This window comes from Bordetella genomosp. 9 (genome assembly GCF_002261425.1).
GTDB lineage: Bacteria > Pseudomonadota > Gammaproteobacteria > Burkholderiales > Burkholderiaceae_B > Bordetella_C.
In genome coordinates, this window is the sequence record NZ_NEVJ01000003.1 from 2,629,640 (window position 1) to 2,856,852 (window position 227,213).

The following is a 227,213-nucleotide window of genomic DNA, read 5'->3' on the forward strand; positions in this document are numbered from 1 at the left end:
GCTGATCGACCTGAGCTACCGCCTGTTCGATCCACGCATACGCTATTGAAGCGGCTCCAGGAACACAATGTCCGAAAACACTTCCACGACGTCGGCGGTCGATGCGCTGGATCCGCGCCAGCCCGGCCCGCCGCTTGCCGCGGCCGCCATCGACGCGCCGCCCTCGCTGCGCTGGCGCTGGCTGCGCAAGCATCCGACGCTGATCCTGGGTCTGGCGCTGCTGGTCGCCGTCGCCGCGATTTCGCTGGCGGCGCCCTGGATCGCCACGCACAATCCCACCACCATCAATCCCCTGCAACGCCTGAAGCCGCCGTCGGCGGAGCACTGGTTCGGCACCGATGCGCTGGGCCGGGACGTTTTCAGCCGCGCGGTGTGGGGCGGCCGGGTCTCGCTCGTCGTGGCGATCTCGGTGGCCGTGCTGGCCACGGTGCTGGGCGTGGCGCTGGGGCTGATGGCGGGCTTCATGCGCTGGGCCGATTCCATCATCATGCGCGTCATGGACGGCATGATGGCCATCCCGGACATCCTGCTGGCGATCGCCCTGATGGCGGTCATCCGCGCCAGCCTGTCCACGGTCATCCTGGCCATTACCATTCCGCAGGTGCCGCGCGTGGTGCGGCTGGTGCGTTCGCTCGCCCTGACGCTGCGCGAGCAGCTGTTCGTCGAAGCGGCGCATGCCATCGGGACGCGCCTGCCGGTGATCCTGGTGCGCCACGTGCTGCCCAATATCGTGACGCCGCTGGTGGTGCAGGCCACCTTCATCGCCGCCACCGCGGTGCTGACCGAAGCCGTGCTGTCCTTCCTGGGCGTGGGCGTGCCGGCGCAGGTACCCAGCTGGGGCAACATGATGGCGGAAGGGCGCAACTTCGTGGCGGTGGCTTTCACCATCATCCTGTACCCGGGCGCGCTGCTGGCCCTGACGGTGCTGGCGATCAACATGGTCGGCGACGGCCTGCGCGACGCGCTCGATCCGCGCCTGGCGAACCAACTGTGAAGGAATGGCCACGACATGACTGAACAAACGTCGTCCGCGCCGGTCCTGCTGGACGTGGACAATCTTTCGACCTGGTTCGACACGGTGGCCGGGACGGTGAAATCCGTCAACGGCGTGTCCTATCAGGTGCGCGCCGGCCAGACGCTGGGCGTGGTCGGGGAATCCGGCTGCGGCAAGAGCGTGACCGCGCTTTCCATCATGCGCCTGCTGTCCATGCCCCCGGCGCGCTTCGCCGGCGGTGCGGTACGGTATCGCGGCACCAACCTGCTGGACCTCAGCGAAAAGCAGATGCGCGCCATCCGTGGCAACCGGATTTCCATGATCTTCCAGGAGCCGATGACGTCGCTGAATCCGGTGTTGACGGTGGGCCGGCAGATCGCCGAAACCGTCATGGTGCACCAGAAGGTCGGCCGCCGCGAAGCGCTGGCGCGCGCCACGGAAATGCTGCGGCTGGTGCAGATCGCCGAACCGGAACGGCGCGTTAACGAGTATCCCCACCAATTGTCCGGCGGCATGCGCCAGCGCGTGATGATCGCGCTGGCCCTGTCCTGCAATCCCGAAGTCCTGATCGCCGACGAGCCCACCACGGCGCTGGACGTCACCATACAGGCGCAGATCCTGGAGCTGCTGCGCGGCCTGCAGGAAAAACTGGGCATGGGCATCGTCATGATCACCCACGACCTGGGCGTGGTGGCCGAATGCTGCCATCGGGTGGTCGTCATGTATGCGGGCCGCAAGGTCGAAGAAGCGCCGGTGGCCGAGCTGTTCGACCGTCCGCTGCATCCGTATACGCGCGCTTTGATGGCGTCCATGCCGTCGATGAACCACGCGGGGCGCCTGACGGAGATTCCCGGCATGGTGCCGCCGCCGACGCAACTCGGCACGGGCTGCAGCTTTGCCCCGCGCTGTGCGTACGCCAGCGATCGCTGCCGGCGCGAGACGCCGCCCCTGCGTCCGCTGGGCGGCGATCACGTGGTGGCCTGTTTCCATGCGGAACAGGTCGAAGCCACCGTCATGGAAGGAGCGACGGCATGAACAACGCCACGATGACCGCGGCAACGGCCGGCGCCGGCGAACCGCTGCTGCAGGTGCGCGACCTGGTCAAGCATTACCCCGGTTCGTCCAGCTGGCTGGGCCGCAAGCGCCCCACCGTGCAGGCGGTCGACGGCGTGTCCTTCGACCTGGCGCGCGGCGAAACCCTGGCGCTGGTGGGCGAGTCCGGCTGCGGCAAGACCACCACCGGCAAATCCATCCTGCGGCTGATCGAACCCACCTCCGGTTCCGTCAAGCTGGATGGCGAGGATATCGCCCGGCTGGATATCGCGCAGATGCGCGACCGTCGGCGCGATATGCAGATCATCTTCCAGGACCCCTACGCGTCGCTGAATCCGCGCATGAAGGCCGGCGCCATCGTGGCCGAGCCGATGCGCAATTTCAGCGGCCTGCCCGGCCACGCCGCGCGCGAACGCGAAGAACGGGTGGCATGGCTGTTCTCCAAGGTGGGCCTGCGTCCGGAAGCGATGAAGAAGTTTCCGCACGAGTTCTCCGGCGGCCAGCGCCAGCGCCTCGGTATCGCCCGGGCCCTGGCGCTGCGTCCCAAGCTGATCGTCTGCGACGAGCCGGTGTCGGCGCTGGACGTATCGGTGCAGGCGCAGGTCATCAACCTGCTGACCGACCTGCAGGCGGAATTCGGCATCGCCTATCTGTTCGTCGCGCACGACCTCGCAGTGGTGCGGCACATCAGCCATCGGGTCGCGGTCATGTACCTGGGCCAGGTCGTCGAACTGGCGGACCGCGACACCCTGTTCGCGCAGCCGCGCCATCCCTACACGGAAATCCTGCTCTCGGCCGTGCCGGTGCCGAATCCCCACGTACGCAGCCAGCGCAAGCTGCTGCGCGGCGATCCGCCCAGCCCGGCCAATCCGCCCAGCGGCTGCCGTTTCCATACACGTTGCCCGCTGGCGCAGGATATCTGCAAGCGTGAACGGCCGGCGCTGACCCCGCGGCCCGTGTCGGACGGCGCGCCCGGGGCGACGCAGCTGGTGGCCTGCCATTTCCGCTGAGCGCGATCGCCGGTATCCCAGCCTGACCACGCCCGATAACGACCGCCGTCCTGGCCCGCACGGCCGGCGGCGCCAACGAACGGTGAACGCTCGTGAACGAACTACCGGATCTTGCCGGCCAGGATCTCTGCCAGCTGAGCGCGGCGATGGACGCCGGCGCCATCACGTCGGTCCAACTGGTCGACGCCTTTCTGGCGCGCATCGCCGCGCACGACAAGCAGGGCGCCGGCGTCAATGCCTTGACGGCGCTGCTGCCGGACGCGCGCGAGCAGGCGCTGCGGCGCGACCGCGAGCGCGCCGCCGGCCACGTGCGCGGCGCGCTGCATGGCCTGCCCATCGTGGTCAAGGACAACATCGACGTGTCGGGCCTGCCCACCACGGCCGGCTGCGCGGCGCTGCTGGATCACCGGCCCGCCCGTGACGCCGAAGTCGTGCGCCGCCTGCGCGAGGCCGGCGCCGTGGTCCTCGGCAAGGCCAATATGTCGGAAATGGCGTGTTCCAACGGGCGCTACGGCTATAGCTCGCTGGCCGGCCTGACCTTGAATCCCTGGAACCTGGGACGCAATGCGGCAGGGTCGAGCAGCGGCAGCGCGGCGGCGGTCGCGGCGGGCTTCGCGCCGGCCGCGCTGGGCACGGACAGCTTCGGCTCCGTGCGCGCGCCCGCCTGCGTGACGGGGCTGGTCGGCCTGCGGCCGACGCACGGCCTGGTGCCGCTGGACGGCGTGCTGCCGCTGGCCTTGTCCTTCGACACCGTGGGCCCGATGACCCGCGGCGTGCGGGACGCGGCGATGCTGCTGGACGTCATGGCGGACGCCCGGCCGGGCGCCGGCGACGGCGACGGCGGCTGCACAGCAGCCCTGCGCGCCGGCATCGATGCGGCGCGCGACGTCCGCATAGGCGTGCTGGTCGACTACCCCGGACAGGACGACGAAGTGCGCGCCGTCCTGCAAGACGCGCAGGCGATGCTGCGCGAACTGGGCGCCACCCTGGTGCCGCTTGCACTGCCCGCGCCGCCTGCCGACGCGCTGGACGCGCGGCCCGACGCAAGCCTTCCGGGCGCGGCGACCGCGGCCGGATCCGCCTACCTGCACACCCTCTATCCCGGCCTGCTCGCCCCGCTGGCCGAGGCCGAATGGCCCGCGCAGCTGGATGCCTACCTGGCGGCCGGCGTCGGCGGCGGGCCGCGCGATATGGCGCGCCTGGTGGCGGCGGCGCAAGCCTGGTCCGCCGCGCACCCCGACCGCGAGGTCAATCCCCGCACCCTGGCCGGCATGCGGCGCGCGCTCGACCAAGCGCGCACGCGGACCGCCGCGCAGCGGGCGCGGTCCGAAGACGCACTGGCCGCCTATCGCGCCGCGATCGTGCAATGCTTTCAGGACGGCAGGCTGGACGCCCTGCTGTTCCCCACGCTGTCCTGCCCCGCCTCGCCGCGCTACGACCGCCCGGATCCGGACTACGTGGTCCACCCCGGCAACGCATACGCCGGCCTTTACGTCGCCAGCGCCGCCGGCCTGCCGGAAATCAGTGTCCCGGCCGGCATGGCCCGCGCCGGCGTGCCGATCGGACTTTCGTTCATGGGCGCGCCGCATGGCGAGGCCGGCCTGCTACGCCTGGCGCATGCCTTCGAGCAGGCGCGCGGTTTCCGGGCGGACGGTGCTAGAGCAGCTTTCCCGGATTCATCAGCTGATCCGGGTCCAGCGCGCGCTTGATCATCAGCATCAAGTCCATTTCGACCGTGGACTTGTAGCGCCGCAGCTCGTCGCGCCGCAGTTGGCCGACGCCATGCTCGGCGCTGATGCTGCCGCCGCGCTGCACGACCAGATCGTGCACGCAGCGGTTCAGGCCCGCCGTCAGATGGACGTATTCCTCATGCGGAACGTCCAGCGGCAGCAGCACGTTGTAATGCAGGTTCCCATCCCCCACGTGTCCGAAGTTCACGATGGGCAGGCCCGGGAATTCGCGCGCCACCGCGGCATCGGCCTCCTTGATGAAGGCCGACAGGCGCGAGATCGGCAAGGCGATGTCGTGCTTGACCGCCTTGCCGGCCCGCACCTGCGCCTGCGAAATGCCTTCGCGCAGGCGCCACATGGCCTTGGCCTGGGACTCGTTCGCCGCGATCGCCGCGTCGGCGATGAGGCCTTCTTCGAGCGGCCCCGCCAGCGACTGCTCCAGCAGTTCCGCCAGTCCTTCGGGCGCCGCGTCCGACAGTTCGATCAGGGCATGGCAGGCATGCTCGCCCGCAAGGGGACAGGCCGCGCCGCTGACATGCCGGGAAACCAATCCCACGCAATACGCGGACATCATCTCGAAGGCCGTCAGGCGTTCGCCGCAGCGCGCCTGCAGCCGCGTCAACAGCGACACCACGGCATCGCAGGATTCCGCGCCCACCCAGGCCGTCACGCGTCCTTGCGGGCGCGGATAGAGCTTGAGCACCGCGCCGGTGATGATGCCCAGCGTCCCTTCCGAGCCGATGAACAGCCCGCGCAGGTCGTAGCCGGTGTTGTCCTTGCGCAGCCCGCGCAGGCCGCTCCACACGCGGCCGTCCGGCAGCACCACTTCCAGCCCAAGCGCCAGGTCGCGCGTGTTGCCATAGCGCAGGACCGCCGTGCCGCCGGCGTTGGTGGCCAGGTTGCCGCCTATCGTGCAGCTGCCTTCGGCGCCCAGGCTCAGCGGAAAGTGGCGTCCCGCGTCGCGCGCGGCGTTCTGCACGTCGGCCAGCAGCACGCCGGCGTCGACGGTGATCGTATTGTTGACCGTGTCCACTTCGCGGATGCGCTTCATGCGGTTCAGGCTGAGGATGACCTGCGCGCCGCTATCGTCCGGCGCCGCGCCCCCGCTCATGCCCGTATTGCCGCCCTGCGGCACGACCGGCGTGCCGCTCTGGCGGCATAGGCGCATGACGGCGGCGACCTCGGTCGTATTGCGCGGCCTGACGACCACCGGCGTGCGGCCGCGCCATTTGCGCAGCCAGTCTTCCACGTAGGGCGCCTGTGCCGCTTCGTCCAGCACCAGGCCGTCGTCGCCCACCACGTGGGCCAGGCGGCGGATCAGTTCGCTATCCATGCCTAGCGCGCCGCGGAACCCAGCAGGATGCGCGCGATCGCCATGCCCGCCGCGGCCTGGGTCGGTTCGACCACCGGCAGCCCGATTTCCGCCTGCAGCCACTCGCGATACGCCGCCATGCCGGCGCAGCCGAGCACGATGACGTCGGCCTGGTGCGTGTCGCGCAGCTGCCGTCCCACATCCGCCAACCGCGCGCGCGTGCGGTCGGCGTCCGCCAGTTCCACCACGCCCAGGCCCAGCGGCAGTTCCGCCGCGATGCGGCCGGCGACGCCCATGGCGCCGAACATGCGTCCGTGGCGCGGGATCGATTGCCGCAGGATCGCGATGACGCCCACCCGCTGGCCCTGCGTCATCGCCGTCAGGACGCCGCATTCGCTGATGCCCAGCACCGGCTTGGCGGTCGCTTCCCGCACCGCGTGCAGGCCCGGATCGCTGAAGCAGGCAATGACGTAACCGGCCGCCGCGTCGCCGTGCTCGCGGTCCAGCCCCTGCACCAGCCGCACCAGCGGCAGGGTGACGCTTTCGACGTCCAGCTGCGTCTGGATCCCGGCCGGGCCTTCGCGCAGCGTCAGGCATTCGATGCGCGGCCCGCCGGGCACGCGCAGGGCTTGCAGGCCGGCATCGAAAGCATCGGTGACCGCCTGGGTAGAATTCGGGTTGATGACGTACAGCGTCCGTTCCATGGCTTTCCTTGCGCGACAGAGCTGGCTGGGGATACCTGGGCGAGTCTAGCAGCGGGCCGGCGGCAGGCTGCAATGTCATTTTGTCGGCCCCGCTTAACATGTTGTTATGGCGCGCGGCGCCGCCGTCCTTCCCTCGACCCCTAACGCAATGTTGCTCAATCTCAGGCAGATCGAAGTATTCCGCGCCGTCATGACCACCGGCTCGATCAGCGGCGCGGCCAAGCTGCTGTTCGTGTCCCAGCCGGCCGTCAGCCGCCTGCTGGCGCATACCGAGCAGCGCCTGGGATTCAGCCTGTTCGAGCGCATCAAGGGGCGCCTCTACCCCACGCCGGAAGCGCGACAGCTGTTCCGCGAGGTGGAAAACGTCTACGCCGGCGTGCGCCGCGTGGGCGAGCTCGCCGGCGAACTGGCCGAGCGCCGGACCGGGATCCTGCACGTGGTGTCCAGCCCCAGCATCGGCCACATGCTGATCCCCCTGGCGATTTCGGCCTTCCGGGCCGAGCACGAGGACGTCAAGGTGACCTTCCAGGCGCTGTCCTTCCGGCCGCTGACCCAGATGCTGCTGGACAACCGCGCGGAGATCGGCGTGGTGATCCTGCCCGCCCAGCATCCCAACCTGGTCGCCCAGCCCATCGGCGAAGCGCGGCTGGTCTGCATCTGCCCCTACAACCATCCGCTGGCGCACCGGTCCATGCTGACCATCCAGGATCTGCTGCCCTACCCGCTGATCTCCTATGGCGTCGATACGCCCTTCGGTGCCCTGGTCGAACAGATGTACCAGGAAGCCGGGGAGCCGCGGCGGCTGGCGGTGGAAGTCAGCTCGCCGCAGAACGCCTGCTCCCTGGTACAGGCCGGCGCCGGCATCGCCATCGTCGACGAGTTCTCCGTGCGCAGCCGCACGTCCGGCGAATTCGTGGTGCGGCCCATCGCCCAGTCCAAGGTCCTGACGGCCAGCTTGCTGCAATCGCGCTTCGAGCCCCTGTCCCAGCTGGCGCAGGACTTCGTGGATACCCTGCGCAAGACCATGCGGAACCAGGGTTTCGAGATGGCATCCGGGCAAACCCGAAATTAACGGCGTGTTATAGGTCGCCAATAAAAAAACAAGTGGAGTTCTGCGGGACTGCCTTTAGGATGGTCATCCATGCCCGGCGCGGCTTGCCGGGCGTCCGACCGACCTGGAGACGAAATGACCGCCGCCCCCGACGCCCACGGCGTTTTCACCATCTGCCCGACGCCGTTCGACGATGCCTTGCAGGTCGACACCGACAGCATACGCAGCCTGGTGGATTTCCTGCTGCCCACCGGCATCAAGGGCCTGGCGGTGCTCGGCTTCCTGGGCGAACTGCATAAGCTGTCCTCGGCCGAACGCCGGCTGGTGCTGAAGACCTTCGTCGACCATGCGAACGGCCGCGTGCCGGTATGGGTGGGCGTGCGCGGCCTGGGCATCGCCGGCGCCATCGAACAGGCGCGCGAGGCCCAGGAACTGGGCGCCGCCGCGGTATTCGCCGCGCCGCTGGACAACGCCAGCGACGCCGTGCTGTTCGATTACTACAAGGCGGTCGCGCAGGCCGTCAGCATCCCGGTCGTCATCCACGACTTTCCCGACTCCTTCGGCACCGAGATCCGTCCCGAACTCGTGGCGCGGCTGGCGCGCGAAGGCGGCGTGCACGCGATCAAGATGGAAGAACCGCCGGTCGGCCAGAAGATCACGCGCATCCGCGAGCTGTGCGGCGACGCGCCGATGAAGATCTTCGGCGGCCTGGGCGGCGTGTATTTCCTGGAAGAACTGCAACGCGGCGCGGCGGGAACGATGACCGGCTTCGCCTTCCCCGAAATCCTGGCCGCGATCTACGACAGGCACGCGGCGGGCGACGCCGCCGGCGCCGCCGCGATCTTCGACCGCTACTGCCCCCTGATACGCTACGAATTCCAGCCCAAGATCGGGCTGGCGCTGCGCAAGTACATCTACCAGCGTCGCGGCGCCATCCGCAGCAACGCCCTGCGATCGCCCGGCATGCGCATGGACCCGGTCACCGCCACGGAACTGGAAGCCACCGTCCGCCGCGTCGGCTTGTCGCTGGATGTCGCCGGCGCGCAGCGCATCGCATGAACACCCCGCATCCCGAACAAGGAATCAGCCCCATGGCCGCGTCCGGCGAATTCGATCTGACCATACGCAATGGCCGCATCAGCACGGCGTCCGATACCTTCCATGCCGACATCGGCATACGCAACGGCGTCATCGCCGCCGTCGCGCAAAACCTGGCGCCCGGCCGCGAGGACATCGACGCCAGCGGCCGCTGGGTGCTGCCCGGCGGCATCGACAGCCACTGCCACGTCGAGCAGCTGTCGGGCATGGGCGTCATGTGCGCCGACGACTTCTACAGCGCCACGGTGTCGGCGGCCTTCGGCGGCACCACGACCATCATCCCCTTCGCCGCGCAGCATCGCGGCAACGCCATACCGGAAGTCGTCGCCGACTATCACCGCCGCGCGGCGGAAAAGGCCGTCATCGACTACGGCTTTCACCTGATCCTGTCGGATCCCACGGAGCAGGCGCTCAGGCACGACCTGCCGCAATTGATCCGCGATGGCGTCAGCTCGTTCAAGGTCTACATGACCTATGACCGCCTGAAGCTGGACGATTACCAGCTGCTGGACGTGCTGGAAGTCGCGGACCGCGAAGGCGCGCTGGTGATGGTGCATGCCGAAAACAACGACATGATCCGCTGGATCGCCCGCCGGCTGGTGGAGCGCGGCATGACCGCGCCCAAGTACCACGCCGTGGCGCACGACCCCATCGCGGAAAGCGAAGCGACCCACCGCGCCGTCGCGCTGGCGCGGTTGATGGACGTGCCGCTGCTGATCGTGCACGTGGCCGGCCTGGAGGCGGTGCGGGTGATCCATTCCTCGCAGTCGCTGGGCCTGCCCATCCTGGCGGAAAGCTGCCCGCAGTACCTGTTCCTGACGCAGGACGACCTGGATCGCGACGGCCTGGAAGGCGCCAAGTATTGCTGCAGCCCGCCGCCGCGTGACGCGGCCTCGCAGCAGGCGGTATGGGACGGCCTGCTGGACGGCACCCTGCAGATGTATTCGTCCGACCACGCGCCCTACCGCTTCGACGCCAGCGGCAAGCTGCCCAAGGGCGACCAGACCACCTTCAAGGACATGGCCAACGGCGTGCCGGGGCTGGAGTTGCGCATGCCGCTGCTGTTTTCCGAAGGCGTGCTGACGGGCCGCATGACGATAGAACGCTTCGTGGCCGTGACGTCCACCAACCATGCCCGCACCTACGGCCTGCATCCGCGCAAGGGCACGATCGCGGTGGGCGCCGACGCCGACGTCGCGATATGGAACCCCGAACGGGAAGTGCGCATCAGCGCCGGCATGCTGCACGACCAGGTGGGCTACACGCCTTACGAAGGCCGCACGGTGCGCGGCTGGCCGGAGATCGTCACCAGCCGCGGCCGCGTCGTGGTGCGGGACGGCGACCTGCGCGTCGAACGCGGCAGCGGCCAGTTCCTGAAGCGCGGCACGCCTGAACCCGTGCTGCGCCAGCGCCTGAATGGCAATCCCAACAGCATCATGCGCAAGTTTTTCTCCCAAGACGCCTGAGAGCGCCCGGGTTTTCACACACAACCATACGAGACGCCCCTACGACCTGCCCCACTACTTGCCCTTACGACCTGCCAGCCAGGCCGCCTTTTTCAAGGACCGAACCATGACACGCACCGCCTTCCCGACGACCGCCATCCGCATGGCCGGCTTCCTGCTCGCCGCCGCCTGCTGCGGCACGGCCTGGAGCGCCCAGCCCCTGGTCACCGGCGTGGACGCGACCTTCGCTCCACATGCCATGCCGAAGCTGGGGGGCGGCCTGCAGGGGTTCAACATCGACCTGGGCGAAGCGCTGGCCAAGCAGCTGGGCACCACCGTCAATATCGAAGGCACGGAGTACTCGGCGCTGATCCCGGGGCTCAACGCCAAGAAATACGATTTCGTGCTGGCGCCAACGACGGCCACGCCGGAACGCGCCAAGTCGCTGCTGTTCTCGGAAGGCTATCTGAACACCGACTACACCTTCCTGGTGGCCAAGTCCAAGCCCGACATCACCGGCCTGCAGGACCTGAAGGGCAAGACCATCGCGGTGAACAAGGGTTCGGCGTATGAAAGCTGGGCCCACGACAACGCCGAGAAGTACGGCTTCAAGTACGACGTCTACGCGAGCAACGCCGACGCGGTGCAGGCCGTGCAATCCGGCCGCGCCGATGCCAACCTGGCCGGCAATACGGTCACCGCCTGGGCGGCCAAGCAGAACCCGGCCGTGAAGGCCACCTACACCATCCAGACCGGCCTGGTGTGGGCGCTGGCCTTCCGCAAGGACGACAAGGCCGGCCGCGACAGGATTTCCACCGCGCTCAAATGCCTGAAGCAGAATGGCACCGTATCGGCGCTGGCGCAGAAGTGGTTCGGCTTCAAGCCGGCGGAAGGCTCCGCCGCCGCCACTGTAGGCGTAGGCCAGGGCGTGCCCGGCCTGGAAGGCTACGACCCGACCCCCGTGAAGCTGCAGTGCTGATATGGAACGTCCTATCTTGCGTCTGGTGGGGCTACACAAGTCCTACGGACAGAATGCGGTCCTGAAGGGCGTCGACCTGGATGTGCGGCGCGGCGAGCTGGTCTTCATCATCGGGCCTTCCGGGTCCGGCAAGAGCAGCCTGCTGCGGTGCTGCAACCAGCTGGAATCGGCCACGTCCGGCCAGATCGTGGTGGACGGCGACGTCATCACCGCGCATGGCGCCGACCTGAACCGCATCCGGCAGAACATCGGCATGGTGTTCCAGCACTTCAATCTGTACCGCCACATGACCGCGCTGGGCAACGTCACGCTCGCCCTGCGCAAGGTGCAGAAGCTTAGCCGCGCGCAGGCCGACGAGCGCGGCCTGGAAGCGCTGCGGCGCGTGGGCATGGCCGATCGCGGCGACGCCTATCCGGACCAGTTGTCAGGCGGCCAGCAGCAGCGCGTCGGCATCGCGCGGGCGCTGGCGCTGCGGCCGAAAATCGTGCTGTTCGACGAACCCACCAGCGCGCTGGATCCCGAACTGGTCGGCGGCGTGCTGAACGTCATGCGCGAGCTGAAGCGCGACGGCATGACCATGGTCGTGGTCAGCCACGAGATGGCGTTCGCGCGCGCCGCCGCCGACCGGGTGGTCTTCATGGACGGCGGCGTGATCGTCGAACAAGGTCCGCCGGAACAGGTCTTCGGCGCGCCCACGCATCCGCGCACGCGCAGCTTCCTGGCGCACCTGTCCGACCACGGCGCCGGCGCGGCGGACAGCCAGGCGGCCTGAGCGCCCGGTTCCTTCCGCCCCCCGCCCAATCCCGCCAGGAGCCGCCACGAGCCCGCCGCCATGGACCTGAAAGCCTTCGCCTTTTCCTTTTTCAACGCCGACGTCGCGTGGCGCTACCTGCCCGACATCCTGGCCGGCATGTGGGTCACGCTGCAGCTGGGCGTGGCCGTCGCCGTCAGCGGGCTCGCGCTGGGCTTCGTCCTGGCCGTGCTGCGCGCCCTGCACCTGCGCGCGCTGAACGTCGCGATCATCTGCTTCGCCGATATCCTGCGCGCCCTGCCGCCGCTGGTGGTGATCATGGTGCTGTTCTTCGCCTTCCCGTACATCAACCTGGCCATGTCGGCCTTCACCGCGACCTGGCTTTCGCTGACGCTGGTGCTGGCCGCCTTCGCGGAAGAAATCTTCTGGGCGGGCATCCTGTCGGTGCCGCGCGGCCAGGCCGAAGCCGCGCGCGCCACCGGCCTGGGCTGGATGCAGACCATGCTCCACGTCGTCATGCCGCAGGCGACCCGGCTGACCGTGGCGCCGTTGACCAACCGGCTGATCGCCATCACCAAGAGCACCGCGCTGGGATCGGTGGTGGGCTTGAGCGAAGTCCTGAACAACGCACAGTCGGCCAGCAGCAACGCCGGCAACGCCACCCCGCTGACCCTGGGCGCCATCGCCTGCCTGGCCATCTTCATCCCCGTCGTGCTGCTGGGACGCTGGGTCGAAACGCGGTTCCGCTGGAAGAGCTGAATCCGGGAATCCCGCGCCCCCCTTACGCGTATCGCCATCGCCCACGCGGCACCAAGACAGGCATGCCATAGACCATGGACCAACTACTGCAGAACTTCTTCAACCTGGACATCTACATCAGCGTCGCGCCCTACCTGTTGGTGGGCCTGGGCCGCACGCTGCTGTTGTCGGCCATCGTCATTCCGGTGGGCCTGGCATCCGGGCTGGCGATCGGCGTGCTGTCCATCACGCTGAAGCGGCGTTGGACGCGCTTCCTGCTGGCCGTCTACATCGATTTCTTCCGCGCCCTGCCGCCGCTGGTATTGCTGATTTTCATCTACTTCGGCGCGCCCTTCCTGGGCCTGGACCTGCCCAAGCTGCTGGCGGTGGCCATCGGATTCATGCTGAACAACTCGTCCTACTACGGCGAGGTCTTCCGTGCCGGCCTGGAAAGCGTGCCGCGCGGCCAGGTCGAGGCCGCCAGGTCCACGGGCCTGAGCGCCGCGCAAACGCTGTGGTACGTACAGATTCCGCAGGCCGCGCGCAACGTCATGCCCGACCTGATCAGCAATACGCTGGAAGTGGTCAAGCTGACCACGCTGGCCAGCGCCGTGGCCTTGCCGGAGCTGCTGCGCGTCGCGCGCGACGCACAGTCGCTGGTCTACAACCCATCGCCCATCGTGCTGGCCGCGCTGTTCTATCTGGTGCTGCTGTGGCCGGTCGTGCGCTTGCTGAGCCGGCTGGAACATCGGCACCTGGGCGCGCGCTGAATGCTGGCGAGGCCGCCTGTCTGGCCCGACCAGGCTGGGCCGGGCGATTCAGCGTCCGGTGGCATGCGAAAACAATGCCACCCCCGGCGCGGGCAAATCCGCCTCCAGCACGGTCCCGCTGGCCGATTCCGTCATCACCAGCCGCGACGTGCCCGGGCGATACGCAATGTTGGTGACCGTCCCGCCCATGGGACTGCGGATGAAGTGCGTCACGTCGCCATTCGGCTCCACCAGAAACGCGCCGCCCAGACTGGCGTGGGCCACCACCAGGCGATTGTCCGCGTCGACCGCCAGTCCGTCCGGCCCGCTGGTGCCGAAGAACGTCCGGAAGGCGCCGACCTTGGACAGCGTACCGTCGGCCAGCAGCGGCCCGCGCCACACCGAATTGCCGCGCGTCACCGCGGTGTACAGGAAGGCTTCGTTGCGATCCAGGGCGATGCCGTTGGGGCTGGGCACGTTGTCCAGCAGGCGGTCCAGCCGCCCTGACGGCGCCAGCCGATAGACCCGTCCGCTGGGATCATGCAGCCCGGTCTGGCCCTGGTCGGTGAAATACAGATTGCCCGCCGCGTCGAAGGTCAGGTCGTTGGGCCCCTTGAAGCCCTCCGAATTGCGGTGCCCCAACGGGGTATCGATGGCGCCGGTACGAGGATCCAGGCGCAGGATGCCGCGACGGTAGTCGGCGATCCACAGCGTCCCGTCGGCATGGATGGCGATGCCGTTGGGCCACCCATCGTATTCGGCTACCAGTTCCCACTCCAGCGCGGGGCTGATGCGGAAGATGCGTCCGTAGGGGATGTCCGTGACGTACAGATTGCCGTCGCGATCGAAGGCCGGGCCTTCCAGGAATCCATCGATGCGATGGCCTGGCTTGTTGGCCGACGCCCAGCCGTTCTCTCGCGGTTGCCGGAAGCGCTCGGGCAGCCGCGTCAGCGCGCGGGCTTCGATCACCACCGGTGGGGTAAAAGTCATGTTCCACATAGGTATTGCTCCAGGGCCAGGTCGGTGACTGGGTTCGCCCGGCGCACCGGACGTTCCCATGGCATCACGCCGATAGCCGCTTTTCCACGTCGCGATCCAGTTCCAGGCCCCAACCGGGGCCGTCGGGCAGCCGCAGGCGCCCATCGGCGATGGCGGGGCGATTGGCGACCAGCGCGTGATACAGCGGGTCGCGGTTCGGCTGCATCACTTCCACCCCCACGCCGTTCGGCACGGACGCCGCCAGCATCGCGCCCACCTGCGGTTCCAGGTGCGACAGCACGCCCACGCCGTAGGCCTGCGCCAGCGACGCCACCTTGCGCCAGGCGGTCGGCCCGCCGCCCCAGCTGGGATCGTAGTTGCAGATGTCGATGGCGCCCGCCGCCATCAGCTCTCGGCAGCCCGCCACGCTGATTTCGCTCTGGCCGGCGCAGATGGGTACCGGCACGGTGCGGCGCAGGCGCGCCAGGTCCTGGCGGTCGTTGGCCCAGTGGCAGGGTTCCTCCAGCCAGAAGATGTCCAGCGGCTCGACCAGTCGCGCGAACGTCAACGCCTGTTCGTAGTTCCAGCCCTGGTTGGGATCCGGCATCAGCTTGAAGCCGGGGCCGGCGCCATCGCGGGCCGCGCGCACGCGTTCCGCGTCGGCCTGCGGCGACAGCGCGCCCACCTTCAGCTTGCAGCCCGCGAAACTCTGCTCGCGCAACGATTCCATTTCACGCGCGACGCCGGCCAGGTCGTCTTCGGCGCGGTAGTAGCCACCCATGGCATACGCCGCCACGTCATCGGCATAGCCGCCCCACATCCGGTGCAAGGGCACGTCGAGCGCCTTGCCCACGGCGTCCCACAAGGCCGCGTCGACGCAGGCGATGGCGCGTATCGCCATGCGGCGATCGCGCAGGATGTCGCGCGTGGCCGGCTGCATGGCTTCCCAGCAGGCCTCGACCAGGAACGCGTCGCGCCCGATCAGGACCGGCGCCAGCTCGTCGCGGATCAGGCGCAGGATCTCCGCCTGGCCGGTGTCCTCGTTGTTGCCGAAGCACTCCCCGACGATGCCCTGGTCCGTGTAGACGCGCGTCAGCACCGTGCAGCGGTGCGTGATGAAGGCCGTCGCGGCCTTCAGGGGCCGCGGCAGCGGCATGCGCAGGGGAATGGCTTCGATACGTTCTATTCGCATTGCTGCTCCAGGAATCGGCGGCACGCCGCGTCGGGCCTAGCGCTCCCGCAAGGCCTCCGTCGGCACCGGGCGCGGCGGGTGGCCTTCGTACAGGGGAATGTACTGCCGTGGGATCGGCCCCTTGTTGCGCCCGCCCTGGCGCGTCTGCTCCCAGGCATGCGCCAGAATGCCCACCGAGCGCGACAGGCAGAACAAGCCGCGCGCCAAGGGGGCGGGGAAACCCAGTTCCGCATAGATCACCGCGGTGGCGCCGTCGATGTTCATCGGGATGGTCTTGCCCTTGCGCGCCGCCAGTTCGGCTTCGATGGCGCGCGCGATGTCCGCGTATTCGCCGCTGACCTCGCCCGCCTGGGCGGCCTGGTCGACCAGCGCCAGCAGGCGCGGCGCGCGCGGATCGATCGGGTGGAAACGATGGCCGAAGCCCGATACGAACTTCCCGTAATTCTCGATATAGGTATCGAGCGCGGCGCCCACCGCGGCGTCACGCGCCTGGCCGCCGCGCATGCGCGTCGCCACGTCCTGGTACAGTTCGACCGCCTGTTCGCCGGCGCCGCCATGCACGTCGCCCAGCACATTGACCGCCGACGCCATGGCGTTGTTCAGCCCCACGCCGCAGGTCGCCGCCATGCGCGCGATGGCGATGCTGGGCGCCTGCGGACCATGGTCCACGCCGGCCATCAGTGCCGCGTCCAGCAAGCGGCCCTGTCCGGGCGTGGGCAGTTCGCCGCGCAGCATCAGCCACGCCATCTGCGCGAAGCCCACGTTACCGATCAGGTCCTCGATGGCATAACCGTGATAGCGGATCACGCCCGGCTGCATATCGGTGATTTCCGTATGCCACCACTTGCGGCTTTCCAGCCCGTCGTCCTTCAATTCACCTGCGCTCATATCGCATCCTGCCCTATGGTTGTTTCCGTTCCTGGCGCGGCACGCCGCAGCCACCCCGACGCCGGCGCCGCCTTTATATGGCGCCCCCGTCCCTGAGCCGGCGGATATCGTCGGCCCCATAGCCGAGCTCGGCCAGCAACTCGTCGCTGTGCTGCCCCAGCATGGGCGGCGGGTGGTCCACGGCGGGCGCGGCGCCGTCCAGCTTGAAACCGGTCCGCACCAGGCGCACGTCGCGGCCGACGCCGGGCACGTTCGGGAAGTGCGCCACCATGCCGCGTTCGCTGATCTGCGGATGCGCCAGCGCCTGTTCCACCGTATAGACCGGCCCCGACGGCACGCCCGCCTGCGTCAGCAGCGGCCACCATTCCTGCGCGCCGCGCGTGCTCAGGGCGGACTCCAGTTCCGCCTTGAGCGCGAAGCGGTTGCGCAGCCGCGCATGGCGTTCGGCGTAATCGGGATGGGCGATCAGATCCTCGCGCCCCACCACGCGGCACAGCGCCTCGAACTGTTCCTGCTTGTTGGCGGCGATGTTCAGCAGTCCCTCGCCCGTCTGGAACGTGCCGGAAGGACTGGCGGTGATGTTCTCATTGCCCATGGGGCCGGGCGTGCGCCCCGCCACCAGGAAGTTCGATACCGCCCAACCCATGGTCGCCATCGTCGCTTCCAGCATGGACACGTCGATGAAACGCGCCTGCGTGCGCGGCTTTTCCGCCAGCGCCGCCGTGACGGCGAAGGCGGCCGTCATCCCGCCTATGGTGTCGGCGATGGGATAGCCCACCCGGTACGGCGCGGTCTCTGGATCGCCGGTAATGCTCATCACGCCGGACATGCCCTGGATGATCTGGTCGTAGGCCGGATAGTCCTTCAAGGGGCCGTCCTGGCCGAAGCCGGAGATCGCGCAGTACACCAGGTCCGACCGGTGCTCGCGCAGCACGTCGAAGCCCAGTCCCAAGCGCTTCATCACCCCCGGGCGGAAGTTCTCCACCAGCACGTCGGCTTCGCGCACCAGCCGCAGGAAAACCTGCTTGCCTTCGGCATGCTTGAGGTTCACGGATATCGACCGCTTGCCGGCATTCTGGGCCAGGAAGGACACGCCCATATGAGCCTTGTTCAGCTCGGGATCGGCGCCCAGCTGGCGCGCCAGGTCGCCGCTGCCCGGCGTTTCCACCTTGATGACGTCGGCGCCCATGTGGGCCAGTTGGTGACAGCAGAACGGTCCGGCCAGCACGTTGGTCAGATCCAGCACGCGTATGCCTGCCAGGGGTTTGGACATGTAGGGTTCCTCTTCGATACGGCGGCGGCGGTCCACGTCCCAGCGATGCGGCCCCGCGCCTTGCTTCACTCGCTACTCCGGCTTGATGCCGGCCTTCTCCATCACGGCATGCCAGCGCGCGATTTCGTCGCGGACCAGCGTGGCCGCCTGTTCCGGCGTGCTGCCCACGGGCTCCAGCGCCAGCTCGCGCAGCTGCGCTTGCATGTCGGGGCTTTGCAGCGACTTCACCATGGCCGCATTCAGCTTGTCGATGACCGGCTTGGGCGTGCCCGACGGCGCGGCGAAACCCACCCAGAACTGCATGTTCATGCCGGGCAGGCCGGACTCCTTGGCGTCCGGCACATCAGGCAGCGCCTCGATGCGATGGTCGCTGGCCACCATCAGCGCGCGCAGCTTGCCGGCACGGATCTGCGCCAGCGCGGTCGGCACCGACGTGATCATCGCCTGCACGCGGCCGGCCAGCAGGTCCTGCAGGGCCGCGCCCGCGCCGCGGAAGGGAATGTGCGACATCTTCACGCCCGCCAGGCTATTGAACAGCTCGCCGCCCAGGTGCGTATTGGTGCCCACCCCGCCCGAACCGAAGAAGTACTTGTCGGGATGCGCCTTGACCAGCGCGATGAACTCCTGCACGGTCTTGGCCGGAACGGAGGGATGCACCACCAGCACGTGCGGCACCTGGACCAGGGTCGTGATGTTGGTGAAGGCCTTGTTCGGATCGTAGGGCAGGCTCTTGATCAGGCTGGCCGCGATGGCATAGGACATCTCCTGCGTCAGCAGCGTGTAGCCGTCCGGCGCCGAGCGCGCCGCGCCGCCCCAGCCGATCACGCCGCCACCGCCCGTGCGGTTTTCCACCACCACGGAGGTATTCAGCGCCTGGCCCAGGGCCTTGGCTTCCAGGCGGGCCACCAGGTCCGTCGACCCACCCACGCTGAAGGGCACGATGATATTGATGGGATGGCTGGGATAGTCGTCCGCGGCCGTCGCCGCGCCCGCCACGCAGAATGCGAGCAGTGCGCCGCACAGGCGGGTCGTCCAGGTTCTGGTCCAGGCTGACTTCCCGCCGGGCGTGGTTTGTTTCATCTCGTCTCCTTGCTTTATTCGTGGATTCAAACCGTGATGGCCGCGCGCGGCCTTATTCCATCTTCGTGCCGGAATCGCGCACCGCCTTGCCCCAGCGGTCGTATTCGCTGGCCATGAACTTCGATGCATCGGCCACGCTGCCGCCCAGCGTCACGCTGCCTTCGGCCGCGAAGCGCTGCTGCGTCAGGGGCTGCTTCAGCGCGTCGTTCGTCGCGCGGTTCAGGCTGTCGACGATCGAGGCCGGCGTGCCGCGCGGGGCCACCAGCGCTTTCCAGTCCTCGGCCTCGAAGCCGGGATAGCCCTGTTCGGCGATCGTCGGCACGTCCTTGGCTACCGGCAGCCGCTTGAGCGAGGTGACCGCCACCGCGTGCAGCTTGCCCGACTGCATCAGGGGCAGCACGCTGGCCGGCGTACCGAAATACAGGTCCACCTGGCCGCCCGCCAGGTCCGCCAGCGCGCGCGCCGCGCCGGGATACGGCACGTGGAATATCTTGATCCCCGCCTGGATGGCGAACATCTCGCCGGCCAGGTGGCCGACGGTGCCGATGCCGGCGGACGCCATGTTGAGCTTGCCGGGATTGGCCTTGGCCGCGTCGACCAGGCTCTTCAGCGTGCTGATCGGCGAGCCTTCACGCACCACCAGGATCATGGGCTGGCCGGACACCAGCGCGATGGGCGCGAAGTCCTTGCGCGCGTCATACGGCATGTTCTTGTAGAGCGAGGGGTTGATGGCCAGATTGGACGTCTGCCCCATGCCGATGGTCATGCCGTCCGCGTTGGCGTGGGACAGCAGGCCCAGGCCGATATTGCCGCCGGCGCCGGGACGGTTTTCCACGACGATGTTCCAGCCGGTCAGCTGCGTGATGGCCTGCGCGATGGTGCGCGACGACGCATCGGTACCGCCGCCCGGCGGGAACGGCACGATCAGCGTGACCGGACCGGAGGGATACTTGCCTTGCGCGCGGGCGATCGCCGGCAGCGACAGCAGCGGCGCGGCCGCCATGCCGGCCAGCAGGGTGCGGCGGTGTGGGTTCATGTTGTCTCCTCGATAACGCTTTGTTTGTGAAAACGGGATGGCCGCAACGCGGCCGTGGACATCGACTATTCGTTCGCGCGGCGCGCGCGTATGGCCGCGTTCACGCTCTGGCCATAACGCATCGCGCCTTCCCAATCGGCAACCTGGGCGGGCACATGGTCCAGCGACTTCTTGGTTTCTTCCAGCGCGGCGACGTCGAACCCGGCGATACGCGTGGCGAGTTCGCGCGCCCGCGCGAGCAGCCCGTCGGCCGCCACCACTTCATTGACCACGCCCCAGCGTTCGGCGGTATGCGCGTCGATACGCTCGGCGGTCAACAGCATCCATGCGACCCGCTTGCGCGGCCAGGACAGCATGCCGGTCGGCCCGGCCGCGCCGGCGTAGGCCGACGAGGCCAGCTCCGGGCAGCCCAGCCAGGCGTCTTCGGCGGCCAGGGCCAGATCGCAGGAGTTCACCAGCGTCATCCCGCCGCCCAGCGCCATGCCGTTGACGGCGGCGATGAACACCGCGGGGTGTCGGCGTATCGCCATGTTGACGGCGATCCACTCGTCGCCCGAGGTATCCCGCTGGCCCGCCGCCAGCTCGCCGGCGCGCTCCTTCAGATCGAGCCCCGCGCAGAAGCTGCCATCGGTGCCGGTCAAGACGATGCAGCGGGCCTGGCCCTGCAGGCTGTCGAAAGCGCGCAGCAGCGCGATGCGCGCGCGGCGATCCAGCGCATTGCGCCGGGCGGTGCGCGCGATGCGGACGACGGCCCAGCCTGGATGGCGTTCGACGATGATGGGGTCCGCGTTGGGCGCCGTCGCCGCCGGCGACGCAGGATTCGCCATGCCGTCAGGGTCGGCGGGAACGCCGGCCGACGCGCCATCCGGCGACGCCGCGGGTCTTGTCTCCATGAGTTTCATTAGATAGAATATCGTTCTATCTATGATGTACGGGTCCGCCGCGGATGTCAATTCGCGTGGCCGTTACGCACTCCCGCCCCTTCGCGTTTTCGCATTCCCGCGTTCCGCATCCCCGTATCCGTCAGCCCGAATCCATGCCGCGTAAATCCGCCATCCCCTCCATTGCCGACCGCAACGCCGCCGAAGGCGGTGTCGCCGCTGTCGATCGCGCGCTCTCCGTGCTGGGGGTCTTCTCCGCCGCCACGCCTCTGCTCAGCCTGGCGGACATCTCCGCCCTGACGGAAATGCATAAAAGCACCGTCCTGCGCCTGCTCGCGTCGCTGGAACACGCCCACCTCATCCGGCGCCAGCCGGACGGCCGCTATGCCCTGGGCGCGGGCATCGTCCGCCTGCACCAGATCTACGCCGCGTCGTTCTCGCTGGAATCGGTCATCATGCCCGCGCTGCGCGAGCTGGTCGCCCAGACCAAGGAAAGCGCCGCCTTCCACGTCCGGCAGGGCGATCGCCGCCTCTGCCTGCACCGCGTCGATTCCCCACGTCCCGTGCGCGACCACATCCGCCCGGGCGACCTGCTGCCCCTGGACCGCGGTGCCGGCGGCCGCGTCATCACCGCCTATTCGGGCGCCACAGGCCCTATGTACGCCCGCATCCGTCGCGACCAGGTGGTGGTGCTCGTCGGCGACCGCATTCCGGAAATCGCCGGCATCGCCGCGCCCGTCTTCAATCCGGACGGCGAATTCCTGGGCGCGTTCACGCTGACCATGCCCGCGGACCGCTTCGACCCCGCCTACGAAAAGCCCGTCGTCCAGGGCGCGCGCAAACTGACCGCCGTGTTGGGCGGGGAGTACCCGCCACCAGCCTGACCTGGAGCCCGGCGGCACAGCATTTGCAGGGCTCCCGCGATCCTAGGGGGAGCCTGCGATGCACATCAAACAGTTCTTCGGCCTGTCGAAGAAGGCCGTCAATGCCTGGCTGGACGATTACGCGCCCAGCATGGGCGCGGCCATCGCCTTCTATACGGTGTTCTCGCTGGCGCCGCTGGTCATCATCGTGATCGCGGTGGCGGGGTTCTTCTGGGGCCGCGAGGCGGTGCAGGGCCAACTGTTCGAGCAGATCAACGCGCTGGTCGGCGCCGACGGCGCGAAAGCAGTGGAAAGCGTGGTGCAGGGCGCGCAGGCGCCCGCGCAAGGCATCTTCGCCACCATCGCGAGCGTGGTCGTCCTGCTGGTCGGCTCCACGACGGTGTTCGCCGAATTGCAAAGCGCCCTGGACCGCATCTGGGAAGTCCCCGCGGCGGAGAAGCAATCCGGCATCTGGAACACCATCCGCGCCCGGCTGCTGTCGCTGGGCCTGGTACTGGCGCTGGCCTTCCTGCTGATGGTGTCGCTGATCGTCAGCGCCGTGCTGGCCGCGATGGGCAGCTGGGCCTCGGGCATGATGCCGGGCTGGGAGATCATGCTGCAGGCCATCAACATCGTGGTGGCCCTGGCCATCATGACCGTCCTGTTCGCGATGATCTACCGTTTCATGCCCCGGGCGTCGGTCGCCTGGCGCGACGTATGGACCGGGGCTTTCGTCACCGCCGTCCTGTTCGAGATCGGCAAATTCCTGATCGGTCTCTACGTCGGCAAGGCGTCGGTGGCGTCGTCCTATGCGGCGGCGGGCTCGCTGGTCGTCGTGCTCATCTGGGTGTATTACGCGGCCCAGGTCTTCCTGCTGGGCGCGGAATTCACCTGGGTCTACGCCAACGAACATGGCTCGCGCCGGGGCGCGGCGCCGCAGGCGGCGGTTGCCGGTCGACCCTGAATGGTCAGCCCTGAATCTCGGGCTCGACCAGTTGGGCCAGTTGCGCCAGCGACTCCTGCCAGCCCAGGTAGCACATCTCCACCGGGATCACTTCCGGAAGGCCTTCCTGCAGGATGTTCAGCTCCGTTCCGCAGACCACCTGTTTCAGCGTGATCGTCGCCTGCATCTTGCCGGGCAGGTTGGGATCGTCGAACTGGTCGGAATAGCGGATTTTTTCATTGGGCACCAGCTCCAGGTATTCCCCGCCGAAGGAATGGGCCGCGCCCGTGCCGAAGTTCCGGAACGACATCCGGTACGTCCCACCTACCTTGGGATCCATGTGATGCACCTGGCAGGTAAAACCGAAAGGCGCGATCCATTTCGCGATCGCGTCCGGCTCGAGAAACGCCCGGTAGACGCGTTCGGCGGGCGCTTTCAGGACACGATGAAGTTTGACGGTTCCGGTAGCCATGGTGGTTTGCCTCGCAGCAGAGTGGATGTACCTGTACGACGATGCAGGACCTGCATTATCGACATCCGGGGAAAGAATCGTTCGGCAAACCGAATTGCCGCACTGCAGCATTAGGGAAAACGCCCTCTATGCCTTGAAGCCATTTTGCATTCAAAATGCAAAATAGGCGGCGGTGCTTTGTGCTCGGGCAGGTGCTCTTTCCGGACTCCGGCCGCGTCGCCTGCCCGCTCACCGTCCCAGAGTCCGCCCCATGTTGCAGCTCGATTTTCATCCGACCGGTCGCCATTTTCTACAGATCCCGGGTCCCAGCCCCGTGCCGGATCGCATCCTGCGCGCGATCAGCCTGCCCACCATCGATCATCGCGGCCCCGAATTCGGCGCGTTGGGCCGCGATGTCCTCGACAAGATCAAGGACGTTTTCCAGACGCGCTCGCCTGTCATCATCTACCCCGCCTCGGGCACCGGCGCATGGGAAGCCGCGCTGACCAACACCCTGAGTCCCGGCGACGACGTCATCATGTTCGAGACCGGCCACTTCGCGGCCTTGTGGAAAGCGATGGCCGACCGGCTCGGATTGAACGCCGAAGTCCTGTCGTGGGAAGGCAAGGACGAGTACCTTCCCAACGCCCCCGGATGGCGCCACGGCGTGCAGGCCGATGCCATCGAACGCCGCCTGCGCCAGGACACCGCCCGCAAGATCAAGGCGGTGTGCGTGGTGCACAACGAAACCTCGACCGGCGCCACCTCCGATATCGCCGCGGTCCGCCGGGCCATCGACGCGGCCGGCCATCCCGCGCTGCTCATGGTGGACAGCATCTCGGGCCTCGGCAGCATCGACTACCGCCATGACGAATGGGGCGTGGACGTCACCATCAGCGGATCGCAGAAGGGCCTGATGCTGCCGCCCGGAATGAGCTTCAATGCCCTCTCGCCACGCGCCATCGAGGCCAGCAAGACCGCCGGCTTCCCCCGATCATTCTGGGCCTGGGGCGAGATCCTCGCCATGAACGCGGACGGCTACTGGCCGTATACGCCCAATACCAACCTGCTGTATGGCCTGTCCGAATCGCTGGATATGCTGCGCGCCGAGGGCTTGCCCAATGTGTTCGCACGTCATGATCGCTGGGCGGCGGCGGTGCGCAGCGCCGTCGTGGCGTGGGGCCTGCCTATCCTGTGCGCGGACGAACAATGTTATTCGTCCGTGCTGACCGGCGTCATCGTGCCGGCTGGCGTCGATGCCGACGCGCTGCGCCGCCTCATCCACGAGCGTTTCGATCTTTCCCTGGGCACCGGCCTGGGCAAGGTGAAGGGGCGCGTATTCCGCATGGGCCACCTGGGCGACAGCAATGACCTTACCCTCGTCGCCATGGTCGCCGGGGTCGAGATGGGCCTGCGGCAGACCGGGGTACCACTGGCCGGCAGTGGCGTCGAGGCAATAATGGCGTATCTCGGCAGCCACGCCGCGCCGGGATACCGGCAAGCCGCCGCCACCCCAGGCGCGGCGTAATCGCCGACCGCGGCCCGCACACAAATTTGCATCAGGTGAATACATGAAGAATTTCGACGAAGTCATCGCTTTGGCTCAGGCGGGCGAATCCAGCTGGGACCGCGAGGTGACTGACAACTTCGGCGTCCATCTGAAAGAGCGTCCGCCGTTGAACCGCTTGTTCGGTCCGCTTCATGCGCGCGGTCCGGCATCCGGGGTCATCCTGCTGGATGGCAAGGAAGTGGCGGCCTGGGGCGAACCGGACCGCGCCGACCTCACCTACAGCGTGGTCAAGACCTACATCGCCCTGGTGGCCGGGGTGGCGTACGACCAGGGACTGCTGCCCGACGTCGATGCTCGCATCGGTGAACGCCTACCCGGCATCGGCTTCGACGAGGGCAACAACGCCAAGATCACCTGGCGCCAGATGCTGCAGCAGACCAGCGAATGGGAAGGCACGCTCTGGGACATTCCCGACCAAGCCGACCGCTACAGCACGGCCACTTTCGGCGCCCCCGCCGCCGGCAGCAAGGGCGACGCCCGCCCCTTGCAGGAACCCGGCACCTATTGGGAATACAACGATATCCGCGTCAACCAGCTCGCGCGCGCGCTGATGTATCTGTTCGAGCGCCCGCTGCCCGAGGTTTTCCGCGAATTCATCATGACGCCCATCGGCGCGTCGACCAACTGGCGCTGGGTCGGCTACGACAACGCCTGGGTCGAGATCAACGGCCAGCGCATGCAGTCCGTCACCGGCGGTTCGCACTGGGGCGGCGGCATGTCGATCAGCGCGCGCGACCAGGCCCTCATCGGCAATATGATGCTCAATGGCGGCCAGGCCAACGGCAAGCAAGTGCTGTCCAAGGATTGGCTGGCGCAGATGTACACGCCGTGCGCGCTCGCGCACAACTACGGTTATCTCATCTGGCTGAACGAAGCGCCCAAGATATTCCCCGAGCTGCCGGCATCGAGCCGCTTCCAGATCGGCGCGGGCAGTTCGTTCGTCTGGATGGAAAAAGAGCACGGCATGGTCGCGGTGATGCGGTGGCTCGACAAGACCCGCGCGAACGAGGTCTTCACCCGCCTGTTCCAGGTCATCAAGTAAACAAGTTGCCCCCTCATCCGGGGGCGTCCCCTTCCTAGCAACCCAACACGCGTAGACGACCATGGCACACGGCAGCTTCTTGTTCAGAAAACTCATCGCGCTTTCCGCAGGCATGCTGCTGGTGACATCGGCGGTCGCGCAATCCTCCTATCCGAGCAAACCCATCACGCTGGTGGTGGGCTTTTCCGCCGGCAGCAGCATCGACCTCGTCGCGCGGATCATCGGCGACAAATTGTCCAAGTCACTCGGGCAAAGCGTCATCGTGGAAAACAAGGCCGGCGCCGGCGGCAATATCGCGGCCAGCTATGTGGCGCGCGCGCCCAAGGATGGCTATACCCTGCTCGTCGCCGCGAACAGCCTGGCGGTCAGCTCGGCGCTCTACAAGAACATCGGTTTCGACGCCAGCAAGGACTTCCAGGCCGTTGCCTATATCGGCATCAGCCCGGTCGACCTGAAGGTCAACGCGCGACTGGGCATCAACAGTCTCGACGACCTGATCAAGTACGGCAAGGAACACCCGAACAAGCTGAACTACGGCTCGTCCGGCGTCGGCGGCACGCCGCACATGGCAACCGTGCTGTTCGAACAGGTGACGGGCGTGAAGATGACGCACATTCCCTACAAGGGCGGCGGCGATGCGCTGAGCGCACTCATGGGCGGACAGGTCGACGTCCTGATCAATCCTATCCTCGGGTCCGCCAACACCGACAAAATCAAGACGCTGGCCATCACCGGCGACCAGCGATCCAGTCTCTCGCCCAACGTGCCCACCTTCAAGGAGCTGGGTTACGGGAAATACGATATCGGCGTCTACTACGGGATCGTCGGTCCGGCCGGCATGCCCAAGGATGCCGTGGACAAGCTCAACGCCAGCGTGCGGTCCATCCTGGCCGACCCGTCCGTGGTCAGCACATTGACCGAGAAGCAAGGCGTGGTGCTCAAGGCGGAAAGCCCGCAGGCCTTCCAGGATTACCTGAACCGCGACATCCAGCGCTGGAAAACCATCGTCAAGGAAACGGGCACGTCGCTGGACTAAGGCGTCCCTGACCGGGCGTCCCTGACCGGGCGTCCCCGATCGGGCATTCCCGATCAGGCGCCGCCGGTGTTGCCCTGCCTTCTGATGCGAAGCTGGGCAATGACCACATCGGCCTTGTCACGCAGATGCTGCGTCAATAGACGGCGCAGCATTTGCGCATCCCGCGATGCCAATGCGTCCATCATTTTCTCGTGATCGCCGACGGCCCGTTCCCACTTGGCCTTGTCGTGATTCGTGTTGAAGCGCAGCGACTGGACGCGCGCATTGATGGTCTGGTAGGTTCTTTCCAGCAGGGGATTCTTGGCGGCGCCGATGATGGCGCGATGAATCGCCGCGTTCAATCGATAGTACGTGGACAAGTCCTTTTCCACGTAGCTGTCCAGCATCCTGGCATGCAGCGATTGCAGTGCGTCCAGCTCGTCGTCGGTGATGCGCCGACAGGCCAGCTCGCCCGCCAACCCTTCGAGCTCGGACAGCAGTTCGAAAGCATGGTGCACGTCCGCTTCCGTCAAATCCACCGCGATGGCGCCACGATTGGGCAGCAGGTCGACCAATCCTTCCGACGCGAGCAGCTTGATCGCTTCGCGCAGCGGCGTCCTGGAAATCTTCAGAAGCTCGCAGAGCTCCCGTTCGTTCAATTTCTTTCCCGGCGGTATGACGCCTTCGATCAACAAGGCACGCAGCCTCGACACCACCTGATCGTGCAAGGAGGGGCGCGCGATCTCGAAACGGGTTTCGCGATCGGATTCGAGGGAAAGGGTTGAATTCATACTCGCGTGGCCGCCGATGCACCGCGTTGAATGTTTAGGAATTGTACCGGCTGGATCGACGCCGACGCCGCGTGCCGGCGCTGCGAAATGCCCCCGGAAACGAAAATTCCGGCGCAAACAAAAATGCCGGCTGTTCGCCGGCATTTCTTCGTCACATCGCGGTTGTGCGTTGAGCTTGCGTTGTGCTTGTGCGCTGTACTTCCGCGTTTGTATTCTGCGTCTTGGTGGGCGGTACTGGTTTCGAACCAGTGACCCCTGCCGTGTGAAGGCAGTGCTCTACCACTGAGCTAACCGCCCCAAGAGAGACAACGATTCTAGCATGTGGAATTTGGTGATGGCAAATCAGCGGCCGCCGGGCGACTGGCGCGGGAGCTCGCCAGCCCCAGGCTAGGCGGCCTGGGCTTCCTGCACCACCGGCGCCGGATCCCACTGCCGCCACAGGCAGGCGCCGCCCACCGACTTATCCAGCGCCGCCAGGTAGGCTTCGTGCTCGGCCAGTTCTTCCGCGCTGGCGCGGATGACCGGCAGGCCGGACGCGTCGAAGCGCGCCAGCACCACGCCTTCCGACTGGCCCTTGCCGCCGGACTCGTCCATGTCGATCAGCAGCGCGTCCTGGCCGCGCGTCATCGCCAGCCAGACTTCGCCGAGCAGGCGCGCGTCCAGCAAGGCGCCGTGCAGCGTCCGGTGCGCGTTCGAAATACCGTAGCGCTCGCACAGCGCATCCAGCGAATTCCGCTTGCCCGGGTGCAGCTCGCGCGCGTGCATCAAGGAATCGGTGATCGTCGCGCAGAACTCGTGCATGGGCCCGCGGCCGATGCGTGCCAGTTCGGCGTTGATGAACTTGGTATCGAAGGCCGCGTTGTGGATGATGACTTCCGCGCCATCCAGGAAACTGCACAGCTCGTCCGCGACGTCCTGGAAGCGCGGTTTGTCCGCCAGGAATTCCGTGGTCAGCCCGTGCACCGCCAAGGCTTCGGGATCGCTGTCGCGGTCCGGGTTCAGGTACACGTGCATGGTATTGCCCGTGACCATGCGGTTGACGATTTCCAGGCAGCCGATTTCGACGATGCGGTGGCCCTGGGCGGGCTCCAGGCCGGTGGTTTCGGTATCGAGGATGATTTGGCGCATGGCCGGTAGTGTACCCGGCCGACGCCGCGCGGGACACGGGCTGACGCCATGCCCTGCGGCCCTAGGCCGGGCGCCCCTGAGCCGGGCGCCCCTAAGCCGGGCGCCCGCGCCTGGCTTCTTCCACGCCCAGGTTCGCCAGTTCGTCCGCGCGCTCGTTGCCGGGATCGCCCGCGTGGCCGCGTACCCAGCGCCACGCTACCTTGTGGCGCGACACCTGCTCGTCCAGCGCGCGCCACAGCTCGGCGTTCTTCACCGGCTTCTTATCCGCGGTGATCCAGCCGCGCCGCTTCCAGTTGGCGATCCACTCCATCATGCCTTTCATGACGTACTGGGAGTCCACGTGTATGGTCACCTGGCAGGGACGCTTCAGCGCCGCCAGCCCCTGGATCACGGCCATGAGTTCCATGCGGTTGTTGGTGGTCGCCATTTCACCGCCATGCAGCGTTTTTTCATGGGTGCCCGAACGCATCAGGACGCCCCAGCCGCCCGGCCCAGGATTGCCCTTGCAGGCGCCGTCGGTCCAGAGCTCCACCACTTCCATCCTGGCGTCCCCGCCAGCCGTACTGCCATCGATCATCGACTGATTCCTGCACTGTTCCATATACGTCCGCGAGCACCGCGGCCGCGATTGAAGCCGCGAACTCAACGACCCGACCGTTAAAGCCGCGAACGATGATTCGCCACCACCGATGCCGCCGCGGCGGCCGGCCGCTTCTGCTTCCAGGCCGGGCCGATCAGCCGCATGCCGGCCACGCGCTTGACCGCCGACACCATGTACACCGCGCCGCACACCGCCCACCAGCGATCGCCGGCCTTCTCCATGAAGCGCCAGCGCTGCAACCAGATATCCGTCTGGCAGGCGGGCGCGTAGCAGCCGAAGCGGCCACGGTCGACCTCGAAGGACAGCAGCTTCAGCCAGTCCTTGACACGGGCCAGCGAGACCTGCGCCGACGGCGCGTGCGGCAGCCAGGGTTCCATGCCGGGCATGCGGTTGCGCGCGCCCCACAGGCTCCAGGGATTGAAGCCCGAGATCACCACGCGCCCTTCCGGCATCAGCACCCGTTCCACTTCGCGCAGCACGTCATGCGGCGCATCCGTGCACTCGAACGCGTGCGGCAGGATCAACAGGTCTATGCTCTGCGACGAGAACGGCAAGGCACGCGGATCGGCCAGCGTGCAGGCCTGCCAGCGTGCCGCCACTTCGGGCTCGGGCATGACGGTGCCCACATAGGCCTTGAACGGCATGCGGTTGTTGCGCAGCAGATCCAGCTCGGCCAGCCCCACCTGCAAGGCGTTGTAGCCGAACACGTCGGCCACCACCGCATCGAACTGGGCCTGCTCCCAGCGCAGCGCATACTGCCCGGGCGGCGTCTGAAACCACTCGGCCAGTTCTACAATCGGCGCACTCTCTTCTGCCACGCTATAGGTTCCTTAGATGATGCAAGCCAACTCCGCCCCCGCTGGCGTCGATGTGCCCGGACCTGCCTCGTTCGCCTCGCTGGTACCGGTCCCGGCATTCTCCGACAACTACATCTGGCTGGTCGAACGCCAGGGACTGGCCGCCGTGGTCGACCCCGGCCAGGCCGAACCGGTGCTGCGCGCGCTGCGCGAACGCGGACTGCAATTGCGCGCCATTCTACTCACGCACCATCATGCGGACCATGTCGGCGGGGTGCTGGAATTGTCGCTCGCCACCGGGGCCGTCGTATACGGCCCCGCGGATGAGACCCTGCCGCGCCGCGACGTTGCCCTGCGGGAAGGCGACCAGGTTCGCATCGAGGAACTCGACCTGGCGATGGACGTCCTGGATGTCCCGGGCCATACGGCCGGCCACATTGCCTACTACGGCCGGGCCGCGGGGGTGGACCCGGTACTTTTCTGCGGGGATACCCTATTCGCCGGCGGCTGTGGGCGCCTGTTCGAGGGCACACCCGCGCAGATGTCTGATTCTCTTGGTAAATTCGTAACATTACCGGCTGAAACACAAGTTTGCTGCGCACACGAGTACACTCTTGCCAACTTGCGATGGGCACAGGCCGTCGATCCGGCCAACCGCACCCTGCAACAGTGGTACCAGCGGGCCCAGCAACTGCGCGAACAAGGTAGTCCCACGCTTCCCTCGACGATCGGGCTGGAGCGGGCCACCAATCCGTTCCTGCGTACCCGGCAAGTTGAAATTACCCAGGCTGCCGCAGCTCATGCTGGGCGTTCGCTAAACTCGCCCGTCGAAGTATTCGCCGTACTTCGCGAATGGAAAAACAACTTCAAGTGAACCACTGATGAAATTGTTCCGGCTAATCTTTCCCCTGCTCTTGGCCGTATTGGCCGGCTGCGCGGGAACGACGCACAAACAGACAGAACTCCACGCAGGCGATCTCGACACCCAGCAACCCGGATATCCGACCCGCTACGTCGCCACGGTCACGTCACGCACCATCGACCTGACCCACCCCCCGCGCGACGTCTGGGACCGCATACGCCGCGGCTTCGCCATCCCCAATCTGCACAATCCCCTGGTCGACCAGTGGACCGACTATTACGCCTCGCATCCCGAGGCCGTCCAGCGCATGGCCGAACGCGCGGGTAAATACCTGTATTTCATCACCGACGAAATCAACCAGCGCGGCATGCCCACCGAGCTGGCCCTGCTGCCCTTCGTGGAAAGCGCGTACAACCCTTCGGCCCTGTCGCGCGCCCAGGCCTCGGGCCTGTGGCAGTTCGTGCCGGCCACGGGCCAGCACTACAACCTGAAGCAGGACTGGTGGCGTGACGAACGGCGCGACCCCATCGCGTCGACCAACGCGGCGCTGGACTACCTGGAAAACCTGTTCGAAATGCAGGGCGACTGGTACCTGGCTTTGGCTTCCTATAACTGGGGCGAAGGTTCGGTACAGCGCGCCATGGCGAAGAACGAAGCCGCAGGCCTGCCCACCGACTATCTGTCGCTGCAGATGCCGGACGAAACGCGCAACTACGTGCCCAAGCTGCAGGCGATCAAGAACATCATCGCCAATCCGACCAAGTACGCCGTGGTCCTGCCGGCGGTCAACAACACGCCGTATTTCGCCACGGTGCAGAAGAACCGCGACATCGATATCGAAGTCGCCGCGCGCCTGGCCGAAATGCCGGTGGACGAGTTCAAGGCCTTGAATCCGTCGTTCAATCGCCCGGTGATCCGCGGCGAGCACGCCTCCATGATCCTGCCGGCGGACCGCGTGGCGGTCTTCAACGCCAACATCGAGAACTACAAGGGCGACCTGTCCAGCTGGAAGGTGTACCAGCCGCAGCGGGGCGATACCTACGCCTCGATCGCGCGCCGCTTCGGCATTTCGGAATCCACGCTGCGCGGGCTGAACGACATCCCCTCGCGCCAGAAGCGCATCGCCATGGCGCAGCACCTGCTGGTGCCGGCGCGCGGCGGCGTGCAGGTGGCATCGCTGGACAATGCCGGTCCGGCCACGCAGGGCCCGGCCGCCCAGCGCGGTTCGGTGCGTCCGGCCACGGCGCAGGTGGCGTCGGCGAAGATGACCGCGCCGCGGCCCAATGTGCGCCAGCACAAGGTCAAGTCCGGCGACACGCTGTTTTCGCTCGCGCGCCAGTACAGCACCACGGTAGACGCGCTGCGCGCCCTGAACAACCTGAAGGGCAACGCCCTGAAGGTGGGCAGCACGCTGCGGGTGCCGGGCACGAACGTGCGCGGCTGAGCAGCGCGGCCGCAGGGCCACGCGGCCGCGCCGGAAGGCGCTTCCGCATCGGGGACGCCGGCGTCATCGCCGGCGTTTTTCTTTGGGGCGATGGAAAGCCGCGCTGCGCATATCCCGCCGGGAACAGGGACGGGCGCGGCGCCGGCCAGGTTCACCTAAAATACCGCTTTCAGTTTCGAGGATACGAAAAATGGGCTTTCTAGCCGGCAAACGCATACTGGTCACGGGCGTGCTGTCCAACCGCTCCATCGCCTATGGCATCGCGCGGGCCTGCCACCGCCAGGGCGCCGAACTGGCGTTTACCTACGTCGGCGATCGCTTCAAGGACCGTGTCACGGAATTCGCCGGCGAGTTCGGCAGCGACATCGTGCTGCCCTGCGACGTCTCGGAAGACGCCCAGATCGAAGCCGCCTTTACCGAACTGGGCCAGCGTTGGGACGGCCTGGACGGGCTGGTGCACTCCATCGGTTTCGCGCCGCGCGAAGCCATCGCGGGCGACTTCCTGGAAGGCCTGTCGCGCGAAGGCTTCCGCATCGCGCACGACGTATCGGCCTACAGCTTTCCCGCCATGGCCAAGGCGGCGCTGCCGCTGATGAAGGGGCGCAACGGCTCGGTGCTGACGCTGACTTACCTGGGCGCCGAACGCGTCGTTCCCAACTACAACACCATGGGCCTGGCCAAGGCCTCGCTGGAAGCCAGCGTGCGCTACCTGGCCACGGCGCTGGGCCCGCAAGGCATACGCGCCAACGGTATCTCGGCCGGCCCCATCAAGACCCTGGCCGCGAGCGGCATCAAGGATTTCTCGTCCATCCTGAAGTTCGTCGAAAGCAATGCGCCGCTGCGGCGCAATGTGTCCATCGACGACGTCGGCAACGTCGCGGCCTTCATGCTGTCGGATCTGGCCGCCGGCGTGACGGGCGAAATCACCCACGTGGACGCGGGATTTTCCACGATCGTGCCGGGCATGGAATAAGCCGGGCGGCCGGCTTCAGTCGGCGTGCAGCCCCATGCGCGCCGTCAGCTGGCCGAAGCGGTCGATATCGCTGTCGATCAAGGCCTGGAAGGCCTGCGGCGTACTGGCCGTCGGGCTGTAGCCCAGCTGCAGCAGCGCCTGGCGCGTATCGGCGCGGTTCATGATCGCGGCGACGGCGGCGTTCAGTTTGGCGATGACGGCCGGCGGCGTCCGGGCGGGAGCCAGCAGGCCGTGCCATTGGTCCAGGGCATAGCCTGGAAACCCCTGCTCCGCCACGGTAGCTACCGAAGGCATCAAGTCGCTGCGCTGCGGCGACGTCACCGCCAGCGCCCTGAGCTTGCCGGACGCCAGGAAAGGCGCGGCGCTGGACGCGGTGATGATGCCGATGCCCACCTGACCGGACAGCACGTCCGTGAGCGCCGGGCCGCAACCCTTGTAGGGCACGTGCTGCAATGGCCGGCCACTCGCGATGCGCAGCATTTCCCCCGCCAGATGCTGCGGGGTGCCGTTGCCGCAGGACGCATAGGCCAACGCCTTGCCGCCCTGCCCGGCCGCCGCCATGGCGTCCGCCAGGGTGTGGAAAGGCGACGACGCCGGCACGGCCAGCACCGACGGCACGAAGGCGACATTGATCACGCCTTTGAGGTCATGCTTGGGCGAGAACGGCAGGTCGCGGTACACGCCGGGATTGATGGCGTAGGAGCTGTTGACCATCAGCAGGGTATAGCCGTCCGGCGCGGCCTGCGCGACCTCGCGGGCGCCTATGTTGCCGCTGGCGCCGGGCCGGTTTTCCACCACCACGGTCTGGCCCAGGTCCTGCTGCAAGGCCGCGCCCAGGCGGCGCGCCAGCAGATCGGTGCCGCCGCCCGGCGGGAAGGTCACGATGAGCGTGATGGGATGCGACGGATAGCCGCGCGCCGCGCCGTCGGGCGAAATCGCCGCCACGCTGGCGGGATGCCCGGCGTTGCCTTCGGCCGCCGCCGCGCGTATCCATCCGCCCGCCGCCAGCAAGGCGGCCAGGCACAGTAAGGTCCCGCGCATGTGTAGGCCGATGGCGGTCCGTCCGATGACGGTCCGCCCGAGGGCGGTCCGCCCCATGGTCGGATGCGCCGCGTACGGACGGCAGGCATCGGGGCGTACGCCATCGGGCGCGCCCGTATCGCGGCGCCGTTCGCGCCGCATCAAGCTGTTCATCGCAAACTCCGTCAGGCGTCCAGGCCGATATCCAGCACTTGCACGCTGTGGGTGATCCACCCGATGGCGATCAGGTCCACGCCGGTGGCCGCGATCGCGGGGGCCGTTTCCGGCGTCACGCCGCCGGAGGCTTCGGTGATCGCCCGGCCCTTGGCCATGGCGACGGCCTGGCGCAGTTGCGCCAGGTCCATGTTGTCCAGCAGCACGACGTCCACGCCCAGCGCCAGCGCTTCTTCCAGCTGCGCCAAGGTGTCGACTTCCAGCTCGATCTTGACCAGATGGCCGGCCGCGGCGCGCGCCCGTTCGATCGCGGGCTTTATGCCGCCGGCCAGGGCCACGTGGTTGTCCTTGATCAGCATGGCGTCGTCCAGGCCGAAGCGGTGGTTGCTGCCGCCGCCGACCCGCACGGCGTACTTCTGCAGCGCCCGCATGCCGGGCAGCGTCTTGCGTGTGCAGGTGACGCGCGTCCCGTAAGGACGTATGGCGTCGGCGATCGCGGCCGTGGCCGAGGCCACCCCGCTCAAATGGCACAGCAGGTTCAGCGCGGTGCGCTCGGCGGTCAGGATGCCGCGCGCCGGCCCACCCACCACGGCGATCTCATCACCCGGGCGCAGGCGGACACCATCGCGCAGCGCCGGCAGCAGTTCGATGCGCGGGTCGGTCAGCGCGAACGCCATGCGGGCCAGGTCCAGTCCCGCCAGCACGCCAGGCTTGCGCGCCACCAGGCGCAGGCGCGATTCGGTATCGGCGTCGACGATCGCGTCCGTCGTGATGTCGCCCGCGCGGCCCAGGTCCTCCAGCAGCGCGGCGCGCACCACCGGCTCCAGCATGACGGCGGGCAGCGGCGCGACCGTGCGCACCACGTCGGAAGAAATAGCGGCGGTCGGGTGCGCGCCGCGGCTGTGCCGCGCCCCGGCATGCCTGGGTAATGTGCTTATGCTCATTTTGAGTATTAAGTCGGCGGAGTGAAGGGATGGACTTATACTATTTCTGAGCATAATCCCCTGTCAACGGATTTTTTCGCGTTTTTTCGCGGTGGACCGGCCCTCAGACCAGGTGCGGCTCCCGCGCCAGCGGCAGCTTGCTGCCGGAAATCGCGCGTTCCAGCATGACGTCGCGCCGGAAGCGGAACAGCTTCGCGGGCCTGCCCGCGGTGCCGCTGGTCATGCCACCGGTTTCTTCCACCAGTTCCTGCTGTTCGATCAGCCGACGGAAATTCTGCTTGTGCAGGCCGCGGCCCGCCAGGGCTTCCACGCTCTGCTGCAACTGCAGCAAGGTGAATTCCTCCGGCATCAGTTCGAAGACGACCGGGCGGTATTTGATCTTGGCGCGCAACCGGGCGATGCCGGTGGCCAGGATACGCCGATGGTCATGGATCATGGGCGTGCCCGGCAGCGCCGGACGGATCGGCCGGCGGCCGGCCTCGGGCACCAGGCCCGCTTCGTACAGCAGCTCGTAGCGCTGCAGCACCATGTCTTCGTTCCACCCCGCGCCATCCAGGCCGAACGTGATCGCGACGCGGTCATAGCGGCGGCCGCGTTGCGCTGCCGGGCCGGTCGCGGCCCAGGCCCGCAAGCGGGGTTCGATCACCGACGCGACGAAGACTGGCGCGCCGTCGCGCCGGTCTTCCCAGGGGAAATAGCGGTACCAGCTCTGCCAGCCCACGCCGGCCCCGCCCGTCTGCGCCAATTCGCGCGTCAGGCCCAGGTAGCTGACCGAGATGATGCGCGCGTCCGGCTGGTCCGCCCGATCGCGATCGGCGAAGGTGTACAGCTGTTCGACATAGCCGAGCGGATGATGGGTCTGCGCTTCCACCCACGCTCGCAGGCCGGCCTGCAGGGACCGGTGGGCGGACTGGAAGGGCCCGGCGGGCAGCGCGTGCGCATCGCCGGTGGTCAACACGCGAGGCTGGCCGTCGGTCACGGCGACCAGTACGGCGACGAGTTCGGCGGAAACGCGGCTTTCGATGGGATCGGTCAAGGGCACGCAGGATAAGGCGACATTGCCGCGGAGAGCGGCGGATAGCCGCGCGGCCCCGCATTATACGAAGGGATTGCCACCGGATGGACGGCCGGATGCGATGGCGGATGGATTGCTGAATGGATGGCCGGAGGGCTCGCCGGCCGGGCGCTCGCGCTCGCATTCTTGACCCGGACGTACAAGTGTTTCGCGGCGGCCGGGGTTTTTCCCGGCCCGCGGCCGCGGCAGTATGCTGGTTTGCCAGCGCGCCGCTTATCCAGCGCGCGCGCCCCGTCCATACTTTTACACAGAGGCCACACAATGGAATATCGACATCTGGGTGCATCGGGATTCAAAGTCCCCGTCCTGAGCTTTGGAACCGGCACATTCGGCGGCAAGGGCGAGCTGTTCGAAGCCTGGGGCAAGACCGACGTCGCCGAAGCGCGCCGGCTGATCGACATCTGTCTGGACGAAGGCGTGACGATGTTCGACACCGCCGACATCTATTCGCGCGGCGCTTCCGAATCCATCCTGGGCGAAGCCATCAAGGGACGGCGCGACAAGGTCATCCTGTCCACCAAGGCCACCTTCCGCTTCGATGACGAACCCAACAACGTCGGCTCGTCGCGCTTTCACCTGATCCGCGCCGTCGACGATGCGCTCAAGCGCCTGGGCACCGACCATATCGACCTGTTCCAGCTGCACGGCTTCGACGCCCGCACGCCGGTGGAAGAAGTCCTGTCCACCCTGGACACGCTGGTGCGGGCGGGCAAGATCCGCTACACGGGCGTATCGAATTTCTCGGGCTGGCACCTGATGAAATCCCAGGCCGCCGCCGACCGCTACGGCTATCCGCGCTACGTGGCCAACCAGACCTACTACTCGCTGATCGGCCGGGATTACGAATGGGAGCTGATGCCGCTGGGCCTGGACCAGGGCGTGGGCGCCGTCGTCTGGAGTCCGCTGGGTTGGGGCCGGCTGACCGGCAAGATCCGCCGCGGCCAGCCGCTGCCGCAGACCAGCCGGCTGCACAAGACCGCCGACTACGGTCCGCCCGTGCCGGACGAATATCTGTACCGCGTCGTCGACGCGCTGGACGACGTGGCGGCCGAAACCGGCAAGACCATTCCGCAGATCGCGCTGAACTGGCTGCTGCAGCGCCCCACCGTCAGCACCGTGCTGATCGGCGCGCGCGACGAAAACCAGTTGCGCCAGAACCTGGGCGCCGTGGGTTGGAACCTGACCGCCGACCAGATCGCGAAGCTGGACGCCGCCAGCGCCGTCGATCGCGCCTACCCGTACTGGCACCAGGTCGGCTTCGCGGAACGCAATCCTTCCCCGGTCTGAGCGCCGCGCGCACCCGGCCGGCCAGGCGCCCGCCTAGGCACTCCAGACGGCGGGCGCGCCGATGCCCAGCATGGCGGTCCCCAGCAGTTCGCGCAGGATCAGTTCGTCGTCGCCGAGATCGATCATGCCGCCCTTGCCGGCCAGCACCTGGAACTTGCGTGACAGCGGATCGCAGTTGGCCAGCAGATGCATGGCCGAGCCGCGCACGAATTCATAGCGCCAGATGATTTCGGAGCGGCTGTAGCGCGGCAATGTCTGCGCCAGCGCATCGATGAACAGCTGCGCATACCCGTCCAGGTGCTGCGCGACGAACAGCGTGTAATCGCTGTCCGGCATGGCGCGCAGGTGATGCTCCATGCGCACGAACAGGCGGCCGCCATCCTCGTCCCGCTCGCAGACGACCAGCGGGCGCAGCAGGCTTTCGAGTATCACGGGAATGGGCAGCGGCCCGTGCCCGTAACGCTGGCGTGCATCTTCCAGCCGCATGCGCCGTTCAATGTTGACCGGCTCCATGACGGACAGCAGCACCGACTTCACCAGTGCGTCCTTGGACCCGTAGTAGTAGTGGATGGACGCCACGTTGACGCCGGAAGCGTCGCAGATATCGCGCACGGTGGTATTGAAAGGCCCCGTGCGCGCGATCAGGTCCTTCGCCACCCGCAGGATACGCTCCGGCACCGGCATGTCCGCGGCATCGTCGCCGCGGATTTCTCCTTCCGCGGGGACCGGCATTTCCCTCATGGCGCCTCCTCTGACGACCAATCAATTGTTTTAATTTGCTTCACAGCTTCGTGGCGGCCCGCACCTGGCGGCTGCATTCAAGCCGTTGATTTTAATCCAGGAATCACGATTTTCCCAATTTGGCCGCATGACGCACGGTTATGCTGCAACGCACTAGGATTTACCACTACCCGGCCGATTTTGCCTTGACGCTCCCTGGCGGCGTTCCTAGAATTAAACAACTGTTTTATCTGCACGACATGCGCTAAGGTATTGAAAAATATATGGAATATCCGGCTGTCCGGGTATATCCATGGTTCCAAGGGGCTTTTCCATGTCAGAAACAGCGGTGCAAACCGAGGCGTTCGCGCGCCCCGACGATTTACGGATCCTGGCGGCCCACGCCGGGCTGTCGCTCACTCCCGAGCACCTTGCCGAACTGGCCGACGCCTGGCGCTATATCGCGCCCATGCTGGCCCGCATCCCGCGCGACAGGCCTTATGCCGACGAAGCCGCGCACGCCTTCGTGCCGGCCACCTTCGTGGCCGCCGGCAAGGGGATGGCGCGATGAACGGCGACCCGACATTCCTGACCATCGCGCAGGCCAGCCGCATGATCGCCGACAGGACGCTGTCGCCGGTGGAGCTGACGCAGGCCTGCCTGGCCCGCATGGAAGCGGTGGACGCCGCCCTGTGCAGCTTCATCACCCCCACGCCGGAGCTCGCCCTGGCGCAGGCGCGGGCCGCCGAAGCGGAAATCGCGCGTGACGGCCCGCGCGGCCCCTTGCACGGCATCCCCTACTCCTTGAAGGACATCTACGAGACGGCCGGCATCCGCACCACCGGGCAATCCCGCGTGCTGGCCGAGTATGTTCCGGTGCGGGACGGCCCGGCGCAACAGGCCCTGCAAGACGCGGGCGGCGTGCTGCTGGGCAAGACCACCACCTGGGAATTCGCCCACGGCGGCCCGTCCTGGGACGTGGTGGCGCCCCCCGCCCACAATCCCTGGAACACCGGCCGCCACCCGGCCGGTTCGTCATCCGGCTCCGGCGCGGCCATCGCCGCGGGGCTGTGTCCGGCCAGCATGGGATCCGACACCGGCGGCTCCATCCGCATGCCGGCGGCGGCATGCGGCATCGCCGGCATCAAGCCCACGTACGGCCGCGTCAGCCGGCGCGGCGTGCTGCCGAATTCCTTCAGCCACGATCACACGGGTCCGATGGCCTGGACCTCGGAGGACCTGGCCATCCTGCTGGGCGTCGTCGCCGGCCACGATCCGCTCGATCCGGGTAGCGCGGACCAGCCCGTGCCGGACTATCGCGCCGCGCTGAACGGCGATCTGCGCGGCCTGAAGATAGGCGTGCCATGGGCCTGGATGGAACAGGAAGCACCGATCTCGGCGGGCTCGCGCCAGGCGCTGGACAACGCCCTGGACGTCCTGCGCGGCCTGGGCGCCATCGTGCAGCCTGTCACCTTGCCCTCGCTGCTGGCCTACAACGATTGCAAGCGCGTGATCGCCATGGCCGAGCTCTTCTCGATCCACCAGCACACGCTGCGCAACGCGCCGGAACTGCTGGGCGCCAGCCTGCGCTACCGCATCATCGGCGGCGCCCTGCTGCGCGCCGAAGACTATGTACAGGCAATGCGGATGCGCGCGGAACTGGCGGCCGCCATGCAGGCGGCATTCGAGCAAGTGGACCTGATCGTCACGCACTGCGCCGAGCCGGCCGGCAAGCTGGAGCCCACGTCGCCGCACTGGATGTTCAGCCAGCCGAACTACACGACACCGTTCAATTCCGCCGGCAATCCGGCCCTGTCGGTGTGCAACGGCTTCGATGCCGACGGCATGCCGTATTCGCTGCAGATCGCCGGCCGGCTGTTCGATGAAGCCACCGTGCTGCGCGCCGGCGATGCCTACGAAAGGGCCACCGCCTGGCGCGCGCGGCGGCCGGACATCGCGGCGCTGGCCGCCGAAGCCGCGGCCCGCCGGCGCGACGCCGCTCCAGGCGCGCACGCCGTCGCGGCCAGTCCCGCGACGGCCTAGGGCCCACGGTTTCTTACGCGCTGTATCGCTTCCATGCCGGCCGCCCACGGGCGGCGGTGCGAATCACCCCTCGGAGATACGCCTTGGTACTGAAGAAGTTCGCGGCCCCGCTCATCGCCGCCTCGCTCGCCCTTTCCGCCATCGCCACGGCACGCGCCGAAATGGTGCTGCGCGTCGCCACCACCATGTCCGACATCCCGCTGACCACGGGCCAGCCCAGCCAGGGCGGCGAGGGCATGCGCTTCATCGGCTTCACGCTGTACGACGCGCTGATCCGCTGGGATTTGTCCAAGGCCGACCAGCCCGCCAAGCTCGTGCCGGGCCTGGCGACGTCCTGGTCCGTCGACGACGCGACCCACACCAAGTGGACCTTCAAGCTCAGGCCCAACGTCAAGTTCCATGACGGTTCCGCCTTCGACGCGGAAGCGGTGGTCTGGAACCTGGACAAGCTGCTCAAGCGCGACGCGCCGCAGTTCGACCAGGCGCAGGCCACGCAGGCCAGCCAGTACGTGTCGGGTGTCGCTTCCTACCGCGTCATCGATCCCATGACGGTGGAAATCACGACCAAGTATGCCGACGCGGTATTCCCCTACCTGATCGCGGACGTGATGATCTCCAGCCCCGCGCGCTACAAGGAAATGGGCGGCGATTGGACCAAGGTGGCGCAGCGTCCGTCCGGCACCGGGCCGTGGATGCTGGACAAGCTGGTGCCGCGCGAACGCGCGGAGCTGATACGCAACCCGAACTATTGGGATCCGCAGCGCGTGCCCAAATCCGACCGCATGGTGCTGCTGACCATGCCGGATCCCAATACGCGTGTCGCCGCGCTTCTTTCGCGCCAGGTGGATTGGGTGGAAGCGCCGCCGCCCGACACGATCCCGCGCCTGAAGCAGGCGGGCATGCAGATCGTCACCAACATCTACCCCCACAACTGGCCGTACCAACTCAGTTATTCGGAGGGCTCGCCGTTCCGCGACATCCGCATCCGCAAGGCCGCCAACCTGGCGATCGACCGCCAGGGCCTGGTGGAATTCCTCGGCGGCACCGCCATCCCGTCCGAGGGCATGGTCGATCCCAAGCACCCCTGGTTCGGCCAGCCGCACTTCAAGATCCGCTACGACCCCGACGAGGCGCGGCGCCTGATGAAGGAAGCCGGCTATAGCCCGCAACATCCCCTGCACGTGAAGTTCGCGATCTCGACGTCGGGGTCCGGCCAGATGCAGCCGCTGCCCATGAACGAGTTCGTGCAGGAGAACCTGAAAGCCGTGGGCTTCGACGTCGAACTCGAAGTCATGGAGTGGGAAGCCCTGCGCGCGCGCCGCCGCGCCGGTTCCGACGCTCCGGAAAACAAGGGCGTGGACGGCATCAACAACAGCTTCGGCTACTGGGATCCCGACATCGGCCTGATCGGCACGTCCTGGTCGAAGATGAAGCCGCCAGCCGGCTACAACTGGGGCGGTTTCAGCGACAAGGAAGCCGACGAGCTCGCCGCGAAAGCCAAGGTGGAATTCGACCCCAGGAAGCAGGACGCGATCCTGGCCCAGCTGCATACCCGCATCGTCGACCAGGCGATGTGGATATGGGTGGTCCACGATCTGAATCCGCGCGCGCTGGCGCCCAATGTGAAGGGCTTCGTGCAGGCCCAGAGCTGGTTCCAGGACCTGACGCCGGTCTACCTGCAACAGTGAATTCCGCGGCGTCCCGCGCCGCGCACAGGAGGATCGCGCCATGCTGCGTTACCTGCTTCGCCGCCTGCTCTATACCCTGCCCATCGCCATCGGCGTCTCGCTGGTCTGCTTCGCGCTCGTGCATCTTGCCCCGGGCGACCCGATCAGCGCGGTGCTGCCGGAAAACGCCTCGCCGGCGGTGATCCAGGAGGTCCGGGCAGCCTATGGCTTCGACAAGCCGCTGCCCGCGCAGTATTTCATCTGGCTCAAGCGGGTGGTCACCGGCGACCTGGGCACGTCGATCAAGACGGGGCGGCCCGTGCTGTGGGAGATCGCGCCGGCCATCCGCAACTCCATGCTGCTGGCGGCGGCGGCCATCGTCCTGGCCTTTGCCGGCGGCTGCCTGCTCGGCACGCTGGCCGGCTATACGCGACGCCCTACGGTGGATCGCGCGGTGACGGCGCTGGCGGTGACCGGCGTATCGCTGCCGCACTACTGGCTGGGCATGGTGCTGATCGTGCTGTTCTCCGTGCAGCTGCGGCTGCTGCCGGCCACCGGCATGGGCGCGCCGGATATCGCCCACCTGATCCTGCCGGCGGTCACGCTGGCCGTCATCCCCATGGGCATCCTGGCCCGGTCGGTGCGGGCGTCGGTGGGCGAGATACGCAGGCAGGAATTCGTGCAGACGCTGTACGCCAAGGGCCTGGGCGGCCGGCAGGTGCTGGCGCACGTCGCCAAGAATGCCGCGCCCGCGGTGATGGCCGTCATGGGCCTGCAGTTCGCGCAGATGCTGGGCGGCTCCATCCTGGTGGAGACCGTCTTCGCCTGGCCCGGCACGGGCTTCCTGCTGAACGCCGCGATCTTCACGCGCGACCTCCCCATCCTGCAGGGAACCATCCTGGTGCTGGCCATGCTGTTCGTCTTCACCAACCTGATCGTGGACATGCTGCAGATGCTGGTCGATCCGCGCGTCAAGCGCGCTTGAAAGAGGCCCCGCGATGAGCCAGAACATAGCTTCCCTGCCCAACGTTCCCGCCGCCATGGCGGCGCGGCCCGCTTTCCGGCGCACCAGCCGGGGCTACTGGCACGGCGTGGCGCGGCGCCTGTCGCGCGATCCCGTCGCCATCGGCTGTGCCCTGATCCTGCTGGCCATCGTCGCGCTGGCGATCGCCGCGCCCTGGCTGGGGCTGGACGATCCCTACAAAATGAGCATGATCCGCCGCCTGAAGCCGCCCGGCTACCAGGGCCACCTGCTGGGCACCGACGAACTGGGGCGCGACATGCTGGCCCGCCTGGTCTACGGCGGCAGGCTTTCCCTGTTCAGCGGCTTCGTGCCCGTCCTGCTGGCCACCTTCGTGGGCGGCACGCTGGGCATCGCGGCGGGCTACGCGGGCGGCAGATGGAACATGGTGATCATGCGGCTGATCGACGTGTTCTACGCCTTCCCGTCCGTGCTGCTGGCGGTGGCGATATCCGGCGCGCTGGGCGCCGGGCTGGCCAACAGCATCGTGTCGCTGACGCTGGTATTCATCCCGCCCATCGCACGCATCGCGGAAAGCGTGACGACGCAGGTCCGCGAACAGGACTTCGTCGACGCGGCGCGCGCCACGGGCGCATCCGGACTGCGCATCGTGCGCGCCCACGTGCTGGCCAACGTGATCGGTCCCATCCTGGTCTATGCGTCCAGCCTGATCAGCGTCAGCATCGTCATCGCATCGGGGCTGAGCTTCCTGGGCCTGGGCGTGAGCCCGCCCAACGCCGAGTGGGGGCTGATGCTGAACACGTTGCGGCAAGCCATCTACGTCAGCCCGATGATCGCCATCCTGCCCGGCATCATGATCTTCCTGACCTCCATGTGCTTCAACCTGATGAGCGACGGCCTGCGCAGCGCCATGGACGTCAAGGCCTGAGGAGGAACCGTCATGTTCGCACGCCTGAAAACCCCTGCCCGCCCCGCCGCCCAGCCCGGCGACGCCCTGCGCCTGCTGGACCGGCATCCCGACAGCCGCGATCGCGGCGGGCCCGCCCAGCCCATGCTGATCGTCGAGGACCTGAAAAAGCACTTCGACGCGGGCCGGCCGGCCCTGGGCGCGCCGCGCACGGTCGTGCGCGCCGTCGACGGCGTCAGCTTCCAGGTCGCCAAGGGCGAAACGGTCGGCATCGTCGGCGAATCGGGCTGCGGCAAATCCACGACGGCGCGCCTGCTGATGCACCTGCTGAAGCCGGATGCCGGCCGTGTGATCTTCGATGGCGAAGAGGTCTCGACCGTGGACGGCATCAGCGTGCGCGAACTGCGCACGCACATGCAGATGGTGTTCCAGGACAGCTATGCTTCCTTGAACCCGCGCCTGACCGTCGAGGACACCATCGCGTTCGGGCCGACGGTGGTCGGCATGCCGGCCGCGCAGGCGCGCGCCCGCGCCGCCAGCCTGCTGCGCATGGTCGGCATGGAGCCGGAAAGCTATGCGCGCCGCTATCCGCACGAGCTGTCCGGCGGGCAGCGGCAACGCGTCAATATCGCGCGCGCCCTGGCCATGGGACCGCGGGTGCTGATCCTGGACGAATCGGTGTCGGCGCTGGACAAGTCGGTCGAGGCCCAGGTGCTGAACCTGCTGCGCGAACTCAAGCGCGAACTCGGCCTGACCTATCTGTTCATCTCGCACGACCTCAACGTGGTGCAGTACATCAGCGATCGCGTCCTGGTGATGTACCTGGGCCAGGTCGTGGAATCGGGGCCGGTGGGGCGCATCTATACGGCGACGCGGCATCCCTACACCGCGGCGCTGCTGGCCTCGCGTCCGTCGATGGACCCGCGCAGGCGGGTAGCCAGGCCGCCGCTGTCGGGCGACCCGCCCAATCCCATCAATCCGCCGACGGGCTGCCGCTTCCGCACGCGCTGCCCGCGCGCCCGCGAGCGCTGCGCCGAAGAAGCGCCCGTACTGGCGCTGGCGCCGGACGACGGCGGCCATCTTGCCGCCTGCCACTACCCGCTGCAACCGGGAGAAGCCCAGGCCGATCCCGCCGGCGCCATGGCGGACGCGTCGCGCTTGCGCGCTTGAACAGGAGACCGCGACCATGAACACGATTCCGGCCCGCGCGGACGAACCGTTGGTGCAAGTCCGCGACCTGACGGTGCGCTTCGTCAATCGCGATATGAATGTGCCGGTGGTCAACGGCGTGTCCTTCTCTCTGCGCGAAGGGGAGGTCCTGTGCCTGCTGGGCGAATCCGGCTCCGGCAAGAGCGTCACCATGCGCGCCCTGATGCGACTGCTGCCCGACAGCGCGCAACTGGATGGCCAGGTATCGATCGGCGGCCGCGACATCCTTGCCTTGCCGCGCCGCAAGCTGCCGGATATCCGTGGCTCGCTCATCTCGATGATCTTCCAGGAACCGTTGACCGCCCTGGATCCCGTCTACACCATAGGCCAGCAGATCGCCGAAGCCGTGCGCCGGCACGATCGGGTGGACCGTCGCGCCGCGATGCGCCGCGCGCTGGAATTGCTGGAGCTGGTGCAGATCCCGTCGGCGGCGCGCCGCCTGGCCGCCTATCCGCACGAACTGTCCGGCGGCCTGCGGCAGCGCGCCATGATCGCGCTGGCCTTGTCATGCCGCCCGCGCCTGCTGCTGGCCGACGAACCGACGACCGCGTTGGACGCCACCGTTCAGATCCAGGTGCTGCTGCTGTTGCGTGAGTTACAGCGCGAACTGGGCATGGCCACCATCTTTGTCACGCATGACCTGGGCGTGGCGTGCGAGGTGGCCGACAAGGTCGCGGTGATGTATGCCGGGCGTTTCGTCGAAACCGGCGCCATCGCGGATGTCATGGACCGGCCCGTCCATCCCTATACGCAAGGCCTCCTGCGTTCCACCGTGCATGGCGGCATGCGCGAAAGCGACCTGGTGCCGATCCCCGGCGCGCCGCCCGACCTGGCCGCCCTGCCGCCCGGCTGCTGTTTCGCCCCGCGCTGCGCGCTGCATCAACCCGAATGCGATGCCGGCGTGCCGGCGCTGCGCGAGCCGGTCGGCCTGGACGGCGGACTGCTGGCGATGCCGGGCAGCGGCCACGCCGCCCGCTGCATCCGCGCCGCCCCCTACACAGCGCCGCGCATGTCCCGATCCATTCCCTGCAGGAGTATCCCCGCATGAGCGCCGAACTGTGTTTCCTTTCCGTGGGCGAGGCATCCCGCCTGCTGCAATCGCGCAAGCTGTCGCCGGTGGAACTGGTCGATGCCTTCCTGGCGCGCATCGACGAGGTGGACGACCGCGTGCACAGCTATCTGCTGGTCATGGCCGACGAAGCGCGCGCGGCCGCGCGCGTCGCCGAGCAGGACATCATGGCGGGCCGTTGGCGCGGTCCGCTGCATGGCATTCCCTACGCGGTCAAGGACAACTACTACACGCGCGGCGTGCGCACCTGCGCCGGGTCGCGCCTGCTGCTGGACCATGTGCCGGACTACGATGCCGCCGCCATCGAACGGCTGGGCGAGGCCGGCGCGATCCTGCTGGGCAAGCTGAACACCTGGGAATACGGCACCGGCACCGGCGCGGTCCATTTCGACCTGCCCTTCGAGCCGGCCCGCAACCCCTGGAACACCGCGCACTTCACGGGCGGCTCCTCGACGGGCGCGGGCGCCGCGGTCGCGGCGGGGACCGCGATGGCCGCGCTGGGATCGGACACGGGCGGATCCGTGCGGCTGCCCGCCGCCGCCTGCGGGCTGCAGGGCATGAAGGCGACCTATGGCCGCATCAGTCGGCACGGCATCCTGCCCAACTGCTATAGCCTCGACGTGCCCGGCCCCCTGACCTGGACCGTCGAAGACAGCGCGCTGCTCATGCGGGCCATGGCGGGCCACGATGCCCGCGACCCCGCCAGCGCGCGCCGGCCCGTGCCGGACTACATGGCCGGCCTGCAGGCCGGCGTCAACGGCATGACGATAGGCATCGTTCGCGACCTCGGCCGGGAAGGCGAGCGCATCGACGCGGCCAACCGCGACGCGCTGGAGGACATGGCCCGCGTCCTGGCCGACGAGGGCGCGCACATCGTCGACGTCGTGCTGCCGGCTTCGGTGACCGACTATCGCCGCGCATGCAGCGTGATCAACTGGACGGAGTCGCTCTCCATCCACGAGAACGACTTCATGACGCGCGCCACGGAAATGGGCCAGGGCCTGCGGGACAAGATGATGAGCGGTTTCATGACGCGCGCCGTCGACTACGTCGCCGCGCAGCGCCGGCGCCGTGAACTGGCTGCCGCCACCGACGCGCTGATCTGCAGCGTCGACGCGCTGATCCTGCCATGCGCCTTCCACACGGCCCCGGCGATCGAGGACTTCAACCGCGTCAGGGACTTCACCGTCGACACCGCGTGCACGCCGTTCAACATGTCCGGCCATCCCGCCATGGCGGTGTGCACCGGCTTCGACGAACTGGGCCTGCCGACCAATGCGCAGATCGCCGGCCGCTATTTCGACGAAGCCACGGTATTGCGCGTCGCCTGCGCCTACGAGCGCGCCACGCCCTGGCGCGCGCGCCGCCCCTCGCTCTGATCCCAGGAAGACCGCCATGAATCCGACCCCCCTATGGAACGCCGCCGACATCCAGGCCCACTGCCAGCGCTACGGCCTGCAGCTGCCGGAACCAATGATGCGGCGCATGCAGGAACTATCCACCGACGTATCGCTGGCCGGCATGGGAATCCCCCGCATGCCGGCGAAAGACCGCGAGCCGGCGCTGATCTTCGATTTCCCCGCCGCGGCCATCCACCGTGAGGAACCCTGATGGAACCGTATGAACTGACCGCCACCGAAGCCTCCGCCCTGATCGCGGCGCGCGAACTGTCCTGCGAGGAACTGGCCCGCTCCACCGTGGCCCGGATCCGCGCCCGCGATCCGGACGTACGCGCCTGGAGCTGGTACGACGAGGACATGATCATCCGCAACGCGCGCGAGCTGGACAAATGCCCGCCGCGCAGCCCGCTGCACGGCCTGACCTTCGGGGTCAAGGACGTGATCGACACGGCCGACATGCCCACGCAGCACAATTCCCCGATCCACGTGAATCATCAGCCGGGACAGGATGCGGCCTGCGTCGCGGTGGTCCGGCATAGCGGCTCGCTCATCGTCGGCAAGACCGATACCGTGGAGTTCGCGTCCGGCGGACGCCGCGCCGTCACACGCAATCCGCACAATCCCGCGCACAGCCCGGGCGGATCATCATCCGGCTCCGGCGCGGCCGTGGGCGACAAGCAGGTGCAACTGGCATTCGGCACGCAGACGGGCGGATCCCATATCCGTCCCGCCGCCTTCAACGGTATCTATGGCATCAAGCCCACGCACGGCATCGTCAGCCGCGAAGGCGCGAAGATGTATTCCCATACCCTGGACACCATCGGCTGGTACGGGCGCTGCGTGGAAGACCTGCAGCTGGTGGGCCGCGCCTTCCAGCTGCCGGCGGATGACCGCCCGGCGCCGACGGGCGCAAAGGGCCTGCGCATCGGGCTGTGCCGCACGCCCGTCTGGTCGGCGGCCGACGCCTATGCCCGCGCCGCGTTGATGGAAGCCGCGCGCCGCCTCGACGCCGCCGGCGCCATCGTCGAGGAGCTGACGCTGCCCGCCAGCTTCGACGGCATGGACGCCGCCCAGCAGACCGTCATGCGGGGAGAAGGCCGCGCCGCCTTCCTGCCCGCCTATCTGGGCAGCCACCATCTGCTGCACGAGGACTTCCGCGAAATGGTGGAGAACAGCAGGCGCATCACGCCGGCGCAACTGGTGCAGGCCTACGACCTGGCCGCCGCCTGCCGGCGAGCCTTCGACGGCCTGTTCGGCGACACGCTGGACGCGGTGCTGACGCCCGCTTCGCCGGGCGAAGCGCCCGAAGGCCTGCAGGACACGGGCAATCCCGCCTTCAATTCCATGTGGACGCTGCTGCATGTGCCATGCGTCGGCATGCCCGTGGGGAAAAGCGCGCGCGACTTGCCCCTGGGCATCCAGCTGGTGGGACCGCGATTCGGCGATACCCGCCTGCTTGACATCGCCCGCGCCTGCGCGCCGGCGATCCATGAGGCCGGCCCGTTGGCGCGGATCGACGCGGAGGTAGCGGTGGCCGCCTGACCCGCCGGACAGGCGGCCCGCCCGTCATGCCTGCATCAGGTCCTCGATCATGGCGGGCAGTTCGCGCACCCGTACGCCGGTCGCGTGGTAGATGGCGTTGGTGATCGCCGCCGCCGTCCCGGCCAGCCCGATCTCGCCCACGCCGCGCGCGCCCAGCTCGTTCAGCACGGGATCCGGATAGTCCAGGAAGGTCACATCGATCTCCGGGGTATCCGCGTTCGACGCCACGATGTAGTCGGCCAGGTTGCTGTTGGCCGGCTTGCCGCTGCGCTCGTCGTAGGTCGTGTGCTCGAACAGCGCCATGCCCACGCCCATCACCACCGCGCCTTCGATCTGGTTGCGCGCCGGTCGCGGGTTCAGGATGCGGCCGGCGTCGATCACCGTGACGACACGGCTGACGCGCAGCCGGGCGATCTCCGGTTGCCACTCGACCTCGACGAAATGCACGCCATAGGAATTGATGGAGTACTTGCGCTTCAAGGGGTCGTCGCCGAAATTGCCTTCCGTCTCGCTCCCGTCGCCCGCGATGGCGCGCAGGTCGGCGCCCGTGACGATCTCGGCGAAAGGCTTGCCGCTTTCCGGCGGCTGGTCCTTCAGGTGCACGTAGCCGCGCGTGAAGGCCAGGTCGTCGGGCTTGCGGCCGGCGAAAGCAGCCTTGTCGCCATCGCAGGCGGTCTTCAGCACGGACTTCACCGCCGCGCGAGTGGCCTTGAAGACCGCAGGAATCACCGATGACGTGACGGTGGACCCGCCGGAGACCGGGCCCGGCGGCAAGGCCGTATCGCCGAGCGACACGTCGATGCGTTCGAGCGCGATGCCGGTTTCCTCGCCGACCAGCTGCGCCATGATGGTGTAGGTGCCGGTGCCGATGTCCTGCGTGCCGCAGGCCACGTGCGCGGATCCGTCGGCGCGTAGCTCCACCCGGGCATGCGTGGGCTGGCGCGCCCCCAGCCACGAGCAGCACGCCATGCCCCAGCCCAGTATCTTGCCGTCGCGCTGCATGGAGCCCACCGCGGGCGTGCGGCGGGCCCAACCGAACTTTTCGGCGCCGCGCTGTATGCACTCGGTCAGGTGGCGCGAAGAGAACGGCAGGCCGTTGCCTTCGTCGTGGTCCGGTTCGTTCTTCAGCCGCAGCTGCACGGGGTCCATGTTCAGCGCCACCGCCAGTTCGTCCATGGCAGATTCCAGGGCGAACAGGCCGGGCACGGCGCCAGGGCCGCGCATGGCCGTGGGCGTGCCCATGGTGCGCCGGCTCAGGGCCGAGGTCACGCGCAGGTTCGGCGTGCTGTACATGTGCGGCGTGGCCTCCGCGCAGTCTTCCTCGTAGTCGTCCAGCATCGACGTCTGGTTGAGGTAGTCCTGCTGCAGGGATTGCAGCTTGCCGTCCTGCGTGGCGCCCAGCCGTATGCGCTGCTGGGTGATGGGACGGTGGCCGACGTTCTGGAACATCATCTGGCGGGTCACCACCAGCTTGACGGGCCGGCCGAGCTGGCGCGCCGCCACCGCGGCGACCATGCAATGCGGCCAGGGCCACAGCTTGCCGCCGAAGCCGGACCCCAGGAATTGCGAGATCACGCGCACCTTTTCCGGCGTCGTGCCCAGCGCCTGCACCATGACCGCCTTGTGGTTGTCCACGGCCTGCGAGGTCTCGTACAGCGTGTACTTCTCGCCGTCCCACAGCGCCACGGTCGCGTGCAGTTCGATGGGGTTGTGCGTTTCCACCGGCGTCACGTACGTGTGGTCGACCTTGACGGCCGCGCTGTCGTACGCCGCCGGCGCCTGGCCGCGCTCGCTGCCCACCTTGACCTTGGTATCCGCCGACAACTGCGTGGCGACGACCGGCTTGTCCTGCTTGTAGCTGACCTTGACGGCCGCCGCGGCCGCCGTGGCCTGTTCGAAGGTGTCGGCGATGACCGCCGCGACGTACTGCCCGTAGTAGCGGATCTCGTCGTCGTGGAAAGGCGGCCGCCCTTCGTCCACCTTGGCGCCCTGCACGCGGTAGAGCTTGCCCGCATTCTCGCGATGCAGGACCAGCCGCACGCCCGGCATGGCCTGCGCCGCGGCGACATCCAGCGATTCGATACGCCCGTTGGCGATGGTGCTGCATACCGGCACGGCGTAAAGCATGCCGGGGAAATTGAAATCGGAGGTGTACATCGCCTGGCCGCTGACCTTCAGCGGCCCGTCCACGCGCGGCGTGGCGCGACCGATGACGTCGCCGGCGCGCGTGGCGGGGCTTGCTTCAACTGTGCTCATGACTGTGACTCCTGTTCTACGCGGCCTGGGTGGCCTGCTTCAGGGTGTAAACCAGGCAACGCCGCGCCAGCTCGATCTTGAAGGCGTTTTCGGATTGCGGCCGCGCGTCCTTCAAGGCCGCGTCCGCGGCTGCCTTGAACACCTGCTCGCCGGGCGCCTGGCCCTGCAACGCCGCTTCGGCCTCCGGCGATCGCCACGGGCGTGTGCCGACACCGCCCAGCGCCACGCGGACATGCGAGATCCTGCCCTGGCTGACCGTCGCCACCACCGCCGCGGACGCCAACGCGAACTCGTAGGACGCGCGGTCGCGCAGCTTCAGGTAGACCGAACGGTTGCCCGGCGCGGGCGCCGGCAGCGTCACGTGGGTGATCAGGTCGCCGGGCTGCAGCACGGTCTCGCGATCGGGCGTGTTGCCCGGCAAGGTGTAGAAGTCGCCGATGGGCACCGCGCGCGTGCCCTGCACGCCCTGGATATGCACCGTCGCTTCCAGCGCCATCAAGGCGACGTTCATGTCCGACGGATTGCTGGCGATGCACTGCTCGCTGGTGCCCAGTACGGCCAGGTTGCGGTTGTATCCGCCTATCGCCGAACAGCCGCTGCCCGGCTCGCGCTTGTTGCACGCCGCGGCGGTATCGCGGAAATACACGCAGCGCGTACGTTGCAGCAGGTTGCCTCCCGTGGTCGCCATATTGCGCAGCTGCGCCGACGCGCCCGCCAGCAATGCCTGCGACAGCACCGCGTAGTCGCGCTTGATGGTGGCGTCGTTGGCCAGGTCGGCGTTGCGCACCATGGCGCCGATGCGCACACCGCCGCCATCCTGCGGTTCTATCCGGTCCAGGGCCAGGCGGCTGATGTCGATAACGCGAGCTGGCCGCTCCACGTCCAGCTTCATCAGGTCGATCAGCGTGGTGCCGCCCGCCAGGAACCGCACATCCGCGCCTTGTTGCGCCGTGCGCGCGGCAGCGCCCGCCCGCACCGCGTCCTGGACGTCATTGGCGCGTGTCAACTGGAACATTTCCATGCTGTCCTCCTAGGCCTTGCGGCGGACGTCCTGGACGGCCGCGACGATGTTGGGATAGGCGCCGCAGCGGCAGATGTTGCCGCTCATGGCTTCGCGCACATCGGCGTCGGCGGTGCCCCAGGGCTCGCGCAACAGCGCGACGGCGGACATGATCTGGCCGGACGTGCAGTAGCCGCACTGGTAGCCGTCGTGCTCGACGAACGCCGCCTGCATCGGATGCAGTTGGCCCGGCTGACCGAGGCCTTCGATGGTGGTGATCGCGTCGCCCTCGTGGGTCGCGGCGAAGCTCAGACAGGAATTCACGCGGCGCCCGTTGACGTGGACCGTGCATGCCCCGCACTGGCCGTGGTCGCAGCCCTTCTTGGTACCTGTCAGATGCAGATGCTCGCGCAACGCATCCAGCAGAGTGGTGCGCGGATCGAGGTTCACGTCATGGGTTTGGCCATTCACTGAAAGACGCATGGGTATCGTTCCTTCCGGCGCCTTGGCAGCCGGTTGATCGGTGGAAGTGGCAGGGGGCGTAGCCTTGGGCGCGGCGTCCGCGACCAGGTGCGCCGCAGCGCTTGCCGACAGCCCGGCGGCGCCGACGCCGGCCAGGAAGCTCCGCCGTGCCGGGCGGTTCAGGCTCTTGTCGGGATCGGCGGACGCGCGCGCAGGCTTGGGGGGAGAAGCAGGCATGAGTATCTCCGTAGGACGCAGCCCGCGGGACAGGCTGCCGAGCAAAACCCCGGCCATCGGCAAGATGCGTACCCAGTCCGATATTTCCACGACCGCCGCCATCGCGCCGATACGAATCGTGACACCCCACGGGACCGCGCTGGCGGACGCTCACATATCAATTTCTTGCGGTTCTATACGAAGCACATCGCATCTGATAGGGCTGTTATGGCTCAACATCTTCTGGCGCCCCGCAGGCTTTTATTGCAGTATTGGCTGATGGTCGTGTCGTCCTGGTGACCTAGTTCGAATGGACGCGACACCGCCTGCATTTCGTACCGAGTCTTCCCGGGACCTACAACAAAGATGCAGGCGCTGAGAACCTATGCACTCGTATCGATTCTGTTTCTGGCGCTCCTGCCTGGTAGTTGGACGCCGGCAAGCGCCGCCGTCCCCAGAACCTTTTTTCTGCCGGATGAAACCGAATTCGCGGTTTCGCTGAAGCCTTTCATTACCGCCTACGCCGACCCCGGCGGCCAACTCGATTTCGAACAGATACGCCAATTGGCCGAGCGGAATCCCGATATTTTCCAGCCGGCGGAAATAAGAGGCCGGGCCGCCACCGGCCCCGAGACGGCGTGGTGGCTGCAACTGGTCATCACCAATACCAGGGATCACGCCAACCGGCTCACGCTGGTGGCGGGCCCGAGCAACCTCGAGCACGTCGATTTCTTCGTCGAAACGAAGGACGCGCAGTGGCACACCCGTGCCGGCACCCAGGTTCCCATCCTGCAGCAGCAGGATCTGACGCGCTTTCCCACGCTGGGCCTGGACCTGAACGGCGACGAAACTGTACGCGTGTGGGTAAAAATCAAAAGTCACACGCCCTACACGCTCAATCCGGTGCTGTATACGCGCCGCGTATTCCAGACGGCGGACAGCGTGACGACAAGTTCCGACAGCATATTCGTCGGGGCGGGAGGCGCGCTGGTCGCGTGCATGGTATTGGCCGCGATCGTGGCCCGGCGCGCGCCCTTCCTGTGGCTGGCGGCGATCGGCGCCGGCGCGGTGGTGCGTGAAGCCGCCGGCCGCGACTATCTGCAGCGGCTGCTCTGGCCGCTGGATGCCACCTGGGGCTATCGGCTGGAATTGACACTCGACATCCTTTACCTGGCCTTGTGCGCCATGTTCGTCCGGCGCGCGGCCAGCAGCGATCCGCTGACCATCCCGGGCACGCGGGTCTATCCCGCGGCCATCGCGTGCCTCTGTACCTGCCTGCTCGCGGCCATGCTGTTGCCGGTGCCGTTCGCGCTTCCGGTTCCCATCTCGCTCTGGCTGTACCAGGGCCTTACCGCCCTGCTGGCCGCCTGCATGCTGGCATCGGCCGCCATGCTGGCCAGCCGTGCGACCGCCGCGCCTTCCGCGCCGGCCGCGCGCCGGGCCCGCACCGTCGCGGCCCTGTTGGCCTTGTCCGCGATCTTCATCATCGTGGACGCCGGCGTCAGGACCATGGGGCCGTTCCTGCCCTCTCCGCTGATCTCCAACGCGATGCTGCTGGACTCCGGTTCGCCGCCGCTGGCCCTGCTCGCCGTGATCGGCAACCTGACGGTCATGACACTGTGGGCGGCGGGCCAGTTCGCCCTGTCCAGGCCCATGCCGCCGGCGACCTCCCCGGCCAGGCCGCGCCGCGCGCCGCCGCCGCTGACGACGCAGGAGCCTGAACATGCGCCCGCGCCGCCGGCCTTCCTGCCCGTGGCGGTGCCCGCGGGCGTCGGGGCGCAGGCGTCCGTCGCCACCCAAGCCATGATCCTGGGCTATGTCGGACACGACCTGCGCGCGCCGCTGGCCATCATCAGCGGCTACGTCCGCCTGTTGCGGCAGGCCGCCGCGCCCACCCAGCACGACTATCTGGATGTCATCGAACGCAGCGTCGGCCATCAATTCGGCCTGATCGAAGAACTGCTCACCTACAGCAAGCTGGAGCTCGAACCCTTCGCCATCCATCCGGAAGAAGTCGAGCTGCCGCTGCTGCTGGACGAACTGGCCCGCTTCGGCATCGCGCTGTGCACCCATCAGCGCAACAGCTTCGAGTACCTGCCCGCACCGACCTTGCCGGCGGTCGTACGGGTGGACGCCAAGCGCGTGCGGCAGACCGTATTGAACCTGCTCGGCAACGCGGCCAAATTCACTACGGACGGCACGGTGAAATTCGAAGCCCGGGTGCAGGGCCAGGATGCGGCGCGAGCGGAATTGCATATCGCCGTCTTCAACGACGGCCCGCACATCTCGGTGGAGGACCAGCGCGAGATCTTCCTGGCGTTCCGGCAATTGCATCGCCGCGAATCCGGCCTGGGCCTGGGTCTTTTCATCGTCGAACGGATCGCGCGCGCCATGGGCGGCAACGTCCGCGTGGACAGCGCCCCCGAACGGGGCAGCCGCTTTCACCTGACCATCCCGATCGAATTGGTGGACGCTTCCGCCGTCGATACACGGCCGCTGGGACAGAGCCACGCGCGCGACCTTCAAGGACCGCCGCTGGCGGCGCCCCCGCTGGCCCTGCGCCTGGCGCTATCGCGGCTGGCGCAGGATGGCGAGCTATCCGAGATCGAAAACTGGATCCACGAAACACGCGCGGTCTACCCGCAATACCAGGCCTTCTATGACGAAGTCGCCAAACGGGTGGAAACCTTCGACATGGAGCGGCTGCAAAGGCTGGCCCTGCAAGGCACGATGTAGCCAGGCCAGATGGCCAGGTGTCGGGACATGTGTCAGGCCAGATGTCAGGCCAATTGACATACTAGACGTCAGGCCAGTCCGATATTTCCATCAGCCTCATGTGCATCCTCCGGCGCTCCCCTAGTCTGCGCCCGCCAACCGGATATACCCATCCGGTCTTCTGCCGCACGAGGTTTCCCATGATGGAATTAACCGTCGACTTTATTTTCACCCCCCAGGACGCGACAGCGCTGCAGCGCATCCTGACGGACATCGACGTCAATCCCTACGCCAACTATGGCGCTTTCGAAGAGCGGGTAGACGCCGTCATCCGCAGCGGCCAGGTACCCACCGCCTTCCTGGATTGCTGCGAAATGCGCCGGCATGCCGACAGCTACGAAAGCCCCTACGTCGTCCTGCGCAACTGCCCCATCGATGCCGAGCTGCCCTACCTGGACTTCGACAACCCTGTGCACGACAAGCGCGAACGCAAGGGCACTCACGTCGCCGAGGCTTTCCTGCTGCTGTACGCCAAGCTGATGGGCCAGGAGCCCATCGGCTACGCCAATGTCAACGACGGCGACATCTTCCAGGACATCCATCCGCAGAAGAGCCTGGCGCAAAGCCAGTCCCAGAAGGCCATGAAGCCCATCTATTTCCACAAGGACCTGGCGAATCATTTCGTCCGCCCCGACTGGGTCAACATCCTGGGCTTGCGCGCATCGCCACGCAACCAGATCTACACCTGCTACGTGCGCAACAAGGACCTGCTGCCCTTCCTGGGCGCGGATCTCTGCGCCGACCTGCGCCAGCATGAATTCCACACGCCCTATGACGACCTCACCCTGCATAACAGCAAGGTGCGCCTGGGCGAGGCGGACGTGCATCCGGTGCTGGGCGGCGCAACGGCGACCGACCTGCGCTTCTTCGAAAACCGCACGCGCGGCCTGACCCAGCGCGCCAGCCGTGCCGTGGAAATGCTGATCTCCGCGCTGCACAAGCTGAAGAAGCGGGTGCAGATCCTGCCGGGCGACCTGGTCGGCGCCGCCAACAACGATTGCCTGCACAGCAAGGACGTGGGGCTGGTCCTCGATCCGGAGGCGTTGCGCAACCGCTGGCTGATGAAGACGGTCAACGTCCGCTCCCTGGCGCAACACGCGCAGTACTTCTCCGACGACCGGCCGCGCGTCGTCAACGGCTAAGGGGAAAGCACATGCGCACGCCTTTCCCTGTGGACCATTTCGATCTGGTGTCCCGGACCCTGCCCACGCAGGTCGCGATCCGTCACGGCGGACGCGACTGCAGCTACGCCGACCTGCGGGCCGCCGCGGATCGTGTGGCGAACTGCCTGCGCGCCCTGGGCGTGGGACGCGGGGTCGTCATCGGCATCGCCCTGGAGCGCTCGGTCGAATGGGTCGCGGCGATGCTGGGTGTCCTGAAGGTCGGGGCGGCCTACCTGCCGCTGGACCCGGCCTATCCCAGGGACCGGCTTGCGCTGTGCATCGCGGATAGCGGCGCCCGCTACGTCATCAGCGACGCGGCGAACCGCCACATCAGCCCGGACAACGTTCTACTGATCGAAGCCCTGGTCGCGGACGCGCGCGGGGCGGACAAGGCCGCGTGCGAGGTGGATGGGCCGGGCGTCGATACGCCGGGCGTCGATACGCCGGGCGTCGATACGCCGGGCGTCGATACGCCGGGCGTCGCCGCGCCGGGCGTCGCCACGCCGGGCGTCGCCACGCCGGGCGTATCCACGCTGGGCATCGAGGCACTTGGCGTAGATACGCCCCCGGTGGCGGCGGACGCGGATCCCGCCTATCTGCTGTACACCTCGGGATCGACGGGCCGTCCCAAGGGCGTCGTCGTGCCACGCGCCGCCCTCGCCTACCAGATGCAATGGTTCGTGCGCGAGTTCGCCTGCGGCCAGCACGACGTCTTCCTGCAGAAGACGTCCACGGCCTTCGACGCTTCCGTATGGGAATACCTGGCGCCCCTGATGGTGGGCGCCACCATGGTCATCGCCGACCACACCCCCGCCGCCATCGCGCAGGCGGCGCGCGAACACCGCGTCACCCTGCTGCAGCTCGTGCCCGCCATGCTGCAGGCCCTGGCCGATTCCGACACACTGCGCGATCTCTCTAGCCTGCGCCTGCTGTTCTGCGGCGGTGAACCTCTGCCGCGCCGGCTGGTCACGCGCGTGCAGGCCTGCCTGCCCATCCCCGTCGTCAACCTGTACGGCCCCACGGAAGCCACGGTGCAGTGCGCCTTCCACCTATGCCTGCCGTCGGACGGCGACACGCGCGACCCGGTTCCGCTGGGACGTCCGTTGCCAGGCACCCTGTTCCATATCCGGCAGGAAGCGCCGGACGGCGCCGGCGAGCTGACGATCGAAGGCCCGGGCGTCGCCAGCGGCTATCACGGACAGGCCGCCCTGACGGCGGAGCGCTTCGGCACGTCGCCCGCCGGCGGACGCACCTATCGAACCGGCGACAGGGTCGCGCTCGACCGGCACGGCGACCATATCTTCCTGGGACGCGCCGACAACCAGGTCAAGCTGCGGGGACTGCGCATCGAGCTCGAAGAAATCGAACACGCGGTCGCGCGCTGCGCGCCAACGGTGCGCGGCGCCGTGGCCATCGTCAACGCGGCCGAGCAGATCGAAGTATTCGTCGATGCCGGCCCGGCCGACTGGAACGAGGCCAGCGTCCGTATCGCCCTGGCCGCCGCGCTGCCGGCCCATATGCAGCCGGCCATCTATACGCCATTGGATCATCTGCCCCTGCTGCCCAACGGCAAGCGCGACCGCGGCGCCCTGCGCCAGTTGAGCACGCGGAGCACGGCAGGCGTACCGAACGACACAGCGCCCGCCCGCGGCGGTCTCGATGTCGCCGCGCGCGTACGGGCCGCCTGGTCCAGGGTGCTGCCGCACAGCACCGCCGACGATAGCCATTTTTTCCAGGCGGGCGGCCATTCGCTGATGGCCATGCAACTGGTGGCCGCGCTGAACCAGGACTTCGGCCTGCAGCTTTCCGCCAGCACGCTGTTCGCCCAGCCCACGCTCGCCGCCTTGACGCGCCTGGTGGAAACCACCGCCCGCGACCGCGCCAAACGCCGTCTGCCGACCGGCTTCGCCAGGCTGGGCGGCCCCGCGCACGCGCCCAAGGCATGGTTCGTCCACCCGGCGGGCGGCGGCATCTGGTGCTATCGCGATATCGCGGAATCGGCGCAAGACATGGCGTCCTATGGCATCGCCTGCGAGCCGCACGCGGACGGCGCCTACGAGACCGACCTGCGTCGCATGGCACGGCGCTACGCCGACCAGGTCCTGGCGCAGGATCCCGACAGTCCGCCCATCCTGTGCGGCTACAGCTTCGGCGGCAACGTCGCCTACGAAATGGCGGTACACCTGCAATCGCAAGGCGTCGAACCGGCGCTGCTGGTGCTGCTGGACACCTACATCAGCCGGCCCACCGGCGAAGACACCCTGGACTTCATCGCCAGCTATGCGCGCAAACTGATGGACGGCGACGCACAGGCGCCTTCCCGGGACGACCTGGCCGTGATGCCCGTCGACGCGCGCAACCGGATGCTGCTGGAGATGGGCATCAAGGGCGGGCACCTGCCCGCCGATGCCACGCCGCGCGACGTGGAACAGGGCCTGGCGATATGGATCGCCAACAACCATGCGGCCAGCACGCATGCGCCGCGCGACGTTTTCGAAGGCCCCACGCTGTTCATCCGCGGTACCGGAAACGCGCGCGACAGCCTGCAGGGATGGCCGCCCTTGTTGAAGTGGCTGCACGTGCAGGACGTGCCCGCCGACCACTACTCGCTGTACCGGCAACCCGTCGCCGGCTATATCGCCTCCTTGATCGAAGCGGCCATCCAGCGCTCGCTGCGCGGGAGAACCCATGCCGTGGCGTAGCGGGGGCGCGCGGAACATTCCAGGCCCTGCTCCGCGCCACCTGCCCCTGCTGATCGCATTGACGTCCGTGTGCGGCTTCGTCGCCACGGACATTTTTCTGCCCGCCGTCCCGGCGCTGGCGCACGTCTACGACCGCGACGCCACGGATATCCAGGCCATGTTCAGCATGTTCCTGTACGCCCTGGCCGCCAGCCACCTGATCCATGGCCCCTTGTCGGATGCCTACGGCCGGCGCATACCCCTGCTGATGTCGCTGGCCACCTATTCCGCCGCATCGCTGGCCATCCCCTACACCGACTGCTACGACCTCGTGCTGGCATGGCGCGCCCTGCAGGCCGTCGGCGCCTGCGGCGCGATCGTCGTGGGCCGCGCCGTCGCGGCGGACTTCCACCACGGCGAAAGCCTCAGGGATTTCTTCCTCGGCATCTCCATCGTCGTCGGCATGTCGCCCGCCCTGGCGCCCGTGCTGGGACAGCAGCTCTACGCAGCGCTGGGCTGGCAGGCCTGCTTCCTGTTCACCGCCGCCTTCGGCGCGCTGCTGGGATTGCTCGTGTATGCGAAGCTGCCGGAAAGCCTGGCGGCGCCCGCCCCGCGCGATGCCTGCGCGCGCCAGGCCTGGAGCGCCTATGGCGCGGTGCTGCGGTCGCGCGATTTCCGTCTGAACGCCGCGATCATCGCGGTATCGCAGGCGGCGTATTTCGCCTACCTGTCGGAGTCGGCCTTTCTGCTGCTCGGACAGGGACTGGCGCCCGGCGCGTTGGGCTACACCTACATCAGCCTCTCGGTCGCCTACGTGGCCGGCAATGGCGTGGCGCGCGCGCTGGCGCCCCGCGTCGGCGGCCCCGCCTTGTACCGCCTGGGCTGCCAGCTGTTTCTTTGCGCCGGGCTCGCACTGGGCATGGGCCTGCCCCTGCTGCCCGCTTCCACGGGCCTGCTGTTGGCGGGGGTATCCCTGCTGACCTTCGCCAACGGCTTCCTGCTGCCTCTGGGCACCGCCGCGGCGATCGGCGCGGCGCCGGCCAACGCCGCCAGCGCCTCCGGACTGGCGGGCTTCCTGCAGCTTTCCTGCGCGGCGCTCGCGGCGCAGACGATAGGCCCCCTGACCGCGCATCGGCCGGGCGCATTCGGACTCGTCATGCTGGGCTTCGGCATGGCGAACTTCGCGCTCTATCTGGTGCTGCGCCGACGCCAGCCATGAAGGAAACATACCGTGCTACTGCCCTTCCGCACCGCGGCGCTGCCCGCCGACATCGCCGACTTCACGCTCACCCAGGCGATCGCCGCCTTGCGACGCGGGGCCATCCACAGCCATGAGCTGATCGACGCCACCCAGGCCCGGCATGCCCGGCACGGCCAATTCGGCGCCTTCATTTCCACCGCGTTTGAACACGCGGTGCACCAGGAGCCGGAATACGCCGGCGCGATCCACATACCGGGGCCGGTTTCGTTGCTGGGTGTCCCCATCGCGGTCAAGGACAACGTGCACGTGACCGGCTTTTCCTGCACCGCCGGCACGCCGGCGCTGGCGCGATTCCGGCCCGCACGGGACGCCACCGTCATCCGACGCCTGCGCGACGCCGGCGCCTTCTTCGTCGGCAAGACGAACATGCATGAGCTGTCGCTGGGAGTGACTTCCCACAACGCCTATTTCGGCGACGTGCGCAATGCACGCGATCCGGCGCGGCTGGCCGGCGGCTCCAGCGGCGGCAGCGCGGTGGCGGTGGCGCTGGGCCTGGCCTACGGCGCGATCGGCACCGATACGGCGGGCTCGATCCGCATCCCGGCGGCATTGAACGGCATCGTGGGCCTGCGGCCCACCGTGGGCCGTTATCCGGGCGACGGCGTCGCGCCGGTCAGCCCCACCCGCGACACCCCGGGGCCGATGGCCAGGACCGTCGCCGACGTCGCCTTGCTGGACCAGGTCATCACCGGCACGCAACGCCCGGCCATGGCGGCCCGGCCCGAGTGCATCCGCCTGGGCGTGGTGCCGCGGCTCTTCTTCGACGGGCTGGATGCGCAGGTGCACGCGCTCGCGCAGCAGGCGCTGCGGCGCCTGGAAGACAGCGGCGTACGCCTGATCGAACTGCACATGCCGGAGCTGGGACAGTTGAACGACAGCACCAGCACGGCGATCGGCTACGCCGAGTTCTGGCCCGCCATGGAACGTTACCTGCGCACCCACGGCACGGGCCTGTCCATGGAAGACCTGGCACGCGGCGCCGCCGGCGATGACGTGCGCGCGCTGATCGAGAATTTCCTTGCGCCCTCTTCACCGCATCGCGTGCCGTCCGAGCTGTACGAAGCGGCCATCCGCACGCATCGGCCCGCCCTGCGCCGCTTGTTCCTGGAACAATTCTGCCGCCACAAGCTCGACGGCATCATCCTGCCGACGACGATCGCCGTGGCCGGCAGGCTGGCGTCCATGGCGGGCATCGTCGCGCTGAACGGCGAGCCGATATCCGCCAACTACGCCTATCTGCGCAATACGCTGCCGGCCAGCAACGCGGGCCTGCCGGGGCTGGCCCTGCCGGCCGGCTACACGCCACAAGGGCAGGCCGTCGGCATCGAGATCGACGGCCCGCCGCATGGCGACCGCCGCCTGCTGGAAATCGGCTTGACGCTGGAAGCCATACTCTCGGTACCCATCGCGCGCGCGACGCCAGCCCACTGACAGGTCCGCTTGGATAGAATTGAGGCCCAATCAAAAGAAGAGGCCATCATGAGACAACACGCCGCACGACGGTACGCTCCCACCTGCCTGGCCGTCGCGCTCGCCTGCTGCGCCGCCATCGCCACCGCGCAACCCGCGCCCACCACCACGGCGGCGCCGGACAGCGCCACCGCGCCCGCACCGGCCGGCGCCGCGCCTCAAGCGTCCCCCGCCGCGAAGCCGGCCGCCAAGCCGCATGGCCGCGACGAATTCTTCTGGCTGGGCGAAATCAACAAGGCCACCGCGGTCATCAACACCGACGAAGGCCTGCTCGACAAATCCATGGCGCCGCGCCTGGCCGCCGCCGTCGCCAAGGTCATCCAGGACGGCGATCAGCCCGGCGGCAAGCGTCCGTCCACGGTCATCACCTTCGAACCGCTGCTGATCAAGGCCGGCGGCCTTGACGTCACGCTGCTGCATGCGGGCCGTTCCAGCCAGGACATGCACGCGACGTATCGCGCGGCCATCCTGCGCGACAAGCTGCTGGAGCTCGCCGACCAGCTGAACGCCACGTCGACCACGCTGGTGAACCTGGCGGCCAAGCACGTCGACACCATCGTGCCCAACTACACCAACGGCGTGGCGGCCCAGCCCAACAGCTATGGACACTATCTGCTGGGCCACGCGGCGGGGCTGGACCGCGATGCCCAGCGCATCCGCGAGACCTATGCCCGCGTGGACCGTTCGCCCATGGGCACCACGGTGCTGAACGGCACCAGCTGGCCGCTGGACCGCAAGCGCATGGCCGACTATCTGGGCTTCAGCCAACTGGTCGACAACGCCTATGACGCGTCGCAGATTTCCTCGATGGACGAGCCCGTCGAAGTTTCCTCCATCGTCACCAGCATCGCATTGCACACGGGCAACTTCATCGAAGACATCATGACGCAGTACGCCGAATCGCGTCCCTGGATCCTGCTGCAGGAAGGCGGCGGCAATACCTACGTGTCCAGCGCGATGCCGCAGAAGCGCAATCCCGGCCTGCTGAACTCCACGCGCAGCGACGCATCCACCGCCATCACGCTGGCGATGGGACCCATCATCCAGACCCACAACATCACCCCGGGCATGCCCGATCCCAAGGACGTCGAACAGAATTCCGCCATGGTCGACAGCGCCATCAAGGCGCTGAAGAAATGGGATCGCGTGCTGAAGGCCCTGGTGATCAGCCCGGACCGCGCGCTGGAGGAATTGAACAGCGACTGGACGGCATCGCAGGAACTGGCCGATCTGCTGATGCGCAAGTACAAGCTGCCCTTCCGCGAAGGACATCATTTCGCGTCCGAAGTCGTGGAGTACGCTCGCCAGAACAACATCAAGCCGCTGGATTTCCAGTACGCGGACGCCAAGCGCATCTACGCCGAAGTCGTGAAGGGCAGCAAGTATCCGCAGGAATTGCCCATGACGGAAGCCGAGTTCCGTGCGTCGCTGGACCCCGTGGCCATCGTCAGGAACCGCGCGACGTCGGGCGGACCGCAGCCGGCGGAAATGGAACGCATGCTGAAGGAAGCCCGCGCGAAACTGTCCGCCCAGGCCGACTGGATCAAGCAGCGCCGCGCCCATATCGATGACTCGCTGGGACGGCTGGACAAGGACTTCAACCAGCTTGTCGCCAGCGCCGCGCCGGCCAAATAACCGCCCCGATCTTGAGCAAATCTTCCTATGCCGTGCCGCCCGCGCAAGCGCGGGCGATCTGGCTGCGCGCGCAGTGCCTGGATCGGCCGGCGCCCTTCGGCGCCGGGCCGCAAGCCACGCGCACGGCCGTCGAGCACCTGGGCTACGTGCAGATCGACACCATCAACGTGATCGAGCGCAGCCATCATCACATCCTGCACACCCGTATTCCCGCCTACGCGCGCACGGACCTGGAGCGCGCGCAGTCCGTGGACAAGACGGTGTTCGAATACTGGACCCACGCGCTATCCTATGTGCCGACGGCGGACTACCGCTACTTCATGCCGGCCATGGCGCGCTACCGCACGGCGGCGCCCGACGTCTTCACCACGGTGGCCGCCGAAGACTATGCGGCGCTGATCAAGCGCATCCGCAAGGAAGGCGCGCTATCGATCCGCGATATCGACGAAGAACTCGTGGAAAAGACCCATCCCTGGGGCAGCCGCAAGCCATCGAAGCGCGCGCTGCGCCTGGGTTTCCTGACGGGGGACCTGACGATCAGCCGGCGCGTCGGCATGCTCAAGACGTATGAACTGGCGCAACGCCATTTCGCGTGGCCGCGGCGTCCGCGCCCGGCCACGCCGGGGCAGTTCGCCGACTACCTGCTGGACCGCGCCATCCGCGCGCAGGGCATGGCCAGCCTGGACTCCATCTGCTACGGCAACCTCTCGATGAAGGCACTGGTCGGCGAACGCATCGCCGCGCGCGTGCGGCGCAAGGGACTGGTGCCGGTCCACATCGACGGGCACACGGTCCAGCATTGGGCAGCCCCCATGACGCTGGATGCGCCGCCGGCCGGCGATGGCCGGCCGCTGGTGCATCTGCTGTCGCCCTTCGATCCGCTGGTCATCCAGCGCAAGCGCCTGCAGCTCTTCTTCGGCTATACGCATCGCTTCGAAGCCTATGTGCCGCCGGCCAGGCGCGTGCTAGGGTATTTTGCATTGCCGGTCCTGGTGGGTGACGAGATCGTCGCCGCGATCGACCTGAAAACGGACAGGCAGGCGCGCAAGCTCATCGTCAAGCAATGGACCTGGCTGGCGAAGAAGCGTGCCGGCATGAAGCCGGCGATCGAAGACGCCCTGCATGCCTTCGAACGCTTCCAGCTGGGCGGCTGACGCGCCGCCGTCGGGCGTCAGTCTTTCAGCGCATCTTCCAGCAGCGTGTTGATGAGGTCATTGGTGCCCACGCCATCCGCCTGCGCGCGTGCGCGCAGCGCATCGATCAACGGCTGCTTGAGCTTGACCGGAAAGGATACCAGTCCGGCCGCCTGGTCCAGCTTGCGCTGCTCCCGCCGGTCGACGGCCGGCGCGGCGCCGCCATAGCGGCCGGGAGGCACGGCGGCGTTCAGCTTGCCCATCAGTTTCAAGGCTTTGTTCTTTTCGAGATCGGTTTTTTTCATGAGGATTCCTGCGTAGGCAGCGCGGCGGGCATACCGCGCTGGCGGCTATGCTTGTACCACGTTGCACACAAAGCGGCGCCGCGCGCATGCAGGCACAGGCCCTGTACGCCACGCGGATGTCCGGATATGCGATGCCGCAAGCTTAGCCTGGGCAGGCGCAATGCACGATGGAATTCTCGAGGGGGCGCGACCACACAGGACGCGTGGTCGGACCGGCTGGTCTGGCCACGCTTTTTTTTTGGCCTTTTACAGGCCATCTCGCCCCCTTGGCTCAATGGAGAAACGATGCCGAGCATCCAATCTTGTAACGCCCATTCCCCGTGCTACGCCCCGAAAGACATGTCCTCCGCCGGCGGCGGCAAGAACGCGGCCGTATCGGGCCGCCGCCAAGCCGCCGCCTCGGGCTCCTCGACGCAAACCGCCGCGTTCGACATGGCCGCCATGCTGGAAGCAGTCGTCCGGCAGCCGGAAAGCCTGCGGCAGGTCGTCGCACGCCTGGACGACGATCATTCCCCGCTGACCCGGCAGGAAATCGCGGCTGCCCGGCTCAGTCACAACGGCCCGCCCAGCCTGGGCCGCGGGCGAACGCAGTCCCCATCCGCCCGGAGCGCCGCGCCGTCCGCGTCCGGCGCCAAGCCGGGGGCCTGAGCGCCGCCCGGTCTCCCCCGCAAGTTTTCGGCCATGGATGCGTTTTCAGGAACGACGATTGCGCTTGCGCGACGGTGTCGCCGATCCATTTCGGCCACCCACGCCGTGGGCGTACCCCACGATCATTTCAGCGGCGGAACAGTGAAACTGAACAGTCTTTCATTCATGGATGGAGAGGCCATGCCGGACCGGTATGCCCTGCGCCGCAATGCCGGTCCCACCACGCTGGTGCCGGCGGAAAACCTCAACCCGCACCTCGCCTGGAACGACGTGCCGGACGGCACGGCGTCCTTCGTCCTGCTTTGCGCGGACCTGGACGCTCCCACCGACAAGTCGGGCATCAACAAGCCGGGCGTGACGTTCGACGACGACAGCGAACGCGCGCTGTTCTACCACTGGGTGGTGGCCGATCTGCCGGCGAGCGTGCGCGACGTCGACGAAGGCGCGTACACGCCGCTGCATGGCGAAGGCGCATCGACGTCGATACCCGCGTCGGCGGGCCAGGTCGGGCACAACGACTACGCCGGCATGCCGGGGATGGAAGACGCCGCCGGCCATTGCTATGGCGGCCCCGCGCCGCCGTGGAACGACAGGCGCCCGCACCGCTATCGCTTCACGGTGTATGCCCTGTCGGTGCCCAGCCTGGGCCTGCCGGACGGCTTCAAGGCGGCCGACGTGCTCCAGGCCATGAAGGACGCCGTGCTCGCGGAGTCCTCGTTGACGGCGGTCTACACGCTGAATACCTCGCTATCCGCGACGCAGGTCGGCTCGCCTTCGGTGAGCTGAGGCCTGCCGGGCCGGCCGGTCTTGTGGGCTTGGCTAGCGGGACCAGCAGGCGAACAGCGATGGGAAAAAGCGCGCCGGCGTGTCCGCGTGTTCATGGGCAGGATGATAAGCGGCCCATAGGCGCGCGCCTTCGCCCTCCCATGGCGGCAGGATCGGCGCGCCCGCGCGCCAGAACTGGATGGCCTGCCGGACCGCCGGGTCGTGCCGGTTCCGGTACACCCATCGCAGTTCGCAGCCCGTATAAGACTTGGCCTCCCTGTCGCGCGGATGGGCCTTGCTCACGACCTGGACCATGTCCAGTTGGTCCAGCACGAAGTGCACGGTCATGCCCGCTCCCGCCGCCCACGCCAGGCCCGCCTTGCACTTACGGGCCACGGCCTGCACCGTGGCCTGCTTCGCAGACAAGGCCTTGCGGTACTTGGGATGCCGTCCGATGCTGGCCAGGAAGTCCGCCTGATTGGCGGGCGCGGCTTTGTTGAAATACTGCTGCTCCCGACGTTCGGCGGCGATCGCGGCATACTGGTCGATGCGGCTGAAATTCGGTTCGCCGGTCTCCGCCACGAAGTCCTGCGCATCGCGGAACTGCGGATAGTCGTAGGCGTAACGGCTGCGTTGCCGCGCCAGGCCGTAGACCAGGTCGCCCCGTTCGTAGCGTTGCTTGAATGGCGGATGGAATGGCATGCGGAAATCTCCTTCTGCCAGGGACCATACGTCGCGGCGCGGCGCGCGGGAATGCGGAATTTCCGAGATGGCCGAACGGCGCGCGATCCCATCCGACGCGGGGACGGCGCGGCAAGGCAAGCGATCGACGCAATCGCTACGCCGCCGAAAAACTCATCAGCTTGTGGACCAGCCCGGCCGAGGTCTTGGCGGCGAACTTGGTCATGAGCCTGGCCCGGTACATTTCGACGGTGCGCGGGCTCAGATCGAGCTGGCGGGCGATGACCTTGCTGGTCTTGCCCTCGGCGATGAGCGCGGCGATTTCCCGTTCGCGCGCGGTCAGCCCGGACGCCACGGGGCGTTTCGCGCTCAGGTCCTCGAAGACCCAGATGACCGCGGCAAGAGGTTGCCGCGATATCAGGGAACGGCCGGCGGTGTGGCACCAGAACAGCTCGCCCTGCCGGCGCTTCATGATGCGTTCGTCGGAATAGGCGTCGGTCTCGCCCAACACGCCCAGCAGCCTGCGGCCGGTGCGGGTGAACTCCGCGGCGGACGGATAGAGCAGTTCGAAGGAAACGCCGTCCAGCGCGCCGGCGTCGTAGCCGAACATGCCTTCCAGCGCGGTGTTGGCGAACTGGATGACCCGGTCGCGCGACACGCACATGCCCACCGGCGCGCGCATCAGGACTTCCTTGTAGTCTATGTCGGACGGGCTCATCGTTCGATCTCCAGAACAGCAACAGGGCCCACGCGCGGGCCGGGCCATCACATCCGCGCCAACGTAGTTTTACGGTATTGCCGCTGCCCTTGCCCGCTCCTACAGTGGCCTGGAGCATGATCGCTCGGGTCTTTTCTTCCCAATGGAGACAGGCAATGGAAAACCAAAAGGCAGGCGGGGATTTTCCTACATTTTTTTCGCACGTGCGGCCGGCGGATACGGCGTTCCGCTCGGGCGGCCTGCGCGATTTCTTCGTATACCGGGACCTGGGCATTGCCGAGGCCACGGGCGGCAAGGTGATCGCGCAGCTGGTCAGGGCCAATGAAGCGCCCGAGGCCGGCACCGGATGGCATATCCACGGCGCCGACTTCCATATCGTCTACATGCTGAAGGGCTGGGCGCGCTTCATGTACGAAGACCAGGAAACCCTGGTCAGCGCCGGCGATTGCGTGCACCAGCGGCCCGGGATCCGGCATTTCCTGTTCGACTACTCGCCCGACATGGAGTACCTGGAAGTCGTCGGCCCGGCGGACTTCACCAGCGTCCCGGTCACCGGCCCGTGTGAAGTCCCGCGCCCCGGCGCCTGGTCATAGCGCGCGCGAAGCCGCCGCTTTCCTCGCCCCTATTGACACGCAATATGTCCAGTACTTAATATTATGTATATACATATATAGGGGCGAGACACTGCGATAGCCGCCGTGCCGCTCCAGGTGGACGGGGCGACATGAAAGACAAGGTGGTGGTGCTGACGGGCGCCGGCGGCGGTATCGGCCGCGGGATCGCGCACGCGCTGGCGCGGGCCGGCGCAAGCGTAGTGGTGAACGACGTCGGCGTATCGCTGTCCGGCCAGGGCGGCGACGCCGGCGTGGCGGAAAGCCTGGCCGCCGAACTCCGCGCGGCCGGCGGTGCCGCCGTCGCCTGCGGCGACAGCGTATCCGACTGGAACAGCGCGCAGCGCATCGTCGCCTGCGCCCTGGACACCTATGGCCGCATCGACGCGGTCATCAACAACGCCGGCAACCTGCGCGACCGCTTCTTCCACAACATGGAAGAAGACGAGTGGCGTTCGGTCATCGACGTCCACCTGCACGGCACGTTCTTCGTCAGCCGGGCCGCCGCGCCGCATTTCCGTGCGCAGAACGGCGGCGCCTATGTACACATGACGTCCACGTCCGGACTGATCGGCAACTTCGGCCAGGCCAACTATTCGGCCGCCAAGCTGGGCATCGTCGCGCTATCCAAATCGATCGCGCTGGACATGCGAAAGTACGGCGTGCGCTCCAACTGCATCGCGCCTTTCGCATGGAGCCGCATGACCGACTCCATCCCGGCCAATACGCCCGAAGAAGCCGCCCGCGTCGAAAAGCTCAAGAAGATGGAAGCGGACAAGATCGCGCCCATGGCGGTCTACCTGGCCAGCGACGCCGCCGCCGAGGTGACCGGACAGGTCTTCGGCGTGCGCGCCAACGAAATCCTGTTGTTCAGCCAGCCGCGCCCGATACGGTCGGTGCATATGAGCGACGGCTGGACCCCGCAGAGCATCGCCGACATCGCCATCCCCGCCATGCGTTCCAGCTTCTTCGCGCTGGAGCGCTCCCCCGACGTGGTGAGCTGGGACCCTATCTGATTCTTCAAGCCTAGGAATTCGCATGGCCATCGACACCAAGGCGCGCGACAGCAACGCGCCCACGGGCCCGCTCGGGCCCGAACAAACCTACTTCCGCTTCCTGCAAGAGGGCGACTGGCGTATCCAGCGCTGCCGCGGCTGCGGCAAGGCGGTGTTCTATCCCCGCATCGCCTGCCCCGGCTGCGATGGCCAGGACTTCGACTGGGTCGCGCCTTCCGGCAACGGCACGGTGTACTCCACCACGGTCATGCGCCGCCCCGCGCAGGCCGGCGGCGACCGCAACCTGTGCCTGGTGGACCTGGACGAAGGCGTGCGCATGATGAGCCGCATCGAAGACGTCGACCCGGCGGCGCCGCGCATCGGCGACCGCGTGCGCGCCCGGCTGCGGCGCGAAGGCGAGCAGAACCTGGTGGTATTCACGCTGTTGGAGCAGACACGATGAGCGCGAACGCATTGCGCGGCGCCGCCGCCGTGGTCGGCGTGGGCCAGGCCGGCATGGGCTCGGCCGCCGGCTACACCGAAATGGAAATCCTGGCGCAGGCAGCTGCCCGCGCGGTCGCCGACGCGGGCCTGCGCATGTCGGACATCGACGGCCTGTGCACCTGCAGCGCGTCGGCCACCATGTGGGCCATGCCGGTCGCCGAGTACCTGGGCATCCGCCCGGCGTTCATCGACAGTACCATGCTGGGCGGCAGCAGCTTCGTGGCCCATCTGCTGCCCGCCATCCAGGCGCTGGCTGCGGGCGTATGCAACGCCGTGCTGGTCTGCTACGGCAGCACGCAGCGCACCGGCAACGTCAACCGCGCCGCCGTCGGCAAGATGCGCCAGGTGCTGGATCCGCAGCCCTACGAAACACCCTATGAACCCATGCAGCCTATCAGCGCCTACGCGCTGGCCGCCGCGCGCCACATGTCCCAGTACGGCACCACGCGCGAACAGCTGGCGGAAGTGGCGGTGGCGGCGCGCGCCTGGGCGCGGCTGAATCCCGAGGCGTATTCGCGCGATCCGCTGTCCATCCAGGACGTGCTGGATGCCCGCATGGTCTGCGATCCCCTGACGGTGCGCGATTGCTGCCTGCTGACCGACGGCGCCGGCGCTTTCGTGCTGGTGCGCGCCGACCGCGCCCGCGACCTGCCGCAACCGCCGGCCTACGTACTGGGCAATGCCACGGCCGTCTGGCACCGGCAGATCTCCAGCATGGAAGACCTGACCGTCACGGCAGCGGCGGAATCTGGATCGCGCGCGCTGCGCATGGCCGGCATGTCGCCCGGCGACGTCGACCTCGCCTGCCTGTACGACGCCTTCACCATCAACACCATCCTGTTCCTGGAAGACCTGGGCTTCTGCCCCAAGGGCGAAGGCGGGCGCTTCGTCGCCGACGGCGCCATCGCGCCGGGCGGACGGCTGCCGGTCAACACCAACGGCGGCGGGCTGTCGTTCGGCCATCCGGGCATGTATGGCGTGTTCCTGGTGATCGAGGCGGTGCGGCAGCTGCGCGGCCAGGCGGGCGAGCGCCAGCAGCGCTGCGACGTGGCGCTGGTGCACGGCAACGGCGCCACGCTGTCGAGCCAGTCCACCGCCATCCTGGGCAGCGCGGCGGCGCTGTGAAGCCTTCCTGCACGAGACCGACATGATCAACAAGATATTCCCCACCTTGCCCGACGCGGTGTCGTGCATAGTCGACGGCGCGTCCGTCATGGTGACCGGCTTCGGCGATTCGGGGCTGCCGCGCGAACTGCTGCACGCGCTGATCGACCACGGCGCCCGGGACCTGACCATCATCAGCAATAACGCCGGCACCGGCACCACCGGCCTGGCCGCGCTGCTGGCCGCCGGACGCGTGCGCAAGATGATCTGCACCTACCCGAAGTCGTCGGGCGCCGACGTGTTCACCGCCCTGTACCGGGAAAAGAAGATCGAACTGGAGCTGGTGCCGCAGGGCACGCTGCTGGAGCGCATGCGCGCGGCGGGCGCCGGCCTGGGCCCCTTCTTTACGCCGACGGGCTACGGCACGCCGATCGCCGAAGGCAAGCCGCAGTGCATCTACCAGGGCAAGGGCTATGTGCAGGAAGAGCCGCTGCGCGCCGACTTCGCGCTGGTCAAGGCCTATCACGCCGATCGCTGGGGCAACCTGACCTACCGCCTGGCCGGACGCGGCTTCGGCCCCGTCATGTGCATGGCCGCCGAAACCGCGATCGTGCAGGTGGACGACATCCTGCCGCTGGGCCTGATCCATCCCGAAACCATCGTCACGCCGGGCATCTTCGTCGGGCGTGTCGTGCGCAAGGACAGCAAATGACCCATACCGTGAACAAGCTCAGCCGCGACCGCGTCGCGCAGCAGGTCGCCGCCGATATCCCGCCGGGCAGCTACGTGAACATCGGCCTGGGCATGCCGACGCTGGTGGCCAAATACCTGGATCCCGCCAAGGAAATCATCCTGCACAGCGAAAACGGCATCCTCGGCATCGAGGACGTGACGCAAGGCGATCCTGGCGACGAAGACCTGATCAACGCCAGCAAGGCGCGCCTGCAATTGATTCCCGGCGCATCGATCTGCGACCAGTCGCTGTCCTTCGCCATGATGCGCGGCGGCCACCTGGACGCCACCATCCTGGGCGCGTTCCAGGTGAACCCCGAAGGCGACATCGCCAGCTGGGCCACCGATGACGCCGACGCCGTCCCCGGCATCGGCGGCGCGATGGACCTGGTGGCCGGCGCACGGAAAGTCATCGTGGTCATGGAGCACACCACGCGCGATGGCCGCCCCAAGCTGCTGCGTTCCTGCAGCTTCCCGCTGACGGGCAAGGGCGTGGTGGACGTGGTCTACACCGACATGGCGGTCATCGACGTCGACCCGGCGCGCGGCTTCGTGGTGCGCGCGATGGCCGCGGGCCTGACGCGCGAATCGCTGCAGGCGGCCACGGAAGCGCCGCTGGGCTACGCGGACGATCTGTTCTTCATTTGACCCAATTCAGCAGCCGCAGCACCAATTACCCGAGCACGAATACCAAAACGATCAACGATACCAATCGGAGACAAGCACGATGAAACACCTGACGAAGCACCTGTTCAAGCATGCGCTCGGCGCCGCCGCGCTGGCACTGGCCACGGCGGCGCACGCCGGACCCTTCCCCGACCACGCGGTGGAGATGATCGTTCCCTATCCGCCCGGCGGCACCGCCGACGCGGTGGCGCGCCCGCTGGCGGCCGTGCTGCAGGAAAAGCTGGGCGTGCCCATCGTCGTGTCGTACAAGGCGGGCGCGGGCAGCGTCATCGGCACGCAGTACGTCGCGCGCGCCAAGCCGGACGGCTACACCCTGGTCATGGTGCTGGCCGCCCACGCGATCAATCCCAGCCTGTATCCCAACCTGCCCTACGACTCCGTCAAGGATTTCAGCTCCATCGGGATGGTGGCCAAGCTGCCGCTGGTGCTCTACACCAACCCCAAGTTCGAGGCCAAGACGGTGCCTGAACTGATCCAGTACGCCAAGGAACATCCGGGACGCCTGTCGGTGGCGTCCGCCGGCAACGGCAACACCAGCCACCTGGCGACCGAGCTGTTCGCCACCACGGCCGGCGTGAAACTGCTGCACGTCCCGTACAAGGGCGGCGGTCCGTCGGTAACGGCCGCGATGGGCGGGGAAGTGAACGCCGTGTTCGCCGGGCCGGACTCGCTGCACCTGGCCAAGGCCGGCAGGCTGCATACGGTGGCCGTCACCAGCACGGAACGGCTGGCCTTGATGCCGGACGTGCCGACCGTGCAGGAAGCCGGCCTGAAAGGCTTCGAGGTACAGGGCTGGTACGGCGTGCTCGCGCCCGCCGGCACGCCGGCCGACGTGGTCGCCAAGCTGAACAAGGCCCTGACCGATTCCGTCAAGGATCCCAAGTTCTCCAAGACGGTCGAGGAACTGGGCTACATCCCGTCGGCATCCACGCCGGACGGCTTCATGGATTACATCAAGCAGGAGACGGCGCGCTGGGCCAAGGTGGTCAAGGACGCCGACATCAAGCTGCAATGACGACGCGGCCCGGCTCCGCCCGTAGCGGCCGCGCCGGGCCATACACGACAACCCCCGCATCACATCCACCATGCCTATATCCGTAATCGAATCCGCCGTATTCAAAGACATGTTCGGCACCGCCGCGATGCGCGCGGTGTTCGACGACGCCGCCACGCTGCGCCGCTACGTCGAAACGGAAGTCGCGCTGGCCCGCGTGCAGGCGCGCCTGGGCATCATCCCGCAGGCCGCCGCGGACGCCATCACCGCGCGCGCCGATGCCGCGCGGCTGGACGTGGACGTTCTGAAGCACGAAACCGAGATCGTCGGCTATCCCATCCTGCCGCTGGTGCACCAGCTGGCGCGCATGTGCGGACCCGAAGGCGAATACCTGCACTGGGGCGCCACCACGCAGGACATCATGGATACCGCCACCGTCCTGCAGGTGCGCGAGGCGCTCGACCTGATCGACGCCGATCTCGCCGAACTGGACGGCATACTCGACGCCCTGGCGCTGCGCTACCGCGACACGCCGATGGCCGGCCGCACCCACCTGCAGCACGCACTGCCGGTGACCTTCGGCTACAAGGCCGCCGTGTGGCTGCTCATGATACGGCGCCATCGCGAACGGCTGGCGCAGTTGCGTCCGCGCGCGCTGGTCGGCCAGTTCGGCGGCGCGGCCGGCACGCTGGCGTCGCTGGGCGAACAGGGCATCGCGGTCCAGGAAGCCCTGATGCAGGAACTCGGCCTGCAGGCGGCGCCGGTGACCTGGCACGTGGCGCGCGATGGCCTGGCGGAAACCGTCCAGTTCCTGGGCCTGGTGACGGGGTCGCTGGGCAAGATCGCCCTGGACGTCATGCTGATGATGACCAACGAGCTCGCCGAGGCCTTCGAGCCCTTCGTCAAGAGCCGTGGCGCATCCAGCACGATGCCGCAGAAGCGCAATCCGATTTCCTGCGAGCTCATGCTGAGCGCCTCCAAGGTGGTGCGCCAACATGCCGGCCTGGCGCTCGACGCCATGGTGCAGGATTTCGAACGCGCCACCGGTCCCTGGCATATCGAATGGTCGGCCATCCCGGAATCGTTCGTCGTGACCGCCGGCGCGCTGCGCCAGGCCAGGTTCATGCTGGGCGGGCTGGAAGTCGACACGCAGCGCATGCGGCGCAACCTGGACCTGACCGGCGGCTTGATCGTTTCCGAAGCGGTGATGATGGGCCTGGCGCCTTACCTCGGCCGCCAGACCGCGCATGACGTGGTCTATGACGCCTGCCGCATCGCCCTGGCGGAGCAATGCCTGCTGGCCGACGTGCTGGCGCGGGAGAACCGGGTGACCGAACACCTCGATCGCGCGGCGATCGATCGCCTCTGCGATCCGGCGAATTACCTGGGGGCCGCGCCGCAGATGGTGGATCGGATGCGGCGCTTCGGCGCGGCATAGCCGTGGCTGGCGTGCGCCCGCGCGGCGCACGCGCTCCCGCGATGGCCGGCTGAAGTGTTGCGTCGGTACAAATCGCAGAAGACTCAGTAACCAGATACGCGGATTCGCGACATAATCGTTCCCCGAGCGGCGCTGCGCCTGACAGCGCCCATGACGGCGATACATCGACGAACTTCGCGTGACATGAACCCGCACAAGATCCTGACCGCAGTCGGTGTCGCCGGCATGGCCTACATGGCGGTCGCCATGTCATACGGGCCTTCCACGGGGCCTGCCGCCCCAGCGGTGATCGCGCAGGCGGCCGTCGTCTCGCCCGGCGATGCCGCCGACTCAACCATGGCCGAGCAGCACGGGCCGATGCCGAAATGGGTGCGCGACATGATCGTGGTGGCGATCCGGGGCACCGGCCTCTAGGCGCCACGCCCGCTGCCCAAACAGCTCGGATATAGGTACGATGGACGGCCAGGGACGCCCCGGCCTGCCGCGCCGCCGCGTCCGCTTTCCAGGCGCCGCCCGAGGTCGCGGGAGGCCGCAGGAGATCGCATGAGGCTGCTACGCGACGACATCCAGGAACTGCTGTCCGCCGCCCCGCCGGCGGATGCGGCCCGTCGCGTGTCCGCCGGCAGGCCGCGCGGGCCGCGCAGTTGGCGGCTCAAGCGCAATTGCGCCCTGCGCCCCGCGCAATACCTGGCGGCAATCGGCGTGCTTATGGGCATGTCCGCGCTGGTGGCGGTGGGTTGCTGGATCCGCGGCCTCTGGCTGGTACCCGTCTTCTGCGGCGCGGAATTGCTGGGCATCACGGTCGCGGCGCTGGCCTACGCCCATCACGCCATCGACGGCGAAATCGTGCGCGTGGATAAGGATGGGCAGGTCCACGTCGACGTGGACCGCGGACGGCGGCACGACCGCTACGTGTTTCCGTCCAGCCAGACCCGCCTGGTCAAGCCGGCGGATGCGCCGGGCACGCTGTGGCTGCATCATGGCGCCACCCGCATCGAACTGGCCCGCTACGTGTCCACCGACACGCGCGAGGCCTTCGAAGGCCAGTTGCGCCAGGCGCTGCGGGAAACCTGGTCGTAGACGTTCAGAGCGAACGATCGGCCCGGGTGCCCAGCCATGCCGCGCAGCCGGCGAGCGCACCCTGCCCACCGACGTACATCGCGCCGTGGCGATAGAAACGCCACGGATCCAGGCCGGCGTGGCCGCGCAACACCCAGACGGCGCCGGACGGATCGGCCCAGGCCACGCGCGCCTGCGTGCCTTCCACCGCCGCCAGCAGGCCGGCGCCCGTCGCACCGGGACGCAGCACGACCGTCAGGGTGTCGCCCGCGCCGCGCAGCGGCATCAGGTTGACGCCGCCCGCGAGCAGGCATGCGCCCACCAGGCTCGCGACCACGCCCATGCCGGCGCCCGGGGTATCCCCGGGGCGCCGGCGCATCCACCATCCCACGGCCAGCGGAACCAGGCCGAACACCGCGAGCCATGCCAGGTCCCATGCCAGCGGATACGCGCTATCCATGCGGATGCGGTGGATCCGGGTGACCCAATGCGAGAGCACGGCATCGACGACGTGCCACATGCCGAATCCCAGCCAGAAATTGGCCAGCAGGCGCCGGCCCGCGCGCGGCAGCGCAAGATCGGCACGCGAGCGATACAGCAGATAGAACCCCGCCAGCGCGATCAGGTACATCACGGCATGGAACAGTCCATCGGCCATGATCTGCACGCGCAGGTCGGCGAAGCGGGCGGATTGCAGTCCGGACAGCAGATGATGCCACTGCAGGATCTGATGCAGCAGTATGCCGTCGAAGAACCCGCTCATCGCGAAGCCCAGGGCGTACCCCGCCCACATGTAGATCGAAGAGTATCGGGTCACCGCGGGGGACGTCGTGCGTATCTGGTCCATGCTCTGCCCATGCCGATATACGTTTGCGCGCCGCCAGCATCTTCCGGTCCCGCGATCCGCGCGGGCGGAGACGGGCCATCGGTGCACGAATCGGACAGGAATAGCTCTTGCTCGCCCGCTCCCATCGGCCGACTCCCGGCCGCCCTGAACGAGAGGCCGCCATGAACGCCACCGACCTGCCCTACGACGCCGCCCATTCCGCCGAGCAAGGCCAGCCCTTGTATCGGCGCCTGATTCCCCGCGCGACGAACATGATCCGCCTGGATCACACCCACGTCCTCACCACCTTCCACCGTTATCACGAAGACCTGCCGGCCTCGCGCAAGGCCGGCCTGGTGGGCGTGATCTGTACGGCGCTGGAAATCCACGCCACGCTGGAAGAGGAAATCTTCTATCCCGCCGTGCAGGCCGTCACGAGCAACGACGTGCTCAGCAAGAGCGTACCGGAGCATATGGAAATGCGCCGGCTGATCGCCGACCTGCGCGCCATGACGCCATCCGATCCGCGCTACGACGATACCCTGATGGCCTTGATGCGCGACGTGATCCACCATGTCGCCGACGAGGAAACCGTCGTGCTGCCGGAAGCCGAGCGGCTGTTTTCCGAGACGCGCCTGCAGGAACTGGGCGCGCGGATGACCAAGCGCCGGCTGCAACTGGCCGCCCCGCGCACGCCGCAGATCGCCCGCGACATGGCGCGCGGCATGCCGATGACCACCTTCACCGTGGGCGCCCTGGCCATGCTGGCGGTCGGCTGTATCATGCGCGCCGTTCGCTGAGCGGCGCGCCAGCATCCCGGGCGCCGAATGGCGCCCGGCGCAGGATCGACGAAGCAAGCAAGATCGGGCTTACCTTTTTCCACTGGCGGGGAAGCGTTTGCGCTAGATCAAGATCCCGTCACCCGCGGACACCGCCCAGTTCTTCCCTGGCCCATAATCGGATCGCCGTACCCGTCGGGACGGCGCGACCGCCACGGCGGCCGCTCACGCCCGCTACGCAGCCCGGACGGATCGGGCATCCATGGAAAGACTGATCCTTCCTCTGCCAGGGAACGAAGCATTCGCGACGCGGCTGGCCGCGCTGTGCCGCGCCGAACTCGGCGCGGTGGAAACACGGCGTTTTCCTGACGGCGAAAGCTATGTTCGCCTGCACGGCGACCCGCGCGGACGCGCCGTGGACATTGTCTGCACGCTGGCGCGGCCGGACCCGGGCTTCCTGAGCCTGGTCTTCGCCGCCGATGCGGCCCGCGAACTCGGCGCGGTCGAGGTGAATCTCGTCGCGCCGTATCTCGCCTACATGCGGCAGGACAAGCGTTTCCAGCCGGGTGAAAGCGTCAGCTCGCTGTCTTTCGCGCGGCTGGTGTCTTCCACCTTCGACCGCCTGCTGACCGTCGATCCGCATCTGCATCGCCACCCCGCCCTGTCGGCGCTGTACACCATTCCCACCTCGACACTGCACGCCGCGCCACGCCTGGCCGACTGGATCGCCGCCAACGTACCGACCCCGCTGATCATCGGTCCCGATGAAGAAAGCGAGCAATGGGCTGGCTCCATCGCCGCGCGTATCGGCGCGCCGCACGCCGTCCTGCGCAAGGTCCGCCACGGCGATCGCGAGGTCGACGTGGAAGCGCCCGATCTCTCGCGCTGGCGCGACCATACGCCCGTGCTGGTCGACGACATCGCCTCGTCCGGCCGGACGCTGGTGGCCGCGGCGGCGAAGCTTTCAGGCATGAAGCCGCCGCAATGCGTCGTCGTGCACGCGCTATTCGCCGAAGACGCATGGGCACAGGTATCGCGCTGCTTCGAACGCGTCGTGTCGACCGACACCGTCCCCCATCCCAGCAATCGCATCGAAATCGGTCCGCTACTGGCCGACGCACTCTTGCGCGACCTGCGCGATTGACCCATGTTTGCCAGTTCTTCCATTCCGACGATCTGAACAGGAAACCATGCTCTCATTGACCTGCCTGGGCGGCGCCGGCACCGTCACCGGCTCCAAGCATCTGCTAAGCCACGACGATACCCACCTGCTGATCGACTGCGGCCTGTTCCAAGGCCTGAAGAACCTGCGCGAACTCAACTGGCAGTCCTTGCCGATCTCGCCTGCCGAGATCGACGCGGTCGTGCTGACCCATGCGCATCTCGATCACTGCGGCTACCTGCCGCGGCTGATGCTCGACGGTTTCAAGGGCAGGATCCATGCCACCCCGGCGACCCGCGACGTCGCCGAACTGATCCTGCTGGACAGCGCCAACCTGCAGGAGAAGGATGCCGACTTCGCCAACCGCAAGGGGTTCTCCAAGCATCAACCGGCCCTGCCGCTCTACCGGGTCGTCGACGCGCAACGCACCATGGCCCGCTTCTCGGACGTCGCGCCGCATCAAGCCTTCGCCTTGCCTGGGGGCGCGCAACTTACCTTCCGCCGCGCGGGCCACATACTGGGCGCCGCGACCGCGCAGATCGATATCGCCGGCATACATGTCGCCTTCTCCGGCGACCTGGGCCGCTATGGCGACCCGGTCATGCATGATCCCGAACCCGTGCCGCGGGCCGACTACATCGTGATCGAATCCACCTACGGCAACCGGCGCCACGATACCGCCGATCCACTGGCAGCCTTGGGCAAGATCATCGACCGGACGGTACAGCGGGGCGGCACCGTGGTCATCCCCGCGTTCGCGGTGGGCCGCGCGCAAACCCTGATTTATCTGTTGTGGAAACTGCGCCAGGCCGGCGAACTGGCCAACGTGCCGGTCTATCTGGACAGCCCCATGGCCACCAGCGCCACCGAGCTGCTGGACCGCCATGCCGACGAACACAGACTGTCGCCGCGCGACTACGAGGCCGCCAGCTCGGCCGTCACGTATGTGCGCGACGTCGAGGAATCCAAGGCCTTGTCCGCCAACCGCTATCCCAAGGTGATCATTTCGGCCAGCGGCATGGCCACCGGCGGCCGGGTCCTGCATCACATTGCCGCCTTCGGTTCGGACCACCGCAATACCCTGCTGTTCTCGGGCTTCCAGGCGGCGGGCACGCGCGGCCGCAAACTGCTCGAAGGCGCCACGGAAACCAAGATCTTCGGGGACTGGCTGCCGATCAATGCCGAAGTCGCCGAACTTCCCATGCTGTCCGCGCACGCCGACAGCGACGAACTCATGCGGTGGCTGCGCGGCTTCCAGGAAGCGCCGCGACAGGTGTTCATCGTCCATGGCGAGCCGGAAGCCTCGGACGCGCTGCGCGTGCGTATCCAACGGGAACTCAACTGGCACGCCACCGTGCCGCTGCAGGGGCAGAGGTACGAACTGTGAGCAGTATCCCGGCACTGCCGACACCCGCCCTGCGCGCCACCCGCATGCATCTGCATGCGCAGCACCAACCCATCGCCGTCATGCGCGCCGACTGCCACGTCTGCCGCGCGGAAGGCCTGTCGTCCCGTTCCCAGGTGCTGATCACATCGGACGGCCGCGCGGTGCAGGCGATGCTGTATCAGATCGATAGCGACCTGCTGGCGCTCGACGAGGTCGCGCTGTCCGAGGACGCCTGGGACGCGCTCGGCATCCGCGACGGCGACGGCGTACGGGTCAGCCATGCGCCCGTGGTCGAATCCCTGGCGGGCGTCCGCCAACGCATCTACGGCCGCCGCTTGAGCGCGGCGGATCTTTCCGCCATCGTGCGGGACGTCGCGCACGGCCGCTATACGGACGTACAGCTGGCCGCCTTTCTGACGGCAACGGCCACGCTGCCCATGAGCATCGACGAAACGATCTTCCTGACACGCGCCATGGTGGACGTCGGCGACCGCATGCAGTGGCGCGCCCCGATTGTCGTGGACAAGCATTGCGTGGGCGGCCTCCCGGGCAACCGCACTACGCCGTTGGTGGTGGCCATCGCCGCCGCCAATGGTTTGGTCATGCCCAAGACGTCCTCGCGGGCGATCACGTCGCCCGCCGGCACGGCGGACACCATGGAAACGCTGGCGCCCGTCGAGCTCAGCCTCGCGCAGCTGCAGAAGGTCGTGGAAACCGAAGGGGGATGCATCGCCTGGGGCGGCGCGGTGCGCCTGAGCCCCGCCGACGACGTCTTCGTGCGCGTGGAGCGCGAACTCGACATCGATACGGAGGGGCAGTTGATCGCCTCGGTGCTGTCGAAGAAAATCGCCGCGGGCGCGACGCACGTGGTAATCGATATCCCGATAGGACCGACCGCCAAGATCCGCAGCCGCGAAGCCGCCGAACGCCTGGCCGCCCACCTCGGCCAGACCGCGGCCCACTTCGGCCTGACGCTGCACTGCCTGTACACCGACGGCAGCCAACCCGTCGGCCGCGGCATCGGTCCGGCACTGGAAGCGCGCGACGTGCTGGCCGTGCTGCGCAACGACGCGGACCAGCCGCGCGACCTTCGCGAACGCGCGGCGATGGTCGCCGGCGCCGTACTGGAAATGGGCGGCGCCGCGCAGCCTGGGCTAGGCGTCGCGCTGGCCTCGCAGACGCTGGACAGCGGCCGGGCCTGGGAGAAATTCCAGCGCATCTGCGCGGCCCAGGGCGGGCTGCGCGAACCGCCGCGCGCCGCGCACGTACAGCCCCTGCTTGCCCTGCAGGCGGGGCGCGTCACCCACATCGACAACCGCAAACTGTCACGGCTGGCCAAGCTCGCGGGCGCGCCGGAGCGCGCTGCCGCGGGCGTCTCCCTGCAAGTGCGGCTGGGCGACGAGGTCGCGCGCGGGCAGCCGCTGCTTTTCCTGCATGCCGAGTCGCCCGGCGAACTGGCCTATGCGCTGGAGTACGCGCGCCACGCGGGCGATATCCTGTCTATCGAAGCCTGAGCGCGCGCGTTGAAGCGTGGCGTCCGGATCCCGACGCGGACTATCAGGCCGCCAGACCCAGGGGCCGCAGCCGCGCCGGATCCGTCAGCGGCAGGACAATCCACGACGGATGCTCCGGCGACAGATGCAGCGTATTCACCGCCACCCGCGTCACCCGCCCATCGGCGGCGGTCTCGCCGGTATTGGGGTTGACGTCGTACTTCGGGAAATTGCTGCTGGCGATATCCAGCCGGATACGGTGCCCCTGCCTGAACAGATTGCAGGTGGCGAACGGCTCGATGGTGATCGCATACACCTTGCCCGGAAGCAGCGGCGTCGCCTTTTCCCAGGTTGCGTGAAAGCGGCAGCGGAAGATCCCGTCGGTGATGTTCAACGCATACCCTTCCGGGTAATCCGCGCTGGGCGGGTATACGTCGACCAGCTTGGCGGTGAAATCCGTGTCCGGCGCATCGGATGAAATCGCCAGCCGCACGACGATGGGGCCGATGACCGCGCAATCGCGTTCCAGCGGCGCCGTCTGGAATACCACCATGTCGTCGCGCGCGGCCAGGGGCATGCCGGGCTGCGCGCAACCGAAGAATCGCGCGTCCTCGCGCTGGTCGAATCCTCCACCCGAAAATACCGGTTCGCCGGAGGTCAGCGAGCCGCCGATGGTCGGCACCGGCCGCCGCGGATCGGCGGCATAGGAAACCCGCGCGCCGGGCGCGGTGGGCGCTTCCGTCGACAGCCCGCCATCCGCGTGCAGATAGAAGGTCGTGTCGGCGACTTCAGGCACCGGCCAGCCCGTGGCGGCGATCCAGCGGCCGCCGTGGTCGAAGCGGCCGGAATCCAGGCGCTGCCCGCTGCCGCCGCCCATCAGGAACAGGCGTGCGACGGGATCGGCGGCGGTGGCCGTCGCATTTGCCGTTGAAGTCGCCGTTGAAGTCGCCGTTGAAGTCGCCGCCGCAGTCGCCGCCAGCCTGGTCGGCGCCGTGGACGCGGTGTCGGCCTGCCCCGGCGCCGACTTCAGCCAGCGATCGAACCACGCCAGACGGAACGCCAGCCAGTGCTCGGCGATGTGGCCATCCAGCGTCGCGGCCTCGCCGAAGTCGGCATCGCCGGAATAAGGCGTGTTGCGATCGCCGTGCAGCCAGGGCCCCATGATCAGCCGCACCGGCGCGTGGCGGCCCCGCGTCAGCCCCTCGTAGTTCTCCATGGTGGTACGCACATACGCGTCGTACCAGCTGGACATCAGCACGATGGGGATGTCGGGAACGGCGTCGTAGTAACCCTGGGCGTAAATGCCCACGCGCCGCCACGACTCGTCGAAGGTATCGGCGCGCCATTGCTCGAACAGGTAATCCTCGTACTCGGGCACGAACTTGATCGGCGAGTGGCCCGGCCGCCATGGCATGCGCGTGAACCATGTGCGGATATCCTGGCGGTCCAGCGCCGCCGCGATCAGCGGATCGCGCTGCGCGGCCGGGCTGAGCCTGGCCTGCTTGAACGCCCAGGTGGCTTGCTTCAGCTCGAACGCCCCCGACTGGCGGATGCCGCATTGATAGCCATTCGAAAAGCCGCCCGAATCCATCACCATGCAGGCCAGGCCGGGCGGGTTCAGGCAGGCAGCGGCCATCTGCGTATGGGCGGCATACGACAGTCCCATCGTGCCGATCCTGCCGTCGCACCAGGGCTGGCGCACGATCCAGCCGAAGGTGTCGTAGCCATCCTCGCCATCCGACAGGTATTTGACGAAATGGCCTTCCGAACCGTAGCGGCCACGGCAGTCCTGGAACACCACGGCGTAGCCCTGCGCGGCGAAATAACGCGCGACTTCGACGCGGGGCACGCCCTGGCGTCCGTCGATGCGTTCGGACCGCGAGACTTCCGCCTTGCCGTAAGGCGTGCGCTCCAGGATGACGGGCAGCGGCGCATCCACGCCGACCCGGTAGCCTGGCGGCAGATGGATATCGGTCGCCAGCCGCACGCCGTCGCGCATCGCCACCATCACGTCGCGCAGGATCTCGGGGGCCCCGGTGTGCGTGGTCATTGTTTGGCCTCCTCGATATATTGCGCCGACGTGCGTTCCAGCTTGTTGGCATGGAAAGCGATGCCCTTGCGCGCGGCCCATTGCACCACCGGAAAATACAAGGGCACGATGGCCACGTCGTTGAAGGCGGTTTCGGCGGCCTGCCGCAACAGCGCATTGCGCTGCGCGGGATCGAACTGCGACGATGCCTGATCCAGCAGGCGGTCGAAGGCGGGATTGGAATAGCGAGAGCGGTTGAAGGCGCCCGTGCCCTTGGCCGCGTCGTAGGTCGCCAGCACATTGGTCAGGCCATTCGCGGAATCGCTCGTGCTGTTGCCGTAGGAGAAGATGAAGGCGCTGTAGCTCTGCTTGGCGGCGGCGCCCGCGTAGACGTTATAGGGCTGGGTGACCACGCCGTTGATGCGCAGTCCGCCACGCGCCAGCATCTGTCCCACGGCCTGGCCGATTTCGCTGTCGCCGAAGAACCGGTCGTTCGACGTATGGATCGTCAAACCGAACCCCTGCGGATAGCCCGCCGCGGCCAGCAGCGCCTTGGCGGCCGCCGGGTCGTACCTCGGCGCGGGCAACTTGGGGCTGTAGCCGCCCAGTCCCTCCGGCACCATCTGCCCGGCCGGCACGCCCGCCCCGCTCAGCAGGCGCGCCGTGATCGGCTCGCGCATGATCAAGGCGGAAATCGCCTGGCGCACGCGCACGTCCTTCAGCGGATTGGCGTCCATGGGCTTGCCGGCGCTGTCGGTGACGAAGGGGCTGCGGTCCCGCGCGGAATCCAGGGCCAGATAGATCAGGCGAGCCGACGGAGAAGAAAAAACCTTGATCGCGGGGTTGGCGCCCAACTTGGCCGCATCGTTCGGCGGCACGCTGTCGATCAGGTCGACGGTCCCGGCCAGCAGGGCGGCCACCCGGCTGGCGCCGTTGTTGATATAACGGATCGTCAGATGCTCGAAGTCCGGCTTCCTGCCCCAGTAATGGTCGTTGCGCTCCAGCTCCAGGCGATCGCCCGGCTGCCATGAGCGGAACTTGTACGGGCCGGTGCCGACGGCGGCCGGCCCCTTGTTGAAGTCGTCGCTACTGCGGCCTTGGGCCACATGCCTGGCCAGGATGTACACCAGCCCGATCTGCTCCATGAAATCCGGCACCGGGCCCTTGGTGTGGAAGCGGATCGTGGAGTCGTCGACGATCTCCATGCGCGCGATGCTGCGCACCGCGCCCGTGAACGGCGCGGGGCTATTGGGAATATCGCCGGCACGCTGCATGGAGAAGACCACGTCTTCCGGCGTAAGCGGCGTGCCATCATGGAACGTCACGCCCTGCCGCAGCTTGACCTCCCAGACATCCGGCGCCGTGGCCTTCCAGGACACGGCCAGGCCCGGCTGCAGCTGCATGTTCTCGTCGGTGGAGACCAGGCGTTCATAGACGTTCTCGGCCGCCTGCTGGTTGTTGCCCGTGCGGGAAAACAGCGGGTCCATGGACGACGGCTCGGCCGCCTCCGCGATGGTCAACGGGCGGGCCGATGCCGGCGCCATGACGACCAGCAGGCCCGCGGCGCAGCATCCCAAGGCCAGGACGATTTCGGCGCCGCGCCTGGCGCCGGGGTGCGTCGGGCGATGATGCGGTTCGACGCGGACACCTGGCCGCGGCAGCGGACTCGATATGGGCATTTGGCGATCTCTCCCTGTGCGACGTCACGGCGTCGAGCGCCCGTCCCGCGGCACGCGCCGACGGTTTGCGCATCTTGCGTTCATCCCGAGGCAGCGGCAACGCTATGCTTACAAGGCATGCGGCTATGCGGTTTCCGGGAAATTAAGTATTTACCCTGACCCGGCCACACCGGACATTACGCCTTCCCACGCCATGACGATGAACTACAAGCAGCTGGAAGCCTTCCGCGCCTTCATGGCCGCGGGCTCGACCATCGAGGCCGCCGATCGGCTGGGCCTGTCGCAATCCGCGGTGAGCCGTCTCCTCAGCCAGTTCGAGGCCGATCTCGGCATCGCGCTGTTCGTGCGCCGCAAGGGCCGCCTGCATCCGACCACCGAAGCCGAGTCCCTGCTGCCGGACGTCGAGCAGATGCTAGCCGGCGCTGCGGGATTCCAGCGCCATGTGAACCAACTGCGGCTGGGCGGTACGCGCCGCACGCTGCTCCGCGTCCAACTGCCGACGACGGTCGCTCACCTGATCATGCCGCAGGTGGCGCGCCGCTTCATGGCGAACCATCCGGATGCCGTACTGGAGGTCTTTTCCGGCGCCTACGAGCATGGCGAGATTTCCGTGCTGGGACGCGAGGCGGATATGTCGCTCCTGCGCATGCCCACGCAGCACAGCGGCCTGAACACGGTGCCGCTGATCTCGAGCCAGGCGGTATGCATACTGCCGCGCGGGCATCATCTGCTGGCCCTGCCCGAGATTACCGCCGCGGACCTGGATGACGTGGATGTGGTCCTGCTGGGACGCCAGCGCCCCCTGCGCGACGACATCGACCACGTCTTCCGGCAGGCGCGCGCGCGCCCACGCGTGCGTGCCGAGGTGCATTCCGTCGAGATGGCCTGCAAGTTCGTGGCGCAGGGACTGGGCGTCTCCATCGTCAACGGCCTGCTCGCCAGCCTGGATCACAACCCCGACATCGAGCGCCGGCCCTTTCGCCCCGTCATGGAATACCGGCTCGGCATCGCCACTTTACAAGGCCAGGAGCCGCATCCCCTGGTACGGGCATTGACCGCGCACATCGTCGACGCACTCAGGGAAGCGGCGGCGCCGGACGTGTATCAGCTACTGGAAGCAGGCACGCCAGCACGGATAACATAGCTCCGAAGCGATGACCGCGAACCCGCACGGAGACCACCATGCTTGCGCTCTATTCCTACCCCGGGCTGTTCGGCGTCGCCGACAACAATCCGTTTGGACTGAAAGTATTCGCCTTCCTACGCCTTGCCGGCCTGCCCTTCAGCCACCACCACATCTTCGACAGCCGCCAGGCGCCGCACGGCCAGCTACCCTACATCGACGACGACGGCACGCTCGTTGGCGACAGCAGCGCCATCGTCGCGCATCTGGTCGGCCGGCATCGCCTTTCCATCGATAGCGGCCTGAGCGCGCCGCAGCGTATCCAGGCATTCTGTATCAACCGCGTCCTGGACGACCTCTACTGGAGCATGTCGTATTCGCGCTGGAAAGACGACCGCTACTGGCCCGCGTTCCGGGACGCGGTGCTGCGCACCCACCCCACCGTAAGCGCCGAAGAAATGGACGCCGCCCGCGCCTACAACTTCGAACGCTATCGTTATCAAGGCATAGGACGCTATGCGCCTGAAGAAGCCTACAAGCGTGGCCTGGACGACTTGCGCGCCGTCGCGGGAATGCTCGAGAACGGCCCGTTCTTCTTCGGCGCCTCGCCGACCAGCATCGATGCAAGCATCTATGGCTTCGTCGCCAACATCCTCTTCTACCCCATCGACACGCCGCTGCGGGAATATGTCGTCTCTCAGCCCGGGCTCGCCCTGCACTGCCAGGCTGTCCATGACCATGTCATGGGCGCCGCCGCGCCCGGATAGCTCTACCGCCGCGTCGCGAGCCCCGTGCGCTGATCGAGCGCGGCCGGCAGCGGCGAGCGCTGCTCCATGAACAACTCGGCGATGACGCCGCGCAGCCAGCGCGTGCCGTCGTCCTGATGGCTGCGTTCATGCCAGAACTGCTTCACCTCAAAACTGGGCGGCGTCTCCAGGGGTAGCGGAAGAATCTTGATACGCCGCTGCGGCGCCATGATGCGCGCCACCGTGCTGGGGATGACGGCCAGCAGGTCACTGGTCTCGATGATCTCGGGCACTACCGTGAAATGCGGCACGCGCAATGCGACGTGGCGCCGCAGCCCCTGCTTTTCCAGGTACTGCTCGATCAGCGTCGTGGTGGAAGACTGCGGCGAGACGCGGCTGTACCGCGAGCCCGCCGGCTCTATCATCACATGCGATTCCGCCGCGAATTGCTGAATGTCCAGGCGCTGGCCGATGCGTGGATGGCCGGCCCGCAACAGGCAGACATAGTGATCGCCGAACAGGCGCTGTTGATAGAAGCCCGCGGACAGCGCCGGCAGGAAACCGATGGCCAGGTCGGCCTCTTCGGCCTCCAGCGCGTCGCGATACCCTTCGCGCGGCCGTTGCAGTACGCGCAGGCTGATGCCCGGCGCCACCTCGGTCAGATGCTTCATCAGGCGTGGCAGGAAGACCACCTCGCCAAGGTCGCTCAGCAGCACCTCGAAGGTACGGCCGGATTGCGCGGGGTCGAACGGTACGGCATTCTGCAGCCCCGCTTGCAGGACCGAGAGGCCGGCGCGCACGCTGGGCGCGATGCGCAGCGCGAAGGGCGTGGGCTCCATACCCGTCTTGACCCTGACGAACAGCGGGTCGCCGCACAACTGCCTGAGCCGCACCAGCGCATGGCTCATCGAAGGCTGCGACAGCCCCACCCGCACGCCCGCGCGCGTCACGTTGCGCTCCTGCATCATTGCGTCGAATGCCACCAGCAGATTCAGATCGATGTTCTCGATATTCATCGTTGTGTCCGTAGCGCGACTCCATTCGCGGTGGCGGCGCGACGCGTCAGGTATCGAAGCGGTTCACCCCCTGCCGGCCGGACAGCACGCCTGTGGAAATGATCATCCGCTGCATCTCGGACGACCCTTCGGTGATCGTCCGGCTGCGCGCGTCGCGGAACATAAGCTCCAGCGGCAGTTCACGCGACAGCCCCATGCCGCCGTGTATCTGGATCGCCCGGTCGACGACCCTGACCAGCATCTCGTCCGCGTAGAGCTTCACCGCGGAAGCTTCCAGATGATAGTTCAGTCCCTGTTCGGCTTTCCAGGCCGCATGGTAGACCATGGCGCGCGCCGCATGCAGTTCCACCGTCGAATCCGCGATCATCCATTGGATGGCCTGGCGCTGGGCGAGCGGCTGGCCGAAGGTCTGGCGCGAGTTGGCGTAGTCGATGGCGAGGTCCAGCGCCCGCTGCGCCCGCCCAACCGCCTTGGGGCCATGGACCAGGCGGCCCATATCGAGGAACTCGCGCGCCAGCGCCCATCCTTTGCCCACGCCGCCGACGACCTGCGTCGCCGGCACCCGGACGTCATCGAGCAGCAGCTCCCACGGCCGATCCGGCGACATCAGCTCGAAACTCTGCCCCAGCCGCAGGCCGGGCGTACCGCGGTCTACCAGGAAGCACGACACGCCCGCGTCCTTGCCCTGCACGATCGTGCGGGCAAACAGCTGCACGAAGTCCGCCTTGTCCGCGCCCGTGATGAATATCTTGGCGCCGTTGATGAGGAAGTCCCCGCCATCGGCCACCGCCGTGGTCTTCATGCCAGCCGGGTCCGAGCCCGCGCCGGCTTCCGTCAGGGCGAAACAGGTGCGCCGGGTCCCTTGCACCACCGGCATCAGGTACCGCGCCTTCTGCCGTTCATCGCAATGAAACAACACCGGCCCGAGGTACGGCGTGAAAACCGTCGGGGCGCGGAACGAAGGCACGTTGCAGCGCGCCAATTCCTCAAGGACGACGCACATGCCGACGACGCCGACACCGCCGCCACCCACCGTTTCCGGCAGGTCGAAGGCCCAGAAGCCGAGCTGCCTGGCCTTGTCCTGCAGCGCCTGCCTGACGTCGTCCGGGATGTCCGGCTCGTTCGCGTAGCGGGCTTCCAGCGGCAGCAGTTCCTCGGCCACGAAGCGGCGGGCGGAGTCGCGCAACAGGCGGAGCTCGGGGGACAATTCGAAATCCATGGGCGGCTCCGTCGCTCAGTCCAGCGTGACCTTCAGGCCGCGGATGATGTGTTCGTACTCCTGGCGGTCCTTTGCCAGGAAGCGCCCGAAGGCTTCCGGTCCCTGGCCCAGGGGCTCCAGGCCCACGCTGGTGATGAACTTCTCCTGGAATGCGGGCTGCGCCACCGCTCGCCGCACGTCATCGGCGATCTTGCGGACCACGGCGGGCGGCGTGCCCGCCGGCGCGATCAGGCCGAACCACGACTGCGCCACCATCGGGGGAAAACCCAGTTCCGCGAATGTGGGTGTGTCCGGGAACGCCGCGATGCGTTGCGGCGCGGCCACCGCCAGCAGACGCACCTTGTCGGCGCGCACCATGGGAATCGACGGCGGCACGCCCACCATCGCCATGTTGATCTGCCCGCCCACCAGGGCCGTCATGACGTCGGCCACGCCCTTGTACGGCACATGCGTCAGTTCGATGCCGGCCTGCTCGGAAAGCGTGGCCGCATCCAGATGCGCCTTGCTGCCCGGCCCGTACGATCCATAGGTGACCTGGCCCGGCCGCGCCTTGGCCTGCGCGACCAGTTCCTGCACGCTGCGTGCGGGAAAGTCCTTGCTGACCAACAGGACCTCGCGTGTCTGCGCCACACTGGCCACCGGCGTGAAATCTTTGACCGGGTCGTAGGGCAGCTTGCGGTACAGGTATTGGTTGGCCGATACGGTGGGATCGTTGGCCATCAGCAGCGTGTAGCCATCCGGCTGCGAACGCGCCACGTACTCGGCGGCGATGATGGTGTTGGCGCCGGGGCGGTTCTCCACCACGACGGGCTGCGACCAGCGCGCGCCCAGTTCCTGCGCCAGGCCGCGGGCCAGGACGTCGGCCAGCCCGCCCGCCGTGAAGGGCACCACGATGCGCACCATCTTCACGGGAAACGCCTGGTCCGGCGCCGCCTGTGCCGCGCCCAGCAACAGCGCGGCGGCGCCCGCCGCCAGCATCCTGGACATGTTCATGCGTATCTCCTCTTCTCGTTATGGGTACGTCAGGCGACCTGGCGGCCGCCCTGCCAGTACGGCGCCCGCAAGGCCTTCTTGTCGATCTTGTTGGTGCTGGGCAGGCGCGGCAGCGCTTCCATGAACTCGATGCTGCGCGGCTTCTTGTAGCTGGCGATGAGGCCGCGGCAGTGTTCGACCAGCGCCGCTTCGTCCGTGCGCGCGCCGGGCTGCAAGGCCACGAAGGCCTTGACCGACTCGCCCCATTTGTCGTCGGGCACGCCGACCACCGCGGCTTCCCTGACCGCCGGGTGCAGCAGCAGGGCTTCCTCGACCTCGCGCGAGTAGATGTTCTCGCCGCCGGAGATGATCATGTCCTTCTTGCGATCGACGATGAACAGATAGCCGTCCGCATCGAAATGGCCCAGGTCGCCGGTCTTCATCCAGCCGTCCGCCAGCGCCGCGGCCGTTTCCAGCGGCTTGCGCCAATATCCCTGCATGAGCGCGGCGGACCGCATCTGGATCTCGCCCACCTGTCCGTCCGGCAGCACGGCGCCGTCCTCGCCGACGATGCGGATGTCCACGCCCAGGATGGGTTGGCCGGCCGAAGCCATGCGCGCCGCCTGCTCCGGCGTGCCGTCCGGCAGATGCTGGTGCTTCAACAGCACCGTTCCCGGCCCATGCTCGGTCATGCCATACGCCTGCATGAAGATCGGGCCGAAGGTCGCGCGCGCCCGCCGCGACAGCGCCACAGACATGGGCGCGGAGGCATAGCAGACCATCTTCAGGCTCGACACGTCGCAAGGCGTGGCGGCCTGCATGTCGACCATGGCCTGGATCATGATGGGCGCGAAGTGCGCCGCGGTGACGCGCTGCGCCTCGATGCTGGACAGGATCTCGCCGGGATCGAACCTGGCATGCAACACGATGGTCGCGCCGCAGATCAGATAGCTCAGGAGTTCGGTGGTACCGCCGATGTGATACATCGGCATCACGACCAGCATGCGGTCGTCCTGCCCGGCCGAGTGGGTAAGCGCGAGCATGCGTGCCTGTTCGACCTGCGCGGCATTGCCCAGCATGACGCCCTTGGGCACGCCCGTGGTGCCGCTGGTGTAAATGAGAAACAGCGTGTCCTCGTCGCGGGCACGCAGGCCGGGGACCTCGGTGCCGGCGCGCGCCAGCGCCCGCTCATAGCCGTCGCCCGCCACATCGCTGTCCAGGCACAGCACCTGGACATCCGCCGGCAGGTCCCCGCGCAACGCCGCCACGCGCTCGGCATACGCGGACTCGTAGACCAGCAGGCTGGGTTCGCAATCGCGCAAGATGGCGGCCTGGTCGGCCTGCGCCAGCCGGTAGTTCAGGCCCACGGCGATGAAGCCGCACGTGCCCGCCGCGGCATACAGCTCCAGATACCGCGGACAGTTCTGCGCCAGGATGGCGATCCGGCTGCCGCGCCGCAGCCCCATGCCGATCAGGGCATTGCACAACCGCCGGACCCGGTCGGCGAATTCACCGTGGCTAATGCTGCGCCCTTCGAAAACGAAGGCAGGGTGGTCGCGGTAGCAGCGGGCGTTGCGCTCGATGATGTCGCCGAGAATCATGTCGTTTGTACCTCCGGATCCAGCAGGAGCAGGGTGCTGGCATAACCCTCCTGGACGACGCGCGACTGGGTGTCCACCAGCGCGAAATGCCGTTCCACAATGGCGCGCCGGCCGCTCGAGGCGATCCGCTTCGCATGGATGGCCGTACGCACGTGCACGGTGTCGCCTGGGACCAAGGGACGCCGGTACTGCCATTCCTTCAGGCCCAGCGCGCCGATCACCGGCTCGGCGAACTCGGGCAGCCGTGTCGACATGCCCATCGCCAGCAGGATCCCGTAGGGGCCATGGAACATAGGTCCCGGCACGCCGTGTTCGCGGCAATAGGCCTCGTCCGCGTGGATCGGATGCCAGTCACCGCTGAGCATGCACGACAAGGACATGTCGGCTTGCGTCAACGTCCGCCCCGTGCTGCGATAGCTCGCGCCGACGACCAGGTCGTGATACGAAACGGGGTTCATGCGGCCACCTCGAAGCCGGCCATCGCCGCCCAGTCGATGCATTCACACACGGAAGCCCACTCCGGCATGGCGACCGTACCGTCGACGATGCGCGGCGTGTCCGCGACGAACTGCTCGCGCATCGCCAGGAACCAGGTCAGTTCGGCCGGCAGCAAGGGCCGCGGCATGGTCGAGGCGAACTGCAGCCCGGCCCAGGTGCCTAGCGCGCTCTCGCCCATCAGGCCAGCCACAGCGGCCGCGCCCGCCGCCTGGGCAAGATGCTGCATCTGCCACGCCTGGGTCAGGCCGAAGCGGCCCGGCTTGATACTCAAGGCCCGCGCTCCGCGTTCCAGGAACAGGCGTGCATCGCGCACGTCCGTCATGCCGAAATCGACCAGCAGGGGCGTATCCAGCGCCTGCTGCAACAGCGAGAACTCACGGTCCGGCGCGAAGGCGCAGGGATCCTCGACCGCCACCGCGCCGGCCTCGATCATGGCCCGCGCATAGGTGTCCGCCTGTTCCGTCGGATAGGCGCCATTGGCGTCCACATACATCGCGACGCCATCGCCCACCGCATGCCGCACCGCGGCCATGCAGGCCAGGTCCACGTCGAGCCCCTGTCCGCCCTTGATCTTGAGCGTGCGGAATCCATGGCGCGCCACCATGTCGCCCGCCTCGCGCGCCATGGCGTCGGGCGGCTGGCGCGTCACGGCCCACGACACGGGCACCTTCGGCTGCCCATTCCGCTGCCGCCATGGCGGTACGCCCGAACGTGCGGCAAGCCAGTCCCAGCACGCGTTGTCGATCAGCGCCTTGGCCGGCGCATTGCCTGGGATGGTATCGAGCGCCGCGCGCGTCCGGCGCGGATCGGCCAGCCCCTGCCCGCGCACCAGCGGCTCGAAGATCTCGGCCAGCACGCTGCACAGGCTGGCCGCCGTGGCGCCGACCCAGGTCGGCTTGACGGCCACTTCGGCAGCGCCCGCGCAGCCGGATTCGGTCTCGATGCGCAATACCACGAAGGTGGCGCCGGTCTCCGTCATGTCGCTCCACTGCACCGCACGGACATACGCCAGCTGCCGCACATACACGGTCCAGCGTGTGATCGGTTCAGCGTCGGGCATTGATACAGCCATCACTCGGTCTCCGGGAGGGTATCGATCAGCGCCTTCCATTTGGGCGACTCCACCGCGACGAAGGCCTCCAGCTGGGCCGCGTCCAGATAGTGCGGCTCCGTGCCCAACTGGGTCAGCCTGGCCTGCATGTCGGGCTCCCGCACGATGCGCGCGACCTCGGCACCGAGCCGCGACACCACCTCCGGCGGGGTACCCCTGGGCGCAAACAGGCCATACCAGGCCAGCGCTTCGAAATCGGGATAGCCCTCCTCCGCCACCGTGGGCACCGAGGGCGCCAGCGAGGTCCGTTCGCGCGAGGTCACCGCCAGCGCGCGCAGCTTGCCGGCCTGCACCTGCGGCAGCACCCCCGGCAGCGTGAAAAACGTCATCGAAACATTGCCCGCCAGGACCGCCGTGACCGCTTCGGGCCCGGTGTTATAGGGCACGTGCTTGATTCGGATATGCGCCATGCTTTGCAGCATGGCGCCCGCCAGATGCCCGGAGGTGCCCCGGCCCGCGGACGAGTACGTCAATTCGCCGGGCCGCTGCCTGGCCAGGGCCACCAGCTCGCCTACGGACTTGACCGGCAGGTCGGCGTTCACCACCAGCATATTCGGCGCCACCGCCACCATGGCGACCGGCGGCACGTCGCTCATGGGGTCGTAGGTCAGGTTCTTGTACAGGTGCGGCCCGACCGAGTGCGTGGGGCTGCCGCTGACCAGGAACACATAGCCGTCGGGCTTCGCGCGAGCCACCTGCGACGCGCCCAGGTGGCCGCCCGCGCCGGGCTTGTTCTCCACGATGAAGGGCTGGCCCAGCGCGGCGCCCAGCTTCTCCGCCAGCGCGCGGGCCAATATGTCGGCGGTCCCGCCGGCCCCGGACGACACCACCAGCCGTACCGGCTTATCCGGCCAGGCGGCATGCGCCGCCGGACCGGCCAGGCCCACCGTCAGCGCAACCATGGCTCGCGCGATTCGCATCCGTATGTTCATGCAGGCTCCTCTCATGTGGGGTCCTCTCATATGGGCTCCTCTCATGTCGCCTCCTCCGTCCGCATCTCAGACCACGCCGGATCGGCGCAGCGCGTGCAGCTCGTGTTCCGACAACCCGGCCTCGAGCAGGACCTGGTCGCTGTGTTCGCCCAGGTCGGGCGGCGGCAGGAAATCGCTGCGGTTCTCGCCGTCGTAGCGGATAGGCCTGTGCGCGGCATGCAAGACGCCGTGGCGCGGATGAACCTGTTCGTAGAACACGCCCTGGTGCCGCACTTGCGGGTCGTCTTGCAGTTCGTCCAGGCGGCGCTCCGGCGTGAAGGGCACGTCGTGCTGCTCCAGGCGCGGCGTCCAATAATCGCGGTCCTGCCGCGCGAAAACCTCGGCCAGCGTTCGCGCCAGCTCGGGATAGCGTTCGACGCGGTCCAGGCGCGACGGATACTCGGCCAGCAGGTCCGGGCGATCGATGGCCGCCGCCAGCCCGCGCCAGAACTTCTCCAGCGACGACAGATGCAGGCCGATGCGGCGCTGGTCGCGGCAGGTCAGGATGTAGGACTGCGACATCGCCGCCCGCCCGTACAGCGTAGGCGCCTGCCCGGTTGCCAGCATCGCGCCCAGCGGTTCGCACGCCAGCGCGATCATGGCTTCCAGCATGCTGACCTCGACCACGCGTCCCTCTCCTGTACGCGCGCGCTCGACCAGAGCGCCCAGGATGCCGAGCGCAGCGTACAGGCCCGCGACCGCGTCGGCCACCGCCGGCCCGGCCACCTTGGGATCCGCGCCGGCATGGAACATCGACAGCCAACCGGACGCCGCCTGGCCCACGTTGTCGTAGGCCGGGCGGGACGCGTATGGTCCGCTGGATCCGAAGCCGGTGATCGCGCAATACACCAGGCGCGGATTGAGCGCCTGCAGCCGCCGTGCGCCCACGCCCAGCTTCTCTTCCACGCCAGGGCGCATGTTCAGGATCAGGGCGTCGGCCCCGGCGACGAGCCGGTCCAGCACGGCCAGGCCTTCCGGCCGCGCATAGTCCAGCGTCAGGCTGCGCTTGTTGCGGTTGTGCGCCTGGAATTGCGGGCTGTACAGGCCGCCCTTGAACGACCGGAACGGATCGCCGGCGCCGGGCCGCTCGATCTTGATCACGTCGGCGCCCAGCTCGCCCAGCAGCATGCCGGCCAGCGGCGCGGTGATGAAATTGCCCAGGTCGAGGACCCGCATGCCGTCCAGCACCCTCATCGCGCCGCTCCCAATTCGGCCTGCAGGAAGCGTCGCGTGCGCGCGTGCGCCGCATCGGCATCCTCGGCCGCGCCGCGCGTGTAGAAGCCGTGGTCGGCTTGCGGATAGCGGTGCAGCACGGCACGCGCGGCGGGCCCGGAGGAGAGCAGGGCCGCCTCGATCCGGTCGACAACTTCGGCCGGCGCGTAACGGTCGCGGCCGCCGTAGTGCAGCATCAGCGGGCATCGCAGCGCCGCGACCTCGTCCAGATGCTGCTCGATGCCCACGCCGTAGAAGGCGACCGCGGCATCGACATCCAGACTGGCGGCCGCCCGGTACGCCAGCTTGCCGCCCAGGCACAACCCCAGCACCACCACGCGACCCGAGAAGCCGGGCATGGCGCGCACGTGCGCCACCGTTTGCCCGATGTCCTCGATACCGGCGGCCTCGTCGAAACGTTCCAAATACTCGAAGGCCCGCGCCACGCCGGCCTTGTCGTGAGCAAGCTCGACGCCGGGCTCCAGGCGCCAGAACAGGTCCGGCGCCAAGGCCAGGTAGCCCTCCTCCGCATAGCGGTCCGCCACCGCACGGATCGTATCGGTCACGCCGAAGATCTCCTGCAGGACGATCACCGCATGGCCATTGGGAACGGCGGGCACGCTCTTGTAGGCCTGGAAGGCGCGGCCATCCGCCGCGCGGATCGGTTCGATAGGGGAATGCATGGAGTCCTCGTTGGCGTCAGGCCAGGTAATTGCCTTTCAGAATCTCGCGCGCGATGGAATTGCGATGGATCTCGGTGGTCCCGTAGCCGATCGACATGCCGCGCGCATCGCGGAAATAACGCTCGAACGGATATTCCTCGGACAGGCCATAGGCGCCGGCCAGCTGCATGGCCTGGTTCGTGACCCGCACCGCCATTTCGTTGGCGTAGGTCTTGGCGATGGATACCTGGGCCACGGAATGCCGGCCTTGGTCCAGGCTCACAGCGGCCTCGTAGACCAGGGCGCGCGCCGCCTCGATATCGATCGCCATGTCGGCCAGCTTCCATTGCAGCCCCTGGTTGTCCGCCAGCGGCCGGCCGAACTGCACGCGGTCCTTCAGGTGCTGCACCGCCTGGGCCAACGCGGCCTGCGCCAGTCCCAGGCAGATGGGGGGATTGCCGATGATGCGGTCGGCGTCGAGCACGTGCAGCAGGTCGCGCATGCGGCCCGCGGGCAGCAGCAGGTTCTCCGCCGGCACCTTGCAGTCCTGGAACACCAGCTCCGCCATGCCCGTGCCGCGCAGGCCCAGCAGGTCCAGGTGGCGGCCCACCGAGAACCCCGGCGTGGCGCGTTCGACCAGCACGGCCCCCACGCCCTTCATCCCCGGTTCGTCGGTCAGGCGGACCAGCACCAGGAACACGTCGGCGACCTGCGCACCGCTGCACCACAGCTTGCTGCCGTTGATCACGTAGTGGTTGCCCTGCCTGACGGCCCTGGCCTGCACATTGCCCACGTCCGAGCCCGCATTGGCCTCGGACATGCTCCAGGCCGCGTACCGCTCCGCCTTGGCGAACGAAGGCAGGTAGCGTTGCTTGATGTCTTCCGATCCGATGTGCAGGATGGCGCGCGGCGTGGCGCCGTCGGTGCAGGAAAACAGCATCGCCGTATTGGCGCACGAACGCGCCAGCTGCTCCACCACCAGCACCGTCTCCAGCAGGCCGAGCCCCGCGCCGCCATACGTCTCGGGCAGGAAGATGCCCGTGTAGCCGTGCTCGGCCAGCACCTTCAGATTCTCGGCCGGCGGCCGGTATTCCTTGTCGGCACCGGCCGCCGCCGGCGCGAACCGGTCCTGCGCCAAGGCGCGCACGGTGTCGCGGATAAGCCGCTGTTCTTCAGTCAGTTCCACTATTCGCCCTTTGCGCCCGTCAGTTTGATGATGCGGCCGTACTTCACCGATTCTTCTTCCATGAAACGCGCGAACGCCTCGGGACCGGACGGCGCCGCCTCGACGCCCAGCTCGGCCAGCTGCTTTTGCAGGTCAGGGCTTTGCAGCACGCGACGTATCTCCTCGCTGAGCCGCGCCACGAGTGCGGGCGGCGTCGACGCCGGCGCGACCACGCCGTACCAGGTCATGAATGCGAAATCGGGCAGGCCGGCCTCCGCCACGGTCGGGATGTCCGGCGCGATGGGCGAGCGCTTGGCGCCCGATACCGCCAGGCCGTTCAGGCGGCCGTTGCGCACCTGCGGCAAGCCGGTCGACATGCCGGTGAACATCACATCGACCTGTCCGCCCATCACGTCGGCGAGCGCCGGCGCCACGCCCTTGTAGGGCACGTGCACCAGGTCGATATTCGCCAGCGCACGCAACCATTCCATGGCGAGGTAGTGCGGCGTGCCGTTGCCGATCGAGGCGTAGGTGATCTTGCCGGGCCGCGCGCGGGCAGCCTCGATAAGTCCCTTTACCGTGGATGGACCGGTCTTGGGATTGGCGACCAGGATGAAGGGAACGGAAACCAGCTGCGCCACCGGCGCGAAGTCCTTGCGCCAGTCGTAGGACAGCTTCTGTCCGAAGAAATAAGGATTGAGCACGTGCGAGTCGGTCACCAGCCCGATCGTGTAGCCATCGCCCGGCGCGCGGGCCACCGCCTCGGTGCCGATGATGGTGCTGGCGCCGGGCCGGTTGTCGATGATGACGGGCTGTCCCAGGCTGTCGGACATCCGCTTGCCGACGGCGCGCGCGACGATGTCCGTGCCGCCGCCGGCGGGATAGGGCACGATGAAGCGGATAGGCTTGTCAGGCCACCCGGCATGCGCGGGATGTGCCACGTGCGCGCCCAGCAGCAGTCCCAGGGCCACCGCGGCGCGGGCCCATTTTCTTGCGATCGACATGGCGTCTCCTAACGACCGGCGTCGGCCGGCGTCTGGTCCTGGCGGCTGGCTTCCTCTTCGGTGCGCAGCCATATCTCGCGGGCGATGGGATTGCCCTGCTCTTCGACCAGGTGTCCCACCAGGCCGACCGCGCGCCCGATCACGGCGATGCCGCGCGCCGCTTTCCAGGAAATGCCCAGCTCGCAGCACAGGGCGCCGATGGCGCCCGTCGCGTTCACGGGCAGTGGCTTGTCGTAGGCGGCCTGCGCATGGCGTCCGATAGCCTGCATCAGTTCGACGTAGCGCCCCGCATGGCCCTCCTGCGCGGCCACCTCGAACAGCCGCGCCGTGCGGGGGTCCTGCGGCTTGTGCAGGTTGTGTCCGACACCGGGGATGGAGCGGCCCTTCGCGCGGAAGTCGGCCACGATATCGCGGGCCAGCGAGTCGGCGTCCGCGCCATTGTGCTGTTCCCAGGCTTCGTGAAGCATGCGCGCGGCGCCCTCGGCGGTGCCGGCGAAGGTGGTGCCCATGCCGCACAGGCCGGCCGCGACCGCGGCCTGCAGGGATTCCGGCGCCCCCAGGTAGACCAGCCGTGTGGCGATGGCCATGGGCGTCATGCCATGTTCGACTAGTGTGACCAGAATGGCGTTGAAGACCCGCGATTGATGCGCGTCGGGCAGGCGCCCGGTCATCTCCAGGTACGCCATATCGCCCAGATTGAGCGTACCGATGACATCCTTAACCAGGTCCCGTCCCTGCACGAAGATGCGGTCGGGCGTGCTGCGGCCCATGCCGCTGCGGATAGGCTTATTGTGTTTATTCATGTTGTCTCCTGCCCCCTTTTTATGAGGCTTGGCGGGTGACATCGGTCACCTCTTGGAGACGAAAGATAGGCCAGGGCGTCAGACCCTGTCCAATAGACGGCCGTAATCCTCTGTATGCGGGAAACGCATAGTCCTCGCGGCGCGGCGAGGCGGAATAGGTCCTGCTAGCCCTCGGCCGCGATCTGGCGTATCGCTTGTTCGAACGCCTCTACCGGCTGCCCGCCGCTGACCAGGTACTTACGGTTGAAGATGATCGCGGGCACGGCCTGGATGCCCAGGGCCACATATTCCTGCTCCTCGGCGCGCACCTCGTCCGTGTAGCGTCCGCTTTCCAGCACGTCGCGCGCACCTTCGCCATTCAGGCCAACCGAACGGGCTGCATCAACCAGGACGTCATGATTGCTGGGATCCTTTCCGTCCGAATGGTAAGCCTGCAACAGCGCCATCTTCAGCGGCAACTGCTTGCCCTCGATACCGGCCCAGTACAGCAACCGGTGTGCATCGAAAGTGTTATAGGCCCGCGTGCGTTCGCCAAAGCTGAACCCCACGCTCGCGCCACGCTCGCGGATCATCGCCTGCGACTCAGCGATCTGCTCGGGCGTGCGCCCGTACTTCCTGCCGAGATAGTCCACCAGGGCTTCGCCCCCAGGCTTCATATCCGGATTCAGCTCGAAAGGATGCATGACGATCCGCGCGTCCACCGTATCGCCCACGTTGGCCAGCGCCCGCTGCAGCGACGCCAGCCCGACCGCGCACCAGGGGCACGCCACATCGGATACGAAATCAATTTGCAGGGGTTGGGCCATGGTATCGCCTCTGAATGGGACCAGGATGAACGCGACTGACGAGGTCGACAAGGAACGGCTCGCCAGGACGACATCCGATAAAGCCTGGCGACATTGCCAGGACCGGCCCACCATCGTACCGCCATATCGCCCCGGGTTCATACGTGTGGTCAGACGCACATACTTGCGCGCCGCCCGATTGTTGGACTACAGCGGTATACGCTGGGCGGAGTGACACCACCGCGGAAGAAGCCCGAAATCCGCGCGGGTACGCGTCGCTAACTCGGCGTTACATCGTGCGGTCATCGTGTCCTGCTTCTTCGGACAGCCCCTCCACCGAGGCTATTCTCATTCAAGATTTCAGCACCAAAAGCGTAAGGTACGCCGCTATGAAGAAACACGTTGATCGACCAGACCACGACAATCCGGAATGGACGGACGAAACCACAGCGCGCGCTGTGCACATCGATGGTCTCCCAGAATCGCTTCAGCACAAGCTGCGGCGTACGCGTGGCCTGAACAAAGCACCCACGAAAGTCCGAGTCTCCATGCGGCTCTCGCCCAATGTTGGGGAGACGTTTCGCCCGAGAGGACACGGCTGGCAAACGCGTATCGATTGCGCACTGAGGAAATATCTTTGGAACGCAAACTGACTATCACCGCCCGCCACGATTGGGCTACCGCGATGCGTGAAGCCGGCGCGGCAGCCGCCGAGGGTATGAAGCGCGGTAAGTACCAGGGTGAAAAGCTGAACTTCGAAACACCCAGCGCCTTCTTCTCCCGCCTTACGTCGAACCGTTGGGCAATGCTCGCCGAGCTGCAGGGCGCTGGCAACGTCGGCGTGCGCGAACTCGCTCGCCGTCTAGGTCGTGACGTAAAACGTGTGCACGATGACGCTACCGCGCTGGTCGAACTGGGGCTGATCGAACGTTCAGAAGCCGGCGCATTGTCATGCCCGTACGCGGATATCCACGTCGATATGCATGTCTCTAGGCTTGCGGCATAGAACGAGAGCCAGAAACCAAAAATTCGCTAAGTTATTGATATTATTGGAATTCTTGGCGGACAGAGGGGGATTCGAACCCCCCATATCACCAATATTTACGCGGTTTTGCAAGCTAGCGCTGTCTTCAAGTTGTCATTCTTGAGGAACCGAGGCTAATTCATCTCTGGGGTTGTCCGCTGTCACGGACACCGATTCCAACACTTCATCGCCGCGATCAGGCTCCCTTCGCGGCCCGCTAAAGCACGCCAACCGTCCAGCCGTCGGGTCTAGGCGCGTAGCCACGCCCTGAGCCCACGAAATCCAGGACACGAGTTCAGTCGACATCTGAGACTCGGCGTTCGTGAGGTGCTCCACATACATACGGAGGTCAACCGCTTGGCGCCAGCGTCCAGCCTCGGCGATTAGGGCAAGTTCTCTCGCCAAGCGTTCCTGCTCAATCTTTTCTCTTTCTGCCGCTGCGATAGCTTCCAGGCGCCGTTCTTCCTCCAATCGCGCTTTCTCTGCCTCGCGCGCGATCCGTCTCTGTTCGCTTAGCTCTGCCTCGATCTTATCCTGACGATTCCTGGCGCAGCGCTGTGCAACTGCTTTATGTATGTAGCCAAAGACCGTGTTCAGTTGACTCTCTAACGGTAAGCCCTGTTCATCCGAGAACTTGCGTTCGTAGGCGTAGCAGTGATTACCCAAGCTAATGTGCAGTCGAAGTTTGCCGGTCGGTGTGCTCACTCTGCGCATATGACCTGCAAAAATCCCGCCGAAGCGGCGGTCTGGCTCTTTGCTGTATTCCAGACCGCTGACCATGCGTAGATAGACGTTGATGCCGGATCTAACGATTACAAGTCTTCCGACATTGTCTTGTGGTGGCTCAACTTTGTAGCCCCTCTGTTCGGCAGCCACGCAAATGACATGAAGGATCGTTAGGGCTCTCTCATGCTCGCCGACGGCCACCCGGAAGGCATTGGACACACTAAGCAAAGTGCCGTTGTTAGCGAATCGATCCAGCTCCCAGTCGTCCAGGCTGCGAGAGGGCCTCCCCTCTTTTCTGCTTGATTTCCTAGCGTCATGCGTCTCCCGCCTCTTTTCCCACGACCGCGCCGCTTTCAACACGGCCTGCCGGAGGGCTGCGACGGCCGGATGCCATCCAGCCGGTTCAGAAACTACTATCCGATTGTCCTCATTTCCTTCTTCTTCCAAATCCGCCACCAATGCTTGCCTTAGATCTGGATCGAGTGTCGCTTTGGCTTGGCGCGGCCGCGATGTGATGACGTAATCGGTGCGTTTGGCGACGGCCTTCAGAGCTGGACGTTTTACCGTCTTGTTGTTCGTCAGCTTTTGCCAATAGCCAGGCGGCGGCGTGGGAACCGAAAGCGCTTTGCAGATCTTCCGAAGGCCGTTGTCAGATAGCCCATATTCGACACACAGCCGACTCATCGGAGTAGTCCAAACCTGTTCGTAGAGCTCTTGGCGCGCGATGACTCTGTCTTTCATGAGCATTCCCAACGGTTTGTCCACTTGCACGCCGTAGCGCGTGTCCATAGACTACCTGGGAAAGCCCCGCAGCATCAAAGACCCGCAGGTGTAGCTACCTATGTCGTTGTGGGAGCTTTCCATCAACCCTCTAAGGCACCACGGACGCGAATACTCCTGGCACTGTCTGGTCCTGGTCCAGGCCGATGGTGAACTACCAAGCCAGATCCATGTCGTCGAAGTCCAGAGTAAGCTGCTGCCACGGGCGATCAACGATCATCTTGTACGGACGCCAGGGGCCGGGCGCAAACGCAGGATCGCCGACGATCGGTTTCAGGTCCGCCTGGAGCGTTACCAAACGCTTTGCCTCATTGAACCGGAAATAGCAGTACGAGAGCGATATTTTGAGTGCGTCGGCGGCGATCCGCATGCTGCTTCCGCAGCGATCCAGCAGATGGATGTATGCCGCAGCCCTGGACTCATGAGGCGTCACGGTATCGAGTGGTACTGCCGCAACCTCCTTCTCCAGAAGCTGCGCCAACGGCTCCGCCGGATCGTTCCCCATGTCGGCACGATGTCGCATGGCGGGATGGTCCTCAGCACTGACCTCTTCACCATCGATCGGCTTGTCCAGCCTCACCGCGTGGCGGACGACTGTTTCCGTGTATTTGACGAGATGTTGGTGCAGGTGCCGAATCAGGCGATCCTGGAACTCGGAGTCGTCGAAATCTGGCGTTGCGCCGACTTTCTGGGCCATTTCGACAGCGAGCAGAAGCGCCTCGCTAGCCACGTCTTCCGGGGTGTGCTCGCCGTCCGTGGCGCGGGAGATCCCAGCGAACCTTGCCTTGTAGCGAATCGCAAATCGCTCGTATGCTTCGAAGTCGATTGAAGACATTTGCGCAACCCATTGAGAATCAATGGAATTGCAGCTTAGGCAATGGCCGAAACGGGCGCAACCGGGTTAAATATTCCGATTAGATCCACGTATTCGCGACCAACGCCACCCTGGCGGCCAGGCACGCCTGACCAAAAAATAGGACCCTCATGTGGCGGTCACACATAAGGACGAGCTTGCCGCTATTCGGGGCGGTCTTTTTTACTGCTTAGGCTTCCAGCCGCAGTGCTTGAACTCGGTGTGTAGGTGGACGGGCAGGTTGCACCCGCATTCAGACGATAACTGCTGGAGAAGTGGGACTATATTAGGCGCTTCGGTGCAAGCCGCACCTGTGAAAGTACGTCATTCTTATAGGCCCGATCCGCATATGGACTCGTCACACCAAGATCCCAATACCGCAGTCAATCCTGCTGAGGCAGTTGGTTCAGATGTGCCCGGGCAGCCCGCCTCCCATCGTGCCATACCGAATAAGTTCGTCGCTTTCTGCGACATTCTCGGCTTCTCTAATCGAGTGCTGCACGATTTGGAAAAAACCATCGATGCATACGAACAGTTTTGCGGCTCTTTCGACGTTCAGCCGCTGACGGATGTCGATGTAACGATCTACTCGGACGCCCTTCTTATCGTCGGTGACGAACTGCTCCCTGTCTTAAAAGCAGTGCAGATGGCTTGGTTTTTTTCATTGACCAGGGATCTAGTGCTGCGTGGCGGAATCTCGTACGGCCGTTTCTATAGCCGCAGGACAACCTCGGGGCTGTTGATCGTAAGTGACGCGCTAATCCGAGCTGTGCGCCTTGAAGACACAGTTAAGATGCCATTGGTGCAAATCGACGACACAATTCAATTAGATGACATGTGGTGGCCTTACCACTTTGTCCGAAGCAACCTTGAGCTACCATATTTGCATTTCGAAGGTCGGAACCTGGTCAACCCCTTCAATATCATGTGGTTCCAGTCAGCGGCAACCCGTATGAGGCAGTTGATGGATGAAACCACAGATCCCCATCACCTTGAGAAGTACGAATGGTTTCTCCGCCTGTGGAGGGCTGTCGACGAGGGCAATCCAATGGCTCCGCCCGGTGTACGGGAGCGGCTCTTAGAGGCGGGCGTATTGCAATGGACTCCGGACTCTGGATCTGAGAGTCGCCAGTTAGACGCTTGACGATGTGCTGCCACTACACCGCCCTGAAGATAGCCAAGCAGCTCGAGAAGCGCTTCCGCGCGCGGCATCCCGATCGCAAGGAATAAGCATGCAGCCACAGCATGATCCACGCCCCCTCGGCGCCGAGGACCTGGAAGTTATCGCCCTGGCGGTCGGAGCGCTGCCGCCCGGCGGCCGGATGACACCCGAGCTCTTGGAATACACCCGAACCATCGTCGGGCACTGCGCGTCTATCGGGGACGGCTACATGTATGGGGAGCGATCAGCAGGAGACGACATCCGAGCCGCGTTCAGTCTGGCGTAGGTCTGCATTTTGCTCCGACATGACTTCATCGGACCAACGCCATGCCAACGTTAGAAGCAGAGCAACAGGAATTGCGACGCGCCGAGCAACACATAGCAGCCGGCCGGCGCCTGTATCAGGACCAACTAGCCGCAATTGGAAGCTTGCGCCAGCGAGGGCTTTCCACTGTTGAGGCGGAGGCGCTCCTGGAGGCTATGGAGCAGTCGCTCGACGAAATGGAGCGGCATCGCGACTTGGTCGCAAGGCGTGTGCTCGAATTGAGCAGAGACCACAGGGAAAGCTGATCCCAGGCACATGCTGGACGGCCGCCAGCAGTGTAGGCACCACACGACTATCCCTAAATCGTCCCGCTCCTATAACAGAAGCGGACCGGCAGAGAACAAACTTATGCAATCCGACGTTTGGCGTTGGTTTGCATAAGGCCGTGCTGGAACGTGGCGCACTTGCGGTTCGGCTCAAGTGGGCGCCTGCTGAACATCGTCTGGCAGCAATACTAGAGAACTGGGGAAAGGCCGCCATCGACCCTTAGATTGGTGCCCGTGATGTACCCCGCCACCGGGCTCGCAAGGAATGCCACGGCCGCTGCGATTTCCTCCAACTGACCGACCCGACCTACAGGAACCTGAGCAAACAGTGGCAGGACATGGCGTTCGATCTCTTCCCATGGCGCATCTTTGCTGCACAGGCCTCGCTCCTCGGCCACCTCGCGAAAACGAGCGTCAAGGGTCGAGCTGTGTATGGTGCCAGGAGAGATGGCATTGACGGTCACCCCATCAGCCGCGACTGCTTTGGCCATGGATGCAGTCATTGCGTTGATCGCCGCCTTGCAGGCGGAGTAACCTGGTGCAGTGGGCGACGGCATCGTTGCCGCAAGGCTGGAGATATTGATCACCCGGCCCCATTTCGCCTTCTGCATCCGGGGCAATAGGCGTGTGGTGACCCTGAGGGCCGCAAGCACATTTCGGTCATAAGCCGATGCCCATGAGGCAGGCTGCGTGTCCAGCCAGCTCTCTTTCGCACCACCTGAGCCGCCAGCGTTATTTATCAATATATCTATCGATCCAACAAGCTTTTGCGCGGCCTCGATCAACCGCTGCGCCTGGTCATCGTGCGTCAGATCACCCACCACTGCATGGGCACATCCCCCTAAGGCGGTGATCTCATTGGCCACTTTGTCAACTTGAGCTGCGTCGCGACCATGGACAATGACAGTGGCTTTTTCTAGAGCGAGTTTCCTGGCAATTGCTTCGCCAATCCCTCTGCTGCTGCCGGTGATCAGTGCCTTCTTGCCGCTCAAATTCAAGTCCATATGCCGTTCCTTTTTTACAATGCCGTTAACCTCCCAAGATAGAGCGAGATGATGGACAACACCAGTACGCACCTTTTTGTGCCTATCCCCCAGGAGGACCGCGAAATTTGCCTTGGAGCCGATGGTTCGGTGGCGCACGTAACGCGAGTGATCCGTATGCTCCAGGGGCGCTGGAAGTTGCCCGTTCTTTTCAGGCTCTACGCCGATCCCTCAATGCGCACGTTGCAGCTAAAGCGCGATTTGCCAGGTGTCACGCAAAAAGTACTGACGGAGCAATTGCGGCAGCTGGCCAATGATGGCCTGATTGAGCGAGTTGATTTCGGCGAGCTGCCTCGCAGGGTCGAGTATCAGCTCTCGGAAATGGGTAGGCAGCTTCTACCCGTTCTCATAGCCACCCGTAAGTTTTCGGTAAGCCATCCGTCGTAACGGCAATCAAAAAGCAAGGCGTGATCCGCAGACGCTTACCGACTATCTCCCCCGACGCCGGCACAGCTGCGCGAACTCTACCCGCGCAACCCATCGCCAAAAGGCCGGGGTTCGCTATCGGAGACGGACCGGCTGAAGGGGCGCATGGTGGAGATCTGCCGTTTCCCGTATTGGATGCGCTGAGCCGGGTTACCGTCCGAACTGCTGATCGATTACAGCCAACTGCTGGCCGTCGTGGTCTGCGACCGCCCTCCGAAATGCTGCAAAGCCGTCGGCGCCACAATGTGCTGGGGACGCATACGCCTCTTGGGCCGATGCAAGAATCACTGCTGCTCTACCGGCATGCTCCCTGGAAACTTGCCACAAAAACCTAGCGCTCAACGGTGCAAAATCCATCACAAGCCGGAAGGTGGTTCCCTGGCGCTCTTCCCTCGCTAGCTCCACATTCGTCTCCCGGCCGATCCAAAATAGAAACCGCGAACGTCGCAAGCATAATGCCGACAAATACGGCGGCGTTTCTACTTGCCGGCAGGGATTCATCTAGTCAGTGCCAGGGACGAACGCAAGTCCAGCGATGTAGGCATGCTTGCAGTTGCACGCTTGGCAGCGGTACTCTCGTTGCAATATACATCCCCTCGCCGTCCAGGGAAATACTCATGCGTCTAGACGCCTTTATCGAAGCCGAGATGCAGGCCATCGTGGAAGAAGCCGTAGCATTCGCGCGCACCATCGCCTCGCTAACAGAAGAGGACGAGGCGGAGGTTCGGAACCACATACCGAAGATCTTGGAAAACATTGCCCGGGATCTGCGAACAGCGCAAAGCGAGGCGGCCAGCATCGCAAAAAGCAGAGGCGAGGCGGCCGCTCGGCTTGGTACCGACGCGGATATCCACGGACTCCAGCGCGCAAAAATCGGTCTAAGCATCGCGCAGGTTTTAGCGGAGTACCGCGCGCTGCGTTCAAGCGTCTTGCGTCTTTGGTTGGAGAAATGCACGCCGGACGAGGACTCCATCCGGGACGTGGGTCGTTTCAATGAAGCCATTGACGAAGCGATCTCCGAATCGGTTCGAGCATTCGTGACGGAAACGGAAAACCGCCGGCAACTATTTCTCGCAGCGTTGGGGCACGACTTGCGTGGTCCGCTCCACGCAATCACCCTGGCCACGAACGCGATTGCTATCGCAGGCCAGCAGAAATCAGCGAAACTAATCGACGTCTTGAAGAAGGGCACATCGCGGATCGCCGAGTTATTGGACTCGCTTCTCGATTTCAACCTGATCGGCCTGGGCGGGCGGATGACCTTGAACAAGGCCACTGCGGATCTCCAACAACATTGTGAAGAAGAGCTGTACCTGAGCCGCGCGGCTTCGCCTGGTGTAAGCATCGAATTCGTCGCTAGCGGCAATTGTGAGGGCGAATTCGACGCCTCGAGAATGCGAGAAGCCTTAGGCAATCTGCTGTCCAATGCGATTAAACACGGGATCGCATGTCAGCCGATACTGGTGGAGCTACGAGGCACACCTGATGCCATCCACCTCACGGTGAGCAATGCCATCGACGGCACTATTCCGGCATCGGAGTTGGCGCTGCTGTTCGAGCCCATGCGCCGCAGAGCTGGTAAATCACAGTCTAATGAACGGTCTCACTTGGGGCTGGGCCTCTTCATCACGAAGGAGATCGCCAAGGCTCATGGCGGCGATGTGACGGCGACCTGTGACCGGAATCAAATCAGCTTCACACTCTCTATCCCAAGAGCGGAATAGGCTGCGGCACTTTTTTAAATGCACAGAGCCAGCCGAATCACCTCGACGGCGGCTTCCAGCCGCAATGCTGTACTCCAGCTTCGTTGTTGCCTACGATGGTTTTTGCCGTTGGGTCACCAAGCACGTCCGTCGGCAGCAGATACACGGGCTTGAACCACGTGCAAGACCGGTCGATTATGCGAGTCTTGACCACCACCTCAGGTTCTAGTGTCTGGGGCTCGCTGCGCGGCGGCTGCGTTACTGCGCAGCCCGAGAGTGCGAGAGCCGCCACGATGCTAACCGCGCGTGCGCCATTTATCGACAGCATGCTGCACCTCCTCGTGGGTCATTGCGGCAAGGGTTGAATCGATATCGGTGCGCGCGCTGGCCGCGTTGACGGCGGATTGAGCAACATCCGCGTCGGCTTTCGCTGCCGCTGCGCGATCGCGCTCGGCCTGCGCTTTCACCTCCGCGACGTTCTTCTCTGCCTGCGCCTGCTTGACTCGTGCCTCCGCAGCGCGGTTGTCGCCCGACTTCATCCCCAGCCAGGCAACTAGCCCACCGATGGCCACGCCCAGCGCGCCTAAGATCTGCGCCCAGAATGGCGCGAGTATTGCAATAAAAGAAGCCATGACACCTCACACGTCTTGCGCGCCGTAGCGCAGGTTGTCGGCCATGCGCGCCATCCAGCCGCTGCCGAAATAGGAGAAGGTCGAACGCGTCCGCATGAAGTCGATGCGTTGGGCAACGTAGCGCATGATTTGCGGGCCTTCTGGCATGGACAGGGCAGCAGCCCGCGTCACTGGTCCCCATACGCCATCGGCAGGGACGCCAAGGGCCTGTTGCAAGCCCAGGATGGCCTGCCGGATGCCAGAGTTGATGGCGTAGTCCAGTCCCTGGTACGCGATACCGTCATACAGCTCGTCGGCGTGAATCTTCAGCCAGAAATCGCGCTCGTATATTTCGATGGCCTGGTCACGCGACAGATTCTTGATGTCGAGATGGGGATAACTGCGCTTGCTGATACCCCATTTCGTCTCGCCGCCCGGGTCGCGCGGATCGTTGACATAGCCGCCTTCGTGTCCCAGCACACGCTCGATGGCCGTTCGGAAATCAACCATCCCCCAGCTCCTCCTCCTTGCGACCGAGAAGGCGCGCGACCCGACGCCGGATCAATCCGTAGATGAATCGTTGGTTGGCGATGCGCGCCAGGACCGTCAGCGCCACGCCGATGGCCGGGCCGATCGCCTTCTCGCTCGTAGGGAAGTACTGCACCAGCAGCGGCATCAGGTCGCTGGTCCAGTGGTCCGCCAAGATCGGCAGCGCGATTAGGATGCCCAAGGTGGCCAAACCAACCCAAACCGACCACCACCGCTTAACCTCGCTCCATTCGTCCGCCAACAGCTTCTTCATTTCGCCCACCTCTGCGTGTCCGGCCGATTGGCGGCCATGTTCGTGATGATCTGGTCCTTCAACTGGTCCATCTTCCCGATCACGTCCTTCACGTCTTGGCTGATGTTGCGCAACGCATCACGGGTGTCGCTGCGCTGGTCGACCTGTGCCGACTCGATCCGTGCCATCCGCTGCTCCTGCTGACGGTCATGTTCTTCTAGCGTCTGCACACGACTGAGCAGCGCGTACCACCCAGCTATGACTATCGCGGCGCCACCGACGAGCCAGATCAACAGGCTTTGCAGGCTGATCGTCGGATCGATCCAGCGGGACTTCGGATGCTGGGTGTCGTGCATATCTGTCCTTTTGATAGGCATAAAAAAAACCGCCTTCAGGCGGTCAGGGGTCGTAAAATCCGACGATGGTCTTCGATCCCATCTATCTCGGCTGGCTTGGCGCCCTTGTAGTCCTATGGGCTTGGAACGCCTGGCGCCGCAAGTAGCCCACCTAACGAAGCAGCAGGAAGCAGAAGGCTCGCACCAGCGGGCGTCTGGCGCTGCGTCTGTGCCAGCAGGCCGGGCATGATGTTCTGCGCCTGGCCTTGGCGGATAGAAATCTCGATATTCCGCAAAGGATTGAGAATCGCGGCCTCACCAAAGGGAATTTTTCCGGCAATCGATCGCATCAGGTCGTAGCCGCGCCCGGCAAGCAGCGCCCCCGAGTTGCTGTTGTTCACGGCCGACCCGACCGGTTGGGCCTGGAGATAACTCGCCACCCGCCCCACCGCTTTCAGCTGAGTGATTTCCTGCGGAGTAAAGAATAGCTGTAGCTTGCGGTCCCCAATCGCCTTGATGGCGCGGTTATAGGCCGACTGGCTGAACTTGCCCACTTCGTCGGATGCGCCATTCAGCGCCTTGTCCCGAAGGTGGCCCACGATGGAATTTCGCACGGCTTCCTTCTCGGCTGGGCCTATGTTTGCCACCACCGCGCGGGCGTCAGTCAGGTCGCCATTCACCACGAACTTCTGCACGAACTTGTCCGGCTGGGCACCGGCTAGCGCCGCCTCGACCGGCTTGGACGACTCCTGCCAGTTGAATCGAGCCTTCGACGCGGCGCGCGCCTGGTTCAGTGCATCCATGTACGCGGCAGAAGACTCGTCAACATTGCGCAGCACACTTGCAACGTCGCCCGTCACGATCCCGGGCGGCAGCCCAGTAGCCGGGCGTGGCTCAGCGGCATCGATAGCTCGGCGCGCGATGGCGAGAGCCGCCTTCACGTTCCCGTCCTGCGTACCGCGCTGAGCCGTGGCGAGCATGGTCTTCAGGTTGTCCAGAACCTGAGCATTGAACGGCACTTCGTGCACCTGATCGCCAACACGGACCGAGCCTTTCGATATCTGGTTCAACATCGAACCGATGTTGTCAGGCAGGAAAGCCAGCTTGTTCTCTTTCGCCAGCGCGTCGAACACGCCATTGATGACCGGTGCACGCTCCAGCGGGATATCCCCACCCGCCATGGACCGAGCTCGGTTATACAGGTCCGTCACGTGAGACTGAGCAGCAGCATCCCGGTTCAGGATGGTGCTGATCACACCGGAGCCAGCCTGGAACGGATCAGCCTTATCCGCGCCGGCTTCGTTCAGCCGCTGAATGAGGGTGGCGTTATTGGCGTTCTGGATCCGTGGCAGAGCGGCGAGCTGATCGTCCGACGTGTTCGCCGCGATCTTGGCCAGGTTCTGCTCCCGCGTGATCTGCACCGGGTCCAGGGTGATGGCGCCACGCGTCGGCGTAGCCCCGACTGTGCGGAAGTCTGCCAGGCGACGCACAGCATCGGGACGCAACTCCCGGCCAGTGCGCAGGACCGAGGCCATTTCCGCCTTCAACGCGCGGAGCACTCCATCCGGCAGCGTGGAAGCATCTACCCCCGCATCCGTCAGTGCGTTGGAGAGCCGAACATCGATATCGGCCGGCGACACCCGCGACAACAGAGACTTCCCAGCGCTCAGCCCGGCGTTCGCAGCGCTTGCCAAGCCCGCGCCAGCCAAACCGCCCAGAAGCGCCCCACCCGCTTGCCCAAGCGGCCCGCTACCGTTTTCCTTCGTCACGCCACCGAGCAGCCCAGTCCCGGTAGCCGAAGCGACTTGCGCTCCCGGGCCGGCGGTGAGCAATCCGCCCAGTTGCCCGGCAAGTCCCGGCGCCGCCTCAAGCAACTTCGCAGCCCCGAAACCAGGCGCCACACCCGCCATCAGCCGAGCGGCATCCCCTACTACGCGTTCCTGTTTCGTCTCCGGCTTCGGTAGCCCCACGGACCCGGCGAGCTCGGAAGCCGCCTTCCCGGTCGGCGCGGCCTCAGGCAGCCCGACGGCTCGCGCGATAGGGTTCACCATACCAGCACGCAAGGGCTCGGTGAACAGCTGAAGCGCATTGCCCACGCCCTCGATGCCGTACCGGGCCGTCAGACCAAGTTGTCGGGCCAGGCCTTCCATAAAGGTGCGCTCAGGCGGCGCATCAGCAGGGCCGCTTGCGGCGGCAGGGGCGGCAGGCGTGGGAGTCGGCTGCGCCTGCGTCGCGGTGACCGGCGCATCCTGGTTCCCCATCTCGACCCGAAGCACGCCGTCCGGCCCGCGCGACGTGGAGACACGAGGCGCAGCGGTCTTCGCGCCTGCGAATATGTCGTCCGTATCCGCCGCCTTCGGTACCGCCGTCTTCGCACCACTGAAAATGTCATCCGACTCAGCGGCTTGGGCAGAAGGGAATATGGCGTTCGCAGCTTGGTTCAACATGCCGCGCCAGCCCGAGACGCCCCGGACCGCATTGGCGGCAGCGACAAGCTTGTCCGCGTACTGCGGGTCTTCCGCATAACCACCGGACGCCAGAGCTCGGGCGTACTTCTGCGCGTCCTCTCCGACGTTCATGACCCCCTGATATCGACGGCCAATCAGGCCGGCAAAGTCCTGGCCGAACTCGTCAGGCGATCCGTAGGCACGATACTGGTCGTTGCTGCCGGTTTGGTTGTCCACGGCAGCGACACCCGCTCCTTTGATGTTGCCAAGGTTGTTGGTGCCAGGAATAACGCTCTTGCCCCAGCCGGTTTCTAGCCCCCATTGCCCGAGCAGGATCGACGGGTCCACCCCTAGTTGCCCGCCGATGGTATCGGCCAGGCCGCCGTACTGCTGTACGAACTGCTGCGGATTCGCCATTTACTGTCCTTGCGGGAAAAGAGGGTTGTTCGCGGACCAATTCGAGAGCGCCGTTTGGAAGTCGTTGCCGCTCGGATCCATGGAATCCAGCCGCCCGTACTTCTGCCGCCACTTTCGAGCGAAGGACGCCACGTCCTTGTTCCGCTCCAGCACCTTCACCTGATAGTCGATCAGCTGCTTACGGCCGGCGTTACTCTGGGTCAGGTTCGGCACGGAGGCCTGTAGGAAGTTACGGTCAGCGTCCGACATCGCGCCGGGCATACCGCCACCGTTGGCTGGGTCTCGGAGTTGCAAAGCGAGCTGATTGCCGATGGCAACGGCGGCTTCCTTGGCCGGCAGCTTTTCATCGAGCTTGATATCCAGCGAGTTTGCCAGCTTCGCCCCCTGCAAGCCCAGATTGGACAGCGTGCCGCCCTCGAAGCCGTCCAGCAGCTGCCCGACGCGCTGGTAGTTGGCAATTTGCTTGTCGGCGTTCATGCCGGAGGTTTGCAGGTTGTTGTAGGTGTCGGCGGACGCCTTCGCGACAGACTCGTTGAAGGTCTGGTCCGCCTGGCTTGGTGTGCGACCTAGGCCGGTCGATGCTTGCACACCGCCTCCCAATGCGCCCACGGCCTGAGCGCGGGGCATCAGCTGCGTGCCGCCTTTCCCGTCAGGCACCGGCACCAAGTCATAGCCAGCCTGCGCGCCGGCTGTAGCGCCGGCGGTCGCCCCCGCCATGCTCGCGGCCGACTCGACGGCACCGGGAAGATTCTGCACCCCGACCACTCGCCCATCCTTGATCACGGGCGTCTGACCCTTGTCGATGCTCGGGGTATACGTCAGTTGCCCATCAGCGCCCACATTGAAGGAGCCAGGGTTACGGTCTTGTCCGTAGTGAGCAAGCTTCCACGCGTCGGTCAGATCGCCGCCACCCAGCGCCTTGATTAGCGCAACCTGATCGATGCTCATGTTCGCAAGTCCGCCCTTCGGCGGCGCGATAGGGGACGCCGGAGCGGTTCCGCTGGCAGCAACCGGCATTGCCTGTGCCGCGCCACCCGCTTGCCCATCCGGCGTTATCCCTCCCAAAAGCCCCAGAAGCGCACGTTGCTTTTCCGAATCCTGTTGGAGTTTCGCCGCTTGAGCCTTGCGGTAGTCGTTCAGGTAGGCCGTCTGCTGCGCGCCCTGTGCGGCCTGTAGCCCCGCCAGCGCTCCAGCCCCGATGGCGTTTTGCGAGTTAGCGCCGCGAGCATTTGCGAGGATGCCCAGGCCAGCAGCAAGCAGTCCGTAGTTGCCTGGGGTTTGGAGCTGGTCGAAGAAGCCCGCGTTGGGGTCAGTTCCGTCTAGGAGTGCCATAGTGTCCTCTAACCAAACAATCCAAAACCGGTCAGCAACGAGCTGTCCTTGAGATCCTTGAACGCCTTGCCGAACTGGAAACTTCCAGCGTCGGCAGCGAAGGACATGTCATGGCCGAAGCCCATGTTGTCGTTCTTGCCAAAGAGCATGGGGGACCAGCGTTTGTCCACGTCCTGGCTCAACACTCGACCAGTGGCGAGGTCTTTCCAGTAGTCGGCGCCATCGCGGCGATACCCGTGATTCTTGGCATAGCTTTCGTTGGCGATGACCGCAGCGGCCAATAGGGGCCAGCCCAAGCTCGCGCCAGATGCCGCAGCACTACCACCAGCGGCCCCACCAGCAGCCGTACCACCACCACCCGCAAACGCACCCAGGGTGCCGCCCGCACCGATGCCACTGGTCGCCGCGCCACTACCCGCGAGGCTGACACCAGGCGCTGCCGTAAGCCCACCAAGACCGCCTAGGCCACCCGCCTGCGACACGGGCAGCCACGTGCCCGTCATGCCGTTGGTGGAGCCTAGGGCGGTATTCCCACCGGCCTTCGGCAAGAACTGATTGATCATGGACGGGTTGATCCCGCCGCCCTGGCGTTGCTGCTGTTGTTGCTGCTGTTGCAGCATCATCTCGCGCTGACGGCGGGCTTGGTCGGCCTGTTGGCCGGCCACCTGGAGGCTTTGAAGCAGCCCCGGGCTTAGAGTTGTCGGCATATCGTCCTCACAGTGCGCTCAAGAGGCCCAGGCCACCACCGATCAGCGCGCCATATCCACCGTTACCGCTGCCGATGCTGTTTCCGATGGCACCGCCAGCAAGTGCACCACCCAAGCCACCCGCTAGAGGATTCGAACCACCAGACGCAGAACTGGTGCTCGTGCCGCCAATCCCAGCCCCGGGCGATACGATGGACGCGTAGTTACCCAGGTTCGCCCAGTTGTAGGCGTCGCCCGCTCCGAGCAGGGACAGCATCTGCTGATACCGTGCGTCCTCCGCGGCCTGGTTCTGCTGCTGCAACGCGGCCCCAGAGCCAATGAGAGACCGACCTGAGCGGCATTCAGGCGGTTGTTGATGTTGTTTTGGGCAACGGTTGCCGCCTGGTCATTCAGCGCTTGGGCAGTGGACTGCATGCGGTTTTGTGCGTTCTCGAACGCCGTCCCACGCAGGTTTGCGGCTTGGGTAGCCAGTGCATCGGTAACGCCTTGCGTGCCGAGCCCTTCCACGATGCCTTGCCGCGAACCACCGAACCCGCCCGCCGCAGTTGCCCCTGACCGCAGGCCAGGAGCCACGTTTTCGAGGAAGTTGCTCGACAGGTCGTTGCCCAGCGCCGAGATTTGGTCATCCAGGTATGGATTGTTGACCTGGCCGGAGAGGATTTGCTGTAGCGCTGCGGTCGGATCGAGTGCGCCCTGGCCAGCCCGAGCGGCAGATAGATCAACCTGCGATCCGTCTCCGTTGATGATCGATTGGCCAGCGTTGGTGATGGCGTCCGCGCCTGACTGATCTGTTGCCCGGCCCTGAATCTTCGCCAACCATTGGTTGACAACGTCGTCCATGCCGGAGTTCCAGCCCCCGTTCTGGTACAGGTTAGACGCCTCACCATAGATCCCAGGGGTGCCGCCCGTGGTCGTTGTGATGTAGTCGTTGGGATCGTAGATCGGCGCACCCTGCCCTGGCCGCACCGGATCGTAGTCGCCACCACTGCCGACTTGCTCATACCCGATAGGCACCGCCCCCGGGCGAAGCGTCGTGCTGGTCGTGCCGCCCTTGCCGGTCAGATACTGCTGAACGCCCTTCCAAGGTTCAGAAGAGGTCGTCTGCTTGTTGCTGCCGCCGCCGCCCTTGCTCATGCTATTTCCTTCATCACGTTAACCGTGTCTTCCTGCCATCCGTACTGGGCCAGTTGCTTGACCCACCCCCGCCTACCGTGCAGATAGACCCGTTTGCACCCTTTGTCTTTGGCGAACCCGCAGATCACGTCCTCGACAGCGAACAACCACCGATCCATCCCCTTCCCGCCCAGGCATACGGCAACCAGGGCCGAACCGAGCGAACCCGAATAGATGCGCGTCACGAACGCAGCCGCAGGTTGGCCGTCATCGACCACCCAGAGCTGGTATTCCTGAGCGATGATCTTGGCCAGAATGTCGTCCGGCGTATCGAGGGAATTGCCGCGCGCGAGGGCGTCCGCTATCCAATCCCGAACCAAAGGCCAAATAGCCGGCACCGCATCCGTAGGCACGCCTTGGATGCGGATCACGATTTCGGTCATGGCTAGACGATTTTGTTGGCTTCGATGAACATCGTGTCGCGCTGCTCGTCACTGATGCCCATCTGCTCGCAGGCATAGTTCAGCGCTGGGCTGCTACGGTTGAACGTTGGGGCGCGCAACCAAGCAATCTTTCGTTCGTCGTCGTCCGCCATCTGGGAGAACAAGCTGTCCGCCGAGGCCCATATGCCGATGCGACGCATATAAACCTCACCTTGGTAGCGGGTGACCGACTGCGGGACAATTACCGGCAGGTCTGGCGCCGGCGCCGGCACGTTCCCGCTATCCACCCAGGCCAGATAGTCCGTCCATGCCTGGTCACCAGGATTGTTGGCGATCCACAGGATCGACCCATCATCTTGCGTCGCCACAACGCCGTCGTAGCCTTGTTGCTGTCGGTATTCCATATCAGTGGGTGGTCACCGCACCAATGCGCGTGCCATCGATATAGACAGAAAGCCCAGTACCGTCCCAGGCGAATTGAACGATGTTCCCGCTCAGGGTGTTGACCATCCAGTTCTGGTTGGTGCCGTCGATTGAAAGCTTCAGCGCTGCCGTGGTGCCTTGAGCGGTCCACGCTACATTCACGACATTACCGCCCCGCGTGACGTAATTCCCAGCGGCCTGCTTGCCAGCCAGGGCCGTTGCAGTTGATGTGGAGATCGGCTTATTGGCGTCGCTGGTGTTGTCCACATTGCCCAGGCCGACGTCTGCCTTGGTGACTCCATTCACCGGCAGGCCACTGGGACGCCACTGCCCACCGAAATACCCGTAGTAGCCCTGGCCCTTCCCGGGATTCCACTGCGTGCCGTCCGCCAGAGCAATCATGCCTTCGCGCGGCTTGGGCGGTGCGACATACTGCATATCCAGGTAGGCGAACGGCTGCTGCCCCGTCATCGCCTCCCGGATCTTCTGTAGCTCCTGGCGCATCCAAACAGCGTCATATTCGACAGGGGGATTGGCGGGTGAATATGCCATCAGTAGCCCCCTACCACGGTCACATCCATGTCGAACTGCTTCAACCGCCAGGAAACGATGCCGGTCGATTCGATCCGCACTGCCAGGTAACGCCCCTCAAACTCCATGTCAGCCTGTAGGTCTTCACCCACAACGTACTGAACCGGATCGGTCCACGTCACGGCGCCCTCAAGGTCGTCTTGCGATCCACCATAGACGTTCAGCACTGTCCCGGTTTGGGCCTCTACCCGTAGTCGGATGCCTTTGCAGTACTTCACCGTCTCCGGCGCGTCGAAGGACATGCCCGTCTTCTCGACATAGCTGGTGAACGCTTGGCCCTTGAAGGTCTTGCCGGTATCGACCAGTGACAGCGAGTTGTTCACAGCTGAGGCCAACAGGACACGCGGGGATGCCTGCGTGTATTCATATTGGTTCCACGCAGTATCGTCCGTATCCCACGGATCAGGGTCAGCGTCCCAGGAGTTGCCCAGGCTGTAGACGATGGTCCCCGACGCGCCGGCCGACGCCTGGCTCAGGTCGCGGATACCCCACGTTCCGTCTTTCCAGTTGTAGACGAGCGCAGTATCCGGCCAATCGGAACCGGTACGCGGCACGCATAGCCACGCCTCATTGCGCCGGTAGTTCGGCACCGCAAAAGAACGCTGATAGGTGTCGGCATTCAAGTTGTCGAATAGCCATTTCCGCACCCGCGCGTCAGCGATGGACGGAGCCGTGGAACCGTCGAAGTTCACCACGTCGCCCTGCGTCAGCACGATGTGCCCGCCCGCATAAGGCACCACGCAGTTCTGAGCAAGGGCACCCACGCCAGCGCCGGGAACGGGCTTGTTCGACCAGATATAGGGTGGTCCAACATAGTCCATCTGCCAGATGCTGTTTTCCTTGTAGACGATCAGGCTTTGGCCCAGCGGCACGGCGTCAACAATCACGTCGCTGGTGTCGGCCAGATCGAACTGGCCGGCATCCTTAGTCGGATCGGTGATATCCCAAGACACGGGGAGCGTCCCAGGGTCGGCAGGATGCGACCACCGTACTGCGTACGGACGCGCAGCGCTGTTATCCGTCAGGTTCAGCGCGAAGAGGAAGTTCCGGAAGGGACGAACCACTTTCGCGCGCAGCGTGGACGGCCAGGCAGTGAGGTTTGCCGCTTTCGTCGCGGGATTTCCGCCCCAGAACTGGGGCATGTCCTTGCCGTTGTTGACGACCAGGACGCCAGACAGCACGCCACCGTTCCACCTGTCGTCCGCCGTCCCCGTATAGGCGCCAGCCGTGCGGGTGATGTCGGTATGGGTCACGTTTTGCACACAGGCCAGCTTTTGCAAGCCCGCGTACACCCAATACCGTCCGTTGATGCTTTGGGTTGGGAAGAGGCCATATGGCGCGAACAGTGGCGTGCCGTTCACCAAGGCCTCGCCCTGCATCTTCTCCACGTATCCATCACGGAATCGCGTATTCCGACCATTCGACCATTCAGTAGGCGGGAGCTCGTGCGGGAAACCGTCCAGGTTCAGGCCGGAGCCCATGTCCTTAAATTTGACGATGCCCATAGTCAAAGTATTTCGAGGCGACCGACATCGGCGCCGTTGATGATGACCCGCAGGTTCTGACCATCTCGAAGAAACTGGATCGAACCCACGCCGTTGGCTCTGCTAAAGGTGGCGTAGTCGCCTGCTGCCTGCTTGCTATTGGGGTCAAAGTTTCCGGTGGTCCAGAGCGCCCCCATGCTGACGCTGTCCACCCCCACGTTGACGCGCGATCCATCCCATGCCATGGAGACCGTGTTGCCCGAATTGTTGAGTACATATCCCGAGCCACCGAAGCCGCCACGAATCGCCACCTTGCTTGCGATACTGGGGGAAATCACGTTCGCGAAGTACGAGCTAAGCGTGCCACCCCACGTACCGCCGATCAGATCGCCTGAAGTGGTTAACGTCGCGCTGCCGTTGCCCGACGCGACATTGCCGGTAGATATGACGGTCGGCGCAGATATCGCACCGGAGAACGCCGCCCCGGCCAGATTCGCCTTGGTGTTCAGCGCAGTTTGCGTGGCGATGCTTACGCCCTTGTTCGCGTCGGACGTATTGTCGACGTTGCCAAGTCCGATGCTCGCTTTAGTAATGACCGCAGTGTAAGCGGACCCGTTCCACTCCTGCGGGCCAACTCCGCCACGATAGATGGGACCGATATTGGAAGTCGGCGCCGCGTTGAATATCGGCACGGCAGGCTGCCAAGACGCAGTTGTCCCGTTCGTAAAAAGGAACTTGTTGCCGTTCGATGCTTGGCTCGGCAGTGAACTCTGAAACTGCGCCTGATCCACGTAATCGTAGATAGCCTGGCTATTGCCGGCGAGCAGACGGAAATTCGTGCCGTCGCATACGACCATCGTCATGCAGTCGGCAACGATTGCGTTCGCGCGAAGGGGCGTACCTTCCGGGTTGACGATGGCCACCGCCGCGAGCGAGCCAATCTTGAGCGTCGCGGCCCCGGTGTTCGCATGCGCCGCCTTGAAGACCAGCACCGTATTCGCAGCATAGGCTGTCGGCGCCGGGTCCACCGTCACTACGTAGTCGTTCGCCGTCGCTCCCTGCGCTTCCGTGCCCGCCAAGAGCACTTCCGCCGCAAAGCCCCCGAAACAGTGCTGAAGGACGTTCTTCAGCAAGCGGAGATGGTCATCCCCCTCCGACTTCGGGCTACTTCCGTCCGGCTTGGTCGGGTCCAGGCCGTTTATCTTCGTGGTGTTCTCTACCGCCATTATTGCCTCGCCCGTCCAATAGCCAGTGTTCCGCCTGCAAACCGCGCCTGATCGTCCGCGAGCTGGATTCCTTGAATGGCGGTATCGCCACGGTCTTTCCACATCTGCATGCGCGCGTCGTTCAACAGGTAGGGCTCGGCCTCCGTAAGCGCGCCGAATAGGTAGGCGTCCGGATGGTTCGCCAGCACCCAATTGCTGGGCATGTCAGCAGTCAGGGACGGGATTCGCGCGTAGTAGCGCAGGTTCACCAACCCCGTATCGCCAGACACCAGAAGCGACCCGGCCTCAATCGCATAGAACCCGTTCTCGACCTGGCTGGGGCCGAACTGTAAGGTCGTCATGAAATCCAGGCCTTTGGTCCCGTCATCGATGGCGATGGGCTCCAAGAAGTCATCCGGCAGGACAACCGATCCGCCATAGACGTTCAGCGCCGCATACTTCCGCTGGTTTGTGGTCCGCAGAACACGGTTCATCCGTGCCTCAAAGAGCGCGATGAAGTCAGGAATGCGCGCCTGCTGGTCTTTACGCTTGATCCACCCCGCGATGGAAGTAGTCAGCGCCGTGTAGCTCTCGAAACTCATACGGGCCTCTTATCCACGCGAAAATGGCTGTGATCCGGGTCGTTCAAGAACTCTCTCATCAGCCGGTTGTCCTGCATGACCGCCTGGAAGGTGACGCCGCGCTTGATCGCCCAGGCATTCAGCACCACGGCGGGCACCGCAGCCACATGCCTGTCGCCATTGGCCGTCCGGTGATGGCCCTCGTTGTGCAGCGCCTTGGCATACTCAAGCTCCGGCTCCACGTCGGCCACGGTTTCGATGGCGAAACCACCATCCAGCTCGTGGAATCGGGTGACTTTCCGCGCTTCAGCGGTCAGGATTCGTCCGGCCATAAAAAAAGCCCGGGTTTCCCCGGGCCTCTCCCTCTCGTTGCTGCTTAGGTCAGGTCACGCACGGCGAAGTTGCCGAGCGGCGCATCGCATTTCAGCGTCCATTCGGTGTTGACCATGCGCTTGCGGTTGTCGCCCGTCTTCGCCAGGTCCTGGCCCTTCATGGCACGCAGGGTCAGAATCGACCACTTGGACGTGTCGATGCCGAACACTTCACGCTGACGCTGATAGCGGCTGTTCACGACCTTGTACGTGCCGAAGTCGCCCACGTACACGTTGATGGTCGCGTTCAGCTCCTTGTCCTCGGTCCGCTGGAACTTGGTGGAGTTCGCATCGAAGCTGGAGAACACGGGCCGCTGAGACGACGGCACGTACAGCGACAGGCTGTCCGAGGCGCCCGAATCCCACGCCTTGGTCGCGGCTTCGTTCAGCAGCGCTTCGGTGAACGCGCGTTGCGTGCCATCCGTGGGCGCGGTGTTCGTCACCGGGTTGGGGTCAGCGCCACCAGTGCCGATGCTGGTGTTGCCGTAGACGAAGCCCAGGACGCCGCGAGCCTGCGGGGCGGTGGTGCCGTCGCCGGCAATGGCGGTCGTGTTCTGGAGCGCAGCGAACTCGATATCGCGCTTCAGTTCGACCATCTTCTTGGCGTCCTGATAGGCGACTTCGGACTTGCGACCGGCCTTGTTCACCGCTTCCTGCGTCTCGGTGATGGCGTACGTCTTTTCCGAGATTTGGGTACGGTTCCCCAGGCGAACGGTCGGGGTCAGCGCGGCCGGCGTGGGCTCGTTACCCTGCACGACCTTGTTGTTGCTGGGCGTGGCCAGGGCGTCGGTCTGCCATTCTTCGTACGTGGCCTGGGCTTTGCCCTTGCCGATGGCGGACACGAACGGGGTTTCCTCCGGGCTGATCCGATAGATCTGGTCCGAAAGGGATTCGCGGTCACCTACAGCGGTGTAGGTGTCAAAGGAATTGGCGAGTTTTGCCATGATTTCATACCTTTCCAGTTGCCATGAGCATTTGCGCCAGTCCATCCACAGTGGGCTTGGCGTTGAAACGCTTCTTGACGGTTTCAATGGTCGAAGGCGGGGTAGAACGGGTCTGCTTCGCCGGCTTTTGCGGCGCGGCAGCAGCCTTCTTCACCGCTTCGGGCTTGCGGTTTTGCAGGTCGCGGTACTTCACCGCGTCATCCAACATGCGGAAGACGCGCGGATCGGTCACACGGCTCAATTCCTCCGGGTTGAACCCGTAGGTTTCGGTCGCGTGCTTGTTCCAGGCCTTCAGACGGTTCGGGAAGTCCGGCATTTCGGCGGACAGAACCCTTGCCGCCTCCTGCTGGCCCTTCGCAATCCGTTCAGCCTCTTGCGACTGCATCAGCTGAGTTGCTTTGCCGAGTCGTTCGGTCAAGTCTTGCGCGGTCTGTCGGGCGGTCGATAGGTCGGACTGCACCAGGGCATAGCGGGACGGGTCATCTTCGCGGTTGATCTGCTTGAGAGCAGATTCCAGATGCGCCACCGCCGCGCGGGCCATGTGCAACTCGCCAATCTTCTCGCCGTACAGGTTCAGCGCTGCAACCTGCTGTTGGGCTCGGGTCTGGATCTCGCTTTCCGCCTGCTCACGTTCGCGTGCGAGGCCCTGGGTCTTTTGGCGGTAATCCTGCTCCCGCATGTACCCCTTCTGGAGTTCGGACTCCGGAACCTCGTACTCGGTGCCATCGGCAGTCTTCCACTTGACCACGCGGTCCTGCGGCGATTCCTCTTCGGGTTGATCGCCCTCGCCTTCTTCGGATTCCTCCGACTCGGCGCCCTCGTTTTCAGTGGCTTCCTGCTCCTGGGCCTCGCCCCCGCCTTCCTCCGCCTCGGATTCCCCTGCGGGTTGATCCTCTTCGGTTTCAGGTTCATCGCTCATCTGCGATTCGACGGCTTGCGCCAGGCTTTCCAGGGTGAAATCTTCAGGCATTGCTTGCATCCCTATAAGGTTTGACTCCGATCAACAAAAAAGCCGCCTCAGTGGGCGACTTGTCGGTTGGTCTTTCTTACGGCTGCCATCAAAGGGCTGGCAGCAGGCCCATACGTGAATCAGTGCTTGGTGCCGTCGCTGTACTGCGCGGACGGCGAACCCTTCGCGACACGGATACCGGCGTCACGACCTTGATAGATGCCGTTGGTATCCGGGGCTTGGGGATGGGTCAGGCCGGTCACGACCAGGCCCATGGCAGCCGCGGCGTCCTCGTGCTTGCGCACGAATGCGTCGAACGGCGCCAGCGTGCTCAGATCCACGGGCTTGGGAACTTCGAGCTCGGCTTTGGGGGCGTAGTCCACCGGCTGGTTGCCGTGCTGCGCTTCGCCAACGACGGGCGGGTTGGCTTCGACGATGCCAGCCGGTTGCACGGGTTCGACCTGCACGGTAGTTTCCGTCACGGCGTCGTTCGTGCCGCCGGTCTGCTGGTCTTCGACCATCTTGTCATTGACCGGCTGGGTGGCAGCCTTGCGTTCGGCGTCGATATCCTTCGCCTGGGTGTCGATTTTCTTAGCCATGGAAATACTCCTTGATGCGTTGAAGGAAGGTCTTCGAAGGCGGCTCCATCTCCAGCATGTGCCGCGCTGCCGCCCCGTTCTGCAAATACGCTTCGAAGGCAGCGATAAACCGGTTCTTGGCCTGGAGCATCCGGTACAGCTCTTCCCGCTCGGCCGGACCAAGGGGCGTTTGCCCCTCACCGGCCCATAGGTCATGGATGTGCTGGTCCATCAGCGACAGTGCCTCCAGTACCAGCGGGTCTTGCATGATCCGTTCGGCCTGAATCGAACGATCCAGGTCCTTCTGGTCCTTGTCATTGAGCTGCATTCGGCACCTCCGGGCGGCTCAGGTTGGCGACAGTCTCCAAGTCCTTGCGGTCCTGCTCGCGGGACGCCAGTGCGGCTTTACTGCCCGCCTCAGCCTGCTTGAGCGCCAGGTTCGCCTTAGCTATCTCCAACTGCACCTGAGCCTGTTGCAGCTTGATCTGCTCGATCTGGAAGTCCATCTGGCGGGATTCGCGGTCGGCCTCGACCTGCATCTGCTTGCCCTGGAGCTGGATCTGTGCGGATTGGACTTGCGCCTGGGCCAACGCCGTGGCGTTCGGATCGTCTCCCTGGTCTTGCCCCTGCGGCGGCTGTGCCGGCGCGTCTCCAGGGTCCGTGAAGTACTTGTCCACGTACTTGAGCCCCGCGACCTTCACCAGCTGCGCCAGGGTGTTGTAAACATTCTTCATCGTCACCACAGGCGCCTGAGCACTTATGGCGGTCTGCTGTATCGTGAGGACCTGATTGAGGATCGCCACCATCTGCGACTTATCCCCAGACCCCAGGCCCGTCTCGATGGTCACGTCCATCTCAGGCGACCAGCCGGTCGGATCCATCTGCACCCACTGGTTGCGCAACTTGATCGTCGCCGGCTTGTCCTGGTTCTCCGTCACCAGGCGCAGCAGCAGGCGGAACAGGTCTTTCACACCCGTCTCCGCCATGATCCGGGCCATCATGAGCTTGCGGCGGTCGCCGGCCGTCATGATCTTGCTCACGCCCGTGGCTGTCTTGTTCAGGCTGTCCGCGTCTAGCCCCTGGTTGTACCGGGTGATGCCGGTACGGGCTTCCCTGCGGCTGTCCATGAACTCGATACCCTGCAAGGCCGAGTCCGCTACGTTCGTGGTCACCAGCGGCGATACGGCGTTCTGCATGGGTTGCTGGCCCCGGACGATACCGCCGATCCGGTTGTTCAGCAGGTCGTCCAGGTTCACGCCCGCCTGCGTGTTGACGTACGTACGCGGGTTGTTCGCCAGCATCAGCGAGTCGATGTACTGTCGCTGCATCGCCGTGCTGGACTGCTGGATCGGCACCACAGGATCAGCCAGCGCCATCCCCACCAAGCGGTGCGGGATCAAGATGGGCGACATGACCACAAAGTCGTTGTCTTCCGCATCGTCGTTCACCAGGGTCAGATTCCCACCCCGGACCACCCGTCGCCATTCCGCGATGCCGTCGCCGTCGTAGTCCAGGCGGATGAAGCCGTCGAATACCAGGACTTCCTCGGTCGCCTTGTCGGGCCATTCCTGCGTGTCGCGGTTCGATTCCGTCTCGTCGTTCGCCGTCTGGGCGATGCCGCCATCCTCGGAGAGGATCGAATCGAACGATTGGACTTTATCGACGTCGGACTTCTTGTATCCAGCCTCCAGCATGTCGGAGCGGGACATATACTTCATCTCGCCCACAATGTCAGCCGCTCCGATGTTCTTGGCCCGGGGCGTGACGATGAAGTTCTCAGGTTGGACGTTATCGATGTAGACCCGGCCTTTCTTGCGCGTGGTCTTGATCGTCACGTCGTACAGCTGACGGACAGGGGTGGCCAGATACGCCTCGGCTTGAGCGCGCATCTCTGGCGCCAGGGTGTTCAGTACCTGCTGCGCTTGCTCGCGGGCCTGCACGTCCTGGGGGTCGTCCTGGGTAGACTGTTCCTCGACTTCGGAGTCAGGATCGGCCAGCAGTTGCGTCAGCTGATCCTCATCGATCCCCGTATAGTCCCGCCGCGTCACCTTCTCGCAGGTTGCCCAGTACGCCCGAACGATCCCCATCTTCGACAGCAAGGCGTCCTTGATCCAGGTGTTCATGATCAGGAAGCCGGGGTTTTGCTTCAGGAAGATGTAGTTGATGTAGTCGGTTGCCTGCTGCGCATACGCTTCGTCTTCCTGGCCCACGGGCTCGTACTCGGCCACGTTGTCGCCAGACAGAAAGATTTCGATCAGGTCAGGGAGTGCGGACTCGACCGTCTCGTACACGTCCCAGGACACGGCCTGAGAGCGGCCGGCGGGCGCAGGGTCAGCCCCGCCCAGGTAATACCGATAGTTCCGGTCGCGGTCGTCCTTCAGGTGCTCTTCCTGCCAGGACGCGGCCTCGTTGATCTGGCTGTCCAGAATCTTGTGGAATTCGTCATCCGATAGCTTCGGCATCAGAACGTCCCCAAGTCAGGATAGTGGAGCGGTCCGCCCCAATCTTCGTTTGTCATCTGGTCAGCGTTGATTGCGATGTACCGCAGGTTGTCGGCGCCGTGGCTCCACTCGTCATGCAACGGCGCGCCTGGCTCATTCGTCTGTTGGTTGATGCTGCGGCGGTAGCGCTTGGCGCACTGGACGATGCGGTCAGCCTTCACCTTGTCGAACACCATCTGCGGGAAGGCCATGCGGGTCAGCTTGATGCCCTCTTCCACCCGGAGATTCGGCGTGATCTTCACCGCCCACCCAAGCGCCTCCATGATTTCCTTGGCGCTCTTGGCGGTCTTGAAGTCTTTGTGCTCGCCGTCATGGGGCAGCAACATCGTTCCCCAGTTCATGTTCAGCTTGCGCAGTTCGGCAGACCACCAGTCCAACGTCTTGTGGCTGTCTTCCAGGCTGGTGATCACCCGGATCTCACTGCGTACCTTCTGCACCAGGGAGACGAACATGGCGTCGTTCCAGCCTAGGTCCAGGACCACATGGACTTTCAGCAGCGGGTCATACGGAACACTGGCAATGCGTCCGCTGTCCTGCGCCGCCTGAATCTCGTCGTAGTAGATCGCCCCAGCCACAGCCGGCAAGCACTTGCCTTCCCATATCTGGGCGTAGCCCTTCGGGTCGCGCTTGAGGCAATCCAGCCGCTCTTGCTCCAGCACCTGCGGGAACCACGGGTTATCGCTGAAGTTGATCTGAACGACCACCGCGTTATCCGGCGGGTTCAGCACGAAACGCGAATAGGTTTCGTCCGTCTCCAGCTCCGGGTTAAAGGACACCCAGATTTCCGAGCCGTCCTTGCGGATCGTCGGGATCAGGATGCTCCAGGAACGCTTACTGACGTTCTTGGCCTCTTCGACCCAGACGATATCGACGCCCTCATAGGACTTGATCGATTCGGCCGTCTGGTCCGACAGGCCGGTAAAGATGAACTCCGTACCGTTCGCGCCCCGTATCTCGGTGGCCAGGACTTCGTAGAACCAACCCAGGCCGATACCGTCCACCTGGTCGGACAGCAGCTTGTGAACCGAATCCTTGATCGACTTCTGTACTTCCCGCGTGCAGAGGATCCGCAGCTTCCGCTGTGCACCCAACGCCAGCAGCGCTCGAGCGAACGACCACGACTTAGCCGAGCCCCGCCCACCATGCGCCACCTTGAAGCGGGCAGGACGAAACAGGCACTGGAGCTTCTCAGGGAACTCCAGTACCGGCAGATCGCGCGCGCCCATCTATTCCCCAGGCGACTTGAACTTGATCGTCAGAGCCATGTTGATCGGCTCATCCGGGTTTCCAACATGCTCGATCTTGTCGCGCCAAGCGGCTTTCTGCCGGTTCTTCAGCCAAAAAATCGCAGCTACCGTGTCGGGCGGGTAGACCTTCGTAATCGGCGTTTGGACGATCTCGCCACTGACCACGCGGATATCGACCTCGGGGTGCTCGTAACCCAGGGCGCGCTGGTAGAGCCGATCAGCGACTTCGGCGTCCGCCTGCTGCTTACCCTTCTTTAGGGCCTCAAGAAACTCCGGGTGCGCGCTCTTCCATGCGTTGATGGTCTGTTCGCTCGTACCAAAGAAGCCTGCCAACTCCTTGTCCGTTGCGCCCAGCAGGCATAGCTTGCGCGCTTGCTCTGCATACTCGGGCTTGTAGGACGAAGGACGGGCCATTTCTTCTGGAACAAAAAATTGCCGCTCTAGGCGGCGGGGTTTTGAGGAATCACCTGTGATTTGAATAACCCGGGTGCTTTCAATTCAAAAGTATCGGGTGAGACAGCTCGAAGCCGCGGGGAATTCGCTGACGCCGACGCAATACGGGCAGGCGGACCGCAGCAGAAGGCGGCGGGCCTGGAGCGCACTACCCGCGATGCGCTTCTCGCTGGATGTACCCCCGATCAGCGTGCGCCTGCCAGCTATGTCGCGGCGCGGCAGAAGCATTAGGAGCTTTCCCATAGATGAGAGTCAAAGTCCTATGATCGGGATAGATACCAACCAAGCAACCAGTATCTCGTCCCTTGTTAATGCAAATAGACATCTAGACGACGTCGTCGTGACCTTGCTACCGTTTTCCGCGCTGGCATAAATGGAATAGCGGCATAAGACCAGCGACCGGAGACATACCAGTAGGCCAATCAACCGGGGGATACCCATGGTCAGCCAGATTTCACTTTCGGATCAGCTATCCGATCATTTCGAAATAGCGCTGTTTGGTAAGAAGCTATCTGGCCTGGAATTGGACGCAGACACAAAGAAATCAATTCCAGACCACAGGGCCGGCGGCGATGTCAGCATTGTCACCGTCTACGGCCTTCGGACGTTCGGCCATTGCTTCAAACTAAAGATCCCAGTCACCCTAATACTTGCCGGGATCGGCGAGACGCCACGAGGCTGCGATGACTTCGCCGACGACACTGCATTTCTAATGTGGACGGTATCTCGGAAGACACCCTTTCCAACGATCAGTTTCGGAACGACGTCTGCAGAGGAAATGGTTGCAGGGAACGTTGAGCTTACCGTCCAAGGTCTGTCGATATACTTCACAGATCTAGTCGAAGCAGACGGCAAGTTATCTGGAAAGGCCGTAATCCACTGGGAGGAAAACGTCGGAGGTCGTCGAATTGTCCTGATAGATCAAACCATTCCCTTCTCGATCGTGAACCGAGAACGCATCTTTGAGAGGTCTTTTGAACCGATCCCCTTCGTCCGGGTTACGGTATACGCTGACGTGTTTTTCAGCATCGACACTCGGCGAGCATGCGTCGAAGTCAGAGCGACTTGGCCGGGGGGAAACGTCGGCGACACAAGATGTCAGATGTTTTGAGGGTCTCGTCCTGTTAAGGAATGGGTACCAAGCAACGACGTAGCGCGAAGGGTCGTCCTGATGACTATTATTAACGTTCGCAAAACGAAAGCCCGGCTCGCTTTTGCGTCGGCGGGCTCCAGGGACACGTACCCACCGTATCCAGATTTCGCAATTTTGAGGTCAATTTCCTGGTCCGTCAAGCAGCAGCATGCATCCCCACGATTCTGGCCTCTTGCAATTCCGCCTCGATCTCGGCAAATGCCAGCTGCTCGACGCCTTCCTTGGGCGCCTCGCCGTTCCTCCCCAGGCTCTCACCGCGAAACCACGCTTTTAGCTTGGCATGATGGCTGGAGGCTGTGTTTTCCGCGATGCCGGCGGTATTGGCGATGTCCGCCAGCTGCAGCTTGTGGCCGAGCAGTTTGCGCAGCACAAGGAGCGTGAGATGCCGGTTGATGCTGCAGCCCTTGAGCGCCTCTCGCTCGCCATACTCCGCCAGCAAGCGGATGCCGGCCTGCCATTCGAAATTCGGCAACTTGCCCCTGCAACACGGCCGACCGCAGGCGCAATCGATCTGGGCCGGTGCGAACCGGGACACCAGGACGGCCTGATGCAGCGGCGTCAGCTTGGCCACGCGACGGCGGATCATCGCTGCCTGACCGGCGCCGTCCATGCCCTTGAGGCCTTTCCCTTCGCGTGCGGGCCCATCCGCCAGCCGATTCACCAAGGGTCGATCGTACTGCTGCATGGTGAAGCTGAAGGCGAAAGCCAGCGCCTGGCTGGCAGATTCGAATGGTGCGGCATTCATAGGCTTTTCCTTCGTCATGGCATTGTGGCCAGGGTTGCGTCACGCGCCAGCAAGGCGGGGCGAAGCCTGGCTGCTACCGCATCACATTCTTCCTGCGTGCCGATGTGGAGCGGGATATAGTCGGTTCGGCGATCGCGCGCGAAGGACTCCAGGTTTTTTTTGACCGCGGTGCGCAGCGGCTCTACGTGGAAAAAGCCTTGCCGCTGGCTCCATTCCAACGTCCAAAGTTCGTCAGTCGGTTCCATTGTTGCCTCCGGATTGAAACGAATACACGGGCGCCAGCGTGGCGCCGTCAAAGTTCTGATAACGGCCAGTGACTTGGTCGTAGCGCAGCTCTGCCATGCCGACGCGGCCAAGGAATTTTTTGCGAATCTTCTGGACGTGAATCTGGACCGGCTTGTCGCGATCCAGCTGGTCCCGATGCACCGTGATGCAGTTGTCCGCCTTGTTGCGCCAGTGAGCCGATCCCGCGACGTCATAGGGCGTTGGCACGGGATATTTTCCGGTGCTGTTGTCCTTTTGGAGCTTCGTGGGATGTGCCACCACCCAGGTATGCACGCCGTGCTGACGCGAGAATCGGCGGATGCGAGAGATCGCCACAGAGATGTAATCGGTTTCCGACGCGGCACCAGCGCGTTCATGAACGATCTCGTTCCAGGGATCCAGGATAAGCCCACGAATGCCGCGGTGAGTGACCAGCTCGGCGGCGCGATCGAGCAGCGCGCCAAGCGTCGGTTCCTCCGGGATCAGGTGCGTGAAATGGTCGTCCAGGAAGTCCATCGCCTCTTCGACCTCAACAACGGACATGCGCTCCGTCTGTCCCTGATCGAACGGCTTGCCAATCACCTTTTCGGCCATTTTCTCCAGGTGGTAGTCCACTGGGTCGTTTTCGGGCGAGTACACGGCAAAGTTCCAGCCCTCGCCGCGCGCCAGGTTTATGGCCAGCGCGTCCAGCCATTCCGACTTGCCAGAGCCGGGGATCCCCGTTACCAGCGTCCAGTCGCCGGGCAGGATTTTGTACAGCGGGTCCAGCGCGGTCCAGCCAGTGGAAAAGCCCTTGGGAATTTCGCCCGCATAGCGGCGCCACACTTGACCGCGGTAGTCACGCGCGCGGGATGTGCCATCGACCGGTACCGGCCGCGCATCGATCACACGCCTTTGCAACTCATCCGGGCCAAGCTTCACCAGCACATCGTTCGCGTCCTTGCAGCCTTCTGGCCAGTCGACGATGAGGCATTTCGACGGCCCAAGCCGGCGGATCAGTTCTTCCTGGAGGCGCCGGCCGGGCGGGTCATTGTCGACCGCGATGATGTGTTGATTGACGGCCGCCAGCTCCGGGCAGTCCATGAAATCGAACTTGTTAGCGTAATTCTTCGCCTCCGGCGCCGGCGCACCATCGGGCACAGAAACGCAGTTCTGATAGCCGGCTTCCTCCATCGACAGCTTGTCCATTTCGCCCTCGACCCAAATCAGGACGCTGGTGATGTCGTCCAGGCCGTACAGCACGCGCTCCGCGCCGGCAGCCATGCGGAATAGCTTGTCCGGCGTGCGGTACTTGACGTTCACACACTCGCCGCCACGAAGGAACGGGAACGTGATGCAGGAACGCTCCGCCTCCACCTGCGGGAACCATTCCTTCCCGACGCCGATCCGATTGCGCTGTAACGTGGCCTGGCTGATGCCACGTTGCGCGAAGAAATCGACGACGGACTGGGGCAAGTCGGTACGGTTTGTGACGTAGGCCGGCCGCTTGTAGGTCTTCTTGAAATCGGCGCGGCTTTCGACGCCATTGCCAAGGGACCCAGACCAATCGCAGTGCCAGCAATGCCAAACGCCTTTCTCGGTGTTGACGTTCAAGCACGGATAGTTTTTCTTCTTCCGATGCGGGGAGCACTGCGGACAGATTACCTTGACCTCGACACCGCTCTTGGTGCCGACGTCGATACCGAAATCCCGGAAAGTCTTGGGCGCCATCACCATACGACCTCTGGCCTGCCGTCAGCGCCGTAGATCCGGCCATCCTGCCGATATCGCCCTTCTCCCAAGTCCTGGCGCCCGTCAGCCGCAGCAGGATTTTGGCCATCGTTGGCGATGAATCGGTCGATTTGGTCGGCCGACCGCAGGATCAACTCGATCCCGTTGTACTTCTGGTGCCGATCGTTCTTGCCCATGTTGTGCGGGGTCTTGCTGCAGCCGCTGATCGCGCGGCGCAGGTCGTCGACGCTGTAACCAGCCTTCAGCGCCGCCTTGATCGCTTTGACCCGTTTCGCATCGAGTTGAGACCGGGGCGACTGCATGACATCGCGCCAGTGGTCGAACACCCGTCGCACGTCGGATGGCGGTTTTTCGGGCGGCGTTTCGCTCGCCAGGTCGACGGAAGTCGACAAGGTGTTTTCTTTCTTTTGTAGAGTTTCCTTTTGTGGTTCCCGATTCGGTAACCCCAGCATTACCGATTCGGTAACCGTTCCCGAATCGGTAACCCCCATTACCGAGTCGGTAACCCCACCAGCGGTTACCAGATCGGTAACCCCCGTTCCCATTTCGGTAACCCCAGACAGGGGTTCCCGATTCGGTAACCCCTCAGTTGCCAAATCGGTCTTCGCGCCTCCCGATGCAATCCCCTTGGATTGGTCCTGCAGGCGCCATTGCGAATAACGCTTGTTGATCGACAGGGTGAAGCCGAACGTACCCGCGACGCGCGTCAGCACCTTTGCGGCAACCAAGCCGGCCACGGTGGTGCTTGCGTGGGATTTTGCAATGCCGGTCTGCTTTTCGAGCTGGCTCAAACTGATGTCGTCTGTCTTCTTACCGTACCCGTAAGTCTTGCGGGCGACGGCCATGACGACTGCCCACTGACGGGCATTCAGGCCGGCGCGGCACATGGCATCCAAGAGCTCGTTCGAGATCCTGGTATAGCCGTCTTCCACCTGCGGATCGCCCTGCATTCCCGACCTCAGAACGGTACGCGCGGGTCGTTTGGCACCCAAACCACCCTCAGACGGCCGAGACTGGACGGAAGCGCTTTGCGAGCGGCCAGGGCGACGTCGTGCGCATACGGTGCAGGCAATTCGGCGCTGTAGGGCCCGTCCCCGATCACCTGGGAAAAGGACGCGTCAAGCCGAACCGTGGGCTCGAAGAAGGAAGCCAGTTCGATATCGGCTCCGGGGAAGCTGGAGCCGTCCAAGCAGCGTGTGATGATGCGAGGCGGATTGCCTTCCTGCAACTGGCGGACCAAAGCCTCGTATTCGGTGCCCTGGTGGCTGAACGTCAACAGCGGCACAATGAGCCGGGGTTCCATAAGGATTCCTCCTATCTCCACGGACGAAGGCACGACGGCGGGGCGGGTGGAGGAGTCCGCCTTTTCGGTAGCTAACCTAGCCGGGTGCACAAGCTGGCTGGCGATCAGAGATCGCGCAGCCTGAAAACTATGAACAGGGCCGACACGAGCGCAGCCGGCACCGAGCCGCTTGCATACAGGCTCATCACCCAGCCCTTGATGGCAGTGCGCAGAGACCTCATGCCCAGGCTCCCTCGGTTTGGATCGAAGTGGGCGCGCGCGCCTTGGCCGCGCCGCCGCAGAACCGCTTATGCAGAGCCACCAGCTTGACGCCGCGGTCGTGGGAAATGGTGCTTTTCCCGTCGGCCTTGAGATGCTGGCTGACGGCCCCTTGGGAGCAGCCGATGTGCTGGGCGATCATCATTTGGGTCAGCCCCTGCTCCATTAGCTCGCGAATGAGTTTGGCCGTATTCATGGCAGGAGTATCAGCCAGCTACTATAAGTGGTCAAATTGAATATATAAGTCTGCTAATATTGACGGATACGCAACTACCCAATCCGGTCATGAAACTTGGCGAACGCTTGAAACAGAGGCGCATCTATTTGGGCGTAACGCAGCAGGCGCTGGCGAAAAGAGCCGGCGTCAGCCAATCCCTTATCGCTGGGCTGGAGAACGGGGTGTATGACGCGTCCAAGCACCTAATCCGAGTAGCGGAAGCGCTCGGTGTGGATGCCGGATGGCTGCAGACTGGTGAGGGGCCGATTCCCAATGGTTTCCCCAAGCCTGTGGTTTCCGACAGCGTCGGTCAATCGGACGATGACGCTTCGGTAGAGATCGTAAAGATTCCGTACTGGGAGGCTAGCGGCTCATGCGGAGGTGGCTTCCGCAGCGACATCCAGCGACGTGATAAGTATTTGGTCAAGGAGGCGGGCTTTTTCACGCGCTACAACGTCAAACCCGAGAACGCCATAGCGGTCTACGCTGACGGGGACTCGATGGAAAATTTCATAATCGATGGCGACACTGCCGTGTTTGACCTCTCCAAGCGCGACCCGAAAAGCGGCAAGATATTCCTGATCGACCATCCGGATGGCCTTCGAATCAAGCAGCTTCGTCGAGACATTGACGGTTCTTGGGTGTTGGGCAGCTTGAGCCCGGACAAACAGCGATTTCCCGATGAGCGGGTTCCGCCAGACCAGGCGGCTCGGCTGAAGATCCACGGCCAGTTTGTCTACCGCCAGGGTGGCTGACACCGGCCAGCGTCGTGAGCAAACTCCACAACCTCCGGACCTGGTACACATTGGGCGACGCCGCCCGGCGCCTCGCGCACCGGCTGGGCGAACCAGTCACAGTTGAGGAACTGCTCTGTATCGTGGGCGAGAGCAGCGTCCCGCTGCATTTCCGCGCGGCGGGCGGGGTCGCGCCAGCTCGTCAGGTCATCAGGGCATGCGCCTGGCCATCAATCGCGATCGCTCGCGAATTGCAGCACCATTTCTTCGCAGTGGGGGAGCGCGTGGAGTACCTTCGGGGTGTGCTACTGGTCGATTTTGTAGCGGTCGCGACGCCAGCGCATCTAATGGGGCTTTCTCCGCGTGTCGGCCAAGACGGCTTCGTCTATAGCGGTGCGGCATGCAGCATGGAAGGGAAAACCGAGATATGTCCATGCGTCATCGTTGAGGACGCGGACGGGGTTTTATATCAAGTGATGGGTGCATCACGTGATGCCGAAGATCTGCTTCCCTTGAGCATTCGTGCGGATGGACCGGAGCTATTGCTCATCGCTGAAGAACTGCAACGACTGGAAGACCGAGCATTGACGCAGGCAGCGGGGAATGCGGCGCGTCCTAATGGCAGCGAAGTGGCAGCCGCCATGCTGGAAAGGCGGCATCTCGAACAGACTGCCGAGCTCGAGAGCGGGTCACCAACAAGACCCGTATCGCGCCAGGAGTTCCAAGAAGCCCAAATATTGTCGGTACTACGCCAGCTCGGCTATGACCCCATGGCCCTACCGCCGCCATCGCCGCGCTCTCCTGGCGCCAAAGCCGCCGCCCGTGAACTCATGGGCAACCAGTTCAGCCGAAAGGTGTTCGACTTCGCCTGGGAGCGGTTACGCAAAGACGGGCGCATCGGGAACAGGGAGGGGGTGTCCCTGGAGGGTCCCCAAAACTGAGGGAATAAGGGAGTCTTGCGAGGGTCACCCCATGTTGGGCGACACTGATGGCATGAGCAGACTTATCAAGGCCCGAGGGAAAACCCCGTGTTGTTGCGCGTGTAAAAAATCAGCCATCTGGTTGACGACAAATATAAGCGCGCTGATAATTGTTCATCCGTTAAGCGGATAAAGCAAAGCCCCGGTTAGCGGCCGGGGCTTCACAGGGAGAACAGCGGTTAGCGGCCGCTGCACTCAATCCAAGGCAACTGGGAGAGAAACCATGCCTCAGAAGGATATCCAGGTCGAACCTGGAGGTATTGCTGCGCGTAAAGTAACCAATCCCCCCGTCAGTGTCAACGACATCGCCCTGCTCGCCCAAAACGAGCTGTTGGTCTGGGTGGATGCAGGCGCCCGCGATTTAGCCGATCTGCATCGGCTGCTTGAGGTAATTCGGGCGCTTACGGAAAAGGTCGATCCGACGCGGCTCTGGGTCACTGTGGACCAGATACGAGCTCTGGCCCGGCTGGGCTCGTTCGTAGCCGAAGACGCCGCAAACAGCATGGACTGCTGCCAGGAGCGGTTCCGCGAGCAGATCAAGGCCTGGGGGATCCAAGAATGAAGTCGCCCCCCGTGATCACGACCCTCACTGACACGGCCTATTACCTTGGCTGCGGAGAAGATACCGCTCCGGAGTGTTCCGGTGCGTTCGCCATCAACCCGACGGCGAGCCTGGAAATGCTGTTGTCGGCATCCACTGCGCGCGCCAACCGGGTTCGGTCTCTCCTTGTCCCCTATGCCTTCGGGTGCGCGGGCGCACTCGATTCGGTATCGCCCGACGATCTCCGCGAACTCTTCACCACGCTGGTCGACATGCAGGGCGAAGTCGTCCAACTGCTGGAGTACGTCACGGCGGTTGTCAGCAATTCGTCGGAGGCCTGCCATGACTAAGGCCGATGAATCGAACAGCGACTTCAGGTTCCGCACTGGAACCCAAGAAGTGACAGTGACGCTGCGTCCCCAGGACAGGGGCGTTGTCGTATTTCGAGATTTCGACGGGAACATCACCACGCAGCCGGCGGAGATCGGAGACTCCGTCCTGAACATCAAACGCGACTTGATCCCGCACATCACGGATCAGCCGATGCCGACGGCGTGGCTGACAGAACTGCGGGACTACCTGACCGAACGCATAGACGCGCGGCGCGAAGCGCAAGTCAATGGTTACCTTATTCAGGCGACGGCTGATGGACGGGGATTTGAACGCGTCAATGTCCGCCGCGTTGAAGCGGAAGACGTCGACGACACCTCCAGCGCGCCACGCAGTATCAGAAGCGCCGGCCACGCTGCCGCCGAAGCTTGGTATTCGCGATTTCGGGAGCGCGGCGAGCAGGCCGAAGGGTACTTCTTCCCGTCAGAGCTGCGCGAGGCCTTTAGCGCATTGCCGGCGCCAGAGCGTGGGCATTTTCTCGATGGCATCGGCGCCCTCATGGTGCTATGGCTGGTAAGCGGCGTGCCCAATCCTGGCCGCATCGATACGGCTGAGGAGATCCGGCTGCAAGCGCTGTCCCCGGCCGAACAGGACGCCGACTGTGCGGAGGACGAAGCATGAAAAACGTCCTTCGCCATCCGGCCGCAGATGCTGAGCCGGTCAAGAATCCGCCCCGGCGTGGCCGACTTCCGAACAACGTGACTCGCCTACCGTTGCCGGCAGGTTCGGCGCAGCCGCGCGCTTCCATTCCGGCCGCGAACGGCATTGCCATCATCCGAGCCGGCTCCAAGCCAGATGTCATGGTATTCAGCCCAAAGCAGGCACTTGATTTGTCGATGAACCTCATGCGCGCTCAAGTCGAATGCTGGCGCTACATGCTGGAGGAGTTTCCGGATATGTTCGACGATGGAGCCTCACGATGAGCCTCATTGAACAGCAACTCCGGATGCGGCTCCACATCGTCAAGCGCTCGCGCGACATCGAGCGGGCATTGCACATTCGACACTTCGCCGACCTGACAGAAACCAGGGCGCAGCTTCACAGTACTATGGCCGATCTGCAGCGATGCAGAACAGAGTCGGCGCGCCTCATGGCTGCGATCGCCACGATCATCAAGGGCTTGGAAGAAGGCCTGCCGCCCGAAGATGTCTGGCGGGCGGCGCGAACGTCGATCGGTCTGACGGCGGGGAGGTTTCCATGTCGCTAGCGCATAGGGTACTTGCAGTGCTGGTCAATGCGGAAACGCCGCTGGGCCCGATCGCGATCATGGACAAGAGTGGCGTCGACCGCAACTCTGTAGGCAACACACTGACCCGGCTGGTGAAGGATGGGCGTATCACAAAACATGCCCATGGCCTCTACTCCATGACGGAGGCTCAGCGCTCGAAATTCGACTACCTGCGCGCCCCGGCTCACCCTCCAACTGGGACGTTCGGTAAGGGCATCGCCGCGGCAGACTTATCGCGCCGACTCCATTTTCTCACCGGGGTCAGTCACCGCCCTGCGTTCGAAGGCAATGCTTTGCTCGGCGAGATCATCAACGATTACCGCCAGGCGCTTGATCGCGGCACCGGCCAGGAGGACGCAGAATGACCACCGTCCCCGTCATCGCTCAACGCAGCCGCGCTCTCCTGATTCAAGCGATGGAGCGCCGCTGGCCAGGTTGTGGGGCCCATACCAAGCACAACCAGAACACCAAGCGCGACGACGTAGTTTGGAGCCATCTCCTAGCGTCTCCGGTGCAAGCGGACATCCGCTCGTATGTCGCTGGTTGGGAAGCTGGAATAGATGCGGTCACGCGATTTGTCGCTGATGCCGTGCCATTCAAAGACGCCCCGGCCTCAACGGACAGAAAACGTCCCTCTGACGACCGAGCTCCCGTCTCATCCCGACAGCGCCAGGAGGTCGCAAGAGCCAAGCTTGAATCATTGTTCGCCGGCGGTGAGGCTGCTGAATTATGAACATGCGCTATGATTTGGCTGTCACCGGACCAACGGTGAACGGGCGTGGAAACCCGGAATTACGAGGCGCACAGTGGCCGCGCCGGATTTTGTCGCGGCCTTTTTGTGCCCATCGCCTTTGCGCGTCTACGGCGGCGCCGGGCGGGGCCAGCTTCGGCTGGGCCGGTTTCTCGTATCCGGTTTTCCACCCCCGTTCGTGCGCCGCCACCCTCCTTTATCCGACATCGCGGAGAGGCGTCACATGGTCCGATTCGTGACGATCTCCAAGGCTGCCGAGCTCACCGGCTATTCCGAGGACGCTATCCGTACCAAGATCCGCGATGGGATCTGGCGGGATGGCGAGGAATGGCGGAAAGCCCCTGACGGCCGCATCGTGATCAACATGGACGGGTACGACAAATGGGTAGAGATGGGAGGGGCGTTAAAGCCGCCTCGGAAAGCAGCATCGAGATCACGTTCCAATACCAGGGGCAACGCTGCCGGGAGCGCATCCCCCTCAAGCCCACCCCCGCTAACCTGAAGCGCGCAGAGCAGCACCGCGCGGCGATCCTGGAAGCGATCATCCGCGGTGCCTTCGACTATGCCGCCACGTTCCCGAACAGCCCGAACGCGCGTAAATTCGCCGCGCTGCCAGGCCAGGTCGAGACGGTCGAAGACTACCTTGAAGGCTGGCTGAAGCGTAAACAGAAGCACCTGAAAAAATCGACCTGGGACGGGTATCGCAAGGTGGTCGACAACCTGCTGATCCCACAATTCGGGCGCACGATGCTGGCCAGCTGGAAGCGCAAGGATTTCCGCGCATGGTTCGACGGCATGGAAGTCACAAACAAGCGCTTTGCCAACATCCTGAGCGTTGCGCGCGCCGCGCTCACCGATGCGGTGCAGGACGAGTTGATCGACACCAACCCGCTGTACGGCTGGAGCTACGCGCGGCCGGATGCGCCCAAGGCCGACGACGATATCGATCCGTTCTCGCAGGATGAACAGCGGGCCATCCTGCGCGTCTGCGAACCCATGATGGCCAACCAGGTGCAATTCGCCTTCTGGACCGGCCTGCGCACCAGCGAGTTGATCGCCCTAGACTGGAATGACGTCGACCTGCAGCGTGGCGTGATTCTCGTCCGTAAGGCCATGACGACCGCCGGCAAGGGCGAAGCGGAAGACACGAAGACGCGCGCCGGCCGGCGGGAAGTGAAATTGCTCGGCCCATCTCTGGCAGCCCTGGAGGCGCAGCGCGCGCACACGCAGCTGGCAGGCGATCCGATATTCATCCACCCACGGGCGCGCGAGCGCTGGACCGGCGATCAGCAGATCCGGGACGAATGGCTGCGGCTACTGAAGGTGGCCAAGGTCCGCTACCGGCGCCCTTACCAGACGCGCCACACCTATGCCAGCATGATGCTATCGGCGGGCGAGCACCCGATGTGGGTTGCGAAGCAGATGGGGCACGGGGACTGGACGATGATCGCCCGCATTTATGGTCGTTGGATGCCGTCGGCAGATGTCGAGGCGGGCAGCAAGGCGGAGGCGAAGTTCAGCCCAATTGCGCCTGAGAACAAGGATGTTCGCAAGACGGGCTGATTGCCACCAACGAGCAAGTCTCTGAATGAAAAAGCCGCCCGGAGGCGACTTTATTTATCCAGACACGATCTTCCGTATTTCTCTGTTGATAAGGCGAGAAAGATCAACGCCTCTGACCGCCCGCGACAAAAGCTCTTCCGAAAATGGGACATGCGGCACCCAAGTCCCCGCGTCCACCATTTGCGTAGCATGTCTCACAGGCTCGACTCGAGCATAGCGATATGCCATATAGCTCGTGTGCCCAGCGAATGTATGCTCGTCCTTTTGCACAATGCATGCAGGATCATGATGGATACCTTCATGCAAGGTGGTCATACCAACTAGCACGAGCTGATCCAACGTCCCATAGCTTGGAATTCCGCCGGGGCCCCAGATTATTACGTGAAGATGCGATTGGCCGGTATTGGGACCGGATGGGATCAACAGGGTATCGCCTATCTTGGGCGTCCACCCGCTCGTGGCCATTACGCAAATGCCTTGCTGATTTCGTGTTGTTGGTGCAAGTGAGCCAGCATGTGATTAATTTGCTGGTCCGAATAGCCTAGCGCACGGAATAACCGGTCATAGGTGATAGGCTTGCTAGATCCGTGCGGGTCTTCCCACTCTGGCAGCTCATCGTGAGTGTACTTCACGAGTGCCCACCGATCCCAGGAACCGAAGCGGTCCCAGACGGCGGAGAGTACTTCCAAATCACTATCACTGAGCGCAAGCAGATCATCTTCCGGCGACTTTAGTGCAGAGGGGTCACGGAGAGACACCTTATGCTCCGCCCGGTCAGAAATCCAAGAGTCCCAGCCGCCTGGCTCAGAACGCATCGCACCATTCATATGGTTATAGATGCGAGATAGCACCGGCCCGTGCTCCATTGAGACAAGCCGGTCGCCAGTCAATGGTTCGCCATATCGCTCGAAGGATAGCCTCTCTGCCAAATAGATCAGCTTCAGCAGCTTAATGAGGTGCATCGATCCGCCTGCTCTAAAGAGCAAATACGAGGCAGCTTGCGCAGCGCGACGTTCGTCGAACATTTCAAGCATCCGGTAGTTTGGCGGGGTCATTCGAAAAAATCGGGCGGCAACGCCTGTGACAGACGGGTCGTCTACCACAAAAATACGTTGTTGTCCGCAATGTCAATAAGCGCTTGAACTATAGCTCATTGACTAAATTTGAGCACTTAAAATTTAGCTAAAGGTAACTTCTGGGACCGCAGCTCGCTAAAAATGAGACAACCTGCCAATGAATACGTTCCTGACCAGGAAAAGTCACCGTGCCCAACTTCTCGGCGAATCTGGTAGGCCTCAGCGGTTCTCCACCATCACCTTAACAGCCCTGTCAAGCTCTTCCCTCAGCAACGCCCGTAAGTCACCCGAGTCGCCGGCAGCCAGCGACGCCTGTAGCCGAGCGACAACCTCGGCCTTGGCAGACCGCCCGTTCTGGGCCACCGTCGATTGATTTTTGGCTGCGGATGCTGGGAGACTGGCTACTACAGCACTGCCCGGTCGTCCGGACCTCAACGGGCAGAGTTGTCATTTCGTTGTCATTCCGGTGCCAAAACAGCCCCAAAACACCCCAAATTAATGACAGCCAGAAAGACTTAAGTCTTTGATTTTATTGTGATTTATTGGCGGACAGAGGGGGATTCGAACCCCCGATACGCTTTTGACGTATACACGCTTTCCAGGCGTGCGCCTTCAACCGCTCGGCCACCTGTCCTGATCCGGTACTGCTTCGGGGCGCTGCGACAGCACGGGCACCCCTGATCTTGGTTGCCGTTTCGCAGAACTTCGGAAAACGGCAATCCGCGATTCTAGCAGACTCCCGGGCCGGCTGTCTTGCGGGCCGGGCGGCCCACGGCTGTAACCGAGGGCAGTCCCCGCCCCCTTCAGGGACGCGCAAACGCCACCGTCTCGCTGGATTCCACCTTGCAGAACCGCGCGATGCTGCCCATGGAGTTGGCATGCTCCTGCGCGCTATGCGCCGCGCAAAGATCCTCCAGCACGATCATTTCATAGTCCCGATCATGCCCATCGCGTACCGTGGCCTGCACGACCGCCTGCGTCGACACCCCCGAGCAATAGATGCGCTGGATGTTCTGCGCGCGGAGCTGCACTTCCAGCGTGGTCGAATAGAACGGACTGACGCGATGCTTCACGACCTGCACGTCGCCGACCCGCTGTTCCAGGTCGGGGTGGATCTCCGTCCCCCAGCCACCCAGCTTGAACAACCCAAGCTGCGGCGCCGCCGAGAACACCTGCGAGCCTTCCGGGCATTCCGGATAGCCTTCGGAAAAGCCGACCCGCACGAAACCCACGGCGATGCCGGCAGAGCGCGCCTTGGCGATGGCCTTGGCCGTCTTGGCGACGAGTTGCCGCCCCTGCACCTGCTCCGCCAACGGTCCCTTGCCATTCGGGCCATCCGCGTGGACCAGGTCGTTCTGCATGTCCAGAACCAGATAGATGGAAGTCGGCTGTCGCATGGCGCTGTCCTCAATTCAACGTAAACAAGCATCGACAGGATGCGGAAGGCCGGGTTCCTCTCACACACAAACACAGGCGTGAAATCAAAACGCAGGAAACAGAAACCAAGCGCCCGTCACGCGTCGGCGTCCGTCATCGCCAGATACGCTTCCACGCCCGCCAGCACCGTCTCGGTCTGCACGGCATGCGCGAAACGGAACGCATCGCCATACACCGTCTCGTCCGGGAATTCGGATATCAGTACCAGGGGCACATCCTCGCCCACCCCTTCGGTGCGTTGCACCGGAATCCCATGCATCACATCGACATTGCGTTGCAGCGCATGCGTTTCGAACATGCGGAGCTGGCGCGCGTTGTATTCGACCAGTCCCGGCACGCGTTCCGCCAGACGAGCCGTGACGTGGGAGAGCAGCGTATTCGCCTCGTCCAGCCAGCCGGGATGATGCCGCATGACCAGGAAAAAGCCCTTGGGCACCGTCCACAGCTCGAAGCTGCGCGGGAGATAGCCGGACAGGGGACGCGTCCACTCATGCGCGGGATAGCCGTGCAGATTGATATGCAACTCGGCCCCGCTGATCTCGTAAGCCTTGCGGCGCGCCTCACGCTCATACCAGGGCGCGCGCTCGCGATACGCCAGGTCATCGCCCAGCGCGGAATAGCGCGCCGCGTGCGACATATGGCGCGGGTTGTGCTGGCAGAGTTCGCGATGCAGCGCATAGCCATCGGGGTTTTCCGACGCGAACAGGACGAAATGCGCCCCCGGCTGGTCTTTCAGCACCCGCGCCGCGCGCAAGGCGCCGACCACGCCCGACGTCTCGTTGGCATGCTGGCCGCCCGAGATCACCACCGGCTTGTTCGCACCCTTGACGTAGGTACACAGCACCGGTCTGCCCTGCCGGGTGCGCGCCGCGTAGGGCTCCCCGCCGATCAGCGCCATCTCGTAGGCGATGCGCCCGAACGACAGCGCGCCATCCACCTGGTCCAGCGGCGCACCCGTGCCATCCGGCGTCGTCGCGGCCACCGCCGGGAACGGCTTCAGCTCGACCCGCACGCGGGCCGGTCCATCCACGCGCCGGACGTCCGGCACGATCTGGCCGGGCTGCAGGCCGCGATTGCCGAGCGGACGTCGGGAATGGCGCTGGAAGATCTCCAGCAGGCCGAAATACAGGTCTTCGTGCAGCGCCTCGACCGTGCTGATCACTTCGTCGTGATAATGCAGGTCGCACTCGATGGCCGGGATGTCGACCCGGATGTCCAGGCGTTCGAAGTACGGCTCCTTGTCGCCCCACGGATGTACGCGCACCGCCCCGACGATCTCGTCGAACACCTGCGCGAACTCCGTCGTCCGCGCCTCGTCGATCTCCACGCCGTCCGCCCGTCCCTCGACGCGCACCCAGCCGGTCGGCGACAGGTTCACCACGCCGGCGTGGTCCTCGGCGACGCGATTCGGCGCGAATACGCGCGCGGTTTCCGTGCGGCCATCGACATAGGTCAGCGTCACCTCATAGTGCAGGTCCGCATCGCCGGCCACGAATTCCAGGTCCGCATCGCCCAGCATGCCAGCCAGGGGATAAGCTTCCAGCGTGAAACGGCGCTGCACCGCCTCTTGCCGCACGGGGTAGCGCACCACCACGGCTTCCAGGCCATCGCGGTCCACTTCCTCCAGGAAGAAATGCACCAGCGGCTTGTAGGCGCTGCGAAACACCGCCGTCACGCCCGCGGCCGCCAGGCGGCGCTCCGCCGCGCGCCGGGCGGTTTCGTCTTCGAACAGCCAGGCCTGCACGCGCGCGCCGCGGTATTCCTCCGCCGAAAACTCGCGCACCCAGTCGTCCAGCGTGCGGTCGATCACCCTGTCCAGCAACACAGTCATGGCTTATACCTTTCCAGTCGGATCCAGGCGATCCCGCAGCCAATCGCCCAGCAGGTTCAGTCCCAGCACGGTCAGCATGATCGCCAGGCCGGGAAACACACTGACCCACCACGCGGTCTGCAGATACGTGCGCCCATCGGCCAGCATCCCGCCCCAGCTGGGGATCGTCGGGTCCACACCCAGGCCCAGGAAGGTCAGGCTGCTTTCCAGCAGGATGTTGGTGGCGACGTTCAGCGCCATCAGTATGATCAGGGGGCCCAGCAGGTTCGGCACGATGTGATGCCGCATCATGGCCACGTCGCGCACGCCGAAAGCCCGCGCGGCCTGCACGAACTCCCGCTCCCGCAAGGCGAGCACCTGCCCGCGCACCAGGCGCGCGTACTGCACCCACTGCGAGATCACCATGAAGAAAATCACGTTGAAGAGCCCGCCACCCAGGATGGAGATAAAGGTGATCGCCACCAGGATGAAGGGCAGCGCCAGCTGCACGTCGGCGAAGCGCATCACGATCACGTCCCAGAACCCGCGGTAATAGCCGGCGATCAGGCCCATGACGGTGCCGAGCAGCGCGCCGAAGATCACCGAGACGAAGCCGGCGGTCAGGGAGATCTGCCCGCCCACCACCACGCGCGCCAGCACATCCCGGCCCAGCGGATCGGTGCCCAGCACGTGCGCCAGGCTCTGGAACGGCGGCGTCAGGCGCGCGGCCAGGTCCATGGCCTCGCCGCCGTCGGGAAACAGCCAGCCGGACAGCAGCACCGCCAGCACCACCGCCGCGGTCAGCACCACGCCCATCACGAATTCCAGCGAGCGGAAGCGGTTGCGCGAGCGGCGCTTGCCCGCGCCTTCGGTCAGCGTCGTTTGCATAGGTTCAACGGATGCGTATGCGCGGATCGACGATGCCGTAGGCGATGTCGACCAGCAGGTTGACGATGATGATGACCAGCGCCAGCACGGTCACCGCGCCTTGCAGCACCGGATAGTCGCGGGCCGCGATGGCGTCGAAGGCCAGTGTGCCCATGCCCGGCCAGTTGAAGACTTTCTCGATCACGACGATGCCGCCGATCAGCCCGCCGAACTGCAGGCCGATATAGGTGATCAAGGGAATCGAGCAATTGCGCAGCGCGTGCTTGTACAGCACCACGCGTTCGCGCAGGCCCTTGCTGCGCGCCACCATGACGTATTGCGCCGACAACGTTTCCAGCATGGTCGTGCGCACCAGCCGCACGTTGGTCGCGCTCAAGATCACGCCCATGGTCAGGGCCGGCATGATCAGGCTGAGCGGGCCATCCCACCCCGATGGCGGCAGCAGCGGGAAGGTGATGGACAGCAGCAGCACCAGCATCAATGCCAGCCAGAAGTTCGGAAAGGACAGGCCCACCAGCGACAGTATGCGTATCGCCTGGTCCGCCGCCTTGCCCTTGTGCACGGCGGCGTGCACGCCGAGCGGGATGGAAACCACCAGGGACAGCGCCAGCGACACGAAGGCCAGCAGCAGCGTGGCCGGCAAGGCGTCGCCGATCAGATGCCCCACCGACGTCCCGCCCATGAAGCTGCGCCCGAAGTCGCCGGTCACGATGCCATGCATATACGACAGGTATTGCACGTAGAACGGCCGGTTCAGGCCCAGGGCCTGGCGGATGTTCTGCAGGTCCTGCTCGGTGACGCTACCCGCGCCCTGGCTGAGCATGATGGCGGGGTCGCCGGTCATGCGCACGGCCCAGGACACGAGCAGCGTGACCGCGACGATCACGAAGACCGCCTGCAGGACGCGCTTGATCAGAAAGCCGATCATCGCTTCAATCGACGCTGGCGTCGACAAAACGGAAGCGGATATCGCCAGGCACCGTCAGGTTCTTCACGCGCTTGTTGACGCCCACCACCGTATCCAGCGCGTACAGCGGCATTTCCAGCGCGTTGTCCGCCACATAGGCCGCGATCTCGCGCAACGTCTTCTGCCGCTCATCCACCTTGTAGGTATTGCGCTGCGCTTCCAGCATCGCGTCCAGCTTGGCGTCCTTGTCGTAGGGATTCCATTTCTGGCCGGAGTGGTACATCAGGTAGGCGGTGTTGTCGTAGTCGTACGTCCAGCCGCCCCAGTACATCTGCCACATCTCGCCGGTCTTGCCCTGCGGGATGATGTCGTTGATCAGCACCGGCGTTTCGTAGGGCTTGATGGTGGTCTTGATGCCCACGCCCTGCAGATAGCCGGCGATCGCCTGCGCCACTTCGCGGAACTGCGAGTCGCTGCCGCGGATATCCAGCTGGATCGCCGCGCCCGGCTTGACGCCGGCCTTGGCCAGCAGCTTCTTGGCTTCCGCCGGGCTGAAGGGCAGCGGCTTGAGCGCCGGATCGTAGCCGAACGACAGATCGCCCTGGAAACTGGCGATGGGCTTGGCGTAGCCCAGCAGCAGCTGCTTGATGATGGCGTCGCGGTCGACCGCCATGATCAGCGCGCGCCGCACGTCGCGATCCTTGGTGATGCCGCGCGACGTGTCGTAGCGCGCCACGACCGTGCCGGGGCCGCTGGTGCTGACGACGGTGGCGTTGCTGGACTTCTTGATGGTGTCGACCAGGCCCAGCGGAACCGCGGTGGCGATGTCCACGCGGCCGGCCTGCAGCTCGGCCACCTGCGTGGCCGGCTCGGCGATGAAGCGGTACACCACCTGGTCCAGCTTGGGCTTGCCGCCCCAGTACTCGTCGTTGCGCGCCAGCGTCAGGCTGATCTTGGGCTTGTACTCGACGAACTTGAACGGCCCCGTGCCCACCGGATGCTCATTGAAATAGGCGTCGCCTTTTTCCTGGATGTACTTGGGCGGCACGATCATGCCGCCATAGCCGGCGAGCTTGGTCAGGATGACGGGGTCGGGCCGCTTCATCATGAAATCGACCGTGTGCGCATCCACCACTACCACCTTGTCGATGGAGTTGTAGTTGGATTGCTGCGGGCCCTTGGCGCCTTCCGCGCCCAGCAGGCGGTCGAAGGTGAACTTGACCGCGTTCGCGTCGAATGGCTCGCCGTCGTGGAACTTGACGTTCTCGCGCAGCTTGAAGCGGATGCGCGTGTCGTTGTCCAGGAATTCCCAGCTGGTGGCCAGCCCCGGCTGCAGCTTCATGTCCGCGCCGCGCATCGTCAGGCCGTCGAACAGATTGCTGCCCACCGAGCCCCACCAGGTCACGAAGGTGTCGATGGGATCCCAGCTGCCGGCGTCCTGCGTGATGGCGACGTTCAGCGTGCCGGCGGCATGCGCCGGTGCGGTGGCGGCCAGCGCGCCGCCGATGGCGAGCGCCGCGCCCAGCGCGCGGGCGGTCTTGGTGAAGGTAAACATGAGCGCCTCCAGGGACGTTGGGTTCGTCGATGACGATAAGGAAAAATGTGCGCGCGCCATGGTCGTCAGGCCGCCTGGGCCACCAGGTGCCCCGGCGCGATTTCGATCAAGGGCACGATCGGCGGCGCGTCGCCGACGCGGCGCACCGGACTGGGGATTTCTCCCGCGATCAGCGTGGTATCGATGTGCCGCCCCGGCTCGGCCACGGGCACCGCCGCGAGCAGCTTGCGCGTGTAGGGGTGGCGCGGCGTTTCGAAAATGTCGCGCCGCCGGCCCATCTCGACGATCTGGCCCAGGTACATGACGGCGACGCGGTGGCTGACCTTTTCCACCACCGCCATGTCATGCGTGATGAACAGGTAGGACAGCCGGCGATCCTTCTGCAGGTCCATCAGCAGGTTCAGGATCTGCGCCTGTATCGACACGTCGAGCGCGGACACGGATTCGTCGGCGATGATCAGGCTGGGATTGCTGGCCAGCGCCCGCGCGATGCAGACGCGCTGCCGCTGGCCGCCGGAAAACTCGTGCGGATAGCGGCGCGCGTGCTCGGGGCGCAGCCCGACCTGCTCCAGCAGCTCCGCCACGCGTGCGGCGATGGCTTTTTCACCCGTCAGCAGGCCGTGCGTGACGATGGGCTCGGCGATGCTGAACCCCACGGTCTTGCGCGGATCCAGCGACGCATAAGGATCCTGGAAGATGTACTGGATCTGCTGCCGCAGCCGCTGCCGCGCGGCGCCGTCCATGGCGAAGAGGTCGCGCCCTTCGTACAGCACCTGGCCGCTGGTGGGCTCGACCAGCTGCTGCAGCGTCTTGCCTATGGTCGACTTGCCGCTGCCCGACTCGCCCACCAGCGCCAGGGTCTCGCCGGGATAGATGTCGAAGCTGACGCCTTCCACCGCATGCACCCGGTGCGTGACGCGCCCCAGGAAGCCGCGCCCGACGTCGAAGCGGGTGGTCAGGTCCCGGACGCTCAGCAAGGGCTGGCTGTAGTCGGCCGTATCCTGCTCGTGGGTTGCCCCGACTTCGCGCAGGACGTCGCCGTCCAGCACGGTCTGCGGCGTGCGCAGGGGCAGGTCGCGGCCCGTCATGCTGCCCAGCCGCGGCACCGCGGCCAGCAGCGCGCGGGTATAGGGGTGTTCCGGCGCGCGGAAGATGCGCTCCACGGGCCCCTGCTCCACCTTGCGCCCGCGCAGCATGACGACGACGTCGTCGGCCATCTCGGCCACCACGCCCATGTCGTGCGTAATGAAGATCACGGCGGTGCCCAGGTCGCGCTGCAGCTCGCGGATGGTGTTCAGGATCTGCGCCTGGATGGTCACGTCCAGCGCCGTGGTCGGTTCGTCGGCGATCAGCAGGCGCGGACGGCATGACAAGGCCATCGCGATCATCACCCGCTGGCGCATTCCGCCGGAAAGCTGATGGGGATAACGGTCCAGCATCTGCGCCGCGTCGGGCAGCCGCACCTTTTGCAGCAAGGCCAGCGCCGCTTCCCGGGCGGCGCCGCGCGAGAGCCGTTGATGCAGGATGATGGCCTCGGTGATCTGGTCGCCGACCGTGAACACCGGGTTCAGCGAGGTCATCGGCTCCTGGAAGATCATCGCCACGTCGTTGCCGCGGATGGCGCGCATGTCGTCGTCGGACGCCCGCGTCAGGTCGACCTCGCGGCCCGCCTTGTCGCGCAGCAGGATGCTGCCGGCGACGATGCTGCCGCCGGTGTAGTCGGTGAGCCGCATGATCGCCATGGACGTCACCGACTTGCCGGAGCCCGATTCGCCGACGATGGCCAGCGTGCGGCCCGGGTGCACCTCGAAGTCAAGCTGGTCGACGGCGCGGAACGCGCCTTCTTCGGTGGAGAATTCCACCGACACCCCGCGCAGTGTAAGCAGCGGCGAATTCGTATCTGCGGGCGTAGGCAAGGAAAAGGGCCAAGCGTGAAGAAACCAGGATGTTAACGATTTATCGGTAAATCTTGAACAAGCCCGGGCGTCCGGGGGCCTCGGGGGAAACCCTGCTTGCGCGGCGCACAAAAAAAGGGGCCTCCGCCCCTTTTTGTCCCGCCCATCGGTGTCAGATCGTCAATTCCCGGAAGGCCAGCGTGTGCCCGTCGGCGTCCGTTTCTTCCATCCGCACCTTGAAGCCCCACAGGCGCGCCAGATGTTTCATCACCTGGTCGGCTTCTTCCGGCACCAGCGGCCTGCCCCGCGTCTGCTGATGGCGCAGGACCAGCGAGCGATCCGTATCGCGGTTGTACTGCAACACCTGGACGTCGGGCACCAGATTGTCGCGATTATGCTGTTCCGCCAGCAGCTTGCGCACGTGGCGATAGCCTTCGTCGTCGTGGATGGCGACCACTTCCAGCTGGGGATTTTCCTCGTGATCGGAGATCGCGAAGAAGCGGAAATCGCGGATGAGCTTGGGCGACAGGTACTGCGAGATAAAGGACTCGTCCTTGAAGTTGCGCATGGCGAAGTCCAGCGTCTTCAGCCAATCGGCCCCGGCGATGTCCGGGAACCAGCGGCGGTCCTCCTCCGTCGGGTTTTCGCAGATGCGCCGGATGTCGGACATCATGGCAAAGCCCAGGGCATAAGGATTGATGCCTCCGTAGCCGCGCTGGTCGAAGCCGCGCTGGCTCACCACGCTGGTATGGCTGTGCAGGAATTCGATCATGAAGCCATCGTCGACCAGCCCTTTTTCATGCAGGCGGTTCAGGATGGTGTAGTGCCAGAACGTCGCCCAGCCTTCGTTCATCACCTTGGTCTGCATCTGCGGGTAGTAGTACTGCGCCACCTTGCGGACGATGCGCACCAGCTCGCGCTGCCAGGTCTGCAGCTTGGGCGAGTACTTCTCGATGAAGTACAGGATGTTTTCCTCGGGCTCGGCCGGGAACACGGCCTTCCGGGTCGTATCCTGCTGCTCGGCCTTGGGCACGGTGCGCCACAGGTCGTTGAACTGCACCCGCTGGTATTCCTCGCGATCGGCCACCCGCTGCAGCTCTTCCTTGTAGGACACCGGGTTGGGCCGCTTGTAGCGGTCGACGCCATGGGACGACAGCGCATGGCAGGAATCGATGATCTCTTCGACCGCCTCGATGCCATAGCGCTCTTCGCAGGCCATGACGTAGTTCCGCGCGAAGACCAGGTAATCCAGCACGCCTTCGGCGTCGGTCCACTGGCGGAACAGGTAATTCCCCTTGAAGAAGGAATTATGGCCATAGCAGGCGTGCGCGATCACCAACGCCTGCATCGCCATGGAGTTTTCCTCCATCAGGTAGGAGATGCAGGGGTTGGAGTTGATGACGATCTCGTACGCCAGACCCTGCACGCCGCGCCGGTATGCCTGTTCGTTGCGGATGAATTCCTTGCCGTACGACCAGTGCGGATAGCCGACCGGCAGCCCGGCGGACGCATACGCGTCCAGCATCTGCTCGGACGTGATGATCTCGATCTGGTTGGGATAGGTGTCCAGCTTGAACTCGGCCGCGACCTCGGCGATGGCTTCGTCGTAACGGCGGATCAGGTCGAAGGTCCACTCGGATCCGGTGGAAATCGGCTCCATCGATCGATCCGCGCGAGGCGCTTCCAGACTGCTCAATAGGCTGCTCATACATACCCTCCTGTCACTGCGCGGCCTGCTCCCAAGGGAGCATTCGCGCTTGGGGCGTCCCGATCGCTCATGCCACGGCCTCTTTCCGGAACAGCTCGTGGAAGACGGAGAAAATCTCGCCACGCTCGGAGATGCGGCGCATGACGAAATGCTCCGCCGGCTCACGCTCGTATTCCGCCCACAGGCTGCTCTTGCGCACGTCGTGGGTGTCGTGGATTTCGATGTAGGCGAAATAACGGGCCGCCGGCAGCAGGTGCTCGGACAGATACCGCGCGCTGCGCGCCGCGTCCGCGCCGAAGGAATCGCCGTCGCTGGCCTGCGCGGCGTAGATGTTCCAGGTGGACGGCGAATAGCGCTTTTCGATGATGTCGTTCATGAGCTCCAGGGCCGATAGCACCACGGTGCCGCCGCTCTTGGGATCATGGAAGAACGTGTCTTCGTCGACTTCTTCCGCATTGTCCGTATGGCGGATGAAGACCAGTTCGACACGCTCGTACTTGCGCATCAGGAACAGGTACAGCAGCGTGAAGAAGCGCTTGGCCAGGTCCTTCTTGTTCTCATCCATGGACCCCGAGACGTCCATCAGGCAGAACATGACCGCGCGCGCCATCGGCACGGCCACGGACACGCGATGCCGGTAGCGCAGGTCGATTTCGTCCAGGAAGGGCACGCGGGAGACGCGCTCCCGCGCGGATTCGACTTCGGCGCGCGCGGCGTCCAGCAGCGCCACGGAAGCGCCGCCGCGCTCCAGCTCTTCCAGCTTGTCTTCGGCTTCGGTCAGTTCGCGGCGTGCGCCGATGCTCAGCGCGATACGCCGCGACAGGGAGGCCTTCAAGGTACGTCCCACCGCCAGCGAACTGGGCGAGCCGCTCGTGGTGTAGCCCGCGCGGTGCCATTTCTTCTGGTGCACGTCGCCCAGCTGGTTGCGCGCCAGGTGCGGCAGCTCCAGGTCCTCGAAGAAAAAGTTCAGGAACTCGGCCCGCGACAGGGTGAAGGTGAACTGATCCACCGAATCGCCTTCGCCGGGATCGCCGCTGCCGCCACCCTGCCCGCCCCCGTCGGGACGGTCTATGGTGTCGCCCTTGGCGAATTCCCGGTTGCCCGGATGCACGATTTCGCGGTCCCCGCCGGCGCCATGGCGCAGCCGGGGCTCGGAGATATCCCGGGTGGGAAGGTTGATCTCCCCACCCTGGTCCATCTCTTCGATCGAGCGCTCGCGTATCAGGTCCCGCACCGCCTTACGAACCTGGGTTTTGTAGCGCCGCAGGAACCGCTCGCGGTTCACGGTGCTCTTGTTGCGTCCGTTGAGACGACGATCGATAAGTGAATTCATACTACCTCGCTCAGGAGGACTTTCTCACCCGCAAATACCACTCGCACAACAGGCGAACCTGCTTTTCGGTATAGCCTTTTTCGACCATGCGCTCGACGAAGCTCTGGTGCTTGCTCTTGTCCTCGGCCGACGCCTTGGCGTTGAACGAGATGACCGGCAGCAGGTCTTCCGTGTTCGAGAACATCTTCTTCTCGATGACTTCGCGCAGCTTTTCGTAGCTGGTCCACGTGGGATTGCGGCCGCTGTTGTTGGCGCGGGCGCGCAGCACGAAGTTGACGATCTCGTTGCGGAAGTCCTTGGGATTGGCGATCCCGGCCGGTTTCTCGATCTTTTCCAGTTCGTCGTTCAGGGCCGACCGGTCGAAGCTTTCGCCGGTTTCCGGATCGCGGAATTCCTCGTCCTGGATCCAGCAGTCGGCGAAGGTCACGTAGCGGTCGAAAATGTTCTGCCCGTATTCGGAATAGGATTCCAGGTAAGCCGTCTGGATTTCCTTGCCGATGAACTCGGCATAGCGCGGCGCCAGGTAGCCCTTGATGAATTCCAGGTAGCGGCGGCGCGTGTCTTCCGGAAAATCCTCGCGGGCGATGCGCTGCTCCAGGACGTACATCAGGTGCACAGGGTTGGCCGCGACCTCGGTCTGGTCGTAGTTGAAGACGCTGGACAGGATCTTGTACGCGAAACGGGTCGACACGCCATTCATGCCCTCATCCGTCCCCGCATAATCCTTGTATTCCTGCAGGGCCTTGGCCTTGGGGTCCACGTCCTTCAGGCTTTCGCCGTCGTACACGCGCATCTTGGAATAGATGCTGGAATTCTCCGGCTCCTTCAGGCGGGTCAGCACCGAGAACTGCGCCATCATGTCCAGCGTGCCGGGCGCGCACGGCGCTTCGGCCAGCGAGCTGTTATGCAGCAGCTTGCTGTAGATCTGGATTTCTTCCGTCACCTGCAGGCAGTACGGCACCTTGACGATGTAGATACGGTCCAGGAAAGCTTCGTTGTGGCGGTTGTTGCGGAAGGTCTGCCATTCGGACTCGTTGGAGTGCGCCAGGATGCTGCCGTTGAAGGGAATCGCGGAAAAACCCTCGGTACCCTTGAAGTTGCCTTCCTGCGTGGCCGTCAGCAGGGGGTGCAGCATCTTGATGGGCGCCTTGAACATTTCCACGAATTCCAGCAGCCCCTGGTTGGCCAGGCACAGGCCGCCGGAATAGCTGTAGGCGTCCGGATCGTCCTGCGAAAAACGATCCAGCTTGCGGATATCCACCTTGCCCACCAGGGACGAAATATCCTGGTTGTTCTCATCGCCCGGTTCGGTCTTGGCGATGGCCACCTGGCGCAGCACGGAAGGATTCACGCGCACCACGCGGAACTGCGAGATATCGCCATCGAATTCGCGCAGCCGCTTGACCGCCCACGGCGACATGATGCCGCTCAGGTAACGACGCGGTATGCCGTATTCCTGTTCCAGCGTGTCGGCGAAGCGGTTGGGATTGAACAGGCCCAGCGGCGTTTCGTTGACGGGCGAGCCCTTGAGGCAGTAGATCGGGTAGCTTTCCATGAGCGTCTTCAGACGCTCGGCGATGGAGGACTTCCCGCCGCCCACCGGGCCCAGCAGATACAGAATCTGCTTGCGTTCTTCCAGGCCCTGCGCGGCATGCTTGAAGAACGACACGATCTGGGCGATCACGTCCTCCATGCCGAAGAATTCCTTGAAGGCCGGATAACGACGGATCACCCTGTTGGAGAACAAGCGGGACAGCCGCAGGTCGTTGCGCGTGTCGACGAGTTCGGGTTCACCGATCGCAGCGAGCATCCGTTCCGCGGGGCTGGCGTAAACCATGGGGTCACGCTTGCACAGGTTCAGGTATTCCTCGAGCGAGAGCTCGGTTTCCTGTTCACGGGCATACTGCGATTTGAAGCCTTCGACGATGTTCAGCATCGGGATACCTCCAACAACATCAGAAAAGGGCTAGCCGTCCGTCAACCTCATTGTGTGCCCTATTTGCATCCATGTCGCCAGTGGTCTTCACCATACACAGATAGAGGTGACGCTATGTTGCTTTCCCCACACACAGCTTTTGCAACGGAAATACGGCCCTATGAGTTAGTCCTATATCGAGCAGCGCAAGTTCCGCTCGGGTAAACGACTGAAATTATTTTTGGAAAGCGTTTGGTTCCCCTTCATACCGTTGCGAAAAATCATGACGACGTGGCTGGTAAAAGCAGCTTGATTCAGGCGTCCGGCAAGCCCGCGACGGTGGACACCCGCATCATGCGTTCGACGTAGCGCGCGATCGTGTCGATTTCCAAGTTCACTTTGTCGCCTACGTTTACGTTACGCAACGTGGTCATGTTTTGGGTATGGGGAATTACGTTAATGGTGATGTCACTACCCTCCGCGCCGTCCTGTACGCCATTTACCGTAAGGCTGATGCCATTCACCGTAACAGAGCCTTTGTAGGCCAGATATTTGGCCATTTCGTTTGGCGCGCGGATGATAAGCTCCCGCGATTCTCCTATCGGCGCATACGCGACGACGGTACCCAAACCGTCCACATGGCCGGAAACCAGATGGCCGCCCAGGGCATCTCCGACACGCAGCGCTTTTTCCAGATTCACTTCACCTGGCCGATCCAGGCCGGCGGTCAGGCGCAGGCTTTCGCGCGAAATATCGATGTCGAAGCGGTTGCCATCCAAGGCCACCACGGTCATGCAGGCGCCCTGCACGGCGATCGAGTCGCCCAACTGGACATCGGCCAGCCCCAAGCTACCCGCATCGATGCGCACGCGGGCGCCGCCGCCGCCGTCCTTCGATTCATAGGGCTGCACTTGCATGATGCGGCCCACTGCCGCGACGATGCCGGTAAACATAAACATGCTCCTGGATAGATCTTTGACTTGGATATCGGCGCCGTCGCCAGACACTGCGCATACGGCGCGCCCGGGCCTGTTGGCCTGTCAGCCCGCTGGCGATAGGCTACACCGCGGACGTCTCAACGGGGGTTGGCAGCACTCAGCAATGCCTGCCAGCGATCGGCGAAACGGCCTCGCAAGCGCACGTCGCCACCGATCGGCTGCGCGTCGATGAACTTGAAACGACGCGCCTCGGCCAGGTCGGAAAGCATGGGCAGCTTGACCATGCCGTAGGCGTCGCCCAGCAACACCGGGGCGATGTATGCCAGGATCTCATCCACGCAGCCGGCGGACAACAGCGCCCCGGTCAGGCCGGCGCCGGCTTCGACGTGGACTTCATTGACGTGCTGGCGCGCCATCCAGCGCAGCATGGCGGCCAGGTCGACGCGGCCAGGCTCCGGGCCCGGCAGCACGATGACCCGGGCATTGCGCCGTCGCAGGCGCTCCGCCTTGACCGCGTCCTCATGGGCCGTGAAGACCCAGACTTCCTCGCCATCGAACAGGCGCGCGGATTCGGCGATCTGCAGACGCCCATCCACGACCGCCTTGCGCGGCTGGCGCGGCACGGCCACGTCGCGCACCGTCAGCCGTGGATCGTCCTTCTGCACGGTGCCCATGCCCGTCAGGACCACGTCGGCGCGCGCCCGCCAGGCGTGTCCGTCGGCACGCGCCGCCGGACCTGTGATCCATTGCGACATTCCGTTATGCAATGCGCTGCGACCGTCCAGGGACGCCGCCATCTTGGCCCAGAGCCAGGGCGTGCCCCTGCTCATCCTGGCCGCGAACCCGGCGTTCAGCGCCAGGGCTTCCGGCAGGCAGACGCCAGTGGTGACGGGAACGCCCTGGGCGCGCAGCCTGGCCAGGCCGGCGCCGTTCACCTGCGGATTGGGGTCCCCCATGGCCACCACCACGCGGCCGGGCGCGGCCGCCAGCACGGCATCCACGCAGGGCGGCGTGCGGCCGAAATGGCTGCAGGGCTCCAGGGTGACGTAGAACGTGGCGCCGGCGACCGACAGGCCGCGCGCGGCGGCGTCCTGCAGGGCGCGGATTTCGGCGTGAGGACCGCCAGGGGGCTGGGTGGCGCCTTCGCCCAGGATGAGGCCGTCGCGGACGATCACGCAGCCCACCCGGGGGTTGGGCGAAGTGGTATGCAGCACCGTCCTGGCAAGTTCCAGGGCGTGGCGCATCCAATGGAGATCCTGTTCCGCGAACATCGGGGCGTCAGGGTTCTTTGCGCAACTTGCCGGACAACAAGGGACCCTGCATTTCGCGTATGGCCTCGATGAACTCGCCGATATCCTCGAAACTGCGATAGACCGAGGCAAACCGGACATAGGCGACCTTGTCCAGCTTGCGCAGCTCGGTCATGACCAATTCGCCCACATAGGCGGAAGGGACTTCCCGCTTGCCGCTGGTCAGCAGGCTTTCTTCGATGCGCGCCACCGCGGCATCGACGTCTTCCGTGCTGACCGGGCGTTTACGCAGCGCCAGGGACAGGCTGGCGCGCAGCTTGGCCTGGTCGTATTCGCTGCGGCTGCCGTTGCGCTTGACGATGGACGGCATGGCGAGCTCCACCCGCTCGTACGTGGTGAAGCGCTTGTCGCAATGCTGGCAACGGCGGCGCCGGCGGATGGTTTCGCCTTCCTCCATCACCCGGCTGTCGATCACCTGGGTATCGGCATGGCCGCAGAACGGGCAGCGCACCGTCGTCCCCCGTCGCGCCCGTTCAGCCGTAGACCGGCAGGCGGGCCGTGAGCGCGTTCACGCGCTCGCGCACCGAGGCGATGTTCGCTTCGTTGCGCGGATCGTCCAGCACGTCGGCGATCAGGTTGGCGGTCAGCTCGGTTTCCGCTTCCTTGAAGCCCCGCGTCGTGATGGCGGGGGTGCCCAGGCGTATGCCGCTGGTGACGAACGGCTTTTCGGGGTCGTTGGGAATGGCGTTCTTGTTGACCGTGATATGGGCCTGGCCCAGCACGGCTTCGGCTTCCTTGCCGGTGATGCCCTTGGCGCGCAGGTCGACCAGCATGACGTGGCTTTCCGTGCGGCCGGACACGATGCGCAGGCCGCGCTTGACCAGGGTTTCGGCCAGCACCTTGGCGTTGCGGGCGACCTGGTGGGCGTAGTCGCGGAATTCGGGCTGCAGCGCTTCCTTGAACGCCACCGCCTTGGCGGCGATGACGTGCATCAGCGGACCGCCCTGGATGCCCGGGAAAATCGCCGAATTGATGGCTTTTTCGTACTCGGCCTTCATCATGATGACGCCGCCGCGGGGGCCGCGCAGCGATTTGTGCGTGGTGGACGTCACGAAATCGGCGTGCGGAACCGGATTGGGATAGGCGCCGCCGGCGACCAGGCCGGCATAGTGCGCGATGTCGACCATGAACAGCGCGCCGTTGTCGCGCGCGATGCGGGCCATGCGTTCGAAATCGATATGCAGCGAATAGGCGGACGCGCCGGCGACGATCAGCTTGGGCTGGTGCTCCTGCGCCAGCGCTTCGACCTTGCCGTAGTCCAGCACTTCGTTGGCATCCAGGCCGTAGGGCTGGAAGTTGTACAGCTTGCCCGAGGCATTGACCGAGGCGCCGTGCGTCAGGTGGCCGCCTTCGGCCAGGCTCATGCCGAGAACCTTGTCGCCCGGCTTGAGCACCGCCATGTAGACGCCCTGGTTGGCCTGCGAGCCGGAATTCGGCTGGACGTTGGCCGCCTCGGCGCCGAACAGTTCCTTCAGGCGGTCGATGGCCAACTGCTCCACGATGTCGACGTACTCGCAACCGCCGTAATAGCGCTTGCCCGGATACCCTTCCGCGTATTTGTTCGTCAGCTGCGTGCCCTGGGCCTGCATGACGGCCGGGCTGGCGTAGTTTTCCGACGCGATCAGCTCGATGTGCTGCTCCTGGCGGGTGTTTTCCTTCTGGATGGCGGCCCAGACTTCTTCATCAACCTGGGAGATGGTGCGGGTACGGTCGAACATGGAGGTTCCTGAACGGAGTCAAAAAGCGAAAAAACTGCGGCTGCCCATAGTTTACCGTGCGGTTACGGCGCTTTTCGCCGGCGGTGGCGCGGAAAAATGCGCATCCGAGCCATTTTTCGGGGCTCCGGGGCAACTCGGGAAAAACCGCTCATGGCAAGGTGAGCCGGGTTCATAAAAAAAGCGCCGCATGCGCGGCGCCTTTCCGGGTTCACCCCCGCTCAAGCGGAGGTGGTGCCGATGAGCTTGGGCGCCAGCTCCGGATTCAGCGTGTACGTGCCGGTCAGCGAGGCCTGCCCCAGGATCTTGCCCTGGATGGCCTGCAGCACCTGCTTGCCGTTGAAAGTGCCTTCCACATCCAGTCGCGGCACGCTCAGCGCGTACAGCGTAAAGATGTAGTGGTGCACCAGGACGTCGTTCCACGGCGGGCAGGGACCGTCGTAGCCGAAGTAGTCCCCGCTCATGTCGCGGTCGGCGGCGAACCAGCCGGTGTAGTCGTTGATACCCTGGCGGGCGTCGTGCGGCGCCAGCGGGCCGCCCTTGCCGCGCGGCGTAATGCCGTTGGAAAACGCGCCTTCTTCTATTTCCCGCATATTCGCCGGCAGGTCGATCAGCACCCAATGGAAGAACTCCACGCGCGGCAGGTCGGCGGGCACGACCCGCCCTTCCTGGTTGACGTCGTCCGGCTTGCTGGGCACGTACGGGTCCATGCAGACCATGACGAAAGACTGGGTGCCTTCCGGCACGTCGTCCCAGGAGAACTGGGGATTGAAGTTATCGGCCAGCGCGACATGCGACTGCGGGTCGATCCGCGCGAAGGCATAACGCTCGGGGATGGACTCTTTATCGGAAAAAGACAAGCTCGCTAGCTTCATGGCAGCCTCCTTCAAAAAACCAAAAGGATGGGTCGTGTGCGGCGCTGGAAAATTCCCTACGCCGCCAAGGTAACACGCGCGAACTTCCGTTTTCCCACCTGGATGACGTACACGCCCGCGGACAATTGCAACGATTTGTCTTCCACCTTTTCGCCGTTGACGCGGACGCCGCCCTGTTCGACGTTACGCTGGGCCTCGGCGCCGGACGCGGCCAGCCCGGCTTCCCGCAATACCTTGAGTATGCCCAGGGGCGCGCCGGCCACCGTGACCTCGGGCATGTCTTCCGGTATGGCGCCGTCGCGAAAGCGCGCTTCGAATTCCGCCAGGGCGTCGCGGCCCGCCTGCGCGCCGTGGAAGCGCCCGACGATCTCCTGCGCCAGCTCCACCTTGGCGTCGCGCGGATTGCGGCCCGCCTCGGTGGCCGCCTTCAGCGCGGCGATGTCGTCCAGCGTGCGGAAGGACAGCAGCTCGTAATAGCGCCACATCAGCGTATCGGAAATCGACATCAGCTTGCCGAACATCGAGGACGGAGCTTCGGAGATGCCGATGTAATTGCCCTTGGACTTGGACATCTTGTCGACGCCGTCGGTGCCTTCGAGCAGCGGCATGGTCAGGATGCATTGCGGCTCCTGCCCATATTCCTTCTGCAGCTCGCGGCCGACCAGCAGGTTGAACTTCTGGTCCGTCCCGCCCAGCTCCAGGTCCGATTTCAGGGCCACGGAGTCGTAGCCCTGCATCAAGGGGTACAGGAATTCATGCACCGAAATAGGGATGCCGCCCTTGAAGCGCTTGGTGAAGTCCTCGCGCTCCATCATGCGGGCCACCGTATAGCGGGACGCCAGTTGGATCATGCCGCGGGCGCCCAGGGGGTCGGACCACTCGGAGTTGTAGCGGATTTCCGTGCGCTCGGGATCCAGCACCATGCTGGCCTGCGCGTAATACGTTTTGGCGTTCGACTCGATCTGCTCGCGCGTCAAAGGGGGACGGGTGCTATTCCGGCCGCTGGGATCGCCGATCATCGACGTGAAGTCGCCGATCAGGAAGATGACGGTATGGCCCAGATCCTGGAGCTGCCGCATCTTGTTCAGGACCACCGTGTGGCCCAGGTGGATATCGGGCGCCGTGGGATCCAGCCCCAATTTGATGCGCAGGGGCACGCCAGTGGCCCGGCTGCGGGCCAGCTTGCGGACGAATTCCGACTCGACGAGCAGCTCGTCGCAGCCGCGCTTGGCGACGCGAAGATCGGCTTCGACCTCAGGGGTGATGGGGGCTTCGGATTGAGACATAGTGGGGGACGGCTACCCCGTCAGTTGAAAAGAGGAGGATGTAAAAAGCACAAAATTGTCGAAAATTCTAGCCGAATCGGCTAGGATACGGCCCTAATCATACGCAACTGTCACACGGGGCCATGAGGCCCCCAGGGTTTTTTTGAAGATGATTACAGGGCCCAACGAACCCGGGAGCGCCCGCCCGTCCGCGTCGACGCTCCCCACCCTGCCCACCTCCGCATCACACTCCCGCCGTCCCCGTATCCTCCGCGCGGCCGCACTCGCCACCGCGGTGGGTTTGTTTGCCGCCGCCGCCGCGGTCGGCATGGTGCAGCACCCGGATGCCGCCGACCTGCCGCCCACGCGCACCATCGAGAAAGTCATGGCGCTGTCGCCGGACGAGTACCGTGTCAGCGACGCCTCGCCGGCTCCCTACATCAACGAAACGCGCATCCGCCGCGGCGACACCTTGGCCGCCGTGCTGCAGCGCCTGCACCTGGATGACGATGGCCTGCAGGTATTCCTGACCCACGACCCCAGCGCGCGCAGCATCTACAAGCTGTACCCCGGGCGCTCGGTGCAGGCGGCGACGGACGCCAACGGCGATCTCGTCTGGCTGCGCTACATCCACACCCCCGGCAACGATTCCGACGGCCAGGTCGTGACGCGCTTCCTGGAAGTCGAGCCCAAGGGCGACAGCTACGTCGCCCAGGAAATGACCGAAGACACGGACCGCCAGGTGCGCGTGGCGATGGGCACCATCGAATCGTCGCTGTTCGCGGCCACCGACGCGGCGGGCATTCCGGACTCGGTGACGCTGCAGATGGCGGACATCCTGGGCGCCAAGATCGACTTCCTGCGCAGCCTGCGCCAGGGCGACCAGTTCCGCGTGGTGTACGAAACCCGCTCGCACGACGGCCGCTACGCCGGCGCGGGCCGCGTTTTGGCGCTGGAATTCGAAAACCAGGGCAAGATGTACTCCGCCGTCTGGTACACCCCGCCGGGCAGCACGACGGGGTCCTACTACGACTTCGACGGTACGAGCCTGCGCGGCGCTTTCCTGCGCACGGCCCTGAAATTCAGCCGTATCAGCTCGACCTTCGGCATGCGCATGCATCCCATCCACAAGACGTGGACCGGCCACAAGGGCGTGGATTACGCGGCGCCTACCGGTACGCCCATCCATAGCACGTCGGATGGGGAAGTCGAATTCGCCGGTGTGCAGAACGGCTACGGCAACGTGGTCGTGATCAAGCACGACAGCAAATTCTCCACGCTGTACGCGCACCAGAGCCGTATCGCCCCTGGCATCCGCAAGGGCGTGCGCGTCACACAGGGCGAAGTCATCGGCTACGTCGGCCAGACCGGATGGGCCACCGGGCCGCATCTGCACTATGAGTTCCGTATCGGCGACAAGCCGGTGGATCCGCTGTCCGTGGACCTGCCCGTCGCTCAGGCGCTGGAAGGCAAGGACAAGGTCGCGTTCGCCAAGGAGACCGGCGTCTACAAGCAGCAGCTGAACATGCTGGCGCAGTTCCAGCAGTCCATGCCCGGCACCACGCTGGCCAGCGCGGCCGGCAACTGACGCGGCAACGCCCGGACCACCATGGACACGGCGGGCGATCTGTACATCGGGCTGATGTCGGGCACCAGTACCGACGGGGTCGACGGCGTGCTGGCGCGCATCGCGCCGCACGGCCGGCCCGAGGTCCTGGCGGAAGCCAGCCTGCCCATGCCGGACGATCTGCGCGCCGCGCTGCTCGCCTTGAACGCCGCCGGGCAGGATGAACTGGAACGCGCCGCACGCGCGTCCCTGGCGCTTGCCGAGTGCTATGCCCAGGCCACGCAGCGCCTGCTCTCGGCGACTGGCCACACCCCCGCCGATATCACGGCCATCGGGGCGCACGGCCAGACGGTCCGGCATCGACCCGAACTGGGATACACCATCCAGCTGAACGCGCCGGCCTTGCTGGCGGAGCGCACCGGCATCGCCGTCGTCGCCGATTTCCGCACGCGCGACGTCGCGGCGGGCGGCCAGGGCGCGCCGCTGGTACCGGCCTTCCACGCGGCGATCTTCGCGGCCGACGTGCCGCGCGCCGTGTTGAACCTGGGCGGCATCGCCAACGTCACCCTGCTGGCGCCGGGACGGCCCGTGACCGGCTTCGATACCGGTCCGGCGAATATGCTGCTGGACGAGTGGTGCCGCCGCCATACGGGGCAGAACTTCGACGATGACGGCGCCTACGCGGCGGCCGGCCGCGTGGATGCCAATATCCTGGAATACCTGCTGGCCAGCGAACCCTGGCTGGCCAAGCGCCCGCCGAAATCCACCGGACGGGATCTGTTCAATTCGGATTGGCTGGATACGCGCCTGAACGCATGGGCCGGCTATTGCCGCATGCTGACGCCGCAGGACATCCAGGCCACCCTGCAGCGCTTCACGGCGCGCACGGTGGCGCAGGCCATCGAGCGCGAAGCGCCGGATACCCAGGAAGTGCTGGTGTGCGGGGGCGGCGCGCGCAACGGCGCGCTGATGCGCGACCTGGCGGAATGCCTGGGGCGGCCCGTGGCTACCACCGACACGCATGGCGTGCCGGCGCAATCAATGGAAGCGTTGGCTTTTGCCTGGCTGGCGCACGCGCACGTGCATCGCATCGCCGCCGGCTTGCCCGAGGTCACCGGGGCCAGCGGCCCCAGGGTGCTGGGCGCAATGTATCCCGCCTGAGCGCGGCGGGATCTGCTTTCCCGGCGTGCTTAGACCGAGAACGACGAGCCGCAGCCGCAGGTGGTCGTCGCGTTCGGATTGCGGATGACGAACTGCGCGCCTTCCAGGTCTTCCTTGTAGTCGATTTCCGCGCCGACCAGATACTGGAAGCTCATGGGATCCACGAGCAGTTGCACGCCTTCCTTGTCCAGGACGGTATCGTCTTCGTTGACGACTTCATCGAAGGTGAAGCCGTACTGGAAACCGGAGCATCCGCCACCTTGCACGAAGACGCGCAGCTTGAGCTCGGGGTTGCCTTCGTCGATCAGAAGATCCTTGACCTTGGCAGCCGCGGAATCGGTGAAGATCAGCGGGGTCGGGGGGGCCGACTGCAGGTCGACGGTTTCGGTTACTGCATTCATTTGAGACTCCTGCCCTGACGGGCTCGGCCATCTGGGCCGGGTGTATTCGCGACTGAACAGAGGCGCGCTTGCGCCCCGATATGGTCTTACTATAGCGCAGCGAAGAGCCGAATCAAAATGCCACGGCCGCCTGTTGCGAGGCCTGCACGACGCCGTCCCGGATCACGTCCACGGCGACTTCCCGGGGCGTGAAATCGGGGGGCAGCGCGAGTATGCCTTCACTGCCGCGGTACTGGTCCACTTCCAGCGGGACCAGGGGCGGATTATCCGTCCCCGGTTCTGTCTGCAAAGGCGCCAGGGGCAGCTGGACCTCGGCGCCATCCCTGGCGCCCTGGGCGACGAAACGCAGGCTGCCCACGAAAGGCGCGAGCCCCGGACGAGCGCTGCGCATCAACAGCACCCGGTAGCGCAGGCCCGCGGGCACCCTCGTGATTTCCACTGCCCGGATGGACAGCGTGCCGGCGGGGCCGGCAGGCAGCAGTTGATCATAGAAAGCCAGGCGATCGCGCAATTGCCCGGTCTGGATCTGCAGGGCCGCCAGGTTGTCCTCCAGGGCCCGCCGCGCCGACCGCTCCACCGCCAGATCGGCGTCGGAGGCGGCAAGCTGGCCCCGCAGGGCCTGGACCTGCGCCTGTTCGGTGCCGAGCTGGGCGCGCAAGGCCTCGACCTGCGCCCGCGCGGCCGCGCGATCCGAGATGGCCGGCCAGAACAGCGCCACCAGGACGGCCAGTACGCCAGCCAGCGCCACGACGGCGAGCAGGCCGGCCGCCATTCCCATGCGTGAGCGTGCCATCCGCGTGCCGGCTACCGTCTGGCCTGGAAGCGCCGCGCCGCCGGGCTCAGGGCAGGACAGCCACCTGGCCCAGCCCGGTGCCTTCCGGCAGCCCGAACATGACGTTCATGTTCTGCACCGCCTGGCCGGCCGCGCCCTTCACCAGATTGTCCTGGACGACCAGGATGACGAGCAGGTCGGCGCCTTCGGGGCGATGCAGGGCGATGCGCAGGTCGTTCGAGGCGCGCACCGACCGGGTTTCGGGCAGGCTGCCGGCGGGCATGACGTCCACGAAGGCTTCGCCTTCATAGCGCTTTTCGTACAGGGCCTGGAAATCCGTGCCGCGCGCTTCCGGCAGGATGCGTGCGTAGATGGTCGAGTACATGCCGCGGATCATGGGCACCAGGTGCGGCACGAAGGTCAGGCCGACCTTGCCGCCAGCCATGAGCTGCAGTTGCTCCGTGATTTCGGGATGATGGCGATGTCCCGCCACGCCATAGGCCTTGAAGTTGTCGCTGGCTTCGGAGAACAGGATGCCGATTTCAGCCTTGCGGCCCGCGCCCGAGACGCCCGACTTGCAGTCGGCGATCAGGGTCTGCGTGTCGACCAGGCGGGCGCCCTTTTCCAGCAGCGGGGCCAGGCCCAGCGCCACGGTCGTGGGATAGCAGCCGGGATTGCCGACCACGCGCGCCTTGGCGACGCGGTCGCGGTTCAGTTCGGGGATGCCGTAGACGGCTTCTTCGAGGATGGTCGGGCAGGCGTGCGGCATCTTGTACCACTTCTCGAACACCGCGGTGTCCTGCAGGCGGAAATCCGCGGCGAGGTCGATGATACGGGTACCGGCTTCCAGCAGCGTCTGCGCCTGCGACATGGCCACGCCATGGGGCGTGGCGAAGAACACCACGTCGCAGTCCGTCAGCGGCGCTTTCTCGGGCGTCGAGAACGCCAGCTTCACGCGGCCGCGCAGATTGGGGAACATGTCGGCCACGGGCATGCCGTCTTCCTTGCGGGAAGTGATGGCCGTGAGCTCGGCATTGGGGTGCTGGGACAACAGGCGCAGCAATTCGACGCCGGTATACCCGGTTCCGCCTACGATGCCGACCTTGACGCGTGCGTTGGATGCTAGTGCCATGATTGCTGGCTCCTGCTGGTTCCGAAGATGATTGATTGTATCGCCGCCCCGGGGCGGCGCCATGGACCAATCCATAAACAAAAAGGCCGCTTTCGCGGCCTTTTTGCTGGACATTAGCGCTTGCTGAACTGCTTGCGCCGACGTGCCTTGCGAAGGCCGACCTTCTTACGTTCGACTTCTCGCGCATCTCGGGTCACCAGGCCAGCCTGCGACAGGGCGGGCTTGAGCGTGGCGTCGTAATCGATCAGGGCGCGGGTGATGCCGTGGCGCACCGCGCCAGCCTGGCCGGATTCACCGCCGCCATGGACGTTCACCTTGACGTCGAACGATTCCAGGTGGCCGGTCAGTTCCAGCGGTTGGCGCACGACCATGCGGCCGGTTTCGCGCGCGAAGAACTCGTCGACGGGCTTGCCGTTGACGACGATCTTGCCCGTGCCTTTCTTGAGGAACACGCGTGCCACCGACGTCTTGCGGCGGCCGGTTCCGTAATTCCAGTTACCGATCATGGCGATTCCTTAGATTTCCAGCGGCTTGGGCTGCTGGGCGGTGTGCGGATGCTCGGCACCGGCATACACCTTCAGTTTCTTGATCATGGCATAGCCGAGGGGACCCTTCGGCAGCATGCCCTTGACCGCCTTCTGGATGGCACGGCCCGGGAAGCGCTGCTGCAGCTTCTCGAAGTTGGTCTCGCGAATGCCGCCCGGGTAGGTGGTGTGGCGGAAGTACTTCTTGTCTTGCGCCTTGTTCCCGGTAACGACGATGTCCGCCGCGTTGATGATGACGATGTAATCGCCAGTATCTACGTGAGGCGTGAATTCGGGTTTGTGCTTACCACGCAGACGGTGTGCGACTTCGCTGGCCACACGACCGAGGACTTTGCCCTTCGCGTCGATCACAAACCACTCACGCTTGACTTCATGCGGCTTTGCCACAAACGTCTTCATGATTGGTTCCTGAACTAAATTTGGTTCGCCCCGCCGGAATCGGCCGGTGCGTTTTTCCCCTGCTTGCCTGCCCTGCCTAAGCGTTATCAGCCGCCCGTGCTTGGTCGGAGAAAGGGAAAGTCGTCGATCATAGCATGAAAATGCTCAAAGTGTGAGCGATGCGGCCGGATAGCGTTGTACCCGGCCCGCACCCGAGGGCCCGCCGGACCCCGCCCTACGCACCCAGATAGGCTTCCAGCACGCGGGGGTGGCCCAACAGTTCGCGTCCGGTGCCGGACAGCGCCAGGGCGCCGTTCTCCAGCACGTAGCCGTGGCCGGCGATCTTCAGCGCCTGCCGCACGTTCTGCTCCACCAGGAACAGCGTCAGGCCGTCCGCGTTGATGGCCCGCAGCGCGCGGAAGATTTCCTGCACGACAATCGGGGCCAGACCCATCGAAGGCTCGTCCAGCAGGAGCAGGCGCGGCTTGGCCATCAGGGCCCGGCCGATGGCCAGCATCTGCTGCTCGCCGCCCGACAGGTTGCCGGCGATGCCGTCCAGACGCTCCTTCAGGCGCGGGAACAGCGTGAACACGTAATCCAGGTCGGCGCCGGTATCGGCGCGGCCGCGCCGGTAGGCGCCGAGTTCCAGGTTCTCGCGCACCGTCATGGTGGTCAGGATGGCCCGGCCTTCGGGCACCTGCACGATGCCGCGGGCGACGATCTGGTGCGGAGCCAGGCGGCTGATGTCCTCGCCTTCGAACAGCACCGAGCCCCTGGCCTTGGGCAGCAGGCCGGACAAGGCCAGCAAGGTGGTCGACTTGCCGGCGCCGTTGGCGCCGACCAGGGCGGTGATTTCGCCCGACTGCAGCGCCATGTCGACGCCGCGCACCGCCTCGATGTGGCCGTAGTTGACTTCCAGGCCACGGATTTCCAGCATGGCGGTCATGCGCGCACCTCCGCGGCATCATCGTCGTCATCGCGGCCGAGATAGGCTTCGATGACTTGTTCATTGGTACGGATGGCCTCCGGCGGGCCGCTGGTGATGATCTTGCCGAAGTTCAGCACGGCGATGGTCTCGCACAGGCCCATGACGAAGCGCATGTCGTGCTCGATCATCAGGATCGTGTAGCCGCGTGCACGAATGGCCTCGATTTCGCGCATCAGCTCGGCGCGTTCGCCGGTGTTCATCCCGGCCACGGGTTCGTCCAGCAGCAGCAGGCGCGGCTCGGTGGCCAGCGCGCGCGCCAGTTCCAGGCGGCGCTGCTCGCCATAGGACAGATTGTCCGCCAGGTCGTTGGCCTTGTGGTCCAGGCGCATCCAGGACAGCAGCTCCAGGGCGCGTTCGCGCGCCCTGGCTTCATCGCGCCGGAAACCGGGCAGGCTGAGCAGCATGCCGGCCACGCCATAATGCATGTGGCGGTAGGCGCCGACGACGACGTTCTCCAGCAGCGTCATTTCCTTGAACAGGCGGATGTTCTGGAAAGTCCGGGCGATGCCCGCGCGCGTGATCTGGTGCGGCGCCATGCCCACCAGGCTCTGGCCGGCGAAGCGCACCTGGCCGCCGCTGGGCCGCAGCAGGCCGGTGATGATGTTGAAGACGGTCGTCTTGCCGGCGCCGTTGGGCCCGATCAGGCCGAAGATGGCGCCCTCGGGCACCTGGAGATTGACGTCCTGCAGTACATGCAGGCCGCCGAAACGCATCGAGATGGAGGACAGTTCAAGCATGGCGCCGCCCCCCCTTGCGCATCCAGCGCGCGAAACGGGCCGGATCCCAGATGCCTTGCGGCAGGAATAACACGATCAACACGAGTATCAATCCATTGGCGACCAGGCGGAAATCGCTGAAGCCGCGCAGCACTTCCGGCAGCAGGGTGATGATGGCGCTGCCCAGCAAGGGTCCGGGCAGGCCGCCGATGCCGCCCAGGATGGCCATCGTCAGGATTTCGACGCCGCGGTCGAAGCCGTATTCGTTCGGGCCGATGAAAAAAGTCAGGTGGGCGTTCAGCGCGCCGGCCAGGCCGGCGATGGCGCCGCCGATGATGAAGGCGAGCATCTTGTTGGCGCGCACGTTGATGCCCATCAGGCCGGCCGCGGTCTCGTCACCCCGTATGGCGTCGAATGCCCGTCCCAGCTTGGACACGCGCACGCGCCACAGCAGCAACAGGACGATCACCACCGCCAGCGCCACGTGCCACCACTGGGTCAATTGCGGAATACCGTTCAGGCCCAGCGCGCCGCCCGTCACCGACTCGGTGTTCAGCACCGTCACGCGCACCACTTCGCCGAAGCCCAGCGTGGCCATGGCCAGGTAGACGCCCGACAGCCGGATGGTAGGCAGGCCGATGATGGCGGCCACCAGTGCCGGCGCGGCCATGCCCCCGGCCAGCGCCACCGAAAACGGCGCGTCGTAGTTCATCGTCAGGATGGCCGCCGCATAGGCGCCGATGCCCATGAAAGCGGCGTTCGCCATGGCCAGCATGCCGCAGGCGAGCGTCAGCCATATCGACAATGCCAGCAGCGCGTTGGTGCCCAGGGTCAGCACCACATTGCCATAGATGGCCCAGAAACTATCGAATGCAGTCATGATCAATCAGGCCTTGCGTTGCACCACTTTGCCGAACAGGCCCTGGGGGCGCACCAGCAGGATCAGGAAGAGCAGGCCGAAGGCCACGGCGTCACGCATGGTGGAGCCGATGTAGGCGACGGACAGGACTTCGGCGAAGCCCAGGAACAGGCCGCCCAACATGGCGCCGCGGATATCGCCCATGCCGCCCAGGATGATCACCGCGATGCCCTTGTGCAGCATCGGCTGGCCCATCAGCGGGTACAGCGCGTTGGAATAGAGTCCGATCAGCAGTCCCGCGACGCCGCCCAGGCCGCCGGCCAGGAAAGAAGTCAGCAGGAACAGTTGTTCGACGTTGATGCCCAGCAGCCAGGCGGCCTTGGGCGATTCGGCGATGGCGCGCAGCGCGCGGCCGAACTGCGTGCGCCGCATGACCACCATCAACACCGCCATCAGCGCGAAGGACAGGAAGATGATGGCCAGTTCGATGGCCGTCACGTGGATGCCCGCGATGACCAGCGTGTCGTCGGGCACCACGCCCGGCGGAAAGCGCAGGTTGTTGGCGCCGTAGAGGCCCTGGATGCCGTTGTTCAGGACGATGCCCACGCCTATCGTGGCGATCATCGGTATCAGGTGCGGCGCGTTGCGCCGGCGCAGCGGCTTGAGCACCAGCCAATCGATCAGCGCGCCCAGGGCCCCCGCGACGATGAAGGTCAGGATCAGGGAAATCCACAGCGGAATGCCCAGCTTGGTGATGATGGACAAGGCGGCATAGGCGCCCACCATGAACACCGCGCCGTGCGACAGATTGATAATGCCGAGCACGCCGAAGACCAGCGTGAAGCCCAGGGCAAACAGGGCATACACGCAGCCCAGTGACAGGGCATTGACGAATTGTTGTTCCAACATACCGGGACTTCCGAATCGAAAACGCCCTGCGAGCCACGGCCGGCGCAGCCCGCAAGGCGTCGGAGGCGGCCGTCAGGCCGCGCTCGCATACAGGATTTACTTCTCGATGACGTACTTGCCGTTTTCCGTCTTGCTGACGATGGGCGCCTGCTCGGCGTCATAGCCCGCGGGCTTGCCGGCACGGTCCTTGGCCTGGCGGAACTTGAAGCCGCCGGTGGCGCCGGTCCACGTCACGTCGGGCAGCGCGTCGCGCAAGGCGGCGCGGTCGGCGGTCAGGTCACCCTTCAGCTGCACCTTCTTCAGCGCCTGGGACACGATGTACATGGCGTCGTACGCCTGCGCCGAGAACTGGTCGGGCGCGATGTTGTACTTGGCCTTGTAGGCGTCGATGAACTTGGTGTTTTCCGGGGTCTTGTTCTCGATGGACCAGGGGCTGCCGATCCACAGGTTGTTCGACGCCGTGCCGGGGGCCAGTTCGAAGATCTTGACCGAGTTCATGCCGTTGCCGCCGATCACCGGGACGTTCAGGCCCAGTTGGCGGGCCTGCACCATGATGGGACCGCCTTCGGCCAGCAGCGCGGACAGGACGATGGCGTCCGGATTCGTGCCCTTGATCTTGGTCAGCTGGGCCTTGAAGTCGACGTCGCCCTTGGCGAAGGTTTCCGTGGTGGTGACCGGGATCTTCAGGTCTTCCAGGGCCTTCTTGAAGTTGTCGTAGCCGCTCTTGGTGAAGACGTCGTCATTGCCGTACAGCACGGCGACATTCTTCAGGCCGACCTTGTTCTTGACGGTGGTCAGGGTGGCGGGCAGCACGTCGGCTTCGGTGACCGAGTTGCGGAAGACGTAGTTGCCGATGGACGTGATGCCGTCCGCGGTATTCGACGTGCCGAAGGCCACGGTCTTGGCGGCCTGGGCGATCGGATCGGCGGCCTGCGCGGAATTCGACAGCGTCGGGCCGAAGGTCATCAGGACCTTGTCCTGGAAGATCAATTTCTTGAAGACGTTGATCGCTTCTTCTTTCTTGCCCTGTTCGTCTTCGATGACCAGGGAGATCTTGTTGCCGTTGATGCCGCCCGCGGCGTTGATCTCGTCCGCGGCCAGTTGGAAACCGTTGCGGATCGAGATGCCGTACTGCGCGGCGCCGCCGGACAAGGCCTCGGCCACGCCCAGCTTGATGTCGGCCGCATGCGCGGCGGGCACGATGGCGCTGGCCACCACGGCGGCCAACAGGGAATATGTCGTCTTCATGGGAAAGCCTCTCTCTCGGGCGTTATGTATTTACGCGAGGGTCTGCGCCTCGCTGGATGAGCAGGCCCGCGCCGGGGGCCGGCGCGGGCAAGTCCGCCATTATTACTCGAATTGCCAGAGTTGTTGCGGGTTGCAACGCTTACGCACGGCAAAAGAGCGCAAATGGACCGCTTTCGTCGCGGCCTGGCCTCGGATCATTCCCCGGCGATGGCCATCTGCTCGATCAGGATGGAGCCGGTCGCCTTGGTGCCGCGGGCCATGACATCGGCCCCGACCGCGACGATTTGGCGGAACATGTCCTTCAGATTCCCGGCGATGGTGACTTCTTCCACCGCGTGTTGGATTTCACCGTCTTCCACCCAATAGCCGAAGGCGCCGCGCGAATAATCGCCGGTGACGTAGTTCACGCCCTGGCCGATCAGCTCCGTCACCATAAAACCCGTGCCCATCTTCCTGAGCATGGCCCGCAGGTCGTCGGACGGCGCCGTCAGCCGCGAACGCAGCGTCAGGTTGTGCGAGCCGCCGGCGTTGCCGGTGGTCTTCATGCCCAGCTTGCGGGCGGTGTAGGTGGACAGGAAATAGCCTTCCAGGACGCCGGCCTTGACCACGTCGCGGGCGCGGGTGACCACGCCTTCGTCGTCGAAGGGCGAGCTGCCCATGCCGCCGACGACGTGCGGATCCTCGGTGATATCGATGTGATCCGCGAAGATCGGCTGGCCCAGGCTGTCGACCAGGAAGCTGGCCTTGCGGTACAGGGCGCCGCCGTTCACGGCCTGGGTCAGCGCGCCCAGCAGGCCCAGGGCCAGCGGCGCTTCGAACAGCACGGGGAACTTGCCGGTGCGCACGCGGCGGGCGGACAGCCGCGACAGGGCCCGTTCGGCCGCATAGCGGCCGACGGCTTCCGGCTCGGCCAGATTGGCGGCGTCGCGCTCGCTGCTGTACCAGTAATCGCGCTGCATGCCGTTGCCGCGGCCGGCGATGGGCGCCACCGACAGGCTGTGGCGCGAGTACGGGTAGCCGCCCAGGAAGCCACGGGTGTTGCCCATGACGAACTGGCCTTCGAAGGTGCCGATGGAGGCGCCTTCCGTATTGGTGATGCGGGGATCGACCGCGCGCGCCGCGCGTTCCGCCCGCAAGGCCAGCTCGGCGGCTTCTTCGGTGCCTATCGTCCAGGGATAGTGCAGCTTCAGGTCGGGATAATCGCGCGCCAGCATGTCCTCGTCCGGCAGCCCGGCGGCGGGGTCTTCCGCCGTATGGCTGGCGATATGCCAGGCGGCTTCCACGGTTTCGCGCAGGGCGGCGTCCGAGAAATCCGAGGTGGACGCCGAGCCGCGGCGCTGTCCGGCGTAGACGGTGACGTCCAGCGACCGGTCGCGGGTCTGCTCCACCGTTTCGATGTCGTTCTTGCGCACCGACACCGACAGCCCCAGGCTTTCGGAGACTTCCGCGACGGCGTCGCTGGCGCCGACCTTGCGCGCATGGGCCAGGACGTTCTGCACCAGTTCGCTGAAACGCGCGTGGTTTTCGGCGACCGGCAGGGAGGAGGAATTGTTGACCATTGAAACTCGCTTGAGAGAGACGGGTATCATAGCCAAGTCCGCCAACCCGCTGTTCCCACAATGTCAGAAATAACCGAGCTGGCCGCCGAGTCCGGCGGCGACGAGGACGACGGCTACGATCGTCCCAGCAAATCCCAGGTCAAGCGCGAGATGCTCGCCCTGACCGACCTGGGCAAGCAATTGATCGCGCTTTCGCCGGAACGCCTGCGCCAGCTGCCCCTGGCCGAACGGCTGTACGACGCGATACGGGAAGCGCAGCGCACCACCAGCCGCGAAGGCCTGCGGCGCCAGACGCATTATGTCGGCAAGCTGATGCGGGACGCGCCCGCCGACGACATCCGCCGCCAGCTGGACACCTGGGAAAACGGGTCGCGCGAGGAAACCGCGGCCATGCACCGCCTGGAAAGCCTGCGCGACCGCTTGCTGGAAGACGACGATCTGCTGACGGATCTGCTGTCGCGCAATCCGGGTGCGGATGCCCAGCACCTGCGCACGCTGATCCGTGAAGCCCGCAAGGAAGCCCGCGCCAATGCCACCCTGGCCCAGGGCCAGGAGCCCAAGCGCAAGCATTACCGGGCGCTGTTCCAGGCCTTGAAAGCCCTGGAAATTTGAGGACCCCATGACCGCCACCCCTTCCGCGCTGCTCGACAGCATCGAGCTCGAAACCGGCCCCAATCCCAGCTATGCGGTGATCTGGCTGCACGGCCTGGGCGCCGATGGCAACGATTTCGCGCCCATCGTCCCGGAACTGCGCCTGCCCGCGACGCCGGCCGTCCGTTTCGTCTTTCCGCACGCGCCGGTGCAGCCCGTCACCATCAACGGCGGCATGCAAATGCGCTCCTGGTACGACATCCTGGTCATGGACCTGGTGCGCCGCGAGGACGCCGCCGGGATCCGCCAGTCCGAAGCGGCCGTGCGGGCCCTGATCGCGCGCGAAAACGCCCGCGGCATTCCGACGTCCCGCATCGTGCTGGCGGGCTTCTCGCAGGGCTGCGCCATGACCCTGCACACGGGCCTGCGGCTGCCGGAAAAGCTGGCCGGGATGATGGCCTTGTCGGGCTACCTGCCGCTGCTGGACCTGGCCGCGGCGGAACGGCAGTCCGCCAATGCGGACACCCCTATTTTCCTGGCGCATGGCGAATACGACCCGGTGGTGGATATCGCCCGCGCCACGGCGTCGCGCGACATGCTGCGCTCCCTGGGCCACGACGTGCGCTGGCACACCTATCCGATGCAGCATTCCGTCTGCGCCGAAGAAGTCGCCGACATGCGCGACTTCCTGCTGCAAGTGATCAAGTAGCGGGCTGCCCCACGCGGCCGGCCTGCGCGGCGCGGCCTGCGCGGCCCGGCCTACGCGGCCCGCCCCAGATCCAGCCATACCCGTCGCAGGGAGGGGTCGTCGGGATCGGGGTCGTTCTTCAGCCCCAGGCTGGTCATCAGGCGCAACATGGGCCGGTTGTCGGCCAGCACCAGGCCTTCGATGTATTCCAGGCCCTGTTCGCGGGCGGCGTCGATCAGCAGCGTCATCAATTGCCGCCCCAGGCCCCGCCCCTGCCAGGCATCCGCCACCACCAGCGCATATTCCGCGCCGCGCCCGTCGGGATTGCGCAGGTAGTGCGCCAGGCCGATCACCGCGTCGTGGCGATGGCCGCGATGCGCGGGATTGGGCAGTTCGGTGGTGGCGACCAGCGCCAGCTCGCGGTCGTAGTCCACCTGGGTATAGCGGGCCAGCATGCGCGGCGTCAGCTCGCGCATCATCGACACGAAGCGCATATAGCGCGAACGCTCCGACAGATCGCGGATGAAGGCCTGCAGGGAATCGGCGTCTTCCGGGCGGATGGGGCGCACCACCCAGGGCGTGCCGTCCTCGAAGCGCCGCACCTGCACCAGCCGCGCCGGATAGGGGTGGATGGCCATGTGCGGATAGCCGCCCAGGTGCAGGGAAGGCGTCGCCGGCTCCGCGGTCAGGGTCACGCGCAGGGAACGCGCGTACAGGCGGGCCTCGCCGGCATACAGCGGGTCGATGTCCAGCGCCTCGATGTCCGGTATATCGGTGATCAGCTCGGAAACCCGTACCAGCGCCTGCTGCAGAGTCTCGAAGGCCGCGATGCTCAGGCGATGCGCCAGCACCTTGCGCCACAGCCGGCTGCGCTCGATCAGTTGCTGGGCCAGGAATCCGTTCAGCGGCGGCAGGTCCATGCCGCGATCGGCGACGCCCAGCACCGCGTCCGGACCGCCCGCCGCGAAGCGGATGACCGGACCGAACCGGGCGTCGCGATGCACGCGTATGGCCATCGGACGCGACAGGGGCTCGAAAGCGCCGCTGGGCGTGGACTCGTTGATCGGCACCAGGCCGGCGGCCATCAGGTCGCGCGCTTCCGCCGGCGTCAGCGCGCGCCGGCCATCGCGCCGGGCGGCGTCGATGATCGCCTGGGCATCGGACAGGGCCGGCTGGGGCCCCTGCGGCAGCGGCGGCTGCGACTGCAGCAGCAACTGCTGGTTGTAGTAATGGGTGGATAGCACGCCGAAGGCATCGGCCGCCGACTCGGGCGTGCGAAAGGCGGACGTTCCGGCATCGTCCAGCATGCGCCGCAGGGGCCGCATGCCGGCATCGCCCATGAAGCAGGACACGATGGGCTTGCGCGCGCGCGGCGCGATCTGCGCCAGCCGTTCGGCCACCGCGCGCAGGTCCGCCAGGGCGTCGGGCGCCAGCAGCACCAGCACGCCGTCCACGCCGGGGTCGTCGATCAGCGCATCCAGGACAGCCTGGGTCATGTCGGGCGTCAGCGGCGCGTGGGTGATGACAGGATTGCCGACCGCCGACCCGGGCTCCAGCAGCGCTTCCAGCGCCTGCACGGTGCCCTGCGACAGTTCGGCGCGCGCGACCGCGGCGTCGGGGCCGATCAGGTCCAGCGCCAGCTGGCCCGGCCCGCTGCCGTTGGAAAACAGCGCCACCCGCCGCCCGCGCGGCCGGCGCGCATAGCCCAGCACCTTCAACGCCGAGAACAGCTGCACGAAGTAGCGCACCCGCACCGCGCCGGCGCGGCGCAGCACCGCGTCGAATACCGCATCGTCGTCGTCGCCGCGCCCGGCCTTGAGCACCACCACGGGCTTGGCGCTGGCGGCGGCCCGCAGCGCGCTGATGAAGGACCGCGCGGGCCCGACGTCTTCGAGATACAGGGCGATGCTGTCGGTGCGCGGATCGGTGGCCAGATAGTCCAGGACCGGCCCCAGGCCGACGATGGCTTCGTCGCCCAGCGCGATCGCGGTGGAAAAGCCGATATGCACGTCTTCGGCCCAGTCCATGACGGCGGCGATGATGGAGCGCGACTGCGCCACCAGCGCCACCCGGCCGTCGCGCGCCAGCGTCGGATGCTGGCTCAGGTTCAGGCCCGCGTACGGACGCTGCACGCCGAAGGCGCGCGGCCCCAGCAGCTTGCAGCGGTTTTCCTGCGCCCAGGCCTGGCACAGGGCCACCGTGCCGCGCGGATAAGGATCGGGCTGCTCGTGCGGCAGCGCGATGAGCGCGCGCGGCGCGCGCGGCGTCAGGCGGCGCAGCGTTTCGGCGAAGACCGATGGCGCGACACAGACCAGGGCGAGGTCCGGCCGCTCGTCCTCCGCCAGGCCGACCAGGGTTTCGGGAAGTTCGGGGGCGACGCCGGGCTCGCACGTCAGGCAGGTGGTGCGCGCGCGCAGGCGCGCCGGCAGCATCGCCGCGCCCGGCAAGGGCCGGTCCGCGATGATGAGCAGGGAACGCGGATCGAACAGAGAAGCCAGCGCGTGTCGAAGCATGGACGCCTACCCTATTCTAAAATGCCGCCATCGCGCAATATAACCGCCGGCCTTTTCAATGACACAAACCTCCAATTCCCGCGTCCGCACCCGTTTCGCTCCCTCGCCCACCGGCTACCTGCATCTGGGCGGCGCGCGCACGGCGCTTTTTTCCTGGGCGTTCGCCCGCCACCACGGCGGCACGTTCATCCTGCGCATCGAAGACACCGATGTCGAACGTTCGACGCCGGAGGCCGTCCAGGCCATCCTGGACAGCATGGACTGGCTGGGCATGCAGCCCGACGAAGGCCCGTTCTACCAGATGCGCCGCATGGACCGCTATCGCGAGGTCGTGGCGCAGATGCTGGCCGCCGGCACCGCCTACCACTGCTATTGCACGCCCGATGAAGTCGAGGCCATGCGCGAACGCGCGCGCGCCCAGGGCCTGAAGCCGCGCTACGACGGCACCTGGCGCCCGGAGCCGGGCAAGACCCTGCCGCCGATCCCGGAAGGCCGCCAGCCCGTGGTGCGCTTCAAGAATCCCTTGACCGGCGTCACCAGCTGGAACGATATGGTGAAGGGACCGATCAGCTTCGACAACGGCGAACTGGACGACCTGATCATCGCGCGGCCGGACGGCACGCCGACGTACAACTTCTGCGTGGTGGTGGACGATTGGGACATGGGCATCACGCACGTGCTGCGCGGCGACGACCACGTCAACAACACGCCGCGGCAGATCAACATCCTGCGCGCGCTGGGCGCCGAATTGCCGGAATATGGCCACGTGCCGATGATCCTGGGACCGGACGGCGAAAAACTGTCCAAGCGCCATGGCGCGGTCAGCGTCATGGAGTACGACAAGGACGGCTACCTGCCCGAGGCCATGATCAACTACCTGGCCCGCCTGGGCTGGAGCCACGGCGATGACGAACTCTTCACTCGCGAACAGCTGGTGGAATGGTTCGACACGCGCCACTTGTCGAAGTCGGCATCGCAATGGGATCCGAAAAAACTGAACTGGGTCAACGCCCATTACCTGCGCCAGTTGGCCGACGCCGAACTGGCCGCGCGGGTCGAGCCGCGGATCGCGAGCCGCGGCGGCGATCCGGCCGCCGCCGACCTGCCCGCCGTGATGGCGCTGCTGAAGGATCGCGCGGAAACGCTGGAACAGCTGGCCGACGGCGCGATGCTGTTCTGCGGTCCGTTCGAAGGCGCGCCGGCCGAGCTGGCGGCCCAGCACCTCACCGAGCCGGCGCGCGACGCACTGCGTGATTTCGCCACCGAAGCCAGCGGCGCGGAATGGACGAAGGACGCGCTGTCGGCCGCCATCAAGCGGGTATTGGCGGCGCGCGGCATCAAGATGCCGCAACTGGCCATTCCCTTGCGCGTGGCGGTCACCGGCCAGACGCAGACGCCGGCCATCGATGCGGTGCTGGCCCTGCTGGGCAGGGACAAGGTGCTGCAACGGCTGCAACGCGCCCTGGCCTGAAGGGCGCGGCGATTCCGCTCAGCGCAACACGTAGCCCTGCGGCATGCGGCGCGCCTTGAGGACCTCGCCGCCGGGTTTCTGGTCGCGCAACACCAGGGTGGAATTGTTGATGGTTTCCACCCGGTACCGGTTCGTATAGATCGGATCCGACAGATCGACGGGGTCGCCATTGGATTCCGTCGTCTGCATCGTGTACACGCCGTTGGAGAACGTCCAGCAACCCGTTTCATCCAGCCCGGGGCGCGCCTTGTTGCGTATTTTCAGCTGGGTCTGGTAGCGCATCTTTCCGTCCGGCGCCAGCACCAGCAGCGTCTGCTGCGTGCCGCCGACGCCTCGCGGCGTCGACACCGAATACCAGGTTCCCGCCAAGGCTTCGGCCCCCGCGCTGGCGGCGCAGGCAACGGGCTTGGGCGGCGGAGCCGGTTGGGCAGCCGGCGCGGGCACTTCCTTCTTCGTCGCGCAACCAGCCAGAATGAACGCGGCGCAGGCTACGCCAGCGAAACGCGAAAACGCACTGCTCATGAAATCCTCACAGACCACCGAGATGTCCACATTGCGCGGAATAAAAGGCTTCGGTGTGACATGTCGATTCTGAAGAGCGTGGCGGCAAGACGCAATGTCCAGGCTTGCGTGAGGCCCATGTGCCCCATGGTTTGTGCGAAGCGCGCAACATTGCGAGCGTGAATGTGCCCAATGTTCAACGCATGCCGGCTACTGTCGCGCATGCGCGGAAGCCGAGGCGGCCTCACGCAGCAGCGCCTCCATCGCCGCGGCGGCGGGAGACAGCGTCCGGCCGGCCAGCCGCGTGATGCCCAGCGAGCGCCCGATGCGCGGCCGACGCAGCGGCACGAACACCAGGTTGCGCGCATCGGGCGGTTTGCCCAGCTCGGCCAGCACCGTCACGCCCAGGCCGCGCTCCAGCATCGCGGTCAGCGACATCATGTGCGATACGAACAGCGGCGGATCCATCAGGAAGGCCGCCGCCCGGTGCCCGGCGAGCTGCCGGTGCCCGACGGTACCGATGAGCGGCAGCGGGGAGATCTCTTTCCACGTGACCCAGGCGCGGCCCGCGAGCGGGTGATCGTCGCGGCACACCAGGCCGAACTCATCCCGCCACATGGGCTCGAACACGAGACGCTTGTCGCGCAGCACCGGACTGCACACGCCCAGCTCCGCCTGGCCCGCCAGCACCATGCGTTCCACGCCTTCCGAATTGTCGTCGTAGAGCCGCATCGACACGCCCGGATGCGCGGCGCGGTAGCGGGCCACCAGATCGGGTATCCATAACCACGCGGCCGTGGCCACCGCCGCCAGCGTCAGCAGGCCGGTTTCGCTGCGCGCCAGGCCGCCCATGCTGAGGGCCACGCGGTCGTGATGGTCCACCAGCTCGCGCGCCAGCGGCAGGCAGGATTCGCCGAACCGCGTGAGCGTGACGCGCGCGCCGCGCTCGAACAGGGGCTGGCCCAGGCGCTGCTCCATCTCGCGGATGGACAGCGACAGGGCGGGCTGCGAACGGAACGCACGCGCCGCGGCGGCGCGGAAGCTGCGCAGTTCCGCCACCAGCAGGAAATGCCGATAGTGCGCGATCGAAAGGTCGGGAAGCTGGCTCATCGAGCGATTCCAGGTATTTGTCGGACTTATTATCGGATAGAAAAAATAAATTTTTCTCATCGCGCCGGCGGCCCTACCATTCGCCGCATGGACGCTACCGCGCTGCCCCCGGCCCTTCCCCAGCTTCCCGACTTCGACCTGGTCGACCGCTTGCCATCGCTGGCGGCGGGCGACGGCCGCCTGGTCCGCGCCGGCCGCGGCCGCCCCGGCATGCCCACGCTGCTGTTCGTTCCGGGCGCCTTTCATGGCGCGTGGTGTTATGCGGGCTATCTGGAATACTTCGCCGGCCTGGATATCGCCTGCGCCGCGCTGGATCTGCCAGGGCACGGGTGGCTGCCTCAAACCCCGGCCTTCCCTCGTTATGGCGTGCGCGACTTCGGCGACTGCGTCGCGCGGGCGATGGATCTGATCGACGGTCCGGTCGTCGTGGCCGGCCACAGCATGGGCGCCTTGCCCGCGCTGCACGCTGCCAGCCAGCGCAAGACGGCGGGCGTGGTGCTGATGGCGCCATCGCCGCCGGGCAATATTCCCGGCGCCCGGCCCATCGCGCCGGTGCCGGTGGGCATGAGCCGGCAACCGCCCGACCTGGACGGTGTCCGCCAGCGTTTCACCGGCGCCATGAGCCGGCAGGACATCACCACCGTCGCCGCCAGGCTGTGTCCGGAAAGCCCCGAGGCCATGAACGACCGCTACCTGCTGCGGCTGCATATCCCTCGGCAAGCCATCGACGCCCCGGGCCTGTGCCTGGAGGCCGGCAACGATGATCCCGATCGCCATCCGCCCGGCCAGGACAAGGCGGTGGCGGATTTCTATGGCTTCGAATACCGCCTGCTGCCGGCGTTGCAGCACTGCATGATGTATGCGCGCGGCTGGCAGGAAAGCGCGGCGGCGATACGCGAGTGGTACGAGCACCGTTTTCCACGATGAGCGCCCCGCAGGGCGCTCACTATATATATATAGAGACACAGGAAGACCGCGCATCGCGGCTTCCGCTACCCAAAGGGGGCTTACCTTGAAAAAACATACCAGGCTGTTCGCCGCGCTCCTGCTGTGCGGCGCATGGATGGCGACGCCGGCGACACCGGCCGCGCAGGCGGCGCAGTGGCCGGAGCGCACCGTCACGATCATCGTGCCCTCCGCCGCGGGCGGCGCCGCGGACCTGACCGCGCGCACCTTCGCCCAATACCTGGGCGCCAAGACCGGCCAGAGCGTCGTCGTGGAAGACCGGCCCGGCGCCGGCGGCATCGTCGGCACCAATTCGGTGAAGACCGCGACGGCCGATGGCTACACCTTCCTGCTGTCGACCAATTCCACCCAGGCCGCCAATCCCTACCTGTACAAATCCCTGCCCTACGATCCACTGAAGGACTTCCGCCAGGTGGGCATGCTGGGCACCTTCGGGTCGGTCGCGGTGGTCGCGCCGGGCAGCAATTTTCGCGACCTGCCGCAGCTGGTCGATTATGCGAAGCAGCACCCCGGCAAAGTGTTCTACGGCTACTACAGCTCGTCCTCCCAGGTGCCGTCCGCCCTGCTGAAGGCACGTGCCGACCTGCAGATCGACGGCGCCGCCTACAAGAACGTCACGCAGATCATCACCGACCTGCGCGGCGGACAGATCGATTTCGCGTTCGTCGACTACCTGACCGCCATGGGCCAGATCGACGGCAAGGGCCTGCGCGCCATCGCGGTGACGGGCGAGGCGGCCCATCCCGCCTGGCCGGACGTCCCGCCCATGTCCTCCTACTATCCCGGCTTCGTGGTGCTCGGCTGGCTGGGGCTGTCGGCGCCCGCCGGCACCCCCGACGCCGTGGTGCAGGCCATGAACCGCTACATGGCGCAGGCGGTGGACGACCCTGAAGTACGCGGCAAGCTGACCCGCCTGGGGCTGCAGCCCAAGCGCATGGACGCGGCGGAGTTCGACGGTTTCGTGCGCCGGGACGCCGAACGCTGGAAGCAATGGATCGCCACGGCGGGGATCACGCCGCAGTAGCCTGAGAGCCTCGGCGCCGCCCCTCGGCGCCCCCCCGGGCGGCCCTTCCCGGCCGCCCCGCATGCGACAATGGCGCTTTACGGAGCGGGCACTTCGCCGTCGGACCAGGTAACCCGAGCTCGATATACTTCGTAACAACTTAAAGAAGTATCGCGATACAAATCACGCTTGTAGCCAACCCCAACGACCACTAGAATTTGGCCTGGGGTCGGGGTTAGACACAACATCTAGTGGTTAAGGGCGCGGCCGGGGGCCTTTCCGGCCTATCTGCGTCCGCTGGTAACCGCCTTCCTTCCCCCCGGATTTCCAAATTCCCAGGCGCGGCCTCTGTCGCGCCTTTTCTACTACGCACAGGAGCTTCCATGCAGCAGACTTCGATCGCCTCTGTGACCCGGCCGAGCGCCGTGCCGCCTTCTGACAATACCCAACCCACACCTGCTTCCGGCCAATGGGCCGGTTACCAGATCATCCGGCGCAACGGCGCCGTCGTCGGTTTCGAACCCAGCAAAATCGCCATCGCGATGACCAAGGCCTTCCTGGCCGTGAACGGCGGGCAAGGCGCGGCCTCCGCCCGCGTGCGCGAGCTGGTCGACAACCTGACGCGCCAGGCGGTCAATGCCCTGCTGCGCAACCGCCCCAACGGCGGCACTTTCCATATCGAAGAAATCCAGGATCAGGTCGAACTGGCGCTGATGCGCTCGGGCGAGCATGACGTCGCGCGCGCCTACGTGCTGTATCGCGAGAAGCGTTCGCAGGAGCGCGCCGCCGCCGAACCCGCGAAGCCGGCCGCCGCCGCGCAAACCGATCACGTCATGAACGTGACCGACCAGGGCGTCAAGCGTCCGCTGGATCTGGCCACGCTGCGCGCGACCATCGAAGCCGCGGGTGAAGGGCTGTCCGACTACATCGACGCCGAGACCATCCTGAAGGAAACGGTCAAGAACCTGTACGACGGCATCCCGGTCGACGAAGTCTACAAGTCCGCCATCCTGTCGGCGCGCGCGCTGGTCGAAAAGGATCCGGCCTACAGCCAGGTCACCGCTCGCCTGCTGCTGCACACGATCCGCAAGGAAGTCCTGGGCGAAGAAGTTTCGCAAGCGCAGATGACGCAGCGCTACGCCGACTACTTCCCGACCTTCATCACGCGCGGCATCGAGGCCAGCCTGATCGACACCAAGCTGGCGCAATTCGATCTGCCGCGCCTGGCCGCCGCGCTGGACGCCAAGCGCGACCTGCAGTTCAGCTACCTGGGCCTGCAGACCCTGTACGACCGCTATTTCCTGCACATCCGCGGCCGCCGCATCGAGCTGCCGCAGGTGTTCTACATGCGCGTGGCCATGGGCCTGGCGCTGGGCGAAGCGCAAGCCGGCGTCGATCGCGAAGCGCGCGCCATCCAGTTCTACGAGATCCTGTCGTCGTTCGACTTCATGAGCTCCACGCCCACGCTGTTCAACTCGGGCACCCTGCATTCGCAGCTGTCGTCGTGCTACCTGACCACCGTCTCCGACGACCTGGAAGGCATCTACGACGCCATCAAGGAAAACGCGCTGCTGGCCAAATACGCCGGCGGCCTGGGCAACGACTGGACCCCGGTACGCGCCTTGCGTAGCCACATCAAAGGCACCAATGGCGAAAGCCAGGGCGTGGTCCCCTTCCTGAAGGTCGTCAACGACACCGCGGTGGCGGTGAACCAGGGGGGCAAGCGCAAGGGCGCCGTGTGCACCTACCTTGAAACGTGGCACCTCGACATTGAAGAATTCCTGGAACTGCGCAAGAACACCGGCGACGAGCGCCGCCGCACCCATGACATGAACACCGCGAACTGGATCCCCGATCTGTTCATGAAGCGCGTCATGGAAAATGGCGAGTGGACGCTGTTTTCGCCGTCCGATTGCCCCGACCTGCACGACAAGTACGGCCGCGAGTTCGAACAGGCCTACCTGGGCTACGAAGCGCGCGTGGCCAGCGGCGACCTGAAGCTCTACAAAAAGATGCCCGCCATCAATTTGTGGCGCAAGATGCTGTCCATGCTGTTCGAAACCGGCCACCCCTGGATCACGTTCAAGGATCCTTGCAACATCCGCTCGCCGCAGCAGCACGTCGGCGTGGTGCACAGCTCCAACCTGTGCACGGAAATCACGCTGAACACCAACGAAGAGGAAATCGCGGTGTGCAACCTGGGTTCGGTGAACCTGGTCGCGCACATGAAGCCCAGCGCCAACGGCGGCTACGAGCTCGACCTGGAAAAGCTGAAGCGCACGATCGGCGTCGCGATGCGCATGCTCGACAACGTCATCGACATCAACTACTACGCGGTCAAGAAGGCCAAGGACTCCAACCAGCGTCATCGCCCGGTGGGCCTGGGTATCATGGGCTTCCAGGATTGCCTGCACATGATGCGCGTGCCGTATGCGTCGCAAGCCGCTGTCGAATTCGCCGATCGTTCGATGGAAGCGGTGTGCTACTACGCGTATTGGGCCTCGAGCGAATTGGCCGAAGAGCGTGGCCACTATCCGACCTACAAGGGTTCACTGTGGGATCGCGGCATCCTTCCGCAAGACACGTTGAACCTGCTGCGTGAAGAACGCGGCGGCAGTGTCGATGTCGATATGTCGGCCGCATTGGATTGGGATGCGTTGCGTGCGCGCATCAAAGCGCACGGCATGCGTAACTCCAATTGCGTGGCAATTGCCCCAACCGCGACGATTTCCAATATCATTGGCGTATCTGCGTGCATCGAACCCACTTATCAGAATCTGTACGTGAAATCGAATCTCTCCGGCGAGTTCACGGTCGTTAACGAATACCTCGTCCGCGACTTGAAGAAACTCGGTCTCTGGGACGAAGTGATGGTGGCCGATCTGAAGTACTTCGACGGCAGCCTGTCCCGTATCGATCGCGTGCCCGCCGAACTCCGCGAAATCTACGCCACCGCGTTCGAAGTCGAACCGCGCTGGCTGGTGGAATGCGCGTCGCGTCGCCAGAAGTGGATCGATCAATCGCAGTCGCTGAATATCTATATGGCCGGCGCGTCGGGCAAGAAGCTCGACGAAACCTACAAGCTGGCATGGCTGCGCGGCCTGAAGACCACCTACTACCTGCGTACGCTGGGTGCCACCAGCGCGGAAAAATCCACCGGCCGCGGCGGCGAATTGAATGCCGTCGCGTCGGGCAGCCAACCCGGCACGGTGACGGCATCCGCCGCCCCCGTCCTGCCGGAACCTGAAATCGTCGGAGCGGTTTGCACCATGAGGCCGGGCGACCCCGGCTTCGAAGAGTGCGAAGCCTGCCAGTAATCGACCGCTCCGGAGAATTCACATCATGATCAATTGGGAAGACGACAACGTCGCACTGCAACCGGGCCAGCCCGCCGCCAAGCCGGCGGCCGGCATGTCCGTGCGCCCGTCGACGGGCGCCTTCGACGACGCCGCGCTGCCGGCCGCCGTGCCGGCGCAGGTCGCCGGCGTGCAGCCGGACGGCGCCGCCCAGCGCGTCAAGGTTGCCGACAAGCGCATCATCAACGGCCAGACCGACGTCAATCAGCTGGTTCCGTTCAAGTACAAGTGGGCCTGGGAAAAGTACCTGGCCACCTGCGCCAACCACTGGATGCCGCAGGAAATCAATATGTCGCGCGACATCGCGCTGTGGAAGAACCCCACCGGCCTGACCGAGGACGAGCGCCGCATCATCAAGCGCAACCTGGGCTTCTTCGTCACGGCCGATTCGCTCGCCGCCAACAATATCGTGCTGGGCACCTACCGGCACATCACGGCCCCCGAATGCCGCCAGTTCCTGCTGCGCCAGGCATTCGAGGAAGCGATCCATACCCACGCTTATCAATACATCGTCGAAAGCCTGGACCTGGACGAATCGGAAATCTTCAATGCCTATAACGAGGTTCCGTCCATCCGCGCCAAGGACGAGTTCCTGATCCCGTTCATCGACGCGATCGCGGACCCGAACTTCCACACCGGCACCCTGGAAGCCGATCAGAAACTGCTGAAGTCGCTGATCGTCTTCGCCTGCCTGATGGAAGGCCTGTTCTTTTATGTCGGGTTTACGCAGATCCTGGCACTGGGTCGCCAGAACAAGATGACCGGCGCCGCCGAACAGTACATGTACATCCTGCGCGATGAATCCATGCACTGCAATTTCGGCATCGACCTGATCAACACCATCAAGCTCGAGAATCCGCACCTCTGGACGCCCGAGTTCCGCGAAGAAATCCGTGCTCTGTTCGTCAAAGCCGTCGAACTGGAATACGCTTACGCCGAAGACACCATGCCGCGCGGTGTGCTGGGCCTGAATGCGCCGATGTTCAAGTCGTATCTGCGCTTCATCGCCAACCGCCGTTGCCAGCAGATCGGCCTGGAAGCGCTGTTCCCGCAGGAAGAAAATCCCTTCCCGTGGATGGCGGAAATGATCGACCTCAAGAAAGAGCGAAACTTTTTCGAAACTCGAGTCATCGAATATCAAACCGGAGGCACGCTGAGCTGGGAATGAACCGGTCCAGGGTGTCGGAAGCAACGTAGCGATAGGTGACGCGGATGGCCGCGTTGCCTGTCGGCGCCATTTGAAATGGCTCGCGCCAAAGGAGCGGGGGCCATATCAAATGGCAGTGCCGCATTCATTAGCGCACATCGAAGTAGCTGCAGCCTGTACGGAGCAGTGGTATGCGCCGATGAATAGCCCGGGCATCGTTCCGCCAGAAGGCGGGGCGGCGCACGGGTTTAAGTTCTGGGACCCCTGAACCTAAGGAGCAATGCCATGGCAACTGCCAAGAAGGCCGCCAAGAAGGCGGTTAAGAAAGCCACAGCCAAAAAAGCTGTGAAGAAGGCCCCGGCCAAGAAAGCCGCGGTGAAGAAGACCGCGGTCAAGAAGGTCGCCGCCAAGAAGGTCGTCAAGAAAGTCGCTGCCAAGAAAGTAGCGAAGAAGGCCGTCAAGAAGGCACCGGCCAAGAAAGTAGCAAAGAAGGCGGTCAAGAAGGTTGCTGCCAAAAAGGCCCCGGCCAAGAAAGCCGCGACCAAGAAAGTAGCAACCAAGAAGGTCGCCAAGAAGGCTGCCAAGAAAGCGCCCGCCAAGAAAGCGGCCGCCAAAAAGGCGCCTGCGAAAAAGGCGGCTGCCAAGAAGCCTGCTGCCAAAAAGCCTGCCGCAAAGAAGGCTGCCGCCAAGAAGCCGGCCACGCCGCCTTCGACCGCTGCCGCCCCGGGCGCGAAGACCGCGCTGAATCCGGCGGCGTCGTGGCCCTTCCCGACGGGTGGCCGTCCCTAAGGTACCTGCGGGCCATACGGTCCATATGGATCGTACGGTCCGCCAGGTCCTTGGCGCAGCACCGTAGTACCGAAGCCGCCTGGCCTGGCCAGGCGGCTTTTTAACGCCCGCGACTCAGGTCACGACATCATGCGACAATTGGCCTGCCGTAAGACCCCTTTCATATTTCTTTCCAACAAAGCAGGCGGCCATGTTCGGCGATATCTCCCGTTTTTTGCTTGATACGCTCTTCACGCTTTTCGGCGGCGCGCTGATCGCGCGGGCCTGGATGCACGCGGTGCGCATGCATCCCTTCAATCCCATCGCGCGGTTCATTTACCAGGTCACCAACTGGCTGGTGAACCCTTTGCGGCGCATCCTGCCGTCGCGCGGCGCCGTGGACTGGGCGGCACTGGTCGCGGCGTGGTTGACGGCGCTGGTCTACCTGCTGCTGATGTGGGTGACGTCGCTGGGGATGATCATCCCGCTATCCGCGCTGCCGATGGCGCTGGGGATTTCCTTCCTGACGGTGGTCAAGTGGGTGTTCAACCTGATCGTCTGGGTGACGCTGGCGCAGGCCATCCTGTCGTGGGTGAACCCGGGCGCGCCGTTGATGCCGGTACTGCAAGCCATGACGGATCCGCTGCTCGATCCGATCCGCCGCATCCTGCCGCGCACGCCCATCGACTTTTCGCCGCTGGTCCTGCTGGTGCTGGCGCAGGTGGCGCTGATGGTGATTACGCGCGTCACCTACGGCGCCTTCGGGCTCTAGGCTATATCGGCTGCGACTATGTCAAAGCGGACCCGCGAGCCGGGTCCGTTGATCGTTCGCAAAGGCGCGGCATGCATGCCGCGCCTTGTCTTTACATCGGCGTGATGCGGGTCGGGCCGTTGCCGCTGATGACCTGCACACGCTGGCCCACGCTGATGGGCACATCGGCTTCCTGCGTCACGACGCGGGTTTCGCCGTTATCCAGGCGTACGGTGATTTCCAGGCCGGACGTCGTGCCGACACGGTTTTCCACCATATTGCCCGCCAACGCGCCCAGGATGGCGCCGCCCACGGTGGCGATGGTGCGGCCGCTGCCGCCGCCGATCGCGTTACCGGCCACGCCGCCCAGCGCGCCGCCGGCGAGCAGGCCGGCGCCGCTGGACTTGTCGTTCTGGATAGTGACCGGACGCACGCCGGTGACCACGCCGGTGCGGACGATCTGTTCGCGCTGGGCCTGGTCATAGCTGTAGACGGCGCTGGAGGCGCTGCGATTGGCGCAGCCCGACACCAACGCGACGGACATGGCGACCGCGCCGATAGCGACCCAACGAGCCGTGCGCGAGCCGCGAACCCGCGCGAGACTGTAGGAAACGGAAGGAACGGTATTGTTCATAATAGTGCGGGCTCCTGTTCGGTATATACCAGCGTTACGGATGATACTCCCCGCCCCTGGGGCAAGACTGCCGAAATTACGCAGCGGGAAATACGTTGCAACGTCTGTTTTAGCTTAGTCCGTCGCGACGTCCGCAAGTTTCAGGCCGCGCCACTTTTCACGATTTTTCATTGTTGCGGCGCGACGCCCGATCCCCGGAGAGGATGGGCGGCGGGAAAATCCGCGAACGGCCGCCGTCATCCTCGGGTGCCGACGGATCAGAGCTGCACGCCGTACGCTTGTTGCAGCAACTTACCAATTTCGTCGCGCGTGGGCTGGTGATTCTGCGGACCGCGCGACGCGATCTTGATGGCGCCCATGACGTTCGCCAGCTTGCAGCTGTCCAGCCAGCTCCAGCCGCTGGTCAGTCCATACAGCAGGCCGGCCCGATGCGCGTCGCCGCAGCCGGTGGGGTCCACGACGGCTTGCGCGCGTACCGGCTCGATCCTGTGCTCCGCGCCTTCCGTCCACAGGGAAGCGCCGTCCGCGCCGCGCGTCACCACGACGGCACGCAGGCCGCGGGCCAGTTCGGCGATCGTCTTGCCGGTGCGCTGCTCCACGATGCTGGCTTCATAGTCGTTGACCGTCAACGCCTGCGCCATGCCCAGCATGCGCTGCAGATCCGCGCCGTCGAACAGCGGCATCGCCTGGCCCAGGTCGAAGATGAAAGGAATGCCGGCCGCCTTCAGGCGTTCCGCGTGGGCGAACATGCCTTCCTTGGCGTCGGGCGCGACGATGGCCCATTGCGCCGGCGTGCCGCCCAGGTCGTTTTGCGCCGAGAACGACATCGCGCCCGGGTGAAACGCCGCGATCTGGTTGTCTTCCAGATCGGTGGTGATGAAGCACTGCGCCGTGAAGGTCTGGGGGATGACCTTGACCAGATGGGTGTCGATGCCCAGGCCCGACAGGCGCTGCAGATAGTCGCCAGCGTCCTCGCCGACGGTGGCCACCGGCACCGGATTGCCGCCCAGCAGCTTGAGGTTGTAGGCAATGTTGCCCGAGCATCCGCCGAATTCCTTGCGCATCGAAGGCGTCAGGAACGAAACGCTGAGCGCGTGGATGCGGTCGGGCAGGATGTGTTCCTTGAAGCGGCCTTCGAACACGGCGATGGTGTCGAACGCCATGGAACCGCACACCAGAACCGGAGCTGCCATGATGGGAAATCCTTTAAGCCAGAGAAGTCAGGGGAAGAATTTGTCGAGCTGGTAGCCGTTCACGTGCAGGCCGTTGACCTGCAGCGGCACGGCCAGGCTGAGTTCGCCGCCGGCGGGGAACGGCCCCTGCGTGCCGGGCGGCAGGTAGTTTTCGGGCAGCAGGACCTTGCGCACCACCACGGTGTCCGACAGGTCGGTCAATTGCAGCACCAGCCCCGGCCAGGGCTGCGGCTTGTCGAAGCGGTTGCGCAGGGTGACCCGCAGCGTCAAGCGCATGACGCCGTCTTCCGAGGCGACGCCGCTCTGCGGCTGCAGGGAAGACGCGGTGATGGATATACGTTCCAGGCGTCGCGCATAACCGACCTGGCAGCCGACCTGGCGGCAGATGGCTTCCATGGCGGGCCGCAGCGCGGGCATGGACGTCGCGATCGGCGTGCGGTAGATGTACAGGCACTGCAGCGCCAGCACGAGCAGCGCGACCAGGATGCCGGCCAGCCAGACCCGGGAAAGCAGCGAGCGCCGCCGCTGCACTTCTTCGTCCATGAAGATGGGCGGCGCCATGCCGGCATCGGTCAGGTCGTCGTAGCGTGTGCGGGATTCGCCAGGGATGGAGACGAAGTCGGGATCGTCTTCCTCCACGGCATCGCGGTCGGCGTAGATCGGAATGCGGTTGCCGCGCGACACGTCGCGCGCGGGCAGCGGCGCGTCGTCGATGTCGTCCTGGCGATAGGGCCCGGGCCGGACGGGCGCGTACGGTTCGCGGCTGTCGATCGTGGGGTCGTCGATCGTATGGTCGTCGTCATAAGCGTCGACATCGGCGTCATCGACGTCATCGACGTGGCGATAGGATGTCGGCGTCTCGATCGGGGGACCGAGCGACGAACCGAACGTCGGTTCGATCGAAGGCTCGGCCGGGCGTTCGATCCGCGGCACGTGAGGAACGACCGGCGGCACGTAAGGCGCGATCACCGGCTCGCGCGGGTCGGATTCCAGGCGGCGCGTGCTGTCGCGGCCGCGCAGCACGGCGGCCGCCGCGACGGGCGCGGCAGTCGGCATGTGCGACGCCGGCGGCACCGGCGCCGCCGTGGACGTGGGCACCAAGGGACGTGCCGGCGCGACCGGGGCCGGGCGCGGCGGCACGGGCGGCGGCGTGTAGGGCCGTAGCGCCTGGGGCGGTTCGGCCGGGACCTGGACGGACAGTACCGGGGAAACTTCGGCGGGCAGTTGCACCGGCGTGTCGGCGCGCGGCGCGGGCCGGGGCAAGGCGCCTTCCCCGGCCTGGCCGTCCACCGCGCAGGCCAGGCCGTCGAATACGCGCGAGCAGACGCCGCAGCGCACCAGCCCGTTGCGCACGCGCAATTGATCCGCCACCACCTTGAAGGCGGTGCCGCAATGCGGGCAGCGGGTGGTCATGGCCATATGCGCTACCGTCCGCTTCGTCGTCAGGCCTTGCGTCCGTGCAGGCACACCCATCCGTCGCGCTCGCGCCAGACGGACATGGGCAGCCAGCGCGCATAGACGGCGCAGACCTCTTCGGCCTGCCGCGCGAGCACGCCGGAAAGCACCAGCGCCCCGCCCGCGGCGACACGGCCGCAGAGCATGGGAGCGAGCACCTTCAGGGGATTGGACAGGATATTGGCCACGACGACGTCGCTCGCGCCATCACCCAATTCGTCGGGCAACATGGCCTGCAGCGCCACGCGATTGACGCGGGCGTTCTCGCGCGTGGCGATGACGGCCTGTTCGTCGATATCGACCGCCCAGGTGCGGCCCGCGCCCAGCTTGCGGGCCGCGATGGCCAGGATGCCGGAGCCGCAGCCATAGTCCAGCACCGTGGCGCCGGCGGGCAGCTGGGCTTCGAGCCAGGCCAGGCAAAGGTGGGTGGTGGGATGGCTGCCGGTGCCGAACGCCAGGCCCGGGTCCAGCTCGATATGGATATCGCCGCCCTGCTCTTCCTGGCGGTCCAGGCCGGGCACGCCGGGATCGTCGCGGTGCCAGCTGGGAACGATCCAGATGCGGTCGGCGATATGGATGGGGCCGAATTGCTGCTGGGTCAGCCGGACCCAGTCGGCGTCCGGTACGTCGCGCAGCGACCATGCGGCCAGGACGGGAGCGTAATCCGGGCTCAGTTCGGCGGCTACGCTTTCGATGATCTGCGCGGGATCGGCGCCGTCGGGCAGCAGGGCCACCACGCGGTTGCGCTCCCAGGCCTGGACCGACGGTTCGGTGCCGGGCTCGCCGAAGAGCGGCTGCTCCGCGTCGGTGTCGCGGTCGGCGTCTTCCACCGAGACCGACAGCACGCCCGCGTCCAGCAACGCATCGGACAAGGCCTCGGCCTGCGTCTCCGAAGAATGGAGCACCAGCTCACGCATGAAAGGATCTTCCGTCTGAGATATTCAGTGACTGCGGGGACGCACCGGGCGGCCACGCCGGGCCGCCGTTGGCCGCGCCGTTGGCCGTATTGTACGTTCCCCGCGCGCCGCCTTTCCGTCGCGCAAGCCCCAGGCCCGCCGGGCGGTCAGGGGCGCTGGGCCAGCTTCTGTTCCAGGTAGTGGATGCTGGTGCCGCCTTCGATGAAGCGCGCATCCTGCAGCATTTCCCTGTGCAGGGGAATGTTGGTGGAAATGCCTTCCACCACCATTTCCGACAGGGCGATCCGCATGCGCGCCAGCGACTGCTCCCGCGTATCGCCATAGGTGATGACCTTGGCGATCATGGAGTCGTAGTTGGGCGGCACGAAGTAGCCATTGAACGCGTGCGAATCGATGCGCACGCCCGGCCCGCCCGGCGTATGCCAGTTGGTGATGCGGCCGGGGCTGGGCACGAAGCGGAACGGGTCCTCGGCGTTGATGCGGCATTCGATGGCGTGGCCTTTCAGGACCACGTCGCGCTGGCGCAGCATGAACTTCTCGCCGGCGGCGATGCGGATCTGTTGCTGGACCAGATCGATGCCGGTGATCAGTTCGGTGACCGGGTGCTCCACCTGGATACGCGTGTTCATTTCGATGAAATAGAACTCGCCGTTCTCGTACAGGAATTCGAAGGTGCCGGCGCCCCGGTAGCCGATCTTGCGGCAGGCGTCGGCGCAGCGGTCGCCGATGCGTTCGATGAGCCGCCGGGCGATGCCGGGAGCGGGCGCTTCTTCGATGACCTTCTGGTGGCGGCGCTGCATGGAACAGTCGCGCTCGCCCAGCCAGATGGCGTTGCGGCCGCCGTCGGCCAGCACCTGGATTTCGATATGGCGCGGGTTCTCGAGGAACTTCTCCATATAGACTTCCGGGTTGTTGAAGGCCGCGCCGGCTTCGGAACGCGTCATGGTGACGGCGTTGATCAGTGCGGCTTCGGTATAGACCACGCGCATGCCGCGGCCGCCGCCGCCGCCCGCCGCCTTGATGATGACGGGGTAGCCGACTTCACGCGCGATGCGCATGATTTCCTGGGGATTGTCGGGCAATGCGCCTTCCGAGCCGGGCACCACCGGCACGCCGGCTTCGATCATGGCGCGCTTGGCGCTGACCTTGTCGCCCATGAGCCGGATGGAATCCGGCCGCGGCCCGATGAACACGAAACCGCTTTTCTCGACGCGCTCGGCGAAGTCGGCGTTTTCCGACAGGAACCCGTATCCGGGGTGGATCGCTTCCGCGTCGGTGACTTCCGCCGCCGAAATGATGGCCGGCATGTTCAGGTAGCTTTCGCGCGAAGGCGGCGGCCCGATGCATACCGACTCGTCGGCCAGGCGGACGTATTTGGCGTCGCGATCCGCTTCGGAATGCACGACCACGGTCTTGATGCCCAGCTCGCGGCACGCGCGTTGTATGCGCAGGGCGATCTCGCCGCGATTGGCAATCAGTATTTTTTCGAACATGGGAACAATCAGCCGATGACGAACAGGGGTTGGCCGTACTCGACGGGCTCGCCGTTTTCGACCAGGATTTCCTTGATGACGCCGGACTTGTCGGCCTCGATCTCATTCAGAAGCTTCATGGCTTCGATGATGCACAGCGGATCGCCTTCCTTGACCGACTGGCCGACTTCCACGAAAGGCGAGGCGCCGGGGTTGGGCGAACGGTAGAACGTGCCCACCATGGGCGCCTTGACGACGTGGCCCTGCACCGCGGGCGCGGCGGCCGGCGCGGCAGCGGGCGCGGCGGCCGCAGCGGCCTGCGGCGCGGGCGCGGATTCCTGCACGTGGTGGTAGGCGACCGGCTGCACCGTCTGCGAGAACTTGACGATGCGGACCTTGCCTTCGCCCTCGGTGATCTCAAGTTCGGCGATGCCGGACTCGGCCACCAGGTCGATCAAGGTCTTGAGTTTTCGGAGATCCATATAAGTGCTTCCCGGAATGTTGACGACGGCCGGCCGTGCTGCCGCGCCGTATTGGATATCTGGTTTGTGGAGACAGGGGAAAACCGTTGGAACGATGCCGCGATCAGTGACGCGCCGCGTAGCGGACAGCGGCTTCGTAGCCATCGGGCCCGAGCCCGGAAATCAGTCCAACCGCAAGGTCGGACAGATAGGAGTGATGCCGGAACGGCTCGCGCTTATACAAGTTGGACAAATGTACTTCAATAAACGGAATGGACACGGCCGCCAGCGCGTCGCGCACCGCCACGCTGGTATGGGTGTAGGCCGCGGCGTTGATGACGATGAAATCCGTGCCGTCTTCGCGGGCGGCCTGGATGCGTTCCACGAGGGCGCCTTCGTGGTTGCTTTGCCAGGCCGTCAGCGACACGCCCAGGTCCGCCGCCAGGGCGGCCAGGCCGTCATTGATCTGCGCCAGGGTGAGGCTGCCGTAGATACCCGGTTCGCGGGTACCCAGCAGATTCAGGTTGGGGCCGTGCAGGACCAGTATGCGTTGCGCCATTGCTGCCAGACTGGAAGACCGGCGCGGCCGCGCCGCAGCGCCGCCTGATGTATGCCGGGGTGAATCGGAAACGGACGGCCAGGGCCGCCCGCACAACGTTCGCGATCATGACCAACCGGTTACGCCGGCTAGCCTTTTGTCGCGAAAACCTCGAATAGCCCCGCTTTTTACGACAATTTCGTCTATTTGTCTATTGAGGTTAGGCCGTGCCCGCGCCGAGCATGCGATCGAGCTCAGCCATATCGACGGGACCCAGGATCTGCTTCCTAATTCCGCCATCTGCGCCCAAAACCAAGGTAAATGGCAAGCCGCCAGGGCCGTTACCCAGCTTGCGCATGAGGTCGATGCTGCCTGGACCGGTCACCAGAAGGGGGTAGGAGACCGGCACTTTAGACGCAAATTTAACGACGTTCGCTGCTGTATCGACCGCCAGCCCCAGGAAAGTGACCTGCGGATGCCGTTTGTGCAGCTCGTCGAGCTCGGGCATTTCCTTGACACAGGGCGGGCACCACGTCGCCCAGAAATTGACCACGATCGGCTTGCCTTTCCACTGCGCCAGCGGCTGTGGCTGGCCCTGGAGATCGGGATAGGTCTGGGCCAGCAGCCCGGCGCTGGCGTTGCCGGCGGCGCTGGCGGCGCCAGCCAGGCCACCCGACAGGCCGCCCGACAAGCCACCCAGCAACAGCGTACGGAGAACAGTGCGTCGTTTCATCGTGTCATCTTACCGCCGGTCGGCGGCGGGCTGGCGTCCGATCGAGCATCTACAATGCCGGCAGGAGAAAACAGCACATGCATCTGCACATTCTAGGCATCTGCGGCACGTTCATGGGGGGCCTGGCGCTGATCGCGCGCGCGGGCGGCCACCGTGTCACCGGCTGCGACGCAGGCGTCTATCCGCCCATGAGCACCCAGCTGGCGGAACAGGGGATCGAACTGATCGAGGGCTATGGCGCGGACCAGCTGTCGCTGCGCCCGGACCTTTATGTCATCGGCAATGTGGTCTCGCGCGGCAACCCCTTGATGGAAGCCATCCTGGATGACGGCGCGCCTTATATCTCCGGACCGCAGTGGCTGGGGGATCACGCGCTCGCGGGCCAGCACGTCCTGGCCGTGGCCGGCACGCATGGCAAGACGACCACCAGCGCCATGCTGGCCTGGATACTGGAGCATGCCGGGCTGCGGCCGAACTTCCTGGTGGGCGGCGTCGCGCAGGACTTCCAGGTGTCCGCCCGCTACGACCCGGCGCGCAAGCTGTTCGTGATCGAGGCCGACGAATACGACACGGCCTTTTTCGACAAGCGCTCCAAGTTCGTCCATTACCGGCCGCGCACCGCCATCCTGAACAACCTGGAATACGACCACGCCGACATCTTCCCCGATCTGGCGGCCATCGAAACCCAATTCCACCACCTGGTGCGCACCATACCGGGCAAAGGACGCATCGTGCTGCCCGCCGGCTCGGCGGCGCTGGACCGCGTGCTGGCGCGCGGCTGCTGGTCCGAAACCGTGCGGTTCGGCGGCGATGGAGAATGGCAGGCCGGCGAAGCCGACGCCGACGGCGCCTTCGCCGTGTCCCGGCACGGCAGCGCGATCGGCACGGTCCGGTGGCGCCTGCTCGGCGAGCACAACCGGCTCAACGCCCTGGCGGCCATCGCCGCCGCAGAGCACGCGGGGGTGGCGCCGGGCGACGCGGTACAGGCGCTGTCGCTGTTCGCCGGCGTCAAGCGCCGCATGGAGCTGCGCGGCACCGCGCGCGGCGTCGCGGTGTACGACGACTTCGCCCACCATCCGACCGCCATCGAGACCACGCTCGCCGGCCTGCGCCGGCGCGTGGGCGATGCGCGCATCCTGGCCGTGCTGGAGCCGCGCTCCAACACGATGAAGCTGGGCACCATGGCGGAACGGCTGCCCGGCGCGCTGCAGGCGGCCGACCGGGTGTTCTGCTTCGGTTCGAAGGCCGGCAAGCATGCGCTGGGCTGGGATCCGGCACGCGTACTGGCCCCGCTGGGCGACCGCGCCGCGGCCTATGACGACCTGGACGCCATGGTGGCCGCCATCGCCCGAACCGCGCAGGCCGGCGACCACATACTGATAATGAGCAATGGCGGGTTTGGCGGCATACACGGCAAACTGCTGGATGCGCTGACTTCCCCGGAACGCCCATGATCCTCTACCTGCACGGCTTTCGGTCATCGCCGACTTCCTACAAGGCGCGCCTGATGGCGGCCGAAATGGCGCGGCGCGGACTGTCGGCCGACTGGCGCTGTCCGCAACTGCCGCCCAGTCCCGGCGAAGCGGTGGATCTGGCCATGGCGCTGGCGCGCGAGCAGCTGGACGAACTGGCGCGGCGAGGCCAGCGATCGCCGCGCGCGCTGACGCTGATCGGCTCGTCGCTGGGCGGCTATTACGCCGCCTGGATGGCGGAACAGCTCGACTGCAAGGCGGTGCTGCTGAACCCCGCGGTGTACGCGCCGCGCGACCTGGCCACGCAGGTGGGCCGCCAGAGTATGTATCATTCGGGCGCGCCGTTCGACTTCCGCCCGGAATACGTGGATGAACTGGCCGCGCTGGAAGTGGCCCGGCCGACCCGCCTGGAACGCTATTTCCTGATCGCGGCCACGGGAGACGAAGTACTCGACTGGCGCGAAATGCGGGACTGGTACGCCGGCTGCCGGCAGCACATCGTCGAAGGCAGCGACCATGGGCTGTCCGATTTCGCCGCCCTGATGCCGGAAGTACTCGATTTCGCGCTGGACAATTCCCCGAACGGCGACCAGCCCTGACCCAATAACTATTCAGCAGTATCGCGCGCGGGCGGCGCAGCCGCGCCCCGCGCCCCAGATGGACCTCGCCATGCACGTGTTTTACGAAGACGACGGCCAGTTCAAGGCCGGACATATCCTTTCCGAAGCGGACGCCAGCCTGCAGGTGGAATCCGAGTCGGGCAAGCGCAGCAAGATCAAGCGGGCCAACGCGATATTCACCTTCTCCACTCCGGAGCCGGCGGAATTGCTGCGCCAGGCCGAAGCCGCGGCCGAGGACATCGACCTGCAATTCCTGTGGGAATGCGCCCCCCAGGAGGAATTCGACTCGCCGGCGCTGGCGGCGGACTATTACGGGCACGCGCCCTCGCCCACGGAGCAGGCGGCGCTGCTGCTGCGCCTGCACAGCGCGCCGGCCTACTTCCACCGGCGCGGCAAGGGCCGCTACCGCCCCGCGCCGCCGGACATCCTGGCGGCCGCGCTGGCCGCCCTGGAAAAGAAGCAGAAGCAGGCGGCCCAGCAACAGCAATGGGTGGACGATATGGTGGCCGGACGGCTGCCGGAAGAAATCGCCGCCATGGCCGAGACGCTGGCGGTGCGGCCCGACAAGAACACCATGCAGTGGAAGGCCCTGGAAAGCGCCTGCTCGCGGCTGTCGAAAAGCCCCGACCGGCTGCTGCTGGACCTGGGCGCCTTCCCCAACGCGCTGGCGCTGCACAAGCGCCGCTTCCTGGCGCAGTATTTTCCGCGCGGCACCGGGTTCCCGGAGGTCCAGATCCCGGCGACGGATCGCGAGCTGCCGTTGGCCGATGCCGAAATCTATTCGGTCGACGACGTCACGACGACCGAGATCGACGACGCCCTGTCGGTGTCGGTCCTGCCGGACGACACGGTGCGCGTGGGCATCCACGTGGCGGCGCCGGGCCTGACCGTGACGCGCGGCAGCGAGCTGGACAAGCTGGCGCGCGCGCGCCTGTCCACGGTCTATATGCCGGGCGACAAGATACCGATGCAGCCGGACGCCGTCATCCAGGCGTTTTCGCTGGACGCCGGGCGCGAGGTGCCCGCCCTGTCGCTGTACGTGACGGCGAATCCCGCGACCGGTGAAATCCTGGCGTCCGAAAGCCGGATCGAACGGATCGTGGTGAAGGAAAACCTGCGCCACAACCTGCTGGACGAAGCCGTCAGCGAAGCCGCGCTGGCCGACCCCGAGTCCGCCCTGCCCTATGCCGAATGGCTGCGGCCGCTGTGGCGGCTGGCGCAAGCCCTGTCCGCCAAACGCGACGAGGTGCGCGGCAAGCCGGAAAACAACAGCCGCGTCGAATACAGCTATTACGTCGACGGCAACCCCGACGACCCCGATACGCCGGTGCGGCTGGTGCCGCGCAAGCGCAACGCGCCGCTGGACCGCATGGTGGCCGAATACATGATCCTGGCCAACAATCTGTGGGGCGGCCTGCTCGCCCAGCACGGCGTGCCGGGGATCTACCGTTCGCAGCAGGCGGGACGGGTGCGCATGAGCACCCAGCCTCTGCCGCACGAAGCCATCGGCGTGCCGCAGTACGCCTGGAGCACGTCGCCGCTGCGCCGCTACGTCGACCTGGTGAACCAGTGGCAGCTGATCGCGGCGGTGGACAACGGCGTGTCGGCGCGCCTGGTGGCGCCCTTCAAGCCGCGCGACGCCGACCTGTTCGCCATCATCGGCGCCTTCGACGCGCAATACGCCGCCTGGGGCGAATTCCAGAACACCATGGAACGGTACTGGTGCCTGCGCTGGCTGGCCCAGCAGGGCATCACGCGGACCACGGCCAGCGTGCTGCGCGACGACCTGGTGCGGTTGAACAATGCGCCGCTGGTGACGCGGGTGGGCGGCCTGCCGTCCCTGGCGCGCGGCGCGCAGGTGGAAATCGACCTGCTGGACCGCGACGAACTGACGCTGGAAGTGGAATGCCGCTTCGTCGGCGAACTGGCGGCGACGGCCGCCGAAGAAGGCGCGCCCGAAACCGAATAACGCCGCGGCGCCCATGCCGCGACACCGGCCCGATGCGGGAGGGAACAAGCATGCGGATACTGCTGATCGAAGACAATCCCGACCTGGGCGACGCGATCGAAAGCAAGCTGCGCGCCTCGGGCCATAGCGTGCAATGGGTGCAGGACGGCGAAACCGCGCTGCAATGGAGCCGCCACGAAGAATGGGACGCGCTGGTGCTGGACATCATGCTGCCCGGCAAAAGCGGCTTCGACGTCATCCGCGAATTGCGCGCGTCGGGCATCGAGGCCCCGGTGCTGGTGGTCACGGCCCGCGCGGAGATCGAGGACAAGATCGACATGCTGGACCTGGGCGCCGACGACTACCTGGTCAAGCCCTTCGACCTGCGAGAACTGGAAGCCCGCCTGCGCGCGCTGCTGCGCCGGCCCGCCGGCCGCACCACGAGCGTGGCGGTGCACGGCAACCTGACCCTGGACGTCGCCGGCCGCACGGCGCATATCGGCGGCGTGCCGGTCACGCTGGGACGGCGGGAATTCCGCCTGCTCGAGATCCTGCTGGACCGCATGGGCAGCACCGTGGGCAAGGAAAGGCTGATGAGCCAGCTGTTCGATCTGGAAGACGTCCTGCCCAACGCGCTGGAACTGCTGGTTTCGCGGCTGCGCCGCAAGATCGCCGGGGCCACGGTCGACATCGTCACGGTGCGCGGCGTGGGGTACCAGGCACGCCTCCACGAAGCGACGTAGCGGCCCATGGACAGAGGCGCGACGGCGCAGGCCGGGATCAAGCTGGGCGCGGCGTCGTCCATACGCGGCCGCGTGTTCGCCATGGGCTGCCTGCTGCTGCTGTGCGCTTCCATCGCCGTGAGCCTGTTCCTGCGCGATTACGCCCACAGCGCCGCCGACCGCGCCTTCGACCGCCTGCTGGCGGCGTCCGCGCTGACCATCGCCGGATCGGTGCAGATCGACGAAAACGACGTGACGGCCGAGCCGCCGTTTTCTTCCCTGGCCATGCTGTCGGGCAACGATCGCGTGTTCTACAGCGTGCGCAACGCCAGCGGCAAGCCCGTCACCGGCTACGACGACCTGGCGCCCGGGCTGCCGCTGGCACGGTCGGCGTCGCCGGTGTTCTCCGACGCGGTCTACCACGACGAATCGATACGCATCGCGACGGTCGGCAGGCTGATTTCCGCCGGACGGCATGCGGGCTGGGTGACGATCCGGGTGGCCGAAACGCGCGATTCGCGCGATGCGCTGGCGGCGGAAATCCTCAACCGCAGCGCCCTGCCCCTGCTGGTGGTCGTGCCCGTGGCGCTGGCGCTGCTGTGGTTCGGCATCCAGCGCGCCTTCGCGCCGCTGGCCCTGATCGAACGCTCGCTGCGCGCCCGCGCGCCCGATGACCTGACGCCGCTGGAGGCGCCGGTGCCGCGCGAAGTGCGAGGCCTGGCGGAGGCGCTCAACGGCTTCATGCGCCGGTTGAGCGGCATCATGTCGTCGCTGAACAATCTGGTGGCGGATGCGGCGCACCAGGTGCGCACGCCCCTGGCGTCACTGCGCGCCCAGGCCGAAGTGGCGATGGACGAAACCGACCCCGAGCGGCTGCGCGCCCGGGTCGCCCGCATCCATCAGAACGCCACGCATGCCAGCCAGTTGATCAACCAGCTGCTGATGGATGCGACCATCACGCACCGCCTGGGCATGCGCGGCCACGAGTCCGTGGGGATCGCGGAAACCGTGAACGAAACGCGGCGCCGTATCGGGCCGCTGGACGCGCAGCGCCTGCGGATTTCCATCGCGCCCGAAGTGCGGCGTGCGCGCGTGGTGGGCGACCGCGTGGCCTTGCGCGAGATGCTGCGCAACCTGGTGGACAACGCCTTGCGCTATGCGCCGGACGGACCGGTGGAAATCCAGGCCACGCCGGTCGCGGGCTACCGCGTGGCGCTGACGGTCGACGATTGCGGGCCCGGCATCGCCGACGACGAAAAAGACGCGGTGCAACAGCGCTTCACGCGCGGACGCGGGGTGGCGGGCACGCCGGGATCCGGATTGGGCCTGTCGATCGCCAAGACCGTGGCCGAAGCGCACGGCGGCGCCTTGTGGCTCCAGGACAGAGCGGGAGGCGGCCTGTCGGCGCGCGTGGTGCTGCCGCGCGCGCGGCCGGTGTATCCGCGTCTGCTGCTGGCCGCGGCCATGGTGATGGCCGGCCTGGCGGCGACGCCGCCGCAGGCCGCCAGGGCGCAGGGCATCGCCACGCAAGCGGCGACACGGGCCGCGCCGGCGGCGGCGCCATTGACGGTGACCCGGTTTCCCGCGCCGCAGCCGCCTGGCCGCCTGCTGGTCATCGCGGGCACCACGGATACCCCCGCGGCCGCGCCGGTCATCGTGGCGTTCCAGGCCAGCCAGCCGGACGTGACGATCGAGTATCGGGAAATGGGCAGCCGGGAGCTCTACGAGGCCACCGTCGCCGGACGGCTGGGCGACGCCGACATACTGATCAGCTCCGCAGCCGACCTGCAGATCCGGCTGGCCAACGACGGCTACGCGATGCGCTACGACGCGCCGGGCGCCAGCCGCCTGCCGCCCTGGGCGGTGTGGCGCGACGAGGTGTTCGGCTTCGCATTCGAGCCGGCCGTCATCGTCTACAACCCGCGCCGCTTCAACGAGGGCACGGTGCCGCGTTCGCGGCAGGAGCTGCTGCGCCTGCTGGAGAGCGATCGGGCGCGCCTGCACGGACGCGTGGGCACCTACGACATCAGCCGCAGCAGCGTCGGCCAGTTGCTGGCCGAAGAAGACGAGCAGGTGTCGTCCAACTTCTGGGGCCTGACGAACGCGCTGGGCCAGGTCGGCGTGCGGCTCAGCGCCACCACGGCCGACATCCTGGACGCCATCGAGAACGACGAACTGGACATCGGCTACAACGTGCTGGGTTCCTATGCGCTGGCGCGCCAGGCGGCGGGACGCCGCATCGGCGTGGTCTTTCCGCAGGATTACGTCCTGCTGCTGCCGCGCTCGGCGATCATCGCGCGCCACGCGCCGCAGCCGGCCCTGGGCCGCGCCTTCATCGACTGGCTGCTGTCGGCGGCGGGACAGAACGAACTTTCGAGCGTCAGCGGCCTGGGTCCGATGGTGGACGATGACGGCGCGGGCCGCGGCGGCGACGCCGCGCTGGCGCGCTCGCAAGGCATCGTGCAGCCGGTCGTGCTGGGCCCGGCGCTGCTGGTGGGCCTGGACCGCCAGCGCAACGCGCGCTTCGTGCAGAACTGGACGCGGCTGGTGACCGATACGCCGGCCGTGGGCAAGACGCCGGCACCCTGATCGCCGCGCCATGACAGGACGGCGACAGCATGCGGCCACTAAGATGCGGCCACACTGGCGCCGTCCAGTAAGACTATTCCAAATGGAGAAGACAACCATGCTAGTCCCGTCACGCCTGGCGGTGGCCTGCGCCGCCGCATTTTCCCTGACCGCCGCATCCGCGTTCGCGCAGACCCCCGCGGGCTATCCCTCCGATTACCAGAAAGTCATCGACGGCGCCAAGAAAGAAGGCACGGTGGTGATCTATTCGACCACCGACACCAAGACGGCCGATCCCATCATCAAGGGCTTCGAAGCCGCCTACCCGGGCGTCAAGGTCGAATACAACGACATGAACAGCACGGAGCTCTACAACCGCTACATCAGCGAACAGGCATCGGGCGGGAACAGCGGCGACGTGGTGTGGAGCTCGTCGATGGATTCGGCGCTGCAGCTGGCCAAGGACTACGCGCTGCAATACAAATCGCCGGAAGAAGGCAAGCTGCCGTCCTGGGCCGTGTGGAAGGACACCGCCTACGGCACCACCTACGAACCCGCGGTCTTCATCTACAACAAGCGCCTGGTCCCGCAGGGCGACGTGCCCAAGACGCACGGCGACCTGGCCAAGCTGGTGGCCGCGCAGACCGACAAGTTCAAGAACAAGGTCACCACCTACGACATCGAGAAATCCGCGGTGGGCTTCATGCTGGCCGTGCAGGACAAGATGAACGACCCGCATTACTTCGACACGCTGCGCGATACCGCCAAGGGCGGGCTGGTCGTGCAGTCGTCCACCGGCACGATGATGGAGCGGGTGTCGTCCGGCGAGAACCTGATCGGCTACAACATCCTGGGTTCCTACGCGGAAGCGCGGGCCCGCAAGGATGAATCGATCGGCATCGTCTATCCGACCGACTACACGCTGGTGCTGTCGCGCGTGGCCTTCATCAGCAAGAAGTCCAAGCATCGCAACGCCGCCAAGCTGTGGCTGGATTACCTGCTGTCGCAAAAGGGCCAGGACCTGGTGGCCAACAAGGCCGACATGGCGTCGATCCGCGACGACATTCCGGGCGACAACGACGTCGACGGCCTGACCAAGAAGCTGGGCAAGGCGCTCAAGCCCATCCCCGTGAACGAAACGCTGCTGGACTACCTGCAGCAGAAGAAGCGCCTGGAATTCATCAACGACTGGCGCAAGGCGGCGGGCAAGTAAGGCCCCGCACGAAGGAACGGTCGGCGCGCGTGCCGAAGTGAAGCGCGCGCCGGGTGGGGCGGCGGCGCCATAAGCGTTGCCGCCTCGCCCCAGCCGTGCCGTGGAGTTATCGCGCCGGCATCCGGCGCACCGCGTTCGCAACCGGGACATCACCATGCAGACATTGCGCTCCAGATGGCAGTCATTGCCGCGCGGCGTAGTGGTATTGATCACAGCACTGGCCATTTACGTGCCGCTGTCGCTGATCGTGTACCAGAGCTTCCTGTCCGCGCCTTTCTTTTCGCCATCGAAAGAAATCGGCCTGGATGCCTTCCGTTTCATCTTCGACGATCCCGATTTCTACAAGGCCCTGGTCAGCGGCCTGATCCTGGCGTTCGGCCTGTTCATCATCGCCGTGCCGCTGGGCGGCATGCTGGCCTTCCTGCTGGTACGCACCGACCTGCCGGGCCGCAACTGGATCCAGCCGCTGATCCTGGTGCCGGTGTTCGTATCGCCGATGGTGCTGGGTTTCGGCTATGTGGTGGCGGCCGGGCCGGTCGGCTTCTTTTCCGTCTGGGCGAAGGAACTGCTGGGCTTCGTGCCGTGGAACGTCTATTCCATGACCAGCATTGTCATCATCGCCGGCCTGACCCACGTGCCGCATGCCTACCTGTACATTTCGTCGGCGCTGCGCAGCATGGGTTCGGACGTCGAAGAAGCCGCCCGCGTCACGGGCGCTTCGCCCCTGCGCGTGATGATGTCGGTCAGCCTGCCCATGGTGCGGCCGGCAATGCTGTACGCGTCGGTGCTGCTGTTCTTCCTGGGCCTGGAAGTCTTTGGCCTGGTGCTCGTGCTGGGCGATCCGGAAGGCAACCTGGTGCTGGCCACTTACCTGTACAAGCTGACCAATAAACTGGGCACGCCGTCGTACCACCTGATGGCCGCGGTGGCCGTGGTGCTGATCTGCATCACGATCCCGCTGGTGGCCCTGCAACGGCGCCTGATGCGCACGGCCAACCGTTTCGTGACCGTGAAGGGCAAGGCCTCGCGCGCGCGTCCGCTGCCGCTCGGCAAATGGCGCGGCATCGCCAGCGCGGTGGTATGGCTGTGGCTGATCGTCACGATCTTCGTGCCGCTGACCGGCGTGGTGCTGCGCGCCTTCGTGTCCAACTGGGGCATGGGCGTCTCGCTGCTGGACGTGCTGTCGCTGGACGCCTTCCGCTCGGTATGGGGCCAGCCCAACCTGCTGCGCGCCATCGTCAACTCGGTGGCCATCGGGGTGTTCGGCGGCGCGCTGGCGGTCGTCTGCTACACCTTCATCGGCCTGGCCATGCACCGCAAGCAGGATCACGTGACGCGCTTCCTGGACTACAGCGTGCTGGTCCCGCGCGCGGTGCCGGGACTGCTGGCCGGCCTGGCTTTCCTGTGGGTGTTCCTGTTCGTGCCGCTGTGGCTGGACAACGCCCTGGACGAAGGCGGGCTGCTGCACTTCCTGCCTTATGCCGACTGGCTGCGCGAGAATTTCGTGGAATGGCTGCGCGCGATCCGCAGCACCATCTTCAGCGTGTGGCTGGCCTACACCGTGGTGTGGATGGCCTATGGCCTGCGCCTGATCTCGTCGACGCTGCTGCAGGTGGGCCCGGAGCTCGAAGAAGCCGCGCGCAGCGCCGGCGCGCGCCGTGGCCAGGTGACGCGCCACGTCACCGTCCCGCTGGCGCGCTACGGCCTGATCGGCTCCTGGCTGCTGATGTTCCTGATCTTCGAGCGCGAGTATTCCACCGGCGTCTACCTGCTGTCGCCCGGCACGGAAACGATCGGCTCCATGCTGGTCTCGCTGTGGGCGGCGGGCGCCATCGACATCGTGGCGGCGCTTTCCTTCATCAATATCGCGCTGGTCGTGGTCGGCCTGGGCATCGCCCTGCGATTCGGAGTGAAACTTCATGATTGAACTATCCGTTGACGACCTGCACCTGGACTACGGCGACAATCCGGTCCTCAAAGGCGTATCGATGGCCCTGAAGCAGGGCGAAGTGGTTTCCCTGCTGGGCCCGTCGGGCAGCGGCAAGACGACCCTGCTGCGCGCGGTGGCCGGCCTGGAAGCGCCCAAGCGCGGCAAGATCGCCATCGGCGAACGCCTGGTCTACGATGGCGCGGCGCGCCGCGAAGTGCCGGCGGAAGAGCGCAACCTGGGCCTGGTGTTCCAGTCCTATGCGCTGTGGCCGCATAAAACGGTGTTCGACAACGTCGCCTATCCGTTGCAGCTGCGCCGCACGTCCGCCGCGGAAACCCGGCAGCGCGTGCAGGAAGTCCTGGACCAGCTCGGCCTGGGACACCTGTCGCAGCGCCATCCGCACCAGTTGTCGGGCGGCCAGCAGCAACGCGTGGCCATCGGCCGCGCGCTGGTGTACAACCCGCCGGTCATCCTCCTGGACGAACCGCTGTCCAACCTGGACGCCAAGCTGCGCGAGGAAGCCCGCGCCTTCCTGCGCGAACTGATCGTGCGGCTGGGCCTGTCGGCGCTGATGGTGACGCATGACCAGAGCGAAGCGATGGCGATCTCCGACCGCATCCTGCTGCTGAACAACGGACGTATCGAGCAACAGGGCACGCCGCAGGAAATGTACGGCTCGCCCGCCACCCTGTTCGCCGCCGAGTTCATGGGCACCAACAACCGCTTGAACGGCCGCGTCGTCGAAGTGCGCGATGGCGAAGCCAGGCTGGAAGGCCAGGGCTGGACGCTATGGGGCCGGGCCGGCGCGGGCGTGCAGGCGGGCCAGGAGGCCGTCGGCGTGATCCGCGTGGAAAGCGTGCGCCTGGGCGAGGAAGCGCAAGACAACCACGTCGACATGCGGCTGATGACCAGCATGTACCTGGGCGACCGCTGGGAATACGTTTTCCGGCCGCCCGGAGAAGAATCGGTCAGCGCCATGGCGCTGCGCGCCTACGGCCAGGAACACCGGGCGCCGGGCGCGCACCGGCTGGCCCTGCCGCCCTCCCGGCTGTGGATTTTTCCGCGCCAGGCATAGGAAGCGCGCGGCACGGCGGCGCTGCCGTGCAACCCGACTAAAATGCCCGGGTGCAAGACGATCACGACTCCTCTTTTACCCGGGCGGCCCATTGGATGGGCGCGCGCGCCCAGCACCACCTGTGGCTGGCACTGGCGATCTCGCTGATCGTGCACGCCGCCGTCCTGGCGGTGCGCTTCGCGCCGCCCCGCACGCCGCGTCCGCCGGCCCAGTCGCTGGAGATCATCCTGGTGAACGCCAAGACCGACACGGCGCCGGTCAAGGCGGAAGCGCGGGCGCAGGCGAACGTGGAAGGTGGCGGCGACGCGGAAAAAGGCATGGCCCAGTCGCCCCTGCCGCAATCGGGCGAGGCGCCCAGCGCCGTGGTGCTGGAAGCCATGCGCAAACGCCAGGCGTCCCTGGAGGAAACCCAGCAGCGCCTGCTGTCCCAACTGCAGGCCAGCACCCAGGTCAGCCCGCCGCGCCAATCCGGCGAACCGGTGCCGGACGCCAGTACGCCGGGCCGCGAAGACCAGGACCAGGATAGCGTGCTGCAGAATGCCCAGGTCGCGGCGCTGGCGGCCAGGGTGCAGGCCTACAACAAGCGTCCGCGCCGCACCTTCGTCGCGCCGTCCGCCGAGGCATCCCGCTACGCGCAGTACCTGGACGCCTGGCGCAGCCGTATCGAAGCCGTCGGCACGCAGAATTATCCCGAAGAAGCGCGCGGCAAGCTCTACGGCACCTTGCGCATGACGGTCTACGTGCGCGCCGACGGCAGCGTGGCCGACGTGGAAATCGACACGCCATCGCAATACCCGGTGCTGAACCAGGCGGCGCGGCGCATCGTCCAGCTGGCGGCACCGTTCGCGCCGTTTCCGCCGGACATCGCGCGCGACACCGACGTCCTGGCGATCACGCGCACCTGGAATTTCGTCAACGATACGCTGGAGACCCGGGCGCCATGACGATGCCTTCCCCTACCCCCGCGGCCGGCGCGGCGCCGGGTCGCTACGCCGTCATCGGCAACCCGGTCGCGCATAGCCGTTCCCCGCGCATCCACGCCATGTTCGGCGAACAGACGGGCATACCCGTCGAATACGGCCTGCTGCCGGCGCCGCTGGACGGGTTCGAAGCCAGCGTGCGGGAATTCTTCGCCACCGGCGGGCGCGGGCTGAACGTGACCGTGCCGTTCAAGCAGGAGGCCTGGACGCTGGCGGCGCCGCGGCTCAGCGAGCGGGCCCGGCTGGCCGGGGCGGTGAACACCCTGTGGCAGGACGACGGCGCCCTGCGGGGCTGCAATACCGATGGCGTGGGCCTGGTCGCCGACCTGCGCCGCCTGGGCGTGGAACTGAACGGTGCGCGGATATTGATGGCCGGCGCCGGCGGCGCCGCGCGCGGGGTGCTGCAACCGCTGGCGCAGGCGGGCTGCGCGCGCATCCATATCGTCAACCGCACGGCGGAAAAAGCCCACGCCCTGGCCGCGGAATGGCTGCGGGCGACCGGGGCGGCGTCGCCCGCCGTCAGCGCCGGCGGTCTGGACGAGGCCCACAAGGGCGGCCCCTGGGATGTGGTGGTCAACGCCACGTCCAGCAGCCTGGGCGACGCGCCCCCCGCCCTGCCGTCCGGACTCTATGCCGATGGGGCGCTCGGCTACGACATGATGTACGGCGCCCAGGCGACGCCCTTCATGCGCCAGGCGCGGGACGACGGCGCGGCGGCCACGGCCGACGGGCTCGGCATGCTGGTGGGCCAGGCGGCGGAAAGCTTCTTCATCTGGCATGGCGTGCGCCCCGATGCCGAACCGGTCCTGGCCGCGCTGCGGCGGGAGCTGGCCACGGCCGCACCGCGGTAATGGCCAGGATGGCGGCGCGCCGCGGTTCCACCGGCAGGATTTCATGGTTCCGGCTCATTTCGGCCGGGGTGATGCTGCTGCTTTGCCTGGCGATCCTGTACCAGCTATGGCTCTTCTGCATGGTGGTGTGGTATTCCCATCGCAATCCCGGCAGCAGTTCGGTCATGCGCGAAGAAATCGCGCGCCTGCGCGAAACCGATCCCAAGGCGCAGCTGCGTTTCGAGTGGGTCGACTACGACCAGATCAACAACAATCTGAAGCGCGCGGTGATCGCCTCCGAGGATTCCAACTTCATCGACCACGACGGCGTTGAGTGGGACGCCATCCGCAAGGCCTGGGAATACAACCAGGAGCAGGCCGAGCTGGGACGCAGCCGCATGCGGGGCGGATCCACCATCACGCAGCAGGTGGCGAAGAATCTTTTCCTTTCAGGTTCGCGCACTTATCTACGTAAAGGCGAGGAATTGATCCTGGCTTACATGATCGAATGGGTCATGCCCAAGCGCCGCATCCTGGAGATCTACCTGAACATCGCCGAATGGGGCACGGGCGTATTCGGCGCCCAGGCGGCGGCGCAGCACTATTACGGCACCAGCGCGGCGCGGCTGAACGCGGCGCAGTCCGCCCGGCTGGCGGCGATGCTGCCGAACCCCCGCTACTACGACAAGCGTGGAATCACGTCGTACCTGAGCCGCCGCATCGGCATTCTGCAACGGCGCATGCAGCAGGTGGACATTCCCTGATGCGTCATTTTTGTTAAGCTACTCCGTTTCGCCCGCCACCGTCGTCACCCATGCGAACCGCCCGCCGATACCTGGCCAAAGAAATCTACCGCTCTTGCACCGTGGTGCTGCTGGCCCTGCTCGGCTTGTTCACGTTCTTCGCGCTGGTGGATGACCTGGACAACGTGGGCAGCAAGTTCACCATCTTCGCGCTGTTCTACCTGCAGGCGCTGGCCATGCCCACGCGGCTGTACGACCTGCTGCCGATCGGCCTGCTGATCGGCTCCATCCTGGCGCTGGCCGGCCTGGCGCAGCGCAATGAGCTGGTCATCCTGCGCGTATCCGGCGTCAGCGGCCTGAAGCTGCTGGGCATGCTGTGGGTAGTGACGATACCCGTCATGATCGGCGCTACGGTGCTGTCGGAATGGGTCACCCCGATCGCGGAAATCAAGAGCAGCGAAGCCAACCTGCTGTATCGCGGCAGCGCGGGCGGCAATCGCCTGGAAAGCGGCTATTGGTTCAAGGAACCGACCCGCGACGGCGGCGCCCGCACGCTGAACATCGCCAAGCTCAAGGCCGATGGCGAGGTCGAAGGCGTCATCCTGTACGAATTCCGCAAGGACCTGGAGCTGATCGCCCTGTCCAAGGCCGAGACGGGGCGTTTCGCGGACGGCAAGCTGATCCTGTACAACGTCGTGGAAAACCGCATCTCGCACGATGCCGTGCAGGCGCTGGACAACGCCAAGCCGCCCACCGATCCGGTCATCCAGGTCATCAAGATTCCGCAGCGCGAGCTCACCACCACCCTGACCCCCGGCCGCCTGCTGGCGCGCGTGCTGACGCCGGAGCGCATGTCGCTGGTCACCCTGCTCGACTACATCGAATACCTGCGCCACAACCAGCTGCAGGCCGACCGGCAGATCGTCGCGGTCTGGCGCAAGGGCGTGTACCCCTTCACCCTGCTGATCATGATGACGATCGCCGCGCCGGTGGCCTTCATGCAGACGCGCCGCGGCGGCGTCGGCGCCAAGGTGTTCATCGGCATCCTGGTGGGCGTCGGGTTCTTCATGGTGAACCAGCTGTCGCTGAACGTCGGCATGCTCAGCCACTGGCCGCCCTGGGTGACCGCCATCGTGCCGAATCTGGGCGCGTTGCTGATCGCCCTGGGGGCGCTGACGCTGATGGAGTACCGCCACACCGTCTCGCGCGTGATGGACCAACGCTGGCCCTGGCGCCGTTCGCCGGTATGAACGCAAGTATCTGGATGATCGGCGACCTGCAAGGGTGCTGCGAGCCTTTGGTCAGGCTGCTCGCGCATCCCGAGCTGGTCGGCGAACCCGATTCGCGTTTCTGGTTCGCGGGCGACCTGGTCAATCGCGGCCCCCACTCCCTGGCCACCCTGCGCCGCGTCATGGCGCTGGAAGACCGTGCCGTGGCGGTGCTGGGCAATCACGACCTGCATCTGCTGGCGGCCGCCGCCGGCGTGCGCCGGCCCACCAAATCGGACACCATCCAGGAAATCCTGGATGCGCCGGACGCCGCCGAGCTGATCGACTGGCTGCGCCGCCGCCCCCTGGCGCATTTCGAGCAGGGGCATCTGCTGGTCCATGCGGGCACCCTGGCGAAATGGGATGTCCACAAGACCATGGCGCTGGCCGCGGAAGTCGAAGACGCCCTGCGCGGCCCCAACTGGCAGCGCGCCTTGCAGAAGATGTATGGCAATCAGCCGGTCGTATGGACCGATGACATGCACGGCGGCAAGCGCCTGCGCGTCATCATCAACGCGCTGACGCGCATGCGGCTGTGCACGCCCAAGGGGCATATGGAGTTCGACACCAAGGTCGCCCCCGGCGCCTGGCCGGCCGGATTGATCCCCTGGTACGACGTGCCCGACCGGCAGACGCGCGACGTCACCGTGGTGTTCGGCCATTGGTCGACGCTGGGGCTGCTGCTGCGCAAGGACGTCATCTGCCTGGACACGGGTTGCGTGTGGGGCGGCATGCTGACGGCGCTGCGCCTGCAGGACCGCAAGCTGGTGCAGGTCAAATGCGGCAAGGGGCTGGACCCGCTGTCGGTCTAGGGTTCAATCGCCCAGGACCTGTTGGATGCGGGCGCGGGCATCGGCGGCCATCTCCAGACGGGTTTGCCCGTCGGTATCCAGCGGCGGCAGGTAGAAGGTTTCCACCGCCAGCCCGCGGGCGCCCAACACCCGCCACAGATTTCCCACCAGGGTTTCGTCGCCGACGAAGGCGGCGAAGGAATCGCGTTGGCCGTGCCGCATGAAGCGCAGCGCCACCGGCTGGATGGTCACGCCGGCCTGGCGCGCGGGCTCGAACAGGCTGCCATGGAAGGGCAGCGGCACGTAGCCTTCCGTGGTGGTTCCTTCCGGAAACAGTCCCACCGATTCGCCCGAGGCGAATCGGCCTTTCATGGCCTCGCCCACCGAGTGGATGGCGTGCCGATGGCCGCGCTGCAGGAACAGGGTGCCGGCGCCCGCCACCAGCCAGCCGACGATGGGCCAGCGGCGGATCTCGCTCTTGGCCACGAAAGCCGTGGGCCGCACGGCGTTGATGACGAAAATATCCAGCCATGACACGTGGTTGGCGACGATCAGCACGGGCCCCTGCATCAGCGGCTGGCCCTGCACGCGCAGGCGCACGCCGCAAATTCGGAGCAGGCAGCGGGACCAGGTGCGGTTGAGCATATCGCGGCCGCGCGCGCCGACGATGGGATAGACCGTGCCGACCAGCAGCAGGCCCAGCAGCACCATCGCGGCGACGATCAGCGCCCGCGGCAGGAAACGCAGGCAACGGACAGGAAAAATGGCGGGATCGTGGCGGTCGTAGGGAGGGGCCTCCGCGGGTGCGGCGCCGGACCGCGGCTGGGCTGTGGATCCTGGGTCTGTCATGAGCGAACGGTGGTGGCTGGTCGGGGCGCCGCGGCGCGGACGCCACCATACCATGACGACATATTTCAGATTGAGGATCGGCCCGCCGGTGCGCCGGCGGCCAGCGCGGCGCTGGCCTGGGCGGTTCGTTCGGCGGTGCGCTCGGCGGCGGCTCGGTGGCGGCTCGGCGCCGGCAGAGGTGCCCCTGCTAGCCCGGCAGGGCGTCCAGGTAGCGTTGCAGGATGACGGCCGCGGCGGCGGCGTCGTCCGGCGCATGGGTCCCGAGCAGCGCCTGGGCCTGCATGCTGGAGCCGCGCTCGTCGACCAGCACCACCGGCAGGCCGAACCGGCCATGCAGCTGGTTGGCGAAGCGGCGGCAGCGGGCGGTGGCTTCCTGTTCGCCGCCATCGGCGGCCAGCGCCAGCCCGACGATCAGGCGCTGGGGCTGCCACTCCCGCAGCAAGGCGGCGATGCGGCCGAAGCGCACGTCGCGGACCTCGCTGTGGATGATTTCCATGGGCGTGGCCTGGCGGACCAGGGTATTGCCGATGGCGATGCCTATCTTCTTGGTGCCGTAGTCGAAGGCGAGCAGGGTTTCCTCGACCACGCGCGACGCGGCATCGGGCCCTGCCGCATCCGCCCGGGCCGCGTCAGGCCGGGCCGCGTCAGGCTGCACCGGGTCCGGCCGGGCCTCGCTAGGCATGGCCCGCGTCGCCGGCCAGCATGACCGGGTCTATGCCCAGCAGCTTCAGCGCCGCGGGATAGCGGTCTTCCGGGGGCACGTCGAAGATGATGTCCGGGTCGGCCGAAACGCTGAGCCAGGCATTGCGGGACATCTCGCTTTCCAGCTGCCCCGCGCCCCAGCCGGCATACCCCAGGGTGACCAGCATGCGCGCCGGCCCGTTGCCGTCGGCCACGGCCTGCAGCACGTCGCGCGACGTGGTCAAGGCCAGGCCGCCCAGCTTGATGCTGGACGTGTAGTCGCCCGGTGGCGCGTGCAGCACGAAGCCGCGATCCGTCTGGACCGGGCCGCCGAAGAACACCGGTGTTTCCTTGACCGGCGCGATTTCGAGGTTCAGCTCGATGCGCTCGAACAGGGTGCCCAGCGTCAGGTCGGTGGGCCGATTGATCACCAGGCCCAGGGCGCCCTTGGCGGTGTGCTCGCAAATATAGATAACCGCTCCCGCCAGACTTCCTTCGACCATGTTGGGCATAGCGACCAGAAACTGATTGGAAAAATCAACCGCCGGCGTGTCATCGCTGTCCGGCTTGTTGTTGTCGTCGCTCATAATGTCCCCCTAGGACAATTCGCGCCCTATCAACGCGGAGCCGGGAATCACCGATCCCCGGAAAAACGGCATGGATGGCGTCAGATCTCCATAAGTTCGAAATCTTCCTTGCGGGCGCCGCATTCGGGACAGACCCAATTGGGCGGCACGTCTTCCCAGCGGGTGCCGGGCGCGATGCCTTCGTCGGGCAAGCCGGCCTCTTCGTCGTAGACCCAGCCACAGATCAGACACATCCAAGTTCGCATAGTTTCCCTGAAATCAAAGTTACGGCCTGGTCGGGGGATAAAGCCGCCCAAGCGGACGCGATCAATTAGAATGGGGTCGATCTTACCGAAACCCAATAGGTTCCTGTCCCGGTTTGCGCAAAAAACGGGGCCGGCCACGCCGTCGAAGTGACATTTCCCACTCCCCCCATCGTACTGATTTTCGGCCCTTTCGACCCTACGGGTTCGGACGGGCTCCCGGCTGATGCCGTGACCTGCGCCAGCCTGGGCTGCCACGGACTGGCCGCGGTAACCGCGCTGACCGTGCAGGATACGGCTGCCGTCGAGGACGTGCAGGCGATTTCCCCCGAACTGCTGGACGACCAGGCGCGTTGCGTGCTCGAAGACATGCCCGTGCAGGCGATCAAGGTGGGCGCTCTGTACACGGCGGAAGCCGCGAGCGCGGTGGCGCAGGTGGCGGCCGACTACAGCAACGTGCCGCTGGTGCTGCACCTGGGCCAGCGCGGACCGCTGCCCGAAGACGCGGCCGAACAGGAAGACGCCGACGATCTGCTGGCCGCGACGCTGGAATTGGTCCTGCCCCAGGCGGATGTGGTGGTCGTCGAACATGCGCGTCTGGCTCAATGGTTGGCGGACGGAACCATGGATATCGGTGAAGCTTCCTCGCCGGCTCATGCAATGCTGGGGGCCGGCGCCAAATGGGTGCTGGTTCTGGGCGCGCCGCTGCGGCCGGGACATTTCGCCAACATGCTGATCGGGCCCAACGGCGCGACCTCGAATACTCCCTGGCAGGCGCCTCCGGAACGCAGCAGCGACAGCGGCGGCCTGCTGGCCACGGCGCTCACGGCCTACCTGGCGCATGGAATGCCGGTCCCGCAAGCGGTGGAACATGCCCTGGCGCACGCTGACTCGGGCATTTCAGCAAGTTTCCTGCCCGGCATGGGCCGGCGCGTAGCCAATCGGATGCGCCAGCAATGACCTCCCTGCGCTTTCCCCGCGGCCTGTATGGCGTCACGCCCGAATGGGACGACACCGGCAGGCTGCTGCGCGCCGTGAAGCAGGCGGCGGCCGGCGGCATGCGTTCGCTGCAGCTGCGCCGCAAGGACGTGCCGGCCGCGACCCGGCGCGAACAGGCCCAGGCGCTGGCCCCGCTGTGCCGTGAACTGGGCGTGGTGTTCCTGGTCAACGATCACTGGGAACTCGCGCTGGAAGTCGGCGCCGACGGCGTGCACCTGGGCCGCGGCGACGGCGACCTGGCCCAGGTACGGGCACAGGCGCCCGACCTGATCATCGGCGCATCCTGCTACGACGATATCGAGCGCGCGCGCGCCATGCTCGAGGCGGGCGCGGACTATATCGCCTTCGGCGCGGTGTTCCCGTCGCCCACCAAGCCGGCGGCGGTGCGCGCACCGCTCTCGCTGTTCGCGCAGGCCGTGGCACTGGCGCAATCGCGGCCCGCGCCGCGGCCGGCGGTGGTGGCCATCGGCGGCATCACGCCGTCCAACGCGGCGCTGGTGGCGCAGGCCGGCGCCGATGCCGTGGCGGTCATCACCGGGGTCTTCGAGGCGCCGGATATCGGCCTGGCCGCGGCGGAATGTGCGCGTCCATTTCTATCGCCCCTGTCTCCCCAATCGCCCCTGACGGCGCCGCCCTCGCGCGGCGAGTCGGCCGGCTGAGTTCACCACGGCCGGCCCCTTCGCGCCGCGGGAAAACGCGAAACGGCGAGCGGGCGAACGAGCAGGAGCGTCCGGGGCCCAATCTTTTCACCTAGCAGGCTTTTCATGTCCAGCAACGCCGAACTCTTCGAACGCGCAAGTCGCAGCATCCCTGGCGGCGTCAATTCCCCGGTGCGGGCATTCCGCTCGGTGGGCGGGACGCCCCGCTTCATCGCTCGCGGGCTCGGGCCCTATATCTGGGACGCGGAAGGCACCCGCTATGTGGACTACATCGGCTCCTGGGGCCCGGCCATCCTGGGCCATGCCCATCCCGACGTCGTGCGCGCGGTGCAGGAAGCCGCCACCAACGGCCTGTCCTTCGGCGCGCCCACGCAGGCCGAGATCACGCTCGCCGAAACCCTGATCGACCGCCTGCCCTCGATGGAGCAGGTGCGGCTGGTCAGCTCCGGAACGGAAGCCACGATGACGGCCATCCGGCTGGCGCGCGGCGCGACCGGCCGCAACAAGATCGTCAAGTTCGAAGGCTGTTATCACGGCCACGCCGACAGCCTGCTGGTCAAGGCCGGGTCGGGCCTGCTGACCTTCGGCAATCCCACATCGGCGGGCGTGCCGGCCGAATTCGTCGAACACACGCTGGTCCTGGACTACAACGACCTGGACGCGGTTCGCGCCGCCTTCGCCCAGTGCGGCGGCGATATCGCCTGCGTGATCGTAGAGCCCGTGGCCGGCAATATGAACCTGGTCCGGCCGCTGCCGGGTTTCCTGGAAGGCCTGCGCGAGCTCTGCACGCAGCATGGCGCGCTGTTGATCTTCGACGAAGTCATGACCGGGTTCCGCGTCGGGCCGCAGGGCGTGCAGGGACTGACGGGCATCAAGCCCGACCTGACCACGCTGGCCAAGGTGATCGGCGGCGGCATGCCGGTGGGCGCCTTCGGCGGCAGCCGCGACATCATGCGGCACGTCGCGCCCCTGGGCGCCGTATACCAGGCCGGTACGCTGTCGGGCAATCCGGTGGCGGTGGCGGCGGGGCTGGAAACGCTGCGCCTGATCGGCCAGCCGGGTTTCTACGACGGGCTGGCGGCGGCGACGCGCAAGCTGGCGGATGGCCTGCGGGAACGCGCGCGCGCGGCCGGCGTGCCTTTCAGCGCCGACGCGATCGGCGGCATGTTCGGCATTTACTTCAGCGACGCCATCCCCACCACGCTGGCCGAGGTCTCTGCCTGCGATACAGAGGCCTTCAAGACGTTCTTCCACGCCATGCTGGAACGCGGCGTGCATTTCGCGCCGTCGGCCTTCGAAGCGGGATTCGTGTCGGCCGCGCATGACGACGCGGCCATCGGCGCGACGCTGGACGCCGCCGAGCAGGTCTTCGCGTCCATGAAGCGCTAAGGCACCGACGCGCGATCAACCCGGTATGACGGCGGTGGCCTCGATTTCCACCTTGGCGCGCGGTTCGACCAGGGCAGCCACCTGAACCGCCGTCATCGCCGGAAAATGGCGGCCGATGATTTCACGATAGTGCGCCCCGATGCGCGGATAGGACGCCACGTACTCCGCGCGATCGGTCACGTACCAGGTCAGGCGCGTGATGTGCCGCGGCTCGCCCTTGGCCTCGGCCAGCACCGCCACGATGTTCATCAAGGCCTGGCGCGTCTGGTCGGCGAAATCGTCGGTTTCGAACTGCTGGGCGCCGTTCCAACCTATCTGGCCGCCGATGAAGACGAGCCGGCTGCCGGGTCGCATTTCGGTCATCACGCCATTGGAATAGCCGCGCGGCGGCAGCCAGTCGGGCGGTTGCAGTATCTGCATAGGGTCCATCCTGTTATTCATTGCGTTCGATACATTGCGATCGGGTCATCGCGATCGGGTTATCGCGATCGTGTCGCCGCGTTCGGCTCATCGCGCCTGGACCTGCTGGCGCAGCACGAAGCGCTGCAGCTTGCCGGTTTCGGTGCGCGGCAAGGCATTCACGAATTCGATCTGCCGGGGGTATTTGTAGGGCGCGATGCCGGCCTTCACGAACTCCTGCAGCGCCATGGCCAGCGCCGCGTCACCGCGGTAACCCGGCTTGAGCACGACATAGGCCTTCACCACCTGACCGCGTTCGTCGTCGGGCGCGCCGACCACGCCGCATTCGGCCACGGCGGCATGGCGCAGCAAGGCGTCCTCGACTTCGGGGCCGGCGATGTTGTAGCCGGCGGAAACGATCATGTCGTCGTTGCGCGCCTGGTAGAAGAAATAGCCATCGGCGTCCTGCACGAAGGTGTCGCCGGGCAGGTTCCAGCCCTGGCGCACGAACTCGCGCTGGCGCGGGTCGGCCAGGTAACGGCAGCCCGTGGGGCCCTTGACGGCCAGGCGGCCGGGCTGGCCGAACGGCACGGGCTGCATATTGTCGTCCACGACCTGCGCGATGTAGCCGGGCACCACCTTGCCGATGGCGCCACGGCGCACTTCATGCTCCGGGCTGGAGACGAAAACGTGGATCATCTCGGTGCCGCCGATGCCATCGATCATCTCGATGCCCGTGGCCTGCTTCCACAATTGCCGCGTGGCGTCGGGCAGCGCCTCGCCGGCGGAAACGCTCTTGCGCAGCGTCCGCAGGTCGTAGCGATCCGCCAGCCCGGCCATCTGCCGGTAGAACGTGGGCGCGGTGAACACGATGGTCGCGCCGAAATCCTGGATCAGTTTCAACAGGGCGTCCGGCGTGAGCTTCTCCGCCAGCAGCGCGCAGGCGCCGATACGCAGCGGAAAGCACAGCAGGCCGCCCAGGCCGAAGGTGAAGGCGAGCGGCGGCGTGCCGCAGAAGATATCGTCGGGCGTCGGCCGGATGACGTGGCGCGGGAACAGGTCGCACATCGCCAGCACGTCGCGATGAAAATGCATGCAGCCCTTGGGCTTGCCGGTGGTGCCGCTGGTGAAGGCGATCAGGCACACGTCGTCGGCGGCGGTGTCGCAGGCGGTGAAACCCGCCGGCTTGGCGCGCGCGAGACTGTCCAGGCTGTCGGGCGCCGTGTCGTTGAAATACACGATGCGCTGAAGATCGGCGCCGTGGTACTCGTGGCCGGGCTGCGTGCAGGGCAAGGCTTCGTCCTTGAGACGGACGTCGCACAGCATGGCGCTGACGCACGCCTTGTCGATGATCTGCTTCAGTTCCTTGGCGCGCAGCAGCGGCATGGTGGGCACGGTAACCAGGCCCGCCTTGATCGCGCCCAGCCAGGAGGCGGCCATCATGGGATTGTTTGGGCCGCGCAGCAGCACGCGATTGCCGGGCACCAGGCCCATGTCCTCGACCAGCACGCGGGCGATCCGGTCGGTCAGGTCGGCCAGCTCGGCATAGGTCATGGCGGCCTGCCCGCCGTCCGCCGTGGGCCAGCGCAAGGCGATGCGATCGCCCTGCCCGCGCGCGACGACGGCGTCGACGAGTTCGACGGCGCAGTTCAGGCGCGCGGGGTACGCGGTCGTGGGCCAGGATGGGTCGTCGCTACGCGCGCCGGCGCCGACAGCGCCCGGGGCCATCGCGTCCAGGCCTTCCAGCAGCAGCTCGGGCCATTCCTCCGGCGGCGGCAGGTTGTCGCGGGCGAACGTATCCACATGGGCCGTTGCCGTCTTTTCCAGCGTTGCTTGCATGACGTTCCCCTTGATGCCGGAGTCCTGCCCCGGTTCAACCGCCCTTCAACAATGCACGGGCAATGATGAGTTTCTGCACTTCGGTCGCGCCTTCGTAGATGCGCAGGGCGCGGATCTCGCGGTACAGCTTTTCCACCGGCATGCCGGACACCACGCCGGCGCCGCCGAACATCTGCAGGGCGCGGTCGATGACGGACTGCGCCGATTCCGTCGCCATCATCTTGGCCATCGCGGCCTCGCGCGTGGTGGACCGGCCCTGGACGTCGCGCTGCCAGGCGGCGCGGTAGGTCAGCAGCGCCGATGCGTCGATGGCCGTCGCCATGTCGCCCAGCGCCGCCTGCGTCAGTTGCAGATCGCCCAGGGTCTGGCCGAACATCTGCCTGGAGGTCGCGCGCGCCAGCGCTTCCGCCAAGGCGCGGCGGGCGAATCCCAGCGCCGCCGCCGCGACGGACGCGCGGAAGATGTCCAGCGTCATCATGGCCAGCTTGAACCCCTGCCCTGCTTCGCCCAGGCGCTGCGACACGGGAACGCGGCAGTCATCGAAGCGCAGCGTGGCCAGGGGATGCGGCGCGATCACCTGTATGCGCTCGGCGATGCTGAAGCCCGGCGTACCGGCATCCACCACGAACGCACTGATGCCGCGCGCGCCGGGCGCTTCGCCCGTGCGGGCGAACACGCAATAGAAGTCGGCGATGCCGCCGTTGGAAATCCAGGTCTTGCTGCCGTTCAGTACATAGTGATCGCCATCCAGGCGCGCCTCGCAGGCCATGGCGGCGACGTCGGATCCGGCGTCCGCCTCGGACAGGGCGAAGGCGGCGATGGCCGCACCGCTCGCCACGCGCGGCAGATAGCGGGCACGCAGGGCATCCGATCCGGCCAGTGCGATGGCGCCGCTGCCCAGGCCCTGCATGGCGAAGGCGAAGTCCGCCAGGCCGTCGTGGCGCGCCAGCGTTTCGCGCAGGATGCAGACGGCGCGCGAATCGACGGCGGGCAGCGCGCCGCCCCAGGCGCCGTCCGGCCCCGCGGGCACGCAGTAGCGCAGCCACCCCGCCTGGCCCAGCGTCGCGACCAGGGCGCGGCATGCCGCATCGGTGTCGGCATGGTCCGGCTCCCCCAGGGACGACGCGCACCACGCGTCCAGCTCGGTGGCCAGCTGCCTGTGGGTGTCCGCGAAGAATGGCCAGGTAAGCCAATCGGCATGTGCGTTCATGTGGATGTCCTGGTCAATCGCCTTCGAAGCGCGGCTGTTTTTTGTCGACGAAGGCCTCGTAGGCGCGCCGGAAATCGCGCGTCTGCATGCAGATCGCCTGGGCCTGGGCTTCCGCCTCGATGGCTTCGTCCACGCCCATATTCCATTCCTGGTGCAGCAGCTTCTTGGTCATGCCGTGCGCGAAGGTCGGCCCGGCGGCCAGTTGCTCGGCCAGGGCGTGGGCGGCCGGCATCAGCGCGCCCGGTTCGTGCAGGGCGTTGAAGAATCCCCATGCCTCGCCTTCCTGGGCGCTCATCGAGCGGCCGGTGTACAGCAGTTCCGACGCCCTGCCCTGGCCGATCATGCGCGGCAGCAGCGAGCAGGCGCCCATGTCGGCGCCGGCCAGCCCGACGCGGGTGAACAGGAAGGCGGTGCGGGCCCGCGGCGTGCCCAGCCGCATATCGGAGGCCAGCGCGATCATGGCGCCGGCGCCCGCGCAGACGCCATCGACCGCGGCCACGATGGGCTGCGGGCAGGCGCGCATGGCCTTGACCAGGTCGCCCGTCATGCGGGTGAAGTCCAGCAGCTCGGGCATGGTCATGCGCGTGAGCGGACCGATGATTTCGTGGACGTCGCCGCCGGAACAGAAGTTGTCGCCGGCGCCGGTCACGACCAGCACCTTGATATCGGTCGCATAGACCAGCGCGCGGAACAGGTCGCGCAGTTCGGCATAGGAATCGAAGGTCAGCGGGTTCTTGCGCTCCGGGCGGTCCAGGGTGATGACGCCGACCTTGCCGCCGTCGCGCGTCTCCCAGCGGAAGGTGCGTGGCCGGGTGTCGGCCATGGGCCGCCGATGATGCGCCATGCCGGGATAGCCGGCCGGGTCATGCGGCAGCGGGGTTGACGGGGTATCGCTCATCGTTGATCTCCTGGGGCGGTCGCGTTCACGCTATCCCGCCATGATTTCGCCGCCGTCCACCGGGATGGCCTGGCCATTGATCGCGCCCGCGCCGGGCTGGCACAGCCATGCCACGGCGTGGGCGACCTCGCTCGGCTGCACCAGCCGGCCCTGCGGATTGCGTTCGGCCAGCCGGGCGCGTGCGCCTGCTTCGTCCATGCCGGTCTTGGCCACGATGTTGCGCACGGCGTCGCGGACGATGTCGGTGTCGGTGTAGCCCGGGCATACCGCGTTTACCGTGACGCCCTTGGCGGCGGTTTCCAGCGCCAGCGCGCGGGTCAGTCCGATGACGCCGTGCTTGGCCGCGCAATACGCGCTGACGTAGGCATAGCCGGCCAGGCCCGCCGTGCTGGCGACGTTGACGATACGGCCCCAGCGCGCGGCCAGCATGCCGGGCAGCGCGGCCTGTATGCAGTGGAAGGTGCCGGTCAGGTTGACCGCCAGCATGCTTGCCCACAAGGCGGCGTCGGTGCGGTCGAAGCGTTCGCTGCGCGCCTGGCCGGCGTTGTTGACCAGGATGCCGACGGGACCGGATGCGTCGGCCGCCCATGCGAAGGCGCCGGCCAGCGCGTCGGGGTCGGTGATGTCGGCGGCCTGCCATTGGACGCGGGCGGTGGCGGTATGCCGCCGCGCGAGCGCGTCCGCGGCCTGTTCCAGGGACGCCGCGTCGCGGCCCAGCAGCGTGACGGCGGCGCCGTCGCGCAGCAGCCGTTCGGCGATGGCCAGACCGATGCCGCGGCCGCCGCCGGTGACCAGGGCATGGCGGCCGGCCAGCGAGGTATCGGCCCGCGGATCGCCGGCGGCCGCGCCGGCCGCGGATTCGTCGTGCGTGTTTTGGTCCGCGCTCATGCATCGCTCCTGGCGTCACCCGCCGGCGCGGCGACGGCGGCGGCGCGGGCGAAATTGGTTTCCAGCTGGCGCTTGCCGGCCAGGTAATGCACCGGCCAGTCGATGCCGGTATAGCCCACGCGCGCGACTTCCCGCAGCGTCCAGGCCGGGTCGGCCAGGTGCGGGCGCGCCAGCGCGCACAGGTCCGCGCGCCCCGACGCGATGATGCCGTTCACGTGATCGGCCTCGAAGATCGCGCCCACCGCGATGGTGGGTATGCCGGCCTCATTGCGGATGCGGTCGGCGAAAGGCGTCTGGTACATGCGCCCGTATACGGGATGCTGGTCGGGACTGACCTGTCCCGAGGAGCAGTCGATCATATCGGCGCCGGCCGCCTTGAAGCGCCGCGCGATCTCCACGGCGTCATCCGCGGTGATGCCGCCTTCCACCCAGTCATGGGCCGAAATCCGCACCGACATCGGCAGCTTGGCCGGCCATGCGGCGCGCACGGCGGCAAAGACCTCCAGCGGATAGCGCAGCCGCGCGTCCAGGTCGCCGCCGTATTCGTCGTCGCGCCGGTTGGTGAGCGGCGAGATGAAGCTGGACAGCAGATAGCCGTGCGCGCAATGCAGTTCCAGCCAGTCGAAGCCAGCCGCGGCCGCGCGCCGCGTCGCCGCGACGAAATCGTCGCGCACGCGGTCCATGTCCTGGCGCGTCATCGCTTTCGGCGCCTGCGAAAGCCCTGGCAGATAAGGCATGGCCGACGCAGACAGCAGCGGCCAGTTGCCCTCCGGCAAAGGGTGATCCATCTGTTGCCAGCCCACCTGCGTGGAGCCCTTGCGTCCGGCATGTCCCAGCTGGATGCCGATGCGGGCATCGCTGTTGCCGTGCACGAAAGCGACGATGCGGGCGAACGCCCGTGCCTGCTCGTCGTTCCACAGGCCCGGGCAACCCGGGGTGATGCGGGCATCCGCCGACGGGCAGGTCATTTCCACCATGACGAGTCCCGCGCCACCCAGCGCCCTGGCGCCCAGATGCACCAGATGGAAATCGCCCGGCACGCCATCGGTGCAGGCGTACATGGCCATCGGCGACACCACGATACGGTTCTTCAGCCGCACGCCGCGCGCTTCATACGGCGTCAGCATGGGCAGCGGCGGGCGATTGGACGCCCCGCCGTCGGCGCCGACGCGCGCCGCCAGCCAGTGCTCGTAGTCCTGCAACCAGGCAGGATCGCGCAGGCGCAGGTTCTCGTGTGAAATCCGCTGCGAGCGCGTCAGCAGGGAATAGGCGAACTGCTCGGGCTCCAGGCAGGCGTAACGGTCGACGTGCTCGAACCACTCGGTGGAGTTGCGCGCGGCGTTCTGGATCTTCAGGACTTCGACGCCGCGGATGTCTTCGTAGCGCTGCAACGCGACGCGCAGATGAGCGGCGGCGCCATGGTCGCTGTGGTCGCCGTGGCAGTCATCGATGGCATGGCCGAGCGCCGGCGTCGCCGGCGCCGTCAACTGGTCGGCCAGCTCGATGGCATCCTCCAGCGCCAGCTTGGTGCCCGAGCCGATGGAGAAATGCGCGGTGTGCGCGGCGTCGCCCATCAGCACGACGGGTATGTCACGCTGGCCGCGCTCGGTGTCGAGCCGGTTCCAGTGCACCCAGTGGTGACAGATCACGCGCGGAAAGCGGATCCAGATCGCCGAACCGCGCAGGTGCCCGGCATTGCTCATCAGCGGCTTGCCGTCCAGCCAGGGCGCGAACAGGGTTTCGCAATAGCGGATGCCTTCTTCCTGCGTCATCGTGTCCAGCCCGGCCGCGCGCCAGGTGGCCTCGGGGGTTTCGACGATGAAGGTGGACAGGCCCGGCTCGAAGCGATACGCATGCGCCTGGAACCAGCCATGCGGCGTCTGGACGAAGGCGAAAGTGAAGGCGTCGAAGGCCTTTTCCGTCCCCAGCCACACGAAACGGTTCAGGCGCTGGTCGATGTCGGGCTCGAAGGTCTCGGCATAGGCGGCGCGGACGCGGCTGTTGATGCCGTCCGAAGCGATCACCAGGTCCGCGTCGTACTGCCGCGCCAGCGCCTGGTCGTCCTCCACCACGGTCTCGAATACCAGCTTGACGCCGACTTCCTCGCAACGGGCCTGCAGGATGTTCAGCAGCTTCTTGCGGCCGATGCCGATGAAGCCGTGGCCGCCGCTGCGCAGCGTCCGGCCCTTGAAATGGATGTCGATGTCATCCCAATGATTGAAGGCGTCGCTGATCTGCCGCGCGGACACGGGATCGGCGCGGCGCAGGTTTTCCATGGTGGCGTCGGAAAAGACCACGCCCCAGCCAAAGGTGTCGTACGGACGGTTGCGCTCGACCACCGTGACGTCATTGGCCGGGTCGCGCAGTTTCATCAACAGACCGAAATACAGGCCGGCTGGGCCGCCGCCCAGGCACACTATCTTCATTGCGTCACCTGCGATCGGGTCAGCCGCGAGGGCCGAGAGTTTCAAGCCTGGATAGTTTAGGCTTGAAATATATACCCGGAGCGAAGCCGCGTGCAACACGGGTTTCTGCGGAGATGGCGCGCGGCGCGCGCGGGTGGAAGGTCGCGATCCGCCGGTGCTAGGCGGCCGGGCGGCGCTCCAGGGCGACGCGGTCGCGGCCGGCCTGCTTGGCCAGATAAAGGGCCCGATCGGCCCGGCTCAGCGTGGTGGAAACGCTTTCGCCGTTGCGGTGCAGGGCCATGCCGACGCTGACCGTCAGCAGCAGTTGTTCGCCTTCGACTTCGATGGTGTTGCCGCGCACGCCCGCCAGGATGCGGTCGATGACGGCCTCGCCTTCTTCCAGGCTGATATTGGGCAGCAAGACCAGGAATTCCTCGCCGCCCCAGCGCGCGACGTCGTCGCTGTCCCGCACCGCGGCCCGCATGATGTCCGCCAGGCGGGTCAGCGCCCGGTCGCCGGCGTCGTGGCCGTAACGGTCGTTGATGCGCTTGAAATGATCCACGTCCAGCATGGCCACCACGAAGGCGGGCTGCTCCGCATCGGCCGTCAGGGACAGTTCCTTCATGCGCTCCATCAGCGCGCGCCGGTTCAACAGATTGGTCAGCGGATCGCGGATGGACGATTCCTTGAGCGCGGCGTTCATGTCGCGCATCATTTCCTGGTAGCCGTCGGAAATGCGCACCAGTTTGGCCAGCCGCTTCAGTTCGCGGTCATAGCGCGCCACCAGCCCCAGCTCGCGCTGGCGGGCCATCATCTGGAAGGCGTCGGACAGATACGAGATCCGTTCGATCCGGTCCAGTTGTTCATTGGTGTGCTGCCACAGATCCGCGAGCACCCCCCGTAGCGGGTGATCGGCGTAGGCGGGCTCATCCAGCATGGACTGGATGCGCGCCTCCAGATCCTGGTAGCGCTTCTTCATCAGCGGCCGACCACCGTGAAGGGGAAGGAGCAATCTTCCTTGAACTCTTCGGCCAGTTCGCCCACCCGCTCGTTGCGGCTGTCGTAGTACCAGGTGACGGAGACCTGGTGGCCGCCGTCGTGCGCGGCCTCCAGCAGGTCGAAGATGTCCATCACGGCCTTCACGCTGCTGGTATTCAGGTACTGCAACTCGAGCGTAACGGCCAGCCCGCGCTGCGTGGAAGCCAGATACTCGTCGACCCATTGGATAACCGGGCCGAACAGCTCGAAGGAGTTTTCCGGATAGGAATCACCGCTGAGATGCAGGCTTCCGTTCTCGCTGTCGGTCACGATGGACGGCGTGGATTGGGAAGCGGGAATATTGAGTTCTTTCATTTGCGTTGTTGCTCGAGGCAATTCGGATCAGATGACGACGCTCAGGCTGAAAAACGCACGGCCGTCGCCATGGCTGCTGAGTGAAGCCTCGAGGCCGGCCGTGGCGCGCCGCGCCAGGTCGATCAGGCCCAGGCCGGCGCCGGTGGTGGCGGCCGGGTCGCGCGGCTGGCGCAGCTGTGTCTTGTAGGCGGCCTTCAGTTCAGCCTTGTCCATGCCGGCCAGCTGATGCACCCGCGCCACCAGCCGCTCGCCGTCGGCGGGCTCCACGCGATTGCCGGCGCTGACCGTGTAACGGCCTTCCTGGTCTCGCGATATCACCACCGTGGCCGCCGCGTCGGTGTCGCCATAGCCCTGTTGCAGGGCGTATTGCCGGATGTTCTGCGTCATCTCGATATAAGCGGAGAACACGTCCATGGCTTCGGCCGGACGGGCCTCCTGCGTCTCCAGGTAGTTCTTCAGGGCGTTGCCGATTTCCTCGATCAGGCTGCGCGAGATCGGCCCGTTGAAACAAAGCAGCGTGCGGTCCTGATTGAACCGCTCTCGCAGCGCATAAAGATCCGAAGCTTTCATGGCTATCCGTCTGGAAGTTATTCGAAGCGAAAGGAAAGTATGGTGATGTCGTCGCGCTGGGGCAAGTCGCCCCGGTATTCATGCAGGGCGCGATCCAGCGCTTCGGCCTGCGCGCCCAGCGGCAGACGGGCAATTTCCGTCAGCATGGTGGTGAATCGCGTACTGCCGAAGCCAAACCCATGTTCTCCTCCCGCCTGGTCCAGGAACCCGTCGGTACTCAGGTAAAACGTCATTCCCGCCCGCAGGGGCAGCGTCAGGTTGTCGTATTCGCCCTGGCGC

Annotated in this window: 221 protein-coding genes and 2 tRNA genes (2 of these 223 running past the window's edge); 98 read left to right on the forward strand and 125 right to left on the reverse strand. The window is 65.8% G+C overall.

Going from position 1 to position 227,213, the window contains the following annotated elements; genetic code table 11:
- The 5 genes from CAL26_RS22905 to CAL26_RS22925 all read left to right on the forward strand — a co-directional run.
- A protein-coding gene (locus CAL26_RS22905) for an ABC transporter permease (protein ID WP_094848991.1) crosses the window boundary here: on the forward strand, positions 1-49 show its 3' portion. 887 nt of this gene lie to the left of the window's left edge; 49 of the gene's 936 nt are visible here — the last part of the coding sequence; its start codon lies off the left edge, out of view; its stop codon occupies positions 47-49.
- Between the two features lie 18 nt (positions 50-67).
- Positions 68-994, forward strand: a complete 927-nt coding sequence (locus CAL26_RS22910) for an ABC transporter permease (RefSeq protein WP_094848992.1) — start codon at positions 68-70, stop codon at positions 992-994.
- 15 nt (positions 995-1,009) lie between these two features.
- Positions 1,010-2,029: an ABC transporter ATP-binding protein gene (locus CAL26_RS22915; RefSeq protein ID WP_094848993.1), complete on the forward strand. Its 1,020-nt coding sequence runs from the start codon at positions 1,010-1,012 to the stop codon at positions 2,027-2,029.
- Positions 2,026-3,057, forward strand: a complete 1,032-nt coding sequence (locus tag CAL26_RS22920) for an ABC transporter ATP-binding protein (RefSeq protein WP_256988568.1) — start codon at positions 2,026-2,028, stop codon at positions 3,055-3,057. Before CAL26_RS22915 ends, CAL26_RS22920 begins: the two co-directional genes overlap by 4 nt.
- A 92-nt stretch (positions 3,058-3,149) precedes the next feature.
- On the forward strand, positions 3,150-4,766 hold the full coding sequence (locus CAL26_RS22925) for an amidase (protein WP_256988569.1): 1,617 nt from the start codon (positions 3,150-3,152) through the stop codon (positions 4,764-4,766).
- On the opposite strand, the gene CAL26_RS22930 is transcribed toward CAL26_RS22925, so the two are convergent.
- Both CAL26_RS22930 and CAL26_RS22935 read right to left on the reverse strand, forming a co-directional pair.
- Positions 4,714-6,120 (reverse strand): FAD-binding oxidoreductase, encoded by a 1,407-nt coding sequence (locus CAL26_RS22930; RefSeq protein WP_094848995.1) that lies wholly within the window; start codon positions 6,118-6,120, stop codon positions 4,714-4,716. The genes CAL26_RS22925 and CAL26_RS22930 overlap by 53 nt on opposite strands.
- A 2-nt stretch (positions 6,121-6,122) precedes the next feature.
- Positions 6,123-6,803: an aspartate/glutamate racemase family protein gene (locus tag CAL26_RS22935; protein WP_094848996.1), complete on the reverse strand. Its 681-nt coding sequence runs from the start codon at positions 6,801-6,803 to the stop codon at positions 6,123-6,125.
- Between the two features lie 148 nt (positions 6,804-6,951).
- Between CAL26_RS22935 and CAL26_RS22940 the strand changes: the two genes are divergently transcribed.
- From CAL26_RS22940 to CAL26_RS22970, 7 genes are all read left to right on the forward strand, one after another.
- Positions 6,952-7,875, forward strand: coding sequence for a LysR substrate-binding domain-containing protein (locus CAL26_RS22940; RefSeq protein WP_094848997.1), 924 nt, complete (start codon positions 6,952-6,954; stop codon positions 7,873-7,875).
- A 114-nt stretch (positions 7,876-7,989) separates the two neighbouring features.
- Positions 7,990-8,913: a dihydrodipicolinate synthase family protein gene (locus tag CAL26_RS22945; RefSeq protein ID WP_086066921.1), complete on the forward strand. Its 924-nt coding sequence runs from the start codon at positions 7,990-7,992 to the stop codon at positions 8,911-8,913.
- Positions 8,910-10,418, forward strand: a complete 1,509-nt coding sequence (gene hydA, locus CAL26_RS22950) for a dihydropyrimidinase (protein ID WP_256988570.1) — start codon at positions 8,910-8,912, stop codon at positions 10,416-10,418. Before CAL26_RS22945 ends, hydA begins: the two co-directional genes overlap by 4 nt.
- A gap of 106 nt (positions 10,419-10,524) precedes the next feature.
- Positions 10,525-11,376: a transporter substrate-binding domain-containing protein gene (locus CAL26_RS22955; protein WP_094848999.1), complete on the forward strand. Its 852-nt coding sequence runs from the start codon at positions 10,525-10,527 to the stop codon at positions 11,374-11,376.
- Position 11,377: 1 nt separating this feature from the next.
- Positions 11,378-12,148: an amino acid ABC transporter ATP-binding protein gene (locus CAL26_RS22960; RefSeq protein ID WP_094849000.1), complete on the forward strand. Its 771-nt coding sequence runs from the start codon at positions 11,378-11,380 to the stop codon at positions 12,146-12,148.
- A 60-nt stretch (positions 12,149-12,208) separates the two neighbouring features.
- The gene (locus CAL26_RS22965) at positions 12,209-12,886 is read left to right on the forward strand and encodes an amino acid ABC transporter permease (RefSeq protein WP_179283458.1); all 678 of its coding nucleotides are present in this window, start codon (positions 12,209-12,211) and stop codon (positions 12,884-12,886) included.
- 74 nt (positions 12,887-12,960) lie between these two features.
- Positions 12,961-13,635 carry an amino acid ABC transporter permease gene (locus CAL26_RS22970; protein ID WP_094849001.1) on the forward strand — a complete coding sequence of 225 codons (675 nt, stop codon included), beginning with the start codon at positions 12,961-12,963 and terminating at the stop codon, positions 13,633-13,635.
- Positions 13,636-13,683: 48 nt separating this feature from the next.
- Here CAL26_RS22970 and CAL26_RS22975 read toward each other — a convergent pair whose 3' ends face one another.
- The 7 genes from CAL26_RS22975 to CAL26_RS23005 form a co-directional block, all read right to left on the reverse strand.
- Positions 13,684-14,613, reverse strand: a complete 930-nt coding sequence (locus CAL26_RS22975) for an SMP-30/gluconolactonase/LRE family protein (RefSeq protein ID WP_094849002.1) — start codon at positions 14,611-14,613, stop codon at positions 13,684-13,686.
- Between the two features lie 64 nt (positions 14,614-14,677).
- Positions 14,678-15,784 carry a mandelate racemase/muconate lactonizing enzyme family protein gene (locus CAL26_RS22980; RefSeq protein ID WP_094849003.1) on the reverse strand — a complete coding sequence of 369 codons (1,107 nt, stop codon included), beginning with the start codon at positions 15,782-15,784 and terminating at the stop codon, positions 14,678-14,680.
- A 36-nt stretch (positions 15,785-15,820) separates the two neighbouring features.
- Entirely contained in the window at positions 15,821-16,672 is an 852-nt protein-coding gene (locus CAL26_RS22985) for a citryl-CoA lyase (protein WP_094849004.1), read from the reverse strand.
- A gap of 73 nt (positions 16,673-16,745) precedes the next feature.
- On the reverse strand, positions 16,746-17,945 hold the full coding sequence (locus CAL26_RS22990; protein WP_094850041.1) for a CaiB/BaiF CoA transferase family protein: 1,200 nt from the start codon (positions 17,943-17,945) through the stop codon (positions 16,746-16,748).
- Positions 17,946-18,017: 72 nt separating this feature from the next.
- Entirely contained in the window at positions 18,018-19,025 is a 1,008-nt protein-coding gene (locus CAL26_RS22995; RefSeq protein WP_179283459.1) for a Bug family tripartite tricarboxylate transporter substrate binding protein, read from the reverse strand.
- A 52-nt stretch (positions 19,026-19,077) separates the two neighbouring features.
- Entirely contained in the window at positions 19,078-20,061 is a 984-nt protein-coding gene (locus tag CAL26_RS23000) for a Bug family tripartite tricarboxylate transporter substrate binding protein (protein ID WP_094849006.1), read from the reverse strand.
- Positions 20,062-20,126: 65 nt separating this feature from the next.
- Positions 20,127-20,954 carry an enoyl-CoA hydratase/isomerase family protein gene (locus CAL26_RS23005; RefSeq protein WP_179283460.1) on the reverse strand — a complete coding sequence of 276 codons (828 nt, stop codon included), beginning with the start codon at positions 20,952-20,954 and terminating at the stop codon, positions 20,127-20,129.
- A gap of 143 nt (positions 20,955-21,097) precedes the next feature.
- On the opposite strand from CAL26_RS23005, the gene CAL26_RS23010 reads away from it, so the two are divergent.
- On the forward strand, positions 21,098-21,826 hold the full coding sequence (locus CAL26_RS23010; protein ID WP_094849008.1) for an IclR family transcriptional regulator: 729 nt from the start codon (positions 21,098-21,100) through the stop codon (positions 21,824-21,826).
- A gap of 58 nt (positions 21,827-21,884) precedes the next feature.
- Positions 21,885-22,769: a YihY/virulence factor BrkB family protein gene (locus CAL26_RS23015; protein ID WP_094849009.1), complete on the forward strand. Its 885-nt coding sequence runs from the start codon at positions 21,885-21,887 to the stop codon at positions 22,767-22,769.
- Between the two features lie 4 nt (positions 22,770-22,773).
- On the opposite strand, the gene CAL26_RS23020 is transcribed toward CAL26_RS23015, so the two are convergent.
- Positions 22,774-23,220: an SRPBCC family protein gene (locus tag CAL26_RS23020; RefSeq protein ID WP_094849010.1), complete on the reverse strand. Its 447-nt coding sequence runs from the start codon at positions 23,218-23,220 to the stop codon at positions 22,774-22,776.
- A 250-nt stretch (positions 23,221-23,470) separates the two neighbouring features.
- Here CAL26_RS23020 and CAL26_RS23025 point away from each other — a divergent pair, with 250 nt between their 5' ends.
- The 3 genes from CAL26_RS23025 (at position 23,471) to CAL26_RS23035 (ending at position 26,847) form a co-directional block, all read left to right on the forward strand.
- Entirely contained in the window at positions 23,471-24,727 is a 1,257-nt protein-coding gene (locus CAL26_RS23025; RefSeq protein ID WP_094849011.1) for a pyridoxal-phosphate-dependent aminotransferase family protein, read from the forward strand.
- 43 nt (positions 24,728-24,770) lie between these two features.
- Entirely contained in the window at positions 24,771-25,811 is a 1,041-nt protein-coding gene (locus CAL26_RS23030) for a serine hydrolase domain-containing protein (RefSeq protein WP_094849012.1), read from the forward strand.
- A 79-nt stretch (positions 25,812-25,890) separates the two neighbouring features.
- Positions 25,891-26,847 (forward strand): Bug family tripartite tricarboxylate transporter substrate binding protein, encoded by a 957-nt coding sequence (locus CAL26_RS23035; RefSeq protein WP_179283461.1) that lies wholly within the window; start codon positions 25,891-25,893, stop codon positions 26,845-26,847.
- Between the two features lie 53 nt (positions 26,848-26,900).
- Here the strand turns inward: CAL26_RS23035 and CAL26_RS23040 are convergent, their stop codons facing one another.
- The 5 genes from CAL26_RS23040 to CAL26_RS23060 form a co-directional block, all read right to left on the reverse strand.
- A complete protein-coding gene (locus CAL26_RS23040) occupies positions 26,901-27,617 on the reverse strand; it encodes a GntR family transcriptional regulator (RefSeq protein WP_094849014.1) in 717 nt (238 codons plus the stop codon).
- A gap of 222 nt (positions 27,618-27,839) precedes the next feature.
- Positions 27,840-27,914 (reverse strand) — tRNA-Val (locus CAL26_RS23045).
- Between the two features lie 90 nt (positions 27,915-28,004).
- Positions 28,005-28,745 carry a DNA polymerase III subunit epsilon gene (gene dnaQ / locus CAL26_RS23050; RefSeq protein ID WP_094849015.1) on the reverse strand — a complete coding sequence of 247 codons (741 nt, stop codon included), beginning with the start codon at positions 28,743-28,745 and terminating at the stop codon, positions 28,005-28,007.
- Between the two features lie 91 nt (positions 28,746-28,836).
- Positions 28,837-29,322 (reverse strand): ribonuclease HI, encoded by a 486-nt coding sequence (gene rnhA, locus CAL26_RS23055; protein WP_094849016.1) that lies wholly within the window; start codon positions 29,320-29,322, stop codon positions 28,837-28,839.
- Between the two features lie 80 nt (positions 29,323-29,402).
- Positions 29,403-30,164 carry a class I SAM-dependent methyltransferase gene (locus CAL26_RS23060; RefSeq protein ID WP_094849017.1) on the reverse strand — a complete coding sequence of 254 codons (762 nt, stop codon included), beginning with the start codon at positions 30,162-30,164 and terminating at the stop codon, positions 29,403-29,405.
- Between the two features lie 19 nt (positions 30,165-30,183).
- Here CAL26_RS23060 and gloB point away from each other — a divergent pair, with 19 nt between their 5' ends.
- From gloB to fabI, 3 genes are all read left to right on the forward strand, one after another.
- The gene (gene gloB / locus CAL26_RS23065; protein ID WP_094850042.1) at positions 30,184-31,017 is read left to right on the forward strand and encodes a hydroxyacylglutathione hydrolase; all 834 of its coding nucleotides are present in this window, start codon (positions 30,184-30,186) and stop codon (positions 31,015-31,017) included.
- A 7-nt stretch (positions 31,018-31,024) separates the two neighbouring features.
- Positions 31,025-32,449: a transglycosylase SLT domain-containing protein gene (locus CAL26_RS23070; RefSeq protein WP_094849018.1), complete on the forward strand. Its 1,425-nt coding sequence runs from the start codon at positions 31,025-31,027 to the stop codon at positions 32,447-32,449.
- Positions 32,450-32,639: 190 nt separating this feature from the next.
- Positions 32,640-33,422: an enoyl-ACP reductase FabI gene (gene fabI / locus CAL26_RS23075; protein ID WP_094849019.1), complete on the forward strand. Its 783-nt coding sequence runs from the start codon at positions 32,640-32,642 to the stop codon at positions 33,420-33,422.
- Positions 33,423-33,437: 15 nt separating this feature from the next.
- Here the strand turns inward: fabI and CAL26_RS23080 are convergent, their stop codons facing one another.
- From CAL26_RS23080 to CAL26_RS23090, 3 genes are all read right to left on the reverse strand, one after another.
- The gene (locus CAL26_RS23080; RefSeq protein WP_094850043.1) at positions 33,438-34,463 is read right to left on the reverse strand and encodes a tripartite tricarboxylate transporter substrate binding protein; all 1,026 of its coding nucleotides are present in this window, start codon (positions 34,461-34,463) and stop codon (positions 33,438-33,440) included.
- A 164-nt stretch (positions 34,464-34,627) separates the two neighbouring features.
- Complete coding sequence (gene nadC / locus CAL26_RS23085; protein WP_218831605.1) at positions 34,628-35,446, reverse strand: carboxylating nicotinate-nucleotide diphosphorylase; 819 nt, start codon at positions 35,444-35,446, stop codon at positions 34,628-34,630.
- 217 nt (positions 35,447-35,663) lie between these two features.
- Positions 35,664-36,596, reverse strand: coding sequence for an NUDIX hydrolase (locus CAL26_RS23090; RefSeq protein ID WP_179283462.1), 933 nt, complete (start codon positions 36,594-36,596; stop codon positions 35,664-35,666).
- Positions 36,597-36,896: 300 nt separating this feature from the next.
- Here CAL26_RS23090 and CAL26_RS23095 point away from each other — a divergent pair, with 300 nt between their 5' ends.
- On the forward strand, positions 36,897-37,922 hold the full coding sequence (locus CAL26_RS23095) for an aldo/keto reductase (RefSeq protein WP_094849022.1): 1,026 nt from the start codon (positions 36,897-36,899) through the stop codon (positions 37,920-37,922).
- 33 nt (positions 37,923-37,955) lie between these two features.
- On the opposite strand, the gene CAL26_RS23100 is transcribed toward CAL26_RS23095, so the two are convergent.
- A complete protein-coding gene (locus CAL26_RS23100) occupies positions 37,956-38,663 on the reverse strand; it encodes a TetR/AcrR family transcriptional regulator (RefSeq protein ID WP_094849023.1) in 708 nt (235 codons plus the stop codon).
- 313 nt (positions 38,664-38,976) lie between these two features.
- Here CAL26_RS23100 and CAL26_RS23105 point away from each other — a divergent pair, with 313 nt between their 5' ends.
- The 10 genes from CAL26_RS23105 (at position 38,977) to CAL26_RS23150 (ending at position 49,461) form a co-directional block, all read left to right on the forward strand.
- Positions 38,977-39,213 (forward strand): hypothetical protein, encoded by a 237-nt coding sequence (locus CAL26_RS23105; RefSeq protein ID WP_143277485.1) that lies wholly within the window; start codon positions 38,977-38,979, stop codon positions 39,211-39,213.
- Complete coding sequence (locus CAL26_RS23110; protein ID WP_094849025.1) at positions 39,210-40,685, forward strand: amidase; 1,476 nt, start codon at positions 39,210-39,212, stop codon at positions 40,683-40,685. Before CAL26_RS23105 ends, CAL26_RS23110 begins: the two co-directional genes overlap by 4 nt.
- An 83-nt stretch (positions 40,686-40,768) precedes the next feature.
- Positions 40,769-42,373 carry an ABC transporter substrate-binding protein gene (locus tag CAL26_RS23115; RefSeq protein WP_256988572.1) on the forward strand — a complete coding sequence of 535 codons (1,605 nt, stop codon included), beginning with the start codon at positions 40,769-40,771 and terminating at the stop codon, positions 42,371-42,373.
- Positions 42,374-42,413: 40 nt separating this feature from the next.
- Positions 42,414-43,337, forward strand: coding sequence for an ABC transporter permease (locus CAL26_RS23120; protein WP_094849026.1), 924 nt, complete (start codon positions 42,414-42,416; stop codon positions 43,335-43,337).
- A gap of 13 nt (positions 43,338-43,350) precedes the next feature.
- A complete protein-coding gene (locus CAL26_RS23125; protein WP_094849027.1) occupies positions 43,351-44,262 on the forward strand; it encodes an ABC transporter permease in 912 nt (303 codons plus the stop codon).
- A gap of 123 nt (positions 44,263-44,385) precedes the next feature.
- Positions 44,386-45,411 (forward strand): ABC transporter ATP-binding protein, encoded by a 1,026-nt coding sequence (locus tag CAL26_RS23130; protein ID WP_256988677.1) that lies wholly within the window; start codon positions 44,386-44,388, stop codon positions 45,409-45,411.
- A gap of 16 nt (positions 45,412-45,427) precedes the next feature.
- Positions 45,428-46,498, forward strand: a complete 1,071-nt coding sequence (locus tag CAL26_RS23135) for an ABC transporter ATP-binding protein (RefSeq protein ID WP_094849029.1) — start codon at positions 45,428-45,430, stop codon at positions 46,496-46,498.
- The gene (locus CAL26_RS23140) at positions 46,495-47,898 is read left to right on the forward strand and encodes an amidase (protein ID WP_179283463.1); all 1,404 of its coding nucleotides are present in this window, start codon (positions 46,495-46,497) and stop codon (positions 47,896-47,898) included. Before CAL26_RS23135 ends, CAL26_RS23140 begins: the two co-directional genes overlap by 4 nt.
- A gap of 16 nt (positions 47,899-47,914) precedes the next feature.
- Positions 47,915-48,130, forward strand: a complete 216-nt coding sequence (locus CAL26_RS23145; RefSeq protein WP_094849031.1) for a hypothetical protein — start codon at positions 47,915-47,917, stop codon at positions 48,128-48,130.
- Entirely contained in the window at positions 48,130-49,461 is a 1,332-nt protein-coding gene (locus tag CAL26_RS23150) for an amidase (protein ID WP_094849032.1), read from the forward strand. Before CAL26_RS23145 ends, CAL26_RS23150 begins: the two co-directional genes overlap by 1 nt.
- A gap of 24 nt (positions 49,462-49,485) precedes the next feature.
- On the opposite strand, the gene CAL26_RS23155 is transcribed toward CAL26_RS23150, so the two are convergent.
- Genes CAL26_RS23155 through CAL26_RS23165 form a run of 3 tightly spaced genes read right to left on the reverse strand, consistent with a single transcriptional unit; the run spans position 49,486 to position 53,416 of the window.
- Positions 49,486-51,717 carry a xanthine dehydrogenase family protein molybdopterin-binding subunit gene (locus CAL26_RS23155; RefSeq protein WP_094849033.1) on the reverse strand — a complete coding sequence of 744 codons (2,232 nt, stop codon included), beginning with the start codon at positions 51,715-51,717 and terminating at the stop codon, positions 49,486-49,488.
- A 16-nt stretch (positions 51,718-51,733) separates the two neighbouring features.
- Positions 51,734-52,738 carry an FAD binding domain-containing protein gene (locus tag CAL26_RS23160; RefSeq protein WP_094849034.1) on the reverse strand — a complete coding sequence of 335 codons (1,005 nt, stop codon included), beginning with the start codon at positions 52,736-52,738 and terminating at the stop codon, positions 51,734-51,736.
- Between the two features lie 9 nt (positions 52,739-52,747).
- Positions 52,748-53,416, reverse strand: a complete 669-nt coding sequence (locus tag CAL26_RS23165) for a (2Fe-2S)-binding protein (RefSeq protein WP_179283464.1) — start codon at positions 53,414-53,416, stop codon at positions 52,748-52,750.
- 345 nt (positions 53,417-53,761) lie between these two features.
- On the opposite strand from CAL26_RS23165, the gene CAL26_RS23170 reads away from it, so the two are divergent.
- The 7 genes from CAL26_RS23170 (at position 53,762) to CAL26_RS23200 (ending at position 65,534) form a co-directional block, all read left to right on the forward strand.
- Entirely contained in the window at positions 53,762-56,131 is a 2,370-nt protein-coding gene (locus CAL26_RS23170; protein ID WP_094849035.1) for an ATP-binding protein, read from the forward strand.
- Positions 56,132-56,310: 179 nt separating this feature from the next.
- Positions 56,311-57,312 carry a hypothetical protein gene (locus tag CAL26_RS23175; protein ID WP_094849036.1) on the forward strand — a complete coding sequence of 334 codons (1,002 nt, stop codon included), beginning with the start codon at positions 56,311-56,313 and terminating at the stop codon, positions 57,310-57,312.
- A gap of 11 nt (positions 57,313-57,323) precedes the next feature.
- Positions 57,324-60,035: an AMP-binding protein gene (locus CAL26_RS23180; protein WP_094849037.1), complete on the forward strand. Its 2,712-nt coding sequence runs from the start codon at positions 57,324-57,326 to the stop codon at positions 60,033-60,035.
- On the forward strand, positions 60,022-61,233 hold the full coding sequence (locus tag CAL26_RS23185; protein ID WP_094849038.1) for an MFS transporter: 1,212 nt from the start codon (positions 60,022-60,024) through the stop codon (positions 61,231-61,233). Before CAL26_RS23180 ends, CAL26_RS23185 begins: the two co-directional genes overlap by 14 nt.
- 12 nt (positions 61,234-61,245) lie before the next feature.
- The gene (locus tag CAL26_RS23190) at positions 61,246-62,706 is read left to right on the forward strand and encodes an amidase family protein (protein WP_094849039.1); all 1,461 of its coding nucleotides are present in this window, start codon (positions 61,246-61,248) and stop codon (positions 62,704-62,706) included.
- Between the two features lie 48 nt (positions 62,707-62,754).
- On the forward strand, positions 62,755-64,380 hold the full coding sequence (locus tag CAL26_RS23195) for an argininosuccinate lyase (protein WP_094849040.1): 1,626 nt from the start codon (positions 62,755-62,757) through the stop codon (positions 64,378-64,380).
- A gap of 11 nt (positions 64,381-64,391) precedes the next feature.
- A complete protein-coding gene (locus tag CAL26_RS23200; RefSeq protein WP_094849041.1) occupies positions 64,392-65,534 on the forward strand; it encodes a winged helix-turn-helix domain-containing protein in 1,143 nt (380 codons plus the stop codon).
- Positions 65,535-65,551: 17 nt separating this feature from the next.
- Here CAL26_RS23200 and CAL26_RS23205 read toward each other — a convergent pair whose 3' ends face one another.
- Positions 65,552-65,818: a hypothetical protein gene (locus CAL26_RS23205; RefSeq protein ID WP_094849042.1), complete on the reverse strand. Its 267-nt coding sequence runs from the start codon at positions 65,816-65,818 to the stop codon at positions 65,552-65,554.
- Between the two features lie 339 nt (positions 65,819-66,157).
- Between CAL26_RS23205 and CAL26_RS23210 the strand changes: the two genes are divergently transcribed.
- Positions 66,158-66,466, forward strand: coding sequence for a hypothetical protein (locus tag CAL26_RS23210; protein ID WP_094849043.1), 309 nt, complete (start codon positions 66,158-66,160; stop codon positions 66,464-66,466).
- 180 nt (positions 66,467-66,646) lie between these two features.
- Complete coding sequence (locus tag CAL26_RS23215) at positions 66,647-67,252, forward strand: YbhB/YbcL family Raf kinase inhibitor-like protein (protein WP_179283465.1); 606 nt, start codon at positions 66,647-66,649, stop codon at positions 67,250-67,252.
- 33 nt (positions 67,253-67,285) lie between these two features.
- On the opposite strand, the gene CAL26_RS23220 is transcribed toward CAL26_RS23215, so the two are convergent.
- Positions 67,286-67,933: a hypothetical protein gene (locus CAL26_RS23220; protein WP_143277486.1), complete on the reverse strand. Its 648-nt coding sequence runs from the start codon at positions 67,931-67,933 to the stop codon at positions 67,286-67,288.
- 136 nt (positions 67,934-68,069) lie between these two features.
- Positions 68,070-68,630 (reverse strand): PAS and helix-turn-helix domain-containing protein, encoded by a 561-nt coding sequence (locus CAL26_RS23225; RefSeq protein ID WP_094849046.1) that lies wholly within the window; start codon positions 68,628-68,630, stop codon positions 68,070-68,072.
- Positions 68,631-68,785: 155 nt separating this feature from the next.
- On the opposite strand from CAL26_RS23225, the gene CAL26_RS23230 reads away from it, so the two are divergent.
- The 10 genes from CAL26_RS23230 (at position 68,786) to CAL26_RS23275 (ending at position 76,775) form a co-directional block, all read left to right on the forward strand.
- A complete protein-coding gene (locus CAL26_RS23230) occupies positions 68,786-69,223 on the forward strand; it encodes a cupin domain-containing protein (protein WP_094849047.1) in 438 nt (145 codons plus the stop codon).
- Positions 69,224-69,354: 131 nt separating this feature from the next.
- Positions 69,355-70,257, forward strand: a complete 903-nt coding sequence (locus tag CAL26_RS23235) for an SDR family NAD(P)-dependent oxidoreductase (protein WP_094849048.1) — start codon at positions 69,355-69,357, stop codon at positions 70,255-70,257.
- Positions 70,258-70,279: 22 nt separating this feature from the next.
- Positions 70,280-70,699 carry a Zn-ribbon domain-containing OB-fold protein gene (locus tag CAL26_RS23240; RefSeq protein WP_094849049.1) on the forward strand — a complete coding sequence of 140 codons (420 nt, stop codon included), beginning with the start codon at positions 70,280-70,282 and terminating at the stop codon, positions 70,697-70,699.
- On the forward strand, positions 70,696-71,865 hold the full coding sequence (locus CAL26_RS23245; RefSeq protein ID WP_094849050.1) for an acetyl-CoA acetyltransferase: 1,170 nt from the start codon (positions 70,696-70,698) through the stop codon (positions 71,863-71,865). The genes CAL26_RS23240 and CAL26_RS23245 overlap by 4 nt, the downstream gene beginning before the upstream one ends.
- A 22-nt stretch (positions 71,866-71,887) precedes the next feature.
- Entirely contained in the window at positions 71,888-72,556 is a 669-nt protein-coding gene (locus tag CAL26_RS23250; RefSeq protein WP_094849051.1) for a 3-oxoacid CoA-transferase subunit A, read from the forward strand.
- Complete coding sequence (locus tag CAL26_RS23255; RefSeq protein ID WP_094849052.1) at positions 72,553-73,224, forward strand: 3-oxoacid CoA-transferase subunit B; 672 nt, start codon at positions 72,553-72,555, stop codon at positions 73,222-73,224. The genes CAL26_RS23250 and CAL26_RS23255 overlap by 4 nt, the downstream gene beginning before the upstream one ends.
- A 79-nt stretch (positions 73,225-73,303) precedes the next feature.
- Positions 73,304-74,278 (forward strand): tripartite tricarboxylate transporter substrate binding protein, encoded by a 975-nt coding sequence (locus CAL26_RS23260; RefSeq protein WP_094849053.1) that lies wholly within the window; start codon positions 73,304-73,306, stop codon positions 74,276-74,278.
- Positions 74,279-74,348: 70 nt separating this feature from the next.
- On the forward strand, positions 74,349-75,695 hold the full coding sequence (locus CAL26_RS23265; protein WP_094849054.1) for a class-II fumarase/aspartase family protein: 1,347 nt from the start codon (positions 74,349-74,351) through the stop codon (positions 75,693-75,695).
- Positions 75,696-75,878: 183 nt separating this feature from the next.
- A complete protein-coding gene (locus tag CAL26_RS23270; RefSeq protein ID WP_094849055.1) occupies positions 75,879-76,109 on the forward strand; it encodes a hypothetical protein in 231 nt (76 codons plus the stop codon).
- A gap of 129 nt (positions 76,110-76,238) precedes the next feature.
- Positions 76,239-76,775, forward strand: coding sequence for a DUF2244 domain-containing protein (locus CAL26_RS23275; protein ID WP_094849056.1), 537 nt, complete (start codon positions 76,239-76,241; stop codon positions 76,773-76,775).
- Between the two features lie 4 nt (positions 76,776-76,779).
- Here the strand turns inward: CAL26_RS23275 and CAL26_RS23280 are convergent, their stop codons facing one another.
- The gene (locus tag CAL26_RS23280; RefSeq protein WP_094849057.1) at positions 76,780-77,601 is read right to left on the reverse strand and encodes a DUF2243 domain-containing protein; all 822 of its coding nucleotides are present in this window, start codon (positions 77,599-77,601) and stop codon (positions 76,780-76,782) included.
- Between the two features lie 251 nt (positions 77,602-77,852).
- Here CAL26_RS23280 and CAL26_RS23285 point away from each other — a divergent pair, with 251 nt between their 5' ends.
- From CAL26_RS23285 to CAL26_RS23300, 4 genes are all read left to right on the forward strand, one after another.
- A complete protein-coding gene (locus CAL26_RS23285; protein WP_256988678.1) occupies positions 77,853-78,380 on the forward strand; it encodes a hemerythrin domain-containing protein in 528 nt (175 codons plus the stop codon).
- 241 nt (positions 78,381-78,621) lie between these two features.
- Positions 78,622-79,503 carry a ribose-phosphate pyrophosphokinase gene (locus tag CAL26_RS23290; protein ID WP_094849059.1) on the forward strand — a complete coding sequence of 294 codons (882 nt, stop codon included), beginning with the start codon at positions 78,622-78,624 and terminating at the stop codon, positions 79,501-79,503.
- A 46-nt stretch (positions 79,504-79,549) separates the two neighbouring features.
- On the forward strand, positions 79,550-80,908 hold the full coding sequence (locus CAL26_RS23295; protein ID WP_094849060.1) for an MBL fold metallo-hydrolase RNA specificity domain-containing protein: 1,359 nt from the start codon (positions 79,550-79,552) through the stop codon (positions 80,906-80,908).
- Positions 80,905-82,422 carry a thymidine phosphorylase family protein gene (locus CAL26_RS23300; protein WP_256988573.1) on the forward strand — a complete coding sequence of 506 codons (1,518 nt, stop codon included), beginning with the start codon at positions 80,905-80,907 and terminating at the stop codon, positions 82,420-82,422. Before CAL26_RS23295 ends, CAL26_RS23300 begins: the two co-directional genes overlap by 4 nt.
- Before the next feature lie 43 nt (positions 82,423-82,465).
- Here CAL26_RS23300 and CAL26_RS23305 read toward each other — a convergent pair whose 3' ends face one another.
- Together CAL26_RS23305 and CAL26_RS23310 are read right to left on the reverse strand one after the other, a co-directional pair.
- Positions 82,466-84,451, reverse strand: a complete 1,986-nt coding sequence (locus CAL26_RS23305) for a CocE/NonD family hydrolase (RefSeq protein WP_094849062.1) — start codon at positions 84,449-84,451, stop codon at positions 82,466-82,468.
- Complete coding sequence (locus CAL26_RS23310; RefSeq protein ID WP_256988574.1) at positions 84,448-86,109, reverse strand: ABC transporter substrate-binding protein; 1,662 nt, start codon at positions 86,107-86,109, stop codon at positions 84,448-84,450. The genes CAL26_RS23305 and CAL26_RS23310 overlap by 4 nt, the downstream gene beginning before the upstream one ends.
- A 199-nt stretch (positions 86,110-86,308) precedes the next feature.
- Between CAL26_RS23310 and CAL26_RS23315 the strand changes: the two genes are divergently transcribed.
- Complete coding sequence (locus CAL26_RS23315; RefSeq protein ID WP_094850047.1) at positions 86,309-87,253, forward strand: LysR family transcriptional regulator; 945 nt, start codon at positions 86,309-86,311, stop codon at positions 87,251-87,253.
- A 38-nt stretch (positions 87,254-87,291) separates the two neighbouring features.
- Positions 87,292-87,999: a glutathione S-transferase family protein gene (locus CAL26_RS23320; protein WP_094849063.1), complete on the forward strand. Its 708-nt coding sequence runs from the start codon at positions 87,292-87,294 to the stop codon at positions 87,997-87,999.
- A gap of 2 nt (positions 88,000-88,001) precedes the next feature.
- Here the strand turns inward: CAL26_RS23320 and CAL26_RS23325 are convergent, their stop codons facing one another.
- The 13 genes from CAL26_RS23325 to CAL26_RS23385 all read right to left on the reverse strand — a co-directional run bounded on the left by CAL26_RS23325 (position 88,002) and on the right by CAL26_RS23385 (position 101,018).
- Positions 88,002-88,994 carry a LysR family transcriptional regulator gene (locus CAL26_RS23325; protein WP_094849064.1) on the reverse strand — a complete coding sequence of 331 codons (993 nt, stop codon included), beginning with the start codon at positions 88,992-88,994 and terminating at the stop codon, positions 88,002-88,004.
- A 46-nt stretch (positions 88,995-89,040) separates the two neighbouring features.
- The gene (locus CAL26_RS23330) at positions 89,041-90,213 is read right to left on the reverse strand and encodes an acyl-CoA dehydrogenase family protein (RefSeq protein ID WP_094849065.1); all 1,173 of its coding nucleotides are present in this window, start codon (positions 90,211-90,213) and stop codon (positions 89,041-89,043) included.
- 15 nt (positions 90,214-90,228) lie between these two features.
- Positions 90,229-91,206 carry a Bug family tripartite tricarboxylate transporter substrate binding protein gene (locus CAL26_RS23335; protein WP_094849066.1) on the reverse strand — a complete coding sequence of 326 codons (978 nt, stop codon included), beginning with the start codon at positions 91,204-91,206 and terminating at the stop codon, positions 90,229-90,231.
- Between the two features lie 29 nt (positions 91,207-91,235).
- Positions 91,236-92,786, reverse strand: a complete 1,551-nt coding sequence (locus tag CAL26_RS23340; RefSeq protein WP_143277487.1) for a long-chain-fatty-acid--CoA ligase — start codon at positions 92,784-92,786, stop codon at positions 91,236-91,238.
- The gene (locus CAL26_RS23345) at positions 92,783-93,244 is read right to left on the reverse strand and encodes a MaoC/PaaZ C-terminal domain-containing protein (protein WP_179283466.1); all 462 of its coding nucleotides are present in this window, start codon (positions 93,242-93,244) and stop codon (positions 92,783-92,785) included. Before CAL26_RS23345 ends, CAL26_RS23340 begins: the two co-directional genes overlap by 4 nt.
- Positions 93,241-94,356 (reverse strand): mandelate racemase/muconate lactonizing enzyme family protein, encoded by a 1,116-nt coding sequence (locus tag CAL26_RS23350; protein WP_179283467.1) that lies wholly within the window; start codon positions 94,354-94,356, stop codon positions 93,241-93,243. The genes CAL26_RS23345 and CAL26_RS23350 overlap by 4 nt, the downstream gene beginning before the upstream one ends.
- A complete protein-coding gene (locus CAL26_RS23355; protein WP_179283468.1) occupies positions 94,356-95,327 on the reverse strand; it encodes a Bug family tripartite tricarboxylate transporter substrate binding protein in 972 nt (323 codons plus the stop codon). The genes CAL26_RS23350 and CAL26_RS23355 overlap by 1 nt, the downstream gene beginning before the upstream one ends.
- A 66-nt stretch (positions 95,328-95,393) precedes the next feature.
- Complete coding sequence (locus CAL26_RS23360; protein ID WP_094849071.1) at positions 95,394-96,560, reverse strand: CaiB/BaiF CoA transferase family protein; 1,167 nt, start codon at positions 96,558-96,560, stop codon at positions 95,394-95,396.
- Positions 96,557-97,261, reverse strand: coding sequence for a dienelactone hydrolase family protein (locus CAL26_RS23365; RefSeq protein ID WP_094849072.1), 705 nt, complete (start codon positions 97,259-97,261; stop codon positions 96,557-96,559). The genes CAL26_RS23360 and CAL26_RS23365 overlap by 4 nt, the downstream gene beginning before the upstream one ends.
- 16 nt (positions 97,262-97,277) lie before the next feature.
- Entirely contained in the window at positions 97,278-98,426 is a 1,149-nt protein-coding gene (locus CAL26_RS23370) for an acyl-CoA dehydrogenase family protein (RefSeq protein ID WP_094849073.1), read from the reverse strand.
- Positions 98,426-99,409 carry a Bug family tripartite tricarboxylate transporter substrate binding protein gene (locus CAL26_RS23375; protein WP_179283469.1) on the reverse strand — a complete coding sequence of 328 codons (984 nt, stop codon included), beginning with the start codon at positions 99,407-99,409 and terminating at the stop codon, positions 98,426-98,428. The genes CAL26_RS23370 and CAL26_RS23375 overlap by 1 nt, the downstream gene beginning before the upstream one ends.
- 8 nt (positions 99,410-99,417) lie before the next feature.
- Positions 99,418-100,212: a citryl-CoA lyase gene (locus tag CAL26_RS23380; RefSeq protein ID WP_094849075.1), complete on the reverse strand. Its 795-nt coding sequence runs from the start codon at positions 100,210-100,212 to the stop codon at positions 99,418-99,420.
- A gap of 164 nt (positions 100,213-100,376) precedes the next feature.
- Positions 100,377-101,018: a DsbA family oxidoreductase gene (locus CAL26_RS23385; protein WP_094849076.1), complete on the reverse strand. Its 642-nt coding sequence runs from the start codon at positions 101,016-101,018 to the stop codon at positions 100,377-100,379.
- Positions 101,019-101,386: 368 nt separating this feature from the next.
- On the opposite strand from CAL26_RS23385, the gene CAL26_RS23390 reads away from it, so the two are divergent.
- Together CAL26_RS23390 and CAL26_RS23395 are read left to right on the forward strand one after the other, a co-directional pair.
- Positions 101,387-101,650: a BrnA antitoxin family protein gene (locus CAL26_RS23390; protein ID WP_094849077.1), complete on the forward strand. Its 264-nt coding sequence runs from the start codon at positions 101,387-101,389 to the stop codon at positions 101,648-101,650.
- Entirely contained in the window at positions 101,635-102,003 is a 369-nt protein-coding gene (locus tag CAL26_RS23395) for an HVO_A0114 family putative DNA-binding protein (RefSeq protein WP_256988575.1), read from the forward strand. The genes CAL26_RS23390 and CAL26_RS23395 overlap by 16 nt, the downstream gene beginning before the upstream one ends.
- 132 nt (positions 102,004-102,135) lie before the next feature.
- Here CAL26_RS23395 and CAL26_RS28190 read toward each other — a convergent pair whose 3' ends face one another.
- Both CAL26_RS28190 and CAL26_RS23400 read right to left on the reverse strand, forming a co-directional pair.
- On the reverse strand, positions 102,136-103,488 hold the full coding sequence (locus tag CAL26_RS28190; protein WP_143277488.1) for a cell envelope integrity protein TolA: 1,353 nt from the start codon (positions 103,486-103,488) through the stop codon (positions 102,136-102,138).
- 193 nt (positions 103,489-103,681) lie between these two features.
- Positions 103,682-104,362, reverse strand: coding sequence for a hypothetical protein (locus tag CAL26_RS23400; protein ID WP_094849078.1), 681 nt, complete (start codon positions 104,360-104,362; stop codon positions 103,682-103,684).
- Between the two features lie 367 nt (positions 104,363-104,729).
- Between CAL26_RS23400 and CAL26_RS23405 the strand changes: the two genes are divergently transcribed.
- Positions 104,730-105,524, forward strand: coding sequence for a hypothetical protein (locus CAL26_RS23405; protein WP_143277489.1), 795 nt, complete (start codon positions 104,730-104,732; stop codon positions 105,522-105,524).
- A 797-nt stretch (positions 105,525-106,321) separates the two neighbouring features.
- On the opposite strand, the gene CAL26_RS23420 is transcribed toward CAL26_RS23405, so the two are convergent.
- The gene (locus tag CAL26_RS23420; protein WP_094849082.1) at positions 106,322-107,137 is read right to left on the reverse strand and encodes an SDR family NAD(P)-dependent oxidoreductase; all 816 of its coding nucleotides are present in this window, start codon (positions 107,135-107,137) and stop codon (positions 106,322-106,324) included.
- Between the two features lie 48 nt (positions 107,138-107,185).
- Here CAL26_RS23420 and CAL26_RS23425 point away from each other — a divergent pair, with 48 nt between their 5' ends.
- A complete protein-coding gene (locus tag CAL26_RS23425) occupies positions 107,186-107,563 on the forward strand; it encodes a winged helix-turn-helix transcriptional regulator (RefSeq protein ID WP_094849083.1) in 378 nt (125 codons plus the stop codon).
- Positions 107,564-108,219: 656 nt separating this feature from the next.
- Entirely contained in the window at positions 108,220-109,326 is a 1,107-nt protein-coding gene (locus CAL26_RS23430) for a sensor histidine kinase (RefSeq protein ID WP_179283470.1), read from the forward strand.
- A gap of 275 nt (positions 109,327-109,601) precedes the next feature.
- Here the strand turns inward: CAL26_RS23430 and CAL26_RS23440 are convergent, their stop codons facing one another.
- From CAL26_RS23440 to CAL26_RS23545, 22 genes are all read right to left on the reverse strand, one after another.
- Positions 109,602-109,937, reverse strand: coding sequence for a hypothetical protein (locus CAL26_RS23440; RefSeq protein ID WP_094849086.1), 336 nt, complete (start codon positions 109,935-109,937; stop codon positions 109,602-109,604).
- A 6-nt stretch (positions 109,938-109,943) separates the two neighbouring features.
- The gene (locus CAL26_RS23445) at positions 109,944-110,426 is read right to left on the reverse strand and encodes a glycoside hydrolase family 108 protein (protein ID WP_094849087.1); all 483 of its coding nucleotides are present in this window, start codon (positions 110,424-110,426) and stop codon (positions 109,944-109,946) included.
- Positions 110,419-110,718 (reverse strand): hypothetical protein, encoded by a 300-nt coding sequence (locus tag CAL26_RS23450; protein WP_094849088.1) that lies wholly within the window; start codon positions 110,716-110,718, stop codon positions 110,419-110,421. Before CAL26_RS23450 ends, CAL26_RS23445 begins: the two co-directional genes overlap by 8 nt.
- Entirely contained in the window at positions 110,715-111,053 is a 339-nt protein-coding gene (locus CAL26_RS23455; RefSeq protein WP_094849089.1) for a hypothetical protein, read from the reverse strand. Before CAL26_RS23455 ends, CAL26_RS23450 begins: the two co-directional genes overlap by 4 nt.
- Before the next feature lie 113 nt (positions 111,054-111,166).
- On the reverse strand, positions 111,167-113,896 hold the full coding sequence (locus CAL26_RS23460; RefSeq protein ID WP_094849090.1) for a glycoside hydrolase family 73 protein: 2,730 nt from the start codon (positions 113,894-113,896) through the stop codon (positions 111,167-111,169).
- Entirely contained in the window at positions 113,897-115,228 is a 1,332-nt protein-coding gene (locus tag CAL26_RS23465) for a hypothetical protein (protein WP_094849091.1), read from the reverse strand.
- Positions 115,229-115,236: 8 nt separating this feature from the next.
- Positions 115,237-115,935: a hypothetical protein gene (locus CAL26_RS23470; protein WP_094849092.1), complete on the reverse strand. Its 699-nt coding sequence runs from the start codon at positions 115,933-115,935 to the stop codon at positions 115,237-115,239.
- Between the two features lie 123 nt (positions 115,936-116,058).
- Complete coding sequence (locus CAL26_RS23475; RefSeq protein ID WP_094849093.1) at positions 116,059-117,069, reverse strand: hypothetical protein; 1,011 nt, start codon at positions 117,067-117,069, stop codon at positions 116,059-116,061.
- The gene (locus CAL26_RS23480) at positions 117,066-117,491 is read right to left on the reverse strand and encodes a hypothetical protein (RefSeq protein WP_094849094.1); all 426 of its coding nucleotides are present in this window, start codon (positions 117,489-117,491) and stop codon (positions 117,066-117,068) included. Before CAL26_RS23480 ends, CAL26_RS23475 begins: the two co-directional genes overlap by 4 nt.
- A gap of 2 nt (positions 117,492-117,493) precedes the next feature.
- Positions 117,494-117,895 (reverse strand): hypothetical protein, encoded by a 402-nt coding sequence (locus tag CAL26_RS23485; RefSeq protein WP_094849095.1) that lies wholly within the window; start codon positions 117,893-117,895, stop codon positions 117,494-117,496.
- 1 nt (position 117,896) lies between these two features.
- Complete coding sequence (locus tag CAL26_RS23490) at positions 117,897-118,466, reverse strand: hypothetical protein (RefSeq protein ID WP_143277490.1); 570 nt, start codon at positions 118,464-118,466, stop codon at positions 117,897-117,899.
- Positions 118,466-120,010 (reverse strand): hypothetical protein, encoded by a 1,545-nt coding sequence (locus CAL26_RS23495; protein ID WP_094849097.1) that lies wholly within the window; start codon positions 120,008-120,010, stop codon positions 118,466-118,468. The genes CAL26_RS23490 and CAL26_RS23495 overlap by 1 nt, the downstream gene beginning before the upstream one ends.
- 2 nt (positions 120,011-120,012) lie before the next feature.
- Positions 120,013-121,215 carry a hypothetical protein gene (locus tag CAL26_RS23500; protein WP_094849098.1) on the reverse strand — a complete coding sequence of 401 codons (1,203 nt, stop codon included), beginning with the start codon at positions 121,213-121,215 and terminating at the stop codon, positions 120,013-120,015.
- On the reverse strand, positions 121,215-121,796 hold the full coding sequence (locus CAL26_RS23505) for a phage adaptor protein (RefSeq protein ID WP_094849099.1): 582 nt from the start codon (positions 121,794-121,796) through the stop codon (positions 121,215-121,217). The genes CAL26_RS23500 and CAL26_RS23505 overlap by 1 nt, the downstream gene beginning before the upstream one ends.
- Entirely contained in the window at positions 121,793-122,107 is a 315-nt protein-coding gene (locus CAL26_RS23510; RefSeq protein ID WP_094849100.1) for a hypothetical protein, read from the reverse strand. The genes CAL26_RS23505 and CAL26_RS23510 overlap by 4 nt, the downstream gene beginning before the upstream one ends.
- A gap of 44 nt (positions 122,108-122,151) precedes the next feature.
- Complete coding sequence (locus CAL26_RS23515; RefSeq protein ID WP_094849101.1) at positions 122,152-123,090, reverse strand: DUF5309 domain-containing protein; 939 nt, start codon at positions 123,088-123,090, stop codon at positions 122,152-122,154.
- A gap of 4 nt (positions 123,091-123,094) precedes the next feature.
- Positions 123,095-124,060 (reverse strand): hypothetical protein, encoded by a 966-nt coding sequence (locus tag CAL26_RS23520; RefSeq protein WP_094849102.1) that lies wholly within the window; start codon positions 124,058-124,060, stop codon positions 123,095-123,097.
- Positions 124,061-124,179: 119 nt separating this feature from the next.
- On the reverse strand, positions 124,180-124,638 hold the full coding sequence (locus CAL26_RS23525; RefSeq protein WP_094849103.1) for a hypothetical protein: 459 nt from the start codon (positions 124,636-124,638) through the stop codon (positions 124,180-124,182).
- On the reverse strand, positions 124,631-124,945 hold the full coding sequence (locus CAL26_RS23530; RefSeq protein WP_094849104.1) for a hypothetical protein: 315 nt from the start codon (positions 124,943-124,945) through the stop codon (positions 124,631-124,633). Before CAL26_RS23530 ends, CAL26_RS23525 begins: the two co-directional genes overlap by 8 nt.
- Positions 124,932-127,079: a portal protein gene (locus CAL26_RS23535; RefSeq protein ID WP_094849105.1), complete on the reverse strand. Its 2,148-nt coding sequence runs from the start codon at positions 127,077-127,079 to the stop codon at positions 124,932-124,934. Before CAL26_RS23535 ends, CAL26_RS23530 begins: the two co-directional genes overlap by 14 nt.
- Positions 127,079-128,344, reverse strand: a complete 1,266-nt coding sequence (locus CAL26_RS23540; RefSeq protein ID WP_094849106.1) for a PBSX family phage terminase large subunit — start codon at positions 128,342-128,344, stop codon at positions 127,079-127,081. The genes CAL26_RS23535 and CAL26_RS23540 overlap by 1 nt, the downstream gene beginning before the upstream one ends.
- Positions 128,345-128,779 (reverse strand): terminase, encoded by a 435-nt coding sequence (locus tag CAL26_RS23545; protein WP_094849107.1) that lies wholly within the window; start codon positions 128,777-128,779, stop codon positions 128,345-128,347.
- 478 nt (positions 128,780-129,257) lie between these two features.
- On the opposite strand from CAL26_RS23545, the gene CAL26_RS23550 reads away from it, so the two are divergent.
- Entirely contained in the window at positions 129,258-129,929 is a 672-nt protein-coding gene (locus tag CAL26_RS23550) for a hypothetical protein (RefSeq protein WP_094849108.1), read from the forward strand.
- A 178-nt stretch (positions 129,930-130,107) separates the two neighbouring features.
- On the opposite strand, the gene CAL26_RS23555 is transcribed toward CAL26_RS23550, so the two are convergent.
- From CAL26_RS23555 to CAL26_RS23580, 6 genes are all read right to left on the reverse strand, one after another.
- Positions 130,108-130,716 (reverse strand): hypothetical protein, encoded by a 609-nt coding sequence (locus CAL26_RS23555; protein ID WP_094849109.1) that lies wholly within the window; start codon positions 130,714-130,716, stop codon positions 130,108-130,110.
- Positions 130,717-130,730: 14 nt separating this feature from the next.
- Complete coding sequence (locus CAL26_RS23560; RefSeq protein WP_094849110.1) at positions 130,731-130,961, reverse strand: hypothetical protein; 231 nt, start codon at positions 130,959-130,961, stop codon at positions 130,731-130,733.
- Positions 130,948-132,690, reverse strand: coding sequence for an AAA family ATPase (locus tag CAL26_RS23565; protein ID WP_179283471.1), 1,743 nt, complete (start codon positions 132,688-132,690; stop codon positions 130,948-130,950). Before CAL26_RS23565 ends, CAL26_RS23560 begins: the two co-directional genes overlap by 14 nt.
- Positions 132,690-133,661 carry a replication protein gene (locus tag CAL26_RS23570; protein ID WP_094849112.1) on the reverse strand — a complete coding sequence of 324 codons (972 nt, stop codon included), beginning with the start codon at positions 133,659-133,661 and terminating at the stop codon, positions 132,690-132,692. Before CAL26_RS23570 ends, CAL26_RS23565 begins: the two co-directional genes overlap by 1 nt.
- Positions 133,662-133,669: 8 nt before the next feature.
- Positions 133,670-134,014 carry a hypothetical protein gene (locus CAL26_RS23575; RefSeq protein ID WP_094849113.1) on the reverse strand — a complete coding sequence of 115 codons (345 nt, stop codon included), beginning with the start codon at positions 134,012-134,014 and terminating at the stop codon, positions 133,670-133,672.
- A 217-nt stretch (positions 134,015-134,231) separates the two neighbouring features.
- Positions 134,232-134,468 carry a hypothetical protein gene (locus CAL26_RS23580; RefSeq protein ID WP_094849114.1) on the reverse strand — a complete coding sequence of 79 codons (237 nt, stop codon included), beginning with the start codon at positions 134,466-134,468 and terminating at the stop codon, positions 134,232-134,234.
- Between the two features lie 89 nt (positions 134,469-134,557).
- On the opposite strand from CAL26_RS23580, the gene CAL26_RS23585 reads away from it, so the two are divergent.
- From CAL26_RS23585 to CAL26_RS23620, 9 genes are all read left to right on the forward strand, one after another.
- Complete coding sequence (locus CAL26_RS23585; protein ID WP_094849115.1) at positions 134,558-135,244, forward strand: XRE family transcriptional regulator; 687 nt, start codon at positions 134,558-134,560, stop codon at positions 135,242-135,244.
- A gap of 14 nt (positions 135,245-135,258) precedes the next feature.
- The gene (locus CAL26_RS23590) at positions 135,259-136,164 is read left to right on the forward strand and encodes a hypothetical protein (RefSeq protein ID WP_094849116.1); all 906 of its coding nucleotides are present in this window, start codon (positions 135,259-135,261) and stop codon (positions 136,162-136,164) included.
- A gap of 262 nt (positions 136,165-136,426) precedes the next feature.
- A complete protein-coding gene (locus CAL26_RS23595; protein WP_094849117.1) occupies positions 136,427-136,765 on the forward strand; it encodes a hypothetical protein in 339 nt (112 codons plus the stop codon).
- The gene (locus CAL26_RS23600) at positions 136,762-137,094 is read left to right on the forward strand and encodes a hypothetical protein (RefSeq protein ID WP_094849118.1); all 333 of its coding nucleotides are present in this window, start codon (positions 136,762-136,764) and stop codon (positions 137,092-137,094) included. The genes CAL26_RS23595 and CAL26_RS23600 overlap by 4 nt, the downstream gene beginning before the upstream one ends.
- Positions 137,087-137,755 (forward strand): hypothetical protein, encoded by a 669-nt coding sequence (locus CAL26_RS23605; protein WP_094849119.1) that lies wholly within the window; start codon positions 137,087-137,089, stop codon positions 137,753-137,755. The genes CAL26_RS23600 and CAL26_RS23605 overlap by 8 nt, the downstream gene beginning before the upstream one ends.
- Positions 137,752-138,057 carry a hypothetical protein gene (locus tag CAL26_RS28195; protein ID WP_143277491.1) on the forward strand — a complete coding sequence of 102 codons (306 nt, stop codon included), beginning with the start codon at positions 137,752-137,754 and terminating at the stop codon, positions 138,055-138,057. The genes CAL26_RS23605 and CAL26_RS28195 overlap by 4 nt, the downstream gene beginning before the upstream one ends.
- Positions 138,054-138,341 carry a hypothetical protein gene (locus CAL26_RS23610; RefSeq protein WP_094849120.1) on the forward strand — a complete coding sequence of 96 codons (288 nt, stop codon included), beginning with the start codon at positions 138,054-138,056 and terminating at the stop codon, positions 138,339-138,341. Before CAL26_RS28195 ends, CAL26_RS23610 begins: the two co-directional genes overlap by 4 nt.
- Positions 138,332-138,727, forward strand: a complete 396-nt coding sequence (locus CAL26_RS23615) for a hypothetical protein (RefSeq protein ID WP_094849121.1) — start codon at positions 138,332-138,334, stop codon at positions 138,725-138,727. The genes CAL26_RS23610 and CAL26_RS23615 overlap by 10 nt, the downstream gene beginning before the upstream one ends.
- 767 nt (positions 138,728-139,494) lie before the next feature.
- Positions 139,495-140,676 (forward strand): Arm DNA-binding domain-containing protein, encoded by a 1,182-nt coding sequence (locus tag CAL26_RS23620; protein ID WP_094849122.1) that lies wholly within the window; start codon positions 139,495-139,497, stop codon positions 140,674-140,676.
- A gap of 464 nt (positions 140,677-141,140) precedes the next feature.
- Here CAL26_RS23620 and CAL26_RS23625 read toward each other — a convergent pair whose 3' ends face one another.
- From CAL26_RS23625 to tyrS, 17 genes are all read right to left on the reverse strand, one after another.
- The gene (locus CAL26_RS23625) at positions 141,141-141,701 is read right to left on the reverse strand and encodes a Panacea domain-containing protein (protein WP_218831574.1); all 561 of its coding nucleotides are present in this window, start codon (positions 141,699-141,701) and stop codon (positions 141,141-141,143) included.
- A 594-nt stretch (positions 141,702-142,295) separates the two neighbouring features.
- A tRNA-Ser gene (locus CAL26_RS23630) sits at positions 142,296-142,386 on the reverse strand.
- A 169-nt stretch (positions 142,387-142,555) separates the two neighbouring features.
- The gene (locus CAL26_RS23635) at positions 142,556-143,149 is read right to left on the reverse strand and encodes a cysteine hydrolase family protein (RefSeq protein WP_094849124.1); all 594 of its coding nucleotides are present in this window, start codon (positions 143,147-143,149) and stop codon (positions 142,556-142,558) included.
- A gap of 116 nt (positions 143,150-143,265) precedes the next feature.
- Positions 143,266-145,020, reverse strand: coding sequence for a peptidase M14 (locus CAL26_RS23640; protein WP_094849125.1), 1,755 nt, complete (start codon positions 145,018-145,020; stop codon positions 143,266-143,268).
- A gap of 3 nt (positions 145,021-145,023) precedes the next feature.
- Complete coding sequence (locus CAL26_RS23645) at positions 145,024-145,887, reverse strand: ABC transporter permease (RefSeq protein WP_094849126.1); 864 nt, start codon at positions 145,885-145,887, stop codon at positions 145,024-145,026.
- A 4-nt stretch (positions 145,888-145,891) separates the two neighbouring features.
- On the reverse strand, positions 145,892-146,815 hold the full coding sequence (locus tag CAL26_RS23650) for an ABC transporter permease (protein ID WP_094849127.1): 924 nt from the start codon (positions 146,813-146,815) through the stop codon (positions 145,892-145,894).
- A 4-nt stretch (positions 146,816-146,819) separates the two neighbouring features.
- A complete protein-coding gene (locus CAL26_RS23655; protein WP_094849128.1) occupies positions 146,820-148,349 on the reverse strand; it encodes an ABC transporter substrate-binding protein in 1,530 nt (509 codons plus the stop codon).
- A 65-nt stretch (positions 148,350-148,414) separates the two neighbouring features.
- On the reverse strand, positions 148,415-150,265 hold the full coding sequence (locus tag CAL26_RS23660; protein ID WP_306437104.1) for an ABC transporter ATP-binding protein: 1,851 nt from the start codon (positions 150,263-150,265) through the stop codon (positions 148,415-148,417).
- 151 nt (positions 150,266-150,416) lie between these two features.
- Positions 150,417-151,952, reverse strand: a complete 1,536-nt coding sequence (locus CAL26_RS23665) for a SpoVR family protein (RefSeq protein ID WP_094849129.1) — start codon at positions 151,950-151,952, stop codon at positions 150,417-150,419.
- Positions 151,953-152,019: 67 nt separating this feature from the next.
- On the reverse strand, positions 152,020-153,285 hold the full coding sequence (locus tag CAL26_RS23670) for a YeaH/YhbH family protein (protein ID WP_094849130.1): 1,266 nt from the start codon (positions 153,283-153,285) through the stop codon (positions 152,020-152,022).
- Positions 153,286-153,295: 10 nt separating this feature from the next.
- Complete coding sequence (locus CAL26_RS23675; RefSeq protein ID WP_094849131.1) at positions 153,296-155,221, reverse strand: PrkA family serine protein kinase; 1,926 nt, start codon at positions 155,219-155,221, stop codon at positions 153,296-153,298.
- A gap of 293 nt (positions 155,222-155,514) precedes the next feature.
- The gene (locus tag CAL26_RS23680; protein ID WP_094849132.1) at positions 155,515-156,153 is read right to left on the reverse strand and encodes a riboflavin synthase; all 639 of its coding nucleotides are present in this window, start codon (positions 156,151-156,153) and stop codon (positions 155,515-155,517) included.
- A 122-nt stretch (positions 156,154-156,275) separates the two neighbouring features.
- The gene (ribD, locus tag CAL26_RS23685) at positions 156,276-157,409 is read right to left on the reverse strand and encodes a bifunctional diaminohydroxyphosphoribosylaminopyrimidine deaminase/5-amino-6-(5-phosphoribosylamino)uracil reductase RibD (RefSeq protein ID WP_094849133.1); all 1,134 of its coding nucleotides are present in this window, start codon (positions 157,407-157,409) and stop codon (positions 156,276-156,278) included.
- A gap of 7 nt (positions 157,410-157,416) precedes the next feature.
- On the reverse strand, positions 157,417-157,899 hold the full coding sequence (gene nrdR / locus CAL26_RS23690; protein ID WP_086067020.1) for a transcriptional regulator NrdR: 483 nt from the start codon (positions 157,897-157,899) through the stop codon (positions 157,417-157,419).
- A 22-nt stretch (positions 157,900-157,921) separates the two neighbouring features.
- Positions 157,922-159,166 carry a serine hydroxymethyltransferase gene (gene glyA, locus CAL26_RS23695; RefSeq protein ID WP_094849134.1) on the reverse strand — a complete coding sequence of 415 codons (1,245 nt, stop codon included), beginning with the start codon at positions 159,164-159,166 and terminating at the stop codon, positions 157,922-157,924.
- Between the two features lie 218 nt (positions 159,167-159,384).
- A complete protein-coding gene (locus tag CAL26_RS23700; protein ID WP_094849135.1) occupies positions 159,385-160,038 on the reverse strand; it encodes a YbhB/YbcL family Raf kinase inhibitor-like protein in 654 nt (217 codons plus the stop codon).
- A gap of 56 nt (positions 160,039-160,094) precedes the next feature.
- On the reverse strand, positions 160,095-161,324 hold the full coding sequence (gene tyrS, locus CAL26_RS23705) for a tyrosine--tRNA ligase (protein ID WP_094849136.1): 1,230 nt from the start codon (positions 161,322-161,324) through the stop codon (positions 160,095-160,097).
- Between the two features lie 148 nt (positions 161,325-161,472).
- Between tyrS and CAL26_RS23710 the strand changes: the two genes are divergently transcribed.
- Positions 161,473-162,891, forward strand: a complete 1,419-nt coding sequence (locus CAL26_RS23710; RefSeq protein ID WP_373454502.1) for a M23 family metallopeptidase — start codon at positions 161,473-161,475, stop codon at positions 162,889-162,891.
- Between the two features lie 21 nt (positions 162,892-162,912).
- Positions 162,913-164,031 carry an anhydro-N-acetylmuramic acid kinase gene (locus CAL26_RS23715; protein ID WP_094849137.1) on the forward strand — a complete coding sequence of 373 codons (1,119 nt, stop codon included), beginning with the start codon at positions 162,913-162,915 and terminating at the stop codon, positions 164,029-164,031.
- 29 nt (positions 164,032-164,060) lie between these two features.
- Here the strand turns inward: CAL26_RS23715 and erpA are convergent, their stop codons facing one another.
- From erpA to pmbA, 11 genes are all read right to left on the reverse strand, one after another.
- A complete protein-coding gene (erpA, locus tag CAL26_RS23720) occupies positions 164,061-164,432 on the reverse strand; it encodes an iron-sulfur cluster insertion protein ErpA (protein ID WP_086067025.1) in 372 nt (123 codons plus the stop codon).
- Positions 164,433-164,544: 112 nt separating this feature from the next.
- Positions 164,545-165,225, reverse strand: a complete 681-nt coding sequence (locus CAL26_RS23725; RefSeq protein ID WP_143277493.1) for a DUF6776 family protein — start codon at positions 165,223-165,225, stop codon at positions 164,545-164,547.
- Between the two features lie 46 nt (positions 165,226-165,271).
- Complete coding sequence (argC, locus tag CAL26_RS23730) at positions 165,272-166,336, reverse strand: N-acetyl-gamma-glutamyl-phosphate reductase (RefSeq protein WP_094850051.1); 1,065 nt, start codon at positions 166,334-166,336, stop codon at positions 165,272-165,274.
- A gap of 113 nt (positions 166,337-166,449) precedes the next feature.
- On the reverse strand, positions 166,450-166,842 hold the full coding sequence (gene rpsI, locus CAL26_RS23735) for a 30S ribosomal protein S9 (protein WP_066355857.1): 393 nt from the start codon (positions 166,840-166,842) through the stop codon (positions 166,450-166,452).
- Between the two features lie 9 nt (positions 166,843-166,851).
- Positions 166,852-167,280: a 50S ribosomal protein L13 gene (gene rplM / locus CAL26_RS23740; RefSeq protein WP_086067027.1), complete on the reverse strand. Its 429-nt coding sequence runs from the start codon at positions 167,278-167,280 to the stop codon at positions 166,852-166,854.
- A gap of 214 nt (positions 167,281-167,494) precedes the next feature.
- Positions 167,495-168,205, reverse strand: a complete 711-nt coding sequence (locus CAL26_RS23745) for an ABC transporter ATP-binding protein (RefSeq protein WP_094849139.1) — start codon at positions 168,203-168,205, stop codon at positions 167,495-167,497.
- Positions 168,202-168,984, reverse strand: coding sequence for an ABC transporter ATP-binding protein (locus CAL26_RS23750; RefSeq protein ID WP_094849140.1), 783 nt, complete (start codon positions 168,982-168,984; stop codon positions 168,202-168,204). The genes CAL26_RS23745 and CAL26_RS23750 overlap by 4 nt, the downstream gene beginning before the upstream one ends.
- Positions 168,977-169,843 carry a branched-chain amino acid ABC transporter permease gene (locus CAL26_RS23755; protein ID WP_094850052.1) on the reverse strand — a complete coding sequence of 289 codons (867 nt, stop codon included), beginning with the start codon at positions 169,841-169,843 and terminating at the stop codon, positions 168,977-168,979. Before CAL26_RS23755 ends, CAL26_RS23750 begins: the two co-directional genes overlap by 8 nt.
- A 6-nt stretch (positions 169,844-169,849) precedes the next feature.
- A complete protein-coding gene (locus tag CAL26_RS23760) occupies positions 169,850-170,731 on the reverse strand; it encodes a branched-chain amino acid ABC transporter permease (protein ID WP_086067030.1) in 882 nt (293 codons plus the stop codon).
- A gap of 96 nt (positions 170,732-170,827) precedes the next feature.
- Positions 170,828-171,979: an ABC transporter substrate-binding protein gene (locus CAL26_RS23765; protein ID WP_094849141.1), complete on the reverse strand. Its 1,152-nt coding sequence runs from the start codon at positions 171,977-171,979 to the stop codon at positions 170,828-170,830.
- A 194-nt stretch (positions 171,980-172,173) separates the two neighbouring features.
- Entirely contained in the window at positions 172,174-173,538 is a 1,365-nt protein-coding gene (pmbA, locus tag CAL26_RS23770) for a metalloprotease PmbA (protein WP_094849142.1), read from the reverse strand.
- A 60-nt stretch (positions 173,539-173,598) separates the two neighbouring features.
- Between pmbA and yjgA the strand changes: the two genes are divergently transcribed.
- Together yjgA and CAL26_RS23780 are read left to right on the forward strand one after the other, a co-directional pair.
- Complete coding sequence (yjgA, locus tag CAL26_RS23775; protein ID WP_094849143.1) at positions 173,599-174,150, forward strand: ribosome biogenesis factor YjgA; 552 nt, start codon at positions 173,599-173,601, stop codon at positions 174,148-174,150.
- 7 nt (positions 174,151-174,157) lie between these two features.
- A complete protein-coding gene (locus CAL26_RS23780) occupies positions 174,158-174,838 on the forward strand; it encodes an alpha/beta hydrolase (protein WP_094849144.1) in 681 nt (226 codons plus the stop codon).
- A 50-nt stretch (positions 174,839-174,888) separates the two neighbouring features.
- Here CAL26_RS23780 and CAL26_RS23785 read toward each other — a convergent pair whose 3' ends face one another.
- Positions 174,889-177,330, reverse strand: a complete 2,442-nt coding sequence (locus CAL26_RS23785) for a bifunctional acetate--CoA ligase family protein/GNAT family N-acetyltransferase (protein ID WP_094849145.1) — start codon at positions 177,328-177,330, stop codon at positions 174,889-174,891.
- A 58-nt stretch (positions 177,331-177,388) separates the two neighbouring features.
- On the opposite strand from CAL26_RS23785, the gene gltX reads away from it, so the two are divergent.
- Entirely contained in the window at positions 177,389-178,801 is a 1,413-nt protein-coding gene (gene gltX, locus CAL26_RS23790) for a glutamate--tRNA ligase (RefSeq protein WP_094849146.1), read from the forward strand.
- An 18-nt stretch (positions 178,802-178,819) separates the two neighbouring features.
- Here gltX and CAL26_RS23795 read toward each other — a convergent pair whose 3' ends face one another.
- Positions 178,820-179,323: a hypothetical protein gene (locus tag CAL26_RS23795; RefSeq protein ID WP_094849147.1), complete on the reverse strand. Its 504-nt coding sequence runs from the start codon at positions 179,321-179,323 to the stop codon at positions 178,820-178,822.
- 189 nt (positions 179,324-179,512) lie between these two features.
- Entirely contained in the window at positions 179,513-180,412 is a 900-nt protein-coding gene (locus CAL26_RS23800) for a LysR substrate-binding domain-containing protein (RefSeq protein ID WP_094849148.1), read from the reverse strand.
- 87 nt (positions 180,413-180,499) lie between these two features.
- Between CAL26_RS23800 and CAL26_RS23805 the strand changes: the two genes are divergently transcribed.
- The 6 genes from CAL26_RS23805 to CAL26_RS23830 all read left to right on the forward strand — a co-directional run bounded on the left by CAL26_RS23805 (position 180,500) and on the right by CAL26_RS23830 (position 188,424).
- The gene (locus CAL26_RS23805) at positions 180,500-181,339 is read left to right on the forward strand and encodes an alpha/beta hydrolase (protein WP_094849149.1); all 840 of its coding nucleotides are present in this window, start codon (positions 180,500-180,502) and stop codon (positions 181,337-181,339) included.
- A 136-nt stretch (positions 181,340-181,475) separates the two neighbouring features.
- Complete coding sequence (locus CAL26_RS23810) at positions 181,476-182,402, forward strand: Bug family tripartite tricarboxylate transporter substrate binding protein (protein ID WP_094850053.1); 927 nt, start codon at positions 181,476-181,478, stop codon at positions 182,400-182,402.
- A 362-nt stretch (positions 182,403-182,764) separates the two neighbouring features.
- Positions 182,765-185,698, forward strand: coding sequence for a ribonucleoside-diphosphate reductase subunit alpha (locus CAL26_RS23815; RefSeq protein ID WP_094849150.1), 2,934 nt, complete (start codon positions 182,765-182,767; stop codon positions 185,696-185,698).
- Positions 185,699-185,723: 25 nt separating this feature from the next.
- The gene (locus tag CAL26_RS23820; RefSeq protein WP_094849151.1) at positions 185,724-186,905 is read left to right on the forward strand and encodes a ribonucleotide-diphosphate reductase subunit beta; all 1,182 of its coding nucleotides are present in this window, start codon (positions 185,724-185,726) and stop codon (positions 186,903-186,905) included.
- Positions 186,906-187,169: 264 nt separating this feature from the next.
- The gene (locus tag CAL26_RS23825; protein ID WP_094849152.1) at positions 187,170-187,673 is read left to right on the forward strand and encodes a histone H1-like DNA-binding protein; all 504 of its coding nucleotides are present in this window, start codon (positions 187,170-187,172) and stop codon (positions 187,671-187,673) included.
- 190 nt (positions 187,674-187,863) lie between these two features.
- Positions 187,864-188,424 (forward strand): YggT family protein, encoded by a 561-nt coding sequence (locus CAL26_RS23830; protein ID WP_094849153.1) that lies wholly within the window; start codon positions 187,864-187,866, stop codon positions 188,422-188,424.
- A gap of 91 nt (positions 188,425-188,515) precedes the next feature.
- Here CAL26_RS23830 and CAL26_RS23835 read toward each other — a convergent pair whose 3' ends face one another.
- The 8 genes from CAL26_RS23835 to CAL26_RS23870 form a co-directional block, all read right to left on the reverse strand.
- Positions 188,516-188,947 carry an outer membrane lipoprotein gene (locus tag CAL26_RS23835; protein ID WP_373454503.1) on the reverse strand — a complete coding sequence of 144 codons (432 nt, stop codon included), beginning with the start codon at positions 188,945-188,947 and terminating at the stop codon, positions 188,516-188,518.
- 347 nt (positions 188,948-189,294) lie between these two features.
- On the reverse strand, positions 189,295-190,230 hold the full coding sequence (locus CAL26_RS23840) for a carbohydrate kinase family protein (RefSeq protein ID WP_094849154.1): 936 nt from the start codon (positions 190,228-190,230) through the stop codon (positions 189,295-189,297).
- Between the two features lie 27 nt (positions 190,231-190,257).
- The gene (locus tag CAL26_RS23845) at positions 190,258-191,643 is read right to left on the reverse strand and encodes a DUF3426 domain-containing protein (protein WP_256988577.1); all 1,386 of its coding nucleotides are present in this window, start codon (positions 191,641-191,643) and stop codon (positions 190,258-190,260) included.
- 29 nt (positions 191,644-191,672) lie between these two features.
- A complete protein-coding gene (gene prmA, locus CAL26_RS23850; RefSeq protein ID WP_094849156.1) occupies positions 191,673-192,602 on the reverse strand; it encodes a 50S ribosomal protein L11 methyltransferase in 930 nt (309 codons plus the stop codon).
- Between the two features lie 146 nt (positions 192,603-192,748).
- Positions 192,749-194,095 (reverse strand): acetyl-CoA carboxylase biotin carboxylase subunit, encoded by a 1,347-nt coding sequence (gene accC, locus CAL26_RS23855; protein WP_086067049.1) that lies wholly within the window; start codon positions 194,093-194,095, stop codon positions 192,749-192,751.
- Positions 194,096-194,103: 8 nt separating this feature from the next.
- Entirely contained in the window at positions 194,104-194,556 is a 453-nt protein-coding gene (gene accB, locus CAL26_RS23860) for an acetyl-CoA carboxylase biotin carboxyl carrier protein (RefSeq protein ID WP_094849157.1), read from the reverse strand.
- Between the two features lie 103 nt (positions 194,557-194,659).
- Entirely contained in the window at positions 194,660-195,094 is a 435-nt protein-coding gene (gene aroQ / locus CAL26_RS23865; RefSeq protein ID WP_094849158.1) for a type II 3-dehydroquinate dehydratase, read from the reverse strand.
- A gap of 199 nt (positions 195,095-195,293) precedes the next feature.
- Entirely contained in the window at positions 195,294-195,806 is a 513-nt protein-coding gene (locus CAL26_RS23870; protein ID WP_094849159.1) for a TlpA family protein disulfide reductase, read from the reverse strand.
- Positions 195,807-195,883: 77 nt separating this feature from the next.
- Here CAL26_RS23870 and mpl point away from each other — a divergent pair, with 77 nt between their 5' ends.
- From mpl to CAL26_RS23935, 13 genes are all read left to right on the forward strand, one after another.
- Complete coding sequence (gene mpl, locus CAL26_RS23875; RefSeq protein WP_094849160.1) at positions 195,884-197,260, forward strand: UDP-N-acetylmuramate:L-alanyl-gamma-D-glutamyl-meso-diaminopimelate ligase; 1,377 nt, start codon at positions 195,884-195,886, stop codon at positions 197,258-197,260.
- On the forward strand, positions 197,257-197,877 hold the full coding sequence (locus tag CAL26_RS23880; protein WP_094849161.1) for a YqiA/YcfP family alpha/beta fold hydrolase: 621 nt from the start codon (positions 197,257-197,259) through the stop codon (positions 197,875-197,877). Before mpl ends, CAL26_RS23880 begins: the two co-directional genes overlap by 4 nt.
- A gap of 70 nt (positions 197,878-197,947) precedes the next feature.
- Positions 197,948-199,867, forward strand: coding sequence for a ribonuclease catalytic domain-containing protein (locus CAL26_RS23885; protein ID WP_094850054.1), 1,920 nt, complete (start codon positions 197,948-197,950; stop codon positions 199,865-199,867).
- 50 nt (positions 199,868-199,917) lie between these two features.
- The gene (locus CAL26_RS23890) at positions 199,918-200,589 is read left to right on the forward strand and encodes a response regulator transcription factor (protein WP_094849162.1); all 672 of its coding nucleotides are present in this window, start codon (positions 199,918-199,920) and stop codon (positions 200,587-200,589) included.
- Between the two features lie 6 nt (positions 200,590-200,595).
- A complete protein-coding gene (locus CAL26_RS23895) occupies positions 200,596-203,157 on the forward strand; it encodes a sensor histidine kinase (protein WP_094849163.1) in 2,562 nt (853 codons plus the stop codon).
- A 97-nt stretch (positions 203,158-203,254) separates the two neighbouring features.
- A complete protein-coding gene (locus tag CAL26_RS23900) occupies positions 203,255-204,349 on the forward strand; it encodes an ABC transporter substrate-binding protein (RefSeq protein WP_094849164.1) in 1,095 nt (364 codons plus the stop codon).
- A gap of 154 nt (positions 204,350-204,503) precedes the next feature.
- A complete protein-coding gene (locus CAL26_RS23905) occupies positions 204,504-206,276 on the forward strand; it encodes an ABC transporter permease (protein ID WP_094849165.1) in 1,773 nt (590 codons plus the stop codon).
- Positions 206,269-207,354, forward strand: coding sequence for an ABC transporter ATP-binding protein (locus tag CAL26_RS23910; protein ID WP_094849166.1), 1,086 nt, complete (start codon positions 206,269-206,271; stop codon positions 207,352-207,354). The genes CAL26_RS23905 and CAL26_RS23910 overlap by 8 nt, the downstream gene beginning before the upstream one ends.
- Before the next feature lie 95 nt (positions 207,355-207,449).
- A complete protein-coding gene (locus tag CAL26_RS23915; protein ID WP_094849167.1) occupies positions 207,450-208,298 on the forward strand; it encodes an energy transducer TonB in 849 nt (282 codons plus the stop codon).
- Positions 208,295-209,185 carry a shikimate dehydrogenase gene (gene aroE, locus CAL26_RS23920; RefSeq protein WP_256988578.1) on the forward strand — a complete coding sequence of 297 codons (891 nt, stop codon included), beginning with the start codon at positions 208,295-208,297 and terminating at the stop codon, positions 209,183-209,185. The genes CAL26_RS23915 and aroE overlap by 4 nt, the downstream gene beginning before the upstream one ends.
- An 8-nt stretch (positions 209,186-209,193) precedes the next feature.
- Complete coding sequence (gene mtgA / locus CAL26_RS23925; RefSeq protein ID WP_094850055.1) at positions 209,194-209,928, forward strand: monofunctional biosynthetic peptidoglycan transglycosylase; 735 nt, start codon at positions 209,194-209,196, stop codon at positions 209,926-209,928.
- A gap of 50 nt (positions 209,929-209,978) precedes the next feature.
- A complete protein-coding gene (lptG, locus tag CAL26_RS23930) occupies positions 209,979-211,157 on the forward strand; it encodes an LPS export ABC transporter permease LptG (RefSeq protein ID WP_094849169.1) in 1,179 nt (392 codons plus the stop codon).
- The gene (locus tag CAL26_RS23935) at positions 211,154-211,987 is read left to right on the forward strand and encodes a symmetrical bis(5'-nucleosyl)-tetraphosphatase (RefSeq protein ID WP_094849170.1); all 834 of its coding nucleotides are present in this window, start codon (positions 211,154-211,156) and stop codon (positions 211,985-211,987) included. The genes lptG and CAL26_RS23935 overlap by 4 nt, the downstream gene beginning before the upstream one ends.
- A 3-nt stretch (positions 211,988-211,990) precedes the next feature.
- Here CAL26_RS23935 and CAL26_RS23940 read toward each other — a convergent pair whose 3' ends face one another.
- The 4 genes from CAL26_RS23940 to CAL26_RS23955 form a co-directional block, all read right to left on the reverse strand.
- Positions 211,991-212,677 (reverse strand): lysophospholipid acyltransferase family protein, encoded by a 687-nt coding sequence (locus tag CAL26_RS23940; RefSeq protein WP_256988680.1) that lies wholly within the window; start codon positions 212,675-212,677, stop codon positions 211,991-211,993.
- Between the two features lie 325 nt (positions 212,678-213,002).
- The gene (gene ruvX / locus CAL26_RS23945) at positions 213,003-213,401 is read right to left on the reverse strand and encodes a Holliday junction resolvase RuvX (protein WP_086067064.1); all 399 of its coding nucleotides are present in this window, start codon (positions 213,399-213,401) and stop codon (positions 213,003-213,005) included.
- Positions 213,402-213,489: 88 nt separating this feature from the next.
- On the reverse strand, positions 213,490-214,083 hold the full coding sequence (locus CAL26_RS23950; RefSeq protein WP_094849171.1) for a YqgE/AlgH family protein: 594 nt from the start codon (positions 214,081-214,083) through the stop codon (positions 213,490-213,492).
- 80 nt (positions 214,084-214,163) lie between these two features.
- Positions 214,164-214,328: a rubredoxin gene (locus CAL26_RS23955; RefSeq protein ID WP_003814980.1), complete on the reverse strand. Its 165-nt coding sequence runs from the start codon at positions 214,326-214,328 to the stop codon at positions 214,164-214,166.
- A 147-nt stretch (positions 214,329-214,475) separates the two neighbouring features.
- On the opposite strand from CAL26_RS23955, the gene thiD reads away from it, so the two are divergent.
- The 3 genes from thiD to hemL all read left to right on the forward strand — a co-directional run bounded on the left by thiD (position 214,476) and on the right by hemL (position 217,372).
- Positions 214,476-215,285 (forward strand): bifunctional hydroxymethylpyrimidine kinase/phosphomethylpyrimidine kinase, encoded by an 810-nt coding sequence (thiD, locus tag CAL26_RS23960; RefSeq protein ID WP_373454504.1) that lies wholly within the window; start codon positions 214,476-214,478, stop codon positions 215,283-215,285.
- Positions 215,282-215,983: a thiamine phosphate synthase gene (thiE, locus tag CAL26_RS23965; RefSeq protein ID WP_094849172.1), complete on the forward strand. Its 702-nt coding sequence runs from the start codon at positions 215,282-215,284 to the stop codon at positions 215,981-215,983. Before thiD ends, thiE begins: the two co-directional genes overlap by 4 nt.
- A gap of 105 nt (positions 215,984-216,088) precedes the next feature.
- The gene (gene hemL, locus CAL26_RS23970) at positions 216,089-217,372 is read left to right on the forward strand and encodes a glutamate-1-semialdehyde 2,1-aminomutase (protein WP_094849173.1); all 1,284 of its coding nucleotides are present in this window, start codon (positions 216,089-216,091) and stop codon (positions 217,370-217,372) included.
- Positions 217,373-217,387: 15 nt separating this feature from the next.
- On the opposite strand, the gene CAL26_RS23975 is transcribed toward hemL, so the two are convergent.
- The 10 genes from CAL26_RS23975 to siaA all read right to left on the reverse strand — a co-directional run.
- Positions 217,388-217,792 (reverse strand): RidA family protein, encoded by a 405-nt coding sequence (locus CAL26_RS23975; protein WP_094849174.1) that lies wholly within the window; start codon positions 217,790-217,792, stop codon positions 217,388-217,390.
- Positions 217,793-217,879: 87 nt separating this feature from the next.
- Positions 217,880-219,610, reverse strand: coding sequence for an AMP-binding protein (locus tag CAL26_RS23980; RefSeq protein WP_094849175.1), 1,731 nt, complete (start codon positions 219,608-219,610; stop codon positions 217,880-217,882).
- A gap of 34 nt (positions 219,611-219,644) precedes the next feature.
- The gene (locus CAL26_RS23985; protein WP_094849176.1) at positions 219,645-220,820 is read right to left on the reverse strand and encodes an acyl-CoA dehydrogenase family protein; all 1,176 of its coding nucleotides are present in this window, start codon (positions 220,818-220,820) and stop codon (positions 219,645-219,647) included.
- A 13-nt stretch (positions 220,821-220,833) separates the two neighbouring features.
- On the reverse strand, positions 220,834-221,664 hold the full coding sequence (locus CAL26_RS23990) for an enoyl-CoA hydratase family protein (protein WP_094850058.1): 831 nt from the start codon (positions 221,662-221,664) through the stop codon (positions 220,834-220,836).
- Positions 221,665-221,748: 84 nt separating this feature from the next.
- On the reverse strand, positions 221,749-222,606 hold the full coding sequence (locus tag CAL26_RS23995; RefSeq protein WP_094849177.1) for an SDR family NAD(P)-dependent oxidoreductase: 858 nt from the start codon (positions 222,604-222,606) through the stop codon (positions 221,749-221,751).
- Positions 222,603-225,032, reverse strand: a complete 2,430-nt coding sequence (locus tag CAL26_RS24000; protein ID WP_094849178.1) for a bifunctional salicylyl-CoA 5-hydroxylase/oxidoreductase — start codon at positions 225,030-225,032, stop codon at positions 222,603-222,605. The genes CAL26_RS23995 and CAL26_RS24000 overlap by 4 nt, the downstream gene beginning before the upstream one ends.
- 157 nt (positions 225,033-225,189) lie before the next feature.
- Entirely contained in the window at positions 225,190-225,990 is an 801-nt protein-coding gene (siaD, locus tag CAL26_RS24005; RefSeq protein ID WP_094849179.1) for a biofilm regulation diguanylate cyclase SiaD, read from the reverse strand.
- The gene (gene siaC / locus CAL26_RS24010; RefSeq protein WP_094849180.1) at positions 225,990-226,364 is read right to left on the reverse strand and encodes a biofilm regulation phosphoprotein SiaC; all 375 of its coding nucleotides are present in this window, start codon (positions 226,362-226,364) and stop codon (positions 225,990-225,992) included. Before siaC ends, siaD begins: the two co-directional genes overlap by 1 nt.
- 27 nt (positions 226,365-226,391) lie before the next feature.
- Entirely contained in the window at positions 226,392-226,934 is a 543-nt protein-coding gene (gene siaB, locus CAL26_RS24015; RefSeq protein WP_094849181.1) for a biofilm regulation protein kinase SiaB, read from the reverse strand.
- Positions 226,935-226,951: 17 nt separating this feature from the next.
- Positions 226,952-227,213 carry the 3' portion of a biofilm regulation protein phosphatase SiaA gene (gene siaA, locus CAL26_RS24020; protein ID WP_094849182.1) on the reverse strand. It continues 1,733 nt past the right edge of the window, so the window shows 262 of its 1,995 coding nt (coding positions 1,734-1,995); the start codon falls outside the window, past its right edge; its stop codon occupies positions 226,952-226,954.

Coding starts and splice junctions, on each gene's coding strand:
- CAL26_RS23520 (WP_094849102.1), bottom strand. CDS start 124,060: ATGCCTGAAGATTTCACCCTGGAAAGCCTGGCGCAAGCCGTCGAATCG.
- CAL26_RS23150 (WP_094849032.1), top strand. CDS start 48,130: ATGGAACCGTATGAACTGACCGCCACCGAAGCCTCCGCCCTGATCGCG.
- glyA (WP_094849134.1), bottom strand. CDS start 159,166: ATGTTCGACCGTACCCGCACCATCTCCCAGGTTGATGAAGAAGTCTGG.
- rnhA (WP_094849016.1), bottom strand. CDS start 29,322: ATGATCGATGGCAGTACGGCTGGCGGGGACGCCAGGATGGAAGTGGTG.
- pmbA (WP_094849142.1), bottom strand. CDS start 173,538: ATGGTCAACAATTCCTCCTCCCTGCCGGTCGCCGAAAACCACGCGCGT.
- CAL26_RS23880 (WP_094849161.1), top strand. CDS start 197,257: ATGATCCTCTACCTGCACGGCTTTCGGTCATCGCCGACTTCCTACAAG.
- CAL26_RS23560 (WP_094849110.1), bottom strand. CDS start 130,961: ATGGAACCGACTGACGAACTTTGGACGTTGGAATGGAGCCAGCGGCAA.
- rpsI (WP_066355857.1), bottom strand. CDS start 166,842: ATGATCGGTAACTGGAATTACGGAACCGGCCGCCGCAAGACGTCGGTG.
- accC (WP_086067049.1), bottom strand. CDS start 194,095: ATGTTCGAAAAAATACTGATTGCCAATCGCGGCGAGATCGCCCTGCGC.
- CAL26_RS23260 (WP_094849053.1), top strand. CDS start 73,304: ATGAAACACCTGACGAAGCACCTGTTCAAGCATGCGCTCGGCGCCGCC.
- CAL26_RS23980 (WP_094849175.1), bottom strand. CDS start 219,610: ATGCAAGCAACGCTGGAAAAGACGGCAACGGCCCATGTGGATACGTTC.
- CAL26_RS23670 (WP_094849130.1), bottom strand. CDS start 153,285: ATGAATTCACTTATCGATCGTCGTCTCAACGGACGCAACAAGAGCACC.
- CAL26_RS23175 (WP_094849036.1), top strand. CDS start 56,311: ATGATGGAATTAACCGTCGACTTTATTTTCACCCCCCAGGACGCGACA.
- siaD (WP_094849179.1), bottom strand. CDS start 225,990: ATGAAGAAGCGCTACCAGGATCTGGAGGCGCGCATCCAGTCCATGCTG.
- hydA (WP_256988570.1), top strand. CDS start 8,910: ATGAACACCCCGCATCCCGAACAAGGAATCAGCCCCATGGCCGCGTCC.
- CAL26_RS23565 (WP_179283471.1), bottom strand. CDS start 132,690: ATGGCGCCCAAGACTTTCCGGGATTTCGGTATCGACGTCGGCACCAAG.
- CAL26_RS23955 (WP_003814980.1), bottom strand. CDS start 214,328: ATGCGAACTTGGATGTGTCTGATCTGTGGCTGGGTCTACGACGAAGAG.
- CAL26_RS23155 (WP_094849033.1), bottom strand. CDS start 51,717: ATGAGCACAGTTGAAGCAAGCCCCGCCACGCGCGCCGGCGACGTCATC.
- CAL26_RS23475 (WP_094849093.1), bottom strand. CDS start 117,069: ATGAGCAAGGGCGGCGGCGGCAGCAACAAGCAGACGACCTCTTCTGAA.
- CAL26_RS22935 (WP_094848996.1), bottom strand. CDS start 6,803: ATGGAACGGACGCTGTACGTCATCAACCCGAATTCTACCCAGGCGGTC.
- CAL26_RS23985 (WP_094849176.1), bottom strand. CDS start 220,820: ATGAACGCACATGCCGATTGGCTTACCTGGCCATTCTTCGCGGACACC.
- CAL26_RS23585 (WP_094849115.1), top strand. CDS start 134,558: ATGAAACTTGGCGAACGCTTGAAACAGAGGCGCATCTATTTGGGCGTA.
- CAL26_RS23000 (WP_094849006.1), bottom strand. CDS start 20,061: ATGAACCCACACCGCCGCACCCTGCTGGCCGGCATGGCGGCCGCGCCG.
- CAL26_RS23640 (WP_094849125.1), bottom strand. CDS start 145,020: ATGACTGTGTTGCTGGACAGGGTGATCGACCGCACGCTGGACGACTGG.
- CAL26_RS22985 (WP_094849004.1), bottom strand. CDS start 16,672: ATGAGCGCAGGTGAATTGAAGGACGACGGGCTGGAAAGCCGCAAGTGG.
- CAL26_RS23130 (WP_256988677.1), top strand. CDS start 44,386: ATGCTGATCGTCGAGGACCTGAAAAAGCACTTCGACGCGGGCCGGCCG.
- CAL26_RS23510 (WP_094849100.1), bottom strand. CDS start 122,107: ATGGCCGGACGAATCCTGACCGCTGAAGCGCGGAAAGTCACCCGATTC.
- ribD (WP_094849133.1), bottom strand. CDS start 157,409: ATGTTCGCGGAACAGGATCTCCATTGGATGCGCCACGCCCTGGAACTT.
- CAL26_RS23605 (WP_094849119.1), top strand. CDS start 137,087: ATGACTAAGGCCGATGAATCGAACAGCGACTTCAGGTTCCGCACTGGA.
- CAL26_RS23840 (WP_094849154.1), bottom strand. CDS start 190,230: ATGGCAGCTCCGGTTCTGGTGTGCGGTTCCATGGCGTTCGACACCATC.
- CAL26_RS23215 (WP_179283465.1), top strand. CDS start 66,647: ATGCCGGACCGGTATGCCCTGCGCCGCAATGCCGGTCCCACCACGCTG.
- CAL26_RS23495 (WP_094849097.1), bottom strand. CDS start 120,010: ATGGGCATCGTCAAATTTAAGGACATGGGCTCCGGCCTGAACCTGGAC.
- siaC (WP_094849180.1), bottom strand. CDS start 226,364: ATGAAAGAACTCAATATTCCCGCTTCCCAATCCACGCCGTCCATCGTG.
- CAL26_RS22995 (WP_179283459.1), bottom strand. CDS start 19,025: ATGAAACAAACCACGCCCGGCGGGAAGTCAGCCTGGACCAGAACCTGG.
- CAL26_RS22920 (WP_256988568.1), top strand. CDS start 2,026: ATGAACAACGCCACGATGACCGCGGCAACGGCCGGCGCCGGCGAACCG.
- CAL26_RS23530 (WP_094849104.1), bottom strand. CDS start 124,945: ATGCAGCTCAATGACAAGGACCAGAAGGACCTGGATCGTTCGATTCAG.
- CAL26_RS23975 (WP_094849174.1), bottom strand. CDS start 217,792: ATGCAGATACTGCAACCGCCCGACTGGCTGCCGCCGCGCGGCTATTCC.
- CAL26_RS23550 (WP_094849108.1), top strand. CDS start 129,258: ATGGTCAGCCAGATTTCACTTTCGGATCAGCTATCCGATCATTTCGAA.
- CAL26_RS23315 (WP_094850047.1), top strand. CDS start 86,309: ATGAACTACAAGCAGCTGGAAGCCTTCCGCGCCTTCATGGCCGCGGGC.
- CAL26_RS23765 (WP_094849141.1), bottom strand. CDS start 171,979: ATGAAGACGACATATTCCCTGTTGGCCGCCGTGGTGGCCAGCGCCATC.
- CAL26_RS23195 (WP_094849040.1), top strand. CDS start 62,755: ATGAGACAACACGCCGCACGACGGTACGCTCCCACCTGCCTGGCCGTC.
- CAL26_RS23815 (WP_094849150.1), top strand. CDS start 182,765: ATGCAGCAGACTTCGATCGCCTCTGTGACCCGGCCGAGCGCCGTGCCG.
- mpl (WP_094849160.1), top strand. CDS start 195,884: ATGCATCTGCACATTCTAGGCATCTGCGGCACGTTCATGGGGGGCCTG.
- CAL26_RS23870 (WP_094849159.1), bottom strand. CDS start 195,806: ATGAAACGACGCACTGTTCTCCGTACGCTGTTGCTGGGTGGCTTGTCG.
- CAL26_RS23280 (WP_094849057.1), bottom strand. CDS start 77,601: ATGGACCAGATACGCACGACGTCCCCCGCGGTGACCCGATACTCTTCG.
- siaB (WP_094849181.1), bottom strand. CDS start 226,934: ATGAAAGCTTCGGATCTTTATGCGCTGCGAGAGCGGTTCAATCAGGAC.
- CAL26_RS23455 (WP_094849089.1), bottom strand. CDS start 111,053: ATGCACGACACCCAGCATCCGAAGTCCCGCTGGATCGATCCGACGATC.
- CAL26_RS22990 (WP_094850041.1), bottom strand. CDS start 17,945: ATGTCCAAACCCCTGGCAGGCATACGCGTGCTGGATCTGACCAACGTG.
- CAL26_RS23725 (WP_143277493.1), bottom strand. CDS start 165,225: ATGGCACGCTCACGCATGGGAATGGCGGCCGGCCTGCTCGCCGTCGTG.
- CAL26_RS23465 (WP_094849091.1), bottom strand. CDS start 115,228: ATGGCACTCCTAGACGGAACTGACCCCAACGCGGGCTTCTTCGACCAG.
- CAL26_RS23375 (WP_179283469.1), bottom strand. CDS start 99,409: ATGTCGATCGCAAGAAAATGGGCCCGCGCCGCGGTGGCCCTGGGACTG.
- argC (WP_094850051.1), bottom strand. CDS start 166,336: ATGGCACTAGCATCCAACGCACGCGTCAAGGTCGGCATCGTAGGCGGA.
- CAL26_RS23895 (WP_094849163.1), top strand. CDS start 200,596: ATGGACAGAGGCGCGACGGCGCAGGCCGGGATCAAGCTGGGCGCGGCG.
- CAL26_RS23635 (WP_094849124.1), bottom strand. CDS start 143,149: ATGCGACAGCCGACTTCCATCTATCTGGTTCTGGACATGCAGAACGAC.
- CAL26_RS23570 (WP_094849112.1), bottom strand. CDS start 133,661: ATGCAGGGCGATCCGCAGGTGGAAGACGGCTATACCAGGATCTCGAAC.
- CAL26_RS23505 (WP_094849099.1), bottom strand. CDS start 121,796: ATGAGTTTCGAGAGCTACACGGCGCTGACTACTTCCATCGCGGGGTGG.
- CAL26_RS22980 (WP_094849003.1), bottom strand. CDS start 15,784: ATGCGAATAGAACGTATCGAAGCCATTCCCCTGCGCATGCCGCTGCCG.
- CAL26_RS23220 (WP_143277486.1), bottom strand. CDS start 67,933: ATGCCATTCCATCCGCCATTCAAGCAACGCTACGAACGGGGCGACCTG.
- CAL26_RS23230 (WP_094849047.1), top strand. CDS start 68,786: ATGGAAAACCAAAAGGCAGGCGGGGATTTTCCTACATTTTTTTCGCAC.
- CAL26_RS23305 (WP_094849062.1), bottom strand. CDS start 84,451: ATGACCACGCACACCGGGGCCCCCGAGATCCTGCGCGACGTGATGGTG.
- CAL26_RS23365 (WP_094849072.1), bottom strand. CDS start 97,261: ATGCATTCCCCTATCGAACCGATCCGCGCGGCGGATGGCCGCGCCTTC.
- CAL26_RS23205 (WP_094849042.1), bottom strand. CDS start 65,818: ATGAAAAAAACCGATCTCGAAAAGAACAAAGCCTTGAAACTGATGGGC.
- yjgA (WP_094849143.1), top strand. CDS start 173,599: ATGTCAGAAATAACCGAGCTGGCCGCCGAGTCCGGCGGCGACGAGGAC.
- aroE (WP_256988578.1), top strand. CDS start 208,295: ATGACGATGCCTTCCCCTACCCCCGCGGCCGGCGCGGCGCCGGGTCGC.
- CAL26_RS22910 (WP_094848992.1), top strand. CDS start 68: ATGTCCGAAAACACTTCCACGACGTCGGCGGTCGATGCGCTGGATCCG.
- CAL26_RS23800 (WP_094849148.1), bottom strand. CDS start 180,412: ATGAGCCAGCTTCCCGACCTTTCGATCGCGCACTATCGGCATTTCCTG.
- CAL26_RS23450 (WP_094849088.1), bottom strand. CDS start 110,718: ATGAAGAAGCTGTTGGCGGACGAATGGAGCGAGGTTAAGCGGTGGTGG.
- CAL26_RS23340 (WP_143277487.1), bottom strand. CDS start 92,786: ATGATTCTCGGCGACATCATCGAGCGCAACGCCCGCTGCTACCGCGAC.
- erpA (WP_086067025.1), bottom strand. CDS start 164,432: ATGAATGCAGTAACCGAAACCGTCGACCTGCAGTCGGCCCCCCCGACC.
- CAL26_RS23290 (WP_094849059.1), top strand. CDS start 78,622: ATGGAAAGACTGATCCTTCCTCTGCCAGGGAACGAAGCATTCGCGACG.
- CAL26_RS23240 (WP_094849049.1), top strand. CDS start 70,280: ATGGCCATCGACACCAAGGCGCGCGACAGCAACGCGCCCACGGGCCCG.
- CAL26_RS23105 (WP_143277485.1), top strand. CDS start 38,977: ATGTCAGAAACAGCGGTGCAAACCGAGGCGTTCGCGCGCCCCGACGAT.
- CAL26_RS23140 (WP_179283463.1), top strand. CDS start 46,495: ATGAGCGCCGAACTGTGTTTCCTTTCCGTGGGCGAGGCATCCCGCCTG.
- CAL26_RS23210 (WP_094849043.1), top strand. CDS start 66,158: ATGTCCTCCGCCGGCGGCGGCAAGAACGCGGCCGTATCGGGCCGCCGC.
- CAL26_RS23675 (WP_094849131.1), bottom strand. CDS start 155,221: ATGCTGAACATCGTCGAAGGCTTCAAATCGCAGTATGCCCGTGAACAG.
- hemL (WP_094849173.1), top strand. CDS start 216,089: ATGTCCAGCAACGCCGAACTCTTCGAACGCGCAAGTCGCAGCATCCCT.
- CAL26_RS23320 (WP_094849063.1), top strand. CDS start 87,292: ATGCTTGCGCTCTATTCCTACCCCGGGCTGTTCGGCGTCGCCGACAAC.
- CAL26_RS23040 (WP_094849014.1), bottom strand. CDS start 27,617: ATGAATTCAACCCTTTCCCTCGAATCCGATCGCGAAACCCGTTTCGAG.
- CAL26_RS23680 (WP_094849132.1), bottom strand. CDS start 156,153: ATGTTTACCGGCATCGTCGCGGCAGTGGGCCGCATCATGCAAGTGCAG.
- CAL26_RS23805 (WP_094849149.1), top strand. CDS start 180,500: ATGGACGCTACCGCGCTGCCCCCGGCCCTTCCCCAGCTTCCCGACTTC.
- CAL26_RS23795 (WP_094849147.1), bottom strand. CDS start 179,323: ATGAGCAGTGCGTTTTCGCGTTTCGCTGGCGTAGCCTGCGCCGCGTTC.
- CAL26_RS22965 (WP_179283458.1), top strand. CDS start 12,209: ATGGACCTGAAAGCCTTCGCCTTTTCCTTTTTCAACGCCGACGTCGCG.
- CAL26_RS23285 (WP_256988678.1), top strand. CDS start 77,853: ATGATCCGCCTGGATCACACCCACGTCCTCACCACCTTCCACCGTTAT.
- CAL26_RS23500 (WP_094849098.1), bottom strand. CDS start 121,215: ATGGCGGTAGAGAACACCACGAAGATAAACGGCCTGGACCCGACCAAG.
- CAL26_RS23030 (WP_094849012.1), top strand. CDS start 24,771: ATGAAGAATTTCGACGAAGTCATCGCTTTGGCTCAGGCGGGCGAATCC.
- CAL26_RS23100 (WP_094849023.1), bottom strand. CDS start 38,663: ATGAGGGAAATGCCGGTCCCCGCGGAAGGAGAAATCCGCGGCGACGAT.
- CAL26_RS23335 (WP_094849066.1), bottom strand. CDS start 91,206: ATGAACATGTCCAGGATGCTGGCGGCGGGCGCCGCCGCGCTGTTGCTG.
- CAL26_RS22955 (WP_094848999.1), top strand. CDS start 10,525: ATGACACGCACCGCCTTCCCGACGACCGCCATCCGCATGGCCGGCTTC.
- CAL26_RS23255 (WP_094849052.1), top strand. CDS start 72,553: ATGACCCATACCGTGAACAAGCTCAGCCGCGACCGCGTCGCGCAGCAG.
- CAL26_RS23710 (WP_373454502.1), top strand. CDS start 161,473: ATGATTACAGGGCCCAACGAACCCGGGAGCGCCCGCCCGTCCGCGTCG.
- gloB (WP_094850042.1), top strand. CDS start 30,184: ATGCAAGCCAACTCCGCCCCCGCTGGCGTCGATGTGCCCGGACCTGCC.
- CAL26_RS23295 (WP_094849060.1), top strand. CDS start 79,550: ATGCTCTCATTGACCTGCCTGGGCGGCGCCGGCACCGTCACCGGCTCC.
- CAL26_RS23275 (WP_094849056.1), top strand. CDS start 76,239: ATGAGGCTGCTACGCGACGACATCCAGGAACTGCTGTCCGCCGCCCCG.
- CAL26_RS23380 (WP_094849075.1), bottom strand. CDS start 100,212: ATGAATAAACACAATAAGCCTATCCGCAGCGGCATGGGCCGCAGCACG.
- CAL26_RS23625 (WP_218831574.1), bottom strand. CDS start 141,701: ATGTTCGACGAACGTCGCGCTGCGCAAGCTGCCTCGTATTTGCTCTTT.
- gltX (WP_094849146.1), top strand. CDS start 177,389: ATGACACAAACCTCCAATTCCCGCGTCCGCACCCGTTTCGCTCCCTCG.
- CAL26_RS23445 (WP_094849087.1), bottom strand. CDS start 110,426: ATGGTTGATTTCCGAACGGCCATCGAGCGTGTGCTGGGACACGAAGGC.
- CAL26_RS23360 (WP_094849071.1), bottom strand. CDS start 96,560: ATGAGGGTGCTGGACGGCATGCGGGTCCTCGACCTGGGCAATTTCATC.
- CAL26_RS23785 (WP_094849145.1), bottom strand. CDS start 177,330: ATGCTTCGACACGCGCTGGCTTCTCTGTTCGATCCGCGTTCCCTGCTC.
- CAL26_RS23610 (WP_094849120.1), top strand. CDS start 138,054: ATGAGCCTCATTGAACAGCAACTCCGGATGCGGCTCCACATCGTCAAG.
- CAL26_RS23780 (WP_094849144.1), top strand. CDS start 174,158: ATGACCGCCACCCCTTCCGCGCTGCTCGACAGCATCGAGCTCGAAACC.
- CAL26_RS23430 (WP_179283470.1), top strand. CDS start 108,220: ATGCGTCTAGACGCCTTTATCGAAGCCGAGATGCAGGCCATCGTGGAA.
- CAL26_RS23555 (WP_094849109.1), bottom strand. CDS start 130,716: ATGAATGCCGCACCATTCGAATCTGCCAGCCAGGCGCTGGCTTTCGCC.
- fabI (WP_094849019.1), top strand. CDS start 32,640: ATGGGCTTTCTAGCCGGCAAACGCATACTGGTCACGGGCGTGCTGTCC.
- CAL26_RS23270 (WP_094849055.1), top strand. CDS start 75,879: ATGAACCCGCACAAGATCCTGACCGCAGTCGGTGTCGCCGGCATGGCC.
- CAL26_RS23750 (WP_094849140.1), bottom strand. CDS start 168,984: ATGCTTGAACTGTCCTCCATCTCGATGCGTTTCGGCGGCCTGCATGTA.
- CAL26_RS23400 (WP_094849078.1), bottom strand. CDS start 104,362: ATGTCTTCAATCGACTTCGAAGCATACGAGCGATTTGCGATTCGCTAC.
- dnaQ (WP_094849015.1), bottom strand. CDS start 28,745: ATGCGCCAAATCATCCTCGATACCGAAACCACCGGCCTGGAGCCCGCC.
- CAL26_RS22970 (WP_094849001.1), top strand. CDS start 12,961: ATGGACCAACTACTGCAGAACTTCTTCAACCTGGACATCTACATCAGC.
- CAL26_RS23110 (WP_094849025.1), top strand. CDS start 39,210: ATGAACGGCGACCCGACATTCCTGACCATCGCGCAGGCCAGCCGCATG.
- CAL26_RS23235 (WP_094849048.1), top strand. CDS start 69,355: ATGAAAGACAAGGTGGTGGTGCTGACGGGCGCCGGCGGCGGTATCGGC.
- aroQ (WP_094849158.1), bottom strand. CDS start 195,094: ATGGCGCAACGCATACTGGTCCTGCACGGCCCCAACCTGAATCTGCTG.
- CAL26_RS23995 (WP_094849177.1), bottom strand. CDS start 222,606: ATGAGCGCGGACCAAAACACGCACGACGAATCCGCGGCCGGCGCGGCC.
- CAL26_RS23250 (WP_094849051.1), top strand. CDS start 71,888: ATGATCAACAAGATATTCCCCACCTTGCCCGACGCGGTGTCGTGCATA.
- CAL26_RS23600 (WP_094849118.1), top strand. CDS start 136,762: ATGAAGTCGCCCCCCGTGATCACGACCCTCACTGACACGGCCTATTAC.
- CAL26_RS23950 (WP_094849171.1), bottom strand. CDS start 214,083: ATGAGCGACGACAACAACAAGCCGGACAGCGATGACACGCCGGCGGTT.
- CAL26_RS23350 (WP_179283467.1), bottom strand. CDS start 94,356: ATGGCTGTATCAATGCCCGACGCTGAACCGATCACACGCTGGACCGTG.
- CAL26_RS23355 (WP_179283468.1), bottom strand. CDS start 95,327: ATGAACATACGGATGCGAATCGCGCGAGCCATGGTTGCGCTGACGGTG.
- CAL26_RS23760 (WP_086067030.1), bottom strand. CDS start 170,731: ATGTTGGAACAACAATTCGTCAATGCCCTGTCACTGGGCTGCGTGTAT.
- CAL26_RS23095 (WP_094849022.1), top strand. CDS start 36,897: ATGGAATATCGACATCTGGGTGCATCGGGATTCAAAGTCCCCGTCCTG.
- CAL26_RS28190 (WP_143277488.1), bottom strand. CDS start 103,488: ATGAAAGACAGAGTCATCGCGCGCCAAGAGCTCTACGAACAGGTTTGG.
- CAL26_RS23480 (WP_094849094.1), bottom strand. CDS start 117,491: ATGACCGAAATCGTGATCCGCATCCAAGGCGTGCCTACGGATGCGGTG.
- CAL26_RS23185 (WP_094849038.1), top strand. CDS start 60,022: ATGCCGTGGCGTAGCGGGGGCGCGCGGAACATTCCAGGCCCTGCTCCG.
- CAL26_RS23645 (WP_094849126.1), bottom strand. CDS start 145,887: ATGCAAACGACGCTGACCGAAGGCGCGGGCAAGCGCCGCTCGCGCAAC.
- CAL26_RS23490 (WP_143277490.1), bottom strand. CDS start 118,466: ATGGCATATTCACCCGCCAATCCCCCTGTCGAATATGACGCTGTTTGG.
- CAL26_RS23885 (WP_094850054.1), top strand. CDS start 197,948: ATGCACGTGTTTTACGAAGACGACGGCCAGTTCAAGGCCGGACATATC.
- CAL26_RS23310 (WP_256988574.1), bottom strand. CDS start 86,109: ATGCCCATATCGAGTCCGCTGCCGCGGCCAGGTGTCCGCGTCGAACCG.
- CAL26_RS23525 (WP_094849103.1), bottom strand. CDS start 124,638: ATGGCTAAGAAAATCGACACCCAGGCGAAGGATATCGACGCCGAACGC.
- accB (WP_094849157.1), bottom strand. CDS start 194,556: ATGGATCTCCGAAAACTCAAGACCTTGATCGACCTGGTGGCCGAGTCC.
- rplM (WP_086067027.1), bottom strand. CDS start 167,280: ATGAAGACGTTTGTGGCAAAGCCGCATGAAGTCAAGCGTGAGTGGTTT.
- thiE (WP_094849172.1), top strand. CDS start 215,282: ATGACCTCCCTGCGCTTTCCCCGCGGCCTGTATGGCGTCACGCCCGAA.
- CAL26_RS23015 (WP_094849009.1), top strand. CDS start 21,885: ATGCACATCAAACAGTTCTTCGGCCTGTCGAAGAAGGCCGTCAATGCC.
- CAL26_RS23990 (WP_094850058.1), bottom strand. CDS start 221,664: ATGGCGCATCATCGGCGGCCCATGGCCGACACCCGGCCACGCACCTTC.
- CAL26_RS23745 (WP_094849139.1), bottom strand. CDS start 168,205: ATGACCGCCATGCTGGAAATCCGTGGCCTGGAAGTCAACTACGGCCAC.
- CAL26_RS23425 (WP_094849083.1), top strand. CDS start 107,186: ATGATGGACAACACCAGTACGCACCTTTTTGTGCCTATCCCCCAGGAG.
- CAL26_RS23845 (WP_256988577.1), bottom strand. CDS start 191,643: ATGACCACCCGCTGCCCGCATTGCGGCACCGCCTTCAAGGTGGTGGCG.
- CAL26_RS23070 (WP_094849018.1), top strand. CDS start 31,025: ATGAAATTGTTCCGGCTAATCTTTCCCCTGCTCTTGGCCGTATTGGCC.
- CAL26_RS23485 (WP_094849095.1), bottom strand. CDS start 117,895: ATGGAATACCGACAGCAACAAGGCTACGACGGCGTTGTGGCGACGCAA.
- CAL26_RS23245 (WP_094849050.1), top strand. CDS start 70,696: ATGAGCGCGAACGCATTGCGCGGCGCCGCCGCCGTGGTCGGCGTGGGC.
- CAL26_RS23910 (WP_094849166.1), top strand. CDS start 206,269: ATGATTGAACTATCCGTTGACGACCTGCACCTGGACTACGGCGACAAT.
- CAL26_RS23170 (WP_094849035.1), top strand. CDS start 53,762: ATGCAGGCGCTGAGAACCTATGCACTCGTATCGATTCTGTTTCTGGCG.
- CAL26_RS23700 (WP_094849135.1), bottom strand. CDS start 160,038: ATGAAGCTAGCGAGCTTGTCTTTTTCCGATAAAGAGTCCATCCCCGAG.
- CAL26_RS23180 (WP_094849037.1), top strand. CDS start 57,324: ATGCGCACGCCTTTCCCTGTGGACCATTTCGATCTGGTGTCCCGGACC.
- CAL26_RS23405 (WP_143277489.1), top strand. CDS start 104,730: ATGGACTCGTCACACCAAGATCCCAATACCGCAGTCAATCCTGCTGAG.
- mtgA (WP_094850055.1), top strand. CDS start 209,194: ATGGCGGCGCGCCGCGGTTCCACCGGCAGGATTTCATGGTTCCGGCTC.
- CAL26_RS23460 (WP_094849090.1), bottom strand. CDS start 113,896: ATGGCGAATCCGCAGCAGTTCGTACAGCAGTACGGCGGCCTGGCCGAT.
- CAL26_RS23005 (WP_179283460.1), bottom strand. CDS start 20,954: ATGGAGACAAGACCCGCGGCGTCGCCGGATGGCGCGTCGGCCGGCGTT.
- CAL26_RS23025 (WP_094849011.1), top strand. CDS start 23,471: ATGTTGCAGCTCGATTTTCATCCGACCGGTCGCCATTTTCTACAGATC.
- CAL26_RS23540 (WP_094849106.1), bottom strand. CDS start 128,344: ATGGGCGCGCGCGATCTGCCGGTACTGGAGTTCCCTGAGAAGCTCCAG.
- CAL26_RS23470 (WP_094849092.1), bottom strand. CDS start 115,935: ATGCCGACAACTCTAAGCCCGGGGCTGCTTCAAAGCCTCCAGGTGGCC.
- CAL26_RS23010 (WP_094849008.1), top strand. CDS start 21,098: ATGCCGCGTAAATCCGCCATCCCCTCCATTGCCGACCGCAACGCCGCC.
- CAL26_RS24000 (WP_094849178.1), bottom strand. CDS start 225,032: ATGAAGATAGTGTGCCTGGGCGGCGGCCCAGCCGGCCTGTATTTCGGT.
- CAL26_RS23595 (WP_094849117.1), top strand. CDS start 136,427: ATGCCTCAGAAGGATATCCAGGTCGAACCTGGAGGTATTGCTGCGCGT.
- CAL26_RS23390 (WP_094849077.1), top strand. CDS start 101,387: ATGAAGAAACACGTTGATCGACCAGACCACGACAATCCGGAATGGACG.
- CAL26_RS23440 (WP_094849086.1), bottom strand. CDS start 109,937: ATGGCTTCTTTTATTGCAATACTCGCGCCATTCTGGGCGCAGATCTTA.
- CAL26_RS23620 (WP_094849122.1), top strand. CDS start 139,495: ATGGGTAGAGATGGGAGGGGCGTTAAAGCCGCCTCGGAAAGCAGCATC.
- tyrS (WP_094849136.1), bottom strand. CDS start 161,324: ATGTCTCAATCCGAAGCCCCCATCACCCCTGAGGTCGAAGCCGATCTT.
- CAL26_RS22940 (WP_094848997.1), top strand. CDS start 6,952: ATGTTGCTCAATCTCAGGCAGATCGAAGTATTCCGCGCCGTCATGACC.
- CAL26_RS23145 (WP_094849031.1), top strand. CDS start 47,915: ATGAATCCGACCCCCCTATGGAACGCCGCCGACATCCAGGCCCACTGC.
- CAL26_RS23615 (WP_094849121.1), top strand. CDS start 138,332: ATGTCGCTAGCGCATAGGGTACTTGCAGTGCTGGTCAATGCGGAAACG.
- CAL26_RS23515 (WP_094849101.1), bottom strand. CDS start 123,090: ATGGCAAAACTCGCCAATTCCTTTGACACCTACACCGCTGTAGGTGAC.
- CAL26_RS23890 (WP_094849162.1), top strand. CDS start 199,918: ATGCGGATACTGCTGATCGAAGACAATCCCGACCTGGGCGACGCGATC.
- CAL26_RS28195 (WP_143277491.1), top strand. CDS start 137,752: ATGAAAAACGTCCTTCGCCATCCGGCCGCAGATGCTGAGCCGGTCAAG.
- CAL26_RS23545 (WP_094849107.1), bottom strand. CDS start 128,779: ATGGCCCGTCCTTCGTCCTACAAGCCCGAGTATGCAGAGCAAGCGCGC.
- CAL26_RS23575 (WP_094849113.1), bottom strand. CDS start 134,014: ATGGAACCCCGGCTCATTGTGCCGCTGTTGACGTTCAGCCACCAGGGC.
- CAL26_RS23755 (WP_094850052.1), bottom strand. CDS start 169,843: ATGACTGCATTCGATAGTTTCTGGGCCATCTATGGCAATGTGGTGCTG.
- CAL26_RS23165 (WP_179283464.1), bottom strand. CDS start 53,416: ATGCCTGCTTCTCCCCCCAAGCCTGCGCGCGCGTCCGCCGATCCCGAC.
- CAL26_RS23835 (WP_373454503.1), bottom strand. CDS start 188,947: ATGTCCGTCGCGTTGGTGTCGGGCTGCGCCAATCGCAGCGCCTCCAGC.
- CAL26_RS23420 (WP_094849082.1), bottom strand. CDS start 107,137: ATGGACTTGAATTTGAGCGGCAAGAAGGCACTGATCACCGGCAGCAGC.
- CAL26_RS23940 (WP_256988680.1), bottom strand. CDS start 212,677: ATGGTGCTGCTGGGCCTGCTGCTGGTCGGCACGGTCTATCCCATCGTC.
- CAL26_RS23820 (WP_094849151.1), top strand. CDS start 185,724: ATGATCAATTGGGAAGACGACAACGTCGCACTGCAACCGGGCCAGCCC.
- CAL26_RS22960 (WP_094849000.1), top strand. CDS start 11,378: ATGGAACGTCCTATCTTGCGTCTGGTGGGGCTACACAAGTCCTACGGA.
- CAL26_RS23345 (WP_179283466.1), bottom strand. CDS start 93,244: ATGAACCCCGTTTCGTATCACGACCTGGTCGTCGGCGCGAGCTATCGC.
- CAL26_RS22915 (WP_094848993.1), top strand. CDS start 1,010: ATGACTGAACAAACGTCGTCCGCGCCGGTCCTGCTGGACGTGGACAAT.
- CAL26_RS23535 (WP_094849105.1), bottom strand. CDS start 127,079: ATGCCGAAGCTATCGGATGACGAATTCCACAAGATTCTGGACAGCCAG.
- lptG (WP_094849169.1), top strand. CDS start 209,979: ATGCGAACCGCCCGCCGATACCTGGCCAAAGAAATCTACCGCTCTTGC.
- CAL26_RS23915 (WP_094849167.1), top strand. CDS start 207,450: ATGGGCGCGCGCGCCCAGCACCACCTGTGGCTGGCACTGGCGATCTCG.
- CAL26_RS23580 (WP_094849114.1), bottom strand. CDS start 134,468: ATGAATACGGCCAAACTCATTCGCGAGCTAATGGAGCAGGGGCTGACC.
- CAL26_RS23935 (WP_094849170.1), top strand. CDS start 211,154: ATGAACGCAAGTATCTGGATGATCGGCGACCTGCAAGGGTGCTGCGAG.
- CAL26_RS22975 (WP_094849002.1), bottom strand. CDS start 14,613: ATGTGGAACATGACTTTTACCCCACCGGTGGTGATCGAAGCCCGCGCG.
- prmA (WP_094849156.1), bottom strand. CDS start 192,602: ATGCGTGAGCTGGTGCTCCATTCTTCGGAGACGCAGGCCGAGGCCTTG.
- CAL26_RS23160 (WP_094849034.1), bottom strand. CDS start 52,738: ATGGAAATGTTCCAGTTGACACGCGCCAATGACGTCCAGGACGCGGTG.
- CAL26_RS23125 (WP_094849027.1), top strand. CDS start 43,351: ATGAGCCAGAACATAGCTTCCCTGCCCAACGTTCCCGCCGCCATGGCG.
- CAL26_RS23715 (WP_094849137.1), top strand. CDS start 162,913: ATGGACACGGCGGGCGATCTGTACATCGGGCTGATGTCGGGCACCAGT.
- CAL26_RS23905 (WP_094849165.1), top strand. CDS start 204,504: ATGCAGACATTGCGCTCCAGATGGCAGTCATTGCCGCGCGGCGTAGTG.
- CAL26_RS23120 (WP_094849026.1), top strand. CDS start 42,414: ATGCTGCGTTACCTGCTTCGCCGCCTGCTCTATACCCTGCCCATCGCC.
- CAL26_RS23825 (WP_094849152.1), top strand. CDS start 187,170: ATGGCAACTGCCAAGAAGGCCGCCAAGAAGGCGGTTAAGAAAGCCACA.
- CAL26_RS23830 (WP_094849153.1), top strand. CDS start 187,864: ATGTTCGGCGATATCTCCCGTTTTTTGCTTGATACGCTCTTCACGCTT.
- CAL26_RS23330 (WP_094849065.1), bottom strand. CDS start 90,213: ATGGATTTCGAATTGTCCCCCGAGCTCCGCCTGTTGCGCGACTCCGCC.
- nadC (WP_218831605.1), bottom strand. CDS start 35,446: ATGCTGGAGCCGGTGGTGCGCGCCGCGCTGCTGGAGGACCTGGGCCGC.
- CAL26_RS23080 (WP_094850043.1), bottom strand. CDS start 34,463: ATGCGCGGGACCTTACTGTGCCTGGCCGCCTTGCTGGCGGCGGGCGGA.
- CAL26_RS23020 (WP_094849010.1), bottom strand. CDS start 23,220: ATGGCTACCGGAACCGTCAAACTTCATCGTGTCCTGAAAGCGCCCGCC.
- CAL26_RS23325 (WP_094849064.1), bottom strand. CDS start 88,994: ATGAATATCGAGAACATCGATCTGAATCTGCTGGTGGCATTCGACGCA.
- CAL26_RS23810 (WP_094850053.1), top strand. CDS start 181,476: ATGGCGACGCCGGCGACACCGGCCGCGCAGGCGGCGCAGTGGCCGGAG.
- CAL26_RS23650 (WP_094849127.1), bottom strand. CDS start 146,815: ATGATCGGCTTTCTGATCAAGCGCGTCCTGCAGGCGGTCTTCGTGATC.
- CAL26_RS23265 (WP_094849054.1), top strand. CDS start 74,349: ATGCCTATATCCGTAATCGAATCCGCCGTATTCAAAGACATGTTCGGC.
- CAL26_RS23900 (WP_094849164.1), top strand. CDS start 203,255: ATGCTAGTCCCGTCACGCCTGGCGGTGGCCTGCGCCGCCGCATTTTCC.
- CAL26_RS23225 (WP_094849046.1), bottom strand. CDS start 68,630: ATGAGCCCGTCCGACATAGACTACAAGGAAGTCCTGATGCGCGCGCCG.
- CAL26_RS22930 (WP_094848995.1), bottom strand. CDS start 6,120: ATGGATAGCGAACTGATCCGCCGCCTGGCCCACGTGGTGGGCGACGAC.
- CAL26_RS23385 (WP_094849076.1), bottom strand. CDS start 101,018: ATGGCCCAACCCCTGCAAATTGATTTCGTATCCGATGTGGCGTGCCCC.
- CAL26_RS23655 (WP_094849128.1), bottom strand. CDS start 148,349: ATGTTTACCTTCACCAAGACCGCCCGCGCGCTGGGCGCGGCGCTCGCC.
- CAL26_RS23665 (WP_094849129.1), bottom strand. CDS start 151,952: ATGAGCAGCCTATTGAGCAGTCTGGAAGCGCCTCGCGCGGATCGATCG.
- CAL26_RS23135 (WP_094849029.1), top strand. CDS start 45,428: ATGAACACGATTCCGGCCCGCGCGGACGAACCGTTGGTGCAAGTCCGC.
- CAL26_RS22945 (WP_086066921.1), top strand. CDS start 7,990: ATGACCGCCGCCCCCGACGCCCACGGCGTTTTCACCATCTGCCCGACG.